This is a genomic window from Streptomyces sp. NBC_01268, from assembly GCF_036240795.1.
Lineage (GTDB): Bacteria > Actinomycetota > Actinomycetes > Streptomycetales > Streptomycetaceae > Streptomyces.
The window spans coordinates 3,825,048-4,050,370 of the sequence record NZ_CP108454.1; the positions used below are offsets into that span (position 1 = coordinate 3,825,048).

A 225,323-nucleotide genomic window follows, 5' to 3' on the forward strand; every position below is an offset into this window, starting at 1 on the left:
CGGCTATCTCCGCGTTGATCTTCTCGCGGTCGGAGGCGTACCCCTGCTCGCTGCTGTAGCGGGCGAAGACGTTGCGGACGATCTCCCGGCTGTCCGGGTAGACGAGACGCTGCTGGATGGCGTCCTCGCTGCCGGCCAGCTTGTACAGCTCGACCGCCTTGGACGGGTGCACCGCCCACTTCACGGTGACCTCGGCGTACATCACGCCGCCCTGCGAAGAGCGGACCTCGACCACGTCCTTGTCGGAGAGGTTGAGGTCCACCGGCCGCGTCGAGAAGGTCGTGACGTCGGTGAACGGCGACTTGACGTGCATCCCGGACGACATCGGCGAGCCGACCTTGCCGAAGGCGACCGGGACGCCGACCTCGTACGCGCTGATCACGTACGTCATGCTCACGATCAGCGAGAACAGGCCGGCGATCAGGGCGCCGAGGCCGCCGAACTTGAGACCGCGGGAGTCGTTCACGCGGCCGATGATGTAGAGCACCACTGCGGTGATGACCAACAAGATGGCAAAGACGAACACGGGCTTCCCCCCAGAGCTACGGCCAGATGTAAGCGGAGCGTAAGACACGCACCAGGGCCGCCCGGTTGCGGGGGCGCCCGCGTCAGATCAGCCCCCGCTCCTTCAGGTAGTCCAGCTGCGCCCGTACGGAGAGCTCGGCGGCCGGCCAGAGGGAGCGGTCCACCGCCGCGTACACCTGGGCGACGATCTCCGGGGCCGTCCGGGCCCCGTTCTCGACGGCCGTCTCCACCTGGGCGAGGCGGCTCGCCCGGTGCGCGAGGTAGAACTCCATGGCTCCCTGGGCGTCCTCCAGGACCGGGCCGTGCCCCGGCAGCACCGTGTGCACCCCGTCGTCGACGGTGAGCGAGCGCAGCCGCCGCAGCGAGTCCAGGTACTCCCCGAGCCGCCCGTCCGGGTGGGCCACCATCGTCGTCCCGCGCCCCAGGACGGTGTCCCCGGTCAACACCGCCCGGTCCGCCGGGAGGTGGAAGGACAGCGAGTCGGAGGTGTGCCCTGGCGTCGCCACGACCCGCAGTTCGAGCCCTCCGGTCGTGATCACGTCGCCCTCGGCGAGGCCCTCGTCACCCAGCCGCAGGGCGGGGTCGAGCGCCCGCACCGCGCTCCGGGTGAGCTCGGCGAAGCGCACGGCGCCCTCGGCGTGGTCCGGGTGCCCGTGGGTGAGCAGGGTGAGCCCGATCCGTTTGCCCAGCTTCTCGGCGGTCTCCACGACCCGCCGCAGGTGCCCCTCGTCGAGCGGACCGGGGTCGATGACGACGGCGAGGTCGGAGCCGGGCTCGGCGACGATCCAGGTGTTGGTGCCGTCCAGCGTCATCGCCGAGGGGTTCGGCGCGAGGACGTTCACCGCGCGGGCGGTCGCCGGGCCGGAGACGACGGCGCCGCGCGGCTGCCCGGGGAGGTCCGCGGCGGCGCTCACGAGGCACCGCCCGTCGGGATGTGCTTGGTGAACTCGTCGTGGCCCGGCCAGCTCAGGACCAGCTCGTCGCCGTCCAGGCGGGCCTGCGCGAGGACCGGGGTCAGGTCCTGCGCCCCCGCGGCGGCGAGGGCCTCGCCCGCCGTGCCGAACCGCTCCAGGCCGCGCAGGGTCGAGATGGTCGGCGGCATCATCGTCAGCTCGCCCCGGTCGTAGCCGGCCGCCGCGTCCGCCGGGCGGATCCAGACGGTGCGGTCGGCCTCGGTGGACGCGTTGCGGGTGCGCTGGCCGGCCGGGAGGGCGGCCACGAAGAACCAGGTGTCGTAGCGCCGGGGTTCGAACTCGGGCGTGATCCAGCGGGCCCAGGCGCCGAGGAGGTCGGAGCGCAGCACGAGCCCGCGCCGGTCGAGGAAGTCCGCGAAGGACAGCTCGCGGGCGACCAGGGCCGCCCGGTCCTTCTCCCACGCGTCCCCGGTCGTGTCGCCGACCACGCTGTCGGGCGTCTCCCCGGCGAGCAGTACGCCCGCCTCCTCGTACGTCTCGCGCACGGCGGCGCAGACGACGGCCTGGGCCTGCGCGGGGTCGGTGAGACCGAGGCGGGCCGCCCACTCCTCGCGGGAGGGTCCGGCCCAGCGCACGGGGTGCTCGTCCCGGGGGTCGACGCCGCCGCCGGGATACGCGTACGCCCCGCCCGCGAAGGCCATGGAGGCGCGCCGCCGCAGCATGTGCACGGAGGGCCCCTCGGCGCCGTCCTTCAGGAGGAGCACGGTGGCGGCCCGCCTGGGTGTGGCGGGGACCAGCTCACCGGCGGCGAGGGCGCGGATGCGGTCGGGCCATTCCGGTGGGTACCACTGACCATTCGACTGACCATTCGACATGGCCGGATGCTATGCGCAAGCATCGAAATGCACGAGAGCCGATCCCCCGCCTGTGGAAAACCACCTGTGGAGAACCGGCTCTGCGAACGCCCGCGAGCGCGGGCGGGATGCCTGGGGGCGTCAGTCCTGGACGAGCTCGACCTGGACCTCGACCTCGACCGGCGCGTCCAGGGGGAGCACGGCGACGCCGACGGCGCTGCGCGCGTGCACGCCCTTCTCGCCGAGGACGGCGCCGAGCAGCTCGCTGGCCCCGTTGATGACGCCCGGCTGGCCGGTGAAGTCGGCGGCGGAGGCGACGAAGCCGACGACCTTCACGACGCGCTTGACGCGGTCGAGGTCACCGGCGACCGACTTCACGGCCGCGAGCGCGTTCAGCGCACAGGTGGCCGCGAGCTCCTTGGCCTCCTCGGCCGTGACCTCGGCGCCGACCTTGCCGGTGAGCGGGAGCTTGCCCGCCACCATCGGGAGCTGGCCCGAGGTGTAGACGTACACGCCCGACTGCACGGCCGGCTGGTAGGCGGCCAGCGGCGGCACGACCTCCGGCAGGGTCAGGCCCAGCTCGGCCAGCTTGGCCTCGACGGCCCCGCTCACGACTTGGCCCGCTTCAGGTAGGCCACGAGCTGCTCGGGGTTGTTCGGTCCGGGCACGACCTGGACGAGCTCCCAGCCGTCCTCGCCCCAGGTGTCCAGAATCTGCTTCGTCGCGTGCACCAGCAGCGGCACAGTCGCGTACTCCCACTTGGTCATGAGCCGACTGTAGCCGCTGCCGGGGGCCGCTCTGGCCGGGACGGTCCCCCGGCGGGAGGCCCGAAGACCCTCTCGGGGTCGGGTCGGGGTCGGGTGGGGGTCTTCTCCGGGGCGGCCCTCTGATTGGGCCGGGCCGGCAGTGGTTAGGCTCGAAGGCGTGAGCAGGCTCCAGGTCGTCAGCGGCAAGGGCGGTACCGGTAAGACCACGGTCGCCGCCGCACTCGCGCTCGCCCTCGCGACCGAGGGCAAGCGCACCCTTCTCGTGGAGGTCGAGGGCAGGCAGGGCATCGCGCAGATCTTCGAGACGGAGCCGCTGCCGTACGAGGAGCGCAAGATCGCCGTCGCGCCCGGCGGCGGCGAGGTGTTCGCCCTGGCCATCGACGCCGAGCGGGCCCTCCTCGACTACCTCCAGATGTTCTACAAACTGGGCGGCGCGGGCCGGGCCCTGAAGAAGCTGGGCGCGATCGACTTCGCGACGACGATAGCCCCGGGCGTCCGGGACGTGCTGCTGACCGGGAAGGCCTGCGAGGCGGTGCGGCGGCGCGAGAAGCAGGGCGGCTTCACGTACGACTACGTGGTGATGGACGCCCCGCCGACGGGCCGCATCACCCGCTTCCTCAACGTGAACGACGAGGTGGCCGGGCTGGCCCGGATCGGCCCGATACACAATCAGGCCCAGGCGGTCATGCGCTTCCTGAAGTCCCCGGACACGGCGGTGCACCTGGTGACGCTCCTGGAGGAGATGCCCGTCCAGGAGACGGCGGACGGCATCGCCGAGCTCCGCGCGGCCGAACTGCCGGTGGGCCGGACCGTCGTGAACATGGTCCGCCCGCACGTCCTGGACGAGGCGGCGGTACGGGCCGCCTCCGGCGACCACCGCGACGCCATCGCCGCCACCCTGGCGGCGGCCGGAGTCAAGGGCGGGACGAAGCTGGTCGAGCCGCTGCTCGAACAGGCCGCGGAGCACGCCCAGCGGGTGGAGCTGGAGCGGGCCCAGCGCGAGGTGCTGGACGGCATCGGGGTGCCGACGTACGAACTGCCCTTCCTGGGCGACGGGGCGGACATCGCCGGTCTCTACCGGCTGGCGAAGGAACTGCGGAGGCAAGGGGTGGGCGCGTGACGGAGGCGCAGAAGGCCGCGGCGGCGAACGGTCTCGACGCGGTCCCCGTCCTGGAGCTCGACCCGCTGATCGACGACCCGGCCACCCGGATCATCGTGTGCTGCGGTGCGGGCGGGGTCGGCAAGACGACGACCGCGGCGGCGCTCGGCGTGCGGGCGGCGGAGCGCGGCCGGCGGGTCGTGGTGCTCACCATCGACCCGGCGCGCCGGCTCGCGCAGTCGATGGGCATCGACTCGCTGGACAACGTGCCGCGGAAGGTCGAGGGCATCAAGGGCTCCGACGGCGGCGAGCTGCACGCGATGATGCTCGACATGAAGCGGACCTTCGACGAGATCGTCGAGGCGCACGCGGACGCCGACCGGGCCCGGGCGATCCTGGAGAACCCCTTCTACCAGTCCCTGTCGGCCGGTTTCGCCGGTACGCAGGAGTACATGGCGATGGAGAAGCTGGGCCAGCTGCGGGCCAGGGACGAGTGGGACCTGATCGTGGTGGACACGCCGCCGTCCCGGTCGGCGCTGGACTTCCTGGACGCGCCGAAGCGGCTCGGTTCCTTCCTGGACGGGAAGTTCATCAAGCTGCTGATGGCGCCCGCGAAGGTGGGCGGCCGGGCCGGGATGAAGTTCCTCAACGTCGGCATGTCGATGATGACGGGGACGCTGGGCAAGCTGCTGGGCGGTCAGTTCCTCAAGGACGTGCAGACCTTCGTGGCCGCCATGGACACGATGTTCGGCGGCTTCCGGACCCGCGCGGACGCCACGTACAAACTGCTCCAGGCGCCGGGCACGGCCTTCCTCGTGGTGGCGACGCCGGAGCGCGACGCGCTGCGCGAGGCGGCGTACTTCGTGGAGCGGCTGGCCGCGGAGGAGATGCCGCTGGCCGGTCTCGTCATCAACCGCGTCCACGCCAGCGGCGCCGCCCGGCTGTCGGCCGAGCGGGCGCGGGCCGCCGCGGAAAATCTTGACGAGGGGCGCATTGTGGATCAGGGGGGCGGGAAGACTGCTGGGCGTGGCCCCCGAGCCACTTCGCCCGAGACCGCCGCCGTACCGCCCGTGTCCGAGGCTGCCCCCACAGCCGAAGCGGACACGGATGTCCCACAGCTCACCGCAGGACTGCTCCGTCTCCATGCCGAGCGGATGCAGGTGCTCGCACGCGAACAGCGCACGCGCGATCGCTTCACCGCGCTCCACCCCGAGGTGGCGGTCGCCGAAGTGGCCGCCCTGCCCGGCGATGTGCACGACCTCGCCGGTCTGCGGGCCATCGGTGACCGTCTGACGACGGGTCGCATGCCGTCGTAGGCAGGACCCGCGCCGTGGACCGAACAGGACCGGCGCCGACGGGCCGGACCCTTGGCCGACCGGTGCCGACAGGCCCCTGACCGGTGCCGACCGGAGCGGACAGGCCCCTGATCAGTGTCGACCGGTGCGGACAGGCCTCTGACCGGTGTCGTCCCGATGCCGACCGGGCGTCCGGCCTAGCCGACCGCCGCGTACGTCTCGTACGTCGCGTCGTCGTCCATCGCCACGGGCAGCAGGCCCGCGCCCCGCTCGTACTCGGTGCGCGCGGTCTCCAGGAGCCGGCGCCACGAGGTGACGGTCGGCCGGCGGCGCAGCAGGGCGCGGCGCTCGCGCTCCGTCATGCCGCCCCACACGCCGAATTCCACACGGTTGTCGAGGGCGTCGGCGAGGCATTCGGTCCGCACCGGGCATCCGGTGCACACCGCCTTTGCCCTGTTCTGCGCCGCTCCCTGCACGAAAAGTTCATCCGGATCGGTAGTGCGGCAGGCCGCCTGCGCACTCCAGTCAGCTACCCAGCCCATACCGGCGCCGTCCTCTCCCGAATCGAGGCTCCCCCACGGCGGTAGCGGCATATTCACCGCTGCCAGTTGGGACGTTACGGAAGGTGGGCACAGCGCAACACCCCCTTCGGGCCCAATCTTGAATGGTCCGAACGGACTATGCGTACGCGTCAGATCACCCAGGGGAGTGACCGAAGGACATAACGCCCCTATCGGACATGGGCCGAATTCGGGCATGAAGTTCCCGTGCTTCGGGTACACGGAATTTCACGCCGACGTCACGCACGGGTCTTGATGCCAGACCACACTGCTGTGACAGTTGGGAGCAGCTTAGGCCAAGGCATATACGCGTGTCCGGCGAATGAGAACGTAGGCTGCCCCCATGCCAAAGAAGCGCTCGGGCGGTGGTCTGACCGGGACCCAGCAGGCCGCCAAGTTCCTCGGTGTCAGTGTGCTCTCCGGAGCCGTGCTGGCGGGCATCGCCCTGCCCGCGGCCGGAGCGCTGGGACTGGCGGCCAAGGGCACGGTCGAGGGATTCGACGAGATCCCGTCCAACCTGAAGACACCGCCGCTGAGTCAGCGCACCACCATCCTCGACTCACAGGGCGGCCACATCGCCACCGTGTACTCGCGGGACCGCAAGGTCGTGCCGATCGAGAAGATCTCGCCGTACATGCAGAAGGCGATCGTCGCGATCGAGGACTCGCGCTTCTACGAGCACGGCGCGATCGACCTCAAGGGCGTGCTGCGCGCCATCAACCGCAACGCGCAGTCGGGCGGGGTGTCGCAGGGTGCCTCCACGCTGACCCAGCAGTACGTGAAGAACGTCTTCGTCGAGGAGGCGGGCGACGACCCCGAGAAGGTCGCGCAGGCCACCCAGCAGACCATGGGCCGCAAGGTGCGCGAGCTGAAGTTCGCGATCCAGGTCGAGGAGGAGCTCGGCAAGAAGAAGATCCTGGAGAACTACCTCAACATCACGTTCTTCGGGCAGCAGGCGTACGGCATCGAGGCCGCCTCGCAGCGCTACTTCTCCAAGCCGGCAGCCGACCTCACCCTCGCCGAGTCCGCGATGATGGCCGGCCTCGTGCAGTCGCCGAGCCGCTACGACCCGGTCAACGACATCCAGGAGGCGACCAAGCGGCGCAACATCGTCCTCCAGCGCATGGCCGACGTGAAGGACGTCAGCCAGGCGGAGGCCGACAAGGCGAAGGCCACCCCGATCAAGCTGAAGGTGAAGACGCCGAAGAACGGCTGCATCACCGCGGTTGACGGCGCCGGCTTCTTCTGCGACTACGTCCGAAAGACGATCCTCAACGACCCGGTCTTCGGCAAGACGGCCGAGGAGCGCCAGAAGCGGTGGAACCTGGGCGGTCTCACCATCCGCACCACGCTCGACCCGCGCGCCCAGGCCGCCGCCAACGAGGCCGCCGTCGCCAAGATCGACAAGGACGACAAGGTCGCCGCCTCGGTGGTCCAGGTCCAGCCCAACAGCGGCAAGATCCTGTCGATGGGCCAGTCCCGCCCGTACGGCCTCGACCAGAAGCTGCACCAGACGACGCTCAACCTCGCCGTCGGCAAGAAGATGGGCGGCACGACGTACGGCTTCCAGGTCGGTTCGACCTTCAAGCCGATCACGGCCGCGGCGGCGCTGGAGAAGGGGCTGAGCCCGGCGCAGTCGTTCTCGACGCCGTGGAAGATCTCGGTGCCGATGAACTCGTACACCACCTGCAAGGGCGGCCCGTCCGGCGGCGGCAACTGGGACCTGCAGAACGAGATGCAGTCCGAGGCCGGCAGCTGGGACATGACCAGCGCGCTCGGCAAGTCCATCAACACGTACTTCGCGCAGCTGGAGCAGATGACCGGCCTCTGCGAGACGGTCCAGATGGCGAAGAAGATGGGGTACGAGAAGGAGCTCGGCAAGAACCTGAAGGAGCTCCCCTCGATCACCCTCGGCGGCCAGGAGTCCACCCCGCTCGACATGGCGGCGGTGTACGCGACCTTCGCCAACCGGGGCACGTACTGCACGCCCGTCGCCATCGAGTCGATCACGACGGCCAACGGCGAGAAGCTGAAGGTCCCGCAGACCGAGTGCTCGCGGGCGATGAGCGAGAAGACCGCGGACACCGTCAACCAGATGCTCAAGGGCGTCGTCGAGGACGGCACGGGTACCCGGGCCGGCCTGAGCGACCGCGACAACGCGGGCAAGACGGGTACGACCAACGACCGCAAGGACGCCTGGTTCGTCGGCTACACGCCGAACCTGTCCACGGCGGTGTGGGTCGGTGACGACGTCGGCGAGAAGCAGTCGATGTACGACATCACCATCGGCGGCCAGTACTACGACAAGGTCTGCGGCGGCTGCCTCCCGGGCCCGATCTGGAAGATCGCGATGACCGGGGCGCTCGACGCCTCCGAGACGCCGGGCTTCGTGCCGATCAACGTGCCTCGCGGCGCCCAGCCGGAGGACAAGGAGAAGGACAAGAACAAGCGCCCCGGCGACGACAACAAGCCGGGCCGACGCCCCGGCGGCACCACCCTGCCGGGCGGCATCACCATCCCGCCGGACCTGTTCGGCGACACGAACGGGCGCGGCAACGGGCGCGGTGGCGGTAACAGATAGCGGCGCTGTCCAGGACGTGCACGCATGACCGAAGAGGGGCGCCCCTCCCGGATTCCGGGAGGGGCGCCCCTCTTCGTGCGGACGCGGGGTCAGGTCACCCGGCGAGGAGGCGCTTCACCGTGGCGGCGACGCGGCCGCCCTCGGCCTGGCCGGCGACCTTGGGGTTGACGATCTTCATGACGGCGCCCATGGCCCGCGGCCCCTCGGCACCGGCGCCCTTCGCCTCCGCGACGGCGGCGGCCACGACGGCCTCCAGCTCGGCGTCGGAGAGCTGCTTGGGCAGGTACGCGTCGAGGATCTCGCCCTCGGCCCGCTCCCGAGCGGCCTGCTCGGGGCGGTCGCCCTGGGCGAAGGCCTCCGCGGCCTCGCGGCGCTTCTTCGCCTCCTTGGCGATCACCGACTGCACCTCGTCGTCGGAGAGCTCGCGCTTGGTCTTGCCCGCGACCTCCTCCTTGGTGATGGCGGTGATGGTCAGCCGCAGGGTCGAGGAGCGCAGCTCGTCGCGCTCCTTGATCGCGGCGTTGAGGTCGTCCTTGAGCTTGGCCTTCAGCGTGGTCATGGATCCAAGTGTGTCAGGTGCCGGACCCCGACCGCCCGCGCATTTCCGCCCATCGGGTCTGCGACGATAAGGGGATGCGCGCACGGTACGGGATCCCCCTGAAGATCACGGCAGGCCTCACGGCGACGGCCGCGGCCGGCATCGTCTACGCGGCGGGCTTCGAAGCCCGCTCGTTCCGGCTCCGCCGGGTGACCGTCCCGGTGCTGCCCCGCGGCATGCGCGACCTGCGGGTTCTCCAGGTCTCCGACATCCACATGGTGAACGGCCAGAACAAGAAGCGCGCCTGGCTCCAGTCGCTGGCCGGGCTGCGCCCGGACTTCGTGGTCAACACCGGCGACAACCTCTCCGACCCGAACGCCGTGCCCGAGGTGCTCGACGCGCTGGGCCCGCTGATGGAGTTCCCGGGCGTGTACGTCTTCGGCTCCAACGACTACTACGGGCCCCGGCTGCGCAACCCCGCGCTCTACCTCAAGGAGAAGATGCACGGCCGGCACGGCCTCAACGGCAACCCGCCGGTGGTGGGCGCGATCCACAACCCCTGGGAGGGGCTGCGGGACGCGTTCGACGCGGCGGGCTGGGTGAACCTGACCAACACCCGCGGCCGGCTGAAGCTGCCGGACCTCGACCTCGCCTTCACCGGCGTCGACGACCCGCACATCAAGCGGGACCGGTACGAGCGGGTCGCGGGCGGCCCCGACCAGGACGCCGACTTCTCGGTGGGCGTGGTCCACGCGCCGTACCTGCGGGCGCTGGACGCGTTCACGGCGGACGGCTACGAGCTGCTGCTGGCGGGCCACACCCACGGCGGGCAGCTGTGCATCCCCTTCTACGGGGCCCTGGTCACCAACTGCGACCTGGACACCGACCGCGTGAAGGGCCTCTCGACGCACACCGTCGACGGGCGCACCTCGTACCTCCACGTCTCGGCCGGCTGCGGCACCAACCGCTTCACCCCGGTCCGCTTCGCCTGCCCGCCCGAGGTGACCCTGCTGACGCTGACGGCCCGCGGCTGAGACCGCGCCCCCCGGCGGACGACCCGAACGGCGCATACGGTGGCCCCATGCCGAACGCCACCGTCACCGCCCTGTTCCGCGGCCTGATCGCGCTGGCCGCGGTCACCGGCATCGTGATCGAGTGCGTCGAGGGGAACCCCCTCGTCGTGTTCAGCTTCTTCACGATCTGGTCGAACACCGCCGTCGCCGTGGTCCTCGGCCTGGGCGCCGTCCGCGCCTGGCAGGGCCGCCCGCCGCTGCCGGCGCCGTGGACCGGCGGGGTGCTGCTGTGCATCTGCGTGGTCGGGCTCGTCTTCCACCTGGTCCTGGACAACACGGCGAGCGAGTTCAACGAGGCCGCCGCGATCGCCCGGCTCACCGGCGCCCGGGCCGTCGCCAACCAGCTGCTCCACACCGTCACCCCGATCGGCGTGGTCCTCGACTGGCTGCTGCTCACCCGCCCCGGCGCCCTCCACTGGCGCCACGCGGCCCAGTGGCTGGCCGCCCCCGGCGGCTACCTGGTCTTCGCCCTGATCCGCGGCGCCCTCGTCTCCCCCGACACGCCGACCCGCTACACGTACCCCTTCCTCGACGTCACCGCCCACGGCTACCTCGGCGTCCTCGCCAACGCCGCCGTCCTGGGCCTGGCCTTCTACGCGCTGGGCCTGATGCTGGTCACGGTGGACCGTTTCCGGCCGTCTCTCGTGGGACGTGCGAAACGGATTTCGTCTCTGGGCGCCGGTGGGCTAAAGTAATCGATGTCGCCGCGACGTGAAGAACAAAGCAGCGACATCGGGGTGTAGCGCAGCTTGGCAGCGCGCTTCGTTCGGGACGAAGAGGTCGTGGGTTCAAATCCCGCCACCCCGACAGCCGTAACAGCAGGTGAGGCACCTACCATTTTTGGTAGGTGCCTCACCTGTTTCTGCATGTGTGTCTATCTGCGTGACTACCGCTCCGGCTAGCGCTTCGGCGGCGGCGGAGTACCGAAGATCCCGTCCATCGCGGTCGCCCCGGTCTGGATCACCGGACGGATCTGCTTCCGATAGACCTCCTCCGTCACGGCCGTGCTGGAGTGGCCGACCAGCCGGGAGATCTCTTCGAGCGGGAGGCCCCGGTCGGACAGGATCGAGACGAAGGACGTTCGGGTTTCTCGGGGCGTCCACTCGTGGGGCACCAACTCGATGTCCGGCATCGCGGCGGCCCGCCCGAGCACCTTGCGGAACTCACGCCGCACGTTCGCGGCATCCAGCTCGGTCCCAGTGGCGGAGGCGAAGACGAGCCCGCTCTCCTTCCACTGGTCGCCGGCGGCGAGCCGCTGCCAGCCCTGACGCTCCCGCTGGATCTTGAGAGCGTCGATGGCCCGGCCGGGCAGCGCGAGCGTGCGACGGGACTTCCGGGTCTTGGTGTCGCCGGAGGCCCGGACGGAGCGCCACACGGCGATGTGCGGAGGAATCGCGGGCGTCGCCGTCGGATCCCCTTCAAGGTCCACGTGGTCCCAGGTGAGCGGGCGCATCTCTTCGGTACGGCCGCCGGTGAGGAGCGAGACCACCACGTACGCGTACAGCGGCGAGTCCACCGCTGCGGTGAGCACGGCCTCTGCCTGCTTGAGGGTGAGCGACTTGGACGGCCGGCCGGGACGTCCGGCGGGGACCGAGCAGAGCTCGACGACGTTGCGCTTCACCTTGTCCCGCGCCATGGCCCGCTTGACCGCCCGATTCAGGCACGAGCGGATGGCTTCGAGCGAGCGCGTACTGAGCACCTGGGACTTGGCAGCAAGCCACTTGTCCACGTCATCGGCGCTGAGATCACGGAGCTTCCGGGCCCCGAGGGCAGGGATCACGTGGGTGTTGCAGAGGATCGTGTTCGTCTTGAGCGTCCCCGCGTCCCGCCCGTTGAGCCCATAGGCGAGCCAGTCGGTCACCGCATCCTTGACCGTATATCCCGTGGGCGCGATGGCGAGACCGTCCTCGTAGTCCCGCAGGACCTCCTTGAGCTTGGCCTTGGCCGCAGTCTTGGTCATGCCGCTGGCCCGCTTCACGATCCGCTTGCCGCTGGGGTCGTAGCCGAGACTGGCCGTCGCGATCCAGCGTTGGCGCTTGTCGTCCCAGTGAAGACCGCCGTCTCCCCTGCTGCGTCGCTTCGTCATCAGGCCGCCGCCTCCAGCCGATCACGGATGTAGTCCTGGACCGAGCTCTCCGGGATGCGTCGGGCACGGCCCTCGGTGATGGAGACCAGGCGCTTGGTGCGGATCAGGTCGTAGACCTTGGTGCGGCCGAGCTTGAGCCGCGTCATGACCTCAGGAACGGTCAGGAGTGCGGCAGTTGCGGTGGTCACGCGGTGGCTCCTTCCATGTCGAGTTGTGCGGGCAGTTCCTGCCGTGCGAGTTCGCGGCTGTGCTGGATGTCGCGGTGGATGTTGGCGGCGAGCCAGGACTCGCCGGGGGTGTGGCCGTGGCCGGCGTAGGACCAGTGGGCGACGACGAGGACGGTGGCTTCGGGGTGTTCGTCGGGGTCGGGCAGGCCAAGAGCGGTGCGTTGCTGGGCGGCGCGGTAGTCGGCGCGGACCTGGCGTAAGGCGCCGAGGGTGGTGGAGTAGCGGCGGGACTTGGTGGAGAAGTGGCCGCGGAAGCCGAGCATGTGGGCCCAGGCGCGGAGCCGCCGGGCGGGGTAGGCCGCGTCCAGGTCCATGCAGGCTTCCATCAGGCGCCGGGGGTGGTCCGGGACGCCGAGGAGGACGAGGGCTTCCTTGTTGCCGACGGGGTGGTCGACGGTGCCGGTCGTCTCGGCGGCCTTGGTGGCGTACTTGGCGACGTAGGCGGCGACGGCCTGTTCGGTCAGTTCCTCGCCGTCGCCGAAGGCGCCGATGGGCTGGACGTCGATCTGCTCGCCCCAGGTGAGTGCCAGGTCGTCGGTGATGCCGTACGCGGGTGCGGCGGGGACGAGGACGCGGACACGGCCGGCGGCGGCGCGGATGGCGTCGGCGAGGAGGTCGAGGGTGGCCCAGGCCGGGGGCGAGGTGTCGGGCCCCTCGGGGCCGTCGAAGCGGACGACGGCATGGAAGTGGACGGCTCCGCGCTTCTGGTACTCGGCGACCTTTCCGAAGGAGACGCGGGACTGCTCGCGGGCTGCCTTCTGGGTGAGGCCGGCTCGGGCGGCGATCTCGCGGCGGAGGTAGATCGTGAAGTAGCGCCACAGCTCGGAGGCGTGGTTGTTCCACAGCACGGCGCCCGCGTAGTCGTACGTGGCCGGGTGGAGCGGGGTGCCGAGTTCGGGGGCGTCTTCGGGGTGGCGGGTGCCGCAGCGGCAGGGCCGGTTACCAGGGCGGTTGTGGACGGGGCCGAAGGACGGGGCGGTGAGGGTGGCGAAGACGCGGGGGTGGTCGCGGATGGTGTCGGGGGTGCCCTTGTCGGGTGCGCCGACGAGGCCGGCGCGGATCAGGTGGTAGGTGTCGCCCGCGTAGGTCCAGGCGCAGGCGGGGCAGCGGGAGGCGCGGCGGTTGCCGCAGGCGACCCGCAGGACGCCACCCGGCTCCGCGTCGGTCGTGTACGCGTGGAGCACCGTCTTGGTGGCAGGGTCGAGGAGCTTGGTGCCGCCGGACAGGCGGATGGGGGCGGCGCATCCGCCGGTGCGACGGATCTGTTCGGTGAGGCGGTCGAAGCCGGGGGACCCGGCGACCCGGAGCAGATCGCTCAGGGTGGCCGGGTCCAGGCCCGCCGCCTGGGTGGCGGAGTCGATCACGTGGCTACTCCTTGTGGGCGGGGCCGTGGTTGGCGTTCCATCCGGCGACCAGGGCACCGACCTGGGCGTCTCCCTTGGCGGAGGCCGTGGCGCCGCAGTGACAGACGGCGGAGGCGGTGGCGGGTTCGGACAGGGAGGGCTTGCTGATGTGCAGCCCGGGCGCGCTCTGCGTGGGAGCGAGGTCAGCCACGGCGGTCACCTCCCGGCGCGGGCGAGGGCGGCCGGGGTGGTGTGGCCGAGGCCCTGGCAGGTGCGGCAGTGGACGGGGATGGTGTCGCGGGTGCCGTCGGCGGTGCGGAGGCCGGTGGTGATCGTGGCGGTGGCGAAGCCGTCGCAGTCGCGGCAGATGCGCGGGGCCTTGTTGCTCTGGGGCATGATGAGCTCTCCCTTTCGGGTCCGTTGGATCTGGAGGGGTTCAGGCGCCCGGGGCGGCGGAAGTTTGGCGACCGAGGCCGCCCCGGGGGCCGCTTAGCGTGTGTTGCGCCTGCCGTGGCCCTTGGCCGCGTACATCGACGCGTCGGCGGCGGACAGGGCGTCGGTGAGGACCGGGAGCAGCAGGTCCGTGCGGTGGCAGTGGCCGACCGAGGCGGAGACCCGCAGCGTGTGTCCGTCGTGCGTGACCGGCTGCTTGAGGGCGGCGCGGAGGGCCGTGAGGCCGGCGGTGTGGTCCGGGGTGGTGACGATGGCGGCGAACTCGTCTCCGCCGAGGCGGGCGGCGATGCCGTGGCGTCCGCACCAGGTCGCGAGGCGGCGGGCGGTCGCGGTGAGCACGGCGTCCCCGGCGGCGTGGCCGTGGGTGTCGTTGATGTTCTTGAAGTCGTCCAGGTCGACCAGGACCACGAGCGCGTTGGCGTGGCGGGTGATGAGGTGGTCGGCGCGGGCGGTCCATCCGGCGCGGGTGTGCAGGCCGGTCAGGGGGTCGCGGCGGGCGGTGGCCAGGCGGCGCAGGAGCAGCCCGCCGTGCAGGGCCCAGCCGAGGGCCGGTAAGCCCGCAGCAGCGATCGTGTACGTGTCCATGGCGGTCACAGGCCCTTCTGCATGTCCTTGATGAGCAGCCGCAGGACGACCGCCACGACGGCGACGGACACGCCGGTGATGGCGACGGCGAGGAGCAGCGAGACGAGGACCGTGCCGACGACCAGGACCACGGCACCGCCGCCGGCGGCGAGGGCGACCGCGCTGCCGGGCGTGAGCTGAACCGTCGACCGGGCCGTGGCGACCGGGGCCGGGGCCTGGATGTGGTTGTGGCCGCAGGTCATGGCCTCGGGGCTGGAGTGCGGTTCGACGTGAGTGGTGGGGGTGGGCTGGGTGAGCGGGGTGACGATGCCGGTCGGGAGCGGGTTGACCGGGATGCGGGGTCGGAGCATGGCGGTTCTCCCTACTTGTTGATCGGGTCGATGAGCGGGGTGAGCATGCTGTCGGCGAGGAGGTAGCCACCGAGGAGGAGCACGGCGACGAGCCACCAGGGCGGGCGGATGAGCTTGATGCCGAGTGCGCCGACGACGATCAGGGCGAGCCAGAGCGGAACGTCCACGAGAAGGGGCTCCTTCAGGTCAGCGGGGGTTGCAGCGGTGGGTACGGGCGGCGAGTTCGGCCGCCGCGCGGCTGGCGTACGGAGGGCTGGAGTAGTCGCAGCCGGGAGCGGTGCACACGGCGGTGTGTTTGGTCCGGCCCAGGCGGTCGCGGTGGGTGCCGACACTCACCGGTCCGATGCGAACGACGTTGTAGAAGCGGTTCGGGCGCACGAGGGCAATCTCCTTTTGATTTAGGCGAGTTGAAGGGAGATCGCGTCTGCCAGAGCGGGCGGAACTCCGAGGCGAGCGCGCAGGGTGGCTGCGTCGATCGGGGCGCCGGTCTGGGTGTGATGGGTCTCCGCGATCTTTCGGGCGTGGTCGAGCAGTGCGGGCGGAACGGTCACTGCGGGCGCCACGGGCGCGGACTGCACTGGGAGTTGGAGCGGCTCGGGATCCGGCTTCACTGCCTCCGGCTCGGGTTCGGCCGGCGGGAGTTCGGGTGCCGGTTCCGGAGCGCGCTCGACGGTCAAGCCCACGGCCGGTTCGGCGAGCGTTGCGTCCTCGGCACCCGGGACGGCTTCGGGCTTGGGTTTCGGGGTGTGTGCGTGGGCGAGGAGGGTGCCGCCGAGGAAGGCGAGGGCGGGCCATCCAGCGACGAGGATGCGCAGCCAGGCCGGGACGTTGTTCATGTCGAGGAGTCCGGCGGTGGCGACATTCGCGCCGAGGGACGCGGTCAGGGCGATCGCGAACCACAGCCATGCGTCGCTGTTGCCGGAGTCGGAGCGCATCCGGCGCCAGGCGGCGACAAGGAGCAGGTCCACGCTGACGGGGTAGGCCCACGCCTTCCAGCCGTCCTGTCCGGCCGCCGCAGCCAGGTCATGCAGGTGGGCGAAGGAAAGGGCCCCGGCGATGACGGCCTGAATGAGGACGGCGTCGAAGCGGAGGGTGCGGGACACCGGTCCGCCTCCTTTCTGGGTTAGGCGGTGCCGGTGCCGAAGCAGTCCGGGCACAGCGCAGTCTGAGTGGCGCCGATCTCCCGGCGCTTGCGCCCGACCCGGACAGCGGTCGTGGTCTCCCCCGTGCCGGCGCAGGTCCCGCAGGACTCGGAGGCGGGCTTGGCGGGGCGGCGGCGCGGGGCCGGGGGCTTCTTGGTGGTGCTCACGGGCGGTTCCCTTCGGTTTCGGGCATGGGTCTGGTAGGGACCTGGCGTGAGACGGTCACGCCGACCGACGGGGGAAGAGGGTCCTGCTAGTCCGTCGCCGGGACCGGCTTCACCAGCGGTACGGACTCCACCGGCGGGGTCTGAGCGGGGATCACCGGCCGGTACGGCGCGAGCGCCGGAATGGCCGGGGTGAGGTGCGCGTACTCGGCACAGATCGCGGCAGCTTTAGCCGCCGTCAGCTCGGGGGTGCGGATGCGGGACCAGCCGCCAGAGGAGTCACCGGCCACCGCGACACCGGGCTTGTCGGGCGGGATCGTCGTCACCGCGACCACCGCGTCCGGGGCGATGTCGCCCAAGCCCATATCGGCGGTCTGCTTGTCGTTGACCCGGTGCACGGCACGGCCGGTGAGCTGAGCGCGCAGAGTGGTGGCGCCCTTGCCGAGGTCGGAGCCGAAGCGCTGAGCGCAGATCTCCAGGAAGATGCCGGCCGCGCGAGCCATCTGCCCGAGGCGGATCATCTGCGTGACCATCCGGTCCCTGCGCTCTTCATCCTTCTTCCCCGTGACAAGGAACAGCTCCGCCACTTCGTCGACCAGAAGCACGACCGGAACCGGCCGGATCTTCTCGGGCACGGCCCAGATGTCGGCGGCGCCGTACTCGCTGAGCAAGTCGAAGCGCTCTTCCATCTCCGCGACGAGAGCGTCCAGGACGCCGGAGGCTTCCTCAGGCGTGATGGCGAAGGCGGAGAGCCGGGGCGCGTACCCGCGCTGCTCGACACCACGCTTGCAGTCGATCCCGACGAGGGCGACATCAAGGCGGGCGAGCTCGGCGATCAAGTTGCGTTGATACATGGACTTGCCCGACTGGTTGGCGCCGAGCGTCAGCGCGTGCGGGACCTTCAGGTAGTCCCGGACGAACGCGGTGCCGTCCTCCCGCAGCGCGACCGGGACCATCAACGGCCCCAAGGAACGCTTCCAGCGCGGCATCTTCACCCGCCGCAGCACGTCGTAGCCGGTCATCCGTAGCTCGACATACCCGGGCTTGGTCTCCACCACGTTCACGGAGTGGACACCCCAGGCGTGCCGCAGCCGTTCCGAGGCCGCCATCACGTCGGCGGGCTCCAGGCCGGCGGGGAGGCGGAGCGTGACCCGCATCCCGGTCGACGACCCGCGCACCCGGCGGACCTTCGGCGGCACCGGCTGGACGTCACTGCGGCGAGCGACGTTGCGGACCATGAACGCCCGCAGGCGGGACGGCTGGACCGTCAGCCCGCACACGTCCATCGTCGAGCGGTACGTCATCGCGAACCGCACCCGCGCGACCGGCAGCCCGACCAGCGACCAGTACACCCGGGGAGCGCGAACCTTCGCGACCCCGAGCCCACCGGCACCGACACCGACCAGAGGGAGGCCGACCTCCCATAACGTCGACAGGTCCGTCATGATCAGGCACCCATCGGCGTAACGGCGACCGCGCGGAACGAGATGCCGTGCCGGGTCTGCCCGTTGAACGTGTTCTCCCAGTCCCGCGCCTTGAGCCCGATCACCGACACCGGAGACCCGGGCGCCAGCCCCTCCGGGAGACCGGTCTCCGGGACGGTCACCTGGTACAGGTTGCCCTCCCCCTCATCCGAGATCAGCAGCCCCACCGTGGACAGCCCCGCACCGGTCTCCCGGTCCATGGCCCTCTCCCCGGTCTGCTTGCTCACGAGCTTCGGCGTCGGCGCGGTCGCCACGAACACGACAGCGGTCGAAAGATCAATCTTGAAGGACGGCATGAGCACTCCTACGTCGTCGAGGCAGCCCAGAAGAGGGCCATCACACTCACTGTCCTAGGACTGCGAGCGGCTTGAGTAGATAGTGGCCCGCAGTCCTAGGACTGTCAACAGTCCTAGGACTGTGTTTGACTAGATCTCGTCGAGAGGGGTTCGAGATGGCGCCCAAGTGGCGGGAGCTGGCAGACAAACTGGCTGAGCAGATCCGGCGGGGTGACTACCAGCCGGGCCAGCGGTTGCCGCAGATCAGAGAGCTGGTCGAGGCCGGCGAAGGCTCCAAGGCCACTGTGCACGCTGCTTACAAGGCGCTGGAGGCGGAGGGGCTCGTCACGTCCTCCCGTGGCCACGGGACTGTGGTGCGTCAGCAGGTGCCGCTCAAGCGGCTCGGTATCGCTCGATACGACAAGGCCAAGTGGCGAGACGGCGACGAGGTTGCGTTCATCGCGGATCGCGTGGCCTCAGGACGGGCGTATCGCCGCAACGAACAGACTCAGTCGGTCAACCTCGTTGAGGCATCCCCCGAAGTGGCAGCCGCGCACGGCCTCACCGTAGGAGCTCCGGTCTACGCCCGCGCACGGTTGGTGAAGGAAGGCGATCAGCCGACGCATTCTCTGACCAGCTACTACCGGCCTGAGCATGTGGAAGGCACCCGAATCGTCGACCCGACGCCCGGCCCGGCCGGCCGAGGCGGAGGCTTCCGCGTCCTGTACGACGCTGGTTACGAGATCGACCACATGAAGGAACGGCTCTTCGCCCGTACGCCCACGCCGGACGAGGTGAAGCTCCTACAACTGCCGCCCGGCGAGGCAGTAGTCGAGCTGCACCGGACGACGTACACGGCATCCGGCACAGTGGTCGAGTTCGCCATCGGGATCCACGCGGCTTCGCGCTTCGCGTGGGAGTACGACTTCAAGGTCCCGGACTCCTCCAAGGACAGGGAAGGCGTGGAGTGATCTCAGCGCAGGATTGGGCGGACACACAGCTCCTGTGGGACTACCACCAGATGGGCCACACGCCCCGGCCGTGCTCGGTCGCGATCGGGCTTGGCAGCCACGACCTAGGGGTGGCAGACACCGCAGTCGACCTGTACGAGCGCGGTATGGCTCCGCTCCTCGTGTTCACCGGCGCCACCAGCCCGACGACGCGGGGACGCATGCCCCGCGGTGAAGCCGTGCACTATCAGGAGAGGGCGATCGAGCTCGGCGTCCCCAGCTCGGCCGTCCTGGTGGAGCCGCGCGCCCGGAACACGGGCGAGAACATCCGCTTCTCCCGAGACCTGCTCGCGGAGGCCGGCATCGACGTGACCTCTGTTCTCCTGATCAGCAAGCCGTACGAGGAGCGCCGGGCGTACGCGACGGCCCGGAAGCTGTGGCCCGAGGTCGAGTTCGTTAGCGCTTCCAGCCCGATGACGCTCCAGGACTACGTCGATTCCATCGGCGACGCCCGCTTGGTGATCGACATGCTTGTAGGTGCACTACAGCGGCTGCTGATCTACCCGGAGCAGGGATTCATGATCGACCAGCAGGTACCGGAGAACGTTCTCGACGCGTACGAGCGGCTGTGCCGAGTGGGCTTCACGAGCCGCCTAATCCGAGACGAGGCGGGCCAGGCTCCCGGAGGCCGAACGCTCCGCGACTAGCAACGCCGCGCGCAGGAGCCCTTGTTCAGGGTGAGCTGTTACAGGTTTCTCTACCTCATCAAGGCCCGCCCTTCCGGGCGGGGAGGGGAGGAGGAGTCATGTAGCGCTTCCTCGCGCCCGGCAGATGCCGGGGGCCAGACCCCACAGCTTCCGGGACCACGTAGTGCTGCACCACCGCCCTCGGCGTCGGACATTCCGCCCCGTTCGCGATCAACCCCCACGACCGCCCTGCACGGGTCCAGCCCTCGTACACGGTGGCCGGAGGCGGGGGCTCTTGCCCTACGGGCATCCGGCGCGCAGGCCAGTCGGCTGTCCCAGCCGCTCGCTACGAATCACACCCCACCGGCCCGCACAGCGGGCCGGCGCGGGCTCGGGACTGGGGCCTGCGCTCCTGCCTGCGGCCCGCTCCGCCCCCGCCCCGGCCCCGCGCCACCTCAAGTTGCCACGGGGTGATCCGCTTCACGCTTTGACCCGCAAGAACATGCGCCGGACCGAGCACAACACCCGGCTCCGACAACCGGCACCAGAGCCAGCCCCTCCGGCACGGCCGGGACGAGACCACGTTCGAGCAGGTAAGCCTCGAAGCCATCAGCAAGCGATCACACGCGTACCGACTGCGCGAGATGCCCGCCCATCGCGAAGGCGCAGGCAACAAGGGGATGGTCTGAGGAGACAGAGGCGACGGTCAAAGAGGATGCCTCCGGCGGGGGCGCTCCGGCTCCAGGATGGCCGGGGCGCCGTACGCGGGTGCCGGCCGGTGGGGAGTGGTGGGGGTGGGGAACTCCCATCCCGTCTGCCGTCGACCCAGGCAAAGCCGAGCAGACACGGCACCGGGCGTCCAGGTCGTTCGTACAGTGGCGCGCTCCACCTGGACGCCCGGCACCGCGCCTGCTCCACAATGTGTGGGCCGACGGCAGACGGGATGGGAGTTGGGCAGCTGGCGATCGTTCTACGGCTCCAACCCCGGCTCAGCCCCTGCGACTCCCCCCTCCGGCAGCGACCATCGGCTAGTTCGATCTCCAGGCTTCCCTAGTAGGACGACCTGCCCTTCGGATTTCAGCAGTTCCATAGCATATTCGATCTGCCGAATCGATAGCTCCGTAGCGGCGCGGATGTCGCTCACCGATGCAGGGCCCAGCTTCAATGCCCCCAGGATTCTACTTGCGTTTTCTCGCCGATTCCCGCGTGCGCGCGTTGATACCTCACCTTCGATTCCCGCTGATCCCTTGGAGGCATCCGGAACTTCTACGGAGCGTAGGGATTCCAGCGGAATGCTCTGCTGCTCTGACTTAATTCCGCCCGAAAGACTCGAAGCGAGACGGTAGATCCTTCCCCCGCGCTCACCAACCGCTTCTGCTACGCGCGCATCGACGAGTCCAGCTAGGACATTTCTCGCTTCGAGGGAATCCATCGGGAATGCGTCACGGAGCGACTTATTGGTCCATCGCGTACCGTGCCGCATTGCGACAAGCGCATGGCGCTGAATGTCACTAAGAGGTGCGGAAGGACTGAGCGAAGCAAGCCATTCCAGATCAGCAGGCGCCAAGAGGGTGTGATTGGGGACTCGTACGGTGAACCTGACACCCTGATCGTGGAAGCGAGGAGGAACCATTCCGGCATCCCTGAGACTTCTCAGCACCGTCGGAATTCCTGAAGCCAGCGCCTCCACCACTCTCTGCCCTCGCGCATATCGAACGTTCTGGCAAATCCTGACGAGATAAGAGTTGCGAGCGGATGTGACTCCTGTACGCCCGAGGCTATCCACACTCAGACCCCAGAGGCCTCCGGGGTTGCTCAGGATAAGCTGACTATTGTCGATCTTGAGGGTGATAGCCTGGCCGAGCGCGTAGGGGCCTAGGTCTCGGTGGATCAAGGCATTGGAGAGCAGCTCCCGAACAGCTTCAACTGGGTACTCGGACTCGTCGCGCCCATGGCCGTCATAGCCAAATCGAACTCGCGTGCGGGTATTCCTCTGGACCCAGCTCATCGCCTGCTCGAGCATTAGCGGAATGGGCCCATCGAACCTTTTCGCATCGACAGCCCGGGTGCCTGGTGGGTCATTGGGGCCCGGTGCGACGCTAGCCTGGATGACGAGGCTAGGAAAGAACTGTTGAGGATAAACCCCAAGGGCTAGCAGGCCAGCTACGGTGGGGATCCGATCGTCACCTGCGACCACACCCGTGCGGAAAAGGATCTCGTCCCGATCGAACCGCGAAAGAGCCGGCGAGTTCGCCATACAGCTTTCGACATAGGAATCCACAAGGATGCCATCCAGGTCTTCAAACCTGGCGTCATTTACGACGGCCTGATCGAATCGCGGCGTGTCTCGATTCGCAATAAATGCCTGTTCTTCGAGCTGTGAAAGTTCGTAGTCACCATCGTAAGAACGCAGGTATGCCTTGCCCGTCCCTTTGACGCGGCAGGGTTTGAAGGAGCTGGCTAGCTCATCCACCTGAGCCACGACCAACGGCTTTCCCTCGAAGAGCAGATCCCACATCTGAGGATTAACCGACGGCTCAATGCCGTTTCGCGACATGGACGCCAGTGCAGACTTACAAGCCACTGGATCGTAGACGCCAACAGCACTGAAATTATCGGACTCATCCAGACCGAAGATAAGGGTTCCACCACCTGGCGTGTTGGCGAATGCGGAAATAGTTGGCGCAACGCTTTGAGGAAAGCCGTCTGCGGCGCGCTTAACTTCCACCTCCGCGAAGTCGCTCCCCTCGCTTCGAAGATCAGCTACAACGGTTGCCAGCTCATTCAGATCCACAAGGCGAGCCTAGCGGCCCCCGGTTGGGGAGCTGCCACATCCACAAACGCCGCGTCCGCAGCCCCTCCCGGGCCAACAGTCAAGAAAACGTAAAGAGCAAGTCTCATTTTCACCAAGAAGCAGACCTTCGTGGGTCATCCGCGTTACGCTCCGTCACCGTAGGTGCAGCGTAGCGACGGAGCGTAACGCGGATGACCCGGGCAGAGGGGCAGAGCGCTCACGCAGCGTAGCTTCAGCCTCCTGGCCCCTTACTTCAGCTCCCCAAGCAGCAGGTCTACTCTCTCGACTTTGGGGTGCTGAGGTGGGCAGCCAGGCGGGGCTGCTGTTTCCGTAGGTTCACGTATCTGTGCCGACGGTGCTCGGCTGGCGAGTCTGGCCGAGGGCGCGGCGGGGGGCTCAGCAGGCTGACGGGATGCATTTGTCGCCGGGGGCCTACGGGATTAACCCCCGCATGGCCGCCGACTCTCGCCATGCGAGAGGTGGTACGCGGCCGGCGCTGGCAGGTCATCTCCTGGCCATCGATGAAGCCCGACCGTCGGTTAGGTCACGGACGAATCTCCGGGCCGCCCCCAGACAGGTCGGGGATGCAACCATTCCCTTCAGAGCTGGAACCCTCGGAAGCCAACCGCGCGCTTGAGACCCTAGAGGTCGGTACTGACAACACCCCTGCCGTTGATGGGCCGTTGGGCGATGAGTGTCTAACTGCGTGACAACACCGGCGAACAGCGGCGGACGAGCGCGGACGTCAGCGGACCATCAGCGCAGGTGAGAGCCGCACCAGCCTCAGGCAGCAGCCCCACCCGAGTTGCTTCGGGACGAAGAGGTCGTGGGTTCAAATCCCGCCACCCCGACAGCCGCAAGACCGCTGAGGGCCTGGTTCGAGAAATCGAACCGGGCCCTTCGTGGTTGTGCCGATCCCGTGGGACGGACGGGCGCCGGGGGCGAGCTGCCGCGGCGTCAGGTCGGTCCGACGTCGCGGCAGCGGGCCGCCCGGAGAGGGTTCACGTGATGCTGGTGTCGCCCAGGGCCTCCAGGACGTGGCGGAGGCCGTCGGCGGTGGTGGCGACCAGGTCGCGGTCCACGTCGGCGAGCAGGTGGGCGTAGCTCGCCAGGTGGTCGGCGAAGGCGGCCCGGGTGACCTCGTGGCCGTGCTCGGTGAGCCGGATCTTGATGGTCCGACGGTCGTCGCCGTCGCGTACGCGCTCGACCAGCCCCTTGGCCTCCATCCTGTCGATGCGGTTCGTGATCGCGCCGGAGGTCACCATGGACGCCTTGAGGAAGGCGCCGGCGGTGAGGGTGTACGGCGGGCCGGAGCGCTGCAGCGTGGTGAGCACGTCGAACTCGCCGTGCTCCACGCCGTGGGCGGCCGCCGCGGCCTTGGCGGACTTGTCGATCACCCGGGCCAGCCGCTGGATCCGCCCGAAGAGCTCGACGGGCCAGAGGCCCTCCGCCACGTCGGGACGCTCCTTGACCCACTGACCGATGATCGCGTCCACGGCATCGCTCATGGCCGTCACTCCTCTCAATGGACATCTTCTCAACGTTAAGACACTTGACGTTGAGAGAGTCGCAGTGCTTTTATCTCAACGTTGAGATTATCAAGACTGAACGACAGGAGCACCCCATGTCCGCGCTCGTCCTCCACCCCACCGCCCAGGACCTCCTCTTCCGCGAGGCCCGCACCGCCAACACCTTCACCGACGAGCCGGTGACCGAGGAGCAGGTCCAGGCGATCTACGACCTGGTCAAGTACGCCCCGACCGCCTACAACCAGTCGCCGCTGCGGGTGGTCCTCATCCGCACCGACGAGGCCCGCGAGCGGCTCCTGGACCTGATGGCCGAGGGGAACCGGCGCAAGACCGCCGCCGCGCCGCTGGTCGCGATCCTCGCCGCCGACAACGAGTTCCACGAGGAACTCCCCACGCTGCTCCCGCACTTCCCGCAGGCCAAGGACGTCCTCTTCGCCGACCGCCCGGTCCGCGAGGAGTCCGCGCTGCTCAACGCGACGCTCCAGGCCGCGTACTTCCTCCTCGGCATACGCGCGGCGGGGCTGGCCGCGGGGCCGATGACCGGCTTCGACTTCCCGGGCGTGCAGAAGGAGTTCCTGGACGCCGACCACACGCCCCTGATGGTCGTGAACATCGGCCGCCCCGGCGCGGACGCCTGGTTCCCGCGCTCGCCCCGGCTCACGTACGACGAGGTCGTCACCACGGCCTGAGCCGTACGAGCCACCTGAGCCACCCGAGTCACCCGAGTCACCCGAGTCACCCGAGACACCCGAGACACCCGAGACACCCGAGACACCTAAGTCGAACCAGGCGTACGGGCCTGACGAGTCGTCCGTGCCGCCTGCCTGCCTCGCTTCTCTCTCGCCACCGGAGCCCGCCGTGTCCCTGCTCGCCCGAACCCGCCCCCGTCCCGCCGCCGCGCCCGCCGATCCGGCCGCTCCGGGTGCACGCCATGTCCCCGTCGCGTGGCTGGCGTTGCTGGCCGCCCCGATCGCCGCGAGCGCCAACAGCCCGGTCCTGATCCTGCCCGACATGGCCGGCTCGCTCGGTGTCCGCACGGCCACGGCGACCTGGCTCGTCACCGTCTTCGCCTGGGCCATGGCGGTCGGCACCCCGCTGATGGCGGGCCTGCTGCGCCGCCGGGGACTGGGCGCCGCGCTCCGGCTGAGCGCGGCCCTGATCACGGCCGGCACCGCGGTCGTCGCCGTGGCGCCCTGGCTGCCGCTGGCCATGGCGGGCCGGGCCGCCCAGGCGGTGGGCGGCGCGGGCCTGGTCACCGCCGCGATGAGCCTGGCGGGCTCGGTCCGCCGCATGGGGGTCATCACGGCGGGCTTCGGGACGCTGGGCGCCGTCGGACCGCTGCTCGGCTCGACGATCTCCGGCGCCCTCTCCTGGCGGGTGTCCCTCGCCGTCGGGGCGGTCGCCCTCCTGGCCCTCCCGGCGGTCATGCGCCGCGCCGATCTGTCCGCACCCGAGCGGACCACCCCCTTCGACGGCCGGGGCGCGGCCCTGCTGGTCCTGACGGCGACCGCCCTGGTGCTCATCCCGCGCCACCCGCTCCCGGCGGTGGCCGCCGCCCTGCTGACGGGCGCGCTGCTGGCCCTGCACGTCCGGTCCCACCCCACCGGCTTCGTCCCCGCGACGCTACTGCGCACCCGGGCGTTCACCCTCTCCGCCCTGCTCGCCTGCGCCTTCTCCACCTCGTACTTCACGCTGCTCTTCACCATCCCGCAGCTGCTGCGCGACCGCACCGACTGGTCGACCTCCCTGATCGGCACCGGCCAGCTCGTCGCCCTCCTCACCGGCTCCGTGCTCTCCATGCTGATGGCCGCCGCCGCGGCCCGGCTGGGCCGGCCCAAGGTCCTGGCGATCCTGCTCGCGGTCGGCGCGCTGGCCCCGCTCACCGCCGTGCTGAGCCCCTGGGCGCCGCTGCTGCTGCCGGTCGCGACGCTGGCCGTCTTCACGACGAGCGCCGGCCAGGCCACGCTCGCGGTGTACGCCACCCAGGCGGCACCGGGCGCCCAGCGCCCCACGGCGATCGGCCTGTTCAACCTCTGCTACCAGCTCGGCGGCGCCTTCGGTCCCGCGATCGCGGCCTTGATCACGCTGGGCGGCTGACTTCCCTCCCCTCGGCGCATCGGGCGCGGTGGCCGCACCCGTCCCCGCCCTGAGGTCCCCTCAGGAACCGGCTCTACGATGAGGCGTCGAGAAGAAGGGTGGGTCTCAGGTGCTGGTCGCGGACCGATATCGGCTCCACATGTGTGTCGGGCGGGGCGGCATGGGCGAGGTGTGGCGGGCCACCGACGAGGTGCTCGGACGCGACGTCGCCGTGAAGTTGATGCTGGGTCACGAGCACGACCCCTCCGCCGCCGAGCGGTTCCGGATGGAGGCCCAGACCGCGGCGCGGCTGAGCCACCCGCACGTCGTCGGGGTCTTCGACTTCGGTACGTGGGACGGCAAGCTGTACCTCGTCATGGAGCTGGTCCACGGGGACAGCCTCGCCGGGGACCGGGGGCAGGCGCCGGTGCTGTCGGCCGAGCAGGTCGCGACGGTCGCCGCGCACGCGGCGGCCGGGCTCGCCGCCGCGCACCGGCAGGGCGTCGTGCACCGGGACATCAAGCCGGGGAACCTGCTGCGGGACGCGGACGGGACGGTGAAGCTGGCCGACTTCGGCATCGCCCGCTTCGTCGACGACCCGTCCGCCGCGCTCACCACCACGGGGCAGATCGTCGGCACCGGGCTGTACCTGGCCCCCGAGCGGGCCCTGGGGCAGCCCGCCTCGCCCGCCTCCGACGTGTACTCGCTGGGCTGCGTGCTCTACCAACTGCTCACCGGGCAGCCGCCGTTCCGCGGGGACACGGCGACGGCCCTCCTGTACCAGCACATCGACACCCCGCCGGCGCCGCCGCGCCAGGTCGGGGTCGCGATGCCGGCCGCGTTCGAGTCCTTCCTCCTGTCGCTGCTGGCCAAGCAGCCGGAACAGCGACCGCCGGCGCAGGCCATCGCCGAGTGGTTCAGCTCCGGAGCATGGCGGGACCGGCCGCTGCCGCTGCCGCAGGCCGTGGCACCCGCCCCGGCCCCTGCCCCGCCCGTGCACCAGCGGGAGCGGCACGCGCCGGCGCAGCACGCGCCGCCGACCGCGCCCGTGCCCCGGGGGCGGCGGGCGCAGGCCCCGGCCGAGAATCCGCTGGCCGCGATCTCGCGGCGGCGGCCCCGCAGGACCGCCGCGGTCGCCGGGGCGATCGCCTTCGTCGTCTTCCTGCTGATCGGGATGGCCTGGGTCTCCTGAGGCCTGGCCGGGGAAGCCGACGGACGCGACCCCGTAGACGCGGGGCTCAGTAGACGCGGAGCTCAGTAGACGCGGAGCTCAGTAGACGCGGAGCTCAGTAGACGCGGGGGGCCATGACGTGGCCCTCCGGGTGCTCCGGGGCGAGCAGCAGGCAGCGTGGCACTCCCGGTCCCGGGGTCGCCCGGACGGTGACCGGGGTCGGCGGGTCGGTGGGCAGCTCGATGTGGACCGTCACCGGGCGGTCGTCCCGGCTCGTGGCGTGGCCCGTCTCCTTGCCGTCCACCAGGACCTCGACGACCGGGGTGTGGCCGGTCTGGACGGTCGCGCTGACAGAATGGCCCCGGTAGTCGATGTGGAAGTGGTGCCGTGCTCTCATGACGTCGCCTCCGCCGCGCGTGGCCGCCCCTCCGTACCAGCGTAGGGCGGCGGCGCGGGGAACGTCAGCTGACGACCCAGGCCACGCCGCCCAGGCAGACCAGGGCGGCGCAGATGCCCAGGTTCACCGCCCGGTACTGCAGGAAGACCGCCACGAACTCCCGGATGGTCGCGCTCGGCCAGAAGTACGCGGCGGTCGGCGAGCCCACCACCTGCCCGTTCACCCCGGCCTTGCGGGCCATCAGCGCGGCCCGGAAGGCATGGAAGTTGTTGGTGACGATCACGCACTCGGAGCCCGGGCGGTCCCGCTCCATCAGGCTCTTACTGAAGAGCATGTTCTCCTCGGTGGTGCGCGAGCGGTCCTCCCGCAGGACGCGGCCCTCCGGGAAGCCGCGCTCCACCAGGTAGTCCGCCATGGCGTGCGACTCCGGCAGCTCCTCGTCCGGGCCCTGCCCGCCGGAGGTGATGAGCACCGGTGTCCGGTCCACCTCGCGGCGCGCGGCGAGCACCTCGTACACCTCGCGGCCCCGGTCCAGACGGCTGGCGAGCAGGGGCGGCACCCGTCGGCCGCCGATCAGGCCCGAGCCGAGGACGACCACGTAGTCGGCGTCGCGGCGGATGCGCATCCTGCCGTACAGGAAGGCGTAGCCGATGAAGCAGAGGAAGAGGAAGGAGACGTACGCCAGGACCATCACCAGCGTGCCCGCGACGATGCCCAGGGGCTTCGAGCGGGTGATCACCGCGGCTGCCATCAGGGCGATGACGCCGAAGATGCCCAGGCCGGCCAGGAGCGAGAGCAGGTTGGCGGGGCTGCGGCCCTCCTTGCGGACCATCTTCACGCCGTTCGCGCACAGCAGCCCGGCGAGGACGAGCGGTCCGAGAGCCAGCACCAGCAGCAGGGTGACCATCACCGTCACGGAGACCGCGGGGTGGGTGTCGTCGAGCCCGGCGAGCAGACCGAGGCCGAAGAACGTGACGGCGAGGCCCAGGTACACCGCGTTGGAGAAGCGGCGCCGGTCGCGCAGCACACCGGCTCCGAACAGCAGCAGGAACACGGCGCACACGACGTAGGCGAACATGCGCTCATCGTAGACAGCGCCCCGGACAGCGCCCCCGATACCCGTGGTCGGACCGCGGTGCTGCCCGCGTACGGTCAAGGCTCGGCGACCAGCGCGTGCAGCCCGCGCCGCGCGCCCTCCTCGTACGCCCGGCGCAGTTCGCCGGCCGAGAGGTGCTCGCGCAGGGCCGACTCGCTGCGCTCGCGGGACGGCGAGCAGAAGCGCGCGGGCCGGTAGCCGTCCTCGTAGGCGGAGGAGCGCAGCAGGTCGGCCGCGCCCAGGAGGTGGGCCGCGGTGGTGGGGCGGCCGCGCAGGATCCGCATCTGGGCGAGGAGTTCCGCCGCGCAGGCCGCTCCGGAGACGCAGCCGATCCGCAGGTGCTCCCGCAGGGCGCGGGTGGCGCGCTCCGCGGCGCGGCCCGGCTCGCCGTCCCAGTAGTGCAGCTCGGCGCGCGCGTACTGGGCCCAGGCGTCGGCCCAGACGTCCCGCCCGGCCCAGCTGTGCACGTCGGCCCGGTCCAGGGCCTCCTGGGCTGCCTCCGGGTCGGTACGGACCCGGGCCAGGGCGAGGGCGGTCCAGCACAGCTGCCGGGTCGGGCCGAGGTCCGGGTACTCGGCGAGCTCCTCCAGGGCGTCGCGGAACTCGGCCGCGGCCGCCTCCGTACGGCCCTGGTACAGGGCGGTGGAGCCGCGCAGATGGGCCAGCATGGCCAGGCACTTGTCGTCGCCCTCCCGGACGGCCGCCGCCCAGGACTGCACGAGGAGCGGGTCGGCGTCCTCGGGGCGGCCGGCCTCCAGCTCCAGGTAGGCGGCGAGCCACAGGGCGCGGGCGGGAGCGGGGCCCGGGTGCAGGGCGAGGGCGTGGCGCAGCCGGGACCGGCCCTCGGCGACCCGGCCGCAGGCCACCCACAGGAACCACAGCGAGACGGCGATCTCGACGGCGGTGTCCGTCTCGGCGGCAGGCGACAGCGGCGCGGTCGTCGGGTCCATGGCGGCGGCCAGGTCGGGGAGTTCGAGCAGGGCGAGCGCGCGGGCGTCGAGCTGCCGCCCGCCCTGCCACCAGTCGGTCGCCCGCCGGGCCACCTTCACGTACCACCTGCGGTGGCGGAGGACGACGGCCCAGCGGTCCCCGCGCTCCGTGAGCCGGCGGGCGCCGACCGCGCGCATCGGCGGCGGCATCCAGTAGCGCTCCTCTCCGGGGTCGCCGTCGTCCACGGGGAGCAGGGCGAGCGGGGCCAGCCGGTCCAGGACGTCCAGGGCGACGCCGGCGGGCAGCGCCCCGGAAGCACACACTTCGCGCACGGCCTCGCGCCCGAAGGAGCCCTCGAAGACGGAGATCCGCTCCCACAGGAGCCGTTCCAGCGGGTCGCAGCGGGCATAGCCGCTTTCGGCGGCGCCGAGTTGGAGCGCGGAGGGGCCGTCTTCGCGGGGGTCTTCCCGGGGGGCTTCCCGGCCGTCTTCCCGGGGGGCTTCGCGGGCGTCTTCCCGGGTGTCATCCCGGCCGCACTCCCTGCCGCGCTCCCTGCCGTCCTCCCCGTGGTGGGCCGGGCCCTGCGCGACCGCAAGCACCTGTTCCTCCTTGAGCCGCAGCGCCCGCAGGGCCGTGACGAGCACGGTGAGGCCGGGGGCGAAGGCGGGTGCCTCGCGTAGCAGGCCGGCCACGAGGGCCGCGCCTCGGGGTCCGAGCCGCTCCCAGCCGTCCAGGACGAGGACGCGGGGGGCTCCGGGGGCGGCGAGTCTGCGGCGCAGCAGCCGGGCGAGCGCGGGCAGGTTCTCGGGGGTGAGGAGGTCGGCCGGTTCCCACAGCGCCTCGACGCCCTCGCGCCGCAACGCCTCCCGCAGGAGCCGGGACTTGAGCGGCCCCGGGGGGCCGGTCAGTGTCAGCAGCCCCGCACCGTCGCGTATCGACCCTCGCAGAACCGCCAGTTCGTGCTCGCGGCCCGCCAACGAACGCCCCGTTTCCGCCATCTGCCCCTGTCCGCCCCGTTGCTATGGATCCGGTCTCATACGCCTGACTTCGTGGCGGGGCACCGCCAGTACGGCTTGAATGCATATGCCCCGGGACAAAATCCTGGGGGACCGAAGCAAACCGGCCAAGCCATTGTCGTGAATCGACCAAGGAGACGCATGCCATCCGGGAAATCCGTCCTGGGAGAGCCGGATCTGGCGCTGATCCACCACTGCGTGCCGGCACCGCGTTTCTCGGGGCGGCCGGTGTGGGCGCTGATCAGGGCTGACGTGCCCTCGCTCGCGGTGGTGTCGGCGGCGGCGATGGCCCGGCTGCGGCAGACCCGGCCGGTGACCTCGGTGACCGGCAGGCACAACGGGTCGTCGGGGCCTGGCTGCGCTCGGCCGGCGACCTGCTCGACATCACCACGTCGATGGAGCGGGCGGCGCCCGCGCTGCGGATCACCGGACCGCGCTGAGCCTGCACACCCACAAGTCGGGCGCGCGGGCGCTGGGGCCGGACGGGCGCCGGCTGCACCACGTACGCCCGGACCTGCACGCGCCTTTGTGGCAGGACCGCTTCGTCTGAGGCTTTCCCTCCGCGGGGGCGGGCGTGAGAATGGCGGCATGGAGTTCGTCGTGTTCGTGACCCTGCCGGGGCTCGTCATCCTGCTGACCGCGCTCGCGTTCGGCGACCAGGTCCTGCGTGCCACCGGGCGCGGGCGGCGGTCGGGCCAGATCTCCTCCACCGGCTTCGAGCAGCTGCACGCCACCTTCTCGCAGGGCAAGCAGAACGAGCTCAAGGAGCGGCAGAGCTCCCTCGTGATGCGTGACGACGAGGAGGACGGCGCCCCGCCGCACCACTCCACGGTGGATCTGACGGGCGGGCGCGCCGTCATCAGGATGCCGTCCACGGCGCCGCTCACGCCGTCTTCGAGGCCCGTGCCGCCTACGGCGCCTTCGTCGCCTTGATCGAGTACATCAGCGGGATCCGGGGCCGGTCGGCCGCGAAGCGGTAGTAGCCGTCCTCGTGCTGAGCGAGGGTCCCGAAGCGCGGGACGAGGGTCACGTCGTGCTCGTGCAGGAACTCGATGCGCAGCCCCGCCTTCGCCAGGGCCGTGACGACCTCGCCGACCGGGTGGACCCACTCCACGCTGCGGTTGTGGACGGTCGCGGCGTCGCGGTCCGCGTACGTGCCGGACGAGGTGTCCACCCAGGGCTCGCGCACGAAGTAGTCGTTGATGAGGCGGGTCCCGGTCTCGTCGTCGAAGGAGTCCGCCATGGGGTGGAACTCGGCGACGTACAGGAATCCGCCGGGCGCGACCAGCGAGGCGGCCGTCTCGGCCCAGCGGTCGAGGTCGGGCAGCCAGCACAGCGCGCCGACGCCGGTGTAGACGATGTCGTACGAGGAGTCCGGCACCGCCTCGGCGGCGTCGTGGACGTCGGCCGCGACGAACGCCGCCCGGTCCGGGGTGAGGCCGAGGTCGGCGGCGAGGGAGCGGGCGCTCTCCACGGCCGGCTCGGAGAAGTCCAGGCCGACGACGCGCGCGGCGCCGTGGCGGGCCCAGGACAGGGTGTCCAGGCCGATGTGGCACTGGAGGTGCAGCAGGGAGCGCCCCGTGACGTCGCCGACCTCCGCGCGTTCGAAGTCGCGCAGGGCGTCCTTGCCGGCGCGGAAGTCGTCGAGGCCGTAGTAGTCGCTGGCGGCGTGGATCGGGACGCGTTCGTCCCAGAGGGCTCGGTTGGCGGCGTACCAGTCGTCGGGGGTCGGTGCGTACATGCCCGGGAGGTTATCCACAGGCTGCGGACACGGCGAACGAATTGTCGGCCGGGCGGAGCATCATGGCTGCATGACTGAGCGCAAGGCGACTGAGAGCACGACGACCGAGAGCACGGAGGCCGGGGGCACGACGGCCGCGGGCAGGACCGGGGCCGCCGGGGCCGCGGACGTGCCGCGGTGGCAGCAGCGGTTCCGCGCGCCGCGGGTCTCGCTGCCCGAGTGGGCCGAGGAGGCCCCGGACCGCTCGCTGTTCGTGTCCAACGCGACGGGGACGTACGAGCTGTACGCGTGGGACCGGGCGACCGGCGGACAGCGGCAGGTCACCGACCGGCCGAACGGGACGACGGACGGCACGCTCTCGCCCGACGGGCAGTGGATCTGGTGGTTCGCGGACACCGACGGCGACGAGTTCGGGGTGTGGATGCGCCAGCCCTTCCACGAGGGCGACGGCGCGGACGGCGGCGCGGACGAGCCGGCCGTGCCGGGTCTGGAGGCCTCCTATCCGGCGGGGCTCGCGATCGGCCGCGACGGCACCGTCGTGGTGGGCCGGTCCACGGACGAGGACGGCTCGACCGTGCACCTGCTGCGGCCGGGCGCGGCCGGGCCGGTGGAGATCTACCGGCACCGCGAGTCGGCCGGCGTCGGCGACCTGTCGCACGACGGGAGCCTGATCGCGATCGAGCACACCGAGCACGGCGACTCGATGCACTCCTCGGTCCGGATCCTGCGCGCGGCCGACGCCTCGGTGCTGGCCGAGCTCGACGACACCAAGGGCGGCACGGAGGAGCTGGGGCTCGGCGTCCTCGGCTTCGCGCCGGTGGACGGCGACACCCGGCTGCTCGTCGGGCACCAGCGGCGGGGCCGCTGGGAGCCGATGCTGTGGGACGTGGCGACGGGCACCGAGACCGACCTGCGCCTCGACCTGCCGGGCGACGTGTCGGCGGAGTGGTACCCGGACGGCTCGGGGCTCCTCGTCGTGCACAGCTTCGAGGCCCGCAGCGAGCTCTGGCGGTACGAGATCGGCACCGGGGCCCTGGTCCGGGTGGAGACGCCGGCCGGCTCCGTGTCGAGCGCGACGGCCCGCCCGGACGGCTCGGTGGAGTACCTGTGGTCCTCGGCCGCCCAGCCGCCGGTGGTGCGTTCCACGGACGGCTCGGTCGTCCTCGACCCGCCCGGCCCGAAGGCGCCGCCGTCGGTGCCCGTGGCGGACGTGTGGGTGGACGGCCCCGGCGGGCGGGTGCACGCGCTCGTGCAGCGCCCGGCGGAGGGCGAGGGCCCGTTCCCGACGGTGTTCGAGGTGCACGGCGGTCCGACCTGGCACGACAGCGACGCCTTCGCGTCCGGCCCGGCGGCCTGGCTCGACCACGGCTACGCGGTGGTGCGGGTCAACTACCGCGGCTCCACCGGTTACGGCCGGGAGTGGACGGACGCGCTGAAGCACCGGGTCGGCCTGATCGAGCTGGAGGACATCGGCGCGGTCCGCGCGTGGGCGGTGGCGAGCGGCCTCGCCGACCCGGAGCGGCTCGTCCTGTCGGGCGGCTCCTGGGGCGGCTATCTCACCCTGCTCGGCCTCGGCACCCAGCCGGAGGCCTGGGCGGTGGGTCTCGCGGCCGTGCCCGTCGCCGACTACGTGGCGGCGTACGAGGACGAGATGGAGGCCCTGAAGGCCCTGGACCGCACCCTGCTCGGCGGCTCGCCGGAGGAGGTGCCGGAGCGGTTCGCCGCCTCCTCGCCGATCACCTACGTGGACGCGGTGAAGGCCCCGGTCCACATCACGGCCGGCGTCAACGACCCGCGCTGCCCGATCCGGCAGATCGACAACTACGTGGACCGGCTGGCCGCCCGGGGCGCGGTGCACGACGTGTACCGGTACGACGCGGGGCACGGCTCGCTGGTCGTGGAGGAACGGATCAAGCAGGTCGGCCTGGACCTGGCCTTCGCGGCGAAGCACCTGGGGACCCGGCCGCAGGAGGGCTGAGCCCGCTTGCGTACCGTGGGGGTGTGTACCGGTTCCTGAGAACGCCCCGCTGGTGGGGGATCAACGTCTTCGTCCTGCTGGCGATCCCGTTCTGCGTGTTCATGGGGACCTGGCAGCTGGGCAAGTTCGAGGACCGCGTCGACTCCCACCGGGAGGCCGAGCGGCGGCCCGACCCGGCGACCCAGCGCACCGAGCCGCTGGACTCGCTGCTGCCCGTGGACAAGGAGACCTCGGGCCGCGTCGCGCAGGCCAGCGGGCGGTACGGGGAGCAGTTCCTGGTCCCCGACCGGGCGCTGGACGGGCGCTCCGGCGCGTACGTCCTCACCCTCCTGAAGACGGACGGCGGCAAGGTGCTGCCGGTGGTCCGGGGCTGGCTGCCCTCGGGCACCGCGGCGCCGGCCCCGCCGTCCGGTGAGGTCACCGTGTCGGGCGCGCTGCAGGCCTCGGAGAACCCGGGGACCAAGGGCGTCAGCACGGCCGGCGGGCTGCCGACCGGGCAGCTCGGCATGATCAGCGCCGCGGCGCTGGTCAACGTCGTGCCGGACGACGTCTACGACGCCTGGATCACCCTCGTGGACTCCCCCGCCGGGCTCACCCCGGTGCCCGCCTCGGCGGCCGCCGGCACGAGCCTGGACATGAAGGCCTTCCAGAACCTGGGCTACACGGCCGAGTGGTTCGTCTTCGCCGGCTTCGTGCTCTTCATGTGGTTCCGGCTGGTGCGCCGCGAGGCCGAGGCCTCCCGGGACGCGGCCCTCGGGCTGTAGCACCCGGGACGGCCTCCCCGGGCGCCGGTGGGCGCCGACGGGCGCCGGGTCGGCGCCTGGCGCCCCGCCGGGGCCTCAGGACGCGTCCAGGACCCCGGTCCGGTAGATCGTGCCGGCGCACGCGTTGGGGATGGTCGCCTCGGCCACCGGGCCGCCGCCCTCCGCCGTGTGGGTCACGGCGACGCTGCCGTCGGACGGGGTGCCGTCCGTCAGGAGCTGGCTGCTCGCCGTGTTGCCGGTCGTGCCCGTGCCGGCCGAGCCGCCGGTGGCACCGCCGTTGGACGCCGGGCCGCCGCTGCCGCCCGTGGTCGGGGTCGGGGTGGGCGTCGGCTCCGGGCCCGTGGTGGGGCAGGTCTCGCTGGGCACCCAGGCGAACCGCACCTCGTAGGCGTTGGCCGGGGTCAGGACCAGGGTCGGCGACTCCTGCGTGGGGTCGGGCAGCCCGTTCGCCGCGTCGCCGAAGGTGTGCTCGACGACCGCGATCTTCCCCGCGTCGGCCGCGCCGCGCGCCTGGAAGGCGACCTGGCCCGGCCCGCCGACCATGCAGTCCTTGCCGGACACGTTGGCGATGCGGAAGCTGCCGTACACCTTGCCGTCGGCCTCGGGCGCGCCCGCCTGCACGGCGCTCACGCTGAGCTGGCCGGCCTCGCAGGTCGGCGAGGGGACCGGCGGGCTCGTCGGGGTGCCGGCCTCGCCGCCGGTGCCGCCGCCGCCCGAGCCGGGCACCGGGACGCTGGGCTTGCCCGCTCCCCCGGTCCCGCCCTGTTCCGGCGCCGCGGTCCCGACGGGCGGCGTGTGGCTCTTCTGCCCGCCCTCGACACCGGTCTCGGTGCCGGTGCCGCCCTGGGCCTGCTCGCCGTGGCCCGCGTTGACCGCCTTGTCGGCGCTGATCCCGCCGGAGGAGGCCACGTGCACCAACGCCGGGACGGCCGTGCCGACGAGGACGACGGCGGCGGCGATGCCGACGACGGCCTGCCGCTTGCGGGCCCGGCGCGCGGGCACGGCACGCCGCAGGTGCTCCAGCGTGCCCTCGGAGGGTTCGAGTCCGGTCACCGCGCCCTGGAGCAGCCGCCGCAGCGCCTGCTCGTCGGCCACGCCGGATTCCGGCCCTTCGTTCAGCATTCCGCGTCCGCTCAGGTCGTTCCGGTCATCGTGCTCGTCGCCGTCCCGCGGCCCGCCGCTCATGAGCTCGCCTCCATCGCGACGCGCAGCGCCGCGATCCCGCGTGAGCCGTACGCCTTCACCGAGCCCAGGGAGATCCCGAGCGTCTCGGCGACCTGCGCCTCCGTCATGTCCGCGAAGTAGCGCAGCACCAGGACCTCGCGCTGCCGCCGCTGGAGCCCGCGCATCGCCTTGATCAGCGCGTCCCGCTCCAGCTGGTCGTAGGCGCCCTCCTCGGCGCTCGCCATGTCGGGCATCGGCTTCGAGAGCAGCTTGAGCCCGAGGATGCGGCGGCGCAGCGCGGAGCGCGAGAGGTTGACGACGGTCTGGCGCAGGTAGGCCAGGGTCTTCTCGGGGTCGCGCACCCGGCTGCGCGCCGAGTGGACCCGGATGAAGGCCTCCTGAACGACGTCCTCGCAGGAGGCGGTGTCGTCGAGGAGCAGCGCGGCGAGGCCGAGCAGCGAGCGGTAGTGCGCGCGGTAGGTCTCGGTGAGGTGGTCGACGGTGGTGCCGGCGGCCATCGCGTCGTCAGCGCCCTCGCGGGGCGACGGGACGCCGTTCACGGTCGGTCGGGTCCTGATGGGCATGGGGGCGATCACCGGCATGCCGCCGGCCGGGCGCGGCCGCCTGAGCGGGCGCACCGCGGTGCCGCGCAGCGGGATGACCGCAGCAATGTCGAGTACCTCTGCCACGCCTGTTGGACACGCTTCCCCCCGTCAGGGTTGTACGCGTACGGCACCGTTTTTGACGGTGCGTCGTTTGTCCTCATGCGTACCCGTTCTCCCCCGATGCCCCGCTTTCGCGGTGTGCTTCGCGCTGTCCGGACGGCCACATAGTGATGGGTGCACGCGAAGACGCCTCCTGCCCGACCGCCGGTTGCGGAGGGGAGGGAACAGCATCGTCGTCCAGGACATCTGACCTGTTCAAGAGGCATCCGAAGCCGAATTGCTCACAAGGGCTTCACAGATCCTACAAAGTTGAGCGGTGACGCGATGCCGATTTCCGAACGCTCGCGGAAGCCGCGGGGACCGGGCACCGCCCCGACGGAAGGGCCCTACGCCCCGATGATCGATTCGGCGATCTGCAGGGCGTTCAGCGCGGCCCCCTTGCGCAGGTTGTCCGCGCACACGAAGAGCTCCAGGGCCCGCTCGTCGTCCATCGACCGCCGCACCCGCCCCACCCAGGCGGGATCGGTGCCCACGACGTCGGCCGGCGTGGGGTAGTCGCCCAGGGAGGGGTCGTCGTACAGCACCACGCCGGGCGAGGTGGCCAGGATCTCGTGCGCGCGGGCGACGGTGACGGGCCGTTCGAAGCGGGCGTGCACCGAGACGGCGTGCCCGGTCACGACGGGGACCCGGACGCAGGTGGCCGCGACGCGCAGCCCCGGCAGGCCCAGGATCTTGCGGGTCTCCTCGCGGACGGCCAGTTCCTCCGAGGACCAGCCGTCGGCGGCGAGCTCCCCGGACCAGGGCAGCACGTTGAGGGCGACGGGCCCGGGGAAGGGACCGGTGTGGTCGCCGACGGCCCGCCGTACGTCTCCGGGATGGGTGCCGAGCTCGCTGCCGGTGACCAGGGCCAGCTGGTGGCGGAGCGCGGCGGTGCCCGCGCGTCCGGCGCCGCTCGCGGCCTGCTGGGCGGTGACGACCAGTTCGGCGAGCCCGAACTCGGCGTGCAGGGCGCCCACCGAGACGATCAGCGCCAGGGTGGAGCAGCCGGGGCTCGCGACGATGCCCCGGGGCCGTACGCGTGCGGCGGGGGCGTTGAGCTCCGGGACCACCAGCGGCACGTCGGGGTCGGCCCGGAAGGCCGTGGAGGTGTCCACGACCACCGCGCCCTTGGCGGCGGCGATCGGCGCCCACTGGGCGGCGACGGTCTCGGGCACGAGGAAGAGGGCGAGGTCGACGCCCTCGAGGGCGTCCTCGCTCAGCGCCAGGACCTCGCACTCCTCCCCCCGTACGGCCAGCTTCCGGCCGGCGGTACGGGAAGAGGCGAGGAGACGTATCTCGCCCCAGACGTCCGCGTGGTGCGTGAGCATCTGGAGGAGCACCGCCCCGACGGCCCCGGTCGCTCCCACGACCGCGAGCGTCGGCCGGGCGGTGCCCTGTGCCTCCGTGGTGTCCCGCGCCTCCGCGTCGTCCGGCGGGGTCACGTCACCGGCCGGTGCCGCCGTAGACGACGGCCTCGTCCGAGTCGCTGTCCAGACCGAAGGCGGTGTGGACGGCGCGCACGGCCTCGTTGACGTCGTCGGCGCGGGTGACGACCGAGATGCGGATCTCCGAGGTGGAGATCAGCTCGATGTTCACGCCCGCGTCGGAGAGCGCCTTGAAGAAGTCCGCGGTGACGCCGGGGTTGGTCTTCATACCGGCGCCGACCAGGGAGATCTTGCCGATCTGGTCGTCGTAGCGCAGCGAGTCGAAGCCGATCACGGGCTTCGTCTTCTCCAGGGCGTCGATGGCCTTGCGGCCCTCGGCCTTGGGGAGCGTGAAGGAGATGTCCGTGAGGCCGGTCGAGGCCGCGGACACGTTCTGCACGATCATGTCGATGTTGATCTCGGCGTCCGCGACCGCGCGGAAGATCGCGGCGGCCTCGCCCGGCTTGTCCGGGACGCCGACGACGGTGATCTTCGCCTCGGAGGTGTCGTGGGCGACACCGGAGATGATGGCCTGCTCCACCTGCTCGGCTCCTTGCTCGACGGGTCGTGCGTTGCTGACCCAGGTGCCCTGCAGTCCGGAGAAGGACGAGCGGACGTGGATCGGGATGTTGTAACGGCGCGCGTACTCCACGCAGCGGTGCAGCAGCACCTTGGAGCCGGAGGCGGCGAGCTCCAGCATGTCCTCGAAGGAGATCCAGTCGATCTTCTTCGCCTTCTTCACCACGCGCGGGTCGGCGGTGAAGACGCCGTCGACGTCCGTGTAGATCTCGCAGACCTCGGCGTCGAGCGCGGCGGCCAGGGCGACGGCGGTCGTGTCGGAGCCGCCGCGGCCGAGGGTGGTGATGTCCTTCTTGTCGGCGGACACACCCTGGAAGCCGGCGACGATGGCGATGTTGCCCTCGTCCAGCGCGGTGCGGATACGGCCCGGCGTGACATCGATGATGCGCGCTTTGTTGTGGACCGAGTCGGTGATGACACCGGCCTGACTGCCCGTGAACGACTGGGCCTCGTGGCCCAGGTTCTTGATCGCCATGGCCAGCAGGGCCATGGAGATCCGCTCTCCGGCGGTCAGCAGCATGTCGAACTCACGGCCGGCCGGCATCGGGGATACCTGCTCGGCGAGATCGATCAACTCGTCCGTCGTGTCGCCCATCGCGGAGACCACGACGACCACCTGGTGGCCGTTCTTCTTGGCTTCCACGATTCGCTTGGCGACGCGCTTGATGCCTTCGGCATCGGCAACGGAGGAGCCTCCGTACTTCTGCACGACAAGGCCCACGTGCGCTCCTCGCTCAGTCCTCGCCGCAGCACACGCTGCGGTCGGCTCAGTCTAACGAGGGACCGGAAAACGCCGACCTGATATCGGATGTTGAGATGGCCTGCTCAGAGAATGATCAGGAAGGGACGGAGGAAAACCCGGCGGACGGGCCGGGGAGCGGGCACGCGGCGAGCGGGGGCCGCCCCCGAGCCGCGCTTCCGGGGCAGCGCATAGCGCTTGGCAACACTCCTTTCACAAACGTTCCGACATCCGAGACGGCAGCGGTGTGACCTGGACACATGCCCGTACGGCTGCCACTCTCCCGCCATGCGCTCTCGCTCCGCCGCCATAGCCGCGGCCTCCGTCCTCGCCGCCCTCGCAGCGTCCGGCTGCGCGCCCCAGCAGACGGCCGGCAGCACCTCGGGCACCTCCGGCACGGCCTCCTCGGCCGCCAGGCCCGGCGGCTCCTGCACGGCGGACGCGCTCGCCACCAAGGCCAAGGGGAAGCTGACCGTCGGCACCGACACGCCCGCGTACGCCCCCTGGTTCCAGGACGACGACCCGGCCAACGGCAAGGGCTACGAGTCCGCCGTCGCGTACGCCGTCGCGCAGAAGCTCGGCTTCGCCAAGGGCGACGTCGTCTGGCAGAAGGTCGCCTTCAACAACGCCTTCGCCCCCGGTGCCAAGACCTTCGACTTCGACGTCAACCAGGTGTCGATCAACGAGGACCGGCGCAAGGCCGTGGACCTCTCCTCCGGCTACTACGACGTGCGCCAGACGCTCATCGCGCTGAAGGACTCCAAGGCCGCCAAGGCGACCAGCCTCGCCGACCTCAAGGGCGCCAAGCTGGGCGCCCAGGTCGGCACCACCAGCCTCGACGTCATCAACGACCTGATCAAGCCGGACCAGCAGCCGTCCGTCTTCCAGAAGAACGACCTCGCCAAGGCCGCCCTCAAGAACGGCCAGGTCGACGCGATCGTCGTCGACCTCCCCACCGCCTTCTACATCACCGGCGCCGAGGTCACCGAGGCCGAGGTCGTCGGACAGTTCGAGACCCCCGCCGGCGCCGCCAAGGAGCAGTTCGGCCTCGTCCTCGACAAGGACAGCGCGCTCACCTCCTGCGTCTCGCAGGCCGTCGACGCGCTGCGCGAGGACGGCACCCTCGCCGCCATCGAGAAGCAGTGGCTCTCCGACGCCGCGGGCGCCCCGGTGCTCAAGTGACCACCACGGAGAAGACCGGGGAGGACACCCCCGGCCACATGTACCGGCCGTCGCAGCGGCGGATCGAGCGCGAGCGCTACAAGCGCTCCCGCACCCGCCGCGCGACGGCGGTCGCCACCCTGAGCACCGTCCTCACCCTGGCGGTGCTCTTCCTCGTCGTCACCGGCTCCCCGGGCTGGCCGCGCACGAAGGAGACCTTCTTCGACGCGGAGTACGCGCGCCAGGCGCTGCCCCTGGTCCTCGACGGCCTCTGGCTCAACCTGCGCCTCCTCCTCGTCTGCGGCGCCGTCACCCTGGTCCTCGGCCTGCTGCTCGCCGTCACCCGCACCCTGCGCGGCCCGGCGTTCTTCCCGCTGCGCGCGCTGGCCACCGCGTACGTCGACTTCTTCCGCGGCCTGCCGCTCATCATCTGCCTGCTCGCCGTGATCTTCGGCGTGCCCGCACTGCGCCTCCAGGGCGTCCCCACCGACCCCGTCGTGCTCGGCGGCACCGCCCTCGTGCTCACCTACTCGGCGTACATGGCCGAGGTCTTCCGAGCCGGCATCGAGAGCGTCCACCCCAGCCAGCGGGCCGCCGCCCGCTCACTCGGCCTCTCCACCGCGCAGACCATGCGCTTCGTCGTCCTGCCGCAGGCCGTCCGCAGGGTCGTGCCGCCGCTCCTCAACGACCTGGTGTCGCTCCAGAAGGACACCGGCCTGGTCTCCATCGCGGGCGCGGTCGACGCCGTGTACGCGGCGCAGATCCTCTCCAGCAAGACCTTCAACTACACCCCGTACGTCGTCGCGGGCCTCGTGTTCGTCGTGCTCACCATCCCCATGACCCGCTTCACCGACTGGGTCACGGCGCGCATGAACCGGCGCCAGTCGCAGGGAGGCACCGTATGACGGACAGCCCCGAAAGCCCCGTCCTCCGCCTGGAGGCCGTCCGCAAGACGTATGGCGGGCATCCCGTCCTGCGCGAGGTGGACCTGGAGGTCCCGCAGCACACGGTCACCGTGCTCATCGGCGCCTCCGGCTCCGGCAAGTCGACCCTGCTGCGCTGCGCCAACCTCCTGGAGGAGATCGACGACGGCGCGATCTTCCTGGACGGCGAGGAGATCACCGACCCGCGCGTCGACGCCGACACCGTGCGGCGCCGCATCGGCGTGGTCTTCCAGGCGTACAACCTGTTCCCGCACATGAGCGTGCTCGACAACATCACGCTCGCCCCGCGCCGCGTCCACAAGGCCGACCGCCGCGAGGCCGAGGAACGGGCCCGCGAGCTGCTCGTCCGGCTCGGCCTCGGCGACAAGGCCGGCGAGTACCCGGACCGGCTCAGCGGCGGGCAGCAGCAGCGCGTCGCCATCGCCCGCGCCCTCGCGAGCCGCCCGCGCCTGCTGCTCCTCGACGAGGTGACGGCGGCGCTCGACCCGGAGCTGGTCGGCGAGGTCCTGAACGTGGTGCGGGACCTCAAGGAGGAGGGCATGACGATGGTCATCGCCACCCACGAGATGGGCTTCGCCCGGGAGGTCGCCGACCAGGTCTGCTTCCTGGCCGACGGCGTCGTCCTGGAGCGCGGCACCCCCGCGGAGGTCTTCGGCGCGCCCGCGCACGAGCGGACGCAGCGCTTCCTGAGGCGGATCGTGGAGGCGGGGCGGCTCTAGGGAGCCGCCCCGGGGGGCCGGTCAGGGGGTCGGCGGGATGAGCCCGGGTCATGGATAGCGCGGCTTTCCGAGGGCAGCCGGGCTGCCGGGCATGGATAGCGCCGCTCCCCGAGAGCAGCCGACGCTGGATAGCGCCGCTCCCCAAAAGCAGCCGGTCAGCCGACCGTGGACAGCGCCGCTCCCCAGAAAGCAGCCGCGCGCCCCGTCAGCCCTTCGGGCGTCCCAGCCCCAGCGGTCCCGCGATCTCCTCGGCCATCACACGGCCCGCCTCCTCGGCGAGGTCGTCCTCGGTCAGGTCCTCGTCCGTGTCGAGGCCGTCCAGCTCGGCGAGCGGCTGGTCCAGGCGGACGTGGGCGACCAGGGACTGCAGGGCGCGCAGGGTGGCGGAGGCGGTGGGGCCCCAGTTGGAGAAGTACGAGAACTGCCACCACCACAGCGCCTCGCTGACCCGGCCCGACCGGTAGTGGGCCAGGCCGTGCCGCAGGTCCGTGACGATGTCGGCGAGGTTGTCGGAGATCCGGGCCGGGACCGGGGCCTTGCGCGGCTCGTACGGGTCGAAGACCTCCGAGAACACGTCCACCGGCTCCAGGAGCACGGCGAACCGCATGCGCAGCTCGTCCACGTCCAGGTCCGGGCCCGCGTCCGGCTCGTAGCGCTCGTCCGGGACGATGTCCTCGTGCGCGCCGAGCCGCCCGCCGGCCAGCAGCAGCTGGGAGATCTCCAGGAGCAGGAAGGGCACCGCGCTGTCCGGCTCGTCGCCCTTGGCGACCTCGGTCGTCGCGACGATGAAGCTCTCGATCGAGTCCGCGATCTGGACGGCGAAGTCGTCCGGATCCTGCGTGATGGAGTGCAGTGTGGCGTCAGACATCGAGGACCTCCCTGAGAGTGCGCCGTCGTGCGCACGGACCCGGTCGTCATACATCTAGCAGCCGCCGCCCCTCGAAGGCACGCCCCAGGGTGACCTCGTCCGCGTATTCGAGGTCGCCGCCGACCGGCAGCCCGCTCGCCAGACGCGTCACCTTGAGGCCCATGGGCTTGATCATCCGCGCCAGGTACGTCGCGGTGGCCTCGCCCTCCAGGTTGGGGTCGGTCGCCAGGATCAGCTCGGTGACCGCGCCGTCCGCCAGCCGCGCGAGCAGCTCACGGATCCGCAGGTCGTCCGGGCCGACGCCCTCGATGGGGCTGATCGCCCCGCCGAGCACGTGGTAGCGGCCGCGGAACTCACGGGTCCGCTCGATCGCCACGACGTCCTTCGGCTCCTCGACCACGCAGATGACCGTCAGGTCGCGGCGCGGGTCGCGGCAGATGTTGCACTGCTCCTGCTGCGCCACGTTGCCGCAGACCGCGCAGAACCGGACCTTCTCCTTGACCTCCAGGAGGGCCTGCGCGAGTCGCCGCACATCGGTCGGCTCGGCCTGGAGGATGTGGAAGGCGATCCGCTGCGCGCTCTTGGGACCGACGCCTGGCAGCCTGCCCAGCTCGTCGATGAGGTCCTGAACCACGCCTTCGTACAACGGAACGCCCTTCTCGGGAGTGCTTGATTCTTACGGTAGTGGCTGGAAACCGGCCTTAGAAGGTGTACGGGGAAGCCGACCGCGCCGCGGACCCGGCCGTACGGGTCAGAAACCCAGCCCCGGCATGCCGCCCAGGCCCTGCGCCAGCGGGCCCAGCTTGGCCTGCTGGAGCTGCTGCGCGTTGTCGTTGGCGGCCTGCACGGCGGCCACGATCAGGTCGGCCAGCGTCTCGGTGTCCTCCGGGTCGACCGCCTTCGGGTCGATGACCAGGCCGCGCAGCTCGCCGGAGCCGGTCACGGTCGCCTTCACCAGGCCACCGCCCGCCTGCCCCTCGACCTCGGTGCGCCCGAGCTCCTCCTGGGCACGGGCGAGGTCCTGCTGCATCTTCTGCGCCTGCTGGAGGAGCTGCTGCATGTTGGGCTGGCCACCACCGGGGATCACGGTCACTCACTCCTGCGGGTCTGCGTCTGCGGATACGAACAAGGATTCGGCGGATGCGGATACGGCGGATGCGCATGCCGGTGAACCGAGCCTACGTGGTCGCCGACCGGCCTGCCGACACAACACTTTCGAGTGAGAAACTGCGGGCTCCTCTACCTGATCAAGACCCTCTTGCGGGCGGAAATCCCGGGATTCCGGGCCCACAGCCCACCATTCGGCGGTAGGAAGGGCAGGCACCACGTGCACCGCACGTCACAGAAGGACACGAGCGCTGAGCTGAACAGAGGAGTTCCCCGGTGAGCCAGCAGCCGGACATGCAGCCGCAGCCGGGGAATCCCGAAGGCCCGGACAAGGCCGGGGGTCCGGCGCCGGACCGCGACCTGACCGGGGCGCCCTTCCCCCTCGGCGACTGGGGCGAGCCCGCCGAACGCCTCGACGAGCTCTACCGCTGGGTCGAGTCGAACGCGCTGCGCACCGCCGAGTGGTACCTGTCCGACCGCGTCTGGAAGCGCCGCTGCGCCCGCGCGCTGCGGGTGGGTACGGCCCTCGGGGTGATCGCGGGCGCCGCGCTGCCGCTGCTCGACCTGACCAAGGCCGCCGAGGGCACCGCGGGCTGGGGCTACCTCTCGCTGCTGCTGGGCGCGGCCTGCCTGGCCTGCGACCGGTACTTCGGGCTCACCTCGGGCTGGATAAGGGACGTGGCGACCGCGCAGGCGGTGCAGCGGCGCCTCCAGGCGCTCCAGTTCGACTGGGCGTCGGAGAGCGTCCGCGAGGTGCTCGGCCCCACCGAGGGCACGGCCAGCGAGGCCGCCGAACGCTGCCTGGGAGTACTGCGCCGCTTCTCGGAGGACGTGACGGAACTGGTCCGGGCGGAGACGGCGGACTGGATGGTCGAGTTCCGCTCGGGCCCGGCCCCGCTGGCCCTCCAGTCGGTCGGCACCTCGGCGCCCCGCCCCGAGAGCGGACACCCCTCGGGCCGCTTCCCGCTGCCCCCGGGCACCCGGCCGAACATGCCGCGGCAGCGCCCGCCGGAGCCGCGCTGAGGCCCTTGCCGGAAGGCCGTCCCTACCCGACACGGGCCTACCCGACGGCCTGCCCGAGACGGCTCTACCCGAGATGGCCCTGCCCGACGGCTCTACCCGAGACGGCCCTGCCCGACGGCCCTGCCCGACGGCCCTGCCGGGCGTCCCTGCCGGACGCGGCCCGTACGGGGCGTCCCGTACGGGTACGGCGCCCCCCTGGCCTGATGTCTGCCCGGCCGGGGGCGGGGTGACGCCCGGGCGTCAGCTCAGGACGATCATCGAGCCCTGGCCCAGGCTGCGGGTGGCCGCGGCGTGGAGGCCGAGCCAGACGTGCCGCTCGCGGGCGAAGGGGCTGTCGTCCTGGTACGGGACGGGAGCGGCGGGCTCCTCCAGGGCGGTGGGACGCTCCGGGGCCTGGGGTGCGGCGGGCGGGTTCGCCGGGTCGATGCCGATCGCGGGCGCGACGAACTGCAGCTCGCGCAGCAGACCGTGCGAGGAGCCCAGCGGGCCGCCGCCCTCCAGGAGCTCGTCGTTCGAGAGCGGTGCGGGGAAGTCGACCGGCACGTAGGCGCCCGCGTGGTCGTAGTGCCAGACCAGGTGGGACTGCTGGGCGGTCGCCTCGAACATCTCCAGGAGCTGCTCGTAGTCGCCGCCGAGCTCCCCGACGGGTTCGACGGGCAGTCCGCACATCTGCAGCAGGTAGGCCCGGCGCAGGAAGTGCAGGGCCTCGTAGTCGAAGCCGGCGACCGGGGCGACGTCCCCGGAGAGTCCCGGCATGTACGCGTAGACGGGCACGGTCGGCAGGCCGGCCGTGGTGAGGGCGTGGTCGTAGGCGGCGATCTCTTCGGCGAAGGGGTTGTCGGCGCTGTGGCACAGCACGTCGACGAGGGGGACCAGCCACAGGTCACAGGCCAAGGGAGGCTCGCTCTCCGTCAGTTGCGGGGTCGGTACGGGCGGTGTTCAGGGACGGCCAGGGTAGTCGGGCCCTCCGGCCCCGCACACCCCGCCGGGGAACTGCCCCTGGAGGAACCCCCTCAACCCGCCCCGGCACAGCTCGGCCGGGCCGGTGCCGCGGCCGCTGCCGGCGCCGCGGCCGCTACTGCCGATCCAGGCGCTCCAGGCGCTCCAGGCGCTCCGCCCACTCCAGCGACCGTGCGTTGTACTCCCGTACGACGGCGACGGCGCACTCCGCGTCGCCGCGCGTGATCGCGTCGACGAGTTCCACGTGGCCGCTCCACAGCCAGCGGGTGAACTCGCGGTCGGCGCGCAGGCGGGGCACCGAGAAGACCCAGGCCTGGACGCGCAGCCGGTGCAGGAAGCCGGCGATGTGGTCGTTGGCGGAGACCAGCCGCCCCAGTTCGCGCCAGTAGCGGATGTCGTAGCCGATGAGGACTTCCAGCTCGCCGGCGCGGGCCGCGCGGGCGGCGGCCTCGCCCCGGCGGCGTATCGAGACCAGCGTGACCCCGTACGACAGGTCGGGCTCGGCGGGCGGGGTGGCGGGGGCGTCGCGGCGGAAGATGCCGTCCACGACGAGCATGCGGGCCTCGACCATGCCCCGGTAGTCGGCGACCGAGAACTCGTGGACGCGGAAGCCGCGGTGCTGGTCGGAGTCGAGCAGCCCCTGGGCGCAGAGGTCGACGAGGGCCTCGCGGACGGGGGTCGCGGACACCCCGTACTGCTCGGCGATCTGCTTGACGGTGAATTCCTCGCCGGATCGCAGACGCCCCGCGAGGACTTCGTCACGCAGCGCGTCCGCGATCTGCTGCCGCAAGGTGTTGCGGGTGACAGCTCCGCTCGCGGGCATGGTGGTCGGCCCCCTCCGTCCGGCTCCCGGACACCCTAGTCCAGGGCACGGAGGGGGCCTCTCCCGTCACACCGTGTGTTCGTCGGCCACGGTCAGGGCCGCGTCGAGGGCCGCCAGACCCTCCTTGGCCTCCGCCTCGGAGACGTTGCAGGCGGGGACGGCGTGGGTGCGGTTCATGTTGACGAAGGGCCACAGGCCGTTCTTCTTCGCGGTGGCCGCGAAGGCCGCCATGGGGGCGAAGTCCGCGCCCGCCGCGTTGTACGGGACGAGCGGCTCGCGGGTCTCGCGGTTCTTGACCAGCTCAAGGGCCCAGAAGACGCCCAGACCGCGCACGTCGCCGACGGACGGGTGGCGCTCGGCGAGCTCGCGCAGGCCGGGGCCGAGGACGGTCTCGCCGATGCGGGCGGCGTGCTCGACGACCTTCTCGTCCTCCATGACGTTGATCGTCGCGACGGCGGCGGCACAGGCCAGCGGGTGACCGGAGTAGGTCAGACCGCCCGGGTAGGGCCGCTTGTCGAAGGTGGCGGCGATCTTCTCGCTGATGGCGACGCCGCCGAGCGGCACGTAGCCGGAGTTCACGCCCTTGGCGAAGGTCAGCAGGTCGGGCACGACGTCGAAGTGCTCGGCGGCGAACCACTTGCCGGTGCGGCCGAAGCCGGACATGACCTCGTCGAGGATGAAGACGATGCCGTACTTGTCGCAGATCTCGCGCACGCCGGCCAGGTAGCCGGGCGGCGGGGTCATGATGCCGGCGGTGCCCGGCACGGACTCCAGGATGATCGCGGCGACCGTGTGCGGGCCCTCGAACGCGATGGTGTCCTCGAGGTGCTGGAGCGCGCGGGCGCTCTCCTCGGCCTCGTTCGCCGAGTAGAACGGCGAGCGGTAGAGGAACGGCGCCCAGAAGTGCTTCACGCCGGCGGAGGCCGTGTCGGAGGCCCAGCGGCGCGGGTCACCGGTCAGGTTGATCGCGGTGGAGGTGGCGCCGTGATACGAGCGGTAGGCCGAGAGCAGCTTCGTACGGCCCGTGTGCAGACGGGCCATGCGGACGGCGTTCTCGACGGCCTCGGCGCCGCCGTTGGTGAAGAAGATCTTGTCCAGGTCGCCCGGGGTGCGCTCGGCGATGAGGCGCGCGGCCTCGGAGCGGACGTCCACGGCGAAGGCGGGCGCGAAGGTCGCCAGCTTCCCGGCCTGCTCCTGGATCGCGGCGACGACCTTGGGGTGCTGGTAGCCGATGTTGGTGTAGACGAGACCGCTGGTGAAGTCGAGGTAGCGGTTTCCTTCGTAGTCCCAGAAGTACGAACCCTCGGCGCCGGCGACGGCGAGCGGGTCGATCAGGCCCTGGGCGGACCAGGAGTGGAACACGTGCGCGCGGTCGGCGGCCTTGACGGCCGCACCGGCCTGGGGGTCGGGCTCGACATGAGGGGTCATATGTCGAGGGTAAGGAAGCGCAGGTGGGGCGGGCCATGGCCATCTTGTCCACCGAGACCGGGACGGACGAGACAGGTTGCCGGACGGGTCCGCGAGGAGACTCCTATTGACAGCAAGCTGTCATAGTGACAGGCTGCTGTCATGAACGAGGAGACGCGCACACCCCCGCACCCGCAGACCCACACGCCCGAGGCCGCGCAGACCGTCCATCTCGCCGTCTACGACACCCTCGCCGACTGGGAGACGGGCCACGCCACCGCCTGGCTCGCCCGCGCCGGCTTCACCGTCCGCACGGTCGGCCCGGCCGCCGGGGAGCCGGTCACCACCCTCGCCGGGATGCGGATCGTCCCGGACCTCTCCCTCGACGCGCTCGATCCCGCCGACAGCGGCCTGCTGATCCTCCCGGGCGCCGAGAAGTACGACGAGGGCGACGAGCTCGCCCCCTTCACCACCAAGGCCCGCGCCTTCCTCGACGGGGGCGTCCCGGTCGCCGCGATCTGCGGCGCCACGGCCGGCCTCGCCCGCGCGGGCCTGCTCGACTCCCTCCCCCACACCAGCGCGGCCTCCTTCTACCTCGCCGCCACCGGCTACGCGGGCGCCGCGCACTACGTGGAGGCCGACGCCGTGACCGCCGGGGACCTCATCACCGCCGGTCCGACCGAGCCGGTGGCCTTCGCCCGCGAGATCTTCGCCCGCCTCGGCGCGTACGAGGGCAAGCGCGACGCCTGGTTCCGCCTGTTCCACGACTCGGACCCGGCCGCCTTCGCGGAGCTGAACGCGTGAGCCGGCACCCGCAGGACGCCCTCTCCCGCACGGCCCTCGGCGTCTTCCGGCTCAACGGACAGTTCCTCGCCGTGTCGGAACGCCTCGCCGAACCGGCCGGACTCACCGCCGCCTGGTGGCAGGTCCTCGGCGCCGTCCTCCCCGAGCCGCTCCCCGTCTCCGGCATCGCCCGCGCCATGGGCATCACCCGCCAGAGCGTCCAGCGGATCGCGGACCTCCTGGTCAAGGAGGGCCTCGCCGCCTACGAGCCGAACCCGGCCCACCGCCGCGCCAAGCTGCTCGCCCCCACCGAGGCCGGGCGCGCCGCCGTCCGCCGCATCGACCCCGGGCACGCGGAACTGGCCGCGCGGCTCCTGCGGGAGCTGGGCGGCCAGGAGGCGTTCGACGAGACGGTACGGGTGCTGGAGCGGCTGATCGGGGCGATGGACGCGATCGAGGCGGACGGGCCGGACCCCTCCTGACCGGCGCAGGATCAGCGCGGGGTCAGAGCCGGATCAGCGCCGGGACCAGCGCCGGGATCAGCGCTTGACGATCCGGTCCAGGACCTCGGCGAGGCGGGCCTTCACGGCCGCGCCGTGGTGCAGGGGCTCCGGCTCGGACTCCTGGTCCGCGCGCACACCTCGGTCCGCGAGGACGTAGAGCAGGCGCAGCGTGCGCAGGCAGTTGGAGAGGTGGGCGGGCACCGGCGTGACGATCCGGTCGGCGCCGAACTCCGCGTCGACCGCGTCCAGCCACCCCGTCGCGTCCCGCTCGCTCAGGTCCGTCCGGGTGAGGACGTGCGCGACCGCCCGCGCCAGCCGGTCGTCCTCCAGCTGGTCGAGGACGTGGTCGGTCGGCGCCGTCATCCGCGCGGCGGCCAGCTCCAGCATCCGCACCGGGTCCACCTCGGCGTGCCGCCCGAACCTGTCCAGCAGATCGGCGCCGTGCGCGACCGCGTGCAGCCAGCCCAGCTTCTCGTCGTGGCCGCGCAGATCCCGCTCGGACGGGTACCAGCGCGCGAACGCGTCCACCCACTCCGCACGGAACCCGCCGGCGCTCACGACCATGTCGAGGACGAGCGGCGCGAACGTACGGGCCTGGACCTCCGGATCCCCGAACCGGGCGGCCATCTCGTCACCCAGCTCCAGCCGCCGTCGCTCGTCGATCACCCCGCGCTGGAGCCACGTGTACAGGACCCCGTAGGGCGCGCCGTCCCGGACCTCCGGGTCCGGATCGGCGAGGGCGCGGGACAACTCCCCGACCAGTTCGCCCAGATCACGGTCGGCGGGCACGGCGTAATCGGCGTCGACGACGCCATTCCAGTCGGTCACACCCGCACGATAATCGGACTGCGGCTAGCCGCGCTGCGAATAACTCTCGGCGTACGGATCCGCGAAGAGCTCCGTCGGCGGGAACCGCCACGACAGCGGCCAGGTCTTCCCCGTCGACGCCGGGACCGGTACGTAACTCACATGCGCGGGAACCGCGTTGAAGCGGGTCACCCCACGCGGCCACGAACGGTGCGACGTCGACCCCGACGGCAGCAGGAAGCACACCCCGCGCCGCCCGTTCGCCTCCGTCACGACCGGCCCCGGGTCGCCCCCGCGGCGCTCAGCGCGATGGAGCGTCTGGTTCACCCGGTCAGCAAGTCCACCCTGAGCTGGTTCACGTCCCCGTACAGCGACGGCAGCGGCGGCAACTGCATCGAGGTGGCCTTCGACTGGCACAAGTCCTCCTCCAGCGACGATGGCGGCGGCAGCTGCGTCGAAGTCGCCGCCTGCCCCCACGCCGTCCACCTCCGTGGCTCCAAGGTCCAGGACGGCCCCACCTCGCGGTCGAGCCGGGCGCCTGGGGTTCGTTCCTCGCCGGGCAGGGCTGACCTGCCGGGACAGGCGAGGGTGCCGTCCGGGACGTGTCCCGGACGGCAGCCGGCCTTCCGCGGTCTCGGCAGCCGCGGCAAGAGTGGCGCCCCGTCGGGCTCCGGAACCCCGGGGCCCCCGTGACGGAGGAGCCATCATGCGTTTCCGTAAGCTCGCCGCGGCCGGTGTTCTCGCCGGCGCCATGATGTCCGCGACCGCCGTGGTGCCCGCCCAGGCGGCCCCCACGGGGGAGACCGCCGGGTGGGCGATGTCGATCGGCGGACCGATCAGGAGCTGTGCCGCCGCCAGTTGCGGGGTCGTGTACCAGACCTCGTACGGCGAGGACGTCTACTGGGACTCCAGCAAGATCAATTCCTCGGGCAACCGCTGGTACCACGTGACGAGCCCGCGGAGCGGCTGGATCTACTGCGGCAACATCAGCGCCCCCTGCTGATCCGGCAGGTCAGCAGTACAGGTTCGCCCCGGCCGGGACGCCCAGGATCTGGGTGAACTGCTGGTACTTGGTGACCCGGCTCTGCACCTGGGCCGGGTTGCCGCCGTTGCACTCCAGGCTGCCGTTGATCGCCCAGATGGTCTGACCGAAGCCCGCGCCGTTGACCATGGCGTTGTGGGCGGTCATGGTGCCGGGGCCGTTCTGGGTGTTCCAGTACCAGAGGCCGGTGGCCATGGCGACGGCCGGTTCGCGCTCGACGCGCCAGGGGTTGTTGAGCAGGTCGATGCCGAGGGCGTCGCCCGCGGCCTTGTAGTTGAAGTTCCAGGAGAGCTGGATGGGGCCGCGGCCGTAGTAGGCGGCCTGGCCGGCCGGGCAGCCGTAGGGCTGGGTCGTATCGCAGTAGTGGGGGTAGTTGGCGGTGTTCTGCTCGACGATGTAGTAGAGGCCGCCGGTCTCGTGGCTGACGTTGGCGAGGAAGGCCGCGGCCTCCTGCTTCTTCACCGTGTCGCTGCCGGTGGTGGCGAAGGCCGGGTACGACTTGAGGGCGGTGACGAGGCCCGCGTACGTGTAGAAGGGGTTCCGGTTCGGGAACATCTGGTTGAACTGGGCCTCGGAGACGACGAATCCGGAGGGGTTGCCGGGGTCGGTGCCGCCGCCGGTGCCGCAGGTGCCCTCGTCGCGCCAGACGTCGGTGGTGCCGGGACGCTCGTTCTGGGTCCACCACTTGGCGTACCAGTTGTGGCCGTTGTACGAGGCGGTCATGCCGCCCGTGTAGACGCTGGAGGAGTTCCAGGCGCCCACGCAGGCGGGGGCCGCGCCCGCCTGGGTGACGGGGAGGAGTACGGCGAGGCCGACGACCGTACAGATCGCGGCGAAGGCGGTGAGAAGACGTCGCAGCATGCGCTCTTCCTTCCGGTGGGGGAAGGGCCAGCGAAGCGCGATTGGTCTGAACCTGTCAAGGTCTAGACCAGACATTACCCACCGGTCGTATACAGGCGTCCGCTGTTACGCTCCCCTTCGGCCTGCCTGGGGGGTTGACCACACACCAGAGGCAGCGCAGGCATCAACAGCATCATGGGCCGGGGACAGCCAGGCCCGACCCAGGGGAAAACGGGGAGTACACCAGGTGGTTCGTCATACCCTCGCGCGCAGGGCTTCGCTCACCGCGCTCGGACTCTCGGTCGCCGCAGGTGGCCTGATACCGCTCGCCGCACCGGCCACAGCGGACACGCCGGAGGTCCCGCAGGAGCTGGTCGTCCCGGCAGCCGTCAAGAACAACCCGCTCTGGGAGCGGGTCTACCAGGCCGGACAGGCGGAGTACGGCGACGCCGACAGCGTCGGAACCGAGGGCGTCTTCGTCCGCGAGGACGGGCGCAACCAGCCGGTCTGGACGCGCTTCTCCGACGGCAAGACCTTCGACATCCCCGGCATCGCGTCCGCGACCGGCTCGGGACGCGGCACCGGCGCGGACGCGCTCGCCTTCGTGACGGCCGACAAGGTCGAGCTGCGCCACGCCGACGGCCGGGTGGAGACCCTCGCCCTGCCCGCGGGGCTCAAGGACACGAACGTCTACGGGCCTCGGGCGGTCGGCGACGACGCCCAGGGCCGCACCCACATCCTCTCGGCGACGGCCGACGGCGGCACCGCCGATCTGGTCGTCGAGGAGCCGGCCGGCGTCGAGTACGGTCCCGCGGTCGCGGGCGACGCGTCCGCGGTCCTGCTCCAGGGCCCCGACCTGAGCGGCCACCGCGCCTACACGCTGGTCGACGCCACGACCGGCAAGGCCCAGGGCCGCTTCCCGGCCGTCCCGGCGGGCTACTCGCGGGCCCGGATCTCGTCGAAGTACGTCCTGTTCTACGGCGACTACCGCACCGGCAAGGTCCTCGTCGGCTCGCGCGCCAACCCCACGGCCCCGCTCACCGAGGTCCCCGTCCCCGTGTACGGCAACGAGGTCGCCCTCGTCGGCGACTGGGTCGTGCACAACCCGTACGGCAAGGTCCAGGCCGTCCCGCTCAAGGGCGGCGCGCCCGTCGACCTGCTCACCGGCGACACCTGGGGCGGCATCGGCCAGGGCGGTGACAGCGCGGTCGTCGTCGGCGGCCCCGACAACTCCGACTGGGCCGTCCGCCGCATCACCGCCGGCCCCGACGGCAAGCCCGCGATCTCGGTCCTGAAGAAGGTCCCCGGCAAGCCCGTCCCCGTCGAGCGCCTCGCGCTCGCCCAGGGGCAGCTCGCCGTCATCGACCGCAGCGACGACTCGTCGACCACCGGCCGGGCGTGGAGCCGCGGCCTGAGCACGAGCGGCGCCCTGACCGCCGGCAAGCGCTCCACCGAGAGCCTGTGGGTGGACCCCTGCCCGGCCGGCGACACCGCCTGCGAGGAGTACTGGCCCACCGGCGACGGCGGCTTCCTCACCCACATCGGCGGCAGCGACGGCTACCTCACCGTCCAGGGCTGGGAGAAGCCGTCCTTCCGCTCCGCCTACCCGGGCGGCGTGGCGCGCGTCCGCGACCTCAGCGGTCCGTACGTCGTCGTGGACGTCAAGAAGGACGCGTCCACGAAGCAGCGCGTGCTGCGGATGGAGGCCGACCACGAGAAGACCCAGGTCCTGGAGGAGCGCGCGCCCGTCGCGTCCGCCCTGTGGGGGTCCTGGCTGTGGAGCGCCGGCGCCGACAAGGGCGCGGTGAGCGCGAAGGACCTGAAGACCGGCAAGACGGTCGAGACGCTCAACACCGGCGCGCCCTGCGTGCCCGAGGAGCTCCAGGCCGTCGGCCGCTGGCTCTACTGGTCCTGCGGCGCGAGCGGCCCCGCCGGGGTCTACGACCGCACGGAGAAGGCGAACCGGACCGTGCCGTCCGACGAGGCCCTCCTCGGCGACGGCTACGTCGTCACGCACGACAAGGCCGCCGGGAAACTGGTCCTCACCGGCGCCGACACCGCCGGACCCGCCGTCACCCGCGTCGTGGGCAGCCTCCCCGACACGGGCCGCTCGCAGCGGCGCGTCACCTGGACCGTCGACGAGTTCGGCGGCCACCTCGCGTACGCCGACCCCCAGGGCCAGGTGCACGTGGTGCCGAGCGGCATCGCGCGCCAGCCGCTGACGCTGCTCACCCGCGAGGACACCCCGGCGGCGCTCGTCGACGGCCGGAAGCCGGAGACCCCGGCCGTCCTCGACACCCTGATGCCCTCCCGCCCCTTCGGCGACTGGACCCTCACGGCCCGCCACCACACCACCGGCAAGGTCACCACGCTGGCCTCCGGCACGGACGGGCGGGCGCTGCGCCCGAGCTGGAACGGCAAGGACAAGGCCGGCGCGCTCATGGCGAACGGCCAGTACACCTGGACGCTGACCGCCCGCCCCGACGGCGCCTCCGCCGCGCCGACGACGGTGAGCGGCGACGTCGTGCTGCGCGGCGGCACGTCCCCGGCGGAGTCCAGCTTCACCAGCCTGTCGCCGCGCCGGGTGCTCGACACCCGCAACGGCACCGGCGTCGCCAAGGGCAAGGTCGGCGCGAAGGGCACGATCACCCTCGACCTGTCCGGCGTGCCGGGCGTCGACAAGGACACGACCACGTCCGTGGCCCTGCACGTCACCGCGACCAACGCGACCGCCGGGACCTTCGTCTCCGCGTACGACGGCTCCCTCGGCCGCTCCTCCGCGTCGAACCTCAACGTGGCGGCGGGCAAGACGGTCTCCAACCTCGTCGTCGCTCCGCTGGACCACGGCAAGGTGACCTTCTACAACCACGCGGGCACCGTCGACCTCGTCGCGGACCTCGCCGGGGCGAACACGGCGACCGACGCGAACGCGCTGTACCGGCCGATGACCCCCTGGCGGGCCCTCGACACCCGCAGCGGTCTCGGCACGCCCAAGGCGAAGGTCACGGGCGGCTCCCGGGCCCGCCTGTCCTTCCAGGGCACCGAGCTGGACGCCCCGGGCGTCACGGCGGTCGTCCTCAACGTGACGGCGACCAACGTCTCCGCCGGCACCTTCGTCACCGCCCTCCCCAAGGGCGCGGCGGTCGTCGGCTCGCACCTCAACCCCGGTGCGGGCGAGACCCGTTCCAACCTGGTGATCGTGCCCGTCAAGGACGGCGGCGTCGACCTCTACAACCACGCCGGTTCGGTCGACCTGATCGCCGACGTGGCCGGGTACTACACCAGCGACCGGGTGGGCTCCCTCAACTCGTCGCTGTACCCGCAGCGCCTGATGGACACCCGCGCGGGCACCGGCGTCGCCAAGGCGAAGCTGGGCGCGGGCGGCACGGTCACCCTGACGGTGGCCGGCAAGGCCGGGATCCCGGCGACGGGTGCCACGGCGGTCGTCCTCAACGTGACCGCCACCAACACCACGGCGAACACCTTCGTCACGGCCTACCCGTACGACACCACCCGCACCAGCGCGTCGAACCTGAACGTGCCGGCCGGGGCGACGGTCTCCAACCTGGTGATCGTGCCGGTGAAGGACGGGAAGGTGACGTTCTACAACCACGGCGGGACGGCCGACGTCATCGCCGACGTGCAGGGGTTCTTCGCGGAGTAGTCCGCACGCCCGCGCACGGCGGGCGCACCGGTCGGGGCCGGGCTCAGATCATCAGGACGATCCGCCCCGGCCGGTGCCCCGACTCCGCCCTGCGGTGGGCCTCGGCGGCCTCCTCCAGGGGCATCACGTCGGCCACCCGGGTGATGAGCTCGCGGGACGCCACCTGCTCCAGGATGCCGGCCAGGGCGGCCGCGTCGGGGCGGCCGACGACCGTGTGGACCTCGATGTCGCGTTCGGCCGTCGGGGTGCGGTCGGCGGCCAGGGAGACGAAGCGGCCGCCGTCCTTCAGGGCGGCCACCACCGGCGTGCCGACGAGGGCGCCGTCGAAGACGCCGTCGACGCGTTCGGGGGCGTACTCCAGGACCCCGGCGAGCACCTTGGCGGGGTCTCCGCGCGGCACGCAGTGCTGGGCGCCGAGGACCTTCAGCTCGCTCTCGTCGCCCTCGTAGGAGACGCCCACCACGCGCAGCCCGGCCGCCGCGGCCAGCTGGACGGCGAAGCGGCCGACGACGCCGCTGGCGCCCGTCACGAGGAGGGTGGAGCCCGGGGGGAGGGCCAGCTTGGCGAGGCCCTGGCGGGCGGTGATCGCGGCCAGCGGGACGGAGGCGGCGGCCGTGAAGTCGACGTCCTCCGGGATCGGCGCCAGCCACGCCGGGTCGACGCGGACGACCTCCGCGTACGTGCCCTCGCCCGTCAGCTCGTCGAACCAGGGCATGAAGCCCGCCACCCGGGTGCCTACCTCCAGGGGGCCGGCCGGGTCGAGGAGGCGGCCCGCGAAGTCCGTGCCGAGGACGAACGGGGGCCGCAGGCCGCCGAGCGCGTCGACGTACAGGCCGGACCTGATCCTCAGGTCCGCCACGGTCACACCGGCCGCCTTGAGCCGTACCCGGACCTTGCCCGGCACGTCCCCGGCCTCGGGTTCCGGGCGGCGGGCCATGTTCAGGACCTCGGGTCCGCCGTAGGCGGTGACTTCGACGACACGCATGGGGTTTCTCCTCCTGCGGCAGCCCCCTCGTGGCCATTACACCCACGCCCGGCACCCCCGGCAACAGGGGTGAGGGATGCGGGGGACCTCCCGCGGAGAAGCTGCGGGAAAGCGGCGGTGAACTTGACGGAAGGACGAACACCGGGTGGCGGGATCGTCGGCCGCCCCACCGGCTCGTACGCGCGTCCGTACCGTGGCGCCCGTGGACTGGGTCAGCCCCGAGAACGTCATCGCCGTCGTCACCGCGCTGCTCGGCGTCGTGGTGACCTTCGGCGTGCTCGCCATCGAGCGGCGGGTGCCGCGCCGCAAGCGGATCGGCTACCGCGTGCAACTGGACACTCCCGTGGGCGAGCGGGACAACCCCGACGTGGGGCTCTTCCACGGGCAGCCGGACATGGCGGACGCCACCCTCGTCCTGCTGCGGATCGAGAACGACGGGGCCGTCTCCATCGGCCGCGAGGACTACCAGCTGGAGGAGCACGGGCTGACGGTGGAGTTCGGCCCCCGGCGGGTACGGGCGGTCGCCGCGACCGAGGCGCCCTTCACCTCCGCCGCCCTGAGCCACGGCGGCAGCCAGGTCCGGCTCCCCAAGGTGCCGCTCAACCGGGGTCAGTACGTCAAGCTGCTGGCCCTGCTCACCGGCGGGCCCGTCGACACCCCCGTCACCGTCACCGGTGGCCTCCGCGACGGCGACATCCACATCAACCACAGCACGACCCTGGACCACACCCCGCCCACCTTCAGCCGCGCCGCCCGGGCCGTGACGATCGTCCTCACCGTCTGCGTCATCGTCCTCGCCTCGATCATCGTGGTCCGCGACGACGCCCCGCCGCCCATGGGCTGCGCGCACGGCACCCTCACCGTCACCGGCTCCACGGCCTTCGCGCCCGTCATGCGCGACCTGGCCCGGCAGTACGAGGAGGACTGCGAGGGCGCCACCGTCCTCGTCGACGTGCACGGCTCCACCGCCGGGATACGGGAGCTCGCCGAGCAGGGCGCCAAGAACGCCAAGGGCGCACCCGCGCTCATCGCCCTGTCCGACGGGCGCAAGCCGGACGGCTACCCCCAGCTGCGCGAGAGCATGGTCGCCGTCTCCCTCTTCACCCTCGTCCTCAACGACGACGTCCCGCTGGCAGACCTGTCGCTGGAGGCGGTACGGCGCGTCTACCGCGGCGACGTCGTCAACTGGCGCGAGCTCGGCGGGCCCGACCTCCCCGTGCGGCTGGTCAGCCGTGACGCCAACTCCGGCACCCGCGAGGTCTTCCAGCGGCGGGTCCTCGGCCGCAACGAGCCCGCCAACTCCTCCCGCGACTGCACCCACAAGGACGACCCCGAGGCGCGGGTCGTGCGCTGCGAGCTCGACAGCACCGACCAGGTCCTGTCGACCGTCGCCACGCTCCCCGGCGCCATCGGCTACAGCGAACTGCGCTCCGGCAGCGGCCTGAAGGGCCTGCACCGGGTCGGCGTCGACGGGCGGCGCCCGAACGTGGACGAGATCGGCTCCTCGCCCTACCCGTACCGGGAGATCGAGTACGCCTACACCTGGGGCGTGCCGCCCGCGGACTCGCTGACCTCCAGCTTCCTCACCTTCCTCAGCCGGGGCGGCGGCCAGGCCGTCATCAGCACCCACGGGCACCTGCCGTGCGCCACCCCGAAGGGCCTCAGGATCTGCGGCGAGGGGTGAGCAGCGGGACCCGTCCGCGTCCCCGTCTGGCATTCTCTGTCGACGTGGATCCCTTGAACGCGGAAGACCCGGTCACCGTAGGGCCGTTCCGGCTGATCGGCCGGCTCGGCGTGGGCGGCATGGGCCGGGTGTTCCTGGCCCGCTCGGCCGGCGGGCGCACGGTCGCCGTGAAGGTCGTGCACGCGGAGCTCGCCGCGCAGGACGAGTTCCGGCGCCGGTTCGCCCGCGAGGTCGCCGCGCTGGAGCGGGTCGGCGGCACCGGCACCGCGCCCGTGCTCGGCTCGGACACCGGGGCCGAACTGCCCTGGGTCGCCGTCGGATACGTGCCGGGTCCCTCGCTGCGGACCGTCGTCGGTGACGAGTACGGGCCGCTGCCGCCCGACAGCGTCCGCACCCTCGCCTCCGGGCTCGCCCGCGCCCTCGTCCACGTGCACGCGGCGGGGCTGGTCCACCGCGATCTGAAGCCCTCGAACGTCCTGCTGACGGTCGACGGCCCGAAGATCATCGACTTCGGCATCGCGCGGGCCGTCGACACCGTCACCGACGGCGGCCTGACCAGCACCGGCGCGGTCGTCGGGTCCCCCGGCTTCATGTCCCCCGAACAGGTGCGGGGCGAGAAGCTCACGCCCGCCTCCGACGTGTTCTGCCTGGGCTCCGTCCTCGCGTACGCGGCGACCGGGCGGACCCCGTTCGGCGGGGCGGACAGCGGCGTGCACGCCACCATGTTCCGCATCGCGCACGACGAGCCCGACCTGACGGACCTCGCGCCCGAACTCAGCGGGCTCATCCGGGCCTGCCTCACCAAGGACGCCGCCGGGCGGCCCACCGCGACCGAGCTCGTCGACACCCTCCAGGTCACCGAGCCCTGGCTGCCCGCCGACCTCCTGGCCCGACTCGGCCGCCACGCGGCCCTGCTCCTGGAGACCGAGGCGGAGGCCGCGCCGGTCGCGGAACGCACCGCGCCGCCCGCCCCGGAGGCCGCCACGGAGCCCGCCGCGGACACCGCCCCGCGCCGCCGCCGGCGCGGGCTCACCGCCGCCCTCACGGCCCTCGCCGTCGTGGGTGCCGCCGTCCTCGCGTACGCCTCCTGGCCGTACACGGGCGGCGGGACCGGCGGGACGGACGGCAAGGGGCGCGGCGCGGGGAGCTCCGCCCCGGGGCGCCCCGCCGGGATCGTCCCGGCCGCGTTCCTCGGCGCCTGGGAGGGTGTCCTGCGGGGCGCCGCGGACGCCCCGTACGAGACCAGCCGGATCGAGATCAGCCAGGGCGCGGCGGGCAGCAGGAGCGCCGTCTACACCCATGTCACCGGGGAACGCCTGTGCATCGGGCGGGCCGTGCTGCTCTCCGCCACCGACGCCGAACTCGTCCTGGGCGACGCCGAGATCACCGCGAGCGTGCCCGCCCAGCGCTGCACCCCGGCCGCCCGCCAGACGCTCCGGCTGCGGGCCAACGAGGTCGTCGAGTGGAGCTCCGGCGTCGCCAGGAGCACGTTCCAGCGCGCCGGGACCGGTGCGGCCGTCGTCCCGGCCACGCTGCTCGGCACCTGGAACCAGGTGCCGCTCGGCGGGACGGCGCCCCCCGAGGCCGACCGCTGGGTCAACCGCCTGACCGTCTCCCAGGGCCCGGTCGGCGCCCCCCTCGTCCGCGTCGAGCAGTCGTACCCGCGCACCGACTCCGACGGCAACAACACGTCCGAGAACGTCAACTGCACCGCCACCGCGGTCGTCGGCGGCGCGGGCCCGCTCCTCGTCGTCGGCCCCCAGACCCGCGACCCGGACGTGTGGGACCCGGACTGCGTCGAGGACGGCTCCACCAACCTGCGCATCGTCCGCTACCAGGGCAAGGACCGGCTCCTCGTCTACGGGATGTCGGCGGACGGGGAGCCGGGGGAGTACCAGCGGGGTTAGCGGGCGGCCGCGCCGGCCGACCCGGTGGCCGGCGCCGCGGACCCGCCCGCCGGCCCGGTGGCCGCCTTGGCCGCCGCCCCCGTCACCGCCCCCGCCGCCCGGGCGTAGTCGTGGACGGCCGGGCGGGGGTCGTCGGCGCGCCAGGCGAGGGCGAAGCGGCACTCCGAGATGCCGTCGACGGGGCGGGTGACGACGCCGTCGCGGGCGAGGAGCGGGGCGTTGCCGGTGGCGACCAGGCAGACGCCGAGGCCGTCGACGAGGGCCTCGTACGTCTCGTCGGCGGAGGCGATCTCGGCGCCGATCCGGGGCGGGCGGCCGCCGCGGGCGTCGACGGCCAGCCAGTGGTCGCGCAGTTCGGGGCTGTCCTCGGGGAGGGCGAGGAAGGGTTCGTCGAGGAGCTCGGCGAAGGGGACGCGGGCGCGGGCGGCGAGCGGGTGGGTCCCGGGGAGGGCGACCAGGCGCGGTTCGGTGGCGACGACGACCCAGCGGTAGCGCTCGGCGTCGGCGAGCGGCAGCCAGACGAAGGCCACGTCGCTGGTGCCGTCGGCGAGGCCGGCCGTGGGGTCCTCCCAGCCGACCTGGCGCAGCCGGAGCCGGGCCTCGGGGTGCCGTTCGGTGAAGCGGGAGCGGATCGCGGGGAGCAGCCCGCCGCGGCCGGGGCTGGTGGACATGCCGATGACGAGCGTGGCGTGCCGGGCCGCCCGGACCTCCTTGAGGGCCGTCTCGCCCTCCGCCCAGGCGGCGAGCACCGCCCGCGCGTGCGGCAGCAGGGCCGCACCGGCGCCGGTGAGGCGTACGGTGCGCCGGTCGCGGTCGAACAGGGCGGTGCCGAGCTGCCGTTCCAGGGCGCGGATCTGTTTGCTGAGCGCGGGCTGGGAGACGTAGAGCCGTTCGGCGGCGCGGGTGAAGTGGAGCTCCTCGGCCACCGCGACGAAGTAGCGCAGATCCCGGCCGTGCACGTCGTTGCTCGTCATGCCCTCTGGCTATCACAGTGGATCTTGGACGGACAACGCCCTTTGCCCGCAGTCTCGTTGACAGAGATCGGGCTACGAGGGGAACAGAACACATGAGCAGGGTCTGGTTGGTCACCGGGGCGAACAGCGGCTTCGGGCGCGCCTTCGCCGAGGCCGCGATCGGCGCCGGAGACGTCGTGGTCGCCGCCGCGCGCCGTACGGGCACCCTGGACGACCTGGTGGCCGCCCACCCCGACCAGGTCGAGGCCGTCGCCCTGGACGTCACCGACCACGCCGCCGTCGACCGGGTGGTCGCCGAGGTCGCGGAGCGCCACGGGCGCATCGACGTCCTGGTCAACAACGCCGGCCGCACCCACGTCGGTTCGGTGGAGGAGACGGACGACGCCGAGCTGCGCTCGCTCTTCGACGTGCACGTCTTCGGGCCGGCCGCGCTGACCCGGGCCGTCCTGCCGCACATGCGGGCCCGCAGGTCCGGCGCGATCGTGCAGCTCAGCAGCGTCGGCGGGCAGATGTCGATGGCCGGCTTCGGCGCCTACAGCGCCACCAAGTTCGCCCTGGAGGGCCTGTCCGAGGCGCTCGCCGCCGAGGTGAACCCGCTCGGCATCCGCGTCCTGATCGTGGAGCCCGGCGCCTTCCGCACCTCGCTCTTCGGCAACGGCAGCCTCAGCACCGACAGCATCGCCGACTACGCCGACACGGTCGGCGCCACCCGCGCCTTCGTCGAGGGCGGCGACGGCGGCCAGGCCGGCGACCCGGCGAAGGCCGCGGCGGCCGTCCTCGCGGCCCTCGGCGCCGAGGAGCCGCCGCTGCGGCTCGCGCTCGGCTCCGACTCGATCGACACGATCTACGGGCACCTGGAGCAGGTGCGGGGCGACCTGGCGGCCTGGGAGAAGGTCGGTCGGGAGACCGGGTTCGACGCGTGAGGCGCAGGACCGTACGGCGGTCGCGGACGTAGCCGCGGACGCACCGAGGGCCCGCGCCCCGTCGTGAAGACGGGGCGCGGGCCCTCGGGCTCACAGCCTGGCGGCCTCCAGGCCTCCGGGCCTCCGGGCCTCCAGCCCTCTGGGCCTCTCGGCCTGTCGGACTCTCGGCCTGTCGGCCTGTCGGACTAGGAGAGGAACGAGTTGATCTCGATCGTCTCGGTGCGGCCCGGGCCCACGCCGATCGCGGAGATCGGGGCGCCGGACATCTCCTCCAGGGCCTTCACGTACGCCTGCGCGTTCTTCGGCAGGTCGGCGAAGGTCTGGGCCTTGGTGATGTCCTCGGACCAGCCCGGCAGCATCTCGTAGATCGGCTTCGCGTGGTGGAAGTCGGTCTGCGAGTAGGGCAGCTCCTCGACGCGCTTGCCGTCGATCTCGTACGCGACGCAGACCGGGATCTGCTCCCAGCCGGTCAGCACGTCCAGCTTGGTGAGGAAGAAGTCGGTCAGGCCGTTCACGCGGGTCGCGTAGCGGGCGATGACCGCGTCGAACCAGCCGCAGCGACGGTCACGGCCGGTGGTCACACCGCGCTCGCCACCGATGCGGCGCAGGGCCTCGCCGTCCGCGTCGAAGAGCTCGGTCGGGAACGGGCCGGCGCCGACGCGGGTCGTGTACGCCTTGAGGATGCCGATGACGCGGCTGATCTTCGTCGGGCCCACGCCCGCACCCGTGCAGGCACCGCCGGCGGTCGGGTTCGAGGAGGTGACGAAGGGGTACGTGCCGTGGTCGACGTCGAGCAGGGTGCCCTGGCCGCCCTCGAAGAGCACGACCTTGTCGTCGTCGAGCGCCTTGTTGAGGATCAGCGTGGTGTCCGCGACGAACGGCTTGATCTGCTCCGCGTACTGGAGCATCTCCTCCACGATCTGCTCCGCCTCGATCGCGCGGCGGTTGTACAGCTTGGCGAGCAGCTGGTTCTTGCCCTCCAGCGCCGCCTCGACCTTCTGGGAGAGGATCGACTCGTCGTACAGGTCCTGGACCCGGATGCCGACGCGGTTGATCTTGTCGGCGTAGGTCGGACCGATGCCGCGACCGGTCGTACCGATCTTGCGCTTGCCGAGGAACCGTTCCGTCACCTTGTCGAGCGTGACGTTGTACGGGGTGATCAGGTGGGCATTGCCGCTGATCAGGAGCTTCGACGTGTCCACGCCGCGCTCGTTCAGTCCGCTCAGCTCGGAGAGCAGGACCGCCGGGTCGACGACGACACCGTTTCCGATCACCGGGGTGCACCCCGGGGAGAGGATTCCGGAAGGGAGAAGATGCAGTGCGTACTTCTGGTCGCCTACGACGACCGTGTGGCCGGCATTGTTGCCGCCCTGGTAGCGCACCACATAGTCAACGGATCCACCGAGGAGGTCGGTGGCCTTTCCCTTGCCCTCGTCACCCCACTGAGCACCGAGCAGCACAAGTGCGGGCACAGGCGTACACCCCTTCCGGGTGGGGCATGTCCAAGGTCAGGGGGCGTACGCCGCCTCACCGGTGTGCCCCGGAATAGACGAAGCCCCTGGCGCAATAGCGCAAGGGGCTCTTGCACAAAGATGCTACCCGAGGAAGGACCGAGGTGTCGGATCACGACCAGCTGCTGGTCATCATCGACCCGGTCGCCCGCCGAATGGACGGCGAGTCCGTGCGCATCGCGAAGGATGTGCTGTCAGCCGGCGCGGAAACGAAGATCTGCCTGCCGGACGGTCCGGAGGAATTCGCCAGGCTCCTGTCCCGGCGCGGCTCCCGGCGCCCCGTCGTCCTCGGCGACGACCGCGCGCTGCTCCGTGCGGTGACCCTGCTCCACCGGGACCGCGAGCCCTCCCCCACGCCCCTGGCGCTCGTCCCGATCGGCGCTCCGGACCGGCTCCAGGTCGCCCGCGCGCTCGGCGTGCCGCCGGGCACCGTGGCGGCCGCCCGGACGGTCCTGGACGGCGTGGCGCGCCGCCTGGACCTGCTCGTGGACGACAGCGGCGGGGTCGTCCTGCACCGCCTGGACGTCCCGGCGGCCCGCCTGCTCGCCGCGGCGCCGCCCACCGTCTGGGACACCTGCCGCTCCCTGGTCCGCACCCTGGTCCGCCCGGCTCCCGCGCCCCTCCTGGCGCGCGCCCACCGGCTGCGGGTGGAGGCGGACGGAGTGCTGCTCAGCGACGTGGACACCCCGCTGGAGGGCCTGACCGTGCGCGCCCTGGGCGGCTCGGCCGCCCTGACCCTCGCCCCGGCCGGCGCCCCGCCGGTGCACGCCACCGCCCAGACCCTGACGGTCACCGGACCCGACTTCCGCTACCGCGCCGACGCCACGGTGTCGGGGCCGGTGCGGCGGCGGGAGTGGACGGTCCGGGCCGGGTCCTGGGGGCTCACGCTTCCCCGGGAGGCCGGCGCGGTCTAGCCTCCCCGAGGGGTGCGTGATCACAGGGAAACGGGGGGTTCGTGGTGGAGTGCGCGCTGAACCGGGAGGCGACCCGGCGGGGGCTCGGGGGCTACCGGAGGCAGGCGGAACGGGGCACGTGGGCGGGGGCGGCCCTCGTGGTCACCGGTCTCGTCCTCCTCCTGCTGCCGATCGAGGCCTCCTGGGCGACGGACGCGGCCGCGGGCCTGGGCGTCGCCGGCCTGATCGCGCTCGGCATCGCCCTCAGTGCCCTGCGGAACGCCGGGCGGATGCGGCGGGCGCTGGCGACGGGACCGTGGTCGGCCCACCCGGCCGTGGCGGTCGTCCGCGGCGGCATGGTGCCTCCGTCGATCGTCCTGGGCGACCCGGACGGCGGGCACGCGTGGCCGTTCGCCCTGGCGGCGGCGAAGCAGCGGTACGAGCGGGTGCTGCCGGGCCCCGACGGCGTGCTGTGGTGGTGCGGCGACCCGGACCGGGGCGGCGTGATCGCCGCGCCCGGCGGCGAGGAGCTGGTCTGGGCCCGGCCGGTACGCGGCCACCACACCCGCAACCGGACCATCGGGCTCGCGGCGACCGCGGGACTCTTCGCCCGACCGGCGGCCGTCGGACCGGCGGCCTCCCCCGTCACCGTCCCGGGGACCGTCACCGTCCCCGGGACCGTGAGCGGGAGCGACGCCGAGGGCGGAGCCCGGCCCGAACCGCACGCCCGGCGCCTCCCGACCTACGCCGCCCTTGCCGCCGCCGCCCGGCGCCAGGCCCTCCCGGCGGCCGGCCGGCCGCCGCGCCGCGAGGCGGACGTGCGGACCGTGCCGTGGTGGCGGGTGCGCTCGCTGCGGCGCGTGTCGGGGCTGCCGAGGCTGCTGGTCTCGCCGGTCCCCGTCGTGACCGGGCTGCTGATGCTGGGCCGTACGAGTGACTACCCCGCCGTCGTGGCGTACGCCGTCATCGCGCTCGGCGTGGGCGCCGTCCTGTACTCCGGCCGGAGCTTCCTCGCCTCCGGCCGCGCCACCGCCGCGCTGCTCGCCCGGGCCGCGCGGGCCGCCGATCCCGTACCGAAGCGGTACGCCCTGCTGTTCGACCCGGTCGGCGGCGCTCCGGTGCTGGTGCTGTTCCCGTACGGCGGGGAGCCGGAGGACCGGCCCGAAGGGGTGGTCCGGCTGTATCCGCCGGGCACGCCGAAGGAACCCCGCAAGGGGCTGCCCGCGGGCCCGTCCGGCCTGGTGGAGCTGCGGGGCGGGCCCGAGGGCGCCGGTCACGGCGGTCGGGTGGTCGTGCCCTGGATCGAGGGGCGGCCGCTGTGGCCCTGCGGGCCGTTCGAGGAGCTGCGGCCGGGCGATCCGGCGGCCCGGGAGTACCTGGAGCGGCTCGCCCCGCCTCAGGGGGCTTCGGGGGTCCCGGCTCCCTGAGCCTGCTTGCGGGCCCGCCAGCGGTCCATCAGGCCGAGCGTCTCCTGCTGGAGGAACTCGAAGAACTCGGCCGTCTCGGCCGTCCGGGTGCCGGCCGCCGTGTCGGGGCCGAGGGCCTCCGAGCCGTCCTTGAGGACCTTCTCCCAGCGGGTGAGGATCTGGTCGCGGCGGGTGAAGGTCTCGTACCAGAGCTCGTTGTGCAGGACGTAGCGGTCGCGGCGGGTGCCGGGGTCGCGCTCCCGGGTGACCATGCTGACCTGGCTGAGGTAGCGGATCGCGCCGGAGACCGCGGCGGGGCTGATCCGGAGCCGTTCGGCCAGCTCGGCCGAGGTCATCGAGGCCGTCTCGGAGGCCAGCAGCGCCGCGAAGACGCGGGCGGCCATGCGCTGCATGCCGGCCTCCGTGAGCTCGGCGGCGAAGCGCTCGACGAAGCGGGAGACCGCCTCTTCGTTGGTCGTCGTCATGCCTTCCACTATCTCACCCACTTTCTACGCTTCCTTAACTTCACAAGTTTGTGAAAGTAGCGTACGTTCTGAAGCATGACGAAGGCAATCACGGTGGCCGGGCTCCACAAGGCGTTCGGCCGCACCCACGCGCTGGACGGCCTCGACCTCGATGTCGCGGCCGGCGAGGTCCACGGCTTCCTCGGCCCGAACGGCGCCGGGAAGTCCACCACCATCCGGGTCCTGCTCGGCCTGCTCCGCGCCGACTCCGGGCAGGTGCGGCTGCTCGGCAAAGACCCCTGGGCCGACGCCGTCGAACTGCACCGCCGGATCGCCTACGTCCCCGGCGACGTCACCCTCTGGCGCAACCTCTCCGGCGGCGAGGTCATCGACCTGTACGGACGGCTGCGCGGAGGCCTCGACCCGGCGCGCCGGGCCCGGCTCGTCGAGCGGTTCGAGCTCGACCCGACCAAGAAGGGCCGGACCTACTCCAAGGGCAACCGGCAGAAGGTCGCCCTGGTCGCCGCCTTCGCCTCCGACGCGGAGCTCTTCGTCCTCGACGAGCCCACCAGCGGACTCGACCCGCTGATGGAGGAGGTCTTCCAGCAGTGCGTCGGCGAGGCGCGCGAGCGCGGGGCGACCGTGCTGCTGTCCAGCCACATCCTCAGCGAGGTCGAGACCCTCTGCGACCGGGTCAGCATCATCCGCAAGGGCCGCACCGTCGAGACCGGCTCCCTCGCCGAACTGCGCCACCTCACCCGCACCAGCGTCGTCGCCGAACTCGCCGCGCCGCCCGCCGGACTCGACGGGCTGCCCGGCGTCCACGGCCTGGACGTGCAGGGGCCGCGGGTGTCGCTCCAGGTCGACACCGACAAGCTGGACGCGGTCCTGCGCGCACTCACCGACGCCGGGATCCGCAGCCTCACCTCCACCCCGCCCACCCTGGAGGAACTCTTCCTCCGCCACTACTCGGACGAGGCAGCGGACGCGGCCGCGGACGCCGGGTCGGAGTCGGGCACGGAAGCCGGGGCGATCGCGCGATGAGTACGGCCGCCCTCACCGGCACCGGGTCCCTCACCCGGCTCGCCCTGCGCCGCGACCGGCTCACGCTGCCGGTCTGGGCCCTGGTCACCGGCGGCATGGTCGCCAGCGGCGCCGGCTCCCTCGAAAGCCTCTACGGCACCGCCGCGCAACGCGCCGAGCTCGCCGCCTCCATGAACGCCAACAGCTCGATGCGGTCGCTGTACGGGCCGGTCTTCGACGACTCCCTCGGCGCTCTCGTCGCCTGGCGGTTCGGCACCTTCGCCGCCGTGCTCGCCGCCGTGATGAGCCTGATCATCGTCGTACGGCACACCCGCGAGGAGGAGGAGACGGGCCGTCAGGAGATGCTGTCGGCCGCCGCGGTGGGCCGCCGGGCCCCGCTGACCGCCGCCCTGCTCGCCGCGCTCGCCGCCAACGCCGCCGTCGCCCTGATCGTCACCGTCGGGCTCGCCGGACAGGGCGCCGCCGGGGCGCTCGCCCTCGGCCTCGCGATCGGCGGGACCGGCATGGTCTTCGCGACCCTCGCCGCGATCGTCGCCCAGCTCACCGAGAGCGCCCGGCTCGCCAAGGGCCTGACGGCCGGCCTCCTCGGCCTCGCCTTCGTGCTCCGCGCGGCCGGCGACTCGGGGACGGCGGACGGCGGGTCGGCGCTCACCTGGATCTCCCCCGTCGGCTGGGCCGAACAGGTCCGCGCCTTCGCCGGCGCACGCTGGTGGGTGCTGCTCCTGACCGCCGCGGCGATCGGCGTCCAGACCTGCGCCGCGTACGCGCTGACCGCCCGCCGGGACGTCGGCATGAGCTTCCTGCCCAGCCGTCCCGGCCCCGCCACCGGGCGGCTCGCGACGGCCGGTGCCCTCGCCTGGCGGCTCCAGCGCGGCACGCTGCTCGGCTGGTCGCTCGGCTTCCTGCTCGGCGGCCTGGTCTTCGGCGGCATGGCCGAGGGCGCGGCCGAACTCGTCGGCGACAACGAGCGGGCCCGGGAGATCTTCGAGCGGATGGGCGGACAGAGCGCCCTCACCGACGCCTTCCTCGCCACCATGGGCGGCCTGTTCGGCATGGTCGCCGCCCTGTTCGCGGTCGGTTCGGTGCTGCGGCTGCACGCCGAGGAGACCTCGCAGCGCGCCGAACCGCTGCTCGCCGCCCCCGTCGGCCGACTGCGCTGGGCGGCCGGGCACCTGATGGTCGCGTTCGCCGGGTCGGCGCTGATCCTGCTGCTCAGCGGGGTGGGCCTGGCCCTCTCGTACGGGCACGATCTCGGCCCGGTCGTGGGCGCCTCGCTCGCCCAGCTGCCCGCCGTCTGGACGCTGGCCGGTCTCGCGGTGCTGCTCTGGGGCGCCGCCCCGAAGGCCGCCGTCGGCGCCTGGGGCGTGGCCGGGGTGTGCCTGGCGCTCGGCTGGATCGGCCCGGCGCTCGGTCTGCCGCAGGCCGTCCTGGACCTCTCGCCCTTCGCCCACCTGCCGAAGCTGCCCGGCCACGAGGTCGCCTGGACCCCGCTGCTGGCCCTCACGGCGCTCGCGGCGGCCCTGGTGGCGGGCGGTCTCGCGGGGCTGCGGCGCCGGGACATGACGAGCTGAGGACCGGCCCCGTACGGGAGGGCTACCACCCGCACGGGTACGGGACACAGGTGACGGAGGGCCCCCGCCGGAGTGATCCGGTGGGGGCCCTCCCGTGACCGCGCGGGCCGTCACACCTCGACGAGCAGCTCCTCGAAGCCCCGGATGACGTACCCCGGCTTCCACACCGGCTCCGCGGCGAGCCGGAGGCCCGGTGCCCGGCGGAGCAGTTCGCCGAAGACGGCGGTCAGCTCCAGGCGGGCGAGCGGGGCGCCGAGGCAGTAGTGGATGCCGGCGCCGAAGGTGAGGTGCGGGTTGTCGGCGCGGGTGAGGTCGAGCCGGTCGGCGGTCGGGCCGAAGCGGGCGGGGTCGCGGTTGGCGGAGCCGAAGAGCAGGGCGACCTCGGAGCCGCGCGGGATGACCCGGCCGCCGATCTCGATGTCGTCGAGGACCCAGCGCTCGAACATCTGGAGCGGGGTGTCGTAGCGCAGAAGTTCGTCCACAGCTGTGGACAACTTTTCGGGATCGGGCTCCGGGCCGGTGCCGAGCTCCGGCCGGACGCCGTGCGAGAGCAGCGTCCGGAAGCCGTTGACCGTGGTGTTCACGGTGGCCTCGTGACCGGCGTTCAGGAGCAGCACGCAAGTGGAGATCATCTCCTGCTCGGACAGCTCCGCCACGCCGATCAGTGCCGAGATCAGGTCGTCCCCCGGATCCTTGCGGCGGCGGGCGATCAACTCCCGCAGGTAGTCGGAGAACTCGATCGAGGCGTGGACCGCGCGGCGGGCCGTCTCCGCCGAGGGGTTCAGCTCGAACATGCCGCAGATGTCCGCGGACCAGGGGCGCAGCCGCCCCCGTTCCTCGTCGCCCTCCGGGATGCCGAGCATCTCGGCGATCACCGCCACGGGGAGCGGTTCGGCGACGGTCGCGAGCAGGTCGCCGCCGCCGTTCGCGACCAGCTCCCCCACCAGCTCCCCGGCGAGCCGCCGCACCGTCGGCGCCAGGTCCGCCACGGTCCGGGGGGTGAACGCCTTGGAGACGAGCCGCCGGATCCGGGTGTGGTCGGCGCCCTCCAGGTCGAGCAGCCCGTGGTCGTTGAGCGTGTGGAAGGGCTCGTGGGCGGCGTCGGGGGCCTCGCGCCCGAACTCCTCGTGGCTGAAGCGGTGCGTGTACGTACGCCCGAGGCGGCGGTCCCGCAGCAGCGCGGAGACGTCCGCGTAGTGCGGGATCAGCCACTGGCGGGTCGGCGCGTACCAGTGGGCACGGCCGGCGGCGCGCAGCTCCGCGTACGCGGGGTAGGGATCGGCGACGAACTCCGGGGACCAGGGGTCGAAGGCAGCGTCCATGACCGGACGCTACCCCCGCCGCCGCCCCCGGTCCCGCCCGCGCCGACGGCCGGCGGGACCCTAGCCGCCGACCTGCACCAGCCGTGCCTCGTAGGCGAAGACCGCCGCCTGGGTCCGGTCGCGCAGGCCCAGCTTCACCAGGATCCGGCTGACGTGCGTCTTGATCGTGGACTCGGCGACCACCAGGTGGTCGGCGATCTCGACGTTCGACAGGCCCTGCGCGATCAGCACGAGGACCTCCGTCTCGCGCTCGGTCAGCTCGCCGATCTGCGCCATGGCGGGCGGGCGCGGGGAGACCGCGGAGCGGGCGAACTCGGTGATCAGGCGCTTGGTGACGGTCGGCGCGAGCAGCGCCTCGCCGGCCGCGACCACCCGGACGCCGTCGGCGAGCTGCCGGGCCGAGGCGTCCTTGAGCAGGAAGCCGGAGGCCCCGGCGCGCAGCGCCTGGTACACGTACTCGTCGAGGTCGAAGGTGGTGAGGACGAGCACCTTCGCGTCGGCGTCGGCGGCGACGATCTCCCGGGTGGCGTCGATGCCGTTCAGCTCCGGCATGCGGATGTCCATGAGGACGACGTCGGGGTGGAGCGCGGCGACCTGTGCGACGGCCTCGCGCCCGTTGACGGCCTCGCCGACGACCTCGATGTCCGGCATGGCGCCGAGCAGCACGGAGAAACCCTCGCGGACCATCATCTGGTCGTCGACGATCAGGACCCGGATCGTCATTCGACGACCTCCTCACGCGGGACGGGGATGTACGCGGTCACGGCGTAGCCGCCCTCGTCGGTCGGCTCGGCCGTCATCTCGCCGTTGAGCATGGCGACCCGCTCCCGCATGCCGGTGATGCCGTGGCCGGCCCCCGGCGAGGGCTTCACCAGACCCCGCGCGGCTCCGTTGACGATCCGCAGCCCGAGGCCGCCGAGGACATGGCTGACCTCGACCTTCGCGCCGGCGCCCGGAGCGTGCCGCAGCACGTTCGAGAGGGCCTCCTGCACGATCCGGTACGCCGAGAGCTCCACGCCCTGGGGGAGCTCCCGCACGGCTCCGGTGACCGTCAGCTCCACGTCCAGACCGGCCTCGCGGACGTTGCCGACCAGGTGGTCGAGGTCGGCGAGGGTGGGCTGCGGGGCGTCCGGCGCCTCGTAGTCCTCCGCGCGGACCACGCCGAGGACCCGGCGCAGCTCGGTCAGGGCGGCCACGGCGTTCTCGCGGATGGTCACGAAGGCCTGCTCCAGCTCCGGCGGGGGGTTCTCGACCCGGTACGGGGCGGCCTCGGCCTGGATCGCGACCACCGACATGTGGTGGGCGACGACGTCGTGGAGCTCGCGGGCGATGGTGGTGCGCTCCTCCAGGAGCGTGCGCTTCGAACGCTCCACGGCGGTCACCGACTGCTGGGCGGTGACCTCGCGGGCGGCCTCCCGGCGGACCTGGCGGACGGTGACGACGAGCAGGATCAACGCGGAGAAGAACAGCAGCTGGGGGGAGTCGTTGGTGAGGCCGATGCCGAGCAGGAAGCTGGTGACGAAGGCGTATCCGGCGGTGATCAGCCACATCCAGCCGGCCGTGCGCGGCCGGGTGCGCAGGGCGACGACCGTGAGGACGACGAGGTGGGCGGCGAGGGAGTTCGGCTCCCACGGCCACATGCCCGAGGCGCCCATGTAGGCGAGGAACGGGGTCGCGGCGAGCGAGGCCCAGAACGCGAGCACCGGCCGTACGAGGGTGAGCAGCACCGTCGCGGTGGGGACGCCCGCGTAGAACATGCCGGTCAGGCCGCGGTAGCCGACGCTGCCGGTGGTGAAGCCGATGGCGAACACGATCACGGCGAGGCCGACGACCACGGCGTGCGGGAGCAGGCCGGCGTGGACCCGTATGGGCTTCGGGAGGAAGCGGGTCAGCCCGCGCTCCACGTCCATGCGGGGCAGCGGGCGGTAGGCGTTGGCACCGTCGAGGAGATCCGCCCGCAGACCGCCGAGCGCCTTCATCGTCAGGCGGAGCTCGGGGCTGCGGCTCGTTTCGGGGGTCTGGGTCGTCGAAGTCACCCGACCACGGTACGGGTGGGCGGTGACGGGGGTCGTCCCGCTGGATGCGGATCCTCGGGGGTCCGCCTTGAGGACTACGGCGGGGGCGCGGGCCCGGACCGCGCTACCAGGCCAGCTGGGCGATCTCCTCCGCGACCACCGCGCACGCGTCCGCCGCCGGGTCGATGAGGGGGAAGTGGCCGGCGTCCTCCAGGAGGGTGAAGCCGACCGTCTCGCCCGCCTTGGCCGCCGCGTCGACGTAGGCCTCGGCGACGGCGGGCGGGACGACGGTGTCCTCGCGGCCCTGCACGACGGTCGTGGCGATGCCGGTCGGGAGGAGGAGCGACGGGTCGGCGAAGGCCGCGCGGGCGTCCGACTGGGCGGCTCCGCCCAGGAGTTGGGTCACCGCCCCGCCGCACACGTCGAGCTCGACGGCCCGCGCGAAGTGCGCGATCGGGGCGAGGGCGACCACCCCGCGCAGCGCGGGCGGGGCGGGCAGGCGCCAGGGGGAGCCAGCGGGCAGGACGTGGCGGGCGGCGGCCCACAGGGCCAGGTGGCCGCCGGCGGAGTGGCCGGTCAGGACGATCCGGCGCGGATCGGCCGCCGGGAGCGCCCGCGCCGCCAGGTCGGGGAGGGCGTCGAGGGCGGCGGCCACGTCGTCGAAGGTCTCGGGCCAGCGTCCGGCGACCGGTGCCGTGCCGCCCTGCCGGGGGATGTCGCCGCCGCGCCGGTACTCGACGTTCGCCACGGCGAAGCCGTGCCGGGCCAGGAAGTCCACGAAGGGGGTGAGGTGCTGCCGGTCGTACGGGCCGCGCCAGGCGCCGCCGTGCAGGGCGACCACGAGCGGCGCGCTCGGGCTCCCGTCGCGCGGGGCGTAGAAGTCGACGACCTGGTCGGGGTGGGCACCGTACGCGGCGGAGGCGTCCGGGGCGACGGCCGGGTGCGAGAGGGCCGAGGCCTCCTCGGCGGCGTCGCGCGCGGCGGGGTCCGGCATGCTGCTTCCAACCTCTCGGATACGGGGCCGAATTGGCCTGACCTGCGGGGACGGTACCAGGAGTCCGGCACCCGCAGATCAGGCGATCATCCGACTATGCCGAAGGCAGCTGCGCGAGGCTCTCCGCGGGGATGTCCGCGAGGACCTCCCCGAGCACCCGCGCCGCCCGCCGTGCGTCCGCGAAGCCGACGTACAGCGGGGTGAAGCCGAAGCGCAGGATGTCCGGACGGCGCAGGTCGCCGACGACTCCGCGCCGGACGAGCTCCGCCATCACCGCCGGCGCCTCGGCGCAGCGCAGCGCGACCTGGCTGCCCCGCTCCCCGTGGGCCCCGGGCGTCACGGAGACGACGCGGCCCTCGGGGACGTACGCCTCGACGCACTCCAGGAAGAAGTCGGTGAGGGCGAGGGACTTGGCCCGCACGTCCTCGATCCGGACCCCGTCCCAGACGTCGAGCGCCGACTCCAGGGCGAGCGTCGACAGGATGTCGGGGGTGCCGACCCGGCCCCGGAGCGCGCCGTCGGCGGCCTCGTAGCCGGGGGTCATCCCGAACGGGTCGGCGTGCGAGTTCCAGCCGGGCAGCGGCGAGTCGAAGCCGGCCTGGTGGCGCTCGGCGACGTACAGGTACGCGGGCGAACCGGGGCCGCCGTTCAGGTACTTGTAGGTGCAGCCGACGGCCAGGTCGACCCCGTGGGCGTCCAGGCCGACGGGCAGCGCGCCCGCGCTGTGGCACAGGTCCCAGACGGCCAGCGCGCCCGCCGCGTGGAGCGCGGCGGTGAGCCCGGGCAGGTCCTGGAGCCGGCCGGTGCGGTAGTCGACGTGGTTGACGAGCGCGGCGGCCGTGCGGCCGCTCACCGCGGCCGCCATGTCGGCCGGGTCGCACGGCACGAGGGCGTGCCCCGTCATCCGGGCCGCCGACTGCGCGATGTACCCGTCCGTGGGAAAGGTCGTCGCGTCGACGAGGATCTCGTCCCGGTCGTCCCCGCTCAGGCGCGCGGCGGCGACGACGGCCTTGAAGACGTTGACGCTCGTCGAGTCGCCGACCACGATCTGCCCGGGGGCGGCGCCGACGATCGGCGCGATCCGGTCGCCGATCCGCTCGGGCGCGGTCCACCAGCCGGACTCGTCCCAGGAACGGATGCGCAGCTCGCCCCACTCGCGGGTGATGACGTCGGCCATCCGGGCGGGGACGTGGGCGGGCAGCGCGCCGAGCGAGTTGCCGTCGAGGTAGACGGTGTCGGCGTCGAGGGCGAACTTCTCGCGGTGCGCGGCGAGTCCGTCGGCCTTGTCGAGCTCCAGGGCCCGGTTCGCGAGGAGCTCAGACATGGCTGCGCGCCGTCCACAGCTCGGGGAACACGTTCTTCTGCGCGCGCTTCTCCAGCCAGGCCACGCCGGCCGAGCCGCCGGTGCCGGTCTTGGCGCCCATCGCGCGGCGGGTCGCCACCAGGTGGTCGTTGCGCCAGCGCCACACCAGCTCGGCGACGTCGCTCAACGCCTCGCCGAGCCGGACGAGTTCGGTGTTCTGGTCGGGGTCGGCGTAGATGCCGGCCCAGACCCGCTCGACCTCGGGGTGCGGCTCGTAGCGCTGCGCCAGGTCGCGGTCGAGGACCTCGGCCGGGACGGGCAGGCCGCGCCGGGCGAGCAGCCGCAGCGCCTCGTCGTACAGGCTCGGCTCCTGGAGCGCCTTCTCCAGCTCGGCGTGGACCCGGGGGGCGCCCCGGTGCGGCACCAGCATGGACGCCGACTTCTCGCCGAGCAGGAACTCCATCCGGCGGTACATCGCCGACTGGAAGCCGGAGCCCTCGCCGAGGGCGCCGCGGTAGGCGTTGAACTGGGCGGGGGTGAGCTGGGCGAGCGGCCGCCAGGAGTGGTTGAGGGCCTCCAGCTCGCGCACGGAGCGCTTGAGCGCGTCCCGGGCGACGGCCAGGTCGTCCTGGCGGAGGGCGCGGCTCGCGGTCTCCCACTCGTGGACGATCACCGTGAACCACAGCTCCATGACCTGGGTGGTGACCAGGAAGACCATCTCGCCCGGGTCGTCGGAGCGCAGGTGCTGGAGGTGGGTGAGGACGTCCGCCTGGACGTAGTCCTCGTACGGCGTGGTGCCCGCGAAGTCGAGGTTCGGGTCGTCAGTGACCGAACCGGCTCCGGAGGCATCGGGAGAACCTTGGAAGGTCGACATTTCTGTCTCCTCGATACGTACTTCCAGGTAGCGGTCCGCTCCTTTCCGCGTGCCGTCCGGCACGGGAGCCCCGGTCCCCTCAGGAGCCGTGCCTCGGCGCACGTGCTCCCACGCGCATCATGACACGACCGGGCCGGTGATGTAGATCCCGTCTTCGTCATACGGATACGCATTCGAACGGCAACCGTTCAGACCCTTGATCTGCTGCATCATCACCGGCGCCGGTCTGCCCGGACCCGGGCAGCCCAGGTGGTCGCGGATGCCGATCTCGTGCCCGACCTCGTGGTTGATGATCAGGTGCCGGTACTCGGCGGGGGCGCCCGCGAAGGTCGGGGAGCCGAGCATCCAGCGCCGGAGATTGACCACGACGCCCGCAGTGGTCTCGCAGTTCAGTTCGCCGTGGGTGTCCAGACCGTTCTCCAGGCACAGCTTGTCGGCGGTGGCGGGGGTGGCGATCCGGATGACGAAGTCGGCTTCCCCGGAGACCAGTTGGAAGCGGCCACGGCCGTGCGCAGCCCAGCCGCGCGGGTGCGCCAGGATCCGCTGGATCTCGGCGGCGGCCTCGCGCGCGGAGACGTCGACGCCGTCCTCGACCTGCACGCGGTAGCGGCGCAACGCGCCCCCGGTGCCGGTGGGCGCGCCGGCGGCCTGCGCGGTGGTGAAGGTGCCGGGGCCCGAGCGGGGCACGACGGTCTTCTTCGGCGGCTTCTTCGGGCTCGGCTCCGGGGCCGGCTTCGGCGGGGGCTTCGGCGGCGGAGTGACCGGTTTCGCCGTGGTCGCGCGGGGGCTCGGCGGGGCGGTGGGCGGGGCGGCGTTGTCCGCCGGCTCTTCGCCGTTGTAGTGCGCGAGCGCGGCGCCCGCGCCCAGCGAGACCACGATCAGCGCGAGCACCGGGAGGAGCAGCCTCGCTCCCCGGCCCCTTCGGCTCCGCCCGCGGCGGCGTCTCTGCGGCACGGCCCGTTTGCCCAAGACAGACTTCTCCCCTGCCGGGCCGGGGTGGGGCGAGGGGACCTCTGTACCGGCCACTCGGTACTGCGCGGTCCCGCAGGATCGTACCGGCCCCTTCGAACACCCTCGAACGGCCGGCGGGGTCTGTCCGGAATTCCCCCGTCACGGGGACGGGGGACCGCCGGCGCGCCCGTACGGGCCTCAGCCCAGGGTGTCGGCCGCCGTCTGCGAGGAGTCCCGCAGGAAGGTGGAGCAGCGCTCGTACTCGTCCTTCTCGCCGATGTCGCCGGCCGCGCGGGCCAGGGCGTGCAGGGCGCGCAGGAAGCCACGGTTCGGCTCGTGCTCCCACGGCACCGGGCCGTGGCCCTTCCAGCCGTTGCGGCGCAGGGCGTCGAGCCCGCGGTGGTAGCCGGTACGGGCGTAGGCGTACGACTCGACGACGTTGCCGCGCTCGTACGCGTCGTCGGCGAGCTGCGCCCAGGCGAGCGAGGAGGTCGGGTACTTCGCGGCGACGTCCGCCGGCGCGGTCCCGCCAGCCAGCAGCTCGCGCGGCTCCGGGTCGTCGGGCAGGTGGGTGGGGGCCGGTCCCCCCAGGAGGTTCTCGTGGATGGCCATGGGGCCAGTCTGCCTCAGGAACCGCGGAGGCCCAGCCGGCGACGGCGGGAAGGGGGCCGGGGCGGGGGTGGGGGTGTCCGGACGTGGCGGCGCCCGTAACGAGCGGAGCGACGTGAAGGTCGCAATCCGGACACCCCTCCCCCCGCCCCGGCCCCCGCACCACCCACGGGCGAGACGGCCCCCAACCGGCCACGAGGGAAGAAGCCCCCGACCGGCCACGCCCCCCACACACCCTGCTCAGGCCGCCCGCTCCGCCCCCGGATCCAGCGGCGGCGACGTCACCCCGCAGTGGTAGCGGCACTCCGGGTGGCAGGTCAGCGGGGGCGGCGGACGGACGATCGCCCAGGCCAGGAGGGCGCCCGCGACCAGGAGGCCCGCGCACAGCGGCATCGCCTTGCGGAAGGTGTCGCCGAACTCCTCCGCCGAGCGGTACGCCTCCGGGCCCATCCCCGTCAGCGCGGGCAGCGCCGCCACCGCGAGCAGGCCCGCGGCCCGAGCCGCCGCGTTGTTGATGCCGCTCGCCAGACCCGCCCGGGTGACCGGCACCGAGGCCAGCACCGTCGCCGTCAGGGGGGCGACCAGGGTCGTCATGCCCAGGCCCAGCACGAGCATCGCGGGCAGCACGTCCGTCACGTACGAGGCGTCCTCCCCGACCCGTAGCATCAGCAGCATCCCGGCCGCGCACAGCAGCGGCCCCACGGTGAGCGGGAGCCGGGGCCCGGTGCGCTCGCCGAGCTCGCCCGACTTCGCCGAGCCCAGCAGCATCAGGACCGTCGTCGGCAGCATGGCCGTCCCGGCGGCGAGCGCCGAGTAGCCGGACACCACCTGGAGCTGGAGCGCGGCCAGGAAGAAGAAGCCGCCGAACGCGCCGTACACGCACAGCGTCACCAGGTTGACCGCCGTGAAGAGCCGGGACCGGAACACCGAGGGCGGCGCCATCGCGTCCTCGCCGCGCCGCCGCTCCACCACCACGAAGGCGGCGCCGAGGACCGCCCCGGCCACACCCGCCCACCAGGTCTGCGCGATCAGCGCGTACGTCACGAGCGCGAGCGCCGAGGCGCCCAGGACCGCGCCGAGCACGTCGAAGCGCCCGCGGGCCGTCTCGTCGCGGGACTCGGGGACGTGCCGCAGCGCCACCGGCACGCAGATCAGCGCGAGCGGCACGTTCAGGAAGAAGACCCAGCGCCAGCCCGGCCCGTCCACCAGCCAGCCGCCCACGAAGGGCCCGACGGCCGCGCCCACGCCGCCGAAGCCGGACCACAGGCCGACCGCCTTGGCCCGGTCGTCCTCGTGGAAACTGGCCTGGATCAGCGCCAGCGAGCCGGGGGTGAGCAGCGCACCGCCGACGCCCTGGAGGGCCCGCGCGGCGACCAGGACGCCCGCGTTCGGGGCGAGCCCGCACAGCAGCGAGGCCACCGCGAACCAGACCACGCCGATCACGAAGACCCGCCGCCGCCCGTACCGGTCGCCGAGCGAGCCGCCGAGCAGGATCAGCCCGGCCAGGGTCAGCATGTAGGCGTTGACGGTCCACTGCAGGTCGGCGATGTCGGCGCCGAGGTCCTCGCCGATGTGGGGCAGGGCGACGTTGACGACGGTCGAGTCGAGCAGCGCCATCCCCGAGCCGAGGACCGTGGTGAACACGATCCAGCGCCCCGTACCCGAGGCGAGCCGGATGTCCATGCCTGCATGGTCCCGCGAACGCCGGAGCCCCGCCCACCGGAACGGTGGACGGGGCCCGTCACTGCGTGTCTCCCGGCCCGCTTCCCAGCGTGCCGGACGTGCTCAGCGGGTGAAGTTGAAGTACTTCCAGGGTCCGTAGACCGTGCTGTTCACGTTGTCGCCCGCGGCGCCGTCGATGTACGCCGAGCGGATGCGGAACTTGTAGCCGGCCAGGGCCGGGTCACCGTTGAACCGCACGTACGACTTGCCGAACTGGTCCAGCTGGAAGTACTCCGGACCGAGGTCGCGCCAGGCGCCCGCGTAGAACATCTGGGCGTCGATGCGGGTGCTGCGGTTCGGGTACGCGTTGTGCCAGGTGGTGATCAGCGCGTAGTTCGACGTACGGAACGTCTGGTAGTTGACGGTGCCGAACTTCGTCCACTTGTAGTGGCGCGAGAGCGAGGTGGTGACACCGGCGCGGGTGTACACGCCCGACACCGCCTGCGCCCAGCCGTTGCGCGCGTCACCGGCGAAGACCGCGGTCACCGTGGTGTCGCGGGACATCCACATCGACGCGGAGAGCTTGCCCTGCGCGTTGACCGTGCCCCGCTTGAGCAGCCGCTTGGGCTCGTAGCCCCACGGGTCGGCCCAGATCTCCACGACCCGGTTCTTGTACGTCGGGCCGAGGGTGGCCGTGTACGTGACGGTGGTCGCGTAGTTGTACGTGCTCTTGTTCTTGTCCAGCGTGATCGCGGTCTTGTTGTGCGAGACCTTGACCAGCGCCGAACCGGACGCCGCCGAACGCTGCGCGTCGCCCGCGAACGTCACCTTGTAGGTGACGTTGCCGGCGGCGGTCGGGGTGTCGGCGAAGGAGAACGCGCCGTTCGCCCCGAGCGCCTTGTTGCCGAGGGACTTGCCGTTCGGGTTCTCGACGTCGAAGCGGGTCACCGCGAGCGGCGTCCCGGCCGGCAGCGCCACGGTGGCCGTGACCGAACCGCTGACGGTGAGCGGCTTCAGGACCGGCGCGGTGGCCGGGACCTTCACGGTGACCGCCGGGGCGGACTTCGTCGGCTCGTCCAGGACGTGCAGACGGACCGAGCCGTTGTAGTTGTTCGTCAGCGCGAAGAGGCGGCTGCCGCCCGGCTCCCAGGCGAGACCGCCGTCGGCGAGGTCGTCCCCGCCGCTGCTGGTCCCGGTGGACGGGAAGTCGTAGGTGCGGACCGCGGTCGTGGCCGCCGGCTTGTAGACGAAGACGTCCTTGCCGTACGACGAGTCGGAGCCGGCCGCGACGGTGCCGTCCGGGGCGATCGCCACGGCGGCGCCGTGGTAGTCGCTCGGGAGGGTGCCGACCTCGGCGAGGTCCGAGCTCTGCCACACGTGGTGCACGTTGCCCGCGTTGGCGGTGACCAGACGGGTGCCGTCCGGCGTGAACGCCAGGTCGTTGGTGACGCCGGACAGCGTGCTGTCGTTGCGCGCGGTGCGGTTCGCCGTGCCCGTGGCCACGTCGTACTCGGCCAGCTTGAACCGGTTGTAGGACGAGGACGCGGCGGCGATCGTGTTCGGGTCGGCCGGCGAGGCGGCGAGCCTCGGGGCGCCCGAGTAGTTCGTCTCGGTGTCCTGGCCCAGCGCGACCACCGGCTCGGCGCCGGAGAGGTCGAGCGAACCGATGTCACCGTGGTCGCTGCCGGTCGGCTCGTAGCCGAACCAGATCTTGCCGCCCGCGAGCGCGAGGTGCCTCGGGTCGGTGTTCTCGCCGGTGGCGTACCGGGCCGTCTCGGTGACGGTCGTGGTGTCCAGGGCGATGACGGCGTCGGCGCCCGAGACCGCGGCGTACAGGCTGGTCGAGTCGGCGGAGAGCGCCAGACCCGTGACCCCCGGCAGACCGGTCGCGGTGGCCAGCACACGGCCCGCGTAGTCGGTCGCGACGAGCTTGCCGTAGGCAGGGTCGCTGATGAAGATGCGCTGGTGGACGCCGTCTACGACGACGTCGCCCACGGACGACACCGGCAGGAGGACGCTGCTGTCAGCAGACGCCGAACCCGCCGTACCCGCGACCAGTGCCGCGGAGCTGAAGAGGACCGCGAGGGATGTCGCGGCCGAGAGAGTGCGCTTACGCACGATGAAGAGACCCCCCAAAAATGGCCTCCGGCCCCCAGATACGGGGCACGGTGATCCGCAGCCTAGATCACACCGCGGACAGCGCGCCTCCCGGTATCCGTCAAGCGGTCAACTTCCACGAAAGTCGACTTCTCGACCCTGTCATCCGCGCAGCCGCGCCGCCGCCCGTACGAGCGCGTCCACGCCCCGCTCGGCCTTGGCGCGGGGACAGCCCACGTTGAGGCGGACGAAGCCGGGGGTGCCGTACACGCCGCCCGGCATGATCGCGACCCGCTCGACGCTCACCAGCTCCTCCTGGAGCGCGGACTCGTCGATGCCCAGCGGGCGCAGGTCGATCCAGGCGAGGTAGCCGGCCTGCGGCGGGGACCAGACGACGCCCGGGAGGCCGTCGGCGATCCGTTCCTCGACCAGGCCCATGGTGCCGGCGACGTAGCCGCGCAGGGCGTCCAGCCAGGGGGCTCCGTGCCGGTAGGCGGCGATGTGGGCGGTGAGGGAGAGCACCGCGGGGGAGGCCAGGCCCTCGCCGGTCTCCATGCGCCGGACGAACGCGACCCGCTCGTCGGGGTCGCCGAGGAAGCCGTACGAGCCCGAGAGCGCGGGGAAGTTGAACGCCTTCGTGCCGGAGGTGACCATGGCCCAGCGGCGGCCCCGGCCCGCCTCCGCGACGGCCGCCCACGGCACGTGGCGGTGGCCCTCGGTGGTCAGGTCCGCGTGGATCTCGTCGCTGACGACGGAGACGCCGTACCGCTCGGCGAGCCGCGCGAACTCCTTCAGCTCGTCCGCCCGCCACACCCGGCCGGTCGGGTTGTGCGGGGAGCAGAGCAGCAGCATCCGGCTGTCGGGCCGGGCCAGCTCGCGCTCCAGGGCCTCCGGGTCGTCGAGCGGCACCCCGCGCAGCTCCCGCCCGAGGCCGGTGACCGCCTTGCGGAAGCCGTCGTAGGTGGGGGTGTGGACGACGACGCCGTCACCGGGCTCGGTCCACATCCGCAGCAGCTGGGAGAGCTGGCTGAGCACGGAGGGCGCGTAGACCATGGCCTCCGGGTCGACGACGGTGCCGTGCCGGTCCGCGTACCAGTCGCGGACGGCCTCGCGGAACTCGCCGAGCCGCCAGTCGGTGTAGCCGAAGACGCCGTGGCCGACCCGCTCGCGCAGGGCGTCGAGGACGGCCGGCGGAGAGGTGAAGTCCATGTCGGAGATGGTGAAGGGCAGCAGATCGGGGTCGCCGAAGCGGTCGGCTATGCCGTCCCACTGCACGGACCAGGTCCCGCGCCGGTCTGTCTCCCGGTCGAAGTCGAAGTCGGACACCCTGCCTCATTTCCGGATACGACGAGGGCCCGGCCCCGTCGGAACGGTGCCGGGCCCTCGTGGACTGCCTGACTGCTACGGCGTGGCGCTTACTTCAGCTTCGTGCCGGCCGAGCGCAGCGCGACACAGGCCTCGCCGACGCGGGCGGCCATGCCGGCCTCGGCCAGCTTGCCCCAGGTGCGCGGGTCGTAGGTGGACTTCGTGCCGACCTCGCCGTCGACCTTCAGGACGCCGTCGTAGTTGCGGAACACGTGGTCCACGACCGGGCGGGTGAAGGCGTACTGGGTGTCGGTGTCGAGGTTCATCTTGACCACGCCGTTCTCCAGCGCGGTGGCGATCTCCTCGGCGGTGGAGCCGGAGCCGCCGTGGAAGACGAAGTCGAACGGGGAGGTCTTGCCGAACTTCTCGGCGACACCCGCCTGCAGGTCCTTGAGCAGCTCGGGGCGGAGCACGACGTTGCCCGGCTTGTAGACGCCGTGGACGTTGCCGAAGGAGGCGGCCAGCAGGTAGCGGCCCTTCTCGCCCAGGCCGAGGGCCTCGGCGGTGCGGACGGCGTCGTCGACGGTGGTGTACAGCTCGTCGTTGATCTCGTGGCTGACGCCGTCCTCCTCGCCACCGGTCGGGGTGATCTCGACCTCAAGGATGATCTTGGCGGCGACGGCCTTGGCCAGCAGCTCCTGGCCGATGGCCAGGTTGTCGGCGAGGGTCTCGGCGGAACCGTCCCACATGTGGGACTGGAACAGCGGGTCCTGGCCGCGGGCCACGCGCTCGGCGGAGATGTCGAGCAGCGGGCGGACATAGCCGTCCAGCTTGTCCTTGGGGCAGTGGTCGGTGTGCAGCGCGACCGTGATGTCGTACTTCGCGGCGACGATGTGCGCGAACTCGGCCAGGGCAACGGCGCCCGTGACCATGTCCTTCTTGTGCTGGCCGCCCAGGAACTCGGCACCGCCGGTCGAGATCTGGATGATGCCGTCGCTCTCGGCCTCCGCGAAGCCGCGCAGGGCGGCGTGGAGGGTCTGGGACGAGGTCACGTTGATGGCCGGGTAGGCGAACTTGCCTGCCTTCGCCCGGTCGAGCATCTCGTTGTAGACCTCGGGGGTTGCGATGGGCATTCGTCCGCTCCTTGTGATGTGCGGGTGTGTGGTGCTAGGCCCTGACCTAGAGGCGACGTCATCGTCGCCGCCCATCTTTCCAGACTCCTGTACGGGCTCCCACGGGCCGTACGGACACAGAGGCGGGGTGTTTCACGTGAAACACCCCGCCTCTGGATAAAACCGCAGGTCAGGACCGCATTCGCGGGGTCCCGGGACCTAAGTCACGACTTGACGGCGGTTACGCCAGCCCGAGATCCGCGAGCTGGTAGCCGGTGAGGTACGGGAGACCCGCCCCGTCGATCGCGTCGGCCGCGCCCCGGTCGACGATGGTCGCCACGGCGACGACCTCGCCGCCCGCCTCACGGACCGCCTCGACGGCGGTCAGCGGCGAGCCGCCGGTGGTGGAGGTGTCCTCGACCACGAGGCAGCGCCGGCCCTTCACGTCGGTGCCCTCGATGCGGCGCTGCATGCCGTGGGCCTTCTGGGCCTTCCGGACCACGAAGGCGTCGAGGCGCGCGCCGCGCGCGGCCGAGGCGTGCAGCATCGAGGTCGCGACCGGGTCGGCGCCCAGCGTCAGACCGCCCACGCAGTCGAAGTCCAGGTCGGCGGTCAGGTCCAGCATGACCTGCCCGACCAGCGGCGCGGCCTCGCCGTCCAGGGTGATCCGGCGCAGGTCGATGTAGTAGTCGGCCTCAAGACCCGAGGAGAGGGTCACCTTGCCGTGCACCACGGCCTTGTCCTTGATCTGCTGGAGCAGCTCAGCGCGTACGTCAGTCATGCCGATGAGCTTAAAGCCGCTCGCTCAGAGGCGACGCCAGCGCCAGGTCGTCCCGACCTCCAAGGGGTCGATCGGGGTGACCAGGCGAGGGAGGGTGTTGAGGCCGTTCGGGGGGCCGGACTGCGGCTCGACGCAGACCGCGTCCGCGGGCTCGTCGTAGATCACCAGCCACTCGGCCCGGCTGGTCAGACGCAGCTCCAGCTGCTCCGGCCAGGTGAGGGTGATGTCGACGCCGCCCGGCATCCCGAAACAGTCGTCCCAGGGGCGGGGGGTCGGCTCGATGCGACGGCCGGTGGGGAGGTGGTCCTCGCCGCGCTCCTCCTGCCAGCCGGGCGTGAAGTCGAGCTCGACGTCCTGGCCGCCGAGGTTGCGGTGGAACCAGGGGTGCCAGCCGGCCTGCGCCGGGAAGGAGCCCTCCGTCGCCTCGATGCCGAGCTGGAGCGTGAGGGAGTCCTCGGTCAGCTCGAAGGTCTGGGTGACCCGGCCCGGGTAGGGCCACGGGTCGGCCAGGTCGGTGGTGAAGGCGGCGGTGGTGTCGGTGACCCGGGCGGTCTTCCAGGCGACGTCGCGGACGGTGCCGTGCAGGGCGTGCGGGGCGGCGTGCTCGCTGACGGGGAGCTGGTGGACGGTGCCGCCGTTGCGGAACCGCCCGTTCTCGGTGCGTCCCGCCCAGGGTGCCATCACGAAGGCGCCGTACCGCTCTCCCTGGAGCAGCAGTTCGGTGCCTCCGATGCGCAGGCCGTCGATGCGGCAGCCGTGCTCGGGGTCGATGGTCAACTCGGCGTCGCCGGCCGTCAGTCGCGTCAGAGTGCTCACGCCACGACCTTATGGCCTGCCCCGACGCCTCGTCAGCGGCGCCGTCGCAGGGCGCGGCCGACCACCACCGCGGAGGCGATGGCCAGCGCGGCCGCGGGGGCGATCCAACGCAGCGTGGCGGTGGCGCTGGAGGTCTCGGGGGCCGGGACCGGGGCGTACCGGCCGCGCGGCGGGGCGTGGTCGACCTCCTCCGCGCTGCGCCCGATCATCGTGCGGCGCGCGTGGGCGGCCTCGGCGGCGGGCGGGAGGGGCGCCAGGGGGTCGGTGCCGTCGACGGCACCGACGGCGTCCTCGGCGATCCGTGCCGCGTCGAGATCCTCCGCCGACGTGCGGGACGGCTCCTCCACGCCGTCGTCCACCCCGTCGTCGTCGGTGTCCGCCCCGGCCGCCAGCTCCGCCGCCATCTCGGCCTCGACGTCGGACACGGCCACCAGCGCCTCGGCGAACCGGTCGAGCAGCCGGGCGGCCGCCGCGGCGCGGGCCTCGGGGCCGGTCTCGGCGAGCCGGCCTTCCGCCTTCACCCGGCCGCTGAAGGTGAGCGTGGTGCCCTCGGCCACCGGGGTGAGCGTGAGCGTCAGGTCCAGCGCCGCGGAGCCCTTGCCGCGCACCTCGCCGCCTTCGCCCTCGACGGCGAAGGCTCCGTTGCGCTCGCTGATCCGCAGCGCGCCGCGGTAGGTGATGGTGTTGCCGCCGACCCGGACCTTCAGCCGCCCGGCGAGCGGGTCCGCGTCCGGTTCGGCGTCCTGCTGGAGGCCGGGGACGCAGCGCGCGACCCGCGCCGGGTCCGTCAGGGTGGCGCGCAGGACCTCGGCCGGGACCGGGACGAACACCTCATGCTCCATGGGAGCCGAGCCTACTCAGGCCCGGGCCGCCCGTCGCCTGTTTGCGTCCCCCCGGGGACCGGGGCCCCGCCGTGCTCAGTAGCGGGGGTGCACGAGGGTGGACGGCGGCAGGCCGGTCGCCTCCGGAGTGCGGGTGCGCTCGATGCGGGCCTCCGCCGTGGTGAGCGCGCGGGGGGTCAGGGAACGCAGGCGGGGCGCGGCCGGGGCCAGGCCGAGGGCGGGTGGCCGGGCGGCGGGGGCGGCGAGGAGGAAGCCCCACTGGCCGGGGGTCCGGTCGGGGGCCGAGCGGGCCGCCCGGGTGGGCGCCGTGGTGGTGCCGTCGGCCGCGCCGTAGGGGCGGGTGGCGAAGCCCGCGGCGCGGAGGGTGGCGTCCACCGTCCAGTAGGCGCGGGGGCGGGCGGCCGCCGAGCCGGCGTGGACGACGAGGCGGCCCCCCTCGGCCAGGACGCCGGCGACGAGCCCGTAGAACTCCTCCGAGTACAGCTTGGCGCCGGCGGTGAGTCCGGGGTCGGGCAGGTCGGAGATCACCACGTCGTACCGTTCCTGCACGGGCCGCGCCGCGCGCAGCCAGCGGAAGGCGTCGCCGTACGCGACGGTGACGCGGGGGTCCCGGAAGGCCTGCCCGTTGAGGGTGGCGAGCTCGGGGTCGGTGCGGACCAGGCGGACCACGCCGGGGTCGAGCTCGACGACGGTGACCGCGCGGACGTCGGGGTAGCGCAGCACCTCGCGGGCGGCCAGGCCGTCGCCTCCGCCGAGGATCAGCACCCGGGCGCGGCGCCCGTTCATCGCGGGGTGCACCAGCGCCTCGTGGTAGCGGTACTCGTCCTGGCCGCCGACCCACAGCCGCCCGTCGAGGAAGAGGTCGGGCGGGCCGCCACGGCCGCCGGTCACCACCACCTCCTGGAGCGAGGTGCGGACGGCGACCCGTACGTCGGCGCCGTAGACGGCCCGGCGCGCGGCCTGTTCGAAGTCGTCGGCGAGGGCCGTCGCGGTGGCGAGGGCGCCGAGCACGGCGAGGTTGGCGCCGACCAGTAGCCACCGGGAGCGGGGCGTCAGGTCCCGGCGGAACAGCCAGAGCACGAGGGCGCCGCCCGCCACCGCGTTGACCGCGCCGGTGACGAGGGCGCCGGTGAGCTGCCCGAGCCAGGGCAGCAGCAGGAACGGGAAGGCGAGGCCGCCGACGAGGGCGCCGACGTAGTCCGCGGCGAACAGGTCGGCGACGGTGCCGGCCGCGTCCTGCTCCCGCCGGCCGCCCCGCTGGATCAGCGACATCAGGAGCGGGATCTCCGCCCCGATCAGCACGCCGATGGCCAGCGAGAACGCGACCAGCACGTACCGCGCCTCGCCGAGCCAGGCGAAGGCCGCGTAGAGCACCATCGCCGAGCAGCCGCCGACCAGCGCGAGCCCGCACTCGACCAGGCCGAAGCCGACCGCCGCACGGCAGCGCAGCCGCTTGGCGAGCAGCGAGCCGACGCCCATCGCGAAGACCATGACGGACAGCACGACGGACGCCTGGGTGACCGAGTCGCCGATCAAGTAGGAGGCGAGCGCCACCAGTTCCAGCTCGTAGACCAGACCGCAGGCGGCGCACACGAACACCACCGCCAGGACCGGATACCGCACCGCGCGCGGCCGTTCCGGCGGCAACCGCACCGCCCGCTTGGGTGGCGGGGGCGCGGTCAGGGGCGGGTCGATCATGCCCGTAACGCTACGTCACACGTCAGTTGCCGCTTGTCACCCACACGAGTGCATCTGGGGTGAACGGGCGGCGCATCAGAGTGTCGCGGGCATACGGGCGCCGATCCGGGTTCTGGTCACCACCAACTGCCCTTCCTGCGGGTACGCGTGCCAGGTGCGCCAGCGCACCTGGCCCTCGTGGCGCTGCGCCAGCATCGCCGTGAAGGCGTGCGGCGAGCCGGGGAAGGTCCCCGCGAGGCCGTGGGGATGGTCGGCGACGAGCGCGAGCAACTCCTGTGCGCGGCCCGCGAACGAGCCCTGGGTCAGGGTCTCGACGCGCGCCGCGAACTCGTACTCCCACTCGCCCACCCGCTTGGACACGCCCAGCGGCAGCGGCGTACTGCTGCCGGGCATGCAGGCGACGGTCTCCGAGCAGTTGCGTTCCGCCTCCTCCAGGAGCACCTGGTGGGAGGCGCCGAGCAGCCGCAACTGCAGCTTGGCTCCGGATAGTTCGAGGTCGAGCACCGCGAGGGCGGGCAGCGGATCGCGCCCCAGCGCCCAGGCCAGGTCGGCCGCGCGGGTGTCGGTGTAGGAGGTCTTCAGGGTCGTGAGCATGGGTCGGCTCCGCAAACACGGTTTGACGGGTGGGCCGGGGGCGTCCCGGCGAAATGGCTCCGACCGGGAGTGGGGATCGCCGGCTCGGGTCCACACACGGTCCGAGGGCTGGATGTTCTCAACAGCGAGGGAATCATGAACCGCGGGCAGCTCACAGCGTTTTTACCCAACTTGACGTGCTTTCCATCCCCTCGGGGGCCCCACGGTTCAACTGTTCAGTCGCATTCGATCGCGTGGTTCCCACACATGCCCAACGGAAGCGCGTACGAGGCCCGTTGCGGAGGTCAGCTGGAGCCGCAGCCGCCGCCGCCACAGGACGACCCGCACGAGGAGGACGACCCGCACGACGAGGAGGTCCCGCAGCCTCCGCCGCCGCCACTGCCGCCGCTTGACCAGCCGCCGCGCCGCCGCCGGCGCCGCTTGGCGGCACCGCCGCCGCCCCGCACCGCCGAGGTGAAGCCGATCACCACGATCGCGAAAGCCAGGATGATGAAGAATTCCATTTCGTTCCCCCGTACTCGTGTATGCCGTTCCGGTGTTCCGTTCCGGTGTTCCGTTCCGATGTTCCGTTCCGATGCGCCGTTTCCCGGCGTGCGAGGGGGATTCCCGGCCCGCGACGCGCCCAAAGCGCACTTGAGCAAGTCCAGAGCTTCACCCGAGGATGACGCCCATGACACGACCGCTGCTCAACCGCAGGCTCGCGGAGTTCGGCACGACGATCTTCGCCGAGATGTCCGCGCTCGCCACCCGCACCGGCTCGATCAACCTGGGCCAGGGCTTCCCCGACACCGACGGCCCCGAGGAGATCCGCGAGGCCGCGGTCCGGGCCCTGCGCGAGGGCCACGGCAACCAGTACCCGCCCGGCCCCGGCGTCCCCGAGCTGCGTGCGGCGATCGCCGGGCACCAGCTGCGTCGCTACGGTTTGGAGTACGACCCCGACAGCGAGGTCCTGGTCACCGCCGGGGCCACCGAGGCGATCGCCGCCGCGCTGCTCGCCCTGGTCGAGCCCGGCGACGAGGTGATCGCCCTGGAGCCGTACTACGACTCGTACGCCGCCTGCATCGCGATGGCCGGCGGCACCCGCGTGCCGGTCACCCTCCGCCCGCACGACGGCGCGTTCACCCTCGACCTGGACGAACTGCGCGCCGCGGTCACCGACCGGACCCGGCTGATCCTCCTCAACACCCCGCACAACCCCACCGGCACCGTCCTCAGCCGCGCCGAGCTCACCGCGATCGCCGAACTCGCCCAGGAGCGCGACCTGCTCGTCGTCACCGACGAGGTGTACGAGCACCTGGTCTTCGACGACGCCGAGCACGTGCCGATCGCGTCGCTGCCCGGCATGCGCGAGCGGACCGTCACCATCGGCTCGGCCGGCAAGACGTACTCCTTCACCGGCTGGAAGGTCGGCTGGATCACCGCCACCCCCGAGCTGACGAGCGCCGTCCGCTCCGCCAAGCAGTTCCTGACCTACGTCTCCTCCGGGCCCTTCCAGTACGCCGTCGCCGAGGCGCTGCGGCTGCCGGACTCCTTCACCGACGGGCTGCGCGCCGAACTCCAGGCCAAGCGGGACCTGCTGACCGAGGGCCTCGCCGCCGCGGGCTTCGGCGTCCACCGGCCGGCCGGCACGTACTTCGTGACCACCGACATCCGCCCGCTCGGCGAGACCGACGGCTTCGCGTTCTGCCGGGCGCTGCCCGAACGCGCGGGCGTCGTCGCCATCCCCAACGCGGTCTTCTACGACCACCGCGAGGAGGGCGCGCCCTTCGTCCGCTTCGCGTTCTGCAAGCGCGTCGAGGTCCTCCAGGAGGCGGTGGACCGGCTGAAGAGGCTGGCGGGCGCCTGAGGGGCGGTCGACCGGCCCGGATAGGGTCCCCCTCGCCCTGACCGAAACGATCAGGGCGAGACGACCATGGGGGTACCCGCGCATGTCCGCACCGAAGTCCTCACCCAGCCGCAGAGCGACGCTGCTCGCCTTCGCCGGAGTCGCGGCGGGCGGCGCCCTGCCGCTCGCCGCGGCGGCACCGGCCGCGGCCGGCCCGATCCCGTCGGCCGAGCCGCCGCTGGTGCCGTCGCCGCTGAACGGCGGGCCCGCGCCGGCGCCCGGCGCCCGGCTGCCGATGCTGATCGACCCCACCGATCCCTGGCACTTCACCGCGCACCCGGCCGGGGCGCTGACCACCCGCGCGACCGCCGGCGGCCTGGAGGTCTCGGACTCCAAGGGGGTGCTGGCGACCCTCACGACGGGGGCGAGCACCGTGACCGTGCGCGGGCCCAAGCGCTGGTTCACCGAGCAGAAGCGCACCGTCACGGACGCCTTCGACCGGACCCTGACCACGGGCGTCACCGGCTGGGGCCAGTCCCCGGACGGCGGCTCCTGGTCCCCCAACAGCAAGGACGACGCGAACGTCGGGGACTACAAGGTGGAGGCCGGCCGGGGCGTCATCACGCTCGGCACGGCCGGTTCGAGCCGCCATTCCGTCCTCTCCGACAAGAACCTCGGCGACGTCCGCGCCCGCGCCCGCTTCTCCTTCGACAAGAAGCCCACCGGCGCGCCCCTCTCGCTCGCCCTCACCTTCTCCCTGTCGGCCCTCTCCACCCACTACCGGGCCCGGCTGATCGTCACCCCGGCCGGGGACGTCCAGCTCACCCTGGAGAAGGCGCTGAACGACGAGGTCACCGTCCTCGCCCCGGCCGTCACGGTCGGCACCGGCTTCGCGGCCTTCGACCACTGGTGGGTGCAGGTCGAGAAGGCCGGTGACGTGCTGCGCGCCCGCGCCTGGAAGAACGGCGAGACGACCCCCGACTGGCGCTTCAGCCTGCGCGACCCCAGCCCGGACACCGCCCTCGGCGCCGGAACCGTCGGCGTCCGGGCCCAGGCCGCCACGGGCGCTGCCACCGGCGTGGAGGCCCGGGTCTACGACTTCCTCGTCGAGGAGGCGACCTGGGTCGACCCGCCCGTCATCACCCACGACACCTGGGTACGGGTGCTCCCGGAGCCCTTCGACGGCTCCTGGACGCCCGCCGTGGAGCAGCGGGTGCGCGCGTGGGCGGGCGACCTGTCGCCGGACGCGCTGGCGTACGCGGCCATGTTCCTGCCGTCCGCGCCCGCGGTCACCCGCGTGGTGAACGACGGCGACGGAGTGCCGCGCACCGTGAAGGTGCTGGGCACGTCCCAGTACAGCAAGCCGTCCCCGGACACCGGCGAGCGCACGGTCGGCGCCGACTTCCAGGAGTACATGGGGATCTCCTGGGCCTTCCCGGGCTTCCCGACCCGTGCCCCGGAGGCACCGTTCCTGAACTCCCTCGACTGCTCGGGCTTCGTCCGGATGGTCTACGGCTTCCACATGGGCCTTCCGCTGCTCCACGAGAACGCGGCCCCCGACCACCGCGGTCTGCCGCGCACGTCGACGAGGCAGGCGAAGGACGGCCCCGGCGTGATCGTCGCCGACGGCGGCACCGCGGTGCCGCCGCTCGACGGGCTGCGCATCGGCGACACGGTCTTCTTCGACTCCGACACGGACCCGGAGGCGGGCGGCCACATCGGCATCTACCTGGGTGAGGACCACCACGGCTACCGGCGCTTCTTCTCCAGCCGCAAGACGCCCAACGGCCCGACCCTCGCCGACGTCGGCGGCCGGTCGGTCCTGAACGGCACGTCGGACGAGACCTACACCGACAAACTCCGGGTGATCCGCCGCTTCTGACCCGCGCGCCCCCTCCGTGCCGCGGTATTCGTCCGGTAAACCGATTTGTCGGGTAACACCGGATTCCCCGCGCGCACGGAGGTGCCCCCTGTCCGCCGAAACCCTCGACCGCCCGGCGTCCGCCCCCCTCGCGGCCTCGGCCGCCCGGCGGGTGCCCCGTTGGCGGGCCTCGCTGCGGCGGGCGGCGCCCGCGCTCGGGCTGTTCGCGGCCGCCCGGCTGACCGGGACGCTGGTGCTCGCGCTGTGGGCCTGGCACGTGGGGCGGTCGCCGCGGGCGCTGCTCGCGAAGTCCTGGGACTCGGACTGGTACACGCGGATCGCGGCGCACGGGTACGGGCGCACCCTGTTCTGGCCGGACGGCGGCGCCCAGTCCGACCTGGCGTTCTTCCCCCTGTACCCGGGGCTCGTGCGGGCCCTCGCGACCGTGCTTCCGGTGGCGTACGGGACGGCGGGGCTGCTGCTGTCCTGGCTCGCGGCCGGGGCGGCGGCCTGGGGGATCTACCTGGTCACGGAGCGGGTGGCGGGGCGGCCCGCCGCCGTGGTGCTGGTGCTGCTGTGGGCGCTGCTGCCGCACGCGGTCGTGCTGACCATGGCGTACACCGAGCCCCTGATGACCGCGTTCGCCGCCTGGGCGCTGTACGCCCTGCTGACCCGCCGCTGGCTGCTCGCGGGCTCCCTGGCCGCCCTCGCCGGGCTCTCCCGGCCCAACGGGGTGGCGGTGGCCGCCGCCGTCCTCGCGGCCGTCGCGGTGGAGCTGTGGCGGCGGCGTGGCCGTGTGGGGTGGCGCCCGTGGGCGGCGGCGGCGCTCGCACCGGCCGGCTGGCTGTCGTACGTGCTGTGGGTCGGGGCCCGCCGGGGCGACCTGCTGGGCGGCTACTTCGCCGTGCAGGACGGCTGGACCTCGCGCTTCGACTTCGGGCGGGGCGCGCTGCGCTTCGTCCGGGACATGGTGACGAAGGGCCCGACCCAGTTCGGCTACGTGATGGCGCTGGTGATCACCGCGGTGGGGGTGCTGCTCTTCGCGCTGCTGGTGCTCGTGGAGCGCCCGCCGCTGCCGGTGCTCGTCTACACGGGCGTGCTGGTGCTGATCACCGTCGGCGGTTCGGGCTTCTTCGAGTCGAAGCCGCGCTTCCTGCTGCCGGCCTTCCCGCTGCTGCTGCCGGCGGCCCTGGCACTGACGAGAGCCCGGCCACGCGCCGCGATCCTGGTGGTCGCGGGCCTGGCCGGGCTCTCGTTCGGCTACGGGGTGTACGTGCTCATGCTGGCACGCATGGCCCTGTAGGAGTCAGGAGCGGCGACTCACTCGCCGGACTCGCCGGACTCCTTCTCCTCCGGGGTCTCCAGACCGAACTGCTCGACGACCCACTTGTCGAACTCGATCGACGCGCGGACCCAGCTGACGGTGGAGGACACGAAGTGCTCCAGCGACACGCCGGTGCCGATCAGCATCTGGGCCTCACCGATGAGACGGAGGGTGGCGGAGCCGTCCTCCTCCTCGTGCAGGTGGGTGTAGACCTTGGGCCACAGGGTGCGCCGGTTCCAGTCGTCGATCGCGTCGAGGACCTTGGCGCGGTCGTCCGCCGAGTGCGGGCGGTCGTAGAACGTGCGGACGGAGAAGACCTGCTGGTCGTCCTCGCCGCGGAACATGAAGTACGTGCGGAATTCCTCCCACGGCGCCGCGAGGTCACCCTCGTCGTCGACGACGTACTTCAGCTCCATCTGGTCGAGGAGCTGCTTCACCAGGTCCTGGTCGGGAACGACGGGGCCCGCCGGTCCTGCGGCCTGAGGCTGGGGCTGTCCCCCGAAATTCGGAATCGAGGACGGGTCGATGCTCACCGGGATTTCCCTTCGTACGGATGTGGCCATCCTCCCTCATGCCGGGCGGGGGGTGGCAAGCCCCCACGGCGTGGATCAGCTGCAAGCTGATCCGGGCCGCGGGGGACGCCCGGAACGAGCGGCTCAGGCCGTCGCCCGCCCCACGATGAGACCGTCCTCGAAACGGTCCACCCGGACGGTGTCCCCGTCGCGGACCTCCCCGGCCAGGATCTCCCTGGCGAGGCGGTCGCCGATGGCCGACTGGATCAGGCGGCGCAGCGGCCGGGCACCGTAGGCCGGGTCGTTGCCCTCCTGGGCCAGCCAGGCCAGCGCCTCGGGGGTGACCTCCAGGCCGAGCCTGCGGTCGGCGAGGCGGCGGGCCAGCCGGTCGATCTGGAGCCGCGCGATGCGGGCCAGCTCGTCCTGGTCCAGGGCGGAGAAGACGACGATCTCGTCGAGCCGGTTCAGGAACTCGGGCTTGAAGCTGGCGCGCACGACCTCCAGGACCCGCTCCCGCTTCTCGTCCGCGCCGCTCACGGGGTCGACCAGGTACTGGCTGCCCAGGTTCGAGGTGAGGATCAGGATCGTGTTGCGGAAGTCGACCGTGCGGCCCTGGCCGTCGGTGAGGCGTCCGTCGTCGAGGACCTGGAGCAGGACGTCGAAGACCTCCGGGTGCGCCTTCTCCACCTCGTCGAGGAGCACCACGCTGTACGGGCGGCGGCGCACGGCCTCGGTGAGCTGGCCGCCCTCCTCGTAGCCGACGTAGCCGGGGGGCGCGCCGACGAGGCGGGCGACGGAGTGCTTCTCGCCGTACTCCGACATGTCGATGCGGACCATGGCCCGCTCGTCGTCGAAGAGGAAGTCGGCGAGGGCCTTCGCCAACTCGGTCTTGCCGACGCCGGTGGGGCCGAGGAAGAGGAAGGAGCCGGTGGGCCGGTCGGGGTCGGCGATGCCCGCGCGGGTGCGGCGCACGGCGTCGGAGACGGCCTGGACGGCCTCGCTCTGGCCGATCAGGCGGCGGCCGAGCTCGTCCTCCATGCGCAGCAGCTTCTGCGTCTCGCCCTCCAGGAGGCGTCCGGCGGGGATCCCGGTCCAGGCGCCGACGACGTCGGCGATGTCGTCGGGGCCGACCTCCTCCTTGACCATGGTGTCCTTGGCGGCCTCCCGCTCGGCCTCGGTGGCCTCCGCCAGCTCGCGCTCCAGCGTGGGGATCTCCCCGTACAGCAGCTTGGAGGCGGAGTCGAAGTCGCCGTCGCGCTGGGCGCGCTCGGCCAGGCCGCGCAGCTCGTCGAGCCGCTCCTTCAGCTCGCCGACGCGGTTGAGGGACTGCTTCTCCTTCTCCCAGCGGGCGGTGAGGCCGCGCAGCTCCTCCTCGCGGTCGGCGAGGTCGCGGCGCAGCTTCTCCAGGCGCTGGAGGCTGGCCGCGTCGGTCTCCTTGGAGAGGGCGAGCTCCTCCATCCGGAGCCGGTCGACGGAGCGCTGCAGCTCGTCGATCTCGACGGGCGACGAGTCGATCTCCATGCGGAGCCGGCTGGCGGCCTCGTCGACGAGGTCGATGGCCTTGTCGGGCAGGAAGCGGGAGGTGATGTACCGGTCGGAGAGCGTCGCGGCGGCCACCAGCGCGGAGTCGTTGATCTGGACCTTGTGGTGCGCCTCGTAGCGCCCCTTGAGCCCGCGCAGGATGGCGACGGTGTCCTCGACGCTGGGCTCGGCGACCAGGACCTGCTGGAAGCGGCGCTCCAGGGCGGGGTCCTTCTCGATCCGCTCGCGGTACTCGTCGAGGGTGGTGGCGCCGACCATGCGCAGCTCGCCGCGGGCCAGCATCGGCTTCAGCATGTTGCCGGCGTCCATGGCGGAGTCGCCGCCGGCGCCCGCGCCGACGACCGTGTGCAGCTCGTCGATGAAGGTGATGATCCGGCCGTCGCTCTCCTTGATCTCGGAGAGGACGGTCTTCAGCCGCTCCTCGAACTCGCCGCGGTACTTCGCGCCCGCGACCATGGCGCCGAGGTCGAGCGAGACCAGCCGCTTGCCGCGCAGCGACTCGGGCACGTCGCCCTTCACGATGCGCTGGGCGAGGCCCTCGACCACGGCGGTCTTGCCGACGCCGGGCTCGCCGATGAGGACCGGGTTGTTCTTGGTGCGGCGGGAGAGGACCTGCACGACGCGCCGGATCTCGTGGTCGCGGCCGATGACCGGGTCCAGCCTGCCCTCGCGGGCGGCGGCGGTGAAGTCGGTGCCGAACTTCTCCAGGGCCTTGTACGAGCCCTCCGGGTCGGCGGTGGTCACCCGGCGGGTGCCCCGGCTCTTCTCGAAGGCGTCCTGGAGCCGTGCGGCGGTGGCGCCCTGCCGGTCGAGGACCTGACCGGTCTGCCCGCCCTTGGCGGCGGTCGCGATGAGCAGGTGCTCGGTGGAGACGAAGTCGTCGCCCAGCCTCTTCGCGCGCTCGGCGGCGTCGGCGATCACCGCGAGGAGCTCGCGGTTGGGCTGCGGGGGCGCGACCGTGGACCCGGTGACGCTGGGCAGTGCGGCGAGCAGCCGCTCCGCGCCGGAGCGCACGGCGGCCTGGTCGGCCTCGACGGCGGCGAGCAGGTCGGTGATGTTCTCGTTGTCCTGACCCGCGAGCAGCGCGAGGAAAAGATGCGCGGGAGTCAGATCGGCGTGCCCCTGGGACACGGCGCGGCTGCTCGCCGCGTTCAGCGCGTCCCGGCTCCTGTTGGTCAGTTCGGCGTCCACGTGCGGGGTCTCCTCCTGTGAGCTCGACTCGTACTCCTCGTACCGTATGACTCATACAGCGTACATAAAGTTGAGTCTATTCCGCTCAAGGTATCGGCAGGGGTCCGCGCGGCGGTAGTTTCCGGGCATGGCGACTGACCCGAGGAACCCCGGCGACTCGTATCTCAGCTTCTGGCGCGAGTACCACATGAGCACCCTGACCACCCCCCGGCCGAACGGCACCCCGCACGTCGTGGCGGTGGGCGTCACGTACGACCCCGAGAACGGGCTGGCGCGGGTGATCACCAACAAGCACAGCCGCAAGGTCGCGAACGTCCTGGCGGCGGGCTCGGACGGCGCGCGGGTGGCCGTCTGCCAGGTCGACAAGGGGCGCTGGGCCACCCTGGAGGGCATCGCCAGGATCCGCACCGAGGCGGAGGTCGTCGCGGACGCGGTGGACCGCTACGCGGAGCGCTACGGCCGGGTGCCGGCCCCGAACCCGGACCGGGTGGTCATCGAGATCACGCTGACCCGCGCGATGGGCCGGGCCTAGGCACGTCCGGTCCGGAGATGCACAACGGCGCCATCGCGTTTCAGGTCCGCGATGGCGCCGCTGTGTGGGGGAAGTACCTGAGCGATCTACAACGACGGGGGAACCGCTCAGGCACTGCGGGGGGTGGCGGTGATGGTCTCGGGTTCGACCAGCTGGTGGTCCCGCTGGTCGAGATTGACGAAGATCATGCCGTACCGGATGGCACAGCGGACGGGCTGCGGAGCGCCACGGGGCCGGCGCAGACACCGGTAGGCACGGACGTCCTCGTCCTGCTCCCTGGCGACCACGATCGGTTCTCCGAAGAGGGTGACCATCAACGAGTCGCCACGGTGGGGGATGGCCGTGACGAGATCGACGAAGTGCCACCCGGACCGGTAGGCCGAAGCCATCTCCCGCCGGAAGGACCGGTCGTCCGGAGGCACGGTCATGCGTCCGCGCCCGCCGGGCTGGAGTCCCATACCGGGTCGAGCTGACCGACCGGGGCGAAGTCCCAGACGGGGTCAATCGGTGCCGCGACGACCTTGGCGGGCGTGCTGTCCCACACCGGGTCGCTGACGGCCAGCGCTCCTACTGCCGCCGCCCCAATGAAGACGGAAGCAAGTATCGAGCGAAGCAGTTTCGTGGACATGAGCGGCTTCGACCTCACTTGATGGTTTCCTCTCCCCCGCGTACAAGACGATGGCTCAGTCTTTGCGCTGGCACCACCGGGGCAATGCATCATGTTCCTGAAATACAGGATCCTGGGGGGTGTGCATATGCCGCAGAAACTCACAGAACCGACACATCCTCACGGGCATGTCGACCTCTGTGCAGCCGGAACGGACTTGTACGCAAGTGCGTTGCGGATCGGGCGAATAACCAGGAGTGAGGCAGAAGCCGCACCCTGCCTCATGGACCTCGACCTGCTGCACCCGGATCCGGACGATCCGTCCTGGCTGCGGCCCGTCCCGCCGTCCGCCGCTCTCGCCCGGCTCGTCCAGCCGCTGGAGCGTGAGATCCAGGACCGGCGCGCCCTGGCCATGGGCCTCTCCAGCACGTTCGAGCCTTTCATGGCGATCAGCGCCCAGGACCCCTCGACCACCCACGCCATCACCGTGCTCGAAGGCCTCCACCGCATCGACGCCGTCCTCGGCCGGGCCACCGCCGAGTGCTCCCAGGAGCTCCTCACCGTCCAACCGGGCGGCGGACGCAGCGAACACACCCTCAACACCGCCCTCAACCGCATCCAGCCGCTCCTCGACCGCGGCGTGCGGGTGCGCACCCTCTACCAGCACACCGCCCGCCACAGCCCCGGCATGCAGGTCTACCTCGAACAGGCCGGCATGGACCGCCTCCAGGTCCGCACCCTGGAGGAGAGCATCGAGCGGCTCATCATCATCGACCGCTCCGTCGCCCTCATCCCCGCCCGCCAGGACCGCCAGGTCGCCCTGGAACTGCGCCACCCCGGCCTCGTGGAGTACCTGGCGACCGTCTTCGAGCAGTCCTGGGCCCGCGCCACCCCCTTCGGCGAGCAGGTCCCCAACGCGCAGCGCAGGGACGGCATCAGCGGCGTCCAGCACTCCATCGCCAAGCTGCTCGTCGAGGGCCACGTCGACGAGGCCATCGCCCGCCGCCTCGGCATGAACGTACGCACCTGCCGCGCCCACATCGCCAAACTGGCCGCCACCCTCGGCAGCGGCAGCCGCGCCCAGCTGGGCTTCCTCATCGCCCAGTCCGGCATCCTCGACGAGCCCGACCCGGGCCCCGAGCAGAACGACTGACGGGAGCCGGCACGTGACCCGGGCCTGCCGGCCTGCCCGGGCACGCGAACGCCCGAGGCCCCCTCCGCCGGAACGGAAGGGGGCCTCGGGCGTTCGTACGTGCGAGGGGGGCCGCGGGGCTACTCGCCGCGCTTGTGGCCCGGCCGCCAGACCACCAGGGCGCTCGCCTGCTGGACGTCCGTGTACGGCACCAGGTCACGCCGGTACGAGGCGTGGACCTGGGCCTCGCGCTGGCGCATCGCCGCCGCCGCGCCCTCGACCGCGGTCGACAGCTCGGCGATCCGGCTCTGCAGCGCCGCGACCTGGTTCTCCAGTTCGATGATGCGCTTGATGCCGGCCAGGTTGATGCCCTCGTCCTGCGACAGCTGCTGCACCTGACGGAGCAGCTCGATGTCGCGGGCCGAGTAGCGCCGCCCACGGCCCGCGGTGCGGTCCGGGGAGACCAGGCCCAGGCGGTCGTACTGGCGAAGGGTCTGCGGGTGCAGGCCGGACAGCTGGGCCGCCACCGAGATGACGTACACCGGCGTCTCGTCGGTCAGTTCGTACGGGTTGCGGCGGCGGTCCATGTCCTCAAGCTCCCTTCGCGGCCTGGAACAGCTCTGCCCTGGGGTCCTCGCCCGCCGTGGCCTCGCGGTAGGTCTCCAAGGCCTCGCGGGCCTTGTCGCCCAGGTCCTTCGGCACCGCGATCTCCACGGTCACCAGGAGGTCGCCGCGCGTGCCGTCCTTGCGGACCGCGCCCTTGCCACGGGCGCGCATCGTGCGTCCGTTGGGCGTGCCCGCGGGCAGCTTCAGGGTGACCGGGGGGCCGCCCAGCGTCGGCACCTTGACCTCGCCGCCGAGCGCCGCCTCGTCGAAGCTGACGGGCACCGTGACGGTGAGGTTGTCGTCCTTGCGGCCGAACACCGGGTGCGCGTCGACGTGCACGACGACGTACAGGTCGCCGTTCTGCCCGCCGCGCTCGCCCGGCGCTCCCTTGCCACGCAGCCGGATCTTCTGGCTGTCGCTGACGCCCGCGGGGATGCGGACCTGCATGGTGCGCGAGGACTTGGCCCGGCCGCTGCCCTTGCAGACCTCGCAGGGGTTCTCGGCGATCAGGCCGCGGCCCTTGCAGTCCACGCACGGGTCGGTCAGCGAGAAGCCGCCGCCGCTGCCGCGCGAGACCTGCCCGGTGCCGACGCAGGTCGGGCACACCCGCGGGGTGCCGTTCTTGTCGCCGGTGCCCGAGCACGCCTTGCAGGGCTGCTGGCTGGACATGCGCAGGGGCACGGTCGCGCCCTCGATCGCCTCGGTGAAGCTGAGCGTCACCTCGGACTCGATGTCCTGGCCGCGGCGCGGCTGCGTACGGGTTCCCGCACCGCCGGCGCCCCGGTTGAACAGGCCGCCGAAGACGTCCCCGAGGCCGCCGCCGCCCCCGAAGCCACCGGCTCCGCCGGGGCCCTGGGCACCGCCGAACAGGTCGCCCAGGTCGAAGTTGAACGAACCGCCCGGCCCGCCGGGTCCGGCGCGGAAGCCGCCGTTGCCGAACAGGGCACGCGCGTCGTCGTACTCCTTGCGCTTCTTCGGGTCGCCGAGGACGTCGTTCGCCTCGGAGATCTCCTTGAAGCGCTCCTCCGCGTTGGTGTCGCCCTTGTTGGCGTCCGGGTGGTTCTCCCGGGCCAGCTTCCGGTACGCCTTCTTGATCTCGGCGTCGGTGGCGTCCTTGGGGACGCCGAGAACCTTGTAGTAGTCCTTCTCGACGAAGTCCTTCGTACTCATCGACGTCCCTCCTTCCGGACGGTCACTGCGTCACCCCTCTTCGGGGGCACCGCTCTCCTCGTCGGCCTTCGACTCTTCCTTGCCGGCCGGGGCCGCGCCCGGCTGGGGCTCGGCGACGGCCACCCGGGCGGGCCGGATGGTCCGCTCGCCGATCCGGTACCCCGGCTGCAGGATCGCCACGCAGGTCGTCTCGGTGACGTCCGGCGCGTACGAGTGCATCAGGGCCTCGTGGATCGTCGGGTCGAAGGGCTCGCCCTCCTTGCCGAACTGCTGCAGGCCCATCTTGGCGGCGACGGTCTCCAGCGACTCGGCGACCGACTTGAAGCCGCCGACGAGCTCGCCGTGCTCCCGGGCCCGGCCGATGTCGTCGAGCACGGGCAGCAGCTCGGTCAGGAGGCTCGCCACGGCGATCTCCTTGACCGTCACGCGGTCCCGCTCGACCCGGCGGCGGTAGTTCTGGTACTCGGCCTGCAGCCGCTGGAGGTCCGTCGTGCGCTCGGTGAGCGCCGTGCGGGCCTGGTCCAGCTGCGCCAGCAGGGCCACGTCACTCGCGTCCCCGGCCGGTGCCGCCCCCTCCGCCTTGTCGGCGGAGGCGGCGGCACCGTCCTCGGTCTCCTCGGGCGCGCCCTCGGCGGGGACTTCGGGCTTCTCGTCGAAGCCCGGGGTCTCCTCCGACATCAGGCAGCGCCGCCCTTCGGCTTCTCGTCGTCGACGATCTCGGCGTCGACGACGTCGTCGTCCTTCGCCTGCTGGGCACCCTCGGCGCCGGCGGCACCCTGGGCGGCCTGCGCGTCGGCGTACATCGCCTGGCCCAGCTTCTGGGAGACGGCCGCGACCTTCTCGGTGGCGGTGCGGATCTCCGCGGTGTCCTCGCCCTTGAGCTTCTCCTTCAGCTCGGCGACGGCGGCCTCGACCTCGGTCTTGACCTCACCGGGGACCTTGTCCTCGTTGTCCTTGAGGAACTTCTCCGTCTGGTAGACGAGCTGCTCGCCCTGGTTGCGGGTCTCGGCGGCCTCGCGGCGGCGGTGGTCCTCCTCCGCGTACTGCTCGGCCTCCTCACGCATCCGGTTGACCTCGTCCTTCGGCAGCGAGGAGCCGCCGGTGACGGTCATCTTCTGCTCCTTGCCCGTGCCCAGGTCCTTCGCGGTCACGTGCATGATGCCGTTGGCGTCGATGTCGAAGGCGACCTCGATCTGCGGGACGCCGCGCGGGGCCGGCGGGAGGCCGGTCAGCTCGAACATGCCCAGCTTCTTGTTGTACGCCGCGATCTCGCGCTCGCCCTGGTAGACCTGGATCTGCACGGACGGCTGGTTGTCCTCGGCCGTCGTGAAGATCTCGGACCGCTTGGTCGGGATCGTGGTGTTGCGCTCGATGAGCTTCGTCATGATGCCGCCCTTGGTCTCGATGCCGAGGGACAGCGGGGTCACGTCGAGGAGCAGGACGTCCTTGACCTCGCCCTTGAGGACACCGGCCTGCAGGACGGCGCCGATGGCGACGACCTCGTCCGGGTTCACGCCCTTGTTGGCCTCGTTGCCGCCGGTCAGCTCCTTGACGAGCTCCGCGACGGCCGGCATGCGGGTCGAGCCGCCGACGAGGACCACGTGGTCGATCTCGGACAGCGCGATGCCTGCGTCCTTGATGACGTTGTGGAACGGGGTCTTGCAGCGGTCCAGGAGGTCCGCGGTCAGCTGCTGGAACTGGGCGCGCGTGAGCTTCTCGTCCAGGTGCAGCGGGCCCTCGGCGGACGCCGTGATGTAGGGCAGGTTGATCGTGGTCTCCGTGGAGGAGGAGAGCTCGATCTTGGCCTTCTCGGCGGCCTCGCGCAGACGCTGGAGGGCCATCTTGTCCTTGGACAGGTCCACGCCGTGGCCGTTGGCGAACTGCTTCACCAGGTAGTCGACGACGCGCTGGTCCCAGTCGTCACCACCGAGGTGGTTGTCACCGTTGGTGGCCTTCACCTCGACGACGCCGTCGCCGATCTCCAGGAGGGACACGTCGAAGGTGCCGCCACCGAGGTCGAAGACGAGGATCGTCTGGTCGTCCTTGTCGAGGCCGTAGGCCAGGGCGGCCGCGGTCGGCTCGTTGACGATGCGCAGGACGTTGAGGCCCGCGATCTCACCGGCCTCCTTCGTGGCCTGGCGCTCCGAGTCGTTGAAGTACGCGGGGACGGTGATGACCGCGTCGGTCACCTTCTCGCCCAGGTACGCCTCGGCGTCGCGCTTCAGCTTCTGGAGGATGAAGGCGGACATCTGCTGCGGGTTGAAGTTCTTCCCGTCCAGCTCGATCTTCCAGTCGGTGCCCATGTGGCGCTTCACGGACCGGATGGTCCGGTCGACGTTGGTGACCGCCTGACGCTTGGCGACCTCGCCGACGAGCACCTCGCCGTTCTTCGCGAAGGCGACGACGGACGGCGTGGTCCTGGCGCCTTCGGCGTTGGTGATGACGGTGGGCTCGCCGCCTTCGAGAACGCTGACGACGGAGTTAGTGGTGCCCAGGTCGATGCCGACCGCACGTGCCATTTTCGATTCCTCCAACTGACCGACTTGAGTGGAACTGACTCAAGGATGCATGAGGGTCCGAACCAAGTCAACAGACTTGAGTGGGGTGCACTCAACTCTTCACCCTCCCCCGCGCTCAAAGGGCCCCTCCACAGGGTCGCAGAGGGCGCGTCATTCCCCGATAAGGACCGGTGCGGCGTGAGAGAGTCCGGACATATCCCGTGATTCTCACCGGAAGGCGTGGGTGCATGACGGCGAAACGCGCGGTCGACGTGGCGGGCGGGCTGGCCCTGCTGGCCGTCCTCTCCCCGCTGATCGCCCTCGTCGCCCTCTCCGTCACCGTCGGCACCAGCAGCCCGCACGGGGTGCTGCGGCGCCGCCCGGTCGCGGGCCGGGGCGGCCGGACCTTCACGATGCTCACCTTCCGCACGAAGAGCCCGCTGGCCACGCTGCCGCTGCTGCTGCACGTCGTACGGGGCGAGATGTCGCTGGTCGGTCCGTGCCCGCTGGCGCCCGGACACCGGGAGTCCACCGGGGACGGGCGGCGCCGGCTCTCCGTACGCCCGGGGATGACCGGGCTGTGGCAGATCAGCGGGCGCTCGGAGCTGCCCTGGGAGGAGCGCGAGCTGCTCGACCTCCACTACGTGGACCACCACTGGCTGGGCATGGACCTGGTGATCCTTGCGCGTACGCTTCCAGCAGTCCGACGCCGCCGCCACGCGGAACCGGCGGCAAGGGTTGCCTGAGCGACACAGATCACCGTGAGCTCCGCTACAGTGCGGCGCCACGAGCGGGTAATCTCGGCACGGACTGAATAAGTTACCGCTTAGTAGGCCCGACTGGCCCCCGCCCGAGGAGCCCCTCATGCAACTCGCCGCGATCATCGTGTCGCTGGCCCTGACCGTGGTCGGCGTTGCCCTGCTCGCTCGCGCCATCGGTCAGTTCGTCCGCTACTTCAAGCTGGGCCAGCGCGTCCCGGCCGGCACCCGGACCGACAACCCCTACCAGCGCAGCGTGACGCTCGTCCGGGAGTTCCTCGGCCACACGCGCATGAACCGCTGGGGCATCGTGGGCTTCGCCCACTGGTTCGTCGCCATCGGCTTCCTGACCCTGCCGCCGACGATCATCACCGCGTACGGCCAGCTGTTCCAGGCCGACTGGACGCTGCCGATCATCGGCGGTTTCCTGCCGTACGAGCTGTACATCGAGTTCATCGCCGCCATGACCACCGTCGGCATCGTCGTGCTGATGGCGATCCGCCTGCTGAGCCTGCCCTCGCGGCCCGGCCGCAAGTCACGGTTCACGGGCTCCAAGATGGGCCAGGCGTACTTCGTCGAGTACGTCATCCTCATCATCGGCCTGGCGATCTACGTGCTGCGCGGCCTCGAAGGCGCGATCCACCACGTCGAGCACTACGAGGCCGCGTACTTCGCCTCGTACCCGCTGGTCCTGGCGTTCAAGGGCCTGAGCACCGCGACCCTGCAGAACCTGATCTACTTCACCGCCATGATCAAGCTGGGCACCACCATGGTCTGGATGATCACGGTGAGCCTGAACACCAACATGGGCGTCGCCTGGCACCGCTTCCTCGCCTTCCCGAACATCTGGTTCAAGCGCAACGCGAAGGGCGAGACCGCCCTCGGCGAGCTCCAGCCGATGACCTCGGGCGGCAAGCCGATCGACTTCGAGGACCCGGGCGAGGACGACGTCTACGGCGTCTCCCAGGTCGAGCAGTTCTCCTGGAAGGGCCTCCTCGACTTCTCCACCTGCACCGAGTGCGGCCGCTGCCAGTCGCAGTGCCCCGCCTGGAACACGGGCAAGCCGCTCTCCCCCAAGCTCCTCATCATGTCGCTGCGCGACCACGCGCACGCCAAGGCGCCGTACCTGCTCGCGGGCGGCGGCAAGGACATGGAGGGCAACGAGAAGGCGACGCCGGAGCAGCTCAAGGACGTCCCCGCGTCGGCCCTCGCCGAGGCCGAGCGCCCCCTCATCGGCACCGCCGAGGAGAACGGCGTCATCGACCCGGACGTCCTGTGGTCCTGCACCACCTGCGGCGCCTGCGTCGAGCAGTGCCCGGTCGACATCGAGCACATCGACCACATCGTCGACATGCGCCGCTACCAGGTGATGATCGAGTCCGCGTTCCCGTCCGAGGCGGGCACGATGCTCAAGAACCTGGAGAAGAAGGGCAACCCCTGGGGGCTGGCCAAGAAGCAGCGCGTCGAGTGGACGAAGGAGGTCGACTTCGAGGTCCCGATCATCGGGAAGGACGCGGAGGACCTCTCCGAGTTCGACTACCTCTACTGGGTCGGCTGCGCCGGCGCCCTGGAGGACCGGGCCAAGAAGACCACGAAGGCCTTCGCGGAGCTCCTGAACATCGCGGGCGTCAAGTTCGCGATCATGGGCGGCGACGAGAAGTGCACCGGTGACTCCCCCCGCCGCCTGGGCAACGAGCCGCTGTTCCAGCAGCTCGCCCAGGAGAACGTCGCCATGCTGAACATGGCGTTCGGCGAGGACGACGACGACCCGGAGACGAAGAAGCCGAAGTCGGCGAAGAAGATCGTCTCGACCTGCCCGCACTGCTTCAACACCATCGCCAACGAGTACCCGCAGCTCGGCGGCGAGTACGAGGTCATCCACCACACCCAGCTGCTCCAGCACCTCATCGACGAGGGCCGGCTGATCCCGGTGACCCCGGTCGACGGCCTGATCACGTACCACGACCCGTGCTACCTGGGCCGCCACAACAAGGTCTACACGCCGCCGCGCGAGATCATGTCCGCCGTCCCCGGCCTGCGCCAGCAGGAGATGCACCGCCACAAGGAGCGCGGCTTCTGCTGCGGCGCCGGCGGTGCCCGGATGTGGATGGAGGAGCGCATCGGCAAGCGCATCAACACCGAGCGCGTCGACGAGGCCCTGTCCCTCAACCCGGACATCGTCTCCACCGCCTGCCCGTTCTGCCTGGTCATGCTGACGGACTCCGTCAACGGCAAGAAGAACGACGGCAAGGCGAAGGAGAGCCTCCAGGTCGTGGACGTGGCCCAGCTGCTCCTCGACTCGGTGAAGACCCCGGCGGACCCGGAGCCGGCCGCCGAGCCCGAGCCGGAGCCCGAGCCGGCCGCGTAACGGCCTCACGGCCTCACGGCCTCACGGCACTACGGAAGGGCCGCCCCCCGCTTGTCGGGAGGCGGCCCTTCCGGCGTCTCCGGTCAGCCGTCCTGACGCCCCGTACGGCGGTGGAAGAGGGCGCACCCGAGCCCGGCGGCCCCGAGGGCCGCCATGCCGCCGCCGGCCCCGATCAGGGCGGCGTGGTGGGTCCCCTCGGCGACGTTCTCGGCCCCGGCCCTCACGGCACCCTTGGGGACGGTCCCGCGCGGCACGACGACGGTGTGGCTCCGCTGCTGCCCCTCGTACGAGGCGACCAACCTGCCGTCGAAGTCGTAGACCCAGCTGTTGGCGCCCTGCTCCGGGGCGTCGACGACGACGAAGCGGTGGGCGTTCCTCCCCTGCGGGACGATCTCGTACGTCCAGCCGTGGTGGCTGAGGGTCGGATTCCGCGCGCTGATCGAACCGAACCGGAACTCGACCCGGGCCCCCTTCTCGTACAGCTTGGCGACGGTGCCGTCGGGCAGGGTGACGCGGGCGTCCGCCTGGTGCGGCGCGGGCTTGGGCTTGGGCTTGGGCTTGGGGGTCGGCTTCGGCTCGGGGGTGGGCTTGGGGTCCGGGGTGGGCACCCGGTCCGTCCAGGAGCGGACGGAGCCGTCGGGGTCCAGGACGACGTGCAGCCCGTTGTTCTCGCCGTACGCGGCACGGCCGCCGGTGCTGGTCAGGGTGTCGAGCAGGGTCCCGCCGGCCCAGATCTCGGCCGCGTACTCGCCCGTGCCGGTCCGGTAGACCTTCGCGACCGACCCGTCGGCCAGCCGGTACGACTGGACGAAGGCCCGCTCGACGGGCGGGTCGACCTGCTGCTGCCCCTGCTGCTCCTCCTGGGTGACGGGCGCCGGGCCGTCGTCGGCGAAGGCGGCGGCCGGGAGGGAGAGGGCGGCGATGGTGCCGGTGGCGAGGGCGGCGGTGCGGAGGGTCCGGCGGGCGATACGCATGGGAAAGTTCCTTATGCCTGGCTTGTTCGGCGACATTTCGAAGGTAGGGCTCCCATGTGTGGGCATTCCGTCGGATATGTAACGGCCGCCGCAGGTCCAGCCATCGACCGGGTAACCCCTAGGGGATGTCACAGCTCTGCCGCACTCCGCCTCCGAGGAGCGAACGCCCGGCCGGACCGGGTACGTTCATGGACGTGGCTGGATTCAGGAACGGACGCGGCCGGGCCGGTGGCCCCCCGCAGCAACCGCAACAACCGCATCGCCCGCAACGCCCGCAGCAGCAGGCGCCGTACGGGTACGACGCGGCACCTCCGTCGTACCCGCAGCAGCAGTACCCGCAGCAGCACCCGCAGCAGGCGTACGGCGAGCCCGAGTACTTCGGCGACCCGCACCCGCAGCAGCAGTACGCGGCGGCGAACAACCCGGGCCACACCCAGGTCTTCAGCGTCCACGACGACCCGTACGGCGCGGGCGCCACGTACCAGGCGGGTGCCGCCCCGGCGCCCACGGGCCCGCGGCTGCCCTGGAAGGCCCTGCTGAGCGGCATCGTGCTGCGCCCGGCGGACACCTTCCTGCGGATGCGGGACCACGCCGTGTGGGGCCCGGCCCTGGTCGTCACGTTCCTCTACGGACTGCTCGCGATCTTCGGCTTCGACAAGGCGCGCGACGAGGCGATCAACGCGACGCTGTCCACGGCCGTCCCGTACGTCCTGATGACCGCCGTCGGCTTCGTCATCGGCGGCCTGATCCTGGGCGCGGTCACCCACACGCTGGCCCGCCAGCTCGGCGGCGACGGCTCCTGGCAGCCGACGGTGGGCCTGTCGATGCTGATCATGTCGATCACGGACGCGCCGCGCCTGGTCTTCGCCCTCTTCCTGGGCGGCGAGAACGGCCTGGTGCAGGTCATCGGCTGGCTGACCTGGCTGGCCGCCGGCGCCCTCTTCACGGTCATGGTGAGCCGCTCCCACGACCTGCCGTGGCCGAAGGCCCTGGGCGCGTCGGCGATCCAGCTGGTGGGCCTGCTGAGCCTGATCAAGCTGGGCACGCTGTAGCGGCGACGGCTCCCCCGCACCCCCGCACGAGAAGGCCCCGCCGGCGAACGAGCCGGCGGGGCCTTTCCCACATCCTGGGGGTCTCTTCGACCTCAGGCGTCGAGGACCTGGCCCTCACGCCGCACGACGGGCGGCTCGACGCTCCACGGGAAGTTGATCCACTCGTCGGTCTTCTTCCACACGTACTCGCACTTCACGAGGGAGTGCGACTTCTCGTAGATGACGGCGGAACGGACCTCGGCGACGTGGTCGACGCAGAAGTCGTGGACCAGCTTGAGCGTCTTGCCGGTGTCGGCGACGTCGTCGGTGATCAGGACCTTCTTGTCGGAGAAGTCGATCGCGTCGGGCACGGGTGCCAGCATGACCGGCATCTCCAAGGTGGTCCCCACGCCGGTGTAGAACTCCACGTTCACCAGGTGGATGTTCTTGCAGTCCAGCGCGTAGGCCAGACCGCCGGCGACGAAGACTCCGCCACGGGCGATGGAGAGCACGATGTCCGGCTCGTAGCCGTCGTCGGCGATGGTCTGCGCCAGCTCGCGGACGGCGGTGCCGAAGCCCTCGTACGTCAGGTTCTCGCGTACCTCACTCATGCCTGCGACCGCCTCACACCTGGGTCCGATGGAAGTTCACGTAGGAGCGGGAGGCCGTCGGTCCCCGCTGCCCCTGGTACCGGGAGCCGTAGCGCTCGCTGCCGTACGGGAACTCGGCGGGCGAGCTCAGCCGGAACATGCACAGCTGCCCGATCTTCATTCCCGGCCAGAGCTTGATCGGCAGGGTGGCCAGGTTCGACAGCTCCAGGGTCACGTGCCCCGAGAAGCCGGGGTCGATGAACCCGGCCGTCGAGTGCGTGACGAGCCCGAGCCGCCCCAGGGAACTCTTCCCCTCCAGGCGCGACGCGATGTCGTCCGGCAGGGTGATGACCTCGTAGGTCGAGGCGAGCACGAACTCACCGGGGTGCAGGATGAACGCCTCGTCCCCCTCCGGCTCGACCTCGCGCGTCAGGTCCTGCTGCTCGATGGCGGGGTCGATGTGGGGGTGGCGGTGGTTCTCGAACACCCGGAAGAAGCGGTCAAGCCTCACGTCGATGCTCGAGGGCTGCACCATGGATTCGTCGTACGGGTCGATACGCACCCGTCCGGCATCGATCTCGGCCCGGATGTCCTTGTCTGAGAGAAGCACGCTCCCACGATACGCAGAGGGTGCGGAGCTCCCCCAATCGGGAAGCACCCGCACCCTCCGGCACGTCAGCGCTGCCCGATCTCCACGGGCACCGCATGCCGCAGCCGCGCGCACCGAGGACACCGGACGAGCCGCCCGGGCCCGATCCGCCCCGCGTCGAGATGCTGCAGCGGGAACGAAGAGGTGCTGAAGACGTGCCCCTCGGCACAACGGACGACGGTGCGCTCGATCAACCCGATCAAGTCCCTTCCCCGACAAGCAAGTGGTGGACGAGACAGCCACATTAGGGGATCAACGGGACACCGCTCCAGGCGGCACTCCGCGCACCGAAAGGCACGAACTTCGCCTCAAGTGGCGCATGGGGTACAGTGTGCGACGATGGCGCACCGATCTTCGGGGCGACTTTCGCGGATGTAGTTTAATGGTAGAACATGAGCTTCCCAAGCTTATAGCGCGGGTTCGATTCCCGTCATCCGCTCTTGAACGAAGCCCCAGGTCAGCGACCTGGGGCTTCGTCGTTGCCTGATGACCCTTGGGGCCGCGTGCCGTGCTTCGCGCAAGTTCCTTGGTGGCGCGTCAGATCGGGCGCCCGTTCACCGACATGTCGGTGGTCACGAAGATCCGGTCGAGGTGGTGACGGAGCACCGCGATGGCCGACTCCGGGGTTCGCTGGCCCACCAGGATGCTCGTGCCCAGGGTCGCCGCCATCGCGAGCAGGCTGATCGCCTCCGTCCGTGCGGCGACTCCCGGGTCGGCCAGGCCTGACGCCTGCGCCTGTTCGAGCAGGCCGGTCACGGCGTTCTCGGCGGCGTCGGGGTTGTCGATGAACGGCTGGGCGGCCAGCGCCTCGTCGGTCACGGACAGGATCGAGTACGAGCTGTAGACGAGGTGGAAGGTGCGACCCTCCTCATCGGTCGGGAGGGACGCCAGCAGCAGCGCCTCGACGGTCGCGCGCGGGCCCGGGTCCGGACCGGCGGCGGCGAGGCGGGCGCCCACCCGTGCGGTGAAGCGGTCGGTCAGGTGCTGGAGGCCGTGGAAGAGCAGCTTCTCCTTGGTCTCGAAGTAGTACTGCACGAGCCGGAGCGACACGCCGGCCTCGGCGGCCACGTCGCGCATCCCGACGGCGTGCAGCCCTCGCCGCCCCGCGACCTGGATGAGCGCCTCGGCGATCTGGGCGCGCCGCTCCTCGTGATCCACACGCTTCGGCATGTTCCGGTGTCTCCGCCCGTCGATGGTGGGTCCGCTCCCCAACTCCTTCATGATACCGCCGTACCATAGTCATGGTACGGTCGTATCACGAAGAATGGATCTTCACAGGAGGTGCCGCCGTGCCCGAGAACACCGCCCGCGTACCCCGCGATGTCGGCCGCTACGTCACGGACACTCTGCGCGACCGCTACTTCGCCGCCGCCGACGTGCTCTACGCGATGGGGGCACCCGTCCGCTCCGAGACCGACGTGGAGACCGCGTTCGGCACCACGCACGTCTACCGGTACGGGCCCGCGGACCCCGCCGCCGACTCCCGGACGCCGATCGTCCTGATCCACGGCGCCGGCTACAGCTCGGCGATGTGGTACCCCAACACCCCCGGGCTCAGCCTCGACCGCCCCGTCTACGCCCTCGACACCCCCGGCGACGCCAACCGCAGCGTCCACCGCGAGCCCATGTGGCAGCCCGAGCGCGCCGCCCAGTGGATGGACGAGGCACTCGACGCGCTCGGCCTCGACCAGGTCCACCTCGTCGGCTCCTCCTACGGCGGCTGGCTGGTGCTCAACCAGGCTCACCTGCGGCCCGGACGGCTCGCCTCGGTCACCGCCCTCGACCCCGGCGGCCTGGAGAAGGTCGGCCTGCGCTTCTTCGCCTGGGTCTTCGTGAGCCTGTTCGCCACCTTCGCACCGAAGGCGCTGCGCCCCCGGCTCGCCAAGTGGCTGGACCAGCCGGTCATCGCCGTCCCCGAGATGCGCGAGTGGATCCAGCTCGGCGCCCGCGCCTACCGGATCCGCCGCCCCGCACCGCTGCCGCTGGCCGAGGACGAGCTGCGGTCCATCCGGACCCCGCTCTACGTGATCATGGGCAAGCACAGCCTGCTCGTACACCCCAAGCGGCAGCTGGAGCGCGTACCGAGGCTGGTGCCGGGCGCCCGCGCCGAGATCATCTCCGCTTCCGGGCACGGCCCGCAGATCGACCACCCCGCCGTGGTCAACGCCCGGATGCTCGCCTTCATGGAGGACGTCGACTCCCTCGACCCGGCTGCGGTCGACGCATAGCGCTGCGGCAGGGAGGAACAGCGCGGGCGGCGCCCACTCCGTGCCACAACGTGCCGCAGACGCATTGCAGGAGCGCTGGGGACGCTTGGCGTGCCTCGCACCGAGGAAGGTCCCGCTTGCGGCATCGAAGGGACGGCCGGATCCGACGCCGCCACGTCGGGACGGGCGTCACCCGTGTGCCTCGCTTCGCGGTCGACCTGATGCAGACGGTCGCTGTCCGTGTGAGCGTGATCCGAGGGAGTCCGTACCCACGCATCAGGAGGAGTCGCCGTCATGGGCGGTAAGCAGGACAAGCATCAGGAGCCGGGCAAGGGCCGCGAGGCACGAGGTCACCAGCGACCGGGAGACCCCGCGCACCCCCAGCCGGGCAGGCAGTCCCGCGAACGGGAACAGCAGCAGGGCCAGAAGGAGACCTCGCGCCGCGAGGACGACCTACTGCGCGAAGAGGACCTTCACGACGAGCCGCTTTGACCAGAGCAACACGCGTTCAACTGCGCCTTCCTGGACTGCCGCGGCTACGGCGAGGCGATCGACGCCGACGGCGCGTTCACGATGGACGAGGTCGCCGGGGACGCCTTGGCCATGGCCGACCATCCGGGCTGGGAGTCCTTCCCGGCAACCGCAGGGCGATCATCGACAACACCACCGGCGGGCTGCGCGATGACGCCTGGCTGGACGGGATGGTGAGCCGCTCGGTGGGATGTTCCTCGGCGACGGCCTTTCGCACGTAGCTGGACTCCTGGGCGCGTGTCGACGTCCACGAGCGGGTGAAGGACAACCCGGTCCCCGTCCTCCTCCCCGCCGGCGCGAACGACCCCGCGCTGGGGCCCGAGGCCATGCGAGCGACCTGGATGCAGTGGTCTCCGAATGCTCAGCTGGAGGTGCTCCCGGACACGGGACACTACGCACCGGAGGAGTCCCCCGAGGCCGTCGCCGCGGCCATCGAGCGATACCTCGGCCGCTGAGGGTTCGGGATCGGGGGAACCGGACCGCCCGATTGGCCCGTCTTCCCCCCGATCTGTCCGGCCCGCAGTCGTACAATGGGACATGGATCGAGCACTCTCACGTGTGACGATCCGGAAGGGCGGCCTCGGCGGAGTGAATGCGCTGAGGCCGTTGTGACGACCGCCGCCATGAGGCCCGCGTCGCCCTACGCCATGTCGCCGCCCGGTGCCGGTGACCCATCGCGCGCGCGAGGTCCACTCCGAGGACGCGGTCGAGAAAGGCGAACGTCTCGAGGCTCCCGCTGGTCCGCCCGGCGTCGCACGCTCGTTCGCACGAACCGGAAGCCTCTCCCCGTATCGGGCTGAAAGCAGGCTGCTCGGACGTACGCTGGAAGTACCGGAAGTACTTCGAGCACCAGCGTCCACGCAGGTGTCATTTCCGGGGAACACGAAAAACCGGGCTGCCGACGGGCAGTCCGGGGGTAGGTCCGCCATGACCACCACCCTCGGCAGGACAGCGAACCGCGCCCTCACCCCAGGACTTCCGGCCCGCTTGTCGCTCACTCCGAAGACCACGCTCGCCGGTCGGCTCGACGGTGCCTGGTGGCCCTCTTCACGCGACCTGACAGCCGAGCTGCCGGCGCTGGTCGGCGCCCTCGAAGGACGCTGGGGCCGCATCACCCGCGTCCTGGTGAACCCCGGTCACTGGCCCGTCGTCCCGCACAAGGTCGCCGTCACCGGCGGCCACGCCCTGCACGTGGGCTGGTTCACCGAGCAGGACCCGGACAAGATCATCCTGCTGTCCTACACGACCGGCCGCTGCGACCTGCTCGTGATTCCGCCGGAGACCGAACCCGCCTCCGCGGCCCGGCTGATGACTGCCGCCGCCTTCCCCGGAAGCATCCTCTCCGCAGGTGGGCTGATGGCCGGCGAGGCTGCGACCGGCCGCCGTATGCGGGAGGCGCGGAGCAGCGAAGACGCCTGGGAGAACGACGGCGGGGCCGCCCCGCCTCAGCCGCACCCGGCGGCGCGCCCCGTCGTCGGCGCGCGGATGATTCCGCTGCCGGGACACACCGGGAGGTGAGGACATGGAGATCGTGATCACGCTCCTGGCAGGCGCACTTCTGATCGTGCTCGGCACACGCCTGATCCACCGGCTGAACACCCAGCACGACGCACGCATAGCGGCCCGCCACTTCAGCGACCCCTACCCCTCCCTCAGCCGTCCCCCCGGCAACAGCCACCCCAGGCCGCCCGAACGGATCACCGATCGCCGGCCTACCGGCACCTGGCCCTGACCCGCCTGGCCTCAGACCACTCCTCCGGCCGAAGGCCGCGGGTGGGGCACCCGACACCCGGGACAACCCACCCGCCGGCCTCTCGCTCTTTGTCCCGAACGGAGCACGCCGTCTTGCACCCCACCGAGAACGAACCACTGCCGCAGGCCGAACACGCCGAGATCCGTATCGTCTCCGCCACGCCCGAGGCCGCCCGCGTGGTCGCCGAAGTGATCCGCCGGTGCTTCGCCGGCGCGGAGCAGCGCAGCTACCCCGTGCCGGGCGGCGGCACCCGGCTCCACCTCACCGTCGACACCCAGACCGCCGCCGGACCCGCCCGCACCTGGCTCGCCACCAGCAGACCTCCCACCGGCACCGGCCCCCACACCGAGGAGCCCTGACCGGCCACGAACGACGCCACACGACGACAGGACCACGCGGCCATGGCGACACTCCACGAGCGACAGCGGTACCGCCGGCAGATCCTCCAAGCCCTCTACACGGCCGCCGAAGGCAACCGCCTGCTCGGCGTCGCCGGAGCCGCGCTCAACCACGACCTGCGCATACCGGAGCAGGATCTCGCCGCCGCCTGCTCCTACCTCGCGGGCGAGGGGCTGGTCACCGTCGACTGGGAGCCGGGAAACACACCCGCGATGGTCTCGCTCACCCACCAGGGCATCCGCCTCATGGAAGCGGAGGAGGAAGAGGGCGGCTGAACCGGTCCGCCCCCGGTCACCGGCAAGCTGTGTCCCCGCACGGCAGGACCGGGCGAGGTCATCGCCGCCCGGTTGGAGGCAACGGGGATGATGCGGCTGGAACGAAGGCCCCGGTCAGAGACCGGGGCCTTCGTCGTTGTCCGGAGGTGTCGGGGCCCGCGTGCGATCGGCTGAAGCCGAGCGATCCGAGCCAGGCGTCCTTCCCTGCCGACGGCTCGATGCGCTATGCCTGCCGGACCGCCTAAGGAGGCTCTGGTGACCACGGCTCGGAACCCTCACGCATCGGGTACACCCGCGCAGATGACCCGCTTCGACGACATCTACGGCCGACCGGACCCACGTTCGTACTTCGCGACCCTGGGTCCGTTGGACTATCAGGCACCCCATCACGCCCAGCGTCTCTTCCGCCGCCTCCTGCCTTTCGCCGGCTTCCGGGACAGCGTGCGGCAGGCCGCCGTGCTGGACATCTGCTGCTCGTACGGCATCAACGCGGCCTTGCTCAACCACCACGTGACGCTCCAGGAGCTGTACGACCACTACACCTCGCCGCGGTTCGCCACGCTGACGACCGCCGAACTCGTCGAGGAGGACCGTGGGTACTACGCGGCACGGCGCCGCGCCGACGCCGTGCCCGTCATCGGCCTCGACATCTCCGCGCCGGCCATCGCCTACGCCCGCGCGGTCGGACTGCTCGACGACGGATTCACCGAGAACCTGGAGACCGCCGCGCCCAGCCCGGCGCTGCTCCGGGCCACTCGCGACACCCGCCTGATCACTGTGACCGGCGGGGCGAGCTTCCTGTCCGCCCGCACCTTCCGGGCACTCCTGGCGGGCAGGCAGGAGCCCCCCTGGGTGGCCGCCCTCGTCCTGCGGACCGTTTCCTACAAGGACACCTCCGACGGTCTGGCCGAGTTCGGCCTGACCACCCAGAAGGACACGTCCCGCACCTACCCGCAGCGGCGCTTCACCGACGCAGACGAGCAGCGCTACGCCATCGCCGCGGTGTCCGCGGCCGGCGACGACCCCCGCGGCAAGGAGACCGACGGCCGCTTCCACACGGCCCTGCATCTGTCCCGCCCCCTCGCTCACGCGGCCGCTCATCCGCTGCACACCCTGCTGCCGGACCCCTAGCAAGAGGGGGCGCGCGCCTTTTCTTCCGGGCGCCGCACCGGGGGAGAATGAATACCTGTGTTCGCGGTCTGAGGATTTAGCGGGTCTCGCGGGGAGAGTTTTTGTCGGCAACACGCAGGGGAAAATATTCGACACGCACAGGCTGCCGCGCCGTGCTACCTTCGAACCAGTTGCAGTTTTGGTACCCGAAGACTTCAAGCGCCTCCCGTCGGCCACAGGCCACATGGAGCGCTTTGTATTTACCGGTCATTTTCCGGGCAGGGCATCATCGCGGCGACACGGAGTCCGTAAGGTACGGGCTCTGGCGTACTGCCCAAGGAGATATGACATGGCGAGTGGCACCGTGAAGTGGTTCAACGCGGAAAAGGGTTTTGGCTTCATCGAGCAGGACGGTGGCGGCCCTGACGTGTTCGCCCACTTCTCGAACATCGCCGCCCAGGGCTTCCGTGAGCTTCAGGAAGGCCAGAAGGTCACCTTCGACATCGCGCAGGGCCAGAAGGGCCCGACGGCCGAGAACATCGTTTCCGCCTGACGCCGGCGCACCATACGTAGCTGGGGCCCGCATCCCTCGGGGTGCGGGCCCCAGCTGCATTCTTTTCCCAGGGCTCCCACTTCCTCCCGCGCCGCCGCGACTTCTCCGCCTGCGCGCGCCGACAATTCTTTGTCCTGGATAGAGCCGCTTGCTTTCTCATTTCGTTCGGCCCGTGCCTGTGATTCCCAGCGCTGTTCATCCGCCGGCGGAATTCCTCGATACGCGCCGTATCAAGGAAGGTTCCGCATGAACCCCACCCGCACGAACAGCCGTTCCTCCCGTGCCCGCCGCGACGGCGGCCGCGGACACGTCTCCCCCACCGGTTCGGGCCGGAGCAACCGCTTCGGTTCGTCCGCCCCGAGCCGATCGGGAGCCCCCGGGCGCGCCGGCGGAGGCGGCCGGCGGCCGGCCGCGGTGCAGGGAGAGTTCGCCATGCCGAAGACGGTCACCCCGGCGCTGCCCGCCGTCGAGGCGTTCGCCGACCTCGACCTGCCGAAGGCCCTGCTGACCGCGCTCACCACGCAGGGCGTGTCCGTGCCGTTCCCCATCCAGGGAGCGACGCTGCCGAACTCCCTGGCGGGCCGTGACGTCCTGGGGCGCGGCCGGACCGGCTCCGGCAAGACCCTCGCCTTCGGCCTGGCCCTGCTGGCCCGCACCGCCGGGCAGCGCGCCGAGCCCCGACAGCCGCTCGCCCTGGTCCTGGTACCCACCCGGGAACTCGCCCAGCAGGTCACCGACGCCCTCACCCCCTACGCCCGCGCCGTGACGCTGCGCCTGGCCACCGTCGTCGGCGGGATGCCGATCCGCCGGCAGGCGAACGCGCTGCGCGGCGGTGCCGAGGTCGTCGTGGCCACCCCGGGCCGCCTGAAGGACCTCATCGACCGCGGCGACTGCCGACTGGACCAGGTCGCGATCACCGTCCTGGACGAGGCCGACCAGATGGCCGACATGGGCTTCATGCCTCAGGTCACGGCGCTCCTGGACCAGGTCCGCCCCGGCGGTCAACGGATGCTGTTCTCCGCGACGCTGGACCGCAACGTGGATCTCCTGGTCCGCCGCTACCTCACCGACCCCGTCGTCCACTCCGTGGACCCCTCCCAGGGCGCGGTCACCACGATGGAGCACCACGTCCTCCATGTGCACGGCGCCGACAAGCACCGGCTGACGACCGAGATCGCGGCGCGCGACGGCCGGGTGATCATGTTCCTGGACACCAAGCACGCGGTGGACCGCCTCACCAAGGACCTCCTCGACTGCGGTGTCCGGGCCGCCGCCCTGCACGGCGGGAAGACGCAGCCGCAGCGGACCCGCACCCTCGCCCAGTTCAAGACCGGGCACGTCACCGTCCTGGTCGCGACGAACGTCGCGGCGCGGGGCATCCACGTCGACCACCTCGACCTCGTCGTCAACGTGGACCCGCCGACCGATCACAAGGACTACCTCCACCGCGGCGGCCGTACCGCGCGGGCCGGTGAGTCCGGAAGCGTCGTCACCCTGGTCACCTCCCAGCAGCGACGCGGCATGGCCCGCCTCATGACGGCCGCCGGGATCGTGCCCCGTACCACCCAGGTCCGTTCCGGCGAGGAGGAGCTCCGCCGGATCACGGGCGCCCAGACCCCGTCCGGCGTCCCCGTGACGATCACCCCGCCGCCCCCCGAGCCGAGCAGGCGCGGCGCGACCTCTCGTGGACGGCGCCGCCCCGCTTCGGCCTCCCGACGCGTCAGCGGGCGTCGGCCCGCCTTCGACGCGGCGGCCTGAGCCCCACGTGATTCGGAAGTCGACCCATCTCTGCAGGAGGTACGTCGTGACACCGCTCCAGACGCAGCCCCGCTCGGCCTCTCCCTTCCCCGCGCGCAGGACGGTGACCGACGCCACGGACGGGGGAGGACTGGAGGTCTGGGACGACATGACCGTCGAGGTGGCCCTGGCCGTCATGGCCGGCGCCCGCGCCGGACGCCTGCTCGTCTGCGACGCCGACGGCCTGTACACCGGACTGGTCACCCCGGCCGAGCTCACCGCCGTCCGCGACAGCCCCGCCTACACGGACCGCCTCCGACTGCGCGACCTGCCCGGCGACGGCCCGACGGTGACCCGCGGGCGGACGTGAGCCGACACCCGAACCGCCCACAGGGCCCGACCGGCACCCGCCGGTCGGGCCCTCTCGCGTATCGGCGGGGGACGGGGGGCACGGTGCCGGCGGCCTCGGACGCGGGCGCCGCACGTGCCCTTCGGGCAAGCGACCGGGCGCTGTCGCGTGTCGTGCGCGTTCGGTTACCTGTTCACAGGACACGAAAAAATCTATGTCGGCCGGAGTAGACATTGGGCACTGGCGTGCTTATGGTTTCTCTCGTAGCCCAGAGAGAAAGAAGGGCCTGGCAGAGACGAACTGCCGGCAGTACAGGTTGTCGCAAGAGCAGGACGGTGCGGCGGTGGAGTTTCGAAGCCAGGGCTTTCGCAGGACGGCGACGGGACTGGCGGCCGGACCGGGTGGCCCGCAGTGATCAGGGGCCGCCGCAAGCGGGACCGCGGTCATGACAGGTGCGGTACCCGTGAGTGCAGTGCGCAGTACCCAGCAGTGAAGTCAGTGAGCGGTACCCCTGGTGAAGGCGTCGGCTGCGGACGCGCGCACCGGGGGGTTCGGCAGCGGGGTTCCAAGCCAGAACAGACGCAGGAGAGGCGACGGGGCCGGCTGTCGAGGAGTGGCGCTGTCACGGGCCACTGAGCAGTTCGCATCACCAGGAACACCCGTAGTACGCAGTTCCCCGCAGTAGAAGTGGATCGACGAGGAAGAACGGAGGAACCCACGCCATCAGGATCGCCCGGGCGAAGCTGAGCCCGGGTACCGCAGGACATCGATAGTGAGGTGGTCTCCGGTCAAGCAACCGCGATCCCCGCAACCCCGACGGCAAGCAGGTCGGGTGCGCGGACACAGAACGCCGGCGCAGTATCAGGGCCGGCGGGTGGTGTAGAAGTTCCTTCGGGGCCCTGGTGCCATTACGGCACCAGGGCCCCTCAACGTGTTTCCCCAGAGAGGTGCAAATGACAGCAGACGACTCGTACGGCCGTCTCGACGACGACGACTACCCCGCCTACACGATGGGCCGGGCCGCCGAGATGCTCGGCACCACACAGGGCTTCCTCCGCGCCATCGGCGAGGCCCGCCTGATCACCCCGCTGCGCTCGGAGGGCGGCCACCGCCGTTACTCCCGCTACCAGCTGCGCATCGCCGCACGCGCCCGCGAACTCGTCGACCAGGGCACACCGATCGAGGCCGCGTGCCGCATCATCGTCCTCGAGGACCAGCTCGAAGAGGCCCAGCGCATCAACGCCGAATACCGCCGCGCCGCCGCGTCCGACGCCGACACATCCGACGCGCCACCAGACTCGGCTTGAGGTGAGCCCGCCCACCGTCGGCATCGGCCGAAGGGTGCGCCCCAGGAGCTCGGCGGAGGATCGCTCACGAGCAGACGCCCGCGCCTGGTCCGCCCCGTGTCGGCACGACGACCGGCCTGCGCGGATTCGGTTCCCGTCCTCCGCTCCCTCGCAAAGCCCCAGGTCAGCGACCTGGGGCTGGTGTTTTCGTCCAGCCCCGTCTCCCCGCCCTCGCACTGAGGACGTGAACGGCTGCAGCGCATGGAGGCGCGCGGGCGCATACTGGCGGCAATGACAAAGCCAGGAGCACCCAAGCGCTTTCTGCCCACCAGTCCCTTCAAGGCCCCGGTCACGCGGCCTCCGACGCAGTTCGCCGTAGGCGACCAGGTCACCCACGACGTGCACGGCCTCGGCCGGGTCATCGGCATCGAGAACGGAATCGCGGCGTTCGTGGATTTCGGCTCGACGCGAGAGCGGATCCTGAGTCCCTACGCCAAGATGAGCAAGCTGTAGGGCCACCCGGGCCCGGTCACGGCACACGTCCCGTCGCGCATCCGGAACGTATCGGGGAGCGCTCGGGACCGTATCGGCGGCCAAGGGCCAAGGGCGGGTGACGCGGAGCCCTCTTATGCGCTTCCACCTGGGGTTTCTCGTGGAGGCCGGGGGCTCGGCGGCGCGTCTCGGAGGGGTTCGGAGCACGGAGGGCCGTCCGTTCTCTGCCGTATCGTTCCGGGCGTGGCGCGGCCGCGCCCACGTCCTGGACGTGCGCCGGGGCCGTCCGCCCGCCGCCGCCCGAACAGGAGCCGTCCTCTTGTCCCCGACCGACCCGCCCGGTTCGCCCGACTCCCCCGCGTCCACCGCGCGCGTGCTCCTCGTCGAGGACGACGACCTGATGCGCCGGTCCTTCGCCGTCGCCCTGGAGCGCTACGGCTACGAGGTGCGGGTCGCCGAAGACGGACTCGCCGGGCTCGAAGCCTTCCGCGAGCACGACTTCGACCTGCTGATCCTCGACGTGATGCTGCCCGGTCTCGACGGGATCGGGCTGTGCCGCAGGGTCCGGGAGAACAGCCTGGTCCCGGTCCTGATGATGTCCGCCCGGGGTGACGGCCTCGACGTGGTCGCGGGACTGGAGGCGGGCGCCGACGACTACGTCGTCAAGCCGGTGGAGACGTACGTCCTGGTGGCCCGGATCCGCTCACTGCTGCGGCGCGCCACGTACTCGCCCGGGCCCCGGAGCGCTCCGGGCCCCGGCGGGGACCGGCCGGCCGACGAGGACGTGCTGGAGTTCGGGGACCTGCGGATCGACACCGCCGGAATGGAGGTCTTCGTCGCCGGCCTCCCGGTCGCCCTCACCCCGACCGAACTGAAGCTCCTCCTGGAGTTCGCCGCCCGCCCCGGCGTCGTCCTGGAACGGCACGCCCTCCTGCGGGACGTCTGGGAGTACGGCTGGGACGGCGACAGCCGCGTCGTCGACCTGTGCGTGCAGCGACTGCGGCGCAAACTGGGCCGGGACCGGATCGAGACGGTCCGGGGCTTCGGATACAAGCTCCGGCGGTGACCGTGCCCCCCGCCCGCCCGCCCCGGCGCCGCCGCACCTCGCTGCGCTGGAAGATCGCCGCGCTCGCCGCCGCCACCGCCCTGCTCGTGGTGGCGGCGGTCGGCGTCCTCGTCCACCTGTGGACCGCGCACGACATCCGCGGGCGCGGCGAGGCACGGGCGTTCAACGCCGTGTACGCGGCCATGGACGTCTACCGGCGGACCGGGGTCCTCACCGACGGCGCCAGGCTCGACCCCGACGACCTGCCCGCCGAACTGCGGGACCCGGCCGACACCGCCCGGCACACGGCCTACGACGCCCATGTCGAGGGGAACGTCGGGCCGAGCGCCTGGGCCGTCCAGCGGACCGGTGGACCGGGCAGCCCCGTCCTCGCCGTCCAGATCAATCTCGGTCCGGACCACGCCAACCTCTCCCGCCTCGACGCGGCCATGGCCGCCGCCTCGCTCGTCGCGCTCGCGGCGGCCACCCCCCTCGCCGTCTACGGCGCCGGGCTGCTCGCCCGCCGGCTGGGCCACGTCGCCGAGACGGCGGCCCGGATCTCCGCCGGGGACCTCGACGCCCGCTCGGGCCCCACCAAGGGCGACGACGAGGTCGCGGACATCGCCGCCACCGTCGACCGGATGGCCGACACCCTCGCGCGGCGGCTCCGCACCGAACGCCGCTTCACCGCCGACGTGGCCCACGAACTGCGCACTCCCGTCGGCGGGTTGCTGGCCGCCGCCGACCTCCTGCCCGCCGGCGAGACCGAGGACCTGCTGCGGGCCCGGATCCGCGACCTGCGCGCCCTCGTCGAAGACCTCCTGGAGGTCTCCCGGCTGGACGCGGGTGCCGAACAGCCGGTCCGCGCCCGGGTCCCGCTCGCCGCCGTGGTGACCGAGGCCGTCTCCCGCACGGGGGTCGAGGCGGAGGTCGCCGACACGGGCGCCGACGGCACCGCGCGGACCGTGGAGACCGACCCCCGGCGCCTGGAGCGGATCATCGGCAACCTCGTCGTCAACGCCCACCGGCACGGCGACGCCCCCGTCCAGGTCACCGTCGACGGGCGGACGGTCGTCGTCCGCGACCACGGCCCCGGGTTCCCCGCCGACCTGCTGGCCCACGGCCCGCGCCGCTTCCACACGGGCGCCCGGGAGCGCGGCACGGGCCACGGCCTCGGGCTCACCATCGCCCTCGGCCAGGCCCACGTCCTCGGCGCCGAACTCCGGCTGTCCAACGCCCCGGACGGCGGCGCCGTCGCCACCCTGCGGCTGCCGGGCTGAGGAAGCGGCAGCGCCGTCGCCCGACCGGCACGCGCCCGACCGGTACACGCCCGAGCCGGCGCCGATACACGGACGCCCAGGCTCCGATACGTTCCCCCGACACCCTTCTCGTGCGTCTGACCGTACGAGAAGAGGAGCACCATGTCCGCCGACCTCCTGTCGCCGCCCCCGACGACCGGCATCGCGGCCGCCACCACCGACCTGTCGAAGGTCTACGGCGAGGGCGACACCCGGGTCGTCGCCCTGGACCGGGTCGACATCGCCTTCCGGGAAGGCGAGTTCACCGCGATCATGGGGCCGTCCGGCTGCGGCAAGTCGACCCTGATGCACTGCGCCGCCGGGCTCGACTCGCCGACCTCCGGCTCCGTGCGCGTCGGCACCACCGAACTCGGCGGCCTCGGCGACCGGCGGCTCACACAGCTGCGCAGGGACCGGATCGGGTTCATCTTCCAGGCGTTCAACCTGCTGCCCACGCTCACCGCGCTGGAGAACATCACCCTGCCGCTGGACATCGCCGGGCGCCGCCCCGACCGGGAGTGGCTGGACCGCGTCGTCTCCATGGTCGGCCTCGCCGGGCGCCTGGACCACCGGCCCGCCCAGCTCTCCGGCGGCCAGCAGCAGCGCGTCGCCGTCGCCCGCGCCCTGGCCTCCCGCCCGGCGATCGTCTTCGGCGACGAGCCCACCGGCAACCTCGACTCGCGCGCGGGCGCCGAAGTCCTCGGCTTCCTGCGGGACTCGGTGCGCGAACTGGGCCAGACCGTCGTCATGGTCACCCACGACCCCGTCGCCGCCGGGTACGCCGACCGCGTGGTGTTCCTGTCGGACGGACGGCTCGTCGAGGAGATGGCCCGCCCCACCCCGGACCGTGTCCTGGACCTGATGAAGAGCCTGGGCGCGCGGTCCCGGAACGGCTGAGCCGCCCGGGCCCCGGCCGCCCACCCCGTAACGCCCCGCCCCGGGAGGCCCTGGACCTCCCCGGCGCCCCGGAACTCTCAGAAGGCCCTGGAAGCCCCCATGTCGAGAACAACCCTGCGCAACCTCCTGGCCCACAAGGCCCGGCTGGCCATGACCGTCCTGGCCGTCTGTCTGGGGGTCGCGTTCGTCAGCGGCACCCTCGTCTTCGCGGACACCACCGCCGCCGCCCAGCGCGCCGCCTCGTCGAAGAGCTTCGCCGGGACCGCCGTCACCGTCACCGAGAAGGCGCCCGGGCCCGGTGCCCAGGACGGGCCGCCGGTGAGCCCGCTCGACGACGCGCTCGCCGCGAAGCTGTCCCGGGTGCCCGGCGTCGCCGCCGTACGCCCCTCGGTCGACGGCCTGGCGACCCTGAACGCGGCGGACGGCACTCCGCTGCGCGCCGGGCGCGCCTGGTCGAACCTGGCCGCCGCGTACGTCCCCGGCGCGGACGGCGAGGACAGCCGCCACCCGCTGACCGAAGGCCGCGCCCCCGCCCGCGCGGGCGAGATCGCCGTCGACGGCCGCACCGCAACGGCCGGCGGACTCCGCGTCGGCGACACGGTCACCCTGGCCACGGACGGCCCGGTCATGACCGCACGGCTGGTCGGCCTCGTCACCACCGACGACACCCGGGTCACGGCCGGCGGCACCCTCGTCCTGTTCGACGAGGCCACCGCGCAGAAGCTGTTCTCGACCCCGGGCCACTACACCGGCATCGACCTGTCCGCCGCGCCCGGCACCGACGCGTACGAACTCGCCGAACGGGTCACGGCCGTCCTCCCCGCCGACCGCGCCGAGGCCACCACGGGCCAGGCCCAGGCGGCCCAGCAGGCCGTCCTGGTCAACACGCTGACCCGCGGCTACCAGAAGATCCCGATGGTCTTCGCCGGGGTCTCGCTCGTCATCGGCTCCTTCCTCATCGTCAACACCTTCACCATGGCCGTGGCCCGGCGGGCCCGGGAGACCGCCCTGCTCCGGGCGATCGGCGCCTCCCGCCGCCAGGTGTCCCGCGCCGTCCTCCTGGAGGCGGTCGTGGTCGGTCTCGCCGCCTCGGCGGCCGGGTTCCTGCTCGGTCTCGGGATCGCGGCGGCCCTGCCCCACGTCCTCGGCGCCGACGGGAACGCGCTGCCCACCGGCCCCCTGGAGATCGGCCCGCGCTCGGTCGCGGCGGCGCTCGGCGTGGGGGTCGGCGTCACCGTCCTCGCCGCCTGGCTGCCCGCCCGCCGGGCGGCCGCGACCGCGCCCGTCGAGGCGATGCGCACGGCCGAACAGCCGCCCGCGGTCCAGCGGTTCCGGCTGCGCGGCGCCGTCGGTCTCGGCCTCCTCGTGCTGAGCGTCACCTGGCTGGTCTCGCTCAGCGGCGCGCGGGACGCCTCCGAGGAGAACCTGCGGGACGCGATGACCGGCTGCGGTCTGCTCGTCGCCGCCCTGATCGCGCTCGCGCCGCCGCTCGCGTCGCCGGTGATCCGGCTGACCGGACGGCTGACCGGCCGCCTCGGCGTCCCCGGCCGCCTCGCCCGCGAGAACGCCCTGCGCGACCCGCGCCGCACCGCCGCCACCGCCGCCACCCTGCTCCTCAGCACCGGCCTCGTCACCGGGCTCGCCGTCATCGGGCACTCCACCGGTCAGGCCCTCGACCGCCAGGCGGCGGCCGGTCTCGGCGCGGACTACGTCGTCGGCACCCGCTCCACCATGACGGGCATCGACCCCGGTGCCGTACGACGGCTGGCCGGCACCGACGGAGTGCGTACCGCCGCCGCGATCACGGACTCCACCCTGTTCACGGGCGGGGGCGTACGGGAGATCTCCGGCGTCGACCCCGCCACCGTCCGCGACACCATGAAGCTCGACTTCGTCTCCGGCTCCGTCGCGGAACTGGCGCCCGGCCGGATCGCCCTGTCCAGCAGCCTCGCCCGGGAGCGCGGGGTGACGACCGGCGGAGTGCTCGACGTGCGCCTCGGACGGGCGGGCGAGTCCACCCGGTACGAGATCGTGGGCGTCTACAAGGACAACCCGGTCGCCCGCGACGCGCTCGGTTTCCGCGCCGAGGTCGCGGAGCACAGCTTCCTGCCCGGCTCGGTCCAGCGCGTCCTGCTGCGCACCGACGGCACGGGCAGCAGGGCGCTGGAGACCCGGCTGCGGACCGCCGTCGGCAACAACCCGCTGCTGAAGGTGCAGGACCGGGACCAGCTCGTCCGGGAGTCCGCGGGCACCATGGGCGACCTGCTGGACGTGATGTACGGGATGCTCGGCATCGGCGTCGTCATCAGCGGGATCGGCATCGTCAACACCCTCGCCATGTCGGTCGCCGAACGCACCCGGGAGATCGGCGCGCTGCGGGCACTCGGCATGGACCGCGCGGGCGTCCGCCGCATGATCCGCCTGGAGGCGCTGACGGTGGCGGGCTTCGGCACCCTCCTCGGCCTGGCGGGCGGCCTGTTCGGCGCGTGGGCGGTGGGCTCCCTCGCCAACGGCGCGATCGAGGAGTACACCCTCGTCCCGCCCTGGGGAACCCTCGTCCTCGTCTGCCTCCTCTCCCTCGCCGTCGGCACCCTCGCCGCCGCCGTCCCGGCCCGCCGGGCAGCGGCGCTGAGTCCACTGGAGGCGGTCGCGGACGTCTGACGGGACCGACGGCGGTCCTCCCGGCGATCCGCAGGGCCGCCCCGGCGAGCAACAGGGCTCAGGCCGGCGGGAAGACGACCGCGCCGAACGCCGCTCGGGAGGGCCGGGGACCTCGGACGGAGGGCGACGGCAGGCCGGGAGGTCAGGTGGGACGTCAGGTGGGGACGTCAGGTGAAGAGGAAGGCCGTTGCGGTGCTCGCGCCCAGGGTCGCGCCCGCGACCGTCTGGGCGACCGTGTGGTAGGTCAGGGCCACGCGGGACCAGCAGACGCCGATCGTGAGCGTGTAGGCGAGCAGCCACCACGGCGAGTGGACCGCGGCCAGCAGGGCCACCACCGCCGAGGCCACGGCGGAGTCCACCGAGATCTTCCACACGGTGTTGACCGCGAGGAGGCCGATCGTCATCACCCACAGGGCGAGCATCGCGACCAGGATGGGCGTCGGCGCCCCGCCGAGGAGCATGAGCACCGAACCGGTGCCGAGGGAGCCGAGGATGACGAAGAAGATCGGCGCCCGCTGGGTGCGGTCGACGACGTGGCGGTCGCCCCAGGTGCCGCGCTTGCGCTCCCACTCGATGTAGCCGGCCGGGACCAGTCCCGCGCACAGGGCCCCGAGGAGGCCCCACAGCAGGCCGGTCCAGTGGCCGGCCGCGGCGAAGCCGATGCCGAGCATGCCCGCGAGGAGGACGTTGCGGGGCTGCAGGACGTCGGTGACGACGCGGGCCGTGGTGGTCAGGGACGTAGCGGCGGGGCCGGCCCCGGTGTCCTCGGTGCGGGTCACGCGCGGGCCTCCAGACCGGCGGCCCGGAGGACCCCGCGACTGCGCTGGTCCGGGATCGACTTGTACGCGGCGGCCACCCGTACGAGCCAGGCGACCTCGCCGTCCTGGTCGGTGGCGTGCTTCGTCTCGAAGGCGGCGGCCTTCCCGGCGGGGGTGCCGTCGGCCTTGGCGACCAGGGCCGCCTTGATCCAGTAGGCGTCGGCGAGCGCGTCGGCCTTCCCGGGGGCCGCGTCCTCCCCCGCCGCGGCGTCCTTGGCGGCGGTCAGCAGGCTGTCGGGGACGTAGTGGCGCAGCTTCTCGACCGCGTCGGCGATGTCGGCGGCCCAGCGGTCGACGCGCAGGTCCGCGGGGGTGTCGAAGCGGGTCAGCTCGCGGCCGAGCGAGGCCGGCGGGGCGAAGGGCTGGTCGGGGAAGGCGGTCATGAGCTCGCGCCACAGGGGGTGCAGGTTGACCTGGGCCCGCCACAGTCGGGCGCGGCGCCAGCCCTTGCTGAAGGCGGGGAGCGAGGCGCCCAGCGCGAAGAAGGTGAAGAGGACCAACTGGGCGGCCTCGGTGGCCTCGTCGAAGGCCAGCGCGAAGCTCTCGCTGGGCCGGTCGACGACGCTGATCCAGAGGAAGAGGGTGCGGCTGAGGGTGTAGCCGACGCCGATGAACATCGCGAAGGTCATCATGCCGAGGCCGACCCGGAGGTGGAGCAGCTTGGCGTCGGCCGTGGCGAGGGCCCACTGGTAGGCGCAGACGGCGGACGCGGCGCCCAAGTACAGGTAGAAGACGCTCATGTAGAGCGTGGCGCCCCACTGGCCGGCGTGTTCGGCGACGAACCGGTCCGCGGGCACCGAGCGGTCCACCACCGTGAAGAAGAGCGCGGTGAGGAGGACGAGGGTGACCACGGAGGCCTTGGCGGCCACCTGCTGGATGAAGCGCGCGAAGCGGACGTGGCGGGGGACCGGGCCGCCCTCGGGGAAGTGCCCGTAGATGGCGACGATGTAGCTGAGGATGGCGAGGATCGCGATGGTGGACGTGTAGTGCTTGATCAGCACCGCGAGGTCCACGACGGGGCTGTTGTTGAGGCCTATGCGGACGACCTGCGTCTTGGTCCACAGGGCGACGGCGAAGCCCGCGTAGCAGCCCCACAGGGCGCGGCGGCGCTTGTCCTCCTCGTCGCCCCAGAGTGCGGCCGGCATGCGCCACAGGGCGACGGCGGTCATCAGACCGGCGATGAGGTAGCCGGCGAGGTCGAGCGCGGTCACGTGAGTTCCTCGGGAAGGGGGCTGGGGGACGGGCGACGGGTGACGGGCGGCCGGTCAGGGCGGACGCGTCACGGCGCGGCGCGGCGGAAGAAGCCGCGCCGGCGGTGGGCCACCGGTCTGGAGAGCGAGTTGGCGAGGCGGCCGACCATGTCGTCACTGGTCACGTCCCGGGCCATGCGGGGGATGAGGGAGGCGCCGAACTCGGCGATCCGCTCGTCGTGGGTGTCGTACTGCGCGCGGGCCTGGACCGTGTCGGAGGAGAGCACCCGCTTGATGAGCGAGGTGTCGAAGACCGGCAGCAGCTGCCGCAGTCGGTCGGCGTCCAGGCTGGTGCCGTGGTCGAACCACTCGTGGCACAGCTCGTGCAGGATCACGTGCTGGGTCTGGTACGCGGTGGGGCGGCGCCGGTAGAGCACGTAGCTGGTGGTACCGGACTTCAGGCGCAGGCCGCAGGCCGCGTTGACGCGTGCCAGTCGTTCGGGCAGCTCCTGGAGGACGATGGTCCGGCCGCGGGCCGCCTCCATGTTCGCCACCAGGCCCTCGATGGTGAAGGGGGCGGGGATGGGAAGGTCAGCCAGCCCGGCTTCGCACTCTTTGCGCAGTTCACGCAGGGACATTGAGGCCTCTTGGTCGTCGTCACGCGTGTGTGACATGCGGTCGGCGAGTTTAGCCAACGCGGCTTGCCGACAGAGAGGCGCGTGCGCTAACTCCCGGGTCTCCCGTCCTCTGCGGCGGGGTCCGGGTGCTGCTCGGCCTTGGTGTCCGCGAGCAGGGAGAGGGCGAACTCCAGCAGTTCGGCCGGGAGTCCGTCGTCGTCGACGCCGCGGCCGGCGACGCCGCTGATCTCGCCGGTGCGCCGCTTGGCGAGGAACCGGAGCCCGGCGACGACGTCGCCGACGACCTCCGACTCCTCCTTGAAGAACCGCCAGTCCACGCCGAAGCCCAGTCCGAGTGCCTTGAGGATCTCCTCGGAGGGCTGGGTGACCTTCCCGGCCAGGATGTTGGAGAAGTAGCTGTGGGAGAGGGAGCCGCCGCGCTCCTTGACCAGCTCGGCGAAGGTCCGCCCGGACACCTTCTGGCCGGGGAAGGTCTTCTCCAGCATGTACTCGACCTTCTGCCGCAACGACTGCAGCTCAGGCACGTGTTCGTCGCCGATGTCCATCCCGGTTACCTACGTTCGCATCCTGCACCGGCGCAAGTGCCGGGCTTGCGTAAACACTCTACGTCACTGTTAACTGCAAAAAACACGGCCAGGGCACCACAGGGGAGTGCCCTGGCCGTGCACCACGCCCGCGCGCCGCCCGGCCGGACCCGCCGCCCGGCACCGCCTAGAGGTGTAGCCCTTCGCGACGGGGGATGCGCGAAGGGCTACCCGTGCAGTATGCCAGCCCCTCGGGGGCCGCTCCACAGGGCGCCCGGCCCTCTCGGGCCCCGGCCGAACCCCCGCCGGATCAGGGCCGGATCAGCGCCGCAGGTGGCGGGAGGCGGCCAGGCAGGAGGCGAGCCAGCTCGCCTCGGCGCGGTCGATGATCAGGCCCTCGACGGTGATCAGGCCGTCCAGCACGCCGTCCGGGAGGCCGGCCCCCGTGCCGCCGACCCGGATCGAGTGGTCGCCCACGCGGTACAGCTGCCAGTCCATGTCGCTGTGCCAGAGGCGGGCGGTCCTCTCGCCGCGGCGCTGGGCGAACACGAGCTCCTCGCCGTGTTCGTTGAGGAAGTAGCCGGTGTAGTCCTCGCTCCTGATGTCACCGCCGCACAGGCCTGCCAGGTGCCGCTCGATCGTGGAAGGGGTGTCGGTCACGGCCGCTCCTCGGTGCGCCGGGCCGCCGAGAGCGTCAGCATGCGCTCCGCCGACTCCAGCAGCATCCCGTACGTGATCACTTCGATCCTCGTCTGGTGCGCGTCGTACGTGCGCAGGGTCTCCGCGAGCTCCTGGGGCGTGATGTCCGCCGGCAGGTATCCCGGATGCCCGATCACCACCGTCGCCGAGGCCCGGCGGGTGTCCACGCCGTGCTCCTTCAGGATGGCCTCGCGGTTCTCGTCCAGGGTCCTGAGGTAGTTCTGGGCCTGGGACACCGCCCAGTGCACCTGCGCGCCCAGCATCAGGTGACCGCCACGCCGGAGGACCAGGGGCGTGACGGCGGCCCGCTTGAGCTCCACCACGTGCAGGGAGCCGTCGCCGCGCAGCAGCGGGATGTCGAGGACCGCGTCCGGCGCGTACCTGCGGCGGGCCAGCTCCGACACGTACGCGCCGCCGAAGATCCACTCCTGGTCCTTGAGGCGGGCGTGCAGGGCTCCCTCCGAGCTGTCCGGGTCCTCCACGACGGCCCGCAGGGCCGCGAGGCCCGCCCGCCGGGCCCTCAGCTCCAGCATCTGGGCCAGCAGCCCCGCGTCGGCGTCCGCCAGCAGGTCGCCCACCCGCCGCGCCGCCTCGGCGGAGGCGGGGCGCGGGAGGTCCCGCAGGACCAGCTCCATGTGCCCGAACTGCTGCAGCGAGCTCCGCTCCTGCGCGGACAGCCGGATGCCGCCTCCTCCCGCGCCTCCTCCCGCGCCTTCTCCCGCGCCTTCTCCCGCGCCCTCGCCCCCGCCGTCGCTCACGTGCTCCGAGGACAGGGCCAGCCCCCGGAACAGGTCCCTCGCGTCCGCCGCCGTCGCCTCCGGATCGTCGCGGCACAGCTCGTCCAGCACGGCCACCGCCCGCTCGGCCCCCAGCTCCAGCAGCCTGCGCATGTACGCCTCGCCGCGTCGGCGCGCCCGCTCGTCGTACTTCGCCTCGAGCACCGTCAGGAACATCTCGCCGCCCGCGTACGCCGCGAAGTCCTGGAAGCGCCGCGCGAGCGCGAAGTCCTGGCACAGCAGGGCCTCTTGCGCCGCGTCCTCCAGGGCGTTCACCAACGGGCGGCCCTTGCCGTACGTCGCCGCGCCCCGGGCCCGGCCGCCCATGACCCGCAGCACCTCGTCGACGCGCGCCCGCACGGTCGGCTCCGCCGTCAGCTCACGGGAGGTCTCCACCAACTGCTGGAGGGTGAAGCTGGATCGGAAGGTCCTCATGCCGCGACTCTAGGGGCGACCACTGACAGCGGGGTCCGGCCGGATCCGCACGCGCCCGCCGCCCGCAGCTCTTGATCATTCCGGGGATTCCCGTCCAAAGGGGCGGAAGTGCAGGGAACCCGGGCTCCTCTCTCCCCGTCTCCCCCCACGGGAAGAAGTCCGGCGTCCGCGGTCAGAGTGACACCAGGCGGACCTCGCTCGTTTAACGGCCAGACGGTTCACAGGATCCGCACACTGGGGGCGAACGATGAAGGTCCCGGCACAGCCAACGGTCTCCGTTGTCCTGCCTGTCTACAACGCGATGCCCTACCTCCGGCTGACGCTCCATTCGATCGAGCAGCAGACCGTGGGCCTGGACGCCCTGGAGGTCGTCGCCGTGAACGACGGCAGCACCGACGGCAGCGGCGAGGTGCTCGACGCCTGGGCCGCCCGGCATCCGGGGCGGGTGAAGGTCGTGCACCAGGAGGCCTCCGGCGGCCCGAGCCGGCCGCGGAACGTCGGGCTCGACCACGCCACCGGCCGGTACGTGTTCTTCGTGGACGGCGACGACTGCCTCGGCCCCGAGGCGCTGGAGCGGCTCGTCGCCATGGCCGAGCGCAACGGCTCCGACACCGTGCTCGCCAAGCTGGTCGGGGTCGGACGGCGGGTGCCCAAGCAGGTGTTCGCGAAGAACGTCGACCGGGCCGACCTGTCCAAGGGCGACGTCTACTACACCCTCATGCCGTTCAAGCTGTTCCGCCGCGAGGTCATCGAGAAGCACGGCCTCCGCTTCCCCGAGCACATGCGGATCAGCGAGGACCAGCACTTCGTCGCCCGCGCCTACCTGCACAGCAAGGTCATCTCGATCGTCGGCGACTACGACTGCTACTACGTCGTCAAACGCGGCGACGACGGCAACATCACCGCCGACGGCATCGAGTTCGGCACCGCCCTGCGGCAGGCCGCCGAGATGGTCGAGCTGGTGAAGGGGATGACCGGGCCCGGACCGCTGCGCGACCACCTCGTCGGGCGGCACGTCAACGTCGAGATGATCCGCCGCTTCGGCCAGGGCTTCCTCGACGCCGGCGCCGACGAGCGCAAGCAGCTCGTCGAGCTCGCCCGGCCGCACGCCCGGGAGTGGATCGGGCCCGGCGTCCTCGCCCGGATGCCCGTCCACGAGAAGCTGATCGCGCACTGCCTGCGCGAAGGGCTCGTCGACGAACTCGCCGCCGTCGTCCGCTGGCAGCTCGCCGGCCGGCCCGGCAAGGCGCTCGTCCGGGACGGGCGGGTGTACGCCGCCCCGCCCTACCCGCCGGCCGACTCCCCCGCGTACGGGGAGCTGTGCGACATCACCGGCCAGACGCTCGGCGCCAGCCCGCGCCGCCGGGTCGACCGGCTCGCCTGGCGCGGCACCGTGCTCGAACTCTCCGGGTACGCCTATCTCGACCAGGTCGACACCGACGACCTGGTCACCGAGGTCGTCCTGCGGCACACCACCAGCGGCCGCGAGCTCGCCGTCACCGCCGAGCAGACCCCCTCGCCGCACCTCACGGTCAGCCGCGGCAGGGAGACGTACGACTACGGGCGGGCCTGCTTCCGTGCCTCCGTCGACCTGGCCGGCGCCGACGGCGGCGGGCCGCTCCCCAAGGGCGACTGGCAGCTCTCCCTGCGCTGCACCGCGCACGGACTGACCGCCCGCGGCGCCCTCGGCAACGCCCTGGGCGGCAAGGTCAGCAAGCGGGCCGACGAGCACGCCGTCACCCTGCCCGGCACGTCCAAGCGGCTGCACACCGTACGGGTCGGGCCCAGCGACGGCGAGCTGGTGCTGCGGCTGCGGCCCGCGCACTCCGCCGTCTCCGCGTACGCCGCCAGCTTCGGCTGGAAGGCGGCGCGGGCCGTGCGCGCGCGGATCAACTGGAAGTGAGCGGGGTCCCCTCGTCGCCGGGACCGCCCCGTCCCACGGTCGGGCCGCCCCCGCCTTCCGCCGGGCCCCGGGGATCCGCCGGGACGGACGGACCTGACGGACCCGACGGACCCGAGGGACCCGACGGACCCGACGGACCCGAGGAGCCCGAGGGGCCCGACGGACCGGCCGGGTCCACCGGTCGGGCGGGCTCCTTCGGCGCCTCCGCCAGGAACTCCGTCACCGCGAAGGCGAAGAGCAGGGCGAGCGCCAGGCCGACCACCACCCAGCCCGTGGGGTACGACCAGAGCACGTACGTCAGCACGGCCGCCGCCACCAGCACCCAGACGATCCACCGGCGGTGGCGGCCGACGAACGGGCCCACCGGGCCGGTGCGGAAGCCCGCGTGGTCGGCGGTCGTACGGGCCGCGCCGATGCCCGAGTGCCACACGCCCCGCACCAGCGTGGCGTACTTCCCGGGGCCGGAGAGCCAGGCGGCGAGCGCGACGACCACGCCGAGGACGGCGACCATCCGCACCGAGGTGCGCAGGTAGCGGATCAGGATGTCGTAGACGGAGCCCGCGGCGGCCGGGGAGACGCCGTTGGGCAGGGCGTTGAGATAGACCGTGCGGAACACGGTCAGGCCGATCCCGAGGACCAGCGCCCCGGCGACGACGCCGAGGGCCGCGGCGACCAGGCTGCGACGCCGGTGGGTGGCGAGCAGGACGCCTCCCGCGATGAGCACGACGGCGATCACCGGCAGCCAGAAGCCCATCTTCTGCAGGAGCGCGAAGCCGGTCTTCACCTTCCCGATGTCGTCGGCCTGGACGAGGGTGAAGTCGGTGTGGACCTCGGGGATCTTCCCCGCCACGGTCAGACCGGAGTCGACCAGCCGCTGTTTGACCTGGTCGACGACGGGCGCGAGGTCCAGGGTCACCGTGTTCTGCTCGATCTTCACGGCGCCCTCGTCGCTGCCGGTGAGGGCCCGGTCGAGGGAGGTGTGGACGGCGCGGTTGGCCTCGTCCCAGATGTTCTGGAAGGTGCCGGAGGCCACGATCTCCTGCGTCTTCTCGTGGACGAAGCTGCCGACCGCGCCTTCGAGGGAGTCGCCCAGCTTGCCCAGGGCCTTCTCCAGGACCGGGCGCTGCTCGGGGGCGACGCCTTCGAGGAGGTCGCCGAGGTCGATGTGCTCCATGACCACGTTGGTGACGCGGGTGGCGACGGCGGCCTGGACGTCGGCGTCGCTCGCCAGCGGGGCGACCGTGGACACGTACCGGTTCGTGTCGCCGAGCAGGTCGGCCGTCCAGGCCGCGACCAGGCTCAGCGGGGCCAGGACGCAGCCGATGACGATGAGGAGCGCCGAGAAGAAGGCGCGCACCCGGTGGTGGGCGGGGGCAGGTGGGCGCGCCACCGCCTCCGCCTCCAGGGCGGCCACCCGGGCCCTCAGCGCAGCGAGTTCGTCGTCACCACCGGTAGTCATGCCGCCTCCGGAGTCGTTCCGGCGCACGGCGAGACGCCGCGGCCGATCATCCCGATTGTGTGCGGTGCGCGAAGGTCTGTCGCTTCGAGCGCGGCCATTTGGGATCATGCGGTCCATGCCGTCCACGCCGAACACGTCGTCCCCGTTGTCTTCGTCGTCCCCGTTGTCCCCGACGTCCCCGTCGTCAGAACCGGCCGCACCGGCGACACCGGCGACGCCTGCGACGCCGGCCGCGAAGCTGCGCTGCGCGATCCTCGACGACTTCCAGGGCGTCGCCCTGTCCTGTGCCGACTGGAGCACGCTCGACGCCCGGGTCGAGGTCCGTGTCCTGCGGGAGCACCTCACCGACCGCGACGCGCTCGTCGCCGCCGTCGAGGACTGCGAGATCCTCGTGGTGATGCGCGAGCGGACCCCGCTCGACGCCGCCCTCCTGGAGCGGCTGCCCCGGCTGCGGCTGATCGTCACCTCGGGCCTGCGCAACGTCTCGATCGACGTCGCCGCCGCCCGCGCCCGCGGCGTCACCGTCTGCGGCACCGCCAGCGGCTCCGAGCCGCCCACCGAGTTGACCTGGGCTCTGATCCTGGGCCTGGCCCGGCAGGTGCACACGGAGAGCCGGGCGATGCGCGAGGGCGGGCCGTGGCAGTCGACGCTCGGCCTCGACCTGTCCGGGCGCACCCTGGGTCTGGTGGGCCTCGGCAAGATCGGCGGCCGGGTGGCGCGGATCGGCCTCGCGTTCGGCATGGACGTGGTCGCCTGGAGCCCGCACCTGACCGACGAGCGGGCCGCCGAGCACGGGGTGCGGCGGGCGGAGAGCCTGCCCGCCCTGCTGGCCGGCAGCGACGTCGTCTCCCTGCACATGGTGCTCTCCGACCGCACCCGCGGCCTGCTCGGGGAGGCGGAACTGCGGGCGATGCGCCCGGGCGCGTACCTGGTCAACACCTCCCGCGCGGGCCTGGTCGACGGGGCGGCGCTGCTGGCCGCGCTGCGCGAGGGCCGGATCGCGGGGGCCGGGCTCGACGTGTACGAGACGGAGCCGCTGCCCGCCGACGACCCGCTGCGGACCCTGCCGAACGTGCTCGCGCTGCCGCACCTCGGGTACGTGACGGAGGCCAACTACGCGCGCTACTTCGGGCAGGCCGTCGAGGACATCGAGGCGTTCCTGGCGGGGGCTCCGGTCCGCGAGCTGGACTGACCGCCCGGACGCGCCGGACACGGGTCGGCCCCGTACCCCTGCGAGAGGGGTACGGGGCCGATGACCGTGCACGGGAGGTACGGGGTGTACCCGCCGTACGGTGGCGGCTCAGGCGACCGGGGCCGGCTGCGCCACCTGTGCCGGGGCGGGACGCGGGGCGAGGAGCCGCTCCGCGAGCAGGCCGAAGGCGAGCCCGAAGACCACCCACAGACCGGCCTGGATGCCCAGGGTCGCGAGCCGGAACTCCCACAGCACGGCGGCCGGGAAGGACGCCTGCACCGAGTCCCCGTTGCCGGGCAGGAACAGGCACGCGACGGCGATCGCGGCGACGAAGCCCGCGCCCGCCAGGACGGTGGCGTTCCAGTTGCCGAGGCACGGGGCGAGCCGGCGGCCCGCGACGATCGCCGCGACGCCGAGCAGCACGCTCAGCAGGATCATCAGGAAGAACAGGGTGGTGCGCTGCCCGATGGTGTCCGGATTGCCGACGGCCGGCGGGGTCGCCGGGTACTTCAGGAACGGCACCAGATAGACCGTGGTGAAGGCGGCCGCCGCGACGAGCGCCGCGGTCGCCTTCGGGGTGAAACGGCCCACCCGGCCCAGGACGAAACAGAACGCCAGCGAGGCGATGCCGCCGAGGGCGACCCCGTAGACGAGGACGCCGGTGGCGAGACCCGCCGTGGACTGGAGGTCCCGGCTGACGATCTCCTCCTCTTCGGCGGGGGCCGCGGCCTGCCCATGGCCCGCGCCATGGCTGTGGGCTGCCGCGTGCTCCGCCTTGGCGGCGGCCTCCTCGACGGCGATCGAGGCGTTGACGGACGGTTCACCCGCGACGTAGGCGACGCCGAAGGCGAACAGTCCGGCGATCAGGCCCGCGAGCATGCCGCGGACCAGGAGCCGCCCCACGAGCGAACCCGTGGGGGCGGCGGGGGACTGAGCGGGGGATGGAGCGGTGGATGACATGTGCGCGGTTGCCCCTCAGTGGCAGGGGAAGCCGAGCAGGTGGCGCCCGTCGTGCACCCACTCGTGCACGTCGCTGCCCGCGAACAGGGACGTGGCGCCCTGCTCGGCACCGACGAAGTAGAGCGCGACGAGCATCAGGATCCCGGCGAACGCCGCCCACGGGAGCACCGCGCGGACCGGCAGGGAAACCGGAACGGCGATGGACGGGGTGGACGTGACGGCGGGCGACGCGATGGCCTCGGCCATGGTGGAACCTCCTCGGGAACTCGCGTCCCATACGGTGGTGCGCGACGACGGTCGTCGGGTCTGACTCACCCGTCCCGGGAACGCCGGGGCGGGCTCACAGTGGCGCGACCGTGCCGGACTTGCACCGGACTTCCGTCTCGCCGTCGTCGTTCTGTGGAATTGACGCCTGACCGTACCGCGCCCGTCACTCCGCGCCAAGGGCGCCCGGGAGGCGGGCCGATGAATTGAGGGATGAATCACCCATGACCGTGCGCCCCCTGTCCGTACGGCTCACGCTGGTCTCCCCGGCGATGACGGCCGCCCTGCGCGAGGCCCGGTTCGACGACAGCGGGCCGGTCGAGGCGGTGGCCGCGGGCCCGTTGGCGCTTCCTGCGGGGGCCCGGGTCGTCGCCTCGCCCTCCGGGCGGTGCCGGGCGACGGCCGAGGCCCTGGGCCTCGACCCCGCCTCGGTGCGGGCGGAGCCCGCTCTCGCGGGCTGCGCGATGGGCCGCTGGCGGGGACGCCGGCTCGACGAACTGACGGCGGTGGAACCGGAGTCGGTGGCGGCCTGGCTCGCCGACCCCGACGCGGCCCCGCACGGCGGCGAGTCCCTGCGGGAGCTGCGCGTACGGGTCGCCGCCTGGCTGGACGCGCTGGAGCCGGGACCCGTCCACGCCTTCGCCGAACCGGACGTCGTCCGCGCGGCCGTCGCCCACGCGCTCGGGGCGCCCGACTCCGCGTTCTGGCGCCTGGACGTGCGCCCGCTGCACGCGGTGGAGCTGTCGGGGCGGACGGGGCGGTGGAACGTGCGGCTGGGGGCGCCGGTCGCCTGAGCCGCGACGCCGGCCTCCGCCGACCGCGCCGGCCCCTCCCCGTCAGCCGAGGGAGGCGCGCGCGAGGTCCAGGAACTCCGCGTCGGTGAGCCCCAGTCGGCGGGCCTCGGCGGCCAGTTCGCGGAGCCGGTCGACGAGTTGGGCGCGGCCCGGTGCGGCGGCGCCCGGCACGATGACGGCGCCGCGCCCGCGACGGAGCTCGATCAGCCCCTCCTCGCGCAGCTGTTGGTAGCCGCGCAGCACGGTGTGCACGTTGACCCCGAGGGAGTCGGCGAGCTCCCGCGCGGCGGGCAGTCGCTCGCCGGGCCGGGCGCTGCCGTCGGCGAGAGCGCCCCGGACGCAGCCGGCGATCTGGTCGCCGAGGGGGACGGAGGAGGCGGGATCCACCCGGAACAGCACGGTCAGTCCTTTCGGGGGGCGGGGCGGCCGGGGGCGGGGGTGCCGGTGGCCGGAGTGCCGGTGGCGGGGGTGGCGGGGGTGCCGTTGGCCGGAGTGCCGGTGGCAGGGGTGCCGCGTCCGCTCGCGGCGCGTTCCACGAGTGCGTTGAGCAGGCCCGCGGCCGTCGTCGCGTCGTCGACGGTGACGACGAACTCCCGACCGTCGCGGCGCCGTACGGCGAGTGCCCGGCCGGAGCGCAGGATCACGCCGGACGCCGCGGGCCGGACCCGGTAGCCCCAGCCGCCGAACTCGGCGACCGGTTCGACGTCCCGGGTCGTCGCGCCGGTGATGTCGTCGAGCGGCACCCGCAGCCGGGGCCGGGCCACGAGGGCGGGCCGGACGGTCAGGCCGCGCCGGTCGGCGTGCACCCGGACCCGGCTCAGCGCGGTGCCGGGCAGGCCGACGGCCAGCGGGATCAGCGCGTACGGCCAGGCGGCGAAGAAGGGTACGACGAGCGCGGCGAGCAGGAAGGCGGCGCCGAGCAGGATCATCGGGAGCGAGCCCGTGGTCCGCGCCCAGCCCGCGAGCTCCCCGGCCGCGAGGTCGAGCCGGGGCGCGTCGGCGGGCACGGACACCTCCCGCGCGGGCTCCGCCGGGACGAGCCGGGTGAGCGCCCACCCGGCGGCGGCGGCGAGGGCGCCGATCGCCAGGGCCACGGTCAGCACGGCGATCCGCAGGCGCGCCTCGGCCGGGTCGGTGACGTCCAGGTTGGCGCGCAGTTGCAGCGCGAGCAGCCCGCCGGTGAACCCGGCGGTGGCCCAGGCGCCCCACAGCACCCGGCGCCGGACGAAGAGGGCCCAGCCGACGCCGAGGGCGAGCAGCAGGGCCGAGCTGACGGCGAGGTACCCGCCGACGGCGGTGAAGCCGTCGGCGCGTCCGTCGGCGCCGAAGTGGGTGGCGAGGCGGTCGGGCAGCCGGTCGCGCCAGAGCGCGCACAGCAGCGGGCCGACGGCGAGGGCGAGCAGGAACGGCAGTGCGGCGAGCAGCCGCAGCCGGGTGGCGGCACGGTTCACAGGATCCTCCCCTGGCTCCCATGGATGGTTCTCCTGGGTTCCACTGAGTTCTACTTGTTCGCACTCTACTAGAACAAGCAGCTCTCGCGGCGACCTGTGAGCTCCGGATGCGGGCCGTGACGTACGGGCGGCGGTGTGGGACGGTGGGCGCATGCCGGTACCCGTGATCCTCGACTGCGATCCCGGACACGACGACGCCTTCAACATCCTGCTCGCCGCGGCCCATCCGGCCGTCGACCTGCTCGCCATCACCACCGTGGCGGGCAACCAGACGGTGGAGAAGACCACGCTCAACGCGCGCCGGGTGTGCTCCGTGGCCGGGATCCACGGCGTCCCGATCGCGGCCGGCCGGGACCGCCCGCTGCACGCCGGGCCGTACGGCGCGCCGCGCGTCGCCGAGCACATCCACGGCGACTCGGGGCTCGACGGGCCCGGCTTCGGCGAGGGCGAGCCGCCCGTGCCGCAGGACCCGCGCGACGCCCTCGCGCTGACCCGGGACATCCTGCTCGCCCACCCCGAACTGGCCGCCAGGATCGAGCGGATCGTGCTGATGGGCGGGTCGACGGGGCGCGGCAACACCACGCCGGCGGCCGAGTTCAACATCCTCTGCGACCCGGAGGCGGCGGACCTCGTCTTCCGCAGCGGGATCCCGCTGACCATGTTCGGCCTGAACGTCACCCACCAGGTCCGGGCCACCCCCGAGGTGCTCTCGCGACTCGCCGGGCTCGGCACCCCGCTCGGGCGCCTGTGCGTCGAGCTCCTGACGTACTTCGCCGCGACCTACCGCGAGGTGTACGGCTTCGACGCGCCGCCGCTGCACGACCCGCTGACCGTGGCCCACCTGATCGACCCCTCACTGGTCAGCCTGGTGCGGGCGCCGGTGGCGGTCGAGCTGGCCGGCACGTACACGCGCGGGGCGACGGTGATCGACCTGGACGGGGTGACCGGCCTCCCGGCCAACGCCGAGGTCGGCATCGAGGCGGACGCGGACCGCTTCTGGGACCTGATCGTGGACGCGGTGCGGGTGCTGGGGGAGCGGTCCGGGGCGACACCCCCGAGGTAACGAGACGCAGCGTCTTGCCTGAAGCGGCATCGCCGCGTACGGTGAGCGCATCGAGATTGCGAGACGGACCGTCTCGTCTCGCAATCGCGATCGGATCGCACGCCGTCGCCCCACCCGTGATCCGCCCCCTGTCGTCCAGCCCCGGGAGGCCGCCCTTGTTCCGTGCCCACCTCACCGACGTCACCAAGCGCTACGACACCCGGCTCGTCCTCGACCGGGTCTCCCTCTCCGTCCGCGCCGGCGAACGGGTCGGCGTCGTCGGCGACAACGGCTCCGGCAAGTCCACGCTCCTGCGGCTGCTCGCCGGCCTGGAGCACGCTGACACCGGCACCGTCACCGTCGAGGCGCCCGGGGGCCTCGGTCACCTCGCGCACTACCCGGGCACCCTGGTGGTCGTCAGCCACGACCGGCGCCTGCGGAACGGCTTTAGGGGGCGGCGGGTGGAGCTGGAGCCGTGGGTCAGCGCCGTGACGTCTTCTTCCTGACGCTGCCCGAGGTCCCGCCCCCCGGCCGGTACGGCTTCGCCGAGCGCCCGCCGACGCCCGGGGTGATCCGGACCTCCGGCGGGGCCGCGGACGGGGACCCGGCCGGAACCTCCGACCCTGCCCCGGTGGCCGAGGGCGTCGGGGGCGCCGTGGTGGTGGGCTGCCCGGCGGTCGGCGACGAGCTCTTCGGGGCGGGCGGCTTCGGCGGCACGGCGCCGCTCCCTCCGCCCGAACAGGCCCCCAGGGCCAGGCCGAGACCCAGCACCACGGCCGTCGTCACCACTGCGCGGGCCCGCACGCCCACCACCCCACCCCAGCCGGATTCCCGATCCGCACGCACGTGCGGATCGGGATCGTAACTCAGGCCTCGCCCGCGCCTTCCTCGAGATCGCCCTCGGTCTCCAGGAACACCTGCCGCAGCGCGGCCAGCGTCTCCGGGTCCGGCTTCTCCCACATGCCGCGGGACTCGGCCTCCAGGAGACGCTCGGCGATGCCGTGCAGCGCCCACGGGTTGGCCTCCTTCAGGAAGGCCTGGTTCTCCGGGTCGAGGACGTACGCCTCGGTCAGCTTGTCGTACATCCAGTCGGCGACCACGCCCGTCGTGGCGTCGTAGCCGAAGAGGTAGTCGACCGTCGCCGCCAGCTCGAACGCGCCCTTGTAGCCGTGCCGGCGCATCGCCTCGATCCAGCGCGGGTTGACCACGCGGGCGCGGAACACCCGGGAGGTCTCCTCGACCAGTGTGCGGGTGCGGACCGTCTCCGGGCGGGTGGAGTCGCCGATGTACGCCTCGGGCGCCGTGCCCTTCAGCGCGCGGACGGTCGCCACCATGCCGCCGTGGTACTGGAAGTAGTCGTCGGAGTCCGCGATGTCGTGCTCGCGCGTGTCCGTGTTCTTCGCCGCGACCGCGATCCGCTTGTACGCCGTCTCCATCTCGGCCCGCGCCGGGCGCCCTTCGAGCCCCCGGCCGTACGCGTAACCGCCCCACACGGTGTACACCTCGGCCAGGTCGGCGTCGGTGCGCCAGTCGCGCGAGTCGATCAGCTGGAGCAGACCCGCGCCGTACGTGCCGGGGCGGGAGCCGAAGATACGGGTGGTGGCGCGCCGCTCGTCGCCGTGCTCCGCCAGGTCCGCCTGGGCGTGCGCCCGCACGTAGTTGTCCGCGGCGGCCTCGTCGAGACCCGCGACCAGCCGTACGGCGTCGTCGAGCAGCCCGATGACGTGCGGGAACGCGTCCCGGAAGAAGCCGGAGATGCGCAGCGTCACATCGATGCGGGGCCGGCCCAGCTCGGCGAGCGGGATGGGCTCCAGGCCGTTCACGCGGCGCGAGGCGTCGTCCCAGAGCGGGCGGACGCCCAGCAGGGCGAGCGCCTCGGCGACGTCGTCGCCCGCGGTGCGCATCGCGCTCGTGCCCCACAGGGACAGGCCCACCGAGGTCGGCCACTCGCCGTTGTCCGTGCGGTAGCGCTCCAGGAGCGAGTCGGCGAGCGCCTGGCCGGTCTCCCACGCGAGGCGGGACGGCACGGCCTTCGGGTCGACCGAGTAGAAGTTGCGGCCGGTCGGCAGCACGTTGACCAGGCCGCGCAGCGGCGAGCCCGAGGGCCCGGCCGGGACGAAGCCGCCGTTCAACGCGTGGACCGCGTGCGTGAGTTCGTCGGTGGTGCCGGCCAGGCGCGGGACGACCTGCTCGCAGGCGAAGCGCAGCACCGCGTGCACCTCGGCGCCGTACGCGCCGGCCACGGAGCCGATCGCGTCCACGGACCAGTCCGCCGCCTCCATGCCCTCGACCAGCTCGCGGGCCTTCGCCTCCGCCTCGTCGGCGGTGGTGCGCGTCGCCGCCGACTCGTCCAGGCCGAGCGCCTCGCGCAGGCCCGGCAGCGCCTGCGTGCCGCCCCAGATCTGCCGGGCCCGCAGGATCGACAGGACCAGGTTCACCCGGGCCTCGCCGACCGGGGCGCCGCCCAGGACGTGCAGACCGTCACGGATCTGCGCGTCCTTGACCTCGCACAGCCAGCCGTCGACGTGCAGCAGGAAGTCGTCGAAGCCGTCGTCCTCCGGCCGGTCCTCCAGGCCCAGGTCGTGGTCCAGCTTCGCCGCCTGGATCAGCGTCCAGATCTGCGCGCGGATCGCCGGCAGCTTCGCCGGGTCCATGCTGCTGATCTGCGCGTACTCGTCGAGCAGCTGCTCCAGGCGCGCGATGTCGCCGTACGAGTCGGCGCGGGCCATCGGCGGCACCAGGTGGTCGACGAGCGTGGCGTGCACGCGCCGCTTGGCCTGGGTGCCCTCGCCCGGGTCGTTGACCAGGAACGGGTAGACCAGCGGCAGGTCGCCGAGCGCGGCGTCCGGGCCGCAGGCGGCGGACAGGCCGGCGTTCTTGCCGGGCAGCCACTCCAGGTTGCCGTGCTTGCCCAGGTGCACCATCGCGTCCGCGCCGAAACCCCCGTCCTCGGCGCGGGCGGCGATCCAGCGGTAGGCCGCCAGGTAGTGGTGCGACGGCGGCAGGTCCGGGTCGTGGTAGATCGCGATCGGGTTCTCGCCGAAGCCGCGCGGCGGCTGGATGAGGACCAGCAGGTTCCCGCGGCGCAGCGCGGCCAGCACGATGTCGCCCTCGGGGTTGCGGGAGCGGTCCAGGAACATCTCGCCCGGGGCCGGGCCCCAGTGCTCCTCGACCTGCTCGCGCAGCTCCGCCGGGAGTTCGGCGTACCAGCGCTTGTAGTCGGCGGCCGGGATGCGGACCGGGTTGCGGGCCAGCTGCTCCTCGGTGAGCCAGTCCTGGTCGTGGCCGCCGGCCTCGATCAGGGCGTAGATCAGCTCGTCGCCGTCGCCGGAGACCAGGCCGGGGATGTCCTCGACCGGGCCGAAGTCGTAGCCCTCGGCGATGAGCCGGCGCAGCAGCGCCACGGCGGAGGCCGGGGTGTCGAGGCCGACGGCGTTGCCGATGCGGGAGTGCTTCGTCGGGTACGCGGAGAGGACGAGCGCCAGCTTCTTCTCGCCGTTCGCGATGTGCCGCAGACGGGCGTGCCGGACGGCGATGCCGGCGACGCGGGCGGAGCGCTCGGCGTCCGCCACGTACGCGGGCAGCCCGTCCTCGTCGATCTCCTTGAAGGAGAACGGGACGGTGATGAGCCGGCCGTCGAACTCCGGGACGGCGACCTGGCTGGCCGCGTCCAGCGGCGACAGGCCCTCGTCGTTCTCCTCCCACGCGGCGCGCGAGCCCGTCAGGCACAGCGCCTGCAGGATCGGCACGTCCAGGGCGGCGAGCGCGCCCGCGTCCCAGGCCTCCTCGTCGCCGCCCGCCTGCGCCTCGGCCGGCTTGGTGCCGCCCGCCGCGAGGACCGTCGTGACGATCGCGTCGGCCCCGCGCAGCTCGTCGAGGAGCTCGGGCTCCGGGGCCCGGAGCGAGGCCACGTACAGGGCCTTCGCCCGGGCGCCCTGCCGCTCGATCGCGTCGCAGAGGGTGCCGACGAAGGCGGTGTTGCCGCTCATGTGGTGGGCGCGGTAGTAGAGCACGGCGACGGTGGGGGCGCCCTCGGGCGTGTCCCCCGCGGTCCGCTCCAGCGGGCCCCAGGTCGGCGCGGGGGCCGGCGGCTCGAAGCCGTGGCCGGTCAGCAGCACGGTGTCGGAGAGGAAGCGGGCCAGCTGGCCGAGGTTGCCCGGGCCGCCGTGCGCCAGGTAGGCGTGCGCCTCGGTGGCGACGCCGACCGGGACGGTCGAGGCCTCCATCAGCTGGGCGTCGGGAGCCTGTTCGCCGCTCAGCACCACCACGGGCTTCCCGGCGGCCAGGACCGTGTCGAGGCCCTCCTCCCAGGAGCGCAGGCCGCCGAGGAGGCGGACGACGACGAGTTCGGCGCCGTCGAGGAGGGCGGGGAGGTCGGCCAGCGGCAGCCGGGCCGGGTTGGCGTACCGGTACTCCACCGGGCCTTCGGCGGCGTTCGCCGCGCGGGCGCTGAGCAGGTCGGTGTCGGAGTGCGACAGCAGCAGGAGCATGGCGAGCTCAGGGCCTTCCTCGGGGTTGTCCGCGCCCCGGGTGGTCGTATGGACGGCGGGAGTTCCTGACTCACCGCCCCGAAACTCCGGACCGGCTCACAGTGGCGGGACCGCGCCGGATTCTCACCGGGCTTCCTCCCCGGGGTCCTGGGACCCCATGCCGTCTGCATCCTAGATCGTGAGCGGGCGCGGCGGGGGAGAGCCGGGGGTCGGGCGGATCACACCGGGGGACCGGGCCCCGGTCACGGCGGCCCCGGGCCCCGGTCGTGGCCGGCTCCGGCCCCGGTCGTGGCTGGTTCTCGGCAGGTGGGAGCGGATCCCGCCGTGGGTATGCTCGCCGCCATGTCGGCCACCCCACGCACCTCGCCCGAACCGGGCGAACCTCTCATACGGGACCGCGGCGACGCCTGTCCGGGTGCGCTGCGACTGCACGCGGCGGACGACGGGCGGCTCGCCCGACTCCGGCTGCCCGGCGGGCGTTTGACGGAGGCTCAGGTCCTGGCGCTGGCCGACGCGGCCGAGTCCCTCGGGGACGGCAGCATCAGCATCACCTCGCGCGGCAACGCGGAGCTCCGCGGGCTCGGCGAGGGCTGCGGCGCCGAGCTGGCCGCGCTGCTCGACCGGGCCGGGCTGCTGCCCTCGCCGAGCCACGAACGGGTCCGCAACATCGTCGTCTCTCCGGCCGCCGGACTGGACGGACTCGGCGGCGCCGAGCCGCAGTTGTGGGCACGGGAACTGGACGCGCTGCTGTGCGCGGAGGCGTGGACCGCGGCGCTCTCCGGACGCTTCCTGTTCGTCCTGGACGACGGGCGGGGCGACGTCGCGGGGCTCGGCGGGGATGTGACCTTGCTCGCAGAAGGGCCTCCCGCGGGCGGGGACGTCCGCGCCCAGCTGCGCCTCGGCCCCCAGGCCTTCCGGGTCGCCGCGACCGACGCCCCGCGCGCCGCGCTCGCCGCCGCCGACGCCTTCCTGCGGGCCGCCGAGACCGCCGGGACGGGCGCCTGGCGGGTGCGGGAACTGCCCGAGGGGTGCGTGCCCGACCTGGCGGCCGCCCTGGCGCGCGCCGGACTCGCCGCGGAGCCCGTCCCCCACCCCGTACCGCCGCTGCCCCAAGGGGACCCGCCCGTCCCGGGGCCGCTGGGCGCGGACGCCCTGTACGTCCTCGCGCCGCTCGGCCGGCTGACCGCCGTCCAACTGCGGGCGCTGCTGCCGGCCCGCGAGGTGCGGTTCACGCCCTGGCGCGGTGCGGTGGTCGCCGCGCCGCCCGGCCGGCTCGCCGCGCTCACGGAGCTCGCCGCGTACGGCCTGATCACCCGGCCCGACGCCCCCGGCACCGGCGTCGGGGCCTGCACCGGGCGGCCCGGCTGCGCCAAGTCCCTCGCCGACGTGCGGCGGGACGCGGCCCTCGCCCCGCACGGGCGGCTGCCCGTCCACTTCTCCGGGTGCGCACGCCGCTGCGGGCACCCGCACGGCGCCTGGGTCGACGTCCTCGCCACCGAGGACGGCGGCTACCTGGTCGACGGCGTCCCCACCCTCCGTACCTCCCTGTCCGAAGCGGTCGCGGCGGCCCGCGGCCCGGCGACCCCCACGAGATGAGCGAGAGCAACAGGATGTTCGAGTACGAGAAGGACGGCGCGGAGATCTACCGCCGCTCCTTTGCCACGATCCGCGCCGAGGCGGACCTCGCGGGCCTGCCCGCCGACGTCAGCCAGGTCGCCGTGCGGATGATCCACGCCTGCGGCATGACCGACCTCGTGCGGGACATCGCCCACTCCCCCGGCGTCGTCGCCTCGGCGCGTGCCGCCCTGCGTGCGGGCGCGCCGATCCTGTGCGACGCCCAGATGGTCGCCAGCGGGGTCACCCGCAAGCGGCTGCCCGCCGACAACGACGTGGTCTGCACGCTGTCCGACCCGTCGGTGCCCGCGCTCGCCGCCGAGCTGGGCACCACCCGGTCGGCCGCCGCGATGGAGCTGTGGCGGGACCGCCTGGAGGGCTCGGTCGTCGCGATCGGCAACGCGCCGACGGCGCTCTTCCACCTCCTGGAGATGATCGCGAAGGGGGCGGGCCGGCCCGCCGCCGTGCTCGGCATCCCGGTCGGCTTCATCGGCGCCGCCGAGTCCAAGGACGCGCTGGCCGCCAACGACCTCGGCCTGGAGTACCTGGTCGTACGGGGCCGGCGGGGCGGCAGCGCCATGACCGCGGCGGCGCTCAACGCCCTCGCGCACGAAGCGGAGATCCAGCAGTGACCGGAAAGCTGTACGGGGTCGGGCTCGGGCCCGGCGACCCGAACCTGATGACGGTGGCCGCGGTGAAGGCCATCGCCGGAGCCGACGTCATCGCCTACCACTCGGCCCGGCACGGGCGGTCCATCGCCCGCTCCATCGCCGCCGAGCACCTGCGCGAGGACCAGATCGAGGAGCGGCTGATGTACCCGCTCACGGTCGAGACCACCGACCACCCCGGCGGCTACCGGGGCGCGCTCGACGACTTCTACGAGGAGGCCGCGGCCCGGCTCGCCGCCCACCTCGACGCGGGCCGCACGGTCGCCGTCCTCGCCGAGGGCGACCCGCTGTTCTACGGCTCGTACCAGCACATGCACAAGCGGCTCGCGCACCGCTACGACACCACCGTCATCCCCGGCGTCACCTCCGTCAGCGCCGCCGCGGCCCGCCTCGGGGAGCCGCTGTGCGAGGCCGAGGAGGTGCTGACGATCGTCCCCGGCACGCTGCCGGAGGACGAGCTGACGGCCCGCCTGGCGGGCACGGACTCGGCGGTCGTCATGAAGCTGGGCCGCACCTTCCCCACCGTCCGGCGCGCCCTGGAGCGGGCCGGCCGCCTGGAGGACGCCCGTTACGTGGAGCGGGCGTTCATGAAGGGCGAGCGGACCGGGCGCCTCGACGAGGTGGACCCGGAGTCGGTCCCGTACTTCTCGGTGGCCGTGCTGCCCTCCCGCATCGACGCCCAGCCGCCGGTACGGGAGCGGGGCGAGGTCGTCGTCGTCGGCACCGGCCCGGCCGGGGCGCCCTGGCTGACGCCCGAGTCGCGCGGCGCGCTCGTCAACGCCGACGTGCTCGTCGGCTACACCACCTACCTCGACCGGGTGCCGGTGCTGCGCGCCGGGCAGATCCGGCACGGCTCGGACAACAAGGTCGAGTCGGAGCGGGCCGAGTTCGCCCTCGACCTGGCCCGGCGCGGCCGGCGGGTCGCGGTCGTCTCCGGCGGCGACCCGGGCGTGTTCGCCATGGCGACGGCCGTCCTGGAGGTGGCGTCGGAGGAGCGGTACGCCGACGTGCCCGTCCGCGTCCTGCCCGGCGTGACCGCCGCGAACGCGGCCGCCGCCGCCGCGGGCGCGCCGCTCGGCCACGACTACGCGACGATCTCCCTCTCCGACCGCCTCAAGCCCTGGGAGGTCATCTCCCGGCGCCTGCGGTCCGCCGCCGAGGCCGACCTGGTCCTCGCGATCTACAACCCCGGCTCCCGGTCCCGCACCCACCAGGTCGCCGCCGCGCGCGAACTCCTCCTGGAACTCCGCTCGCCCGACACCCCGGTGGTCGTCGCCCGCGACGTCGGCGGCCCGGAGCAGTCGGTGCGGGTGCTGACCCTGAAGACCCTGGACCCGTCCGAGGTCGACATGCGCACCCTGCTCCTCGTCGGCTCCTCCCAGACGCGGGTCACGGAGCGGGGCGACGGGCGCACGATCGCGTGGACGCCGCGGCGGTACGGATAGGCGGACGCCACGAGGAGCGGTCCCCCCGGGGGAATCCGGGGGGACCGCCGGGCACTGCGGGTACTACCGGGTGAACGTCCCCAGACCCTCGTGGTCCAGGTACTCGACCGTGAAGGACGTGCCGTCGGGGGTGAAGGTGACGCCCGTGGGCCCGATGGCGTTCTCACCGGCGGTCTCGAAGCTGAACGTGTCGCCGTCGTAGTGCGTCAGGCGGTACGACTGGGGCTTCGGACCCAGGCGGAGCGTCAGGGTGCCGTCGGTGGCGGCGACGACCTCGGCCGGGCCGTAGTAGGAGTTGCGGTACGTGCCGGCGTAGGTGTCCGCGGCGTTGGCGGGCGCGGCGCCGGACGGCGGGTGCGCGTAGTCGGTGTCCGACCGGAGGGCGTCCGTCTGCTGCTGGTACACCTGCTGGATGAGCGGGATCCAGTCGCGGACGGGCTTGCCGTGCTCCGCGATGTCGAAGAAGTCGAGCGCGACGGCGTCGGCGACGCCGACCGGGGAGGCGTTGGTGAGGACGACGATGCCGAGCTGCTCGCCGGGCAGCATCGTGACGTTGGTGTGCGCGCCGAGTTCGAAGCCGCCGGTGTGCGACAGCCTGAGCCGACCCGCGTCGTCGTAACTCACGTTCCAGCCGAGGCCGTAGAAGCCCGTGCGGGCGGCCGGGGCGTGCGGCGGGTTGGAGATCGCCTCGGGCCAGTGGGTGCGCTGGAGGGCGTCGGCGGCGATGATCTGCCGGCCGTCCAGCTTGCCGTCGGCGAGCTGGAGCTTCACGAAGGTCGCCATGTCACGGGCGGACGAGCTGACGCCGCCGGCCGGGGACTGGGCGTCCGCGTTGCGCAGGTACTGCGCCTTCCAGGTGCCGTCGGCGGCCTTCGCGTGGCCGTAGGCGCGGTCGGGGGCGTTCACGAAGTCCCGGAAGCGGGAGCTGGTGTGGTCCATGCCGGCCGGCTTGTAGAGGACGTCGTCGGACAGCTTGTCCCAGGGCACGCCCTTCTCCTCCGCCACGGCCACCGCGGCGCCCGTCAGGCCGAAGTTGGTGTAGGCGTAGCTCGCCCGGAACGGGGTGAGGGGCTCGTAGCGCAGGTGGGACAGGATGTACTGCTGGTCGTAGCCGAGGTCTTCGAGGAGGTCCCCGGCGTGGTCGGGCAGGCCGCTGCGGTGCGAGAACAGGTCGGCGGCCGTCATGTGCGAGGTGACCCACGGGTCCTTGAGCTTGAAGTCCGGCACGTTCGGGGCGACGGGCTTCGTCCAGCCGTCGAGGCCGACGGCGCCGGCGACCACCGTGGAGGCGACCGGCTTCGAAACGGACGCGAGCTGGAAGACGGTGTCGGCGTCGACCGTGGCCTTCTCGCCGACCTTCCGCACGCCGTAGCCCTGGAGCTTGACCACCTTGCCGTCGTGGACGACGGCGACGGAGACGCCCGGGACACCGGTGCGTTTCATGGCGGACTGGACCACTCCGTCCAGCTGGTCGACGGCCCGCCGCACGTCCGCGTCGTCGAGCTGGGCCGGCGGCTGGGCGGGGGGCGGCGAGGGCCCCGGGGCCGTGGCACCCAGAAGCGCCGTAAGTCCCGCCGCGGCAAGCCATCGAACGGTGCTCATGCCTCCATTCAAAGTCCTGCGGCCGCGTCTGTCGCGCGCGGGGCGAGGGCCCGGACCCAGGCGGCCGCCTCCTCCGGGGTCGCCGCGGTCGGCACGCCCGCCGGGACGGGCGGGCGGCGCACGACGACCACGGGGACGCCGGCCTCGCGGGCGGCGGCGAGCTTGGGGGCGGTCGCGGCGCCGCCGCTGTCCTTGGTGACGAGCACGTCGATCCGGTGCCGGGCGAGCAGCCCGCGTTCGCCGTCGAGGGTGAACGGCCCGCGTTCCAGGAGGACTTCGGAGCGAGCGGGCATCGGCACGTCGGGGGCGTCGACGGACCTGACGAGGAACCACTCGGGGCGTTCGGCGAAGGCGGCGAGCCCCATCCGGCCGGTCGTCAGGAACACCCGGTCGCCCAGCCCGCCGAGGGCCCCGGCGGCCTCCTCCAGCGACCCCACCTCGTGCCAGTCGTCCCCCGCCACCGGGACCCAGCCGGGCCGCCGCAGCGCGAGCAGGGGAACATGGGCGGTGGCGGCCGCCCGGGCCGCGTTGAAACTGATCCGCTCGGCGAAGGGATGGGTGGCGTCGATGACCGCGTCCACGCCGTGCTGCCGCACCCACGCGGCCAGCCCCTCCGGCCCGCCGAAGCCGCCGACCCGCACCTCGCCGGCCGGCAGCCGGGGCGCGGCGACCCGCCCCGCGAGCGAGCTGGTGACCCGAAGGTCCGCCCCTTGTGCCCCCTGGAGGAGCCCGGCGAGGAGCCGGGCCTCGGTCGTTCCCCCGAGAATGAGTACGTGCATGGGAGTCCATCCGTGAGTGCGACGAGTTCCGGCGGCGGGCGCGAGGCCCAACTCAAGCACACCGGTCTGCGCCCCGGCTGGACGACCGGTGCCTGCGCGACGGCGGCGACGACCGCCGCGTACACGGCGCTGCTCACCGGCGAGTTCCCGGACCCGGTGACGATCACCCTCCCGAAGGGCCAGACCCCCGCCTTCGCCCTGGCCGTGGAGTCGACGGCGCCGGACGCGGACTCCGCCATGGCCGGGGTGGTGAAGGACGCGGGCGACGACCCGGACGTGACGCACGGCGCGCTGATCCGCTCGACGGTACGGCTCCTGCCGCCCGGCTCGGGCGTGGTCTTCCGGGCGGGCCCGGGCGTCGGCACGGTCACGCTCCCCGGCCTGCCGCTGGAGGTCGGCGAACCGGCCGTCAACCCGGTCCCGCGGCAGATGATGCGCGACCACGTCGCCGCGGTCGCGGCGGCGCACGGCGGGAGCGGCGACGTCGAGATCACGCTCTCCGTGGACGACGGCGCGGAGATCGCCCGCTCCACCTGGAACCCGCGGCTCGGCATCCTCGGCGGCCTGTCCATCCTCGGCACGACGGGCGTCGTCGTGCCCTACTCGTGCTCGGCGTGGATCGACTCCATCCGCCGCGGCGTCGACGTGGCCCGCGCGGCCGGCCTCTCCCACGTCGCCGGCTGCACGGGCTCCACCTCGGAGAAGACCGTCACCACGCTGTACGACCTGCCGGAGCTCGCCCTCCTCGACATGGGCGACTTCGCGGGCGCGGTCCTCAAGTACATCCGGCGCCACCCGGTGGACCGCCTCACGATCTGCGGCGGCTTCGCGAAGCTCTCCAAGCTGGCCGCCGGCCACCTGGACCTGCACTCGGCCCGCTCCCAGGTCGACAAGCCCTTCCTCGCCGCCCTCGCCCGCACGGGCGGCGCCTCCGACGCCCTCGCCGCCGAGATCGCCACCGCCAACACGGGCCTCGCCGCCCTCCGCCTCTGCGAATCCGCCGCCGTCCCCCTCGGCGACCTCGTCGCCGCCCGCGCCCGCGACGAGGCCCTGGCGGTGCTGCGGGGGGCGCCGGTCGCCGTGGACGTGGTGTGCATCGACCGGGCGGGCGTGGTCGTGGGGCGGTCGGGAGTGGCGGGGCCGGGGGGCCGGGCGGCCGGGTCGGGCACGCCCTAGAGCTCGGCGTCGTCCTCGGCGGGTTGCCTGCCGAGCTCCTCCGGCTCCACGGGACTCCACTGCCCGGCCGGCGGCCGACGTGCGCCCCTCCCCCCGCGAACCTAGGCTTGCCAGGGCAAACCTCAGCAGAACCCCCCACGAGACCGGGAGGAACGCCATGTCGAAGCGAGGCAACAAGCGCCGGGCGCGGAAGAAGAAGGGCGCCAACCACGGGAAGCGGCCCAACACCTGAGGCGGTGGGCAGGACCGCGGCCCGGGGCGTTCAGCAGGTGTGGCGGTCCCGGGCCGGGTCGTACAGGTGGCTGTCGCGGAACTCCGAGGCGCCCAGGGTGCGGCCCACGATGATCACGGCGGTCTTGGTGATGCCCGAGGCCTTGAGCTGGTCCGCGATGTCGGCCAGGGTGCCGCGCAGGACGACCTCGTCCGGGCGGCTGGCCATCGCCACGACGGCGGCGGGGCAGTCCGCGCCGTAGTGGGGGGCGAGCTCGGCGACGACGCGGTCGGCGTAGCGGGCCGCCAGGTGCAGGACCAGGAGCGCGCCGCTGCGGCCGAGGGTCGCCAGGTCCTCGCCCTCCGGCATGGGCGTCGCCTGCTGGGCGATGCGGGTGAGGATGACGGTCTGGCCGACCGTCGGCACGGTCAGTTCCCGCTTCAGGGCCGCCGCGGCCGCCGCAAAGGCCGGTACGCCGGGCACCACCTCGTACGGGATGCCCGCCGCGTCCAGGCGGCGCATCTGCTCGGCCATGGCGCTGAAGACGGACGGGTCGCCGGAGTGCAGGCGGGCCACGTCCTGGCCGGCCTCGTGGGCGGCGGCGATCTCGGCGACGATCTGGTCCAGGTCCATCCGGGCCGTGTCGACCAGCTTCGCGTCCGGCGGGCACTCGGCGAGCAGTTCGGTGGGGACGAGCGAGCCCGCGTAGAGGCAGACCCCGCACTTCGCCAGGGTCCGCGCGCCGCGCACGGTGATCAGGTCGGCCGCCCCGGGGCCCGCGCCGATGAAGTAGACGGTCATGTCGGTGTTCAACCCTTCGTTACGGACCATTGCGTGACCGGCATCGCCTGGCGCCAGCCGGTGAAGCCGCCCACCGGCACGGCGGCGGCGACCGCGAGCCGGACCAGTTCGCCGCCGTGGCGGCGATAGCGCTCGGCGAGCAGCGCCTCGGACTCCATCGTCACCGTGTTGGCGACGAGCCGGCCGCCGGCCGGGAGCGCGTCCCAGCAGGCGTCGAGCAGGCCGGGGGCGGTCAGGCCGCCGCCGATGAAGACCGCGTCGGGGGTGGGCAGCTCCGCCAGGCCGGCCGGGGCCGCGGCGGTCACCACCCGCAGGCCCGGGACGCCGAGGGCCGCCGCGTTGCGGGCGATGCGCGCCGCGCGCTCGGCGGACCGCTCCACGGCGACGGCCCGGCAGTCGCGGTGGGCCCGCGTCCACTCGATGCCGATGGAGCCGGAGCCGCCGCCGATGTCCCAGAGCAGTTCGCCCGGGGCGGGTGCCAGCGCGGCGAGCGTGGCGGCGCGCACGTACCGCTTGGTGAGCTGGCCGTCGTGCTCGTACGCCTCGTCGGGCAGTCCGGGCGTGACGCCGAGCCGCAGCGTCTCCGGGTCGCGCACGCAGTCGAGGGCGATCACGTGGAGCGGGTCGGTGCGCTCGTGCGGCCACTGGGCCGCGGTTCCGTCGAGGAGCCGCTCGCGCGCGGAGCCGAGCTGTTCGAGGACGCGGATCCGCGTGCCGCCCCAGCCCCGTTCGCGCAGCAGCGCGGCGACCCGTGCCGGGGAGTCGGCGTCCTCGCCGAGCAGCAGCAGCCGGCGCCCGTCGTGCAGCCGGGAGGTGAGGGCGTCCAGGGGCCGGGCGACGAGCGAGACGGTCTCGGTGGCCTCCAGGGGCCAGCCGAGCCGGGCGCAGGCGTACGAGACGGAGGACGGGTGCGGCAGGACCCGCAGCCGGTCCGGCCCGACGGCCCGGGCGAGGGTGCGGCCGATCCCGTAGAACATGGGGTCTCCGCTGGCCAGGACCGCGACGCGGCGCCCCTCGTGGGCGGCGAGCAGGCCGGGCACGGCGGGGAGCAGCGGGGTGGGCCAGGCGACGCGGGTGCCGGGGCAGTCGGCGGCGGGCAGCAGGTCGAGCTGGCGGGGGCCGCCGATGAGCACCTCGGCGGCGCGCAGGGTCCGGCGGGAGGCCTCCGGGAGCCCGTCCCAGCCGTCCGCGCCGATTCCGACGACCGATATCGCAGCGTTCACGCCGGGGACTCTACGTGAGCAGGGGCGGGGCCCTGCCGCGCGGTCACTTCCGGGCGCTCCGCGCGGTCACTTCTGGGCGTTCTGCCCGACGTAGAAGAGCAGCCAGACGAAGCCCGCGAACGCGTGCGTCGCGAAGACGTACACGAAGACGCGGAGCATCACGCCCCGCTCCTTCCAGCGCTCGATGTCCGTGCCGGAGTCGGTGCCGGTGTCCGTGCCGGTGTCGCTGTCGGTGCCGGGATCCGTCATGTCCTCCAGGGTACGGGCGGCCGGGAATACCGGGGTGGGGTGCACCGTTCCCCGTGATGGTTTAAGATTCAACCACTGATGCGAACGGCATCAGGGAACGCGAGAGGTGAGCACGATGCAGTTCGGGATCTTCACCGTCGGCGACGTGACGGCCGACCCCACCACCGGCCGTACCCCCACCGAGCACGAGCGGATCAAGAACACCGTCGCCATCGCGCTCAAGGCGGAGGAGGTCGGCCTGGACGTCTTCGCGACCGGCGAGCACCACAACCCGCCGTTCGTCCCGTCCTCCCCGACGACCCTCCTCGGGCACATAGCCGCCCGCACGGAGAACCTGATCCTCTCCACCTCCACGACCCTCATCACCACCAACGACCCGGTGAAGATCGCCGAGGACTACGCCACCCTCCAGCACCTCGCCGACGGCCGCGTCGACCTGATGATGGGCCGCGGCAACACCGGCCCGGTCTACCCGTGGTTCGGCCAGGACATCCGCCAGGGCATCCCGCTCGCCATCGAGAACTACGCGCTCCTCCACAAGCTGTGGAGGGAGGACGTGGTCGACTGGGAGGGCAAGTTCCGCACCGCGCTCCAGGGCTTCACGGCCACCCCGCGCCCGCTCGACGGCGTCCCGCCGTTCGTGTGGCACGGCTCCATCCGCTCCCCGGAGATCGCCGAGCAGGCCGCGTACTACGGTGACGGCTTCTTCGCCAACCACATCTTCTGGCCCAAGCAGCACACCGAGAAGATGGTCCGGCTCTACCGGCAGCGGTACGCCCACTACGGCCACGGCACCCCCGAGCAGGCGATCGTCGGCCTCGGCGGCCAGGTCTTCATGCGGAAGAACTCGCAGGACGCCGTTCGGGACTTCCGCCCGTACTTCGACAACGCACCGGTCTACGGCCACGGCCCCTCCCTGGAGGAGTTCAGCCGCGAGACCCCGCTGACCGTCGGCTCGCCGCAGGAGGTCATCGAGCGCACCCTGTCCTTCCGCGACTACGTCGGCGACTACCAGCGCCAGCTCTTCCTGGTCGACCACGCCGGTCTGCCCCTGAAGACGGTCCTGGAGCAGCTCGACCTCCTCGGCGAGGAGGTCGTCCCGGTGCTCCGCAAGGAGTTCGCGAACCTGCGGCCGGCCGGCGTCCCCGACACCGCCCCGCTGCACCCCGCCGTCACCGCGCACCGCACCGAGAAGGAGTCGTAAACCATGCAGACCCTCAAGCTGGTCGCCGTCTCCGCCGGCCTCAGCTCCCCCTCCTCCACCCGGCTGCTCGCCGACCGGCTCGTCCAGGCGACCCGCTACCGGCTGGCCGAGCAGGAGTACGCGGTCGACGTCGAGGTCGTCGAACTGCGCGACCTGGCCGTCGACATCGCGAAGAACCTCGTGACCGGCTTCCCCTCCGAGAAGCTGGGCGCGGCGATCGACGCGGTGACGGGCGCCGACGGCGTCATCGCCGTCACCCCGGTCTTCACCGCCTCGTACAGCGGCCTGTTCAAGTCCTTCTTCGACCTGATCGACCCGACGGCGCTGACCGGCGTCCCGGTCCTGATCGGGGCGACCGGCGGCACCGCCCGCCACTCGCTCGTCCTCGACCACGCCCTGCGCCCGCTCTTCGCCTACCTGCGGGCCGCCGTCGCCCCGACCGCCGTGTACGCGGCCTCGGAGGACTGGGGTTCGGGCGGCGACGAGTACACCGAGGGGCTGCCCTCCCGGATCACCCGGGCCGGGCAGGAGTTCGCCGGGGCGGTCGCGGCCCGCCCGCGCCGCCGCGACGACGAGGCCGGGGTGGACGAGATCATCCCGTTCGAGCGCCAATTGGCCGACCTGCGACTGGATTGATCCGTTTGTTACGTTGGTCGGGAGGGCCCCGCACGGGGCCTCCCGACAGCGAAACGGAGGTCGGTCATGGCCGGCGGCAGGATCGTGGTGGGCGTGGACGGATCGGCTCCGTCCCTGAGGGCGCTGAAGTGGGCGGCGGCGCAGGCCGCCCTCACCGGGGACTCCCTCCAGACGGTGATCAGCTGGGAGTACCCGGCCTCCTGGGCCACCCTCATGCCGGGCGTCCCGCCCGAGTTCGACCCGGAACGGCTGGCGAAGCAGATCCTGGACCAGGCCCTGGACCAGGCGCTCGACCCCGCCACCGCGGCCGCGGTCACCCGCACCATCGTGGGCGGCAACGCGCCCCAGGCCCTGATCGACCAGGCCGAGGGCGCCACGCTGCTCGTGGTCGGCGACCGCGGCTACAGCGGCTTCAAGGCGGCGGTCCTGGGCTCCGTCTCCTCGCACGTCACCCAGCACGCGCCGTGCCCGGTGGTGGTCGTGCGCGGGGAGGTCCCGGGGGAGGAGTAGGAACCGCTACCCACCCCCCTGGACGGCCGCGACGGCCGCCACCGCGCAGGGTGGGGGAGGAGGCCGTCTCCCCCGCGCGGTGGAGGCGGTCGGCACGGCGGGCCGACGCCCCGGGGCGGGCCGGCCGGAAGGCTGGGCGCATGCCGAGAATGAACGCCCTTCCCGACGTGCCCCGTTGGGCCGCCGTCGCCGCGCACGCCGTCCCGTTCCTGGTCCTGCCCGCCGGACTGTGGCGGCTCGGGCTGGCCTTCGGGCTCCCGTTCGCCGTGCACTCCCCGTACAGCGATCCGGGACCGAGGATGCTGGCCTACATGATCGGGCTGACCGTCCTGTCCGAGCTGCTGGCCCTCCTCACGCTCGGGCTGGTACGGGGCTGGGGCGAGGTGTTCCCGCGGTGGCTGCCGCTGCTCGGCGGCCGGCCGGTGCCCGTGCGGGCGGCGACCGGGGCCGCGCTCGCGGGGGCGGCCGGACTGCTCGCGGCGGCCAGCTGGTCCGGGTACGCGGTGTACGCGGGCCTCGGCGAAGGCGACGGCACGGAGCTCACCGCCGCCCAGGACGCCCTGTTCCTCGGCTGCTACCTGCCGCTCGGGGCCTGGCCCGTGCTGCTCGCCGCGGTGGCGGTGGCGTACCACCGCCGCCGGTCCGGGCGGGCTGGTCGGCGCGGTGCTCAGTAGGGCGCGGGACGGCCGGCCGCGTCCTCGTGGGTGTAGAAGAGGTAGTAGGCGGCACCGCCGTTCACCCCCGCCACGATCAGCCCGAGCAGCGTCGAGGAGTAGATGCTCGAGCCGGAGAGGCTGTAGAGGAAGCCGATCGCGATGCCGGTGAGGGCGCCCCAGGCCGCGGCGCGCAGTTCGCGCCGCAGCCGTCCGCCGTAGCGGCGCAGCCCGTAGATCGCCACCGCGAGGACGACGGCGCTGATCAGGCCGAGCCAGAGCTGGCCCCAGGACAGGGCGCCGCCGTCACGGACGATGACCGGGGCGTAGAGGCCGTAGAGGATGCCGATGGTGGCGGGCACGCCCCAGCCGTGCGTGCTCAGGTGCCACCGGGCGGGTACCGCTGCGTGTGCGGCCATGGCAGGAGCTCCCTTCGCCGGAACCGTTCCTGCACCCTCCAGGGCACACCCCCGTCCGGCGCCCCGCAAGTGGATCAGCCGGCCGCCGGGCGCACCGCCACCGCGTCGATCTCGAAGAGCATGCCGGGCAGGGCGAGGGACGCGACGCCGCTGAGGGTCTGGGCGGGCAGCCGGTCGCCGAAGGCGGCGTGCAGGGCCTTGCCGAGGACCTCCAGCTTGGCGAGGTCGTGGTCGACGACGTACGAGCCGAGCCGGACGACGTGCCCGAAGCCGAGACCGACGCCCTCCAGCGCGTGCCGCAGGTGGGTGAAGGCCAGGTCGACCTGGGCGGCGAAGTCGTCGGGGTGGAGCGGGGAGCCGGTGGCGTCGGAGGCGTACTGGCCGCCGATGAAGACGAGTTCGCCCGGTGCGGAGGCCGCGTGGCTGTAGCCGAAGGGGGTCGGGTCGTGCAGGGTGGCGGGGTTGGTGATCGTGCGCTGGTCGTGGGTCACGCTCATGAGACGACGTCCTCCCGTGGACAGGACATTCGATGTCCTGAATTCAGATGTGAAGCGGTCAGGATGGGGAGCGGTGCGCGGGGCGGCGCCGCCGCGCCCGGCAGCCTCGTTCAGCCCGTCGTGGCGAGCCAGCGGCGGATCCGGTCCGGGGCGCCGGGCGCCTGCCGTTCGGCCTGGGCGCGGACGTCGTCCAGGGTCCGGCCGGCCAGCTCCCGCCGCCAGGCCAGCTCGGCCCGGCCCATCGCGCCGGCGATGGCGCACTCGGCGGAGGGCGGTCCCGCCGCCCCCGGCCCCTGGCCCCGGATCTCGGTGCAGCGGAAGGCCTCGTCCGGGCCCTCGATCGCCGTGACCACGTCCATGAGGGTGATCCGGTCCAGCGACCTGGCCAGCCGGAAGCCGCCCTTGGGGCCGGAGACCGAGCCGAGGATCCCGGCCCGGACGAGCGCCTGGAGCTGCTTGTTGAGGTAGGCGGCGGGCAGCTCGTGGTACGCCGCGAGCCGGGCCGCGGTGACCGCCCGGCCCTCGCCGATCCAGGCCAGGTTCAGGCAGCTGTGCATCGCCCATTCGACGCCCTCGTTCATCCTCATATTCTGGATGCTACATGTCCAGGATCTCCTCGCCAACAGGTTCTTGAAGGTGCGTCACACGCCGTCGCAGCGCCGGCCCGTCACCCGTACGGCTCAACTGAAGGTTCGCGGGCGGGCGGGCGCTCCGACGATGGGTGCATGAGCCAGAACACCGCATCACCGCGCAGACAGAACTCGGCGAGCAGCGGCGGCTGGGCCGCCGGGGGCACCCTCTTCGCCGGTGTCCTCATGCTGGTCACCGGCATCATGGACATCTTCCAGGGCATCGCGGGCATCGCCGAGGACGACGTCTACACCCGCGTCGGCGACTACGTCTTCAAGTTCAACCTGACGACGTGGGGCTGGATCCACCTCATCCTCGGCATCGTCGTCGCCATCGCGGGCTTCGGCATCCTCAAGGGTGCCGAGTGGGGCCGGGTCGCCGGTATCGCGCTCGCCTCCCTGAACGTCCTCGCCCAGTTCCTGTTCCTGCCCTACCAGCCGTGGTGGGCGCTGTTCTCCATGGCCGTCTCGATCTTCGTGATCTGGGCGCTGGCCACGGACGACGCCTACGGCGGCGGGCGCCCGTGACCCGGGTGCGCGCCACGGCGGGCGCGGTCGCGCTGCTGCTCGGTCTCTCCCTCGCCGCCACCGGCTGCGACCAGGCCAAGGACGCGGCCGGCGGCATCGTCTCCTCCGCCACGGCGGCGGCCGCGTCCGCCGCCCAGGAGAAGATGGACGAGATCAAGGACGGGGTGAACGCGACCGGCGACGTCAAGGCGGGACCGACGTCGACGGACGGGGACCGGACGGTCGCCGAGATCACCGCGACCAACCCGAAGGACAAGACGGCCGACTACACGGTCTGGGTCAACTTCCGCGACTCCGACGGCAATCTCCTCGACGCCGTCGTCCTGAACATCGACGGCGTCGAGGCCGGCACGTCCACGTCCGGCACGGCCCGCAGCAACCGGACCCTCTCGGGCGAGACCAAGGCCGAGATCCAGCAGGCCGTACGGCACTGAGAAGGCGCCGGGACGGCACGGGGACCGCACGGCGACGGCACGGGCGGCTGCCCGGGCGGCACCCCTGCCGCCCGGGCAGCCGCTCCGTGCCGCTCGACCTGCGCGGCGGACGCCGATCGGCCACGCTGAAGTCATGGACAACGACGAGATCCTCGAGAACATCGGCACCCTCGTCGAGGAGGAACGCGCCCTTCGCCTGCGCACCGGGGGCCTCCTGGACGAGGAGCGCTCCCGCCTCGCCGAGCTGGAGCTCCGCCTGGACCAGTGCTGGGACCTGCTGCGGCAGCGCCGCGCGAAGGCCGAGTACGGCGAGGACCCGGACACCGCCGCCGTCCGCCCCGCGGCGGAGGTCGAGGGCTACCGCAGCTGACCCGGGGGGCCGTTCCTCCGGACGCCCCCCTTCGTCCTAATTTGGAGGCATGGCGAAACCCGCACGGCCCACCCCACCCGCCCGGAGCGCTGCGGCCGCCCGGCTCACCCCGCCCTCCTGGCTCACCGCGGGACTCCGCCCGCAGTCCACCCCCGTGCCGTGGGCCGCCGTGCTGCGCGCGTCGGTCGCGCTCTCCGTGCCGCTGGCCGTCGGACTCGCCGCGGGACAGCCCGCGTACGGGGCGCTGGTGTCCATGGGCGCGCTCTCCGGGGTCATCGGCGACACCGCCGACGCGTACCGCATGCGGATCTTCAACATCGCCGTCCCGCAGCTCTTCGGCGCCCTCGGCGTCACCCTCGGCACGCTCGTCTTCGGACAGGGCTGGCTCGCCGTCATCGTCCTCACCCTCGTCGCGCTCGTCTCCGGGATGATCTCCTCGATCGGCGCCGTCGCCTCCGTCTCCGGGCTGCTGCTGCTCCTCAACGCCGTCGTCGGCGCCGGCCTGCCGATGCCCGACCCCTGGTGGAAGGCGCCGCTGCTGCTGACCCTGGGCGGCGTCGTGGTCCTCGTCCTCACCCTGCTCGGCTGGCCGCTGCGCGGCGGCACGCCCGAACGGACGGCGGTCGCCGGGACCTACCGGGCCGTCGCCGGGCTCTTCGACGCCGCCGGCACCGACACGTACGACGAACGGCGGCAGGCCGTCACCGCCTCCCTCAACCAGTCCTACGACCTGCTGCTCGCCCGCCGCGCCCGCCAGCACGGCCGGGCGCCGAGCCTGGCCCGGCTGCTCTCCCAGCTCAACGCGGTCGTCCCGCTCCTGGAGGCCGCGCCCGCCGTGCACCTCGCCGTGCGGCGCTTCCACCGGCCGCTGCCCCCGGAGGTCCCGGCCGCCGTGCGCGCGCTCGCCGACGCGGTCGAGCGGGGCCGCACCGGAGCGCCCGAGCTCGCGCTGCCGGAGGCCCGGCGCCCCTCCGAGAAGGCCGTCGACGCGGCCCTGCGCTACGCGGCGACCGTCGTCCACGAGGCGGAACCGAACCCGTACAACATCGACGACCGGCTGGGGCGGCCCGCCGCGCTCCGCGTCCGGGTGCGCCGCACCGCCCGCGCGGTGCTGTTCTCCGAGGCGTCCTGGCGGTACGGGCTGCGGCTCGCCCTGTGCATCGGGCTCTCCCAGGCGCTGGTCTCGCTGATCCCGGTACCCCGCTCGTACTGGATCGCCCTCACCGTCACCTTCGTCCTCAAACCCGACTTCGGCTCGGTCTTCTCGCGGGCCGTGCTGCGCGCCCTCGGCACCGCCGCCGGGCTGCTGGTCGCCGCGCCGCTGCTCGCGGCGGTGCCGCGCGGCTGGTGGGACGTGCCGGTGATGATGCTGCTCGCCGCGCTGATCCCCGCGTTCTCGGCGAAGGGGTACGCCTTCCAGACCGCGGCCATCACCCCGGTCATCCTGCTCCTCTCCGACCTCCTCAACCACCAGGGCTTCGACCTCGTGCTGCCCCGGCTCTACGACTCGCTGATCGGCTGCGGGATCGCCCTGGTCGCCGGATACCTGCTGTGGCCCGAGTCCTGGCACACCCGGGTCGCGGACCGGCTCGCGGACGCCGTCTCCGACACCGCCGGGTACGTGTCGCTGGCCTTCTGCCCGCCCACCGGGGACGACCCGGCCCGCCGGCACCGGGCCCGCCGCGCGCTGTACCGGGACATGTCGGCGGTCCGCTCCGAGTTCCAGCGGGCCCTGACCGAACCGCCGCCCGCCGGGGACCTCGCCGCCGCCTGGTGGCCCCTGGCGATCGCCGTGGAGCGGATCGTGGACGCCACCACCGCCGCCCGGATCCGCGTGGACCACGGCGCGCCCCCGCCCGAACCGGCCGAGGTCGCCGCCGTGGAGGGCCAGTTGCGGGAGCTCGCCGAGGGGCTGCGGTCCAGCCGGGTCCTGGTGGAGGTCCGCGCCGACCTCGGCGGCGACGAGGAAGGGGTCCTGGACCCGCTGCGACAGGAGGTGCGGGCAGCCCGCGCCATCGCCTCGCCGTAGCCGCCGCCTTGGGGACGGCAGAGGTTCAAACCTCACCAATAGGGCGTACGGAAGCCCTTACCGGCGGTTGCGGAACGGAACCCTCCCACTGCCGTTACCGGAATCCACGTGTACGACTACGATGCGCTCGACTCACCGTGATCCGCGCCACCGTCCCCGGCCACAAGCGTCCTGGTGGCACGGTCACTTGCCTGCGTCCCCCGTCCTTCCCCTCCCCGAGGACACCGCCATGCGCACCACCTCCGGCAGAGGTCTCCAGCCCAATGCCCTCGGCACCTTCGACACCATCGTGATGGCCGTGGCCGGCAGCGCCCCCGCGTACTCGCTCGCCGCCACGACCGCCGTCCTCTTCGGCGCGGTGGGCCTCGCCGGGCCCGCGGCGCTGCTCTACTGCGCGATACCGATGCTCGGCATCGTCCTCGCGTACGCCCGGCTCGGCCGGATCGACGTCAACGCGGGCGCCGGGTACTCCTGGGTGGGCCGCACCCTCCACCCCTTCCTCGGCTTCCTCTCCGGCTGGGCCCTGGTCTTCGCCGCGACCGTCTTCATGGTCGCCGGATCCCTGCCCGCCGGCTCGCTGACGCTCTCCCTCTTCGCCCCGGAACTCGCCGGGAACACGGCGCTGTCCTGCGCGGTCGGCGCCGGCTGGTTCCTGATGATGCTGCTCGTCGTCCTCGGTGGCGCACGGCTCACCGTCCACGCCCAACTCCTCATGTCCGGCGTGGAGTTGCTGATCCTCGTCGCGTTCGTCCTGGGCGCCGTGGCACACCGCGGGCACGCCACCGCCTTCGACTGGTCCTGGTTCGGCCTCGGCCACTTCGACGGCCCGTCCGGCTTCGCCTCCGGCGCGCTCATCGCCGCCTTCTACTACTGGGGCTGGGACGTCACCAGCAACCTCAGCGAGGAGACCCGCGACAGCCGCCGCACCGCCGGACTCGCCGCGCTCGTCGGCATCGGCGTGGTCTTCCTGCTGTTCGAGGCGTTCACGGTCTCCGTCAACGTGCTGCTGAGCGACGGGCGGATCGAGAGCGCCGGCGCCAACGTCCTCGCCGTCCTCGGCGAGGAGATCTGGCCCGGCGCCGGCGGAAAGCTCCTCGTCCTGGCCGTCCTGCTGTCCACGGTCGCGACGTTGGAGACCACGCTCATCCAGGTCACCCGCTCGCTGTTCGCGATGGGCCGCGACCGCACCATGCCGGCCGCGCTCGGCACCGTGCACCGGCGCTGGAACACCCCCTGGGTGGCCATCGTCGCGGTCGGCGCCGCCGCGCTCGTCATGTTCGGGGCGGCGGCCGTCGCCGGCTCCGTGCAGCAGGTCCTCAAGGACGCGGTGAGCGCGATCGGACTGCAGATCGCGTTCTACTACGGGCTCGCGGGCATCGCCGCCGTCGTCGCCTACAAGTCGCTGCTGCTCAGCTCCGTACGGGACTTCGTCCTGGGCGGGGTCTGGCCGCTGCTCGGCTCCGGCTTCATGCTGTGGGCCTTCGTCGAGTCGCTCGGCGAGCTCTCCACGACCGCCCTGACCATCGGCCTCGGCGGCCTCGCCCTCGGCGTCGTGCCGATGCTCGTGTACTGGGCCAAGGGCAGCGCCTACTACCGCCCCGCCCGCCTCGACGCGGCCCGCGCGCTCGCCGCCGCCGCGCCCTTCGCCTCACCGGACTCGCCGCGCGCCCGCCGCTCGGACGAGTCGCTCGCCACGGACTTCTGACGGCCACTGCCTTCGAGGAGGAACGGATGGCCGCTCTCCGCAGACCGTCCCGCTCGTCGCGCCCGGCGCGCTTCACACCCGACTTCGACCCGGACCTCGGCGACCGGGCGCTCACCGAGGCCCGCCACGACATGGTCATCGGACGCTGGCAGGGCGTCCGGGACCTGCTGCGGGCCACCGGCGACGACTGGCCGCGCCGCACCCACCGGCTGCGGCTCCTGTCGCACGCCGCCGCGGGCAGCTCCACCGTCGAGGCCTGGCGGGCCGCCGAGCCGGGCTGCCCCGACGCCGCCGTGCTGCGGGCCGCCACCGACGTGGTCCGCGTCTTCGACGCCGCCATCGCCGCCGGCCGGGGCGGCGCCGTCGACCGCGGCCGGATCGACGCCGCCGTCGACGCCTGCCGCGCGGCCGCCGAGGCGGCACCCGCCGACCCGATGCCGTGGGTGTCGCTGCTGTCGGTCGCCCGGCTGTACGAGGGCGGGGTACCGCGCCGCGAACTGCGCCACTGGTTCGACGAGTTGCGGCGCCGCGACCCGTACAACACCGAGGGCCACACCCAGGTGCTGCGCTACTGGTCGGCGCGCTGGCACGGCACGCACGGCGCCATGTACGACTTCGCGCGCGACGCGGCGGGCGTGGCCCCGCCCGGCTCGCCGCTGCCGATCCTGGTGCAGATCGCGCGGGTCGAGGAGTACCGGTACATCGCCGACGGGGCCCTCGGCCGGGGCCCGGTGCGCGGCTTCGACCAGCACTGGAAGCACGAGCTGGCGGTGACCGAGCTGCGCCGCACGTACGCGCGCTGGATCGGCGGCCGCGAACCGGGCCGCCCGGTCGCCCCGGAGGAGGTCGCCGACCTCAACTACCTGGCCCACGCGGCGTGCTACGCGGGCCAGGTGGAGGTGGCACGGGAACTGCTCGGACTCCTCGGGACCCGGGCGGCGTGGGTGCCGTGGGTGTACACCGGGGAGCCCGAGGAGCAGTTCGTACGGTTCCGGGAGGGCCTGGGGGTCGGGTGACCCCGACGGCCCTCCCCGGGGGCGTCAGACGCCGATGTCACGCCCGTCGGCGCGCCACACCGAGACGACGGCCGGTCGGACGATCCTGCCGGGCCCGTCGGGCCACACGGACGCCGGCTTCTCGACGGAGGCCCCGTCGATCTCGCCCGGGTGCTGCACGGCGACCAGGACCCGGCGGTCCTGCACGATCGGGCCGCAGGTCTCGGCGCCGGTCGGGACGGTCAGGAACTGCTTGAGCTCACCGCGCCGCTCACCGTGCGTGGCGACGCCGAATAGGCCGTCGTGGGAGCCGAGCTGGTTGCCGTCGGTGGAGATCCACAGGTTGCCGTGCGGGTCGAAGGCGACGTTGTCGGGGCAGGAGATCGGCGACACCTTGTCCTTCGGGAAGCCCGCGAAGTAGGTGGCCGGGTCGTTCGGGTCGCCCGCGACGAGGAACAGGCGCCAGGCGAAGCCGTCCGAGGACGGGTCGTCCCAGTGCTCGGCGAGCTCCAGGATCTGCCCGTGCTTGTTGAGGTTGCGCGGGTTGGCCTCGTCGGCGCCCGGGTTGGTGCCCTTGCCGCGGTTGGAGTTGTTGGTGAGCGCGACGTAGACCCGGCCGGTGCGCGGGGACGGCTCGATGTCCTCGGGGCGGTCCATCTTGGTGGCGCCCACCTTGTCGCCGGCGAGGCGGGTGAAGACGTACACCTCGTCGGCGGTCATGCCGGGCACGTGCGAGACGGCGCCGTCCGGGCCCGCGGTGGCCAGCGGGATCCACACGCCGCCGCCGTCGAACTCGCCGTCCGCGGGCAGCTTGCCGCTGCCGTCGATCTCGGCGGCCGGGCTGTCGCCGGTCAGCTTGGCGACGTACAGCGTGCCCTCGTCGAGCAGGGTGAGGTTGTGCGCGTGCGCGGCCCGCGACCGCCCCTTCTTCATGCGCTTGCTCGACACGAACTTGTAGAAGTAGTCGAACCGCTCGTCGTCGCCCATGTAGACGACGGGCCGCCCGTCGGCGGTCATCCGCGGCTGCGCGGCCTCGTGCTTGAAGCGGCCGAGCGCGGTGCGCTTGCGGGGCGTCGACTCCGGGTCGTACGGGTCGAGCTCGACGACCCAGCCGAAGCGGTGCGCCTCGTTGGGCTCCTGCTTCAGGTCGAAGCGCTTGTCGAACCGCTCCCACTTGCGCTCGCTGGCGCCGGTGCCGATGCCGTAGCGCTTGTCGGTGGCGCTCGACGCGTTGGCGAAGTACTGGTTGAAGTTCTCCTCGCCGTGCAGGGTGGTGCCCCACGGGGTGGTGCCACCGGAGCAGTTGTTGAGCGTGCCGAGCACCTTGCGCCCGGAGGGGTCGACGGACGTCCTGACCAGCGCGCTCCCGGCGGCGGGCCCGGTCATCTCGAAGACGCTGGTGGCGGTGAGACGCCGGTTGAGCCGGTGGCGGGTGACGGCCGTCAGCTTGCCGGTGCGGTGCTCCTCCTGGACCACGACGACACCGAGGCCGTGCGCGGCCCAGGCGATCTCCACCTGCTCGCGGGTCGGGTTCTCGGGGTCGTAGCCCCGGAACATCAGGACCTCGTCGGTGTACTCGTGGTTGGCGACCAGCACCTGGCGGTGGTGCTCGTCCGGCAGCGGCAGCAGCGACAGGAAGTCGTTGTTGTAGCCGAACTGGCCGGCCTGCGCCTTGGCCGTCTGCTTCTCCGGGTCGAAGGCCGGCGTGCCGCGCAGGATGGGCTCGCCCCAGCGGATGACCACGTTCTGCTCGTAGCCGGAGGGGACGGTGACCTGGTCGGCGGTGTTCGGCGCGACGGGGGTGAACCGGAGCCCGCGGGCCCCGCCCGCCTGCGGCTTCGGCTTCGGCCTCGTGTGCGCCTCGGCGGCGGGCGCGTTGCCGACGGCGAGCGCGGTCCCGGCGGCGGAGGCGACGGTCACGACGGCGGCGGCACGCATCACCGAACGGCGCGAGAGCGCGCCGGCTATGACGTCGCCGACGTACTCGTTGCCGCTCGTGTTGGGCACCTCCTGGAAGCAGGCGTCGCCACACCGGAACCGGCAGGTCATGGCGGAACGCCCGCCTCCATGCGAGTGGTTGCTCAGCATCGGCAGCAGGTTGCGCACGTCTTCCTCCGGGGTGTCGATCGTCGTCCGGCCGTGACGTTATGTGTGCACATCTGCACAGCGGAGGCGACGGAGTGAACGCCGGATGAATGCACGGCGACCGGGGGAGCCCGGGTCGTAGGGCCGGGCGGGCGTGGCCGCTAACCTTACGTGTCCGCCCTGGCCAGGGATGAAGGACGCATAACGCCCAACTCATGCGAAGGGGTTCGCCCATGGGTATTCGGAGTTTGCTGCGCAAGGTATTCGGCCGGGACCGCGCGAACGACGCCGAAGAGTCCTCCGCCCCGGCGACCTCCGTACCGGCCCAGTCGTCGGGCCCGGGCGAGGCCGAGGGAACCACCACGTCCCAGCCCCCCTCCTCGGAGGAGAGCCCCGCCGAACGCGCGGCGGCCGACCTCGTGGCGGCCTCCTTCGACAACCCGCAGGTACCGGCGGCCCGACGGGCGTCGGACGGCGGCGAGGCGGAGACGGCTCCGGCGGAGGCCGAGGCTGCTCCGGCAGAGGCGACGGCTGAGGCGGAGACGGCTCCGGCGGAGGCCGAGGCGACGGTGGAGGTTGCGGCCGAGGCGCCGGCTGAGGCAGAGGCTGCTCCGGCGGAGGCCGAGGCTCCGGTGGCGACGGGCGAGGCGGAGGAGACCGCCGCGGCAAGCGACGCTGCGGACGCCGATGCGACGGAGACGGTGGACGCGGACGCGTCGGAGTCCTCGGCGGTGGCCGAGACGACGGTGGACGCGGACACCGCCGGGACGCCTGCCACGGCGGACGAGGCGGAAGAGACCGCCGCGACGGGCGACGTGTCGCATGCCCCGGCGGAGAGGGAGCCGGCGACGGCGGACACCGACGCCGCTGGGCCGGAGGCCGCGGCGGACGCCGACACCGCCGAGGCGACGGCGACCGGGGACTCCGACACCGCCGAGCCGGAGGCCCCCTCCGGCCTCACGGTCGAGGTGCCGGCCGCGCGGACCGCGGACGAGGAGCCCTCCCCCGCCGAGGAGCCCGTCGCCGCGGACGCGCCCGCGGCGCAGATCCCGGCCGCCCGCGAGTCCGCCGAGACGGCGGAGCCGACGGACACGGCCGACGCCCCGGACGCCCCGGCCGCCCTGGACACCCCGGCTCTCGCCGAGGCCCCGGCGGAGGAGCCCGCCACCGACACCCCGGTCGAAGCTCCGGCCGAGACCCCGGCCGAGGAGCCGGCCACAGCCGAGACCCCGGCCGAGACCCCGGTCGAAGCCCCGGTCGAAGCCCCGGCCGAGGAGCCGGCCACCGCCGAGGCCCCGGCGGAGGAGCCGGCCGCCGGCACCCCCGCCCTCTCCCTCGCCAAGGTCAAGGCCGTCGCCCCGCACCTCGCGGACGCCTACAAGGCCGCCGGGGCCGTGCTGAAGAAGCAGGGTCTGGCGGGGGCCCGGGCGGCCGTGTACCTCGTGGTGGACCGGTCGGGGTCGATGCGGCCGTACTTCAAGGACGGGTCCGTGCAGCGGCTCGCGGAGCAGACCGTGGCGCTGGCCGCGCACCTCTCCGAGGACGCGACGGTCACGGCGGTCTTCTTCTCGACGGACATCGACGGCACCGCCGAGCTCCGCCCCGCCGACCTCACCCCGGACCGCATCGAGACGGTCAACGCGACGCTCGGCCGGATGGGCAGGACCAACTACCACCGGGCGGTCGAGGAGGTCCTGGCCCACCACGAGAAGAACGACCCGGCGCGCCCGGCGCTCGTGGTGTTCCAGACGGACGGCGCGCCCGAGTCCCGTACGGCCGCCACGCAGGCGCTGGCGGAGGCGGCGGACCGCCCGGTGCACTGGCGGTTCACGGCCTGGGGCGAGGAGGACGGCAAGGCCTTCGACTACCTCCGGAAGCTGCCCGCGACCGCCCCGCGGACCGGTGTCCACCTGGCGGGCCCGGCCCCGCTGGAGACCCCGCACGCCGCGTTCTACCGCGGGCTGCTCGCGGACGCCCCGGCGCTCTGACGGACGGCGTGGCGGGCCCCGGCCCACCCGCCGGAACGGGGGCCCGGGGGGGCAGGCCGGACGGCTTGCCCCCCGGGCCCCCGTTTTAACCGTGTGAGGGGACCCTGTTCCGGCCGTTAAAATTCGCACCATGGCGGCCACTGGATCCGAGAAGCAGGGCACGAAGGCGTTCTACGTCTCGACCCCCATCTACTACGTCAACGACGCTCCTCACCTGGGCCACGCCTACACGACCGTCGCAGGCGACGTGCTCACCCGCTGGCACCGCCAGCGCGGTGAGAAGGTGTGGTACCTCACCGGCACGGACGAGCACGGTCAGAAGATCATGCGCACGGCCGAGGCGAACAACGTCACTCCCCAGGCCTGGTGCGACAAGCTGGTCGAGGAGGCGTGGAAGCCCCTCTGGGAGCACCTGAACATCGCGAACGACGACTTCATCCGCACCACGCAGAAGCGTCACACCGACCGCGTCCAGGAGTTCGTGCAGGACCTGTACGACAAGGACGAGATCTACAAGGGCGGGTACGAAGGCCCGTACTGCGTGGGCTGCGAGGAGTACAAGCTCCCGGGCGATCTCATCGAGGCCGAGGACGGCACGAAGCTGTGCGCCGTCCACAAGAAGCCGGTGGAGATCCTCAAGGAGGAGAACTACTTCTTCAAGCTGAGCCAGTACGGCCCGAAGCTGCTGGAGTTCTACGAGGCGAACCCGGGCTTCATCCAGCCCGAGTCGGCCCGCAACGAGGTCGTGAACTTCGTCAAGCAGGGCCTGGAGGACCTCTCCATCTCGCGCTCGACGTTCGACTGGGGCGTCCCGGTGCCGTGGGACGACAAGCACGTGATCTACGTGTGGGTCGACGCGCTCCTGAACTACGCGACGGCGGTCGGCTACAACGAGAACCCGGCGAAGTTCGACGAGACCTTCCCGGCCAACGTGCACCTGATCGGCAAGGACATCCTGCGCTTCCACGCGGTGATCTGGCCCGCGATGCTGATGGCGCAGGGTCTGCCGGTCCCGGGCCGGATCGCGGCCAACGGCTGGCTGATGGTCGGCGGCGAGAAGATGTCGAAGTCGAACCTGACCGGCATCAAGCCGCAGGACCTGACCTCGCACTTCGGCGTGGACGCGTACCGCTGGTACTTCCTGCGTGCGATCGCGTTCGGCCAGGACGGCTCGTTCTCGTGGGAGGACTTCTCCGCCCGCTACACGTCCGAGCTGGCCAACGACTACGGCAACCTCGCCTCGCGCGTGGCGGCGATGGTCGGCAAGTACTTCGGCGGCGAGCTGCCGGCGGCGACGGCGGACGGCGACGCGGAGAAGGCGGTCCACGAGGGCCTGGCCAAGGCCGTCGCGACGGCCGACCGGAAGATCGGCGAGGAGCTGGACTTCCAGGGCGGCATCCTGGCGATCTTCGACTTCGTGAAGCAGGTCAACGGCTACATCACGGAGCAGGAGCCGTGGAAGGTCGCGAAGGACGAGTCGGAGGAGGGCCGGGCCCGCCTGGCGACGATCCTCTACACGGCCGCCGAGTCCCTGCGCGCGGTCGCGGTCCTGCTGAACCCGGTCATGCCGGAGACCTCGCAGGCGCTCTGGGACTCCCTGGGCGCCGAGGCGTCGCTGGGCGCCCTGTCCGCCCAGCCGGTCCAGCACGCGGGCGACTGGGGCCGGCTGCCCGCCGGCGCGACGGTGACGAAGGGCGCGGTCCTGTTCCCCCGCCTGGAGGACCCGAAGAAGGACTGACCCCCGGGTCGCCCCCCCCCAGCACCACCAGAAGGCCGCCGCCCTTCCCGTACGGGAGGGACGGCGGCCTTCGGCGTGGCCGGAGGGAGGCATCCTCACTCCCACGAGTGAACGCCGCTCGTTCCCACCCCACCAGCCACTGGCATATGCCAGTGTCCTGGCGTGGCGACAGCGACGAATCCGTCCGCGCGATCGGACGAACACGTACCGTGGAAGGCACCACCGATCCCGGAGGAGGCCGCCGTGGAGGCAGTCGAGCAGCGGACCCGTGCCATGACCCAGGAGCTCTTCGAGGAGCTCGCACGGGTGGGCGACCGGCTGAGCGATGCCCTGCGCCTGGAGTTCATCGACGGGAAGATCGGGGAGAAGGCTTTGCCGGACGGCGACCACGGGCGGATCATCCAGTGGCTCACCCGCCTCTGCATCCAGACCAACACGGAATGGTGGCTGCACGTCGACCAAGGGCTTCGGGTCGAGACGTACCGCAAGGGAAACGCCCGCCCCGACGGAGTGCTCGCGCAGAGCGACACCTTCGTGGGCCAGGGCGAGTGGGCCGACCCCGGCGGCGTCCTCATGGCCGTCGAGGTCACCTCCTTCGACTCCGACACCGATCGTCGTGACCGCGTCGAGAAGCCCCGCGCCTACGCCGAGACCGGCATCCCCGTGTACCTCCTGATCGACCGCGCGGCCGGGGACGTGGTGGTCCACTCGCAGCCGGACAACGGGCGGTACGAGATGGTGGTGACCGTCGCCTTCGGCAAGACCGTGACCCTGCCCGAGCCGGTGAACATGGAGCTGGACACCGAGCCCCTGAAGGAATGGGTCGGCTGACCGGGCCGCACGCCTCCCGCGCAACCGGAAGGGCCCGGAACCGCCGTGCGGTTCCGGGCCCTTCGTTCGTCAGTCCGTCAGGACTAGCGCGCCGCGTCCGGGTGGACCGACTCCGCCACCGGGCGGTCGTCGGACGGCTTCTCCTTCGCGACCGGCTTGCGGAGCTGGATGTTCAGCTCGCGCAGGCGGGACTCGTCGAGCTCCGTCGGGGCGCCCATCAGGAGGTCCTGGCCGTTGCCGTTGAGCGGGAAGGCGATGATCTCGCGGATGTTCGGCTCGTCGGCGAGGAGCATCACGATGCGGTCGACGCCCGGGGCGATGCCGCCGTGCGGCGGGGCGCCGTACTCGAAGGCGCGGAGCATGCCGGCGAACTCGTGCTCGACGGTCTCCTTCGAGTAGCCCGCGATCTCGAAGGCCTTGAACATGATCTCGGGCTCGTGGTTCCGGATCGCGCCGGAGGAGAGCTCGATGCCGTTGCAGACGATGTCGTACTGCCAGCCGAGGACGTCCAGCGGGTCCTGGGTCTCCAGGGCCTCCAGGCCGCCCTGCGGCATCGAGAAGGGGTTGTGCGAGAAGTCGATCTTGCCGGTCTCCTCGTCCTTCTCGTACATCGGGAAGTCGACGATCCACGCGAAGCGGAAGACGTTCTCCTCGAACTGGCCGGCGCGCTTGGCGGCCTCGACCCGGACCGGGCCCATGATCTTGGAGACCTCGTCGAACTCGCCCGCGCCGAAGAAGATCGCGTGACCCGGCTCCAGGCCGAGGCGCTCGGTGAGGACCTTGACGTTCTCCTCGGTGAGGAACTTGGCGATCGGGCCGGTGAGGGCGTTGCCCTCGCCGACGCGGACCCAGGCCAGGCCCTTCGCGCCGAGGGAGACCGCGTAGTCGCCGAGCGCGTCGAAGAACTTGCGGGGCTGGTCACCGGTGTTCGGCACGGCCAGGGCACGGACGTGCTTGCCGGCGAAGGCCTTGAACTCCGAGTTCTCGAAGACGTCGGAGATGTCGACGAGCTCCAGGGCCGTGCGCAGGTCGGGCTTGTCGTTGCCGTACTTCAGCATCGACTCGCGGAACGGGATCCGCGGGAAGGGGGAGGTGACGTGGCGGCCGCCGCCGAACTCCTCGAAGAGCTCGGTCATCAGCTTCTCGATCGGCTGGAAGACGTCCTCCTGCTCGACGAAGCTCATCTCGACGTCGAGCTGGTAGAACTCGCCCGGCGAGCGGTCGGCGCGGGCGTCCTCGTCGCGGAAGCAGGGCGCGATCTGGAAGTAGCGGTCGAAGCCGGAGATCATCAGCAGCTGCTTGAACTGCTGCGGCGCCTGCGGCAGCGCGTAGAACTTGCCCGGGTTCAGACGGGACGGGACGACGAAGTCGCGGGCGCCCTCGGGGGAGGTCGCGGCGAGGATCGGGGTCGCCATCTCGTTGAAGCCGAGGGCCACCATCTTGGAGCGGATGGCGGCGATGACGGCGGAGCGCAGCATGATGTTGCGGTGCATGCGCTCGCGACGCAGGTCGAGGAAGCGGAACTCCAGGCGCCGCTCCTCGTTCACGCCGTCGTCGGCGTTGATGGTGAAGGGGATCTGCTTCGCCGCGCCCAGGACCTCGACCGTGGCGGCCTCGATCTCGATCTCGCCGGTGGCGAGCTCCGGGTTGACGTTGTCGGCGCCACGCGAGACGACCTTGCCGTCCACGCGGACGACGGTCTCCTTGGTCAGCTTGTCGAGGACCTCGGCCGCGGCGGTGCCGGGGCGGGCGACCAGCTGGGTGATGCCGTAGTGGTCGCGCAGATCGATGAAGAGGATGCCGCCCAGGTCGCGCCGATTGTGCAGCCAGCCGCTCAGCCGGACGTCGGTGCCGACGTCAGAGGCGCGGAGCTCGCCGCAGGTGTGGGACCTGTACCGATGCATCGTCGTTCATCCAGTTCTTCGGGATCCTTGGTGGACGCCGGACGGAGACGCGTCCAGCCGTCCCAGGGTACCGGGCCACCCATGATCGCGATTCGAATACTCTCAGTGGCGACTTGCTGTCCGATATTCATAAAGTGGGGCAATGCGCACCGAGGACGTCCTGGCCGCCATCGCGACCGGCCTGTGGCGCTGGGACAACGCGTCCGGGGTGGTCACCCTCGACGCCGAGGCGGCCCGGCTCCTCGGGCTGCCCGCCGAGCCGGTGCGGCTCACCGAGGCGGCCGTGCGCTCGCGCTTCCATCCCGTCGACTGGAACGAGATCGACGGCGTGGTCCACCTGGCCGTCGCCGAGGGCACCCTGGCCGAGGCCCGGCTGCGCATCATGGACGAGCACGGCCGGGTGATCCGTACCGTACGGACCAGGTCCAAGCCGCTCGTCGAGGGGGACGACTACCAACTGGTCGGCACCCTCCAGGAGGTCGCCGAACCGCAGCCCGGCACCGCCGCCTCCACCCCCATCACCGGCGACTGGCGCCGCTCGCGCGAGGCGTTCCTGCTGGACGCGGGGCGGGCCCTCGCGGAGGCCCGGTCGACGGCCGAGGTGCTGCGGGTGGCGGCCTCGCTGTCCATGCCCGGCTTCTCGCCGGACGGGCTCGCCGTCTTCGGCCTGGCCGGCGACCGGCTGACGATCATCGGGCACCACGGGCACAGCGAGGGCGACGAGGGCCCCTTCACCTCGATGACCCTGGACACCGACTACCCGGCGGCGGAGGTGGCGCGGACCGGGCGGGCGATCTACCTGCCGACGCCCGAGGAGTACCTGCGCCGCTTCCCCATGACCTGGCCGCTCGCCCAGCGCTTCGGCCGCCGCTCCTGGGCCTTCGTCCCCCTGATCGTCGCCGGGCGCACGATGGGCGCCTGGATGGCGGCGTTCAAGCACCCGGTCGCCTTCACGCCCGACGAGCGCTCGGTGCTCACCACCGTGGCCAGGATGCTGGCCCAGGCGCTGGCCCGGGCCGGGGTGGCCGAGTCGGAGCGCGAGCTGTCGCTGGGGCTCCAGCGGACGATGATGCCGGCGCTCGGCCCCGGCATCCCCGGCATCCAGGTGGCCGCCCGGTACGTGCCCACCGGCGGCGGCCTCCAGGTCGGCGGCGACTGGTACGACATGATCCGGCTGCCCGGCGGGTCCGGCGCCGGGCGGATCGCCCTGGTGATCGGCGACGTCCAGGGCCATGACGTGCGCGCGGCCGGCCTCATGGGGCAGCTGCGGATCGCCCTGCGGGCGTACGCGTCCGAGGGGCACCGCCCGGACGCCGTGCTCTCCCGGGCCTCCCGGTTCCTGTACGGCGTCAACGACAGCACGGACGGCACCGACGGCACCGACGGGGACGGGGCGTACGGCGGGGCGTACGGCGGCCCCCGCTTCGCCACCTGTCTGTACCTGGAGGTCGACCTGGAGTCCGGGGTGGTCGAGATCGCCCGCGCCGGGCATCCCGATCCGGCGGTGCGGATGACCGACGGAACGGTTCTCCTGAGGCCCACCGCGGGCGGCCTTCCGCTCGGCATCGACCCCGACACCGACTACCCCACCACCCGGCTCACCCTGGAGCCCGGCGAGACCCTGATGATCTGCACCGACGGCCTCCTGGAGACCGGCGGCCACGACCTGGACACCGGCTGGGAGCGGGTCCGCAAGCTGCTGGAGGCGGACGACGGCGAGGACCTGGAGGAGCTCGCCGACCGCCTGGTCGAGGCCGTCCACGGGCCCGGCTCGCACCACACCACCGGGCCGCTCGCCGACCGCCGCGAGGACGACATCGCGGTGCTGCTGCTGTCCCGGCAGGGCGCGGCCGCGCTGCCGGCCCCGCGCCGCACGATGATGACCGTCGCCCAGGCCGAGCCCGAGCGGATCGCCGCCGCCCGCGAGCAGCTGCGCCAGCTCCTGCACGACTGGTCGGACGAGGACCAGGTCGACTCGGCGGTCCTGATGGTCTCCGAGATGGTCACCAACGTGCTGGTCCACACCGACGGCGACGCGCTGCTCGTCGCCGAGGTCGTGTGCGGCGGGAAGTCCCGGCGGCTCCGCGTCGAGGTCGCCGACGCGAGCGACGAGCTGCCGCACAAGCGGCACCCGGGCGAGATGGCCTCCAGCGGACGCGGGCTGTGGCTGATGGAGATGCTGGCGCACGCGTGGGGCGTGGACCCGCGGGGCGAGGGCAAGTCGATCTGGTTCGAACTCCACGAGCCGCACGAGGACGACGCGCCGGACGGGGAGCCGGACGGGGAGCCGGACGACGCGCCGGACGCGCCCGACGTACCCCCCGCGCCCTCCCCGTGACGCGCGCCCTCCCGTCCCCCGGAGGAGACTGGTCTCGTACGGTCGCCGGGGGGACCGGGAGCCCGCCATGGACACGCACAAGGTCGGCAGTGACGTCACCGTCCTCGGGGACAGTCTCGAAGTGCCGGGGATCGGTCACCTCCCCGTCAACGCCTTCGTCCTCACCGCCCGCGAGCCCGTGGTCGTCGACACCGGTCTGTCCGTCGCCGACCGGGACTTCCTCGCCGTGCTCGGCGGCGTCGTGGACCCGGCCGACGTGCGCTGGATCTGGCTCACCCACCCGGACCGCGACCACACGGGCGGCCTCTTCGAGCTGCTGGAGGCGGCGCCCCGGGCGAAGGTGGTGACGACCTTCGTCGGCGCCGGGATCATGACCACCGAGCGTGCCCTGCCGATGGACCGCGTGTACTTCCTCAACCCGGGCGAACGCCTGGACGTGGGCGACCGGTTCCTCGACGCGTTCCGGCCGCCGCTCTTCGACAACCCGGCCACCGTCGGCTTCTACGACGAGAAGACCCGGATCTGCTTCAGCTCCGACTGCTTCGGCGGCCCGATGCCCACCGAGGAGCTCGCGCGCGGCGGGCACGCCAACGACCTGAAGCCGGAGGAGCTGCGGGGCGCGCAGCTGCTGTGGGCGGTGATCGACAGCCCGTGGGTACAGATCGTGGACCCGGTGAAGTACGGGCTGTGGGTGGACGTGGTGCGGGAGATGAACCCGGAGATCGTGCTGAGCACGCACCTGCCGCCCGCGGTGCGGATGACCGGCCGGATGATCGAGACGATCACGACGGCGCCGGACGCGGACCCGTTCGTCGGCCCCGACCAGGCGGCCCTGGAACAGCTGCTCGCCTCCTTCGAGCCGGGCGGCCTGCCGGCCTGATCACCCGGGCCCGGGCTCCTGGGCCCCGTACCGGCTGCGCAGTTCGCCGATCACCCCGAACGCCGCGGCCGTCAGCGGGACGGCGAGCAGCATGCCCAGGATGCCGGCGACGGACGCCCCGGCGGTGATGGCCAGCATGACCACGGCCGGGTGCATCTGCACGGTCCGGCTCTGGACCATGGGCTGGAGCACGTTCCCCTCCAGGACCTGGACGGCGAGGACGACGCCGAGCACCCACAGGGCGATGACGAAGCCCCGGTCGGCGAGGGCGACGAGGACGGCGACGGCGCCGGAGAGGAAGGCGCCGAGGTACGGGATGTAGGCGGTGACGAAGACGAGCGCGGCCAGGCCCACCGCGCCCGGCACCTTCAGGACGAGCAGGCCGACGCCGATGAGGACGGCGTCGACGAAGGCGACGAAGGTGGTGCCCCGCATGAAGCCCTCGACGGCCTCGAAGGCGCGCCGTCCCATGGCCTCCACCATGTCGCCGGTGGAGCGGGGGGCGAGCGCGCGCAGCGCGTCGGCGGCCCGGTCGGAGTCGCGCAGGAAGAAGAAGATGAGGAGGAGGGCGAGGACGGCGGTGGCGAGCATCTGGCCGACCACGCTGAGCCCGGAGATCACCCCGGAGGCGGCGGTCCCGCCGAACTTCTCCAGCAGCTTCTTGGCGTTCTTGGCGAGGTCGTCGAGGGAGGTGCCGGCCGCGCCGAGGTGGTCGGCGATGTCGGTGGCGGCCTGCCGCAGCGAGGTGACGATCTGGTCGCCGGTCTCGATGAGGGCGGCGACGACGATGTACGTGGCGCCGCCGACGACCGCGACCACGGCGACCACCGTGAGCCCGGCGGCCAGCGACTTCTGCACCTTCATCCGCAGCAGCCTGCGGTAGAGGGGGCCGAGCAGGGCGGTGCCGAGGAGGGCGAGCAGGACGGGTGTGACGGCCGTCTTGAAGACGACGCAGAGCCAGACGAAGACCGCCGCGACCCCGGCGACGAGGAGGGCGACGGCGCACCAGGCGGCGGTGCGGCGGGCACCCTCGGGAAGCAGCGGCGACGGGCGATCGGTGGACACCCGTCCACCGGACCACGCCGTCCGGCGTGTCGTCCTGCGGTGGGGGCCGGACGGGCGACGGCCCGTCCGGGCACGGGAAAGGAGGAGCCGTCACGAGTACGAGGGCGTCGCCCCGCACCCGTGACGGCTCCGGCCGAGCGGGTCCTACTCGCCCATGCCGTGGACGGCCGGGATGGTGCCGAGGCGGCCGGCCTGGAAGTCCTCGAAGGCCTGGCGCAGTTCGGCCTGGGAGTTCATGACGAACGGGCCGTAGTGCGCCATCGGCTCGCGGATCGGCTGCCCGCCGAGGAGCACGACCTCCAGGTCGGGGGTGTTCCCGTCCTGCTTCTCGTCGGCGCGGACGGTGAGCGCGCCGCCCTTGCCGAAGACGGCGGTCTGACCCATGTGGACCGGGCGCCGCTCGGCGCCGACGGTGCCGCGGCCGGCCAGGACGTACGCGAGGCCGTTGAAGTCCTCGCGCCACGGCAGGTTGATCTCGGCGCCGGGGCGCAGGGTCGCGTGGATCATCGTGATGGGGGTGTGGGTGACGCCCGGGCCCTGGTGCCCGTCGAGCTCGCCGGCGATGACGCGGAGCAGCGCGCCGCCGTCCGGGGAGGTGAGGAGCTGGACCTGGCCGCCGCGGATGTCCTGGTAGCGGGGGGCCATCATCTTGTCGGAGGCGGGCAGGTTCACCCAGAGCTGGAGGCCGTGGAAGAGGCCGCCGCTCATGACGAGCTGCTCCGGCGGGGCCTCGATGTGCAGGAGGCCGGATCCGGCGGTCATCCACTGGGTGTCACCGTTGGTGATGGTGCCGCCGCCGCCGTTGGAGTCCTGGTGGTCGAAGATCCCGTCGATGATGTAGGTCACCGTCTCGAAGCCGCGGTGCGGGTGCCACGGCGTGCCCTTGGGCTCTCCGGGCGCGTACTCCACCTCGCCCATCTGGTCCATCATGATGAACGGGTCGAGGTACTGGTAGTTGATCCCGGCGAACGCGCGGCGGACCGGGAAGCCCTCGCCCTCGAAGCCGGAGGGCGCGGTGGTCACCGCGAGCACCGGCCGGGCGACGGCCTCGGCGGGAGCGGCGACGCGGGGCAGGGTGAGCGGGTTCTCGACGGTCACGGCGGGCATGGCGGGCCTCCTTCTGTACGACCACTTTAGTTGAAGTTCGTACGAATGCTTCGGTTCGACTTTAGTTGAAGTTTGAACTTTCTGCCACCAGGAACGCGGGACGCCCGGGAGGTATTCCTCCCGGGCGTCCCCACACCTTCCGGCCCTCGACCGGCACCGCCAGCGTCCGTCAGCCGTACATCCGCCGCATCGCGAAGTCGACCATCTGCTCCACGGCCTTCGCGTCGAAGACCATGCGGTGGTCGCCCTCCATGTCGAGGACGAAGCCGTATCCCGTCGGCAGCAGGTCGATCACCTCGGCGCCGGTGATCACGAAGTACTTCGACTCCTTGCCCGCGTACCGCCGCAGCTCCTTCAGCGAGGTGAACATGGGGATCACCGGCTGCTGGGTGTTGTGCAGCGCGAGGAAGCCCGGGTTGTCCCCGCGCGGGCAGTAGACCTTCGAGGTCGCGAAGATCTGCTGGAAGTCCTCGGCCGCGAGGGTGCCGGTCGTGAACGCCCGGACGGCGTCCGCGAGCGACGGCGGCGACGGCTCCGGGTACAGCGGCGGCTGCTGGGCGTACCCGCCCTGCATGCCGCCCTGCATGCCGGCCTGCGCGCCTCCCTGCATCCCGCCGTGCATCGGCGGCTGCTGCGGGGGCTGGCCGTACTGCTGCTGGGCACCCGGATTCTGGTCGTAGCCGTACATGCGCCCAGACTATCGACCGGCGGCCCGCCCGGGGGCCGCATGGATGCCCCTCGCACTCTTCTTCGCACGGCACGGACTCTCTTGCTAAGTTCGCGGAAGCAATCCGGCCACCACGGGGGTGAAAGATGGCGCTCAACGCCAAATGGCAGGAAATCATCGGTGAACAGCCCGCGGCGATGAGCCTCGCAGGGCTTCCCGCGCCCGACAGCGGAGGCGGCGGAGGACCCGACCTCAAGGCCGATGTGGGCCCTTGGCACGGCGCCGGGAACACCGCAGGCGAGCTGAAGACCTCCACGGCCAGCTCGGTCACCGACCTCGACACCGCGAACGAGGGCGTCACCGGCGGCACCGCCGGCTTCGACTCCTCCGCCGCGCTCACCGAGATCCTCGGCACCTGGAAGACCCGCCTCACCAACGTCCGCGACGAGTGCGGCCGCCTCGAAGGCGCCCTGAAGGCCGCCGGACGCGACTTCGGCGAGCGCGAGCTGGACACCAAGCAGAAGGTGGCCGCCGAGGGCAACCAGCAGTCCGGCCCGAAGAAGGAGGGCTGACCGCCGTGCCCACCTGGCAGCAGCTGCGCGACGTGAAGCTGAACGAGTACACCGACGCCGCCGACGGCTGGGGCAAGGTCAGCTCCCGCGCCAACGTGGACAAGGACCGCGTGGACAACGGCATGTTCGCCAGGATCCACGACACCCAGAAGGGCGACACGGCGAACAAGGCGGGCGGCGACGTCCAGCAGCTCTCCCGCAACTACCAGTACCTGCACACCGAGTGCGGTCTCGTCCGCACCGCGCTCAACGGGCTCGCCGCCGAACTCGCGGCGCCGCAGAAGAAGTTGAAGCAGGCCCTGGAAGACGCGGAGAACCTGAAGTTCACCGTGAAGGAAGACGGGTCGGTCAGCTACCCGACCCAGTCGTACGTCCTCAAGGGCGACCAGACCGCCCACGACGGCGCCCCCTTCCCGTATCTCCCGGGCAAGGCCGAGGGCATCGGCAGCGGCGACGAGAACAAGGGCAAGGCCGAGGACATCGCGCAGCGCATCGGCGACGCGGTCCGGGAGGCCAACGAGATCGACGGCCGCTACGCCGGCGCCCTGCGCAAGCTGAAGGCCGAGCCCGGCCTCACCGTCAGCGACGAGACCCTCGCCGACGCCGCCAAGGACACCAAGGCGCTGCAGGAGGCCGCCGGCAAGTACGCCGACGACGACAAGATCCCCCACGGCAAGTCCCCCAAGGAGAACGCCGACTGGTGGAACGGCCTCACCCAGGAGCAGCGCGACGAGTACGCGACGCTCTACCCGGCCTCCATCGGCGCCCTGGACGGCGTCCCCTCCGCCGTCCGCGACGACGCCAACCGGATGGTGCTCGCGGAGACCCGCGCCCAGACGCAGCTCGACCTCAACGCCATCCCGAAGCAGCCCCAGGAGTACCTGCCGAACCCCAGCGGCTCCTACCCGGCGGTCATCAAGAACCCCGAGTGGCGCGAGTGGAACGAGAAGTACGGCGACCGGAAGAAGGAGCTGGAGGGCGACCTGAAGGGCATGAACGCCATCCAGGAGCGCTTCGACCGCACCGGCAGGTCCGAGAAGCCCGGCGAGAAGCCGCTGCCCGAGGCGTATCTCCTCGGGTTCGACACCCAGGGCAACGGGCACGCGATCGTCGCCAACGGAAATCCGGACACCGCCACCCACACCGCGATGTACGTGCCCGGCACCACCGCCAACCTGGAGGGCATCGGCGGCGACATCAAGCGCATGGAGACCCTCTGGCGGGCCAGCGACAACCTCGCCAACGGCCAGAGCGTCTCCACGATCACCTGGCTCGGCTACGACGCCCCGCAGGACATCGTGAAGGACGCGCCCTTCAGCCACTACGCCAACGACGGCGCGCCCAAGCTGAACTCCTTCGTGGACGGCCTGCGCGCCACCCACCAGGGCGACGCGACCCACCTGACCGTCACCGGCCACAGCTACGGCTCCACGGTGGTCGGCTCCGCCGCCCGCCAGGGGACGCTGCACGCCGACGACATCTTCGTGGCGGGCAGCCCCGGCATGCAGGTGGGCAGCGCCACCGACCTGGACGTGCCCAAGGGGCACGTCTACGCGGCGGAGGCGGACAGCGACCCGTACCTCAAGGGCCTGCACCTGCCCGGCCCGCTCGGCGCGCTCACCGACGACAAGTACGGCGGCTTCAACATCCCCTTCGTCACCAGCGACCCGGTGCCGGACATCGGCGGCTGGGGCCACGCGCCGAAGAAGGTGGACATCGACGTCCTGCCGTCGTGGATCGACGGCGACGGGCAGAGCGTGGTCAAGACCCTGACGCCGACCAACCCCGACTTCGGCGCGCACATCGTGGCGACGGACGGCTCCCGGGGCCACAGCGGCTACTGGGACAACGGCACCGAGAGCCTGAACAACCAGGCCCGGGTCGTCACCGGCCGCTACAAGGAAGTGACCTCCCAGTGAGCGCACGCACCGGACGTACGCGCGGCCTGACGGCCGCCGCCGTCACCGCCCTCCTCCTCGCGACGGGATGCAGCACCATGAACGACTCCGCCGGCGACCTGCCGTACGCACCGCAGGCGAAGAAGGTCGCCGAGGCCAAGGACCTGGTGCGGGCCAGGTCGAGCGAGATCTTCGACGCCGCGGGCCTGAAGCAGGCGAGCAACGGCGCCCCGGACGCCTCGCCCTGCGACGGGGTCGAGAACGGCTACCGGGTCCGCCACTTCTGGTCGATGTACGCCCCGACCGCGGACGCCCTGAAGCAGGCCATGGACCGGCTGCACAAGGACCTGCCGGCCAAGGGCTGGAAGGTGCTGCGCTTCGAGCCCGCGAAGTCCGAGGCCAAGCAGCTGCAGCTGGACGTCGAGCACGAGCAGGACCACCACACGGCGACGATCGAGCTGCTGCTGCCGTCCACGTACAAGGACGCCTCGAAGTGGGAGAAGCAGCAGAAGGACAGCCTGTCGGTCTCCCTGACCTCTCCGTGCTGGACGGACCCGGCGTACGAGGTGGGCGACTGACCCACGGCCGGGGCGCCACTGAGGGCGGCGTCACAGACATCTTGGCCGGATAGGGGTTGCCGTTATTACCGGTGGGTAGCATCATCGTAGAGAGCGTGAGCTACCCGCCGGTAGTCGTCGTGTACGCGCATGAGGAAACCCGCCTCCCCGAGCCTTTACGGAGCCGTCGCCATGGGGCACTACAAGTCGAATCTCCGCGACATCGAGTTCAACCTCTTCGAGGTGCTCGGCCGCGACAAGGTGTACGGCACCGGTCCGTTCGAGGAGATGGACGTCGAGACCGCGAAGAGCATCCTCGACGAGATCCGCCGCCTCGCCGAGAACGAGCTCGCGGAGTCCTTCGCGGACGCCGACCGCAACCCGCCGGTCTTCGACCCGGAGACCAACACCGCGCCCGTCCCGGCCTCCTTCAAGAAGTCCTACAAGGCCTTCATGGACTCCGAGTACTGGCGTCTGGGCATCCCCGAGGGCATCGGCGGCACCACCTCCCCGCGCTCCCTGGTCTGGGCCTACGCGGAGCTGCTGCTCGGCTCGAACCCGGCCATCTGGATGTACTCCTCCGGCCCCGCCTTCGCCGGTGTCCTCTACAACGAGGGCAACGAGGCCCAGAAGAAGATCGCGCAGATCGCCGTCGAGAAGCGCTGGGGCTCCACCATGGTGCTCACCGAGCCCGACGCGGGCTCCGACGTCGGCGCCGGCCGCACCAAGGCGATCCAGCAGGAGGACGGCTCCTGGCACATCGAGGGCGTGAAGCGCTTCATCACCTCCGGTGAGCACGACATGGAGGAGAACATCCTCCACTACGTCCTCGCCCGCCCCGAGGGTGCCGGCCCCGGCACCAAGGGCCTCTCGCTCTTCCTCGTCCCGAAGTACGAGTTCGACTGGGAGACCGGCGAGCTCGGCGCCCGCAACGGCGTCTACGCCACCAACGTCGAGCACAAGATGGGCCTCAAGGCCTCCAACACGTGCGAGATGACCTTCGGCGACCAGCACCCCGCCAAGGGCTGGCTGATCGGCGACAAGCACGAGGGCATCCGCCAGATGTTCCTCATCATCGAGTTCGCCCGCATGATGGTCGGCACGAAGGCGATCTCCACCCTCTCCACGGGCTACCTCAACGCCCTGGAGTACGCCAAGGAGCGCGTCCAGGGCACCGACCTGGCGAACTTCATGGACAAGGCCGCCCCCAAGGTCACCATCACGCACCACCCCGACGTCCGCCGCTCGCTGATGACGCAGAAGGCGTACGCCGAGGGCATGCGCTCCCTCGTCCTCTACACGGCCTCCGTGCAGGACGCGATCGCGGTCGCGGAAGCCGCCGGCGAGGACACCAAGGCCCTGCACGGCCTGAACGACCTGCTGCTCCCGATCGTCAAGGGCTACGGCTCCGAGAAGGGCTACGAGCAGCTCGCCCAGTCGCTGCAGACCTTCGGCGGCTCCGGCTTCCTGCAGGAGTACCCGATCGAGCAGTACATCCGGGACGCCAAGATCGACACCCTCTACGAGGGCACCACGGCCATCCAGGGCCAGGACTTCTTCTTCCGCAAGATCGTCCGCGACCAGGGCGCCTCCCTGAACGCGCTCGCCGAGGAGATCAAGAAGTTCCTCGCGGTCGGCACCGGCGGCGACGAGCTGGCCGGCGCCCGCGACGCGCTCGCCAAGGCGGCCGTCGACCTGGAGGGCATCGTCGGCAAGATGCTCACCGACCTCACCGCCACCGGCGAGGACGTCAAGAACATCTACAAGGTCGGCCTCAACACCACCCGCCTGCTGCTCGCCTCCGGCGACGTCGTCGTCGGCTACCTGCTGCTGCGCGGCGCCGCCGTCGCCGCCGAGAAGCTGGCCGCCGGCGCCACCGGCAAGGACCTCGCGTTCTACCAGGGCAAGATCGCGGCCGCGAAGTTCTTCGCCGCCAACATGCTGCCGGGCGTCACCGCCGAGCGCCTCCTCGCGGAGGGCGTCGACGGCTCGCTGATGGACCTGGACGAGGCCGCGTTCTAGAACGCGCCTCCGTCCGCACCGGAACGGCTCGCTCCCGGGGAGGGGAGCGGGCCGTTCTTTTTCGTCGTCCCGACCCACCGTCCCGTTCCGCCGTCCGGCGGCCACCGTCGGCGCCGGACGGCACCTGCGTAAGGTGAACAGCATGAGTAGCGCAGCTCCCCGGTTCGACCGCGGCCACACCGATGACCTCATGACCTTCCTCGCGGCCTCGCCCTCGCCGTACCACGCGGTGGCCAACACCGCCGCGCGGCTGGAGAAGGCCGGCTTCCGCAAGGTCGAGGAGACCGACGCCTGGGACGGGACGACCGGCGGGAAGTACGTGGTCCGCGGGGGCGCGATCATCGCCTGGTACGTGCCCGAGGGCGCCGCCCCGCACACGCCGTTCCGGATCGTCGGCGCCCACACCGACTCCCCCAACCTGCGCGTGAAGCCCCAGCCCGACTTCGGCCGCGAGGGCTGGCGCCAGGTCGCCGTGGAGATCTACGGCGGCCCGCTGCTCAACAGCTGGCTCGACCGCGACCTCGGCCTGGCCGGCCGGCTCACCCTGCGCGACGGCAGCCACCGGCTGGTGAACGTGGACCGGCCCGTGCTGCGCGTGCCGCAGCTCGCCATCCACCTCGACCGGGGCGTCAACGACGGCATGAAGCTGGAGCGCCAGCGCCACATGCAGCCGATCTGGGGCCTGGGCGAGGTCCACGAGGGCGACCTGGTCTCGTTCGTCGCCGAGGAGGCGGGCGTCGACGCCGAGGACGTGGCGGGCTGGGACCTGATGGTGCACGCCGTCGAGGCCCCCGCCTACCTGGGCCGCGACCGCGAGCTGCTGGCCGGCCCGCGGATGGACAACCTCATCTCGGTGCACGCCTGCGTCGCCGCCCTCGCGGCCGTGTCGGCGCTGCCGGACCTGCCGTACATCCCGGTCCTGGCCGCCTTCGACCACGAGGAGAACGGCTCCGAGGCCGACACCGGCGCCCACGGCCCGCTGCTCGGCAACGTCCTGGAGCGCTCGGTCTACGCCCGCGGCGGCGGCTACGAGGACAAGGCCCGCGCGCTGGCCGGCTCGGTCTGCCTCTCCTCCGACGTCGGCCACGCCGTGCACCCCAACTACAGCGAGCGGCACGACCCCACGCACCACCCGCGCCCCAACGGCGGCCCGATCCTCAAGGTGAACGTCAACCAGCGCTACGCCACCGACGGCAGCGGCCGGGCCGTGTTCGCCGCCGCCTGCGAGAAGGCCGGCGTGCCGTGGCAGTCGTTCGTCTCCAACAACGACATGCCCTGCGGCACCACGATCGGCCCGATCACCGCCGCCCGCCACGGCATCACCACCGTCGACATCGGCGTGGCCTGCCTGTCGATGCACAGCGCCCGCGAGCTCTGCGGCTCCGAGGACCCGCACCACCTCGCGAACGCCCTCGTGGCCTTCCTGGAGGGCTGACCCCCGGATCCCCGTGCCTCCTCCCCCCGGCCGTGTCATGATCCACGGACCGATCGGGGGAGGGGTACGCGTATGTGGTGGCCATGGGGACGGGACCGCGGGGGCCCGGAGCGGGAAGAGGCCCTGGAACGGGCGGAGGAGGCGCTCAGGGAGATGACCGCCGCCTTCTACGAGGCGGAGATCGTCGACCGGAGCATCAAGTTCTACGCCTCCGAGCTCCGGCGCCTCCTGGACGACGGGTTCGGGCTGCAGCGCGACAACTGCGCCGGCACGCTCGCCGCCTGCGCCAAAGTCGAGAGCATCTTCGTGACGGTGTTCACCGAGTACTTCGAGCTCCGCGACTCCTTCACCCCGCTCGGCCGACGCGCGTCCGCCCGCAGGGTGGAGCGCGCGACGGCGGCGTTCGAGGAGGCGACCGCGGCGGTCCTGGAGCCGCTGGAGACCGCCGCGGAGTCGAAGCGGGACCTGGACTACCTCTTCGACGTGATCGCCGGCTTCCGCACGCTGTGCCGTCCGCCCGCCCTCGCGGCGACGGACGGCCTGGAGGCCGCCCGGGCGGAGCTGGAGGCGCTCGCCTCCGACGGCATCACCAGCAAGCCGCTACGGCGTCGGATCCAGCACGCGAGCCGGGACCTGAAGGTCCTCAAGGACGGGCACAGCGTCCTCGTGCACAAGCTGGACGTCTCCGCGGCCTTCCACCGGCTGCACGCCGAGGCCGAGGACATCCGCCGCCGGATCCGCGCCGCCCGGCCGCTGGCCGCCGTCCTCACCGAGGAGACGGCGGCAGCGCCCGTGGGGTGAGGTCCGGTCAGCCGTCCATGCCCGCGAGGATCAGCGGCAGCCGGGCCGCGCCGCCCTCGGTGACGCGGACCGGCACGCCCCAGTCCTGCTGGTGCACGTGGCAGGCCGGGTACTCGTTCTCCGGGTCGTCGTCGCAGGACGCGGCCATCGCCGAGACGTGCAGGACGCCCTCGGTCAGCTCCGGGTTCAGGGCGAGCTCGCGGAACAGGTCCGTGCCCGTGCCCTCGCCGGCGAGCAGCAGCTCCGGCGGGGTCGAGGAGACCAGCAGCCGGGTGGAGGGGCCGTACCGCTCGTCCAGCTTCTGGCCCTTCGGGGCCTGGAAGACCACGTCGAGGCGGAGGCCGCCGGGGGCGACCTCGGTGGCCTCCCGCTGCGTGCGGTGGGCGACCGACTCGACCTGGACGGCCTCCTCGGGCAGCCGCAGCCGGGTGAGCCGGTGCCGGGCCGACTCGACGACCACGACGTCCTCGCCGACGACGACCGCGTCGCTGGGCTCGCGCAGGTCGGTGGCGAGCGTGGTGACCTCGCCGCTCGCCGGGTCGAAGCGGCGCAGGACGTGGTTGTAGGTGTCGCTGACGGCCACCGAGCCGTCGGGCAGCGCGGTCACGCCCAGCGGGTGCTGGAGCAGCGCCTGCCCGGCCTCGCCGTCGCGGTGCCCGAAGTCGAAGAGGCCGGTGCCGACGGCCGTGTGCACGAACCCGTCGGGGTCGACCCAGCGCAGGGCGCTCGTCTCCGAGTCGGCCACCCACAGCCGGTCCTCGGTCGCGGCGAGGCCGGAGGGCTGCGCGAACCAGGCCTCGGCGGCGGGCCCGTCGACCAGGCCCTCGTTGGTGGTGCCGGCGGCGACCTCGACGGTGCCGCTCTCCGGGTCGTACGTCCACAGCTGGTGGACGCCGGCCATGGCGATCCACACCTTGCCCTGCCACCAGGCCACGTCCCACGGCGAGGACAGGTCCACGTCGAGGGCCGGACCGGAGGTGGGGGAGCCCTGCCACCACTGGCGGCCGGTGCCGGCGATCCGCTCGGAGGTGCCGGTGGCCGGGTCGAGCAGCCGCAGCGCGTGGTGCACGGTGTCGGCGACGACGACCTTCCCCCCGGGCAGCACCGCGAGGCCCTGCGGCTCCCGGAACTCCCCGTCGCCGATCCGGCGCACCACGGTCTCGCCGTCCGGCTCCAGCTCGACGAGCTGGTGGCGGGTGGTGTCGGAGACCAGGAAGTTCCCGGACGGCAGCAGGACCGCCTTGCCGGGGAAGCGCAGGTCGGTCGCGACCGGCTCCGGCGGCACGTACGGGCCGTCGCCGCGCCGCAGCGTGCCCTTCGCCCCGTGCTCGGCCTCCAGCTCCTCGACGAGCGTCCGCAGCGCGTTGGCGTGCCCCTCACCCGCGTGCTGGGCGACGACGTACCCCTCGGGGTCGATGACGACGAGCGTCGGCCAGGCCCGTACGGCGTACTGCTTCCAGGTCGCGAGCTCCGGGTCGTCGAGCACCGGGTGGTGCACCTCGTACCGCTCGACGGCGTCGACGACGGCCTGGTGCTCGGCCTCGTGGACGAACTTGGGCGAGTGCACCCCGATGATCACCAGGGTGTCGCGGTGCTTCTCCTCCAGCTCACGGAGCTCGTCGAGGACGTGCAGGCAGTTGATGCAGCAGAAGGTCCAGAAGTCGAGCAGAACGATCTTTCCCCGCAGGTCGGTGAGGGTCAGATCGTCTCCGCCGGTGTTGAGCCAGCCGCCCTTGCCGATCAGCTCGGGGGCACGGACACGGACGCGCGCGCGCACGGAGTCGTCGTTCATGGCTCAAGGGTGCCGTACGTCCGGCCGGACGGATGAATGAGGGGCCCCGGGTGGCCGGACGGCGGCGTGTCGTGCCCGGGGCGGGGGCGGGGGGCGTGGCGAGCATGACAGTCGGAACGATCATCGGACTTTTCGCTCGGCCGGGAGGGTGCCATGCGGCGGTTCCGGAGTACTGCGCTGTCCCTGTTACCGCTCTTGCCCCTGCTGCTCCTGCCCCTCTGGGAGGCGCCCACCGCCCGGGCGGGCGGCGCCGGGGACGGCGCGCTGAGCATGAGCGTCACCGTGAACGGGGGCGACGGCGCCGGCACCCGGGCCGTACGGGTGGGCGCGCCGCTCGTGAAGCGGTACCGGCTGGACAACCGCGGCGAGGCCGACCTCCACCACGTGCGGATCGCCGACCCCGGCGTCCCCGGCGGCCTGGTGAGCTGCCCCGCCACACCGCTCACCGCGCTCCGCTCCATGGTGTGCACGGCCCGCTTCCCCGCGCTGCCCGGCCCCCACACCGCCCTCGCGCGGGCCACCGGCGACATCCCCTCCCTGCGCCGGAGCGTCACCGCCACCTCCCGCTCCGGATACGAGGGGGTGGCCGGGGCGCTGCGGCTGACCGAGACCGCGCGGGTCGGCTCCGCGGCCGGGCGGCAGGGCCGTTCCGCGCCGCGCGCCGCGCCCGGCGACCGCACGGCCGTCGTCCGCTACACCGTCACCAACCTCGGCAACCGCCCGGTCCGCACCGTCCGCCTCTCCGACGCCGCCCTGGGCGCCGCCGCCATCGCCTGCGGCACGGGCCCGGCGGCCACCGTTCCCGTGCTCGCGCCCGGCGCCTCCGCGGGGTGCGCGGCGACGGTACGGCGGGCCCCGGGGACGTACCGCAGCACCGGGTTCGCCTCGGGCAGCGACGGCGTCACGACCTACGGCGAGCGCGGGGAGCCCGTCCCCGCACCGGAGCTCACGGCGAGCGCCGCGGCGGATTTCCGGGTGCCGGGAGGTGGGGACGGGACGGGAGCCGGGAGCGGTGCGGGTGCCGGTGCGGGCGTGTCGCCGCCTTCGGTACGAGGTGGGGTGCGGCCGCCCGGTGGGGCGGCAGGGACCGGGGCGGGGGTCGGGGCCGCCCCGGGGGCGGCGGGGGCAGGTGCGCGCGGTGCGCTGGGGGCTCCCGGTGCGCTCGGCGGCCCGGGGGCGCCGGGTGGTGCGCCGGGTGCCGCCGCCGGAGCGGGGGGCGCTGCTGGAGTCGGTGGTGCCGCCGGGGTGGGTGGTGCCGGGGCTGGTGGTGCCGCCGGGGCTGGTGGTGCCACCGGGGTGGGTGGTGCCGGGGCGGGGGTCGTGGGTGGCGGTCCGGGGGCCGGCGGGACCGTGGGCGCGGTGACGGGCGCCGGGGCGTGGCCGCCCGGGGTCCGGCCTCCCGGCGTACCACCGGCGGAGCCTCCCGCCACCGCCACCACGCGGTTCCGCGCCGCCGCCGGTGACGAGGGGCTGCTGCCCCGCCTCCACCGCCGCTACCGCGAGCTCCCGCACCTCGGTGTGGTGCTGACGCTGCTGCTCCTGCTCATCCCGGCGGCGATCGCCGCCGCGCTCTTCGGTTCCCGCCACCACTGAGAGACCCCATGGCCCTCCTGGAGACCCTCGTCGTCGTCATCGGCGTCGCCGTCGTCGCCGCCCTCGCCGTCGTCGCGAAGACGCGGCTGTTCCCGATGCGCGAGGAGGACGAACCGCGCGAGGACGTCGCCGAGTACATCGCGATGATGGTCTCGGTGCTCTACGCCCTCGTGCTCGGCCTGTGCCTGGTCTCGGTCTGGGACAGCCGGACCGTCGCCGACGACCAGGTGCGGGTCGAGGCGAGCGCGCTGCACCAGACGTACCTGCTCGCGGACGGCTTCCCCGCCGGGCAGCAGGAGCCGGTGCGGCAGGCGGCCCGCTCGTACGCCACCCATGTGGTGGACGTGGAGTGGCCGCTGATGGCCGAGCGCGCGCCCCTCGGGCCGGAGGGCTGGACCCTGCTCGGCCGGCTGCGCGACGCGGGCCGGCTGCACGGCACCGGCACCACCGCCCAGCAGATCGCGGCGCAGGAGATGCTCGCCCAGCTCGGCTACCTGGACGACGCCCGGCGCGGGCGGGAGGCGGCGTCCCAGGAGAGCCTGTCCCCGGTGCTGTGGACGGGGCTCATCATCGGCGGTCTGCTGACCCTGGTCTTCATGTTCCTGTTCGGGATCAGCCGGAGCACCACCCATGTGGTGATGGTGATGGGCCTGGCCGGCTTCATCGCCTTCACCGTCCTGCTGGTCCATCAGCTGGACGCGCCCTTCGGGGAGATGCTCGGCGCGAGCCCGGACCCGTTCACGCGCTACTTCCCGGCCTGACGGGGAAGGCATTCCGGCATGAAATACCTGGTACGGGACAAGATCTTCGCGATCGGCGACGACTACTGGATCGAGGACGAGCGGGGCCGGCACGCCTTCCTCGTCGACGGCAAGGCCCTGCGGCTGCGCGACACCCTGGAGCTGAAGGACCCGGACGGGCAGATCCTCGTCACGCTGCGGCAGAAGATGTTCAGCCTGCGGGACGCGATGACGATCGAGCGGGACGACCGCCCGCTCGCCACCATCCGCCGCAAGCGCCTCTCGCTGCTCCGCAACCACTTCCGCGTCACCCTCGTCGACGGCACGGAGCTCGACGTCAGCGGCCGGATCCTGGACCGGGAGTTCACCGTCGAGTACGACGGCGAACTCCTGGCCCACATCTCCCGGCAGTGGTTCCACGTCCGCGACACGTACGCCGTGAACGCGGTCCGCGAGGACGCCGATCCCGCCCTGCTCATCGCGGTCGCGGTGTGCGTGATCCGGATGGCCGAGCGGGAACGGGAGGACTGAGACCGGGGACCCTGCCCGGCGGCCCCCGGCCGGGGACCCTGCCCGAGGGCCCGGCCCGGAGCCGACGGCCCCTACAGCGCCTTGTCCAGAGCCTGTTCCAGGTCCGTCCACAGGTCCTCGACGTGCTCGATGCCGACCGAGACCCGTACCGTGCCGGGGCCGATGCCCGCCGCCTCCAGGGCCGCCGCGTCCAGCTGGCGGTGCGAGGTGGAGGCGGGGTGCATCACCAGGGTCTTCACGTCGCCGAGCGAGGCGCTGAGGGAGGCGAGACGGACGCCTTCCACGAAGGTCCGGCCCGCCTCGCGGCCGCCCGCGAGGTCGAAGGAGACCACTCCGCCGCCGCCCCTGGGCAGCAGCCGGGCCGCCACCTCCTGGTCGGGGTGCCCGGCGAGCGCCGGGTGCCGGACGGCGGCGACCGCCGGGTGGGCGGCCAGCCGGGCCGCGAGCTCCGCGGCGTTGGCGCACTGGCGCTCGACGCGCAGCGGCAGTGTCTGCAGGCCGCGCAGGGTCAGCCAGGCGGCGAACGGGTCCGTGGTGGCGCCCTGTTCGACGGCGTAGTGGCGGATGCGGCCGTACAGCTCCTCGTCCCGGAAGACGGCGATGCCGCCGAGGACGTCGGCGTGACCGGCGAGGTACTTGGTCGCCGAGTGCACGACGATGTCGGCGCCGTACTCGATCGGCCGGCACAGCAGCGGCGAGGCGAAGGTGTTGTCGACGGCGGACGGCACGCCCGCCTCGCGCGCGACGGCGATCAGCGCGGGCAGGTCGGAGACGCGGGTGGTGGGGTTGGCGATGGTCTCCAGGTAGAGCAGCCGGGTCTCGGGGCGCAGCGCGGCCCGCACCTCGTCGGGGTCGGTGCCGGAGACGTACGTGACGTCGACGCCCCAGCGCGCGGTGAGGTCGGCGAGGAGGGCGTACGTGCCGCCGTACAGGCAGCGCTGGGCGACGATGTGGCCGCCGGTGGCGAGCAGTCCGAGCAGCACGCCGTTGATGGCGCCCATGCCGGAGGCGTACGAGAGGGCGGCCGCACCGCCCTCCAGACGGGCGACGGCGGTCTCCAGGGCGCGGACGGTCGGGTTGCCCATCCGGCTGTAGAGGAACGTGTCCGTCGAGTGGAAGGCCTCGGCCATGGCGTCGGCGGTCTCGAAGGCGAAGACGTGCCCTTGGTGCAGCGGCACGCCGAGCGGCCTGCTGCCCTTGATCTCGGGCTGCGGGGAGTGGACGGCGAGGGTCTCGGGGCGGTGGCTGTGCCCGTGGCTGTCGAAAGGCGTGGCGTCGGCGCTCATGGCGACCAGTGTCGAGGACGCGGGCCTCGCGGCCACAGGACCAATCCCGGTGGATTGGTCCTGCGACCAGGCCGGGCGCCCAGTCCTCGGACGAACTGCCCCGGCCCCTGCGCCGCATGGCGTCCGCGCTACAGCAACCGGTCCTTCAGCGCGGGGAACTGCTCCCGCGTCAGCCGCACCTTCGCCGGGTCCAGGACGACCCGCAGGATCTCCTCGTCCGGTCCGGCCTCCGCGAGGATCTCGCCCCAGGGGTCGACGACCATCGAGTGGCCGGCCTGCTCGACGCCCGCGTGGGTGCCGGCGGTGCCGCAGGCGAGGAGGTACGCCTGGTTCTCGACGGCGCGGGCCTGGGCCAGCAGCCTCCAGTGGCCGAGGCGCCGGGCGGGCCAGCCGGCCGGCAGCACGAAGGCCTGGGCACCCGCGTCGACGAGGCCCCGGAACAGCTCGGGGAAGCGCAGGTCGTAGCAGGTGGCGACACCGACGGTGAGCTGCGGCAGGTCGACGGTGACGAGGTCCTCGCCGGCCGTCATCAGGACCGCCTCGCCCTTGTCGAAGCCGAAGCGGTGGATCTTGCGGTAGGAGGCGACGAGTTCGCCGTCGGGGGAGAAGACCAGCGAGGTGTTGTAGAGCGCCCCGCCCGCGGCCTCGACGATCGAGCCCGCGTGCAGCCAGACCTCGGCGTCCCGCGCGGCGGCCGCCATCGCCTCGTACGTGGGGCCCTTCAGCGGCTCGGCCTCGGCCGCGAAGGACTCGTAGGCGAAGGCCCCGACGGGCCACAGTTCGGGCAGGACCACCAGGTCCGCCGCTTCCCGTTCCTCCCGCACGAGGCGCGTGACGCGCGCCCTCCGGCTCTCGACCGGTTCGTCCGGGTCTACCGCGATCTGGATCAGCGAGGCGCGCACACTACCACCGTCCTGGCATTCGAGCCGTCAACACCGGCCTACGATCGTCACACGAAAGCACTGCCGGGGTGCCTGCGGGCAGCGTAACTTAGCCACCGAGCCTCCCACGCAGACATGTTTTCAGCCCGCCCAGCCGTTCCAGCGCCGCCGAGGGGTCCCGTGACCGTCCATCCCAGCCTCCAGAACTACGCCGACGCCTGGACCCACTCGATCGAAGCGATAGCCGAGCTGGTGGGGCCGCTCGTGGAGGGCACCTGGAACCGGGCCACCCCGTGCCCCGGCTGGTCCGTCCGCGACATCGTGTCCCATGTCATCGGCATGGAGACCGAGATGCTGGGCGACCCGCGCCCCATCCACAGCCTGCCCCGCGATCTCTACCACGTGCGCAGCGACTTCGCCCGCTACATGGAGATGCAGGTCGACGTGCGGCGCCACCACACCGCGCCGGAGATGACCTCGGAGCTGGAGTACGTCCTGATCCGCCGGGCCCGCCGGCTGCGCAACGAGAACCGGCAGCCCGACACCCTGATCCGCGCCCCCCTGGGTGCCGAGCAGACCCTCGAACTGGCCTACCGGATGCGCGCCTTCGACTGCTGGGTGCACGAGCAGGACCTGCGCACCACCCTCGGCGTCCCCGGCAACCTGGACTCCCCCGGCGCGTACATCACGCGGGACGTGCTCCTGGAGGCGCTGCCGTTCGTCGTCGCGAAGGAGGCCGGCGCGCCCACGAGCTCGGCCGTCGTCCTCGACGTGACCGGACCGGTCGAGTTCCTGCGGACGGTACGGGTGGACGCCGACGGCAACGGCTCGGTGGACGGCGCGCCGTCCCTCGGCCCGGCGGTCACGCTGACGACGGACTGGGAGACGTACGTGCGCCTGGCCTGCGGCCGGGTCCGGCCGGCCGAGGTGGCCGACCGGGTCAAGACCGAGGGCGACGAGGACCTGGCGCGGGCGATCCTGGACCACTTCGCGGTCACGCCCAACTAGGCCCCGGCCCCGCGGTCACGCCGGTACGTGCACGACCTCGACCCGGCTGGCGACCAGCCGCTCCCGTTCCCGGCGGGCGGTGCGGGACTTGAGGCGGAGGATCTGCACGACGCCGAGGGCTTCGAGGACGAAGACCGAGGAGAAGGCGATCCGGTAGTCGTCGCCGGTGGCGTCGAGCAGGACGCCGACCGCGAACAGCGTGGTCATCGAGGCGACGAAGCCGCCCATGTTGACGATCCCGGAAGCCGTGCCCTGCCGCTCCGGCGGGTTGGCGGGCCGGGCGAAGTCGAAGCCGATCATCGAGGCGGGCCCGCAGGCACCCAGCACGGTGCACAGGGTGACGAGCAGCCACATCGGCGCGTGCTCGCCGGGATAGACGAGGGTCGTCGCCCACAGGGTGGCGGTCGCGGCGACGGTGCCCAGGGCGAGCGGGGCGCGGGCCGCGTGGTGGCGGGCGATGATCTGCCCGTAGACGAGCCCCACGACCATGTTGGAGGCCACCACCAGGGTGAGCAGCGACCCGGCGGTCTCACGGCTGAGCCCCTGCGCCTCGACGAGGAACGGCAGCCCCCACAGCAGCAGGAAGACCATCGCGGGGAACTGGGTGGTGAAGTGCACCCACATCCCGAGCCGGGTGCCGGGCTCGCGCCAGGACTCGCCGATCTGCCGCCGGACGAAGGCGGCGCCCGCGTGCGGCAGGGGCTCGGGCTCGTACCCCTCGGGGTGGTCCTTGAGGAAGAGCAGCAGCAGGACGAGGACGACCACGCCGGCGACGGCGCTGCCCGCGAAAGCGGCGGTCCAGCCGAGGCCGTGCAGGAGCCGGGCGATGACGAGCGTGGAGACCAGGTTGCCGGCCATGCCGACGAGTCCGGCGAGCTGGGCGACGAGGGGGCCGCGACGGGCCGGGAACCAGCGGGTGCCGAGCCGCAGCACGCTGATGAAGGTCATCGCGTCGCCGCAGCCGAGCAGGGCCCGGGAGGCGAGCGCCATGCCGTACGTGGGGGAGAGGGCGAAGCCCAGCTGGCCGAGGGTGAACAGCAGGACGCCGATGGTCAGCACCTTCTTGGTGCCGAGCCGGTCGACCATGAGGCCGACGGGTATCTGCATGCCCGCGTAGACGAGCAGCTGCAGTATGGAGAAGGTCGACAGGGCCGACGCGTTGACGCCGAAGCGGTCGGCGGCGTCGAGTCCGGCGACGCCCAGGGACGTGCGGAAGATGACGGCGACGAAGTACACGGAGACGCCGACGCCCCAGACGAGGGCGGCCCGCCGTCCGCCGGGCGGGTCCCCGGGCAGGGTGACGGCCGACCCGTACCCGTGGCCGCGGCTCACCGGGCGTCACCCCGGACCAGCACCTTGACCCAGCTCAGGTGCTGCCGGACGCAGCCGGCGGCGCCCTCGACGTCACCGGCCTTGATCCGGTCCAGGATCTCGGCGTGCTCGACGATGTTCTTGGCGACCCGGTCGGGCTGGGACTGCATCACGGCGACGCCCATCCGCAGTTGCCGGTCCCTGAGCTGGTCGTAGAGGCGGGCGAGGATCTGGTTCCCGGCGTGCTGGACGATCTCGGCGTGGAAGGCCCGGTCGGTGGCGGCGACCTCGGCCAGGTCCCCCGCCTCGGCCCGCCGCTTCTGCTCCTCCAGGAGCTCTTCGAGCCGCTCGACGAGCCCGGGCGCCGGGGGCACGGCCCGCCGCACCGCGAACTCCTCGACGAGCAGCCGGGTCTCGACGACGTCGGCGATCTCCTGTGCGGAGACCGCGAGCACGAGGGCCCCCTTCTTGGGGTAGAGCTTGAGGAGCCCCTCCATCTCCAGCTTCAGCAGCGCCTCGCGCACCGGGGTCCGCGACACTCCCACCGCCTGGGCGAGCTCCCCCTCGGTGAGGAGGGTGCCCCCTTCGTACCGACGGTCGAGCACGGCCTGCTTGACGTGCATGTAGACGCGGTCGGCGGCGGGCGGCTGCCGGGTGGGCTGCGGCGCGGGTGCGGGGGCTGAGGGCATGCGCACAGCTTAGATACAACAGGGGTGCAACAGACAGGCCCGTCCGCGATGCGGACGGGCCTGTTTCACGTGAAACGGTCACATGGGGTGTTACGCCCAGGTGATGAGCCGCTTCGGCTGCTCCAGGATCGCGGCCACGTCGGCCAGGAACTTGGAGCCGAGTTCGCCGTCGACCAGGCGGTGGTCGAAGGAGAGGGCCAGGGTGGTGACGTGACGCGGCTTCACCTTGCCCTTGTGGACCCAGGGCTGGAGCTTGATCGCCCCGACCGCGAGGATCGCGGACTCGCCCGGGTTCAGGATGGGCGTACCGGTGTCGACACCGAAGACGCCGACGTTGGTGATGGTGAAGGTGCCGCCCTGCATGGCCGCCGGGGTCGTCTTGCCCTCACGGGCGGTGGCGACCAGCTCGCTCAGGGACCTCGACAGCTCCGGGAGGGTCTGCGCGTGCGCGTCCTTGATGTTCGGCACGATCAGGCCCCGCGGGGTGGCCGCGGCGATGCCCAGGTTCACGTAGTGCTTGAGCACGATCTCCTGGGCGGCCTCGTCCCACGCCGCGTTGATGTCCGGGTTGCGCTTGGCCGCGACCAGGACCGCCTTGGCGATGAGGAGGAGCGGGTTGACCCGCAGGCCCGCCATGTCCTTGTCGGACTTGAGCTCCTCGACCAGCTTCATCGTGCGCGTGATGTCGAAGGTCACGAACTCGGTGACGTGCGGCGCGGTGAAGGCCGAGCCGACCATCGCCGCCGCCGTGGCCTTCCGTACCCCCTTGATGGGGACACGGGTCTCCCGGGCGTCCGAGGAGACGGCGGACGCCGACGCGGGCGCCGGGGCCGCGACGGGCGCCGCGACCGGGGCCGGTGCGGCCACGGGCGCCGGGGCCTCGACGGCCGGAGCGGCCGCCGCGTGCACGTCCTCGCGGGTGATGACGCCGTCCGGGCCGGTCGGGGTGACCGTCGCCAGGTCGACGCCCAGGTCCTTGGCCAGCTTGCGGACCGGCGGCTTGGCCAGCGGGCGGCCGGTCGCGGGACCGTGGCCGTTCAGCTGCTCGGGGACCACCGGGGCGGGGACCACCGCGGCGGGAGCCGGGGCGGCCACCGTCGTCTTGCGGGCCCGGCGCTTGGTGGAGGTCGCGGCCACGCCGTAGCCCACCAGGACCGGCTGGCGGCCCTGCGGCTCGGGCTCCTCCTCGGGAGCCGGGGCGGCGACGGGGGCGGGCTCGGCGGCGGGGGCCGCGGGGGCCTCCGGGGCCGCTCCGCCGCCCACGTTCACCGAGATGATGACCTCGCCGACGTCGACCGTGGTGCCCTCGGGGAAGCGCAGCTCGTGCACCACGCCGTCGAACGGGATCGGCAGCTCGACGGCGGCCTTGGCCGTCTCGACCTCGCAGACGACCTGCCCGTCGGAGACCGTGTCACCGGGCTGGACGTACCACTTGAGGATCTCGGCCTCGGTGAGGCCCTCGCCCACGTCGGGCATCTTGAATTCGCGGATCGTCACGGTGCTCTCCTCAGAACGCCAGCGAGCGGTCGACGGCGTCGAGCACGCGGTCCAGTCCCGGCAGGTACTCCTCCTCCAGGCGCGCCGGCGGATACGGCGCGTGGTAGCCGCCGACCCGCAGGACGGGGGCCTCCAGGTGGTAGAAGCAACGCTCGGTGATCCGGGCGGCGATCTCCGCGCCGGAGCCGAAGAAGACCGGGGCCTCGTGCACCACGACCAGGCGGCGGGTCTTCTCCACCGAGGCCTGGATCGTGTCGAAGTCGAGCGGGGAGATCGAGCGCAGGTCCACGACCTCGATCGACTTGCCCTCCTCGGCGGCGGCCGCGGCCGCCTCCAGGCAGGTCTTCACCATCGGGCCGTACGCGAGGAGCGTCAGGTCCGTGCCCTCGCGGGCGACCCGGGCCTTGTGCAGCTCACCGGGGATCGCCTCGACGTCGACCTCGCCCTTGTCCCAGTAACGGCGCTTGGGCTCGAAGAAGACGACCGGGTCGTCGCTCTGGATGGCCTGCTGGAGCATCCAGTAGGCGTCCGAGGGGTTGGCCGGGGTGACGACCTTGAGGCCCGCGACGTGCGCGAAGAGCGACTCGGGGGACTCGGAGTGGTGCTCGACGGCACCGATGCCGCCGCCGTACGGGATGCGGATGACGATCGGCATCTTCACCGTGCCGAGCGAACGGGCCCGCATCTTCGCCAGCTGGGAGACGATCTGGTCGTACGCCGGGAAGACGAAGCCGTCGAACTGGATCTCCACGACCGGCCGGTAGCCGCGCAGGGCCAGACCGATCGCGGTGCCGACGATGCCGGACTCGGCGAGCGGGGTGTCGATGACCCGGTCCTCGCCGAAGTCCTTCTGCAGGCCGTCGGTGATCCGGAAGACGCCGCCGAGCTTGCCGACGTCCAGACCCATGACGAGGACCTTGGGGTCGGTCTCCAGCGCCTTGCGCAGCGACTCGTTGAGCGCCTTGGCCAGGGGAAGTTTCTGAACAGCCATGATTACTCGGCCTCTCCGCCCTCGAAGGACGCCTGGTACGCGGCGAACTGAGCGCGCTCCTCGTCGACGAGCGCGTGCCCGTCCGCGTACACGTTGTCGAAGATCGCCATGTGCTCCGGGACGGGCATGGCGCGGACGACCTCGCGGACGTGCTTGCCCAGCGTCTCGCTCTCCGCCTCCAGCTCCTCGAAGAAGGCGGCGTCGGCGTGGCCCTCGTTCTCCAGGTACGTCTTGAGGCGCAGGATCGGGTCCTTCGCCTCCCACTCCTCGCGCTCCGCGTCGCGGCGGTAGCGGGTCGGGTCGTCGGAGGTGGTGTGGGCGGCCATGCGGTAGGTGTACGCCTCGATCAGCGTCGGGCCCTCGCCGCGGCGGGCGCGCTCCAGTGCCGACCGGGTCACGGCCAGGCACGCGAGGACGTCGTTGCCGTCGACGCGGACGCCGGGGAAGCCGAAGCCGCGGGCGCGCTGGTACAGCGGGACGCGGGTCTGCTTCTCGATGGGCTCGGAGATGGCCCACTGGTTGTTCTGGCAGAAGAAGACGACCGGGGCGTTGTAGACCGCGGCGAAGACGAACGCCTCGTTGACGTCGCCCTGGCTGGAGGCGCCGTCGCCGAAGTACGCGATCACGGCGGAGTCCGCGCCGTCCTTGGCGACGCCCATGGCGTAGCCGGTGGCGTGCAGGGTCTGCGAGCCGAGCACGATCGTGTACAGGTGGAAGTTGTTGCTGTTGGGGTCCCAGCCACCGTGGTTCACACCGCGGAACATGCCGAGGAGGTTGGTGGGGTCGACCCCGCGGCACCACGCGACCGCGTGCTCACGGTAGGTGGGGAAGACGTAGTCGTCGTCCCGCAGGGCGCGGCCGGAGCCGATCTGGGCGGCCTCCTGACCGAGCAGGGAGGCCCACAGGCCCAGCTCGCCCTGGCGCTGCAGGGCGGTGGCCTCGGCGTCGAAGCGGCGGCTGAGGACCATGTCGCGGTAGAGGCCGCGCAGCTCCTCGGAGTTGAGGTCGATGTCGTACTCGGGGTGCTGGACGCGCTGCCCCTCGGGCGTCAGCAGCTGAACGAGTTCGGGCTCGGCGCTCTGCGAGGCCGTCGCCTTCTTCGCGCTCGCGCTGGCGCTTGCGGTGCGCTTGGTGCCGCTGCTGCGTCGCGTCGTCTTGCGCGCGGCAGTGCTCTCCACGGTCACGTGCGTGCTCCTCCGTCGGTCCGGCCCCCGGGTTCGCCGGTGAGGCCAGTGCGGCTCCGCCTTCACCGTGCCCTTCGCACGGGGTGGGTGCGACTCGGCCGGGGTCGGGCGTGACAGGTGCCCCGGCGAGCGCCCTGTCATAGGCACGTTACCCACAGCGCCGCATTCCTGCGAAACCCCATTTGACCTGCGATTTTGCTTGGATTTCCAAGTAAATCGAGAAAAGGGGGACTCGCCGCTGGTCAGCGGGTGTTGGGGGCAGCCCGAAGGGGCCGCCGGAACACCCGGCACGTTATCCCGGTCACCCCGGGCACGGGAAGAGCGAATATGTGAGACTGACTGCGTGCGCGAAGAAGGAAAAATCCGGGTATTTCTGCTGGACGACCACGAGGTCGTGCGGCGCGGCGTCCACGAGCTGCTCTCCGTGGAGGACGACATCGAGGTGGTCGGCGAGGCCGGTACCGCCGCAGACGCCCTGGTCAGGATCCCTGCGACCCGTCCCGACGTGGCCGTGCTCGACGTCCGGCTCCCGGACGGCAGCGGTGTCGAGGTGTGCCGCGAGGTCCGGTCCCAGGACGATTCGATCAAGTGCCTGATGCTCACCTCGTACGCGGACGACGAAGCGTTGTTCGACGCGATCATGGCCGGGGCCTCGGGGTACGTCCTGAAGGCCATCCGCGGCAACGAGCTGCTGAACGCGGTGCGCGACGTGGCGGCCGGCAAGTCGCTGCTCGACCCGGTGGCGACCGCGCGGGTGCTGGAGCGCCTGCGGGACGGCAACAACCCCAAGGGCGACGACCGGCTCGCCAACCTCACCGACCAGGAGCGCAAGATCCTCGACCTGATCGGCGAGGGTCTGACCAACCGGGTCATCGGCGAGCGGCTCCACCTTGCGGAGAAGACCATCAAGAACTACGTCTCCAGCCTGCTGTCGAAGCTGGGCATGGAGCGGCGTTCCCAGGCCGCGGCGTATGTGGCGAGGATGCAGGCCGAGCGCCACTGAGACCGGCGGGTTCCCGGCCGCCGGCAGCTTCACCCGAACGGGTGCGGCCGGACCGGGCGGCCCGCATTCGGGACCTACGTCCCCGCGGAACGGGGGCGGGGGCCCCTTTCCCGACGGGGTGCCGGTGCCGGAGAGTGGTTGCCATGTCCCCCGATGAGATCCGCGCCCTCGACCTGCTGAGCCGTGTGTCGTACGGCCGGGTGGCGACGAGCATGCGGGCGATGCCCTTCGTCGCCCCCGCCCGGCACATCGTGTTCGACGGCGACGTCCTGATCCGGCTCCACCGCGGCCTGGGCTACCACCGGGCCTGCAACGGCAGCGTCGTGGCCTACGGGGCGGACAACTTCGGCTCCTCCGCGCAGCACGTGTGGTCCGTGCAGTTCACCGGCACCGCCAGGATCGTCGACCCCACCGAGGCCCAGCTGGCGGCCTTCGGCCCGGAGCCCCGCGCCGTGGACGGCGAGCCCTTCGACCCGGTCTTCATGCGGATCGAGCCCCAGTTCGTCACCGTGCACAGCCTCGACTACACGTCCGAGCAGCCCGCCCCCGCTCCCGCCCTTCCTTCCATCGAGCGACACCTCCACCACGTAGCGTGATCTAACATCTGCGGAGTGCCGCGCTCATCTGTACCCCTGGTTCCGCCCCGGACACCCTCCCCCGCCCCGCCCCTCGGCGCCCTGCTGCGCCGCTACGGGGACACGGGCGAGCCGCTGTCCTGCGAACCCGTCGCCCAAGGCTTACTCAACCGCGGCTACCGCCTCTCCACCACGCGGGGCCGCTACTTCCTCAAACAGCACCTGGACGCCCGCACCGCCGACCGGGACACCATCACCCGCCAGCACCGGGCCACCCTCCGCCTGCACGCCCTCGGACTGCCCGTCGCCCCGCCGCTGCACGACGCGCGGGGCCGCACCGTCGCCGTCATCGGCGGCCGCTGCTACGCCCTGCACCCCTGGGTCGAGGGGCGGCACCGCGAGGGCGCCGAGCTGTCCACGGTGGGGTCCGACCGCCTCGGCACCCTCCTCGGGCACGTCCACACCTCCCTGGAGCGGGTCATGGACTGCCCGCCGCCGGACGCCGACCACGAGAGCGCCTGCCCCGAGGAGACCCTCCGGCTCATCGAGGAACTGTTACGCCTGGTGCGTGCACGACGGCGCCGCGACGGCTTCGACGAGCTCGCCGAACACCGGCTCCGCGAACGCCGGGCGCTCCTGGACCGGCACGCCCACCGGCGCCCGCCCGCCGCCGCCGCGGGCGGCTGGGTGCACGGTGACTTCCACCCGTTCAACCTGCTCTACCAGGGCTCCGAACCGGTCGCGATCATCGACTGGGACCGCCTCGGGGTCCGCCCGCGCGCCGAGGAGGCGGTCCGCGCCGCCGCGATCTTCTTCGTCCGGCCGGGCGGCGAGCTCGCCCTGGACAAGGTGCGGGCCTACGCGCGCGCCTACCGTCGGGCCGCCGGCGTGGACCGCGCCGACCTGGCCGCCGCCGTCGACCGGGTGTGGTGGGAGCGGCTCAACGACTTCTGGACCCTGCGCTGGCGCTACCAGCTGCACGACCGCAGGGCCGACCCGCTGTTCCCCGCGGTGTCGGCCCTGGCCGTGTGGTGGACCCGCGAGTACGAGGCGGTGCGCGACGCCTTCGCGGGCTGAGCGGGGGACGCGGGGCGCGCCCCGGTCAGCCCGTGCCGGCGGCGGTGCCCGTCGTCGTGCCCGTACCGGTCGAGGTGCCGGTGCCCGTGGACGTACCGGTCGAGGTGCCCGTGCCCGTCGACGTGCCCGTCGAGGTGCCGGTGCCCGAGGACGTACCGGTCGAGGTGCCCGTGGACGTGCCGGTCGAGGTGCCCTCGCTCGTGCCCTCGGTGGTGCCTTCCGTGCCGCCCTCGGACGTGCCCGTGCCGCCGTCGGCCGTGTCCGTCGGATCCGTCGACGGGGTGTCCGTCGGCGTCGGGTCCTTCGTCGGCTCGTACGTGGGCCTGCGCGTCGGCTGGTAGGTCTGCTGACCGCCGCCGCCGTTCGACGAGTCCGGCGGGTCGGTCTCCTCCGACGGGTCGTCGGAGGGCTCCGGCGACTGCGACTGGGTGGACGGCGAGTCGCTGACGGCCGGCGGCTTCGTGTTGCTGCCGTCGTTCTTGTCGCCGGCCTTGTCGATCGCGTAGGCGACGCCCGCGACGATCGCGACCAGCGCGAGCGCCACGAACAGCAGCAGCTTGCCGCGGCCGCTCTTGCCGCCGCCGTGTCCGCCGTAGCCGCCGTCCTGGCCGTAGCCGCCGTGGCCGCCGTGCCCGCCGTCGTAGCCCCCGTCGTCCGGGTTCATCGGCGGCAGGATCGGGCCCTGCGCGGTCGTGTGGTGCATCGGATGGCCCATCGGGGGGCCGAGGACGGCCGTCGCGCCGACGCCGCCCATTCCGCCGCCCGGGGTGTGCATCGGGTCGTGCGTGTCGTACGTGCCGACCGGACCGGTGTTCCACACGCCGGTGTGGCCGCCCTGCTCCTGGAGCATCTGCAGCCCGTACTGGATCAGGCCGCGCATCTCCTCGGCGCTCTGGAACCGGTCGTCCGGGTCCTTCGCGAGCGAGCGCATCGCCAGGCCGTCGAGCTCCGGCGGCGCCGCGGGCGCCACCTCGGACGGCGGGACCGGGGTGTCCTGGACGTGCTGGTAGACCACGGACAGCGGCGTCTCACCCGTGAACGGGGGCCGCAGCGCGAGCAGTTCGTAGAGCAGGCAGCCCGTCGCGTACAGGTCGGAGCGGTGGTCGACGGCCTTGCCGAGCGCCTGCTCGGGCGACAGGTACTGCGGGGTGCCCATGACCATGCCGGTCTGGGTCATCGTCGACTGCGCGCCGTGCAGGGCGCGGGCGATGCCGAAGTCCATGACCTTGACCGCGCCGCCGTGCGTGATGATCACGTTCGCCGGCTTGATGTCGCGGTGCACGATGCCGTGCTGGTGCGAGTAGGCGAGCGCCTCCAGGACACCGGAGACGATGATCAGGGCCTGCTCGGGGCCCGGCGCCTCGGCGCTGATCAGCAGCTCGCGGATGGTGCGGCCCTCGACCAGCTCCATCACGATGTACGGCACGGAACGGCCGCCGACCAGGTCCTCGCCCGAGTCGTAGACCGCCACGATCGCATGGTGGTTCAGGCCCGCGACGGACTGCGCCTCGCGGGTGAAGCGGGCCTTGGAGACCGGGTCCTCCGCGAGGTCGGGGCGCAGCAGCTTCACCGCGACGGTGCGCCCCAGGCGCACGTCCTCGGCGGCGAACACCTCGGCCATGCCGCCGCGTCCGAGCCGGTGGGTCAGTCGGTAGCGACCGTCGCCGACCACTCCGCCGACGCCCCAGGACTCGGCAGAGGCGTCCGGCAGACCGCCGCCTGCTCCGGATTCGGGTGCCATCAGTCCTCGCCGTCGTCTTCTCGTGCCGTGTCCAGTCGTCACGCTACAGGCTCCGTACGACATCACGGTCCGCGATGGACCGGCCATCCAACTCCCCACGCGTACACCTGTGCAAATTCCGTGCCGTTCCTGTCACGCGGCCGTCACGGTTCCGGGAGCGCGGCTGTGCGGAGGGTCACGGAACGGGTACCGAACGGACACCTGGCTTGACGTGTCACTGCCCTCGGGCAGACTTGGCCGGACAATTTCCGGATCAGCGCCGCCGCGCGCGCGTAGGGGGAAGCACGAGATGAGCCAGGACGGCGCACAGGGCCGCTATGCGGGCGGTTCGGTCGCGGGCGGCCGGTACCAGCTTCGCGACCTTCTCGGCGAGGGCGGCATGGCGTCGGTGTACCTGGCGTACGACAGCGCCCTGGACCGCCAGGTCGCCATCAAGACGCTGCACACCGAACTCGGCCGCGAACAGTCCTTCCGCGAACGGTTCCGCCGCGAGGCGCAGGCCGTGGCGAAGCTGTCGCACACGAACATCGTCTCGGTCTTCGACACCGGCGAGGACACCCTCGACGGCGCCGTCATGCCGTACATCGTCATGGAGTACGTGGAGGGGCAGCCGCTCGGCTCGGTCCTCGCCTCCGACGTGCGCCAGTACGGCGCGATGCCGGCCGACAAGGCGCTGAAGGTCACCGGCGACGTGCTCGCCGCGCTGGAGACCAGCCACGAAATGGGCCTGGTCCACCGGGACATCAAGCCGGGCAACGTGATGATGACCAAGCGCGGCGTGGTCAAGGTCATGGACTTCGGCATCGCGCGCGCCATGCAGTCGGGGGTCACCTCGATGACCCAGACCGGCATGGTCGTCGGCACCCCGCAGTACCTCTCCCCCGAGCAGGCCCTGGGCCGCGGCGTCGACGCCCGCTCCGACCTCTACTCGGTCGGCATCATGCTCTTCCAGCTCCTGACGGGCCGGCTGCCCTTCGACGCCGACTCGCCGCTCGCCATCGCCTACGCCCACGTCCAGGAGGAGCCGGTCGCCCCGTCCTCCGTGAACCGCGCGGTGACCCCCGCGATGGACGCGCTGGTGGCCCGCGCCCTGAAGAAGAACCCGAACGAGCGCTTCCCCAGCGCCGCCGCGATGCGCGACGAGTGCCTGCGGGTGCTGTCGGCCGGGCAGACCGGCGCGCCGATGATCGTCGCGGGCGGCCCGGTGCAGAGCGGTTCGGGCGTCGGCTCCGCCGTCTTCCCGCCGGTGGGCCAGACCCCGCCGCCCTCGACGCACGGCATGCAGACCCCGTACCAGCCGACGCCGCAGCCGGGCCCCTACGGGGTGCCGACGCCGGCGCCGTCGTACGGCTATCCGCAGCAGGTCCCGACGCCCCCGCCGGCGCCCGTCTACCAGACGCCCGCGCCGATGTCCGCGCCCATGCCGGGGCCGTACACCGTGCCCCAGCAGCAGGCCCACGCCCCCGTCGTGGGCGGCGGCGCCTCGCCGAACCGGTCGAAGATCGCCATCGGCGCCCTCGCGCTGCTCGTGGTCGCCGGTGTGGTCACGGGCATCTCGCTCTACGACCGCGAGCCCGCGGACGAGCCCGTCGCGAACGGCCCGAGCCAGAGCAGCAGCGCCGCCCCCGGCTACAAGGGCCCGGACCTCACCAAGACCATCGCCACCAAGAAGTGCACGGAGCCGTCCGAGTCGAGCAACGACCCGGACAAGTTCGAGGTCCCGGACTTCACGTACAAGAACATCCAGTCGGTGAAGGCCTGCATCCAGGCCGCAGGCTGGAAGATCAAGGCCGAGTCCTCGGTCGACGAGGCGACCTTCGGCCAGGGCACGGTCATCACCCAGTACCCGCGCCAGGGCACCGACATCGCGAAGGACGACGCCGAGTTCACCCTCCAGGTTTCCACCGGCAATCCGCCGCAGTGATTTTCCGGGCCGGGGCCCGTCCCCGTCCGGATGATCCGGGATGCCGGGTGTGTCCCCTCATGTGACGCTGAGTCGAAGAACTCGGCGGCTCGGCACGGGAGGGGGTCACCCGGTGACTCCAGCACTCCGCACGGCACGGTCACGGGCCCTCGGACCCGTCCTCGCCTGCTGTTTCACGGCATGCGCGGTGTCCCTCACCGGGCCGCAGGCCGCGTACGCGTACGGCGCCGAGGTCACGCCCGTCGGCCCGGGCCACCCCGCCACGACCGGGAACCGCACCGGTACGGCCGACAGCGAGAACGACACCGACGACGACGAAGAAAGTGGCGGCGGCGGGGGCAGTACGGGCCGGGGCCCCGCGCCCGCGCGCACGCCGTCCGCGCCGCCCGCGCACACGCGCCCCACGAGCACGGCGCCGCCGCGCGGGACCGGGGCGCCCCCGCCGACCACCGCCACCGCCACCGCCGTCCCGCGCCCGACCGCGACCGGTTCGGGTGCCGGTGCCGGTTCCGGTGCGCCCTCCTCGACCGCCTCCCCCGCGCCCGCGCCGAGCGGTGCCGCCGCCGGGCCCGACGGGCGGCCCGCCCCGGACGGCTCCGCCTCGCTCGCGGGGCGTCCCGCGGGCGAGGGCCGGGAGCGCCCCGGACGGCCCCCCGAGCCGAGCTCGACCGTCGCCACGACCCCGTCAGAGCCGTCGGGAAGCCCCTCCCGTACCAAAACCGCAACAGAGGACGAGCCCGCCCTGGAGGCGGACGAGGCCGTCGAGGCGGTACCTGAGACGGAGATGCCGCCACCGTCCTCCTCGGCCGCGGCACTGCCGGCCGCGGCGCCCCGGATCGGCGCGGAAGCCGTCGCCACCCTCTCCGACCGGCGGATTCCGGTGCTCACGCTCGGCGTGGGGCTCGCTCTGATGGGGCTCGGCATCGGCTTCCTCGGGGTCCGGATGCGACGCCGCTGAGCCCTGCCGGAAGCCCCGGGTCCTCCTTGAGTCGGACCCCGGGGGTCCGACTCAGGGCGCTTGTGGGCTCGGGCATACCCGGTATACATACTGAGTATGTCGATCCGCCACGGGCTTCTCGCCCTCCTCGAACGCGGCCCCCGCTACGGCTCGCAGCTCCGCACGGAGTTCGAGTCCCGCACCGGCTCCACCTGGCCGCTCAACGTCGGACAGGTCTACACGACCCTGGCCCGGCTCGAACGGGACGGCATGGTCGGCCAGGACGGCGAGGACGAGGCCGGACACGCGCTCTACGCGATCACCGACAAGGGTCGTGAGGAGCTGCGCGCCTGGTTCGAGAACCCCGTCGACCGCACCAGCCCCGCCCGCGACGAGCTCGCCATCAAGCTGGCCATGGCGGTCGGGGCGCCCGGCGTCGACATCCGCGACGTCATCCAGTCCCAGCGCCGGCACACCGTGAAGGCGATGCAGGACTACACCCGGCTCAAGGCGCAGGCGATCACCGCCGTCGAGAGCGGGGGCGCCCGCGAGCGCGACGACGTCGCCTGGCTGCTCGTCCTGGAGCAGCTGATCTTCCAGACCGAGGCGGAGGCCCGCTGGCTGGACCACTGCGAGTCCCGGCTGATCCGGCTCTCGGCGCTCTCCGCCGCCTCACCCGCACCACCCGTTCCGCCCGGGGCGCCGTCCCACACCGCTCCGACCGCTTCAGCCCTGCCGGGAGCCACGGGGGTTTCGTAACCCGGCAGGCACCGCTTCCGACCGCTCCGCAAGCAACCCGACCAGACCCAGACCGTACGCACCGGCACCGGCACCGGCCCCGGCATCAGCACCGTCCGCGGCACCGGCACACCGCCGTCCGCCACACGGCCGTCGGCACCCGCCCGCCACCCGCCCGCGTACGCCCGAGGGGGATCCCGCCATGTCCATACAGCAGCAGCCCGTGCTGCGTCTGCAGCAGCTGACCCGCGTCCACGGCGCGGGCGCCACCGAGGTCCACGCCCTGCGCGGCATCGACCTCGACGTCTACCCCGGCGAACTCGTCGCCGTCATGGGCCCGTCCGGCTCCGGCAAGTCGACCCTGCTCACCATCGCCGGCGGACTCGACACCCCCACCTCGGGCCGGGTGATCGTCGAGGACACCGACATCACCTCCGCGAGCGTCAAGCAGCTCGCCGCCCTGCGCCGCCGCAGCATCGGCTACGTCTTCCAGGACTACAACCTCATCCCGGCCCTCACCGCCGCCGAGAACGTGGCCCTGCCCCGCGAGCTGGACGGCGTCTCCGCCCGCAAGGCCCGCACCGAGGCCCTCGCCGCCCTCGCCGAGATGGAGCTCGGCCACCTCGCCGACCGCTTCCCCGACGAGATGTCCGGCGGCCAGCAGCAGCGTGTGGCCATCGCCCGCGCCCTCGTGGGCGACCGCCGCCTCGTCCTCGCCGACGAGCCCACCGGCGCCCTCGACTCCGAGACCGGCGAGTCCGTCCTCGCCCTGCTGCGCACCCGCTGCGACGCCGGTGCCGCCGGTGTCCTGGTCACCCACGAGCCGCGCTTCGCCGCCTGGGCCGACCGGGTCGTGTTCCTGCGCGACGGCGCCGTCGTCGACCAGACCGTACGCAGCGAGGCCGACTCGCTCCTGACCGGCCGGGCGGCGCAGCAGTGAACACATGGCTCCACTCCTGGCGGGCCGCGATCCGCATCGCCCGGCGCGACGCCTGGCGCTCCAAGGGCCGCAGCTTCCTCGTCCTCGCGATGATCGCGCTGCCCATCCTCGGCGTGAGCGCCTTCGACGTCACCCTGCGCAGCTCCGAGCTGACCGCCGAGCAGACGACGGAACGCGCCATCGGCGCCGCCGACGCCCGCTTCCGGGACGCCCAGGTCAGCGGGGTGCCGGTCTACCAGGACCCCGCGGGCGAGCAGCACACCCCGGTCAAGGACTACGACAACGAGCCCTGGCCGGACGGCCCGACCGACGTCCGCAAGGTCATCCCGGCCGGCACCACCGTCCTGACCGACACCAACGGCACCGCCAAGCTGACCACCGCGCACGGTCTGCTCCAGACCGAGGTCCGTGAGCTCAAGGCCGCCGACCCCGTCGCCCGCGGCATCATGCGCCTCCAGGAAGGCAGCTTCCCGGAGAAGGACGACGAGATCGCCGCGACCACGCACTTCCTGGAGACCAGCGGCCTGACCGTCGGCTCCACCCTCACCGCGCGCGGCTTCGACCGCACGTACCGGATCACCGGCGCCTACGAGCTCCCCAACGACCTCAAGACGGACCAGGTCAACGCGCTGCCCGGGGCCTTCCTCGCGCCGTACGGGCAGGCCGTCGAGAAGGCCGGGATGCAGGCGCCGGCGCTCTCCACCACGTACCTGGTGCGCAAGCCCGGTGGTTTCACGTGGAACATGGTCCAGCAGATCAACGCCAAGGGCGTCGTGGTCGTCTCGCGTGCCGTGGCCCTCGACCCGCCCTCGGACGCCGAGGTGCCGCTCTTCCAGAAGGACGGCTGGCGCACCTACGACACCAGCCTGGCATCCGACGCCGCCGCGCTCGCCGCCGCGGGCACCGTGGTCGGTCTCGCGATGCTGGAGATCTGCCTGCTCGCCGGCCCCGCCTTCGCGGTCGGCGCCCGGCGCTCGCGCCGGCAGCTCGGACTCGTCGGCGCCAACGGCGGTGCTCGCAGCCACATCCGGGCCATCGTGCTCAGCGGCGGACTCGTCATCGGCGTCGCCGCGGCCGTCGTCGGCACCGTCCTCGCCCTGATCCTCACCTTCGCGCTCCGCCCGCTCCTCGAGGACGCGATGGGCCAGCGCTTCGGCGGCTTCACCATCCGGCCGCTCGAACTCCTCGGCATCGCCGGACTCGCCGTCCTCACCGGACTGCTCGCCGCGATCGTGCCCGCCGTCACCGCCTCCCGGCAGACCGTCCTCGCCTCCCTGACGGGCCGTCGCGGCATCCGCCGCAGCAGCCGGGTGCTGCCCCTGGTCGGCCTCGGCGCCGTCCTCCTCGGCGCGGCCATCGCCCTGTACGGATCGGTGGTCTCCGACCAGTTCGTCATCGTCGCCGGCGGCTCGGCCATCGCCGAGCTGGGCGTGGTCGCCATGACCCCCGCCCTGGTCGGCCTGTTCGGCCGCACCGGCCGCTGGCTGCCGCTCTCGCCGCGCCTCGCCCTGCGGGACGCCGTGCGCAACCGGGGCCGTACGGCACCCGCCGTCGCCGCCGTCCTCGCCGCCGTCGCGGGCACCGTCGCCGTCTCCACCTACGCCGCCAGCCGGGACGCCCAGGGCCTCGCCGAGTACGAGGCACGCCTGCCGTACGGGGTCGTCGCCGCGCTCGTCACCGAGGAGGGCGGCCGGGACGCCCCGGCGGTCCGCGAGGCCGTCCAGCGCATCTTCCCCGTCGATGTCCGCGCCGACGTCTCCCGGATCGCCGTCGGCAAGCCGGGCTGCGAGCCCTGGGGCGGCGGCAAGGGCTGCGGCCGCTTCGAGGTCATCGTCCCGCGGGCCAACGAGTGCCCCCTGTGGGCCTTCTCCCCCGACGGATCCGACCCCGCCGAGAAGTTCACCAAGGAGCAGCGCCGCGAGCTCAGCACCAAGGACTGGCGCTGCCAGGCCAGCCCCGGCAACGGCGTCTACTTCGAGGGCGGCATGCTCGTCGCCGACGCCCCGATCCTCAAGATCCTCGGCATCGACGACCCCGGCGCCGCCAAGGCCCTCGCCGACGGCAAGGTCGTCAACTTCCTGAAGACGCAGGTCGACAGGAAGACCGGCACGGTCGGCATCAAGCTGATCACCGACACCGAGGCCGCCGACCTCGCCTCCCAGAAGAACCAGCCGGTCCCCGGCGAGGTCAAGAACCTCCCCGCCTACCAGGTGCCCGGCTCCCCGCTCTCGTACGGCGTGCAGAGCATCCTCAGCCCGGCCGCCGCCAAGGCCGCAGGACTGACCACCGTCCCCATGGGCGCGTACTTCAGCACCGACCGCCTGCCCGACAGCGAGCAGCGGCAGAAGCTGGACAGCGAGATCGCCAAGCTGGGCAGCACCGTCGACCTCACCCTGGAGGAGGGCTACGTCAGCAAGACCAGCCTCGTCCTCCTCGCGCTGACCGTCTTCGCCGGCCTGGTCACCATCGGCGCGGCCGGCATCGCCACCGGGCTCGCCCAGGCCGACGCCGAGGCCGACCTCAAGACGCTCGCCGCGGTCGGCGCCCCGCCCCGGGTCCGCCGTACGCTCAGCGGCTTCCAGTGCGGAGTCGTCGCCGCGATGGGCGTGGTCCTCGGCTCCGCCGCCGGAGTCCTGCCCGCCATCGGGCTGCGGCTCACCGAGGAGCGCGAGCAGCTGCGCTTCTACCAGGAGAACCTGGAGAACGGCTGGTCCAGCTCGGACACCCCGCCGTACGTGCCGATCGTCGTCCCCTGGGAGACGCTCGCCGCGCTCCTGGTGGCCGTACCGCTGGGCGCCGCGCTGCTGGCCGCCCTGGTGACCCGCTCCCGGGGAGCCCTGGCCCGCCGCGCCGCGCACTAGGACCCCGCCGCCGCACACGCGTTCGTTGCCATGCCGTGCCCCTGTACGAGGGTGGATCACCCCCGTACAGGGGCACACCGTGTGGTGAGGCATGTGTGCGAGAGAATGGCGGCATGGAGATGCCGAGGAATGACAGGTCGCAGGAGCACCCCCAGGTCCTCATCGTGGGCCAGGACGGGACGGCGCTCGGCGGCACTCAGGGTGACGACGAATCCCGCGAGGTCCCGGTGACGGAAATGGTCGAGCAGCCTGCGAAGGTCATGCGGATCGGCAGCATGATCAAGCAGCTTCTGGAGGAAGTCAGGGCGGCCCCTCTCGACGAGGCCAGCCGCGTCCGGCTCAAGGAGATCCACGCCAGCTCCGTGAAGGAGCTGGAGGACGGTCTCGCGCCCGAGCTGGTGGAGGAACTGGAGCGGCTCTCCCTGCCGTTCACCGACGAGGCCATCCCCTCCGACTCGGAGCTCAGGATCGCGCAGGCCCAGCTGGTGGGCTGGCTCGAAGGCCTCTTCCACGGCATCCAGACGGCGCTGTTCGCCCAGCAGATGGCGGCCCGCGCCCAGTTGGAGCAGATGCGCCGGGCGCTCCCGCCGGGCGCCTCGCACGACGATGACGACGACCACGGCCCGGGCCACGGGCGCGCGGTCGGGTCGGGGCCGTACCTGTAGGCCGGACACGGACGAGAAGGAGGCCCGGCGCTGACGACAGCGCCGGGCCTCCGGTCGTCACTTCCGCGGCGCGAGCAGCAGCACCTTGCCGACGTGACGCCCCGATTCGATGGCCCGATGCGCGTCGGAGGCCTCCGGCAGCGGCACCGTGCGGTCCACGACCGGGGTGACCGTGCCCGCGCCGATCAGCGGCCAGACGTGCTCGCGGACCGCCGCCACCACGGCCGCCTTCTCGCTCAGCGGCCGCGAGCGCAGCGTCGTCGCCAGGACGGCCCCGCGCTTGGCCATGAGCGCGCCGAGGTTCAACTCGCCCTTGACGCCGCCCTGGAGACCGATGACGACCACCCGCCCGTTGACGGCGAGCGCCTTGATGTTCCGCTCCAGGTACTTCGCGCCGACGATGTCCAGGATGACGTCCGCCCCGGCGCCGTCCGTCGCCTTGTGCAGCTCCTCGACGAAGTCCTGCTCGCGGTAGTCGATGAGGATGTCCGCGCCCAGCTCGGCGCAGCGGGCCAGCTTCTCGGGGCCGCCGGCCGTGACCGCGACCCGCGCGCCGACCGCCTTGGCCAGCTGGATCGCCATCGTGCCGATGCCGCTCGCCCCGCCGTGCACCAGCAGGGTCTCGCCCGGCCTCAGGTGGGCCAGCATGAAGACGTTCGACCAGACCGTGCACGCCACCTCGGGCAGCGCGGCGGCCGTCGCCAGGTCCACGCCCTCGGGCTTCGGGAGCAACTGCCCCGCCGGGACGGCGACCTTCTCCGCGTAACCGCCGCCGACGAGCAGCGCGCACACCTCGTCGCCGACGGACCAGCCGGAGACCCCGGGGCCGAGCGCGACGATCCGGCCGGAGCACTCCAGGCCGGGGTAGGGGGAGCTGCCCGGCGGCGGGTCGTAGTAGCCCTGCCGCTGGAGCAGATCGGCGCGGTTGACGGCGCTCGCCACCACCTCGACGAGGACCTCGCCCTCGGCGGGGACGGGGTCGGGCACCTCGGCCCAGACCAGCGCCTCGGGACCACCGGGTTCCGGAATCGTGATCGCATGCATGGCGGCGAGGCTACTCCGCGGACCCCCGGAGCCGGCGTGTGCCGGGCGGGTGCCGGGGGCGGGCGGGGGGTGCCGGGGGCGGGCGGGGGGTGCCGGGGGCGGGCGGGGAGGACGCCGGGCGGACGCCGGTCACCGCACCGTCCCCGCCCCGCCTCGCCCCGCCTCGCCCCGCCTCGCCCCGGCCCGCCTCGCCCCGGTCCCGCCTCGCCTCGGCCCGCCTCGCCCCGGTCCCGCCTCGCCTCGGCCCCGGTTCCGGCCTCGGTCCCGGTCTAGTCGTCGCTCGGCGTGGTGAGCGGGGTGACCGGCGCGGCCCGCATGATGGTGATCACACGGTCCGTCAACTGCAGCGGGCTGGCGGCGGGATCGTCGTAACCGAGCAGCCGGTGGCCGCGCAGCACGCTCACCACCAGGTCGTCCGTCTCCCGGACGCTCCGCCCCGCCTCGGCCTTGGTCACCGGCCGTTCCACGAGGTCGAGTCCGGAGCCCTGCTGGATCAGGTCCTCCATCACGGTGCCCGCGCTCGGGCTGAGCACCGACAGGCCGAGCAGCCGCCCGGCTGCGGAGGCGCTGGTGATCACCGCGTCGGCGCCGGACTGGCGCAGCAGCGGCGCGTTCTCCTCCTCGCGGACCGCGGCGACGATCTTCGCCCCGCGGTTGAGCTGGCGGGCCGTCAGGGTGACCAGGACGGCCGTGTCGTCGCGCTGGGTGGCGATGACGATCTGACGGGCCTTCTGCACCTCGGCGCGGAGCAGCACGTCGCTGCGGGTCGCGTCGCCGACGACCCCGACGAAACCGTCGGCGTTGGCCGCCTCGATCACCTTGGTGGAGGGATCGACGATGACGATCTGGTCCTTGCGCAGACCGGTCGCGCAGAGCGTCTGGATCGCCGAACGCCCCTTCGTGCCGAACCCGACGATGACGGTGTGGTCGCGCAAGGCGGTCCTCCAGCGGCGCAGCCGGAACTCCTCCCGGGTCCGCTCCGTGAGGACCTCGAGGGTGGTTCCGACCAGGATGATCAGAAACAGCACGCGCAGCGGCGTGACCAGCAGGATGTTCGCCAGCCGCGCCGAGTCGCTGTACGGGACGATGTCGCCGTAGCCCGTGGTGGAAAGGGTGACCGTCGCGTAGTAGACGGAGTCGAGGAAGTCGACCGAGTCGTCGGCGTTGTCGTGATAGCCGGCCCGGTCGATGTAGACGATGAAGACGGTCAGGAGCAGCACGCCCAGCGCCATGAGCAGGCGTTTGCCGACCTGGCGCAGGGGATTCTCCACCACGCGGCTCGGCAGCCTGATCCGGGAGCCCGTCACCTTCTCCCCGGCTTCCCGGGCCATCACGTCCCGGTTGGGAAGTTTCACGTGAAACACACTCCTTGGGCTCCGCCGCCCGGACCTTCGGCCCACACGACCTGCCAGGGTAGGTCCAGGACCTCCAGCGGCTGCCCGGGGCCGGCACCCCCCGGGGGGATCACGCCCATGCCGTGGGCGACGGCGATACCGCGGAGCATCGCCGGTCCGTTGTAGTGCAGCGGCTCGACCCCTTCGCCGCGGCGGACCACGGGGATGAGCCGGGTGTCGTACGGATGCCCCGGGACCTCCGCGCGCACGGGCAGCCGGTACGGGCCGGGGGCGGGCGACCCGGCGAGGGCGCGCAGCAACGGCTCGGCGAGCGTGAGCAGCCCGGAGACGGCGGCGAGCGGGTTGCCGGGGAGGCCGACGAGGTGGCGGGGGTGAGGAGTGGCGGGGGCGGCCTCGGTGCCGCTCGGGGCGGTGTCCAGGCGGGCCAGGAGCATGGGGTGGCCGGGCCGCACCTTCACCCCGTCGACGAGCAGCGTGGCACCCGCCTTGTCGAGCACGGCGTGGACGTGGTCGACCGGGCCGGCCGCCGTGCCGCCGGTGGTGATGACCACGTCGGCGGCGGAACCGGTGACCGCCGCGTACAGCGCCTCGGCGTCGTCGCCGATCCGGCGGGTGCCGAGCACCTCCGCACCGAGCGCCGTCAGCCACGGTCCGAGCATCGGGCCGAGCGCGTCACGGATCAGGCCCTCGTGGGGGAGCCCGCCGGTGAGCAGTTCGTCGCCGAGGACCAGCACCTCCACGCGGGGGCGCGGGCGCACGGTCAGCTCGTCGTAGCCGGCCGCGGCGGCGAGGCCGAGGACCGCGGGGGTGATCGGACTCCCGGCGGGCAGCAGCAGGTCCCCGGTGCCGCACTCCTGGCCGCGGGGACGGATGTCCTGGCCGTGGACGACCTCGCGGAGGGCGTGGAGCTGCCCGGCGGTGTCGCTGCGGGAGTGCTCGCGGCGGACGACGGCGGTCGCCCCGGTCGGCACCCGGGCGCCGGTCGCGATCCGCACGGCGTCGCCGTCGGCGAGCTCGGCGGCGGGGGCGTGCCCGGCGAGCACGGCGCCCTCGGGGTCGATCCGCCAGGGGCCGGGCCCGGCGACCGCCCAGCCGTCCATGGCGGAGGTGTCGAAGGAGGGCAGGTCGGTGAGCGCGCGCAGCGGCTCCGCGAGCACGTGCCCGAGCCCCTGGCCGAGCGGCACCCGGACCGGTTCCCGCACGCCCGCGGCGCGGGCCGCGACGGCGCGGGCCTCGGGCCAGGGGGTGGCGCGATGGGCCTCCGGCGCGGCGTCGGAGCGCGGGGAGTCCGTACGGGGCCGGCCGACGAGCGCGAGGGCCTCGTCGACGCCGTCGTCGGGCAGCCGCTCCTTCATCGTCATCCGGCTTCGTCCTGCTCGGCGGCCCAGCGCTGGGCCAGCGCGGCCGCCTTGCGGGCGGCCTCCGCCACGGCCTCGGGCCCTGCCTCGGCACCGGCCTTGGCCGCCGCGTACCCGACCAGGAACGTGGTCAGCGGCGCGGCGGGCCGGGCGACGCCGTGGGCGGCGTCCCGGGCGAGGTCGAGCAGGAGGCCTGTGTCGACGTCCAGGTCGATGCCCAGTTCGTCCTTGACTGCGGTGATCCATTCGTCCAGCACGTTCCCATGCTCCCTGATCCGCGCCCGGGCGGTGGCGATGTCCCCCCAGGTGTCGCAGTCGAAGGAGGCGCCGTCCTGCGCCGCGACCCGCACGAGGGGCAGCTTCCCGGTGACGAGCCGCAGCGGAAGCCCCGCGAGCCCGCCGCGCTCGGCGACGGCCCCCGCGATCTCCCGCCGCAGCGCCCGGACCCGATAAGCCGCCACCAACGGCTGCTCCCGCCCCTCCCCGTCGACCAGCACGGCCGCTTCGGCCCCGGGCTCGGAGACGAGCGCGTCCACGAGCCGCCGCGCGGTGTCGGCGCCGAAGAAGGGGAGGTCGGCGGAGAGGAGGAGGACGACGGGATCGGAGGGCGCCGCGTGGGCGGAGGGGGCGGCGTAGGCGGAGGGCGCTGCGTAGGCGGAGGGCGCTGCGTAGGCGGAGGGCGCGGCGTGGGCGAGGCGGCGCAGGCCGGCGTCGAGGGCGGCGAGGGGGCCGCCGCCCGGCGGGTCCTCCCTGGCCCATTCCACGGGGCGCGCGGTGGCCCGGCGGTCGGCGACGACCACGGTCGTCCCGGCGCCGCGGCAGCCCGTCAGGACCCGGTCGAGCAGGCTCCGGCCGCCGACCCGGACCCCTGGCTTGTCGGCCCCGCCGAGGCGCCGGGCGGCACCGCCGGCGAGCACGATGGCGTCGTACGCGGTCGTCATGCCAGCAGTATCGTCCGCGTCCGCCGGGGCCCCGCCACCCGGGGGCGGGTCCGTGACGGGAGCGGCACGCCCCGGAAGGGAAGCCCGCACGGAAGGTGCGGCCGGTCCGCGCCCGCGGCTCAGGGGAGGCGGTTCGGACCGGTCCGCGAGGACGTGTCCGGGACCCGGCGTGGGGTTGGGTCCCGGACGGGGCCGCCGGGAACCGCCGGGGCCCCGTGCCCCGGCCGGTGTCCGCCCCGGCGGAGTCCTGTCACAGCGTGCGCAGTAGCACCGCCGGATTCTCGACGCAGTCGGCGACGTAGCGGAGGAAGCCGCCGGCCGTCCCTCCGTCGCAGACCCGGTGGTCGAAGGTCAGCGACAGCTGCACCACCTGACGTACCGCCAACTCGCCCTGGTGCACCCACGGCTTGGGAACGATCCGCCCCACGCCGAGCATGGCCGCCTCGGGGTGGTTGATGATCGGCGTGGAGCCGTCGACGCCGAACACCCCGTAGTTGTTCAGGGTGAACGTGCCGCCGGTCAGGTCCGCCGGGGTGAGCGTCCCCTGGCGCGCCGACTCCGTCAGCCGGGCGAACTCGGCGGTGAGCGACTCGGCGGTGCGCCCGCCGGCCTCCTTGACGACGGGGACGACCAGCCCGCGTTCGGTCTGGGCGGCGAAGCCCAGGTGCACGGAAGGCAGCCGGACGATCTCCCGCGCGGCCGTGTCCACCGTGGAGTTGAGCTCCGGGAAGCGCGCCAGGGCGTGGGCGCAGATCCGGGCGAGCAGCGCGAGCACGGAGATCTTCGGCCCGCCGGCCGCGTTCATGGCAGCGCGCGCGGCCATGAGCTCGGTGGCGTCGGCGTCGACCCAGCAGGTCGCGTCGGGGATCTCCGTACGGCTGCGGGACAGCTTGTCGGCCACCGCGCCGCGCACTCCGCGCAGCGGTATCCGCTCACCGGCGGCTGGCGCGACGGCGGCGGCCACGGGGGCCGGGGCGGCGGGCCGGGACCGTACGGCGAGGGCGGTCTCGACGTCCGCGCGCAGGATCAGCCCGTCGGGCCCGGAGCCCTGGACCTCCCGCAGGTCGAGCCCCTCGTCCCGGGCCAGCTTGCGCACCAGCGGGGAGATGACGGGCACGGGCCCCGTGGGCGCGGCGGGCACCGCGGCGACCGGCGCCACGACGGGCGCCACGGTGGGCGACTCCCGGCGGACCCGGCGGCGTCGCGCCGCGGGCCCGGCCGTGCCGTAGCCGACGAGCACGTTGCCGGAGTACTCCGAGGACTCGGCCGACTCGGCGTCCGCCGTGGCGGACCCGGCGGCGCCGACGCCCGCGAGCGCGTCGGGACCGACCGCCGCGACACCCTCCGCGCCGCCGACCGCGACCGTCAGGAGCGGCGCGCCGACCGGCAGTTCCGTGCCTTCCTCGCCGAAGCGGGCGGTGACCACGCCCCCGTACGGGCAGGGCACCTCCACCATCGCCTTGGCCGTCTCGACCTCGACGACGGGCTGGTCGATGGCGACGACGTCCCCGACGTTCACCAGCCAGCGCACGATCTCGGCCTCGGTGAGGCCCTCGCCGAGGTCGGGCAGCTTGAATTCGAGCACCTGGGCCATCAGCTCCCCGCCTCCCACTGGAGCCGGGCGACTGCGTCCAGGACCCGGTCCACGCCGGGCAGGTGGTGGCGCTCCAGCATCGGCGGCGGGTACGGGATGTCGAAGCCCGCGACCCGCAGCACCGGCGCCTCCAGGTGGTGGAAGCAGCGCTCGGTGACCCGGGCGGCGATCTCGCCGCCGGGCCCGCCGAAGCCGGTGGACTCGTGCACGACGACCGCGCGGCCGGTGCGCTTCACGGAGGCGCTGACGGTCTCGTCGTCGAACGGCACGAGCGAGCGCAGGTCGACGACCTCCAGGTCCCAGCCCTCGGCCCGGGCGGCCTCGGCGGCCTCCATGCAGACCGGCACGGAGGGGCCGTAGGTGATGAGGGTGGCGCTGGTGCCGCGGCGGCGCACCACCGCCTTGCCGATCGGCTCCACCGCGGCGGGCGCCTCGGGGGACCAGTCGGACTTCGACCAGTAGAGCCGCTTGGGCTCCAGGAAGATCACCGGGTCGTCGGAGGCGATCGCGGCACGCAGCAGCCCGTAGGCGTCCTCGACCGTCGCCGGGGTGACGACGTGGAGGCCAGGAGTCGCCATGTAGTAGGCCTCGGAGGAGTCGCTGTGGTGCTCGACCCCGCCGATCCCGCCGCCGTACGGCACCCGGACCACGATCGGCATCGGCATGGCGCCGCGGGTGCGGTTGCGCATCCGGGAGACATGGCTGATGAGCTGCTCGAACGCCGGGTAGGCGAACGCGTCGAACTGCATCTCCACGACCGGCCGCAGCCCGTACATGGCCATGCCGACGGCCGTGCCGAGGATGCCCGCCTCGGCCAGCGGCGTGTCGGTGCAGCGGTCCTCGCCGAACTCCTTGGCGAGGCCGTCGGTGACCCGGAAGACACCGCCGAGTGTGCCGACGTCCTCGCCGAGGACGTGGACCGTGGGGTCCTCGGCCATCGCGTCGCGCATGGCCCGCTGGAGGGCCTGCGCCATGGTGGCGGGCTTGGCCGCCGCCTTCGCGGCCGGCCTCGCGGTCGTGTGGGTGGTCATCCCGCCTCGCTCTCGGCGTCGAGCTCCGCCCGCAGCTGCTCCGCCTGCTCGCGCAGCTGCGCGGTCTTCTCGGCGTACACATGGGCGAACAGGTCCATCGGGTCGAGCACGGGGTCGGCGTTCATCCGCTCGCGGAGTGCCGCCGCCATCGTCTCGGCGGCCTCGGCCGCCTCGCGTCGGCCGTCCTCGTCGAGGAGGCCGCGCTCGGTCAGCTCCCGCTCCAGGAGCAGGATCGGGTCGTGCGCCCGCCAGGTCTCGACCTCGCTGTCGCCGCGGTAGCGGGTGGCGTCGTCGGCGTTGGTGTGGGCGTCGATCCGGTAGGTGATGGCCTCGACGAGGGTGGGCCCGCCGCCGCGCCGGGCGCGGGTGACGGCCTCGGTGAGCACCTGGTGGACGGCGACGGCGTCGTTGCCGTCGACGAGCCGGCCCGGCATGCCGTAGCCGACGGCCTTGTGGGCCAGGGAGGGGGCCGCGGTCTGCTTGGCCAGCGGCACGGAGATCGCGAAGCCGTTGTTCTGCACGAAGAAGACCACCGGGGCCTGCCACACGGCGGCGAAGTTCAGCGCCTCGTGGAAGTCGCCCTCGCTGGTGCCGCCGTCGCCGACCATGGCGAGCGCGACCACGTCGTCGCCCTTCAGCCGGGCGGCGTGGGCCAGGCCCACCGCGTGCGGGAGCTGGGTGGCGAGCGGGGTGCACAGCGGGGCTATGCGGTGCTCGTGCGGGTCGTATCCGGTGTGCCAGTCGCCGCGCAGCAGGGTCAGCGCCTGGACGGGGTCGAGCCCGCGGGCCACGGCGGCGAGCGTGTCGCGGTACGAGGGGAAGAGCCAGTCCCGCTCCTCGAGGGCCAGCGCGGCGGCCACCTCGCAGGCCTCCTGGCCCGTCGTGGAGGGGTACACGGCGAGGCGGCCCTGCTTGGTGAGGGCGGTCGCCTGCGCGTTGTACCGGCGGCCGCGCACGAGCTCCGCGTAGAGGCGGCGCAGCAGCTCCGGGTCGGCGTCGGCCACGGCGTCGGTGCCGAGCACGCGCAGCGGCTCGGCGTCCGGCAGCAGCGGGGCGGGGTCGGTACGCGGCTGCCAGGCGGGCGGCGGGGTGGGCCGGTAGGCGAGTGCGGCACCGGGGGGCTCTTGGACTGTCGAACTGCGCTGTTGCAACGAGTCCACCTCCTCGTGGGAGCGGGCATAAGACCCGAAGGCGGGTGGCGCGAAATGTGGCGCGCCTCACCTACCGATTGTTCGGTCGTGGAGGCATTTTGGCTACAGGCACCTTCAGCCTGTGGACAAACGGTTCTCCACAGCTTGGGATGGGTGCAGGTCGTCCACAGGAGAGAGGCGGGGGGACATGGCGGATGAACAAATGGCCGACATCGAGGAGCGCACCGTCGACGAGCTCCTGAACGCGCCCCCCGGCGCCGCCCCCTCGACGGGCGCTCCGGCGGGCCCTGGAGGATCTCCGGCGGGCCCTGCCATCGTCTCCCCGATGCCGCCGGCCCGCCCGCTGGACGCGATCGACCGGGACATCCTGCGGCTGCTCCAGGCGGACGGGCGCGCCTCGGTCCGCTCGGTGGCCGAGCGGGTCCACGTCTCGCGCGCCAACGCGTACGCTCGGATCAACCGGCTCATCGACGACGGGGTGATCCGCGGCTTCAGCGCCCGCGTCAACCACGAGCGGGCGGGGCACGGCGCCTCCGCGTACATCACGCTCAAGATCGTCCAGAACTCGTGGCGCACCGTGCGCGAGCAGCTCCAGGCCCTGCCGGGGGCCGCGCACATCGCGCTGGTCAGCGGCGACTTCGACGTCCTGCTACTGGTCCACACCCCGGACAACCGCACCCTGCGGGAGCTGGTGCTCACCCGCCTCCAGTCGATCCCGGAGGTGCTCTCCACCCGCACCCTGCTGGTCTTCGAGGAGACCGACCTCGACCCGGACCCGGAACAGCGGGGCTGAGAGAACCCGGCACCGGGGACCGGGGGCCGGGCGGTCTGAGCGAGGCGCCCGGCCCCGGGAGCCCCACCAGGCCCCGGGAGCCCCCACCAGGCCCCGGGAGCCCCCACCAGGCTCTGGGAAACCCCACCGTGCCCGGAAACCCCACCGTGCCCCAGAGGCCCACACAGGGCCCCTCAGGAGTCCCCGGGGTGCACAGGAAAGCCCGGCAAGGCCCCCACACGCCCCTCAGCGGGCCGTACGCAGCCCTCCGAAGGCCATGCGCACGACGGTCTCCGCCAGCTGATCGTCCTCCGCCGGGGCGTCCGGGTGCGGCCGGTACCACTCCACCAGCGAGTTGATCATGCCGAAGAGCAGCCTGGTGGCGAGCCGGATGTCCAGGTCGGCCCTGAGGTCGCCGTCGGCGGCCGCCGCCTTGAGGAGGTCGGCCAGCCGGTGGTCGAACTCGCGGCGGCGCTCCATCGCCCACCGCTCGGTCTTCGTGTTGCCCCGCACCCGCAGCAGCAGCGTCACGTACGGGAGCTCCTCGATCAGCACCTCCACGGTGCGCCGGGTCACGTACTCGACCCGCTCGACGGCGCGGCCGCGGCCCGCGCCCGGCTCGTCGAGCACCGCGAAGAGCCCGTCGAGCGCCCGGCTGACGGCACGCCGCAGCAGCTCCTCCTTGCCCGCCACGTGGTGGTAGATCGAGGACTTGGAGATCCCGGCCGCCTTGGACAGGTGCTCCATGGAGGTGCCGTCGTAGCCGCGCTCGTTGAAGACGCGCACGGCGACGGAGAGCAGCGTGTCGGGGGTGTACGTGTCGCGTCGCGCGGTGGTCATCGGCTCTCCTCCGCCGCTGCGGCCTCTTCGTCGTAGCCGCGCCGCGCGAGGGCGAGCGAGGGCGCGTAACGGCCGGTGGGGTAGCGCTCGTGCAGGTTGCCGAGCAGGTCCCGCAGCCCCGCGAAACCGATCCGGCCGGCCCACTCCAGGGGCCCGGCCGGGTAGTTGACGCCGAGCCGCATCGCGGTGTCGACGTCCTCCGCCGAGGCGACGCCCCGGTCGACCGCGTCGGCCGCGAGGTCGGCGAGCAGCGCGACCGTGCGGGCGACGATCATGCCCGGTACGTCGCCGATCACGGAGACCTGCTTGCCGAGCGCCTGGAAGAGCCCGACGGCCTCCTCCAGCGTCTCGGGGGAGGTGCGCGCGCCGGTGGACAGAACGATCCTGCCCGCCCGCGCGTAGTCCAGGGCGAGGTCGAAGTAGACGACCTCCTCGTTGAGGAACTCGAAGGACGTCTCGCCGTCCGCGAGGTGCAGCCGGCCGCCGCCGGGCAGCGCGACGTACCCGGTGCCGCCCTTGCGCCGGACGGTGATCCCCGCCTGCTCGAAGAGCTCGACGAGCGGCCCGGCGGGCCCGAGGTCGCCGCGCACGGTGACCGTCGCGGGCGCCTTCGCCGGCGGTGCGGTGTGCGGCTCGGGACGGACGGCGCCCTCCGCGTACGGGAACCAGCCGTGCCCCGACTTGCGGCCCAGCCGCCCCGACTCGACCAGACGGCGCTGCGCGAGCGAGGGCGTGAACTTGGGGTCCTGGAAGAAGGACTCCCATACGGAGCGGGTCACGGCCTCGTTGACGTCCTGGCCGATGAGGTCGGTCAGCTCGAAGGGGCCCATCCGGAAGCCGCCGGACTCGCGCAGCGCCGCGTCGATCGTGGCGGGGTCGGCCGCGCCCTCCTCGTAGAGGCGCAGCGCCTCCGCGTAGAAGGGGCGGGCGATCCGGTTCACGATGAAGCCGGGGGTGTCGGCGCAGCGCACCGGCGTCTTGCCCCAGCTCCTGGCCGTCTCGTACGCGCGCGTGGCGGCGGCCGGCTCGGTGGCGAAGCCGCTGACGACCTCGACGAGCGGCAGCAGCGGGGCCGGGTTGAAGAAGTGCATCCCGACGAAGCGCCCGGGCAGCCGCAGGCCGCCCGCGATGGCGGTGACGGAGAGGGAGGAGGTGTTGGTGGCGAGCACGGTGTCCTCGCCGACGAGCTCCTCCAGGTCGGCGAAGAGGCGCTGCTTGACCGCGAGCTGCTCGACGATCGCCTCGACGACCAGGGCGGCGTCGGCCAGCTCCGCGAGCTCGGCCGCCGCGTGCAGCCGGGCGACGGCGGCGTCGCGCTGCGGCGCGTCGAGCCGGCCCTTCTCGACGAGCCGGTCCAGGCGGGCCGCGACGCCGGTCACGGCCTCCTCGGCGCGGCCCGGGGCGCTGTCGTAGAGGCGGACGGGATGGCCCGCGAGGAGGGCGACCTGGGCGATGCCCTGGCCCATGGTGCCCGTGCCGACGACGGCGACGGTACGGCTCGGATCGATGGGTCCGGCTCCGTCGGCCGACACCGCGTCGCTCCCCTGGACGGTCGTGTTGGCGGTCATA

214 protein-coding genes, 2 tRNA genes, 1 pseudogene and 1 riboswitch (1 of these 218 only partly in view) are annotated in these 225,323 nt (G+C 72.6%); of the genes and pseudogenes, 102 read left to right on the forward strand and 115 right to left on the reverse strand.

The annotated features are described in order from the left end of the window. The 5 genes from OG309_RS16865 to OG309_RS16885 form a co-directional block, all read right to left on the reverse strand. On the reverse strand, positions 1–526 hold the 5' portion of the coding sequence (locus OG309_RS16865; protein ID WP_329421761.1) for a prohibitin family protein. Its footprint begins 359 nt before the window's first position; the window shows 526 of its 885 coding nt (coding positions 1–526); its start codon is at positions 524–526; its stop codon lies beyond the left edge, outside the window. A gap of 82 nt (positions 527–608) precedes the next feature. Beyond that, on the reverse strand, positions 609–1,439 hold the full coding sequence (locus OG309_RS16870) for an MBL fold metallo-hydrolase (RefSeq protein WP_329421762.1): 831 nt from the start codon (positions 1,437–1,439) through the stop codon (positions 609–611). Beyond that, positions 1,436–2,314 carry an NUDIX hydrolase gene (locus OG309_RS16875; RefSeq protein WP_329421763.1) on the reverse strand — a complete coding sequence of 293 codons (879 nt, stop codon included), beginning with the start codon at positions 2,312–2,314 and terminating at the stop codon, positions 1,436–1,438. Before OG309_RS16875 ends, OG309_RS16870 begins: the two co-directional genes overlap by 4 nt. Before the next feature lie 120 nt (positions 2,315–2,434). After that, entirely contained in the window at positions 2,435–2,905 is a 471-nt protein-coding gene (locus OG309_RS16880; protein ID WP_329421764.1) for a RidA family protein, read from the reverse strand. Then, entirely contained in the window at positions 2,902–3,060 is a 159-nt protein-coding gene (locus OG309_RS16885) for a DUF4177 domain-containing protein (protein ID WP_123954897.1), read from the reverse strand. The genes OG309_RS16880 and OG309_RS16885 overlap by 4 nt, the downstream gene beginning before the upstream one ends. 157 nt (positions 3,061–3,217) lie before the next feature. Here OG309_RS16885 and OG309_RS16890 point away from each other — a divergent pair, with 157 nt between their 5' ends. Then, entirely contained in the window at positions 3,218–4,180 is a 963-nt protein-coding gene (locus OG309_RS16890; RefSeq protein ID WP_402546410.1) for an ArsA family ATPase, read from the forward strand. After that, positions 4,177–5,475, forward strand: a complete 1,299-nt coding sequence (locus tag OG309_RS16895; RefSeq protein WP_329421766.1) for an ArsA family ATPase — start codon at positions 4,177–4,179, stop codon at positions 5,473–5,475. Before OG309_RS16890 ends, OG309_RS16895 begins: the two co-directional genes overlap by 4 nt. A 176-nt stretch (positions 5,476–5,651) precedes the next feature. Here OG309_RS16895 and OG309_RS16900 read toward each other — a convergent pair whose 3' ends face one another. Next, positions 5,652–5,996, reverse strand: a complete 345-nt coding sequence (locus OG309_RS16900) for a WhiB family transcriptional regulator (RefSeq protein ID WP_046910200.1) — start codon at positions 5,994–5,996, stop codon at positions 5,652–5,654. A 361-nt stretch (positions 5,997–6,357) separates the two neighbouring features. On the opposite strand from OG309_RS16900, the gene OG309_RS16905 reads away from it, so the two are divergent. After that, positions 6,358–8,595, forward strand: coding sequence for a transglycosylase domain-containing protein (locus OG309_RS16905; RefSeq protein WP_329421767.1), 2,238 nt, complete (start codon positions 6,358–6,360; stop codon positions 8,593–8,595). A 94-nt stretch (positions 8,596–8,689) separates the two neighbouring features. On the opposite strand, the gene OG309_RS16910 is transcribed toward OG309_RS16905, so the two are convergent. Beyond that, entirely contained in the window at positions 8,690–9,154 is a 465-nt protein-coding gene (locus tag OG309_RS16910) for a GatB/YqeY domain-containing protein (protein ID WP_329421769.1), read from the reverse strand. 74 nt (positions 9,155–9,228) lie between these two features. Here OG309_RS16910 and OG309_RS16915 point away from each other — a divergent pair, with 74 nt between their 5' ends. From OG309_RS16915 to OG309_RS16925, 3 genes are all read left to right on the forward strand, one after another. After that, a complete protein-coding gene (locus OG309_RS16915) occupies positions 9,229–10,167 on the forward strand; it encodes a metallophosphoesterase (protein ID WP_329421771.1) in 939 nt (312 codons plus the stop codon). A 47-nt stretch (positions 10,168–10,214) separates the two neighbouring features. Then, the gene (locus OG309_RS16920) at positions 10,215–10,901 is read left to right on the forward strand and encodes a Pr6Pr family membrane protein (RefSeq protein ID WP_329421772.1); all 687 of its coding nucleotides are present in this window, start codon (positions 10,215–10,217) and stop codon (positions 10,899–10,901) included. A gap of 38 nt (positions 10,902–10,939) precedes the next feature. Next, a tRNA-Pro gene (locus tag OG309_RS16925) sits at positions 10,940–11,013 on the forward strand. A gap of 91 nt (positions 11,014–11,104) precedes the next feature. Here OG309_RS16925 and OG309_RS16930 read toward each other — a convergent pair. From OG309_RS16930 to OG309_RS16990, 13 genes are all read right to left on the reverse strand, one after another. Then, the gene (locus tag OG309_RS16930) at positions 11,105–12,292 is read right to left on the reverse strand and encodes a site-specific integrase (protein WP_329421774.1); all 1,188 of its coding nucleotides are present in this window, start codon (positions 12,290–12,292) and stop codon (positions 11,105–11,107) included. Continuing rightward, the gene (locus OG309_RS16935; RefSeq protein ID WP_132916013.1) at positions 12,292–12,480 is read right to left on the reverse strand and encodes a helix-turn-helix domain-containing protein; all 189 of its coding nucleotides are present in this window, start codon (positions 12,478–12,480) and stop codon (positions 12,292–12,294) included. The genes OG309_RS16930 and OG309_RS16935 overlap by 1 nt, the downstream gene beginning before the upstream one ends. After that, on the reverse strand, positions 12,477–13,883 hold the full coding sequence (gene repSA, locus OG309_RS16940; protein ID WP_329421778.1) for a replication initiator protein RepSA: 1,407 nt from the start codon (positions 13,881–13,883) through the stop codon (positions 12,477–12,479). The genes OG309_RS16935 and repSA overlap by 4 nt, the downstream gene beginning before the upstream one ends. 4 nt (positions 13,884–13,887) lie before the next feature. Then, positions 13,888–14,073 (reverse strand): hypothetical protein, encoded by a 186-nt coding sequence (locus OG309_RS16945; RefSeq protein WP_329421779.1) that lies wholly within the window; start codon positions 14,071–14,073, stop codon positions 13,888–13,890. Between the two features lie 5 nt (positions 14,074–14,078). Then, positions 14,079–14,258, reverse strand: coding sequence for a hypothetical protein (locus OG309_RS16950; protein WP_329421781.1), 180 nt, complete (start codon positions 14,256–14,258; stop codon positions 14,079–14,081). 93 nt (positions 14,259–14,351) lie between these two features. Further along, positions 14,352–14,900 (reverse strand): GGDEF domain-containing protein, encoded by a 549-nt coding sequence (locus OG309_RS16955; protein ID WP_329428379.1) that lies wholly within the window; start codon positions 14,898–14,900, stop codon positions 14,352–14,354. A gap of 5 nt (positions 14,901–14,905) precedes the next feature. Next, positions 14,906–15,250, reverse strand: a complete 345-nt coding sequence (locus tag OG309_RS16960; protein WP_329421783.1) for a SpdD-like protein — start codon at positions 15,248–15,250, stop codon at positions 14,906–14,908. 11 nt (positions 15,251–15,261) lie between these two features. After that, positions 15,262–15,417, reverse strand: coding sequence for a hypothetical protein (locus tag OG309_RS16965; RefSeq protein WP_329421785.1), 156 nt, complete (start codon positions 15,415–15,417; stop codon positions 15,262–15,264). A 19-nt stretch (positions 15,418–15,436) separates the two neighbouring features. Continuing rightward, the gene (locus tag OG309_RS16970) at positions 15,437–15,628 is read right to left on the reverse strand and encodes a mobile element transfer protein (RefSeq protein ID WP_329421788.1); all 192 of its coding nucleotides are present in this window, start codon (positions 15,626–15,628) and stop codon (positions 15,437–15,439) included. 20 nt (positions 15,629–15,648) lie between these two features. Continuing rightward, complete coding sequence (locus OG309_RS16975; protein WP_329421790.1) at positions 15,649–16,353, reverse strand: DUF2637 domain-containing protein; 705 nt, start codon at positions 16,351–16,353, stop codon at positions 15,649–15,651. 20 nt (positions 16,354–16,373) lie between these two features. Beyond that, on the reverse strand, positions 16,374–16,559 hold the full coding sequence (locus OG309_RS16980; protein WP_329421791.1) for a hypothetical protein: 186 nt from the start codon (positions 16,557–16,559) through the stop codon (positions 16,374–16,376). Between the two features lie 86 nt (positions 16,560–16,645). Beyond that, a complete protein-coding gene (locus OG309_RS16985; RefSeq protein ID WP_329421793.1) occupies positions 16,646–18,001 on the reverse strand; it encodes an FtsK/SpoIIIE domain-containing protein in 1,356 nt (451 codons plus the stop codon). Positions 18,002–18,003: 2 nt separating this feature from the next. Next, on the reverse strand, positions 18,004–18,336 hold the full coding sequence (locus OG309_RS16990) for an SCO3933 family regulatory protein (RefSeq protein WP_329421795.1): 333 nt from the start codon (positions 18,334–18,336) through the stop codon (positions 18,004–18,006). Positions 18,337–18,491: 155 nt separating this feature from the next. Here OG309_RS16990 and OG309_RS16995 point away from each other — a divergent pair, with 155 nt between their 5' ends. Both OG309_RS16995 and OG309_RS17000 read left to right on the forward strand, forming a co-directional pair. Beyond that, positions 18,492–19,286 carry a GntR family transcriptional regulator gene (locus OG309_RS16995; protein WP_329421797.1) on the forward strand — a complete coding sequence of 265 codons (795 nt, stop codon included), beginning with the start codon at positions 18,492–18,494 and terminating at the stop codon, positions 19,284–19,286. After that, complete coding sequence (locus tag OG309_RS17000; protein WP_329421799.1) at positions 19,283–19,972, forward strand: YdcF family protein; 690 nt, start codon at positions 19,283–19,285, stop codon at positions 19,970–19,972. The genes OG309_RS16995 and OG309_RS17000 overlap by 4 nt, the downstream gene beginning before the upstream one ends. Before the next feature lie 949 nt (positions 19,973–20,921). Here OG309_RS17000 and OG309_RS17005 read toward each other — a convergent pair. Together OG309_RS17005 and OG309_RS17010 are read right to left on the reverse strand one after the other, a co-directional pair. Then, the gene (locus OG309_RS17005; RefSeq protein ID WP_329421802.1) at positions 20,922–22,745 is read right to left on the reverse strand and encodes an ATP-binding protein; all 1,824 of its coding nucleotides are present in this window, start codon (positions 22,743–22,745) and stop codon (positions 20,922–20,924) included. Positions 22,746–23,746: 1,001 nt separating this feature from the next. Continuing rightward, complete coding sequence (locus tag OG309_RS17010; protein WP_329421803.1) at positions 23,747–24,253, reverse strand: MarR family winged helix-turn-helix transcriptional regulator; 507 nt, start codon at positions 24,251–24,253, stop codon at positions 23,747–23,749. 116 nt (positions 24,254–24,369) lie between these two features. Between OG309_RS17010 and OG309_RS17015 the strand changes: the two genes are divergently transcribed. The 3 genes from OG309_RS17015 to OG309_RS17025 all read left to right on the forward strand — a co-directional run bounded on the left by OG309_RS17015 (position 24,370) and on the right by OG309_RS17025 (position 27,542). Continuing rightward, complete coding sequence (locus tag OG309_RS17015; RefSeq protein ID WP_329421804.1) at positions 24,370–24,963, forward strand: malonic semialdehyde reductase; 594 nt, start codon at positions 24,370–24,372, stop codon at positions 24,961–24,963. Between the two features lie 169 nt (positions 24,964–25,132). Next, positions 25,133–26,371: an MFS transporter gene (locus OG309_RS17020; RefSeq protein WP_329421806.1), complete on the forward strand. Its 1,239-nt coding sequence runs from the start codon at positions 25,133–25,135 to the stop codon at positions 26,369–26,371. Between the two features lie 139 nt (positions 26,372–26,510). Then, positions 26,511–27,542 carry a serine/threonine-protein kinase gene (locus OG309_RS17025; RefSeq protein WP_329421808.1) on the forward strand — a complete coding sequence of 344 codons (1,032 nt, stop codon included), beginning with the start codon at positions 26,511–26,513 and terminating at the stop codon, positions 27,540–27,542. A 94-nt stretch (positions 27,543–27,636) separates the two neighbouring features. Here the strand turns inward: OG309_RS17025 and OG309_RS17030 are convergent, their stop codons facing one another. The 3 genes from OG309_RS17030 to OG309_RS17040 all read right to left on the reverse strand — a co-directional run bounded on the left by OG309_RS17030 (position 27,637) and on the right by OG309_RS17040 (position 30,942). After that, positions 27,637–27,918: a hypothetical protein gene (locus OG309_RS17030; protein WP_329421810.1), complete on the reverse strand. Its 282-nt coding sequence runs from the start codon at positions 27,916–27,918 to the stop codon at positions 27,637–27,639. A gap of 64 nt (positions 27,919–27,982) precedes the next feature. After that, complete coding sequence (locus tag OG309_RS17035; protein ID WP_329421813.1) at positions 27,983–28,996, reverse strand: YdcF family protein; 1,014 nt, start codon at positions 28,994–28,996, stop codon at positions 27,983–27,985. A 74-nt stretch (positions 28,997–29,070) separates the two neighbouring features. Next, a complete protein-coding gene (locus tag OG309_RS17040) occupies positions 29,071–30,942 on the reverse strand; it encodes a hypothetical protein (RefSeq protein ID WP_329421814.1) in 1,872 nt (623 codons plus the stop codon). A 606-nt stretch (positions 30,943–31,548) separates the two neighbouring features. Here OG309_RS17040 and OG309_RS17045 point away from each other — a divergent pair. Further along, positions 31,549–31,893: a DUF6191 domain-containing protein gene (locus OG309_RS17045; RefSeq protein WP_329421815.1), complete on the forward strand. Its 345-nt coding sequence runs from the start codon at positions 31,549–31,551 to the stop codon at positions 31,891–31,893. Here the strand turns inward: OG309_RS17045 and OG309_RS17050 are convergent. Continuing rightward, entirely contained in the window at positions 31,871–32,701 is an 831-nt protein-coding gene (locus OG309_RS17050; RefSeq protein ID WP_329421816.1) for a class I SAM-dependent methyltransferase, read from the reverse strand. The two genes, OG309_RS17045 and OG309_RS17050, sit on opposite strands and share 23 nt — an antisense overlap. Before the next feature lie 70 nt (positions 32,702–32,771). Here OG309_RS17050 and OG309_RS17055 point away from each other — a divergent pair, with 70 nt between their 5' ends. Together OG309_RS17055 and OG309_RS17060 are read left to right on the forward strand one after the other, a co-directional pair. Further along, a complete protein-coding gene (locus OG309_RS17055; protein ID WP_329421818.1) occupies positions 32,772–34,679 on the forward strand; it encodes a S9 family peptidase in 1,908 nt (635 codons plus the stop codon). A gap of 23 nt (positions 34,680–34,702) precedes the next feature. Continuing rightward, positions 34,703–35,443, forward strand: a complete 741-nt coding sequence (locus tag OG309_RS17060) for an SURF1 family protein (protein WP_329421819.1) — start codon at positions 34,703–34,705, stop codon at positions 35,441–35,443. Between the two features lie 75 nt (positions 35,444–35,518). Here OG309_RS17060 and OG309_RS17065 read toward each other — a convergent pair whose 3' ends face one another. From OG309_RS17065 to OG309_RS17080, 4 genes are all read right to left on the reverse strand, one after another. Continuing rightward, positions 35,519–36,628, reverse strand: a complete 1,110-nt coding sequence (locus tag OG309_RS17065) for a hypothetical protein (protein WP_329421821.1) — start codon at positions 36,626–36,628, stop codon at positions 35,519–35,521. Further along, positions 36,625–37,296, reverse strand: coding sequence for a SigE family RNA polymerase sigma factor (locus OG309_RS17070; RefSeq protein WP_329421822.1), 672 nt, complete (start codon positions 37,294–37,296; stop codon positions 36,625–36,627). The genes OG309_RS17065 and OG309_RS17070 overlap by 4 nt, the downstream gene beginning before the upstream one ends. Before the next feature lie 362 nt (positions 37,297–37,658). Beyond that, positions 37,659–38,753: an aspartate-semialdehyde dehydrogenase gene (locus OG309_RS17075; RefSeq protein ID WP_329421823.1), complete on the reverse strand. Its 1,095-nt coding sequence runs from the start codon at positions 38,751–38,753 to the stop codon at positions 37,659–37,661. A 1-nt stretch (position 38,754) separates the two neighbouring features. Beyond that, on the reverse strand, positions 38,755–40,035 hold the full coding sequence (locus OG309_RS17080; protein ID WP_329421824.1) for an aspartate kinase: 1,281 nt from the start codon (positions 40,033–40,035) through the stop codon (positions 38,755–38,757). 306 nt (positions 40,036–40,341) lie between these two features. Between OG309_RS17080 and OG309_RS17085 the strand changes: the two genes are divergently transcribed. Genes OG309_RS17085 through OG309_RS17095 form a run of 3 tightly spaced genes read left to right on the forward strand, consistent with a single transcriptional unit; the run spans position 40,342 to position 42,877 of the window. Beyond that, the gene (locus OG309_RS17085) at positions 40,342–41,235 is read left to right on the forward strand and encodes an ABC transporter substrate-binding protein (protein WP_329421827.1); all 894 of its coding nucleotides are present in this window, start codon (positions 40,342–40,344) and stop codon (positions 41,233–41,235) included. Positions 41,236–41,273: 38 nt separating this feature from the next. Further along, positions 41,274–42,119 carry an amino acid ABC transporter permease gene (locus OG309_RS17090; RefSeq protein WP_329428381.1) on the forward strand — a complete coding sequence of 282 codons (846 nt, stop codon included), beginning with the start codon at positions 41,274–41,276 and terminating at the stop codon, positions 42,117–42,119. Next, the gene (locus tag OG309_RS17095) at positions 42,116–42,877 is read left to right on the forward strand and encodes an amino acid ABC transporter ATP-binding protein (protein ID WP_329421828.1); all 762 of its coding nucleotides are present in this window, start codon (positions 42,116–42,118) and stop codon (positions 42,875–42,877) included. The genes OG309_RS17090 and OG309_RS17095 overlap by 4 nt, the downstream gene beginning before the upstream one ends. A 205-nt stretch (positions 42,878–43,082) precedes the next feature. Here OG309_RS17095 and OG309_RS17100 read toward each other — a convergent pair whose 3' ends face one another. From OG309_RS17100 to OG309_RS17110, 3 genes are all read right to left on the reverse strand, one after another. After that, positions 43,083–43,745: a DUF5063 domain-containing protein gene (locus tag OG309_RS17100; RefSeq protein ID WP_329421831.1), complete on the reverse strand. Its 663-nt coding sequence runs from the start codon at positions 43,743–43,745 to the stop codon at positions 43,083–43,085. A gap of 46 nt (positions 43,746–43,791) precedes the next feature. After that, complete coding sequence (recR, locus tag OG309_RS17105) at positions 43,792–44,391, reverse strand: recombination mediator RecR (RefSeq protein ID WP_046911841.1); 600 nt, start codon at positions 44,389–44,391, stop codon at positions 43,792–43,794. A gap of 105 nt (positions 44,392–44,496) precedes the next feature. Then, entirely contained in the window at positions 44,497–44,832 is a 336-nt protein-coding gene (locus OG309_RS17110; RefSeq protein WP_329428382.1) for a YbaB/EbfC family nucleoid-associated protein, read from the reverse strand. Positions 44,833–45,146: 314 nt separating this feature from the next. Here OG309_RS17110 and OG309_RS17115 point away from each other — a divergent pair, with 314 nt between their 5' ends. Continuing rightward, positions 45,147–45,875, forward strand: a complete 729-nt coding sequence (locus OG309_RS17115; RefSeq protein ID WP_329428383.1) for an SLATT domain-containing protein — start codon at positions 45,147–45,149, stop codon at positions 45,873–45,875. 240 nt (positions 45,876–46,115) lie between these two features. Here OG309_RS17115 and OG309_RS17120 read toward each other — a convergent pair whose 3' ends face one another. The 3 genes from OG309_RS17120 to OG309_RS17130 all read right to left on the reverse strand — a co-directional run bounded on the left by OG309_RS17120 (position 46,116) and on the right by OG309_RS17130 (position 49,086). Further along, positions 46,116–46,769, reverse strand: coding sequence for a hypothetical protein (locus tag OG309_RS17120; RefSeq protein WP_329421832.1), 654 nt, complete (start codon positions 46,767–46,769; stop codon positions 46,116–46,118). A gap of 181 nt (positions 46,770–46,950) precedes the next feature. Beyond that, positions 46,951–47,658, reverse strand: coding sequence for a GntR family transcriptional regulator (locus tag OG309_RS17125; protein WP_329421834.1), 708 nt, complete (start codon positions 47,656–47,658; stop codon positions 46,951–46,953). A gap of 66 nt (positions 47,659–47,724) precedes the next feature. After that, positions 47,725–49,086: an aspartate aminotransferase family protein gene (locus tag OG309_RS17130; protein ID WP_329421835.1), complete on the reverse strand. Its 1,362-nt coding sequence runs from the start codon at positions 49,084–49,086 to the stop codon at positions 47,725–47,727. A 141-nt stretch (positions 49,087–49,227) separates the two neighbouring features. On the opposite strand from OG309_RS17130, the gene OG309_RS17135 reads away from it, so the two are divergent. Then, positions 49,228–49,869 (forward strand): DJ-1/PfpI family protein, encoded by a 642-nt coding sequence (locus tag OG309_RS17135; protein WP_329421837.1) that lies wholly within the window; start codon positions 49,228–49,230, stop codon positions 49,867–49,869. Next, positions 49,866–50,330: a MarR family winged helix-turn-helix transcriptional regulator gene (locus OG309_RS17140; RefSeq protein ID WP_329421839.1), complete on the forward strand. Its 465-nt coding sequence runs from the start codon at positions 49,866–49,868 to the stop codon at positions 50,328–50,330. The genes OG309_RS17135 and OG309_RS17140 overlap by 4 nt, the downstream gene beginning before the upstream one ends. A gap of 57 nt (positions 50,331–50,387) precedes the next feature. Here OG309_RS17140 and OG309_RS17145 read toward each other — a convergent pair whose 3' ends face one another. Continuing rightward, the gene (locus tag OG309_RS17145; RefSeq protein WP_329421841.1) at positions 50,388–51,179 is read right to left on the reverse strand and encodes a DUF2785 domain-containing protein; all 792 of its coding nucleotides are present in this window, start codon (positions 51,177–51,179) and stop codon (positions 50,388–50,390) included. 288 nt (positions 51,180–51,467) lie between these two features. Here OG309_RS17145 and OG309_RS17155 point away from each other — a divergent pair, with 288 nt between their 5' ends. Both OG309_RS17155 and OG309_RS17160 read left to right on the forward strand, forming a co-directional pair. Next, entirely contained in the window at positions 51,468–51,851 is a 384-nt protein-coding gene (locus tag OG309_RS17155; RefSeq protein WP_443067574.1) for a DUF397 domain-containing protein, read from the forward strand. Positions 51,852–51,864: 13 nt separating this feature from the next. Then, positions 51,865–52,161 carry a hypothetical protein gene (locus OG309_RS17160; RefSeq protein WP_329421843.1) on the forward strand — a complete coding sequence of 99 codons (297 nt, stop codon included), beginning with the start codon at positions 51,865–51,867 and terminating at the stop codon, positions 52,159–52,161. 9 nt (positions 52,162–52,170) lie between these two features. On the opposite strand, the gene OG309_RS17165 is transcribed toward OG309_RS17160, so the two are convergent. After that, complete coding sequence (locus tag OG309_RS17165; RefSeq protein ID WP_329421845.1) at positions 52,171–53,061, reverse strand: glycoside hydrolase family 19 protein; 891 nt, start codon at positions 53,059–53,061, stop codon at positions 52,171–52,173. Positions 53,062–53,287: 226 nt separating this feature from the next. On the opposite strand from OG309_RS17165, the gene OG309_RS17170 reads away from it, so the two are divergent. Beyond that, a complete protein-coding gene (locus tag OG309_RS17170; protein ID WP_329421848.1) occupies positions 53,288–56,704 on the forward strand; it encodes a hypothetical protein in 3,417 nt (1,138 codons plus the stop codon). A gap of 43 nt (positions 56,705–56,747) precedes the next feature. On the opposite strand, the gene OG309_RS17175 is transcribed toward OG309_RS17170, so the two are convergent. Then, the gene (locus OG309_RS17175) at positions 56,748–57,689 is read right to left on the reverse strand and encodes an NADP-dependent oxidoreductase (protein WP_329421850.1); all 942 of its coding nucleotides are present in this window, start codon (positions 57,687–57,689) and stop codon (positions 56,748–56,750) included. 202 nt (positions 57,690–57,891) lie between these two features. Between OG309_RS17175 and OG309_RS17180 the strand changes: the two genes are divergently transcribed. Both OG309_RS17180 and OG309_RS17185 read left to right on the forward strand, forming a co-directional pair. Further along, positions 57,892–59,373, forward strand: coding sequence for a substrate-binding domain-containing protein (locus OG309_RS17180; RefSeq protein WP_329421852.1), 1,482 nt, complete (start codon positions 57,892–57,894; stop codon positions 59,371–59,373). A 44-nt stretch (positions 59,374–59,417) separates the two neighbouring features. Beyond that, the gene (locus OG309_RS17185) at positions 59,418–61,280 is read left to right on the forward strand and encodes a serine/threonine-protein kinase (protein WP_329421853.1); all 1,863 of its coding nucleotides are present in this window, start codon (positions 59,418–59,420) and stop codon (positions 61,278–61,280) included. On the opposite strand, the gene OG309_RS17190 is transcribed toward OG309_RS17185, so the two are convergent. Then, entirely contained in the window at positions 61,277–62,254 is a 978-nt protein-coding gene (locus OG309_RS17190; RefSeq protein ID WP_329421854.1) for a LysR family transcriptional regulator, read from the reverse strand. The two genes, OG309_RS17185 and OG309_RS17190, sit on opposite strands and share 4 nt — an antisense overlap. 92 nt (positions 62,255–62,346) lie before the next feature. Between OG309_RS17190 and OG309_RS17195 the strand changes: the two genes are divergently transcribed. Next, entirely contained in the window at positions 62,347–63,177 is an 831-nt protein-coding gene (locus OG309_RS17195) for an oxidoreductase (protein WP_329421855.1), read from the forward strand. A 185-nt stretch (positions 63,178–63,362) separates the two neighbouring features. Here OG309_RS17195 and OG309_RS17200 read toward each other — a convergent pair whose 3' ends face one another. Then, the gene (locus tag OG309_RS17200) at positions 63,363–64,649 is read right to left on the reverse strand and encodes an adenylosuccinate synthase (RefSeq protein ID WP_329421856.1); all 1,287 of its coding nucleotides are present in this window, start codon (positions 64,647–64,649) and stop codon (positions 63,363–63,365) included. A 143-nt stretch (positions 64,650–64,792) separates the two neighbouring features. Here OG309_RS17200 and OG309_RS17205 point away from each other — a divergent pair, with 143 nt between their 5' ends. Next, positions 64,793–65,602, forward strand: a complete 810-nt coding sequence (locus OG309_RS17205; RefSeq protein WP_329421858.1) for a diacylglycerol kinase — start codon at positions 64,793–64,795, stop codon at positions 65,600–65,602. Positions 65,603–65,643: 41 nt separating this feature from the next. Then, the gene (locus OG309_RS17210) at positions 65,644–67,008 is read left to right on the forward strand and encodes a hypothetical protein (RefSeq protein WP_329421861.1); all 1,365 of its coding nucleotides are present in this window, start codon (positions 65,644–65,646) and stop codon (positions 67,006–67,008) included. Here OG309_RS17210 and OG309_RS17215 read toward each other — a convergent pair. Further along, positions 66,978–67,472 carry a GbsR/MarR family transcriptional regulator gene (locus OG309_RS17215; protein WP_329421863.1) on the reverse strand — a complete coding sequence of 165 codons (495 nt, stop codon included), beginning with the start codon at positions 67,470–67,472 and terminating at the stop codon, positions 66,978–66,980. The genes OG309_RS17210 and OG309_RS17215 overlap by 31 nt on opposite strands. A 75-nt stretch (positions 67,473–67,547) precedes the next feature. Between OG309_RS17215 and OG309_RS17220 the strand changes: the two genes are divergently transcribed. After that, a complete protein-coding gene (locus tag OG309_RS17220) occupies positions 67,548–68,495 on the forward strand; it encodes an ABC transporter ATP-binding protein (protein WP_329421864.1) in 948 nt (315 codons plus the stop codon). Beyond that, positions 68,492–70,066 (forward strand): ABC transporter permease, encoded by a 1,575-nt coding sequence (locus tag OG309_RS17225; RefSeq protein ID WP_329421866.1) that lies wholly within the window; start codon positions 68,492–68,494, stop codon positions 70,064–70,066. The genes OG309_RS17220 and OG309_RS17225 overlap by 4 nt, the downstream gene beginning before the upstream one ends. Before the next feature lie 110 nt (positions 70,067–70,176). On the opposite strand, the gene OG309_RS17230 is transcribed toward OG309_RS17225, so the two are convergent. The 18 genes from OG309_RS17230 to OG309_RS17315 form a co-directional block, all read right to left on the reverse strand. Next, positions 70,177–71,388 carry a cytochrome P450 gene (locus tag OG309_RS17230; protein ID WP_329421869.1) on the reverse strand — a complete coding sequence of 404 codons (1,212 nt, stop codon included), beginning with the start codon at positions 71,386–71,388 and terminating at the stop codon, positions 70,177–70,179. A gap of 60 nt (positions 71,389–71,448) precedes the next feature. Continuing rightward, positions 71,449–72,111 carry a response regulator transcription factor gene (locus OG309_RS17235; protein WP_329421871.1) on the reverse strand — a complete coding sequence of 221 codons (663 nt, stop codon included), beginning with the start codon at positions 72,109–72,111 and terminating at the stop codon, positions 71,449–71,451. Then, positions 72,108–73,424, reverse strand: a complete 1,317-nt coding sequence (locus tag OG309_RS17240; protein WP_402546394.1) for a sensor histidine kinase — start codon at positions 73,422–73,424, stop codon at positions 72,108–72,110. Before OG309_RS17240 ends, OG309_RS17235 begins: the two co-directional genes overlap by 4 nt. Before the next feature lie 103 nt (positions 73,425–73,527). Continuing rightward, positions 73,528–74,397, reverse strand: a complete 870-nt coding sequence (locus tag OG309_RS17245; protein WP_329421873.1) for an alpha/beta hydrolase family protein — start codon at positions 74,395–74,397, stop codon at positions 73,528–73,530. Between the two features lie 94 nt (positions 74,398–74,491). Continuing rightward, complete coding sequence (gene kynU / locus OG309_RS17250) at positions 74,492–75,721, reverse strand: kynureninase (protein ID WP_329421875.1); 1,230 nt, start codon at positions 75,719–75,721, stop codon at positions 74,492–74,494. Next, the gene (locus tag OG309_RS17255; RefSeq protein ID WP_329421878.1) at positions 75,714–76,574 is read right to left on the reverse strand and encodes a tryptophan 2,3-dioxygenase; all 861 of its coding nucleotides are present in this window, start codon (positions 76,572–76,574) and stop codon (positions 75,714–75,716) included. Before OG309_RS17255 ends, kynU begins: the two co-directional genes overlap by 8 nt. 117 nt (positions 76,575–76,691) lie before the next feature. Beyond that, entirely contained in the window at positions 76,692–77,543 is an 852-nt protein-coding gene (locus tag OG309_RS17260; protein WP_443067575.1) for a DUF3152 domain-containing protein, read from the reverse strand. Positions 77,544–77,723: 180 nt separating this feature from the next. Beyond that, positions 77,724–78,137, reverse strand: a complete 414-nt coding sequence (locus tag OG309_RS17265) for a DUF3151 domain-containing protein (protein WP_329421880.1) — start codon at positions 78,135–78,137, stop codon at positions 77,724–77,726. A gap of 237 nt (positions 78,138–78,374) precedes the next feature. Then, the gene (locus OG309_RS17270; protein ID WP_329421882.1) at positions 78,375–79,817 is read right to left on the reverse strand and encodes an MFS transporter; all 1,443 of its coding nucleotides are present in this window, start codon (positions 79,815–79,817) and stop codon (positions 78,375–78,377) included. Between the two features lie 102 nt (positions 79,818–79,919). Then, positions 79,920–81,914, reverse strand: a complete 1,995-nt coding sequence (locus OG309_RS17275) for a WD40 repeat domain-containing protein (protein WP_329421885.1) — start codon at positions 81,912–81,914, stop codon at positions 79,920–79,922. 141 nt (positions 81,915–82,055) lie between these two features. Continuing rightward, positions 82,056–83,219: a MalY/PatB family protein gene (locus tag OG309_RS17280; RefSeq protein WP_329421886.1), complete on the reverse strand. Its 1,164-nt coding sequence runs from the start codon at positions 83,217–83,219 to the stop codon at positions 82,056–82,058. Between the two features lie 89 nt (positions 83,220–83,308). Then, positions 83,309–84,331 carry a class II fructose-bisphosphate aldolase gene (gene fbaA, locus OG309_RS17285; RefSeq protein WP_329421887.1) on the reverse strand — a complete coding sequence of 341 codons (1,023 nt, stop codon included), beginning with the start codon at positions 84,329–84,331 and terminating at the stop codon, positions 83,309–83,311. A gap of 220 nt (positions 84,332–84,551) precedes the next feature. Further along, complete coding sequence (gene pyrE / locus OG309_RS17290) at positions 84,552–85,091, reverse strand: orotate phosphoribosyltransferase (protein WP_329421888.1); 540 nt, start codon at positions 85,089–85,091, stop codon at positions 84,552–84,554. Between the two features lie 24 nt (positions 85,092–85,115). Continuing rightward, entirely contained in the window at positions 85,116–85,907 is a 792-nt protein-coding gene (locus OG309_RS17295) for an aldose epimerase family protein (protein ID WP_329421889.1), read from the reverse strand. A gap of 32 nt (positions 85,908–85,939) precedes the next feature. After that, positions 85,940–86,749, reverse strand: a complete 810-nt coding sequence (locus OG309_RS17300; RefSeq protein ID WP_329421892.1) for an SRPBCC domain-containing protein — start codon at positions 86,747–86,749, stop codon at positions 85,940–85,942. 75 nt (positions 86,750–86,824) lie between these two features. Next, complete coding sequence (locus OG309_RS17305) at positions 86,825–88,447, reverse strand: polyamine aminopropyltransferase (RefSeq protein ID WP_329421893.1); 1,623 nt, start codon at positions 88,445–88,447, stop codon at positions 86,825–86,827. Between the two features lie 75 nt (positions 88,448–88,522). Continuing rightward, positions 88,523–89,041, reverse strand: coding sequence for a DUF2617 family protein (locus OG309_RS17310; RefSeq protein ID WP_329421895.1), 519 nt, complete (start codon positions 89,039–89,041; stop codon positions 88,523–88,525). 284 nt (positions 89,042–89,325) lie between these two features. Next, complete coding sequence (locus OG309_RS17315) at positions 89,326–89,544, reverse strand: hypothetical protein (RefSeq protein WP_329421897.1); 219 nt, start codon at positions 89,542–89,544, stop codon at positions 89,326–89,328. 158 nt (positions 89,545–89,702) lie between these two features. Between OG309_RS17315 and OG309_RS17320 the strand changes: the two genes are divergently transcribed. The 3 genes from OG309_RS17320 (at position 89,703) to OG309_RS17330 (ending at position 94,030) form a co-directional block, all read left to right on the forward strand. Continuing rightward, entirely contained in the window at positions 89,703–90,887 is a 1,185-nt protein-coding gene (locus tag OG309_RS17320) for a pyridoxal phosphate-dependent aminotransferase (RefSeq protein WP_329421900.1), read from the forward strand. A gap of 82 nt (positions 90,888–90,969) precedes the next feature. Next, a complete protein-coding gene (locus OG309_RS17325; RefSeq protein ID WP_329421902.1) occupies positions 90,970–92,748 on the forward strand; it encodes an NlpC/P60 family protein in 1,779 nt (592 codons plus the stop codon). Positions 92,749–92,899: 151 nt separating this feature from the next. Beyond that, positions 92,900–94,030 carry a glycosyltransferase family 39 protein gene (locus tag OG309_RS17330; protein ID WP_329421903.1) on the forward strand — a complete coding sequence of 377 codons (1,131 nt, stop codon included), beginning with the start codon at positions 92,900–92,902 and terminating at the stop codon, positions 94,028–94,030. A 17-nt stretch (positions 94,031–94,047) separates the two neighbouring features. Here the strand turns inward: OG309_RS17330 and OG309_RS17335 are convergent, their stop codons facing one another. Both OG309_RS17335 and clpB read right to left on the reverse strand, forming a co-directional pair. Then, positions 94,048–94,584: a YbjN domain-containing protein gene (locus OG309_RS17335; RefSeq protein WP_329421904.1), complete on the reverse strand. Its 537-nt coding sequence runs from the start codon at positions 94,582–94,584 to the stop codon at positions 94,048–94,050. 123 nt (positions 94,585–94,707) lie between these two features. Continuing rightward, positions 94,708–97,296, reverse strand: a complete 2,589-nt coding sequence (gene clpB, locus OG309_RS17340; protein WP_329421905.1) for an ATP-dependent chaperone ClpB — start codon at positions 97,294–97,296, stop codon at positions 94,708–94,710. Positions 97,297–97,423: 127 nt separating this feature from the next. Between clpB and OG309_RS17345 the strand changes: the two genes are divergently transcribed. Further along, the gene (locus OG309_RS17345) at positions 97,424–97,828 is read left to right on the forward strand and encodes a pyridoxamine 5'-phosphate oxidase family protein (RefSeq protein ID WP_329421906.1); all 405 of its coding nucleotides are present in this window, start codon (positions 97,424–97,426) and stop codon (positions 97,826–97,828) included. 107 nt (positions 97,829–97,935) lie between these two features. Here OG309_RS17345 and OG309_RS17350 read toward each other — a convergent pair whose 3' ends face one another. Then, positions 97,936–98,256, reverse strand: a complete 321-nt coding sequence (locus tag OG309_RS17350) for a (2Fe-2S)-binding protein (protein ID WP_329421908.1) — start codon at positions 98,254–98,256, stop codon at positions 97,936–97,938. After that, positions 98,253–98,456, reverse strand: a complete 204-nt coding sequence (locus OG309_RS17355; protein ID WP_329421909.1) for a hypothetical protein — start codon at positions 98,454–98,456, stop codon at positions 98,253–98,255. Before OG309_RS17355 ends, OG309_RS17350 begins: the two co-directional genes overlap by 4 nt. A 127-nt stretch (positions 98,457–98,583) precedes the next feature. Between OG309_RS17355 and OG309_RS17360 the strand changes: the two genes are divergently transcribed. Continuing rightward, complete coding sequence (locus tag OG309_RS17360) at positions 98,584–99,588, forward strand: helix-turn-helix transcriptional regulator (RefSeq protein WP_329428388.1); 1,005 nt, start codon at positions 98,584–98,586, stop codon at positions 99,586–99,588. 119 nt (positions 99,589–99,707) lie between these two features. Here the strand turns inward: OG309_RS17360 and OG309_RS17365 are convergent, their stop codons facing one another. From OG309_RS17365 to dnaK, 4 genes are read right to left on the reverse strand one after another with little or no spacing between them, the layout of a single operon-like run. Continuing rightward, entirely contained in the window at positions 99,708–100,154 is a 447-nt protein-coding gene (locus tag OG309_RS17365) for a heat shock protein transcriptional repressor HspR (RefSeq protein WP_329421912.1), read from the reverse strand. A gap of 4 nt (positions 100,155–100,158) precedes the next feature. Further along, positions 100,159–101,343 carry a molecular chaperone DnaJ gene (gene dnaJ / locus OG309_RS17370; protein ID WP_329421914.1) on the reverse strand — a complete coding sequence of 395 codons (1,185 nt, stop codon included), beginning with the start codon at positions 101,341–101,343 and terminating at the stop codon, positions 100,159–100,161. A gap of 30 nt (positions 101,344–101,373) precedes the next feature. Beyond that, positions 101,374–102,021: a nucleotide exchange factor GrpE gene (gene grpE, locus OG309_RS17375; protein WP_329421915.1), complete on the reverse strand. Its 648-nt coding sequence runs from the start codon at positions 102,019–102,021 to the stop codon at positions 101,374–101,376. Then, a complete protein-coding gene (gene dnaK / locus OG309_RS17380) occupies positions 102,021–103,862 on the reverse strand; it encodes a molecular chaperone DnaK (RefSeq protein ID WP_329421917.1) in 1,842 nt (613 codons plus the stop codon). The genes grpE and dnaK overlap by 1 nt, the downstream gene beginning before the upstream one ends. Positions 103,863–104,089: 227 nt before the next feature. Here dnaK and OG309_RS17385 point away from each other — a divergent pair, with 227 nt between their 5' ends. Together OG309_RS17385 and OG309_RS17390 are read left to right on the forward strand one after the other, a co-directional pair. Continuing rightward, positions 104,090–104,587 (forward strand): sugar transferase, encoded by a 498-nt coding sequence (locus OG309_RS17385; RefSeq protein ID WP_329421919.1) that lies wholly within the window; start codon positions 104,090–104,092, stop codon positions 104,585–104,587. A gap of 118 nt (positions 104,588–104,705) precedes the next feature. After that, positions 104,706–106,967 carry a (Fe-S)-binding protein gene (locus OG309_RS17390; protein ID WP_329421921.1) on the forward strand — a complete coding sequence of 754 codons (2,262 nt, stop codon included), beginning with the start codon at positions 104,706–104,708 and terminating at the stop codon, positions 106,965–106,967. 83 nt (positions 106,968–107,050) lie between these two features. On the opposite strand, the gene OG309_RS17395 is transcribed toward OG309_RS17390, so the two are convergent. After that, complete coding sequence (locus OG309_RS17395) at positions 107,051–107,941, reverse strand: hypothetical protein (RefSeq protein WP_329421923.1); 891 nt, start codon at positions 107,939–107,941, stop codon at positions 107,051–107,053. 194 nt (positions 107,942–108,135) lie between these two features. Here OG309_RS17395 and OG309_RS17400 point away from each other — a divergent pair, with 194 nt between their 5' ends. Further along, the gene (locus OG309_RS17400; protein ID WP_329421926.1) at positions 108,136–108,993 is read left to right on the forward strand and encodes a Yip1 family protein; all 858 of its coding nucleotides are present in this window, start codon (positions 108,136–108,138) and stop codon (positions 108,991–108,993) included. 92 nt (positions 108,994–109,085) lie between these two features. On the opposite strand, the gene OG309_RS17405 is transcribed toward OG309_RS17400, so the two are convergent. Continuing rightward, positions 109,086–109,583, reverse strand: coding sequence for a phosphoribosyltransferase (locus OG309_RS17405; protein ID WP_317596877.1), 498 nt, complete (start codon positions 109,581–109,583; stop codon positions 109,086–109,088). 13 nt (positions 109,584–109,596) lie between these two features. Next, a complete protein-coding gene (gene dcd, locus OG309_RS17410) occupies positions 109,597–110,172 on the reverse strand; it encodes a dCTP deaminase (protein ID WP_329421929.1) in 576 nt (191 codons plus the stop codon). A gap of 407 nt (positions 110,173–110,579) precedes the next feature. On the opposite strand from dcd, the gene OG309_RS17415 reads away from it, so the two are divergent. After that, positions 110,580–110,650: transfer RNA gene (locus OG309_RS17415), tRNA-Gly, on the forward strand. A gap of 98 nt (positions 110,651–110,748) precedes the next feature. Here OG309_RS17415 and OG309_RS17420 read toward each other — a convergent pair. Then, complete coding sequence (locus OG309_RS17420; protein ID WP_329421930.1) at positions 110,749–111,381, reverse strand: TetR/AcrR family transcriptional regulator; 633 nt, start codon at positions 111,379–111,381, stop codon at positions 110,749–110,751. A gap of 119 nt (positions 111,382–111,500) precedes the next feature. Here OG309_RS17420 and OG309_RS17425 point away from each other — a divergent pair, with 119 nt between their 5' ends. The 17 genes from OG309_RS17425 (at position 111,501) to OG309_RS17505 (ending at position 126,804) form a co-directional block, all read left to right on the forward strand. Next, the gene (locus tag OG309_RS17425) at positions 111,501–112,439 is read left to right on the forward strand and encodes an alpha/beta fold hydrolase (protein WP_329421932.1); all 939 of its coding nucleotides are present in this window, start codon (positions 111,501–111,503) and stop codon (positions 112,437–112,439) included. 273 nt (positions 112,440–112,712) lie between these two features. Then, a complete protein-coding gene (locus tag OG309_RS17430) occupies positions 112,713–112,910 on the forward strand; it encodes a hypothetical protein (RefSeq protein WP_329421933.1) in 198 nt (65 codons plus the stop codon). 296 nt (positions 112,911–113,206) lie between these two features. Then, positions 113,207–113,404 carry an alpha/beta fold hydrolase gene (locus tag OG309_RS17435; RefSeq protein WP_329421935.1) on the forward strand — a complete coding sequence of 66 codons (198 nt, stop codon included), beginning with the start codon at positions 113,207–113,209 and terminating at the stop codon, positions 113,402–113,404. A 472-nt stretch (positions 113,405–113,876) separates the two neighbouring features. Further along, complete coding sequence (locus OG309_RS17440; protein ID WP_329421937.1) at positions 113,877–114,467, forward strand: DUF5994 family protein; 591 nt, start codon at positions 113,877–113,879, stop codon at positions 114,465–114,467. 4 nt (positions 114,468–114,471) lie between these two features. Beyond that, a complete protein-coding gene (locus OG309_RS17445) occupies positions 114,472–114,681 on the forward strand; it encodes a hypothetical protein (RefSeq protein WP_329421938.1) in 210 nt (69 codons plus the stop codon). Positions 114,682–114,794: 113 nt separating this feature from the next. Further along, entirely contained in the window at positions 114,795–115,061 is a 267-nt protein-coding gene (locus OG309_RS17450; RefSeq protein ID WP_329421939.1) for a hypothetical protein, read from the forward strand. A 42-nt stretch (positions 115,062–115,103) separates the two neighbouring features. After that, positions 115,104–115,376, forward strand: coding sequence for a hypothetical protein (locus OG309_RS17455; protein WP_329421940.1), 273 nt, complete (start codon positions 115,104–115,106; stop codon positions 115,374–115,376). A gap of 300 nt (positions 115,377–115,676) precedes the next feature. Beyond that, the gene (locus OG309_RS17460; RefSeq protein ID WP_329421942.1) at positions 115,677–116,507 is read left to right on the forward strand and encodes a hypothetical protein; all 831 of its coding nucleotides are present in this window, start codon (positions 115,677–115,679) and stop codon (positions 116,505–116,507) included. 328 nt (positions 116,508–116,835) lie between these two features. Then, the gene (locus tag OG309_RS17465; RefSeq protein WP_329421944.1) at positions 116,836–117,039 is read left to right on the forward strand and encodes a cold-shock protein; all 204 of its coding nucleotides are present in this window, start codon (positions 116,836–116,838) and stop codon (positions 117,037–117,039) included. 246 nt (positions 117,040–117,285) lie between these two features. Continuing rightward, positions 117,286–118,797, forward strand: coding sequence for a DEAD/DEAH box helicase (locus OG309_RS17470; RefSeq protein WP_329421946.1), 1,512 nt, complete (start codon positions 117,286–117,288; stop codon positions 118,795–118,797). A 46-nt stretch (positions 118,798–118,843) separates the two neighbouring features. Further along, complete coding sequence (locus OG309_RS17475) at positions 118,844–119,146, forward strand: CBS domain-containing protein (RefSeq protein ID WP_329421947.1); 303 nt, start codon at positions 118,844–118,846, stop codon at positions 119,144–119,146. A gap of 932 nt (positions 119,147–120,078) precedes the next feature. Further along, positions 120,079–120,432 (forward strand): MerR family transcriptional regulator, encoded by a 354-nt coding sequence (locus OG309_RS17480; protein WP_329421949.1) that lies wholly within the window; start codon positions 120,079–120,081, stop codon positions 120,430–120,432. Positions 120,433–120,702: 270 nt separating this feature from the next. Continuing rightward, entirely contained in the window at positions 120,703–120,924 is a 222-nt protein-coding gene (locus OG309_RS17485) for a hypothetical protein (protein ID WP_329421951.1), read from the forward strand. Positions 120,925–121,303: 379 nt separating this feature from the next. Next, positions 121,304–121,969 (forward strand): response regulator transcription factor, encoded by a 666-nt coding sequence (locus OG309_RS17490; RefSeq protein ID WP_443067636.1) that lies wholly within the window; start codon positions 121,304–121,306, stop codon positions 121,967–121,969. Next, positions 121,966–123,228: a sensor histidine kinase gene (locus tag OG309_RS17495; RefSeq protein WP_329421955.1), complete on the forward strand. Its 1,263-nt coding sequence runs from the start codon at positions 121,966–121,968 to the stop codon at positions 123,226–123,228. The genes OG309_RS17490 and OG309_RS17495 overlap by 4 nt, the downstream gene beginning before the upstream one ends. 141 nt (positions 123,229–123,369) lie before the next feature. Next, positions 123,370–124,143, forward strand: a complete 774-nt coding sequence (locus tag OG309_RS17500) for an ABC transporter ATP-binding protein (protein ID WP_329421957.1) — start codon at positions 123,370–123,372, stop codon at positions 124,141–124,143. A 99-nt stretch (positions 124,144–124,242) separates the two neighbouring features. After that, a complete protein-coding gene (locus OG309_RS17505) occupies positions 124,243–126,804 on the forward strand; it encodes an ABC transporter permease (RefSeq protein WP_329421959.1) in 2,562 nt (853 codons plus the stop codon). Positions 126,805–126,971: 167 nt separating this feature from the next. Here the strand turns inward: OG309_RS17505 and OG309_RS17510 are convergent, their stop codons facing one another. The 6 genes from OG309_RS17510 to OG309_RS17535 form a co-directional block, all read right to left on the reverse strand. Beyond that, positions 126,972–127,583: a hypothetical protein gene (locus OG309_RS17510; protein WP_329421962.1), complete on the reverse strand. Its 612-nt coding sequence runs from the start codon at positions 127,581–127,583 to the stop codon at positions 126,972–126,974. After that, on the reverse strand, positions 127,580–128,833 hold the full coding sequence (locus OG309_RS17515; protein ID WP_329421964.1) for an MAB_1171c family putative transporter: 1,254 nt from the start codon (positions 128,831–128,833) through the stop codon (positions 127,580–127,582). Before OG309_RS17515 ends, OG309_RS17510 begins: the two co-directional genes overlap by 4 nt. Before the next feature lie 68 nt (positions 128,834–128,901). Continuing rightward, entirely contained in the window at positions 128,902–129,450 is a 549-nt protein-coding gene (locus OG309_RS17520; RefSeq protein WP_329421965.1) for a toxin, read from the reverse strand. A gap of 86 nt (positions 129,451–129,536) precedes the next feature. Further along, complete coding sequence (locus tag OG309_RS17525; protein WP_329421968.1) at positions 129,537–129,995, reverse strand: hypothetical protein; 459 nt, start codon at positions 129,993–129,995, stop codon at positions 129,537–129,539. A gap of 300 nt (positions 129,996–130,295) precedes the next feature. Then, a complete protein-coding gene (locus OG309_RS17530) occupies positions 130,296–130,634 on the reverse strand; it encodes a hypothetical protein (RefSeq protein WP_329421969.1) in 339 nt (112 codons plus the stop codon). Next, positions 130,631–131,884: a Shedu anti-phage system protein SduA domain-containing protein gene (locus tag OG309_RS17535; RefSeq protein ID WP_329421971.1), complete on the reverse strand. Its 1,254-nt coding sequence runs from the start codon at positions 131,882–131,884 to the stop codon at positions 130,631–130,633. The genes OG309_RS17530 and OG309_RS17535 overlap by 4 nt, the downstream gene beginning before the upstream one ends. Before the next feature lie 247 nt (positions 131,885–132,131). On the opposite strand from OG309_RS17535, the gene OG309_RS17540 reads away from it, so the two are divergent. Continuing rightward, a complete protein-coding gene (locus OG309_RS17540) occupies positions 132,132–133,787 on the forward strand; it encodes a glycosyltransferase family 2 protein (protein WP_329421972.1) in 1,656 nt (551 codons plus the stop codon). Here OG309_RS17540 and OG309_RS17545 read toward each other — a convergent pair. Continuing rightward, entirely contained in the window at positions 133,774–135,246 is a 1,473-nt protein-coding gene (locus tag OG309_RS17545) for a hypothetical protein (protein ID WP_329421975.1), read from the reverse strand. The two genes, OG309_RS17540 and OG309_RS17545, sit on opposite strands and share 14 nt — an antisense overlap. Positions 135,247–135,496: 250 nt before the next feature. On the opposite strand from OG309_RS17545, the gene OG309_RS17550 reads away from it, so the two are divergent. Further along, a complete protein-coding gene (locus tag OG309_RS17550) occupies positions 135,497–136,438 on the forward strand; it encodes a D-2-hydroxyacid dehydrogenase family protein (protein WP_329428390.1) in 942 nt (313 codons plus the stop codon). Positions 136,439–136,546: 108 nt separating this feature from the next. On the opposite strand, the gene OG309_RS17555 is transcribed toward OG309_RS17550, so the two are convergent. Then, complete coding sequence (locus tag OG309_RS17555; protein ID WP_329421976.1) at positions 136,547–137,398, reverse strand: CbtA family protein; 852 nt, start codon at positions 137,396–137,398, stop codon at positions 136,547–136,549. Positions 137,399–137,413: 15 nt separating this feature from the next. Continuing rightward, positions 137,414–137,644, reverse strand: coding sequence for a CbtB domain-containing protein (locus OG309_RS17560; protein WP_329421978.1), 231 nt, complete (start codon positions 137,642–137,644; stop codon positions 137,414–137,416). 257 nt (positions 137,645–137,901) lie between these two features. Between OG309_RS17560 and OG309_RS17565 the strand changes: the two genes are divergently transcribed. Beyond that, complete coding sequence (locus tag OG309_RS17565; RefSeq protein WP_329428391.1) at positions 137,902–138,456, forward strand: histidine phosphatase family protein; 555 nt, start codon at positions 137,902–137,904, stop codon at positions 138,454–138,456. 42 nt (positions 138,457–138,498) lie between these two features. On the opposite strand, the gene OG309_RS17570 is transcribed toward OG309_RS17565, so the two are convergent. Both OG309_RS17570 and OG309_RS17575 read right to left on the reverse strand, forming a co-directional pair. Beyond that, the gene (locus OG309_RS17570) at positions 138,499–138,855 is read right to left on the reverse strand and encodes a GntR family transcriptional regulator (RefSeq protein WP_329421979.1); all 357 of its coding nucleotides are present in this window, start codon (positions 138,853–138,855) and stop codon (positions 138,499–138,501) included. Positions 138,856–138,857: 2 nt separating this feature from the next. Beyond that, entirely contained in the window at positions 138,858–139,907 is a 1,050-nt protein-coding gene (locus OG309_RS17575; protein ID WP_329421981.1) for a DUF1648 domain-containing protein, read from the reverse strand. Between the two features lie 151 nt (positions 139,908–140,058). On the opposite strand from OG309_RS17575, the gene OG309_RS17580 reads away from it, so the two are divergent. The 3 genes and pseudogenes from OG309_RS17580 (at position 140,059) to OG309_RS17590 (ending at position 141,814) form a co-directional block, all read left to right on the forward strand. Then, entirely contained in the window at positions 140,059–140,970 is a 912-nt protein-coding gene (locus OG309_RS17580; RefSeq protein ID WP_329421982.1) for a nucleoside hydrolase, read from the forward strand. 155 nt (positions 140,971–141,125) lie between these two features. Continuing rightward, positions 141,126–141,341: pseudogene (locus OG309_RS17585) on the forward strand (ATP-binding cassette domain-containing protein); the annotation flags it as partial. A gap of 83 nt (positions 141,342–141,424) precedes the next feature. After that, positions 141,425–141,814, forward strand: a complete 390-nt coding sequence (locus tag OG309_RS17590; RefSeq protein WP_329421986.1) for a hypothetical protein — start codon at positions 141,425–141,427, stop codon at positions 141,812–141,814. Position 141,815: 1 nt separating this feature from the next. On the opposite strand, the gene cobN is transcribed toward OG309_RS17590, so the two are convergent. Beyond that, positions 141,816–145,439 (reverse strand): cobaltochelatase subunit CobN, encoded by a 3,624-nt coding sequence (cobN, locus tag OG309_RS17595; RefSeq protein ID WP_329421987.1) that lies wholly within the window; start codon positions 145,437–145,439, stop codon positions 141,816–141,818. Between the two features lie 37 nt (positions 145,440–145,476). Next, a riboswitch (cobalamin riboswitch) is annotated at positions 145,477–145,619 on the reverse strand. A 162-nt stretch (positions 145,620–145,781) separates the two neighbouring features. Here cobN and OG309_RS17600 point away from each other — a divergent pair. The 3 genes from OG309_RS17600 to OG309_RS17610 are packed head-to-tail and all read left to right on the forward strand — an operon-like array spanning position 145,782 to position 149,166. Next, complete coding sequence (locus OG309_RS17600) at positions 145,782–147,035, forward strand: cobalamin biosynthesis protein CobG (protein ID WP_329421988.1); 1,254 nt, start codon at positions 145,782–145,784, stop codon at positions 147,033–147,035. Beyond that, complete coding sequence (locus OG309_RS17605) at positions 147,032–147,685, forward strand: precorrin-8X methylmutase (RefSeq protein ID WP_329421990.1); 654 nt, start codon at positions 147,032–147,034, stop codon at positions 147,683–147,685. The genes OG309_RS17600 and OG309_RS17605 overlap by 4 nt, the downstream gene beginning before the upstream one ends. After that, positions 147,682–149,166: a precorrin-2 C(20)-methyltransferase gene (locus OG309_RS17610; RefSeq protein ID WP_329421992.1), complete on the forward strand. Its 1,485-nt coding sequence runs from the start codon at positions 147,682–147,684 to the stop codon at positions 149,164–149,166. Before OG309_RS17605 ends, OG309_RS17610 begins: the two co-directional genes overlap by 4 nt. Positions 149,167–149,229: 63 nt before the next feature. On the opposite strand, the gene OG309_RS17615 is transcribed toward OG309_RS17610, so the two are convergent. Both OG309_RS17615 and OG309_RS17620 read right to left on the reverse strand, forming a co-directional pair. Next, positions 149,230–150,768, reverse strand: coding sequence for a serine hydrolase (locus tag OG309_RS17615; protein WP_329421994.1), 1,539 nt, complete (start codon positions 150,766–150,768; stop codon positions 149,230–149,232). 8 nt (positions 150,769–150,776) lie between these two features. Next, the gene (locus OG309_RS17620; RefSeq protein WP_329421995.1) at positions 150,777–151,547 is read right to left on the reverse strand and encodes a cobalt-precorrin-6A reductase; all 771 of its coding nucleotides are present in this window, start codon (positions 151,545–151,547) and stop codon (positions 150,777–150,779) included. Between the two features lie 12 nt (positions 151,548–151,559). Between OG309_RS17620 and OG309_RS17625 the strand changes: the two genes are divergently transcribed. Beyond that, on the forward strand, positions 151,560–152,723 hold the full coding sequence (locus OG309_RS17625) for a cobalt-precorrin-5B (C(1))-methyltransferase (protein ID WP_329421997.1): 1,164 nt from the start codon (positions 151,560–151,562) through the stop codon (positions 152,721–152,723). A gap of 157 nt (positions 152,724–152,880) precedes the next feature. Beyond that, positions 152,881–152,955: a 50S ribosomal protein bL37 gene (locus tag OG309_RS38150; RefSeq protein ID WP_372460710.1), complete on the forward strand. Its 75-nt coding sequence runs from the start codon at positions 152,881–152,883 to the stop codon at positions 152,953–152,955. Between the two features lie 30 nt (positions 152,956–152,985). Here the strand turns inward: OG309_RS38150 and cobM are convergent, their stop codons facing one another. The 3 genes from cobM to OG309_RS17640 form a co-directional block, all read right to left on the reverse strand. Further along, on the reverse strand, positions 152,986–153,735 hold the full coding sequence (gene cobM, locus OG309_RS17630; RefSeq protein ID WP_329421998.1) for a precorrin-4 C(11)-methyltransferase: 750 nt from the start codon (positions 153,733–153,735) through the stop codon (positions 152,986–152,988). Between the two features lie 8 nt (positions 153,736–153,743). After that, complete coding sequence (cbiE, locus tag OG309_RS17635; protein ID WP_329422000.1) at positions 153,744–154,958, reverse strand: precorrin-6y C5,15-methyltransferase (decarboxylating) subunit CbiE; 1,215 nt, start codon at positions 154,956–154,958, stop codon at positions 153,744–153,746. Between the two features lie 66 nt (positions 154,959–155,024). Further along, positions 155,025–155,144 (reverse strand): DUF6126 family protein, encoded by a 120-nt coding sequence (locus OG309_RS17640; RefSeq protein ID WP_318110168.1) that lies wholly within the window; start codon positions 155,142–155,144, stop codon positions 155,025–155,027. A 178-nt stretch (positions 155,145–155,322) separates the two neighbouring features. Here OG309_RS17640 and OG309_RS17645 point away from each other — a divergent pair, with 178 nt between their 5' ends. From OG309_RS17645 to OG309_RS17660, 4 genes are all read left to right on the forward strand, one after another. Then, positions 155,323–156,411: an LLM class flavin-dependent oxidoreductase gene (locus OG309_RS17645; RefSeq protein WP_329428395.1), complete on the forward strand. Its 1,089-nt coding sequence runs from the start codon at positions 155,323–155,325 to the stop codon at positions 156,409–156,411. A 3-nt stretch (positions 156,412–156,414) separates the two neighbouring features. Beyond that, entirely contained in the window at positions 156,415–157,047 is a 633-nt protein-coding gene (locus tag OG309_RS17650) for an FMN reductase (RefSeq protein ID WP_329422002.1), read from the forward strand. 66 nt (positions 157,048–157,113) lie between these two features. Continuing rightward, positions 157,114–157,557, forward strand: coding sequence for a universal stress protein (locus OG309_RS17655; protein WP_329422004.1), 444 nt, complete (start codon positions 157,114–157,116; stop codon positions 157,555–157,557). Between the two features lie 140 nt (positions 157,558–157,697). Further along, positions 157,698–158,231, forward strand: a complete 534-nt coding sequence (locus OG309_RS17660) for a hypothetical protein (RefSeq protein ID WP_329422006.1) — start codon at positions 157,698–157,700, stop codon at positions 158,229–158,231. Here the strand turns inward: OG309_RS17660 and OG309_RS17665 are convergent. The 3 genes from OG309_RS17665 to OG309_RS17675 all read right to left on the reverse strand — a co-directional run bounded on the left by OG309_RS17665 (position 158,225) and on the right by OG309_RS17675 (position 159,707). Further along, the gene (locus tag OG309_RS17665) at positions 158,225–158,629 is read right to left on the reverse strand and encodes a hypothetical protein (RefSeq protein WP_329422007.1); all 405 of its coding nucleotides are present in this window, start codon (positions 158,627–158,629) and stop codon (positions 158,225–158,227) included. The two genes, OG309_RS17660 and OG309_RS17665, sit on opposite strands and share 7 nt — an antisense overlap. Positions 158,630–158,703: 74 nt before the next feature. Next, positions 158,704–159,120, reverse strand: coding sequence for a RidA family protein (locus tag OG309_RS17670; RefSeq protein WP_329428396.1), 417 nt, complete (start codon positions 159,118–159,120; stop codon positions 158,704–158,706). Between the two features lie 116 nt (positions 159,121–159,236). Then, on the reverse strand, positions 159,237–159,707 hold the full coding sequence (locus OG309_RS17675; RefSeq protein ID WP_329428398.1) for an RrF2 family transcriptional regulator: 471 nt from the start codon (positions 159,705–159,707) through the stop codon (positions 159,237–159,239). Positions 159,708–159,851: 144 nt separating this feature from the next. Between OG309_RS17675 and OG309_RS17680 the strand changes: the two genes are divergently transcribed. The 6 genes from OG309_RS17680 (at position 159,852) to OG309_RS17705 (ending at position 165,837) form a co-directional block, all read left to right on the forward strand. Further along, a complete protein-coding gene (locus OG309_RS17680; RefSeq protein WP_329422009.1) occupies positions 159,852–160,283 on the forward strand; it encodes a DUF7144 family membrane protein in 432 nt (143 codons plus the stop codon). Next, positions 160,280–160,717, forward strand: coding sequence for a hypothetical protein (locus tag OG309_RS17685; RefSeq protein ID WP_329422011.1), 438 nt, complete (start codon positions 160,280–160,282; stop codon positions 160,715–160,717). Before OG309_RS17680 ends, OG309_RS17685 begins: the two co-directional genes overlap by 4 nt. A 133-nt stretch (positions 160,718–160,850) precedes the next feature. After that, the gene (locus tag OG309_RS17690) at positions 160,851–161,087 is read left to right on the forward strand and encodes a DUF2630 family protein (protein ID WP_329422012.1); all 237 of its coding nucleotides are present in this window, start codon (positions 160,851–160,853) and stop codon (positions 161,085–161,087) included. 49 nt (positions 161,088–161,136) lie between these two features. Then, positions 161,137–163,116 carry an FUSC family protein gene (locus OG309_RS17695; RefSeq protein WP_329422013.1) on the forward strand — a complete coding sequence of 660 codons (1,980 nt, stop codon included), beginning with the start codon at positions 161,137–161,139 and terminating at the stop codon, positions 163,114–163,116. 229 nt (positions 163,117–163,345) lie between these two features. Beyond that, entirely contained in the window at positions 163,346–164,821 is a 1,476-nt protein-coding gene (locus OG309_RS17700) for an APC family permease (protein ID WP_329422015.1), read from the forward strand. A gap of 26 nt (positions 164,822–164,847) precedes the next feature. Further along, complete coding sequence (locus OG309_RS17705) at positions 164,848–165,837, forward strand: hypothetical protein (RefSeq protein WP_329422017.1); 990 nt, start codon at positions 164,848–164,850, stop codon at positions 165,835–165,837. 24 nt (positions 165,838–165,861) lie between these two features. Here OG309_RS17705 and OG309_RS17710 read toward each other — a convergent pair whose 3' ends face one another. Further along, the gene (locus tag OG309_RS17710; protein WP_329422019.1) at positions 165,862–167,922 is read right to left on the reverse strand and encodes a PhoX family protein; all 2,061 of its coding nucleotides are present in this window, start codon (positions 167,920–167,922) and stop codon (positions 165,862–165,864) included. 212 nt (positions 167,923–168,134) lie between these two features. Here OG309_RS17710 and OG309_RS17715 point away from each other — a divergent pair, with 212 nt between their 5' ends. The 3 genes from OG309_RS17715 (at position 168,135) to OG309_RS17725 (ending at position 172,458) form a co-directional block, all read left to right on the forward strand. Beyond that, entirely contained in the window at positions 168,135–169,889 is a 1,755-nt protein-coding gene (locus OG309_RS17715; RefSeq protein ID WP_329422020.1) for a VWA domain-containing protein, read from the forward strand. Positions 169,890–170,019: 130 nt separating this feature from the next. After that, positions 170,020–171,627, forward strand: coding sequence for a methionine--tRNA ligase (metG, locus tag OG309_RS17720; RefSeq protein ID WP_329422023.1), 1,608 nt, complete (start codon positions 170,020–170,022; stop codon positions 171,625–171,627). Positions 171,628–171,900: 273 nt separating this feature from the next. Next, positions 171,901–172,458, forward strand: a complete 558-nt coding sequence (locus OG309_RS17725; protein ID WP_329428399.1) for a Uma2 family endonuclease — start codon at positions 171,901–171,903, stop codon at positions 172,456–172,458. Between the two features lie 83 nt (positions 172,459–172,541). Here the strand turns inward: OG309_RS17725 and aspS are convergent, their stop codons facing one another. After that, positions 172,542–174,362, reverse strand: coding sequence for an aspartate--tRNA ligase (gene aspS / locus OG309_RS17730; RefSeq protein WP_329422024.1), 1,821 nt, complete (start codon positions 174,360–174,362; stop codon positions 172,542–172,544). A 142-nt stretch (positions 174,363–174,504) separates the two neighbouring features. Here aspS and OG309_RS17735 point away from each other — a divergent pair, with 142 nt between their 5' ends. Further along, positions 174,505–176,700, forward strand: a complete 2,196-nt coding sequence (locus OG309_RS17735) for a SpoIIE family protein phosphatase (RefSeq protein WP_329422025.1) — start codon at positions 174,505–174,507, stop codon at positions 176,698–176,700. Positions 176,701–176,767: 67 nt separating this feature from the next. Continuing rightward, complete coding sequence (locus OG309_RS17740) at positions 176,768–177,580, forward strand: MBL fold metallo-hydrolase (protein WP_329422028.1); 813 nt, start codon at positions 176,768–176,770, stop codon at positions 177,578–177,580. Here OG309_RS17740 and OG309_RS17745 read toward each other — a convergent pair whose 3' ends face one another. The 3 genes from OG309_RS17745 to OG309_RS17755 form a co-directional block, all read right to left on the reverse strand. Further along, on the reverse strand, positions 177,581–178,645 hold the full coding sequence (locus OG309_RS17745) for an AI-2E family transporter (RefSeq protein WP_329422029.1): 1,065 nt from the start codon (positions 178,643–178,645) through the stop codon (positions 177,581–177,583). Positions 178,646–178,789: 144 nt separating this feature from the next. Further along, positions 178,790–179,752: a pirin family protein gene (locus tag OG309_RS17750; RefSeq protein WP_329422031.1), complete on the reverse strand. Its 963-nt coding sequence runs from the start codon at positions 179,750–179,752 to the stop codon at positions 178,790–178,792. Between the two features lie 169 nt (positions 179,753–179,921). Beyond that, positions 179,922–180,440 (reverse strand): SseB family protein, encoded by a 519-nt coding sequence (locus OG309_RS17755; RefSeq protein WP_046909367.1) that lies wholly within the window; start codon positions 180,438–180,440, stop codon positions 179,922–179,924. A 125-nt stretch (positions 180,441–180,565) separates the two neighbouring features. On the opposite strand from OG309_RS17755, the gene OG309_RS17760 reads away from it, so the two are divergent. The 6 genes from OG309_RS17760 to OG309_RS17785 all read left to right on the forward strand — a co-directional run bounded on the left by OG309_RS17760 (position 180,566) and on the right by OG309_RS17785 (position 187,704). After that, the gene (locus tag OG309_RS17760; RefSeq protein ID WP_329422035.1) at positions 180,566–180,991 is read left to right on the forward strand and encodes a hypothetical protein; all 426 of its coding nucleotides are present in this window, start codon (positions 180,566–180,568) and stop codon (positions 180,989–180,991) included. A gap of 5 nt (positions 180,992–180,996) precedes the next feature. Further along, the gene (locus OG309_RS17765) at positions 180,997–182,910 is read left to right on the forward strand and encodes an alpha/beta hydrolase (RefSeq protein ID WP_329422036.1); all 1,914 of its coding nucleotides are present in this window, start codon (positions 180,997–180,999) and stop codon (positions 182,908–182,910) included. Continuing rightward, the gene (locus OG309_RS17770) at positions 182,907–183,467 is read left to right on the forward strand and encodes a hypothetical protein (protein ID WP_329422039.1); all 561 of its coding nucleotides are present in this window, start codon (positions 182,907–182,909) and stop codon (positions 183,465–183,467) included. The genes OG309_RS17765 and OG309_RS17770 overlap by 4 nt, the downstream gene beginning before the upstream one ends. A gap of 171 nt (positions 183,468–183,638) precedes the next feature. Then, complete coding sequence (locus tag OG309_RS17775) at positions 183,639–185,468, forward strand: acyl-CoA dehydrogenase (RefSeq protein ID WP_329422041.1); 1,830 nt, start codon at positions 183,639–183,641, stop codon at positions 185,466–185,468. 142 nt (positions 185,469–185,610) lie between these two features. Next, entirely contained in the window at positions 185,611–186,903 is a 1,293-nt protein-coding gene (locus OG309_RS17780; protein ID WP_329422044.1) for a M18 family aminopeptidase, read from the forward strand. A gap of 72 nt (positions 186,904–186,975) precedes the next feature. Further along, a complete protein-coding gene (locus OG309_RS17785; protein WP_329422045.1) occupies positions 186,976–187,704 on the forward strand; it encodes a hypothetical protein in 729 nt (242 codons plus the stop codon). 7 nt (positions 187,705–187,711) lie between these two features. Here the strand turns inward: OG309_RS17785 and OG309_RS17790 are convergent, their stop codons facing one another. Further along, on the reverse strand, positions 187,712–189,496 hold the full coding sequence (locus OG309_RS17790) for an NHL domain-containing thioredoxin family protein (RefSeq protein WP_329422047.1): 1,785 nt from the start codon (positions 189,494–189,496) through the stop codon (positions 187,712–187,714). 195 nt (positions 189,497–189,691) lie between these two features. Between OG309_RS17790 and OG309_RS17795 the strand changes: the two genes are divergently transcribed. From OG309_RS17795 to OG309_RS17805, 3 genes are read left to right on the forward strand one after another with little or no spacing between them, the layout of a single operon-like run. After that, on the forward strand, positions 189,692–191,089 hold the full coding sequence (locus OG309_RS17795; protein WP_329422048.1) for a hypothetical protein: 1,398 nt from the start codon (positions 189,692–189,694) through the stop codon (positions 191,087–191,089). Positions 191,090–191,097: 8 nt separating this feature from the next. Beyond that, positions 191,098–191,850, forward strand: coding sequence for a bestrophin-like domain (locus OG309_RS17800; RefSeq protein ID WP_329422050.1), 753 nt, complete (start codon positions 191,098–191,100; stop codon positions 191,848–191,850). 18 nt (positions 191,851–191,868) lie between these two features. Next, positions 191,869–192,360 (forward strand): LURP-one-related/scramblase family protein, encoded by a 492-nt coding sequence (locus tag OG309_RS17805; protein WP_329422051.1) that lies wholly within the window; start codon positions 191,869–191,871, stop codon positions 192,358–192,360. Between the two features lie 71 nt (positions 192,361–192,431). On the opposite strand, the gene OG309_RS17810 is transcribed toward OG309_RS17805, so the two are convergent. Both OG309_RS17810 and OG309_RS17815 read right to left on the reverse strand, forming a co-directional pair. Beyond that, the gene (locus tag OG309_RS17810) at positions 192,432–193,646 is read right to left on the reverse strand and encodes a trans-sulfuration enzyme family protein (RefSeq protein ID WP_329422053.1); all 1,215 of its coding nucleotides are present in this window, start codon (positions 193,644–193,646) and stop codon (positions 192,432–192,434) included. Between the two features lie 128 nt (positions 193,647–193,774). After that, positions 193,775–194,548 carry a carbon-nitrogen family hydrolase gene (locus OG309_RS17815; RefSeq protein ID WP_329422055.1) on the reverse strand — a complete coding sequence of 258 codons (774 nt, stop codon included), beginning with the start codon at positions 194,546–194,548 and terminating at the stop codon, positions 193,775–193,777. A 159-nt stretch (positions 194,549–194,707) separates the two neighbouring features. On the opposite strand from OG309_RS17815, the gene OG309_RS17820 reads away from it, so the two are divergent. Further along, on the forward strand, positions 194,708–195,535 hold the full coding sequence (locus tag OG309_RS17820) for a maleylpyruvate isomerase family mycothiol-dependent enzyme (protein WP_329422057.1): 828 nt from the start codon (positions 194,708–194,710) through the stop codon (positions 195,533–195,535). A 15-nt stretch (positions 195,536–195,550) separates the two neighbouring features. Here OG309_RS17820 and OG309_RS17825 read toward each other — a convergent pair whose 3' ends face one another. The 5 genes from OG309_RS17825 to pdhA (OG309_RS17845) form a co-directional block, all read right to left on the reverse strand. Further along, a complete protein-coding gene (locus OG309_RS17825) occupies positions 195,551–196,867 on the reverse strand; it encodes an MFS transporter (RefSeq protein ID WP_329422059.1) in 1,317 nt (438 codons plus the stop codon). Next, positions 196,864–197,535, reverse strand: a complete 672-nt coding sequence (locus OG309_RS17830; protein ID WP_329422060.1) for a GntR family transcriptional regulator — start codon at positions 197,533–197,535, stop codon at positions 196,864–196,866. The genes OG309_RS17825 and OG309_RS17830 overlap by 4 nt, the downstream gene beginning before the upstream one ends. A gap of 90 nt (positions 197,536–197,625) precedes the next feature. Next, positions 197,626–199,011, reverse strand: a complete 1,386-nt coding sequence (locus OG309_RS17835; RefSeq protein ID WP_329428401.1) for a dihydrolipoamide acetyltransferase family protein — start codon at positions 199,009–199,011, stop codon at positions 197,626–197,628. Between the two features lie 31 nt (positions 199,012–199,042). Further along, positions 199,043–200,023 carry an alpha-ketoacid dehydrogenase subunit beta gene (locus OG309_RS17840; RefSeq protein ID WP_329422061.1) on the reverse strand — a complete coding sequence of 327 codons (981 nt, stop codon included), beginning with the start codon at positions 200,021–200,023 and terminating at the stop codon, positions 199,043–199,045. A gap of 2 nt (positions 200,024–200,025) precedes the next feature. After that, complete coding sequence (pdhA, locus tag OG309_RS17845) at positions 200,026–201,207, reverse strand: pyruvate dehydrogenase (acetyl-transferring) E1 component subunit alpha (protein WP_329422062.1); 1,182 nt, start codon at positions 201,205–201,207, stop codon at positions 200,026–200,028. 343 nt (positions 201,208–201,550) lie between these two features. Here pdhA (OG309_RS17845) and OG309_RS17850 point away from each other — a divergent pair, with 343 nt between their 5' ends. The 3 genes from OG309_RS17850 to OG309_RS17860 all read left to right on the forward strand — a co-directional run bounded on the left by OG309_RS17850 (position 201,551) and on the right by OG309_RS17860 (position 203,862). Continuing rightward, positions 201,551–202,210, forward strand: coding sequence for a response regulator (locus OG309_RS17850; protein WP_132915850.1), 660 nt, complete (start codon positions 201,551–201,553; stop codon positions 202,208–202,210). Positions 202,211–202,353: 143 nt separating this feature from the next. Continuing rightward, entirely contained in the window at positions 202,354–202,806 is a 453-nt protein-coding gene (locus OG309_RS17855; protein ID WP_329422063.1) for a pyridoxamine 5'-phosphate oxidase family protein, read from the forward strand. Between the two features lie 15 nt (positions 202,807–202,821). Continuing rightward, positions 202,822–203,862, forward strand: a complete 1,041-nt coding sequence (locus tag OG309_RS17860) for a phosphotransferase (RefSeq protein ID WP_329422065.1) — start codon at positions 202,822–202,824, stop codon at positions 203,860–203,862. Positions 203,863–203,887: 25 nt separating this feature from the next. Here OG309_RS17860 and OG309_RS17865 read toward each other — a convergent pair whose 3' ends face one another. Continuing rightward, positions 203,888–205,603: a protein kinase domain-containing protein gene (locus tag OG309_RS17865; RefSeq protein ID WP_329422067.1), complete on the reverse strand. Its 1,716-nt coding sequence runs from the start codon at positions 205,601–205,603 to the stop codon at positions 203,888–203,890. A 289-nt stretch (positions 205,604–205,892) separates the two neighbouring features. Between OG309_RS17865 and OG309_RS17870 the strand changes: the two genes are divergently transcribed. The 6 genes from OG309_RS17870 to OG309_RS17895 all read left to right on the forward strand — a co-directional run bounded on the left by OG309_RS17870 (position 205,893) and on the right by OG309_RS17895 (position 213,668). After that, positions 205,893–207,527 carry a protein kinase domain-containing protein gene (locus OG309_RS17870; protein ID WP_329422069.1) on the forward strand — a complete coding sequence of 545 codons (1,635 nt, stop codon included), beginning with the start codon at positions 205,893–205,895 and terminating at the stop codon, positions 207,525–207,527. Between the two features lie 187 nt (positions 207,528–207,714). Then, entirely contained in the window at positions 207,715–208,485 is a 771-nt protein-coding gene (locus tag OG309_RS17875; RefSeq protein WP_329422071.1) for a hypothetical protein, read from the forward strand. A gap of 96 nt (positions 208,486–208,581) precedes the next feature. Continuing rightward, on the forward strand, positions 208,582–209,223 hold the full coding sequence (locus OG309_RS17880; protein ID WP_329422072.1) for a PadR family transcriptional regulator: 642 nt from the start codon (positions 208,582–208,584) through the stop codon (positions 209,221–209,223). A 181-nt stretch (positions 209,224–209,404) separates the two neighbouring features. Beyond that, entirely contained in the window at positions 209,405–210,142 is a 738-nt protein-coding gene (locus OG309_RS17885) for an ABC transporter ATP-binding protein (RefSeq protein WP_329422075.1), read from the forward strand. Continuing rightward, on the forward strand, positions 210,139–213,003 hold the full coding sequence (locus tag OG309_RS17890; protein ID WP_329422078.1) for an FtsX-like permease family protein: 2,865 nt from the start codon (positions 210,139–210,141) through the stop codon (positions 213,001–213,003). Before OG309_RS17885 ends, OG309_RS17890 begins: the two co-directional genes overlap by 4 nt. A gap of 113 nt (positions 213,004–213,116) precedes the next feature. Continuing rightward, a complete protein-coding gene (locus OG309_RS17895; RefSeq protein WP_046909342.1) occupies positions 213,117–213,668 on the forward strand; it encodes a bacterial proteasome activator family protein in 552 nt (183 codons plus the stop codon). A 57-nt stretch (positions 213,669–213,725) separates the two neighbouring features. On the opposite strand, the gene OG309_RS17900 is transcribed toward OG309_RS17895, so the two are convergent. From OG309_RS17900 to pdhA (OG309_RS17930), 7 genes are all read right to left on the reverse strand, one after another. Beyond that, positions 213,726–214,712, reverse strand: a complete 987-nt coding sequence (locus OG309_RS17900; protein WP_329422082.1) for an NAD(P)H-quinone oxidoreductase — start codon at positions 214,710–214,712, stop codon at positions 213,726–213,728. A 269-nt stretch (positions 214,713–214,981) separates the two neighbouring features. Continuing rightward, entirely contained in the window at positions 214,982–216,043 is a 1,062-nt protein-coding gene (locus OG309_RS17905; RefSeq protein WP_402544917.1) for a potassium channel family protein, read from the reverse strand. 20 nt (positions 216,044–216,063) lie between these two features. After that, on the reverse strand, positions 216,064–217,428 hold the full coding sequence (locus tag OG309_RS17910; protein WP_329422087.1) for a molybdopterin molybdotransferase MoeA: 1,365 nt from the start codon (positions 217,426–217,428) through the stop codon (positions 216,064–216,066). Next, the gene (locus OG309_RS17915; protein ID WP_329422089.1) at positions 217,425–218,366 is read right to left on the reverse strand and encodes a DUF6457 domain-containing protein; all 942 of its coding nucleotides are present in this window, start codon (positions 218,364–218,366) and stop codon (positions 217,425–217,427) included. Before OG309_RS17915 ends, OG309_RS17910 begins: the two co-directional genes overlap by 4 nt. 250 nt (positions 218,367–218,616) lie before the next feature. Continuing rightward, a complete protein-coding gene (locus tag OG309_RS17920) occupies positions 218,617–219,960 on the reverse strand; it encodes a dihydrolipoamide acetyltransferase family protein (RefSeq protein WP_329422091.1) in 1,344 nt (447 codons plus the stop codon). Further along, entirely contained in the window at positions 219,960–220,991 is a 1,032-nt protein-coding gene (locus OG309_RS17925; protein WP_329422092.1) for an alpha-ketoacid dehydrogenase subunit beta, read from the reverse strand. The genes OG309_RS17920 and OG309_RS17925 overlap by 1 nt, the downstream gene beginning before the upstream one ends. After that, entirely contained in the window at positions 220,988–222,151 is a 1,164-nt protein-coding gene (gene pdhA, locus OG309_RS17930) for a pyruvate dehydrogenase (acetyl-transferring) E1 component subunit alpha (protein ID WP_329422094.1), read from the reverse strand. Before pdhA (OG309_RS17930) ends, OG309_RS17925 begins: the two co-directional genes overlap by 4 nt. Before the next feature lie 178 nt (positions 222,152–222,329). Here pdhA (OG309_RS17930) and OG309_RS17935 point away from each other — a divergent pair, with 178 nt between their 5' ends. Further along, positions 222,330–222,935 (forward strand): Lrp/AsnC family transcriptional regulator, encoded by a 606-nt coding sequence (locus OG309_RS17935; protein WP_443067576.1) that lies wholly within the window; start codon positions 222,330–222,332, stop codon positions 222,933–222,935. Between the two features lie 225 nt (positions 222,936–223,160). Here the strand turns inward: OG309_RS17935 and OG309_RS17940 are convergent, their stop codons facing one another. Together OG309_RS17940 and OG309_RS17945 are read right to left on the reverse strand one after the other, a co-directional pair. Beyond that, complete coding sequence (locus tag OG309_RS17940; RefSeq protein ID WP_329422096.1) at positions 223,161–223,754, reverse strand: TetR/AcrR family transcriptional regulator; 594 nt, start codon at positions 223,752–223,754, stop codon at positions 223,161–223,163. Next, entirely contained in the window at positions 223,751–225,322 is a 1,572-nt protein-coding gene (locus tag OG309_RS17945; protein ID WP_329422098.1) for a 3-hydroxyacyl-CoA dehydrogenase, read from the reverse strand. The genes OG309_RS17940 and OG309_RS17945 overlap by 4 nt, the downstream gene beginning before the upstream one ends. Position 225,323 lies beyond the last annotated feature (1 nt).

Coding starts and splice junctions, on each gene's coding strand:
- OG309_RS16885 (WP_123954897.1), bottom strand. CDS start 3,060: ATGACCAAGTGGGAGTACGCGACTGTGCCGCTGCTGGTGCACGCGACG.
- OG309_RS16985 (WP_329421793.1), bottom strand. CDS start 18,001: ATGACGGACCTGTCGACGTTATGGGAGGTCGGCCTCCCTCTGGTCGGT.
- OG309_RS17855 (WP_329422063.1), top strand. CDS start 202,354: ATGTCCCCCGATGAGATCCGCGCCCTCGACCTGCTGAGCCGTGTGTCG.
- OG309_RS16960 (WP_329421783.1), bottom strand. CDS start 15,250: ATGCTCCGACCCCGCATCCCGGTCAACCCGCTCCCGACCGGCATCGTC.
- OG309_RS17490 (WP_443067636.1), top strand. CDS start 121,304: ATGCGCCGGTCCTTCGCCGTCGCCCTGGAGCGCTACGGCTACGAGGTG.
- OG309_RS17705 (WP_329422017.1), top strand. CDS start 164,848: ATGGCCGCTCTCCGCAGACCGTCCCGCTCGTCGCGCCCGGCGCGCTTC.
- OG309_RS17780 (WP_329422044.1), top strand. CDS start 185,611: ATGAGTAGCGCAGCTCCCCGGTTCGACCGCGGCCACACCGATGACCTC.
- kynU (WP_329421875.1), bottom strand. CDS start 75,721: ATGTCTGAGCTCCTCGCGAACCGGGCCCTGGAGCTCGACAAGGCCGAC.
- OG309_RS17755 (WP_046909367.1), bottom strand. CDS start 180,440: ATGTACGGCTACGACCAGAATCCGGGTGCCCAGCAGCAGTACGGCCAG.
- OG309_RS17445 (WP_329421938.1), top strand. CDS start 114,472: ATGGAGATCGTGATCACGCTCCTGGCAGGCGCACTTCTGATCGTGCTC.
- pyrE (WP_329421888.1), bottom strand. CDS start 85,091: ATGACTGACGTACGCGCTGAGCTGCTCCAGCAGATCAAGGACAAGGCC.
- OG309_RS17165 (WP_329421845.1), bottom strand. CDS start 53,061: ATGCTGCGACGTCTTCTCACCGCCTTCGCCGCGATCTGTACGGTCGTC.
- OG309_RS17395 (WP_329421923.1), bottom strand. CDS start 107,941: ATGCGTATCGCCCGCCGGACCCTCCGCACCGCCGCCCTCGCCACCGGC.
- dnaJ (WP_329421914.1), bottom strand. CDS start 101,343: ATGAGTACGAAGGACTTCGTCGAGAAGGACTACTACAAGGTTCTCGGC.
- OG309_RS17675 (WP_329428398.1), bottom strand. CDS start 159,707: ATGAACGAGGGCGTCGAATGGGCGATGCACAGCTGCCTGAACCTGGCC.
- OG309_RS17215 (WP_329421863.1), bottom strand. CDS start 67,472: ATGACGACGACCAACGAAGAGGCGGTCTCCCGCTTCGTCGAGCGCTTC.
- OG309_RS17155 (WP_443067574.1), top strand. CDS start 51,468: ATGGAGCGTCTGGTTCACCCGGTCAGCAAGTCCACCCTGAGCTGGTTC.
- OG309_RS17650 (WP_329422002.1), top strand. CDS start 156,415: ATGCAGACCCTCAAGCTGGTCGCCGTCTCCGCCGGCCTCAGCTCCCCC.
- OG309_RS17900 (WP_329422082.1), bottom strand. CDS start 214,712: ATGCATGCGATCACGATTCCGGAACCCGGTGGTCCCGAGGCGCTGGTC.
- OG309_RS17535 (WP_329421971.1), bottom strand. CDS start 131,884: ATGAGGACCTTCCGATCCAGCTTCACCCTCCAGCAGTTGGTGGAGACC.
- cobM (WP_329421998.1), bottom strand. CDS start 153,735: ATGACCGTCTACTTCATCGGCGCGGGCCCCGGGGCGGCCGACCTGATC.
- OG309_RS17835 (WP_329428401.1), bottom strand. CDS start 199,011: ATGCCCGACGTGGGCGAGGGCCTCACCGAGGCCGAGATCCTCAAGTGG.
- OG309_RS17935 (WP_443067576.1), top strand. CDS start 222,330: ATGGCGGATGAACAAATGGCCGACATCGAGGAGCGCACCGTCGACGAG.
- OG309_RS17945 (WP_329422098.1), bottom strand. CDS start 225,322: ATGACCGCCAACACGACCGTCCAGGGGAGCGACGCGGTGTCGGCCGAC.
- aspS (WP_329422024.1), bottom strand. CDS start 174,362: ATGCATCGGTACAGGTCCCACACCTGCGGCGAGCTCCGCGCCTCTGAC.
- OG309_RS16875 (WP_329421763.1), bottom strand. CDS start 2,314: ATGTCGAATGGTCAGTCGAATGGTCAGTGGTACCCACCGGAATGGCCC.
- OG309_RS17085 (WP_329421827.1), top strand. CDS start 40,342: ATGCGCTCTCGCTCCGCCGCCATAGCCGCGGCCTCCGTCCTCGCCGCC.
- OG309_RS17320 (WP_329421900.1), top strand. CDS start 89,703: ATGACGCCCATGACACGACCGCTGCTCAACCGCAGGCTCGCGGAGTTC.
- OG309_RS17465 (WP_329421944.1), top strand. CDS start 116,836: ATGGCGAGTGGCACCGTGAAGTGGTTCAACGCGGAAAAGGGTTTTGGC.
- OG309_RS17505 (WP_329421959.1), top strand. CDS start 124,243: ATGTCGAGAACAACCCTGCGCAACCTCCTGGCCCACAAGGCCCGGCTG.
- OG309_RS17695 (WP_329422013.1), top strand. CDS start 161,137: ATGGCGAAACCCGCACGGCCCACCCCACCCGCCCGGAGCGCTGCGGCC.
- OG309_RS17480 (WP_329421949.1), top strand. CDS start 120,079: ATGACAGCAGACGACTCGTACGGCCGTCTCGACGACGACGACTACCCC.
- OG309_RS17485 (WP_329421951.1), top strand. CDS start 120,703: ATGACAAAGCCAGGAGCACCCAAGCGCTTTCTGCCCACCAGTCCCTTC.
- OG309_RS17015 (WP_329421804.1), top strand. CDS start 24,370: ATGTCCGCGCTCGTCCTCCACCCCACCGCCCAGGACCTCCTCTTCCGC.
- OG309_RS17920 (WP_329422091.1), bottom strand. CDS start 219,960: ATGGCCCAGGTGCTCGAATTCAAGCTGCCCGACCTCGGCGAGGGCCTC.
- OG309_RS17305 (WP_329421893.1), bottom strand. CDS start 88,447: ATGATCGACCCGCCCCTGACCGCGCCCCCGCCACCCAAGCGGGCGGTG.
- OG309_RS17025 (WP_329421808.1), top strand. CDS start 26,511: ATGTGTGTCGGGCGGGGCGGCATGGGCGAGGTGTGGCGGGCCACCGAC.
- OG309_RS17600 (WP_329421988.1), top strand. CDS start 145,782: ATGTCGGCCACCCCACGCACCTCGCCCGAACCGGGCGAACCTCTCATA.
- OG309_RS17885 (WP_329422075.1), top strand. CDS start 209,405: ATGTCCATACAGCAGCAGCCCGTGCTGCGTCTGCAGCAGCTGACCCGC.
- OG309_RS17750 (WP_329422031.1), bottom strand. CDS start 179,752: ATGCCCGCCGTGACCGTCGAGAACCCGCTCACCCTGCCCCGCGTCGCC.
- OG309_RS17910 (WP_329422087.1), bottom strand. CDS start 217,428: ATGACGATGAAGGAGCGGCTGCCCGACGACGGCGTCGACGAGGCCCTC.
- OG309_RS17055 (WP_329421818.1), top strand. CDS start 32,772: ATGACTGAGCGCAAGGCGACTGAGAGCACGACGACCGAGAGCACGGAG.
- OG309_RS17345 (WP_329421906.1), top strand. CDS start 97,424: ATGGCGACTGACCCGAGGAACCCCGGCGACTCGTATCTCAGCTTCTGG.
- OG309_RS17430 (WP_329421933.1), top strand. CDS start 112,713: ATGGGCGGTAAGCAGGACAAGCATCAGGAGCCGGGCAAGGGCCGCGAG.
- OG309_RS16990 (WP_329421795.1), bottom strand. CDS start 18,336: ATGCCGTCCTTCAAGATTGATCTTTCGACCGCTGTCGTGTTCGTGGCG.
- OG309_RS17615 (WP_329421994.1), bottom strand. CDS start 150,768: ATGAGCACCGTTCGATGGCTTGCCGCGGCGGGACTTACGGCGCTTCTG.
- OG309_RS17925 (WP_329422092.1), bottom strand. CDS start 220,991: ATGACCACCCACACGACCGCGAGGCCGGCCGCGAAGGCGGCGGCCAAG.
- OG309_RS17905 (WP_402544917.1), bottom strand. CDS start 216,043: ATGGCCCGGGAAGCCGGGGAGAAGGTGACGGGCTCCCGGATCAGGCTG.
- OG309_RS17665 (WP_329422007.1), bottom strand. CDS start 158,629: ATGGCCGCACACGCAGCGGTACCCGCCCGGTGGCACCTGAGCACGCAC.
- OG309_RS17225 (WP_329421866.1), top strand. CDS start 68,492: ATGAGTACGGCCGCCCTCACCGGCACCGGGTCCCTCACCCGGCTCGCC.
- OG309_RS16995 (WP_329421797.1), top strand. CDS start 18,492: ATGGCGCCCAAGTGGCGGGAGCTGGCAGACAAACTGGCTGAGCAGATC.
- OG309_RS17195 (WP_329421855.1), top strand. CDS start 62,347: ATGAGCAGGGTCTGGTTGGTCACCGGGGCGAACAGCGGCTTCGGGCGC.
- OG309_RS17390 (WP_329421921.1), top strand. CDS start 104,706: ATGCAACTCGCCGCGATCATCGTGTCGCTGGCCCTGACCGTGGTCGGC.
- OG309_RS17460 (WP_329421942.1), top strand. CDS start 115,677: ATGACCCGCTTCGACGACATCTACGGCCGACCGGACCCACGTTCGTAC.
- OG309_RS17775 (WP_329422041.1), top strand. CDS start 183,639: ATGGGGCACTACAAGTCGAATCTCCGCGACATCGAGTTCAACCTCTTC.
- OG309_RS16900 (WP_046910200.1), bottom strand. CDS start 5,996: ATGGGCTGGGTAGCTGACTGGAGTGCGCAGGCGGCCTGCCGCACTACC.
- OG309_RS17915 (WP_329422089.1), bottom strand. CDS start 218,366: ATGACGACCGCGTACGACGCCATCGTGCTCGCCGGCGGTGCCGCCCGG.
- OG309_RS17940 (WP_329422096.1), bottom strand. CDS start 223,754: ATGACCACCGCGCGACGCGACACGTACACCCCCGACACGCTGCTCTCC.
- OG309_RS17470 (WP_329421946.1), top strand. CDS start 117,286: ATGAACCCCACCCGCACGAACAGCCGTTCCTCCCGTGCCCGCCGCGAC.
- OG309_RS17190 (WP_329421854.1), bottom strand. CDS start 62,254: ATGACGAGCAACGACGTGCACGGCCGGGATCTGCGCTACTTCGTCGCG.
- OG309_RS17045 (WP_329421815.1), top strand. CDS start 31,549: ATGGAGTTCGTCGTGTTCGTGACCCTGCCGGGGCTCGTCATCCTGCTG.
- cobN (WP_329421987.1), bottom strand. CDS start 145,439: ATGCTCCTGCTGCTGTCGCACTCCGACACCGACCTGCTCAGCGCCCGC.
- OG309_RS16920 (WP_329421772.1), top strand. CDS start 10,215: ATGCCGAACGCCACCGTCACCGCCCTGTTCCGCGGCCTGATCGCGCTG.
- OG309_RS17360 (WP_329428388.1), top strand. CDS start 98,584: ATGCCGCAGAAACTCACAGAACCGACACATCCTCACGGGCATGTCGAC.
- OG309_RS17865 (WP_329422067.1), bottom strand. CDS start 205,603: ATGGCACCCGAATCCGGAGCAGGCGGCGGTCTGCCGGACGCCTCTGCC.
- OG309_RS17220 (WP_329421864.1), top strand. CDS start 67,548: ATGACGAAGGCAATCACGGTGGCCGGGCTCCACAAGGCGTTCGGCCGC.
- OG309_RS17135 (WP_329421837.1), top strand. CDS start 49,228: ATGAACGAGGAGACGCGCACACCCCCGCACCCGCAGACCCACACGCCC.
- OG309_RS17540 (WP_329421972.1), top strand. CDS start 132,132: ATGAAGGTCCCGGCACAGCCAACGGTCTCCGTTGTCCTGCCTGTCTAC.
- OG309_RS17420 (WP_329421930.1), bottom strand. CDS start 111,381: ATGCCGAAGCGTGTGGATCACGAGGAGCGGCGCGCCCAGATCGCCGAG.
- OG309_RS17740 (WP_329422028.1), top strand. CDS start 176,768: ATGGACACGCACAAGGTCGGCAGTGACGTCACCGTCCTCGGGGACAGT.
- OG309_RS16955 (WP_329428379.1), bottom strand. CDS start 14,900: ATGGACACGTACACGATCGCTGCTGCGGGCTTACCGGCCCTCGGCTGG.
- metG (WP_329422023.1), top strand. CDS start 170,020: ATGGCGGCCACTGGATCCGAGAAGCAGGGCACGAAGGCGTTCTACGTC.
- OG309_RS17660 (WP_329422006.1), top strand. CDS start 157,698: ATGCCGAGAATGAACGCCCTTCCCGACGTGCCCCGTTGGGCCGCCGTC.
- OG309_RS17580 (WP_329421982.1), top strand. CDS start 140,059: ATGCCGGTACCCGTGATCCTCGACTGCGATCCCGGACACGACGACGCC.
- OG309_RS17455 (WP_329421940.1), top strand. CDS start 115,104: ATGGCGACACTCCACGAGCGACAGCGGTACCGCCGGCAGATCCTCCAA.
- OG309_RS16905 (WP_329421767.1), top strand. CDS start 6,358: ATGCCAAAGAAGCGCTCGGGCGGTGGTCTGACCGGGACCCAGCAGGCC.
- OG309_RS17555 (WP_329421976.1), bottom strand. CDS start 137,398: ATGTCATCCACCGCTCCATCCCCCGCTCAGTCCCCCGCCGCCCCCACG.
- OG309_RS17840 (WP_329422061.1), bottom strand. CDS start 200,023: ATGGCTGTTCAGAAACTTCCCCTGGCCAAGGCGCTCAACGAGTCGCTG.
- OG309_RS17355 (WP_329421909.1), bottom strand. CDS start 98,456: ATGTCCACGAAACTGCTTCGCTCGATACTTGCTTCCGTCTTCATTGGG.
- OG309_RS17115 (WP_329428383.1), top strand. CDS start 45,147: ATGCAGCCGCAGCCGGGGAATCCCGAAGGCCCGGACAAGGCCGGGGGT.
- OG309_RS17680 (WP_329422009.1), top strand. CDS start 159,852: ATGAGCCAGAACACCGCATCACCGCGCAGACAGAACTCGGCGAGCAGC.
- OG309_RS17270 (WP_329421882.1), bottom strand. CDS start 79,817: ATGGACATCCGGCTCGCCTCGGGTACGGGGCGCTGGATCGTGTTCACC.
- OG309_RS17235 (WP_329421871.1), bottom strand. CDS start 72,111: ATGACGATCCGGGTCCTGATCGTCGACGACCAGATGATGGTCCGCGAG.
- OG309_RS17010 (WP_329421803.1), bottom strand. CDS start 24,253: ATGAGCGATGCCGTGGACGCGATCATCGGTCAGTGGGTCAAGGAGCGT.
- OG309_RS17255 (WP_329421878.1), bottom strand. CDS start 76,574: ATGTCGACCTTCCAAGGTTCTCCCGATGCCTCCGGAGCCGGTTCGGTC.
- OG309_RS17245 (WP_329421873.1), bottom strand. CDS start 74,397: ATGCCGGACCCCGCCGCGCGCGACGCCGCCGAGGAGGCCTCGGCCCTC.
- OG309_RS17230 (WP_329421869.1), bottom strand. CDS start 71,388: ATGGACGCTGCCTTCGACCCCTGGTCCCCGGAGTTCGTCGCCGATCCC.
- OG309_RS17050 (WP_329421816.1), bottom strand. CDS start 32,701: ATGTACGCACCGACCCCCGACGACTGGTACGCCGCCAACCGAGCCCTC.
- OG309_RS17545 (WP_329421975.1), bottom strand. CDS start 135,246: ATGACTACCGGTGGTGACGACGAACTCGCTGCGCTGAGGGCCCGGGTG.
- OG309_RS17440 (WP_329421937.1), top strand. CDS start 113,877: ATGACCACCACCCTCGGCAGGACAGCGAACCGCGCCCTCACCCCAGGA.
- OG309_RS17090 (WP_329428381.1), top strand. CDS start 41,274: ATGTACCGGCCGTCGCAGCGGCGGATCGAGCGCGAGCGCTACAAGCGC.
- OG309_RS16930 (WP_329421774.1), bottom strand. CDS start 12,292: ATGACGAAGCGACGCAGCAGGGGAGACGGCGGTCTTCACTGGGACGAC.
- OG309_RS17525 (WP_329421968.1), bottom strand. CDS start 129,995: ATGGACATCGGCGACGAACACGTGCCTGAGCTGCAGTCGTTGCGGCAG.
- OG309_RS17735 (WP_329422025.1), top strand. CDS start 174,505: ATGCGCACCGAGGACGTCCTGGCCGCCATCGCGACCGGCCTGTGGCGC.
- OG309_RS17325 (WP_329421902.1), top strand. CDS start 90,970: ATGTCCGCACCGAAGTCCTCACCCAGCCGCAGAGCGACGCTGCTCGCC.
- OG309_RS17175 (WP_329421850.1), bottom strand. CDS start 57,689: ATGCGTGTCGTCGAAGTCACCGCCTACGGCGGACCCGAGGTCCTGAAC.
- OG309_RS17095 (WP_329421828.1), top strand. CDS start 42,116: ATGACGGACAGCCCCGAAAGCCCCGTCCTCCGCCTGGAGGCCGTCCGC.
- OG309_RS17130 (WP_329421835.1), bottom strand. CDS start 49,086: ATGACCCCTCATGTCGAGCCCGACCCCCAGGCCGGTGCGGCCGTCAAG.
- OG309_RS17030 (WP_329421810.1), bottom strand. CDS start 27,918: ATGAGAGCACGGCACCACTTCCACATCGACTACCGGGGCCATTCTGTC.
- OG309_RS17725 (WP_329428399.1), top strand. CDS start 171,901: ATGACCCAGGAGCTCTTCGAGGAGCTCGCACGGGTGGGCGACCGGCTG.
- OG309_RS17040 (WP_329421814.1), bottom strand. CDS start 30,942: ATGGCGGAAACGGGGCGTTCGTTGGCGGGCCGCGAGCACGAACTGGCG.
- OG309_RS17690 (WP_329422012.1), top strand. CDS start 160,851: ATGGACAACGACGAGATCCTCGAGAACATCGGCACCCTCGTCGAGGAG.
- OG309_RS17805 (WP_329422051.1), top strand. CDS start 191,869: ATGAAATACCTGGTACGGGACAAGATCTTCGCGATCGGCGACGACTAC.
- OG309_RS16950 (WP_329421781.1), bottom strand. CDS start 14,258: ATGCCCCAGAGCAACAAGGCCCCGCGCATCTGCCGCGACTGCGACGGC.
- OG309_RS17785 (WP_329422045.1), top strand. CDS start 186,976: ATGTGGTGGCCATGGGGACGGGACCGCGGGGGCCCGGAGCGGGAAGAG.
- OG309_RS17655 (WP_329422004.1), top strand. CDS start 157,114: ATGGCCGGCGGCAGGATCGTGGTGGGCGTGGACGGATCGGCTCCGTCC.
- OG309_RS17500 (WP_329421957.1), top strand. CDS start 123,370: ATGTCCGCCGACCTCCTGTCGCCGCCCCCGACGACCGGCATCGCGGCC.
- OG309_RS17790 (WP_329422047.1), bottom strand. CDS start 189,496: ATGAACGACGACTCCGTGCGCGCGCGCGTCCGTGTCCGTGCCCCCGAG.
- OG309_RS16915 (WP_329421771.1), top strand. CDS start 9,229: ATGCGCGCACGGTACGGGATCCCCCTGAAGATCACGGCAGGCCTCACG.
- OG309_RS16910 (WP_329421769.1), bottom strand. CDS start 9,154: ATGACCACGCTGAAGGCCAAGCTCAAGGACGACCTCAACGCCGCGATC.
- OG309_RS17605 (WP_329421990.1), top strand. CDS start 147,032: ATGAGCGAGAGCAACAGGATGTTCGAGTACGAGAAGGACGGCGCGGAG.
- OG309_RS17315 (WP_329421897.1), bottom strand. CDS start 89,544: ATGGAATTCTTCATCATCCTGGCTTTCGCGATCGTGGTGATCGGCTTC.
- OG309_RS17895 (WP_046909342.1), top strand. CDS start 213,117: ATGGAGATGCCGAGGAATGACAGGTCGCAGGAGCACCCCCAGGTCCTC.
- OG309_RS17700 (WP_329422015.1), top strand. CDS start 163,346: ATGCGCACCACCTCCGGCAGAGGTCTCCAGCCCAATGCCCTCGGCACC.
- OG309_RS17125 (WP_329421834.1), bottom strand. CDS start 47,658: ATGCCCGCGAGCGGAGCTGTCACCCGCAACACCTTGCGGCAGCAGATC.
- OG309_RS17350 (WP_329421908.1), bottom strand. CDS start 98,256: ATGACCGTGCCTCCGGACGACCGGTCCTTCCGGCGGGAGATGGCTTCG.
- OG309_RS17870 (WP_329422069.1), top strand. CDS start 205,893: ATGAGCCAGGACGGCGCACAGGGCCGCTATGCGGGCGGTTCGGTCGCG.
- OG309_RS17365 (WP_329421912.1), bottom strand. CDS start 100,154: ATGGACCGCCGCCGCAACCCGTACGAACTGACCGACGAGACGCCGGTG.
- OG309_RS17560 (WP_329421978.1), bottom strand. CDS start 137,644: ATGGCCGAGGCCATCGCGTCGCCCGCCGTCACGTCCACCCCGTCCATC.
- OG309_RS17310 (WP_329421895.1), bottom strand. CDS start 89,041: ATGCTCACGACCCTGAAGACCTCCTACACCGACACCCGCGCGGCCGAC.
- dnaK (WP_329421917.1), bottom strand. CDS start 103,862: ATGGCACGTGCGGTCGGCATCGACCTGGGCACCACTAACTCCGTCGTC.
- OG309_RS17160 (WP_329421843.1), top strand. CDS start 51,865: ATGCGTTTCCGTAAGCTCGCCGCGGCCGGTGTTCTCGCCGGCGCCATG.
- OG309_RS17760 (WP_329422035.1), top strand. CDS start 180,566: ATGGCGCTCAACGCCAAATGGCAGGAAATCATCGGTGAACAGCCCGCG.
- OG309_RS17715 (WP_329422020.1), top strand. CDS start 168,135: ATGGGTATTCGGAGTTTGCTGCGCAAGGTATTCGGCCGGGACCGCGCG.
- OG309_RS17300 (WP_329421892.1), bottom strand. CDS start 86,749: ATGGAGCATGAGGTGTTCGTCCCGGTCCCGGCCGAGGTCCTGCGCGCC.
- OG309_RS17385 (WP_329421919.1), top strand. CDS start 104,090: ATGACGGCGAAACGCGCGGTCGACGTGGCGGGCGGGCTGGCCCTGCTG.
- OG309_RS17830 (WP_329422060.1), bottom strand. CDS start 197,535: ATGCCCTCAGCCCCCGCACCCGCGCCGCAGCCCACCCGGCAGCCGCCC.
- OG309_RS17100 (WP_329421831.1), bottom strand. CDS start 43,745: ATGTCTGACGCCACACTGCACTCCATCACGCAGGATCCGGACGACTTC.
- OG309_RS17035 (WP_329421813.1), bottom strand. CDS start 28,996: ATGTTCGCCTACGTCGTGTGCGCCGTGTTCCTGCTGCTGTTCGGAGCC.
- OG309_RS17800 (WP_329422050.1), top strand. CDS start 191,098: ATGGCCCTCCTGGAGACCCTCGTCGTCGTCATCGGCGTCGCCGTCGTC.
- OG309_RS17810 (WP_329422053.1), bottom strand. CDS start 193,646: ATGAGCGCCGACGCCACGCCTTTCGACAGCCACGGGCACAGCCACCGC.
- grpE (WP_329421915.1), bottom strand. CDS start 102,021: ATGTCGGAGGAGACCCCGGGCTTCGACGAGAAGCCCGAAGTCCCCGCC.
- OG309_RS17620 (WP_329421995.1), bottom strand. CDS start 151,547: ATGCACGTACTCATTCTCGGGGGAACGACCGAGGCCCGGCTCCTCGCC.
- OG309_RS17645 (WP_329428395.1), top strand. CDS start 155,323: ATGCAGTTCGGGATCTTCACCGTCGGCGACGTGACGGCCGACCCCACC.
- OG309_RS17065 (WP_329421821.1), bottom strand. CDS start 36,628: ATGAGCGGCGGGCCGCGGGACGGCGACGAGCACGATGACCGGAACGAC.
- OG309_RS17880 (WP_329422072.1), top strand. CDS start 208,582: ATGTCGATCCGCCACGGGCTTCTCGCCCTCCTCGAACGCGGCCCCCGC.
- OG309_RS17405 (WP_317596877.1), bottom strand. CDS start 109,583: ATGAGTGAGGTACGCGAGAACCTGACGTACGAGGGCTTCGGCACCGCC.
- fbaA (WP_329421887.1), bottom strand. CDS start 84,331: ATGCCCATCGCAACCCCCGAGGTCTACAACGAGATGCTCGACCGGGCG.
- OG309_RS17520 (WP_329421965.1), bottom strand. CDS start 129,450: ATGTCCCTGCGTGAACTGCGCAAAGAGTGCGAAGCCGGGCTGGCTGAC.
- OG309_RS17265 (WP_329421880.1), bottom strand. CDS start 78,137: ATGGCCATCCACGAGAACCTCCTGGGGGGACCGGCCCCCACCCACCTG.